This window comes from Roseibium salinum (assembly GCF_026240905.1).
GTDB lineage: Bacteria > Pseudomonadota > Alphaproteobacteria > Rhizobiales > Stappiaceae > Roseibium > Roseibium salinum.
In genome coordinates this window covers 4,032,501-4,263,186 of the sequence record NZ_JAPEVI010000003.1, presented here as the reverse complement: position 1 = coordinate 4,263,186, position 230,686 = coordinate 4,032,501, and the positions used below count along the sequence as shown (strand labels likewise).

Sequence of the window (230,686 nt, the reverse complement as noted above, 5' to 3'; positions counted from 1 at the left end):
CCGACCTGATCCCAGGCGTCCTGTGCGCCGCCGCCCATGATGGACGGACCGAAGCGGGCTCCCTCCTCGCCGCCGGAAACGCCGATCCCCATGAAGCGCGGCCCCTTTTCGGCAGCCTCCGCGGCACGGCGGTTGGTGTCGTGATAATTGGCGTTGCCCGCGTCGATGATCAGGTCTTCGGCGTCCAGCAGCGGACGCAGTGCGTCGATCTGCGCATCCACGGTGTCACCGGCCGGAACCATCAGGATGACCGCGCGCGGCGATTTGATCGACGCGACGAAATCTTCCAGCGTTTTGGCCGGCACCAGCTTGGCGGCCAGTTCGCCGGCCTTCGTCATGAATTGATCGGTCTTTTCAGTCGTGCGGTTGTAAACGGCGATCTGAAAGCCGTGTTCGGCAATGTTGAGGGCCAGATTTCCGCCCATGGTGCCAAGGCCGATCAGGCCGACTTCCGCAACTGCGCCTTGAGAGCTCATGAATGCTGCCCGTCCTTAACGATTTAATTTGACTTGGACCGGTCTTAACCGACACGCCTGCCGACGGCAATCTTCACGTTTCGAATCCGGTGAACAAAGAAGGTCAGGCAGCCGCATCCGAAAGCCGAGCGCACACCAGCCCGCAAGCGTCACCTGCCCCTCAGGCGCAGCAGCAGGTCGACCTCCTCTTCCAGCGCCCGGCCATAAGCGCGGGCCGCGGGCGCGTTGATATGGCTCAGCGTTTCGTGGCGGAACAGGCAATAGGCGGCCAGGCGCCAGTGATAGGCGCTGCGCTCCTGGGCAAACCGGCCGACGGTCTCCTGGTCCGGATAGTGCTCCAGAAACATCTCCTCGACATCCGCCACAAGCGGATGAAGACCGTAGAGCATGGCCAGGCCGGGCGACACGAAGCAGACGATGTCCTCGACCGGGTCGCCCAGTCCGGCAAACTGCCAGTCGATCAGCCGGGCGCCTTCTCCGGTCGCCAGGATGGTGCCGAGACAAAAGCTGCGATGGACGAGAGAGCGGACGGGCGCCGTTCTCTTCACCTCGCTATCCGCCGGCCGCAGCCGCTTCAGATTGGCGGCCTTCCGGCTTTCGGGGATCGCGGCCAGCATGGCATCCCCGCTTTCCAGGACTTCGTGCCAACCGGAGGGAACGGTGATGTGCCCGGGCACCCGCTCCTTCAGCGCGGCGAAGCGTCCGATGAGCTCCGCGGCTTCACCGACGCCGATCTCGAAACTTCCCGGAGATGCGTAGCCATAGACGAGGAGGGGCGTGCCGACCGGGCTTTGCGCAAAGGCTTCCAGATCGGGCGACAGCGCGTGCCGCGAAAGGACGCTGAGCGCATCGGCCTCCTGATGCGGCAGGGTCGGATAAACCGGGTTTTCCTCGTTGCCGGGGAAGAACTCCTTGACCACATAGACGCGGCCGGGCGTATCCAGCCACCAGAACCGGCTGGTATAGCTGACCGGCAGCGGCCGCAAGCGCACGCCGTTCCAGTCATCCACCGGCAGCCGGGTCTCCAGGAAGGCCAGCAAATCTTCATCCGAAAGCCGCTCGCTCACGATACCCCTCATCAATGACACCCTCGATCTGATCACGTCCGCCGCCGCTGCCGTCAAGCCATAGTTTACGCCCGGACGCTCCGCGGGAACCCGAACGGCGGCAATGTCGCAGTCGTGGCACTCATCGTCGTTCTCAGATGGCCCGCAAAAACCGCCACCTCCGGTAGATTCTCTCCAACGGCGCAGTCCGGATTCCGCTGCGGCCGGCTTTTCACAAGCAAGACATGGCGGATCATCAAATGACGGTCGATACTGACGTACTCCTGATGGCCGAAACGCCACCCGCCCGGCGCGGGCGACGGCGCAGAGGCGGCGAAAAGGCCGGACCGGATCTTTTCCCGCAAAAGCCGTTCAGACAGCCACGGCACATCTACAAACCCCTGGAAGCCGTCTCCGCGGACGAGCTGGAAGCGATCCATGACGCCTCCATGCGCGTGCTCGAAGAGATCGGCATCGATTTCCTGCATGAGGAAGCTCGAGACCTGCTGCGCGCCGCCGGCGCCGACGTGGCACCGGGCAGCGAGCGGGTACGCATGGACCGGGCCATGGTGGCCGAACTGGTCGCCATGGCGCCGACCGAGTTCACCATCCGGGCGCGCAATCGCGCCCATGACCTTCATGTCGGCGGCGATGCGATTGCCTTTTCGTGCGTCGCCAGCGCCCCCAATGCGGTGGACCAGGACAAGGGCCGCCGCCCGGGCAACCAGGAGGACTATCGCAACTTCTTGAAGCTCGCCCAGTTCTTCAACATCATTCACTGCGTGATGGGCTACCCCGTCGAGCCGGTCGACCTTCACGCCTCCGTCCGCCATCTCGACTGCGTTGCCGATCTGGCGCGGCTCACCGACAAGGTGTTCCACATCTACTCGCTCGGTCGGGAGCGCAACCTGGACGGCATGGAAATCGCCCGCATCGCCAACGGGCTTTCCGAAGCCGAATTCGTCAACACACCCTGCGTCGCGACGGTCATCAACTCATCCTCGCCGCTGCGCCTCGACACGCCCATGCTGCAGGGCCTGATCGAGATGGCGAAAGCCGGTCAGGTGTCCATCGTCACCCCCTTCACGCTGGCAGGCGCCATGGCCCCCGTCACGGTGGCCGGCGCCCTGACGCTGCAGAACGCCGAAGCCCTGGCCGGCATAGCCTTCGCCCAGATCGTGCGGCCCGGCGCGCCGGTGGTCTATGGCGGTTTCACGTCCAATGTCGACATGCGCTCCGGCGCCCCGGCTTTCGGCACGCCGGAATACATGAAGGCGGCGCTCGTCAGCGGCCAGCTCGCCCGGCGCTATAACCTGCCCTTCCGCTCCTCCGGCGTCTGCGCGGCCAACACCGTCGACTACCAGGCGGCCCTGGAGACGACGCTTTCCGAATGGGGCGCGATCAATGGCGGCGCCCATATCATCAAACATGCAGCCGGCTGGCTCGAAGGGGGCCTGAGCGCCGGCTTCGAGAAGTTCATCACCGACATCGACCTTTTGCAGAAGATCGCCGAGTACCTGACGCCGCTTGATGTTTCGGAAGACGCACTGGCGCTGGACGCCATCCGGGACGTCGGGCCGGCGGGGCATTTCTTCGGCACGCAGCACACCCAGGACCGCTACAAGGACGCGTTCTACGCGCCGATCGTCTCCGACTGGCGCAATTTCGAGACGTGGGAGGAGGCCGGCAGCCCGACCGCTCACGACAAGGCGAACAGGCTCTACAAGAAGGCGCTGGAGGCCTACGAGCCGCCCGCGCTCGATCCGGCCGTCGACGAGGAAATCACCGCCTTCGTCGAACGGCGCAAGGCGGAGGGCGGCGCCCCGACCGACTTCTGACCCCGAAGTCCCGAACCGTTTGACCATTCGCCCTGCCGCCCGAGAGCAGGCCTTCCGGAGAACCCGAATGAAATCCCATACGCAGGTTGTTGTCATTGGCGGCGGTGTGGTCGGCTGCAGCGTGCTCTACCACCTCACCAAGCTGGGCTGGAAGGACGTGGCGCTGGTCGAGCGGAGCGAGCTGACCTCCGGATCGTCCTGGCACGCGGCCGGCGGGTTTCATACGCTCAACGGCGACCCGAACGTCGCCCAACTGCAAAGCTATACGGTGAGCCTCTACAAGGAGCTGGAGGAAATCTCCGGCCAGTCCTGCAGTCTGCACCTGACCGGCGGCGTGATGCTGGCCGATACGCCCGAACGCATGGACTTCCTGCGCCTTGCCCAGGCCAAGGGCCGTTACCTGGGCATGGAGCTGGAGCTGATCTCGGTCGCCGAGGCGAAGAAGATGTTTCCGCTGCTCGACGAAAGGCATTTCATCGGCGCGCTCTGGGACCCGGTCGAAGGCCATCTCGATCCCTCCGGCACCACGCACGCCTATGCCAGGGCGGCCCGCATAAACGGCGCGGAAGTCTACCGGCACACGAAGGTGGAGGAACTGGTCCAGACACCGGACGGCACCTGGGACGTGATCACCGACAAGGGCACGATCCGGGCCGAGCATGTCGTCAACGCCGGCGGCCTGTGGGCGCGCGAGTGCGGGCGGATGGTGGGCATCGAACTGCCCGTGCTCGCCATGGAGCACATGTATCTTTTGACCGACGAGATGGAGGAAGTCACCGCCCATAACGAGGTGACCGGCAAGGAACTGATCGGCGTGCTCGATTTCGGCGGCGAGATCTACACCCGCCAGGAAGGCAAGGGCATCCTGCTCGGCACCTATGAACAGAATTGCCGCCCCTGGAGCCCGCGCGAGACGCCATGGGATTTCGGCCACGAATTGCTGCCGCCCGATCTCGACCGCATCGCGCCGGAGCTGGAAGTCGGCTTCGAGCATTTCCCGGCATTGCAGAACGCCGGCATCAAGCAGGTCATCAACGGCCCCTTCACCTTCGCCCCCGACGGCAATCCGCTGGTCGGCCCGGTGCGCGGGCTTCGCAACTACTGGGTGGCCTGCGGCGTGATGGCCGGGTTCAGCCAGGGCGGCGGCGTCGGCCTGACGCTTGCCAATTGGATGATCAACGGCGATCCGGGCTACGACATCTGGGGCATGGACGTTGCCCGCTACGGCAACTGGGCGACGCTTGCCTACACCAATGCCAAGGTGCAGGAGAACTACCGCCGCCGCTTTCGCATCCGCTTCCCCAACGAAGAACTGCCCGCCGCGCGCCCGCACCAGACCACGCCGCTCTATGACCGGATGCTGGCGCAGGGCGCCGTGATGGGCGACAGCTGGGGCCTGGAAACCCCGCTCTGGTTCGCTCCTCCGGGCGTCGAAGCCAGGGACATCGTCTCCTATCGCCGCTCCAACGACTTTGAGCACATCGGCGCCGAGTGCCGGGCAGTGCGTGAAAGCGTCGGCATCACCGAGACCGCCAACTTCGCCAAATACGAAATCGCCGGACCGGGCGCCGAAAGCTTCCTCTCGCACCTGATGACCAACACCATGCCGAAGGCCGGCCGCATCGTGCTGACGCCGATGCTCAACGAGAAGGGCAAGCTGATCGGTGATTTCACCATCGCCCGTGCCGGTGCCGATAAGTTCTATCTGTGGGGGTCGTCCCAGGCCGAGATCTATCACATGCGCTGGTTCGAGAAACACCTGCCGACGGACGGCTCGGTGACGATCCGCGCCATCAATCTCGGCTGGGTGGGTCTGTCGATCGCCGGGCCGAATTCCCGCAGCGTGCTGGCGCAGGTCACCCGCGAGGATGTCTCGAACGAAGCTTTCCGCTTCATGGATTTCCGCGAGATGGACGTGGCCAACGCACCCTGCAAGGTCAACCGCGTCACCTATACCGGCGACCTCGGCTATGAAATCTGGATGGTGCCGGAATATGAGCGGCAGGTCTATGAGGCCCTGATGGCGGCCGGGCGGGAATTCGACATCCGCAACTTCGGCATGCGCGCCCTGCTCTGCCTGCGGCTGGAGAAGAATTTCGGCACCTGGTTCCGGGAATTCCGTCCGATCTACGGCCCGTTCGAAGCCGATCTCGGCCGCTTCGTGAAACTGTCGAAGGATGATTTCATCGGCAAGCAAGCAGCACGGAAGGAATTCGAGGAGGGTCCGAGGCGCCTGCGCGTCAGTTTCGTCGTTGACGCGGCCGATGCCGACGTGATGGGCGATGAACCGGTGTGGCACCAGGGCAAGGTGGTGGGTTGGATCACTTCAGGCGGCTATGCGCATTACCTGGAAAAATCCCTGGCCCAGGGCTACCTCCCGGCGGAGTTCGCCGCGAACACGGGCGACGGCGCCTTCGAGATCGAAATCCTCGGCGACCGCCGCAAGGCGACGATCATTCCCGAGCCGCTGTTCGACCCGAAGGCGGAGCGGATGCGGATGTGAGGCGGTGGCGGTCGGAACCGCTCTCCCGTCACGGACTTTTCTCGATGGATTTGTGTGTTCGCTGCGCTCACGCTGAACTCTGGATTCCGGATCTGCGTTCGGCTTCGCCTCGCTTGTCCGGAATGACGGCAGAGTTCGTTGTGAGAGTGTCAATTTCGAACCCTCCGGAAAGGCATGACCGGCTTCAGGTTCCGCTCACCGGTGGAGCTATCCAACGGCCATTACCACACCCACCGTCATTCCGGACAAGTGCAGCGGACGCTGCGCGCAGATCCGGAACCCAGACATCAGCGCGAGCGCAGCGAACTCCCAATCGACTGACTGTATCGGGCTCGCCCAAGCAGCGAAGTCCTACTTCAACCGGATGATCTTCGCACCGAGCGCGTTGGCGTACTCCGCCTGGTTGGCGAACACCACCACGTTGGTCTCGTTCACCTCGGTCTGCTTCAGTTCCAGTGGGGTTTTGCCGCCCGGATTGACGATGACCTTGCGGGTCGGCGGCAGGCCGCGGAAGACCAGGACACCGGCTTCCTTGGTGACGATGGCCCCGTAAGGCTCGTCATGCACGATGCGCAGCGTGCCGCTTTCCGCCAGGGCGGTGCTGCCGAGGGCGATGCCGAGCCCGGCTGCGGCGAGGAGAGTTTTGCAGACCAGTTTCATGACGCGTCTCACCGTTAATGATTTGTTTACCGAGAATCGTAACTCTTCATTAACGTTTGCGCCAGCCGTTCCGCCTGTTTCTCCCTGAAAAGAATGCCTATGGTAAACAATCGGGCAGGACTGCTGTCCCGGTTGACGGCTGCGCCGAACCGCTCACGCGAGGGCCGGATAGCCAAGCTCCGCGGCTTCCCGCTCCATCCGCAGGATGCCGGCATAGTCCGCGGTCGACAGCCTGGAAAAGCCGTGAATGCCGAGCCGCGCGCGGCTTGCCTGCGTTTCCGGTGCGGCGAAGACGGCTTCGATAACTTCAGTGATCAGACCGGCCTCGCTGTCGGAGAACCGCGAGGACGTGATCAGCGGCAGGACCGGAACGGACCCTGTCCGGGCAATCGGTTTCAGCCGTCCGGCAAGCTCCGGCATTTCCCGGCAGGCCAGGTGCCAGCAGACCGCATCGATTGCGGCGACATCCGCGTCTCCCTCGGCAACGGCGCGAAGGGACGCAAGATGGCCGCCGCTGGACGTCACCTCCGAGAAGAAGCGTCCCTCTTCCGCGACCCCGGCGACCGTATGGCGAAACGCGTTCATACCGGACTGGCTGTCCGGGCTGTTGAAGACGGCGCGGGCGCCGCGCAGGTCTTCCAGTTTGCTGAAAGCGCTGTCCCGTCGCACCACGATCTGACTGCAGTAGCGCGGCCCGTCGCAGTCCGGCGCCGCGTAATGCGGCGCGCCGAGGAGCCTGACCTTGCCGCTCAGCGCATGGGTCAGCGGATACCCGCAGGTCTGCGTCAGGAGAACGTCCGGATGCGCCCAGGCCTCGGCAAGATCCATGTCTTCCGGCCAGGGCCGAAGCCGGTCCGGCGTCAGCTCAAGCGCGTCGAGGAGGGCCGATTGCAGCGCGGCCTCGAGGTCTTCGGTCGCCGCGCGCACCTGCGGCCAGTCATACATCGGCAGGCGGACGGCGTGATGGACCCGTCCAGTCAAGACATCGCCTCGTCGCGGTCCCGGCGCCTGAGTGGATGGGCAACCGGCTCCTTGACCTTGAAGAAATAACCCTTCGCCAGGTCGAGATAACTGGCAAACACATAACCCTCGTTCCGCCGCCGCCACTCGTCGCGCGCGCTCCGGTAGAGAACCGGCAGATGATACCAGGGCGCCCTCGGATGGGCATGATGGACCACATGCAGGTTGTTGTTCAGAAAGAGCAGCGAGAAAACCGGGCAGAATTCGACGATGATCGAGCGGGCCTCGGCGTTTTCGTGGGCACGGTGTTCGGCAAAGGTGCGCAGCATCAACAGGCTCATGGCTGGATAGGCGACGCCCAGAAGATAGAGCCAGACGGGCATGCCGCCAACCAGGGTCACGTAGAGCACGACCGGGAGGACGCCCGCCAGGTGATGCATCCAGGCCTGCCGCACCGCCCTGTCACCGGCGCGCAGCAGGCGGAGCTCGGAGCCGTAGAACCCGACGAGGGTCACGGCCGGTCCAATCAGCAGGCGGCCGAGCAAGGTGTTGTTGACGGTCAGGACGGCCCGGATGAGGCCCGGCAGCCTCTGCCAGTCCCGCCAGGCAAGATAGAAGCTCTCCGGATCGTCATAAGGATCCGTGAGCCGGTCGTTGTTGTGATGGCGCAGATGGAGCGACTTGAACCGGCGGTAGGGGATGAATGTGCCAAGCGGGCAGTAGACCAGCGCTTCGTTGAAAGCTCCATTGCGGGTCGGGTGTCCGTGAAGGACTTCATGCTGCAGGGACGATTGCAACGTCACCAGCACGGCTGCAAGCGGACAGACGATCCACCCGCCGAGTTCACTGTAAAAACCGATCAACACCATCCATGTTACCGACGCGCCCAGAATGAGGGCCAGCGTCGGCCATTCGCAAATACTTTTGCGCGGCACGCTTTACTCCAATTGTTTGAAACTTCGGCCCGAATCGAATTGGCCTGTGCACACTATGAGTCTGGCCACTGGTGAGTTCAATTGGAGACTTTGGAACAAAATCCGCAGACGTTATCAAAACCCATCAAATTGTGACTTTCATAAACAATTGATGTGTTTTGTCGTCGTATAGAGCGTTCGGACATGAAGTCTGACCGTTTCAGAACACAGATTGGCGGTCTCGCCTCTGGACAAGTTGTGGACACTCGACTGTGCTTGCGGGACAAACGAGGAAGATCGCGATGTCCAATTCCCACGCCCCTGACGCCGACTACGACGCCGTCATCATCGGAGCAGGCATCATAGGCTGTGCGATCGCCTATGCGCTGGCGCGCAGAGGCCGCAGGACGCTGAATGTCGATGCCCTGCCGGCGGCGGGCTATGGCTCGACCTCCTCCTCCGCGGCTGTCATCCGCACCTACTACTCCACCCTGGACGGCACCGCGATGGCGCTTGAGGGCTATCACGACTGGAAGAACTGGCAGGACTATCTGGGCGCCGAGGACGACACCGGCCTGGCACGCTTTGTCGAGACCGGAACGCTGGTGATGAAGACCGCCGCCAACAATTACCTGGACCGCGTGCTCAAACACGCCGACACGCTCGGCATTGCCTATGAGGACTGGCCCGCCGACCAGATCCGCCGCCGCATGCCCGGATACAACCTGGAATGTTTCGCCCCGGCGAAGAAGATGGATCACGATGAATTCGGCGCCCCGAGCGGCGGCCGGATTGCAGGCGGCACCTTCTTTCCGGCCGGCGGCTATGTGGACGATCCGCAGATCGCCGCCCGGAACCTCAAGGACGCGGCCGCGCGGCACGGCGCCGAGTTCCGTTTTAACACGAAGGTCGTGAAGATACCGGTCGACAGCAACCGGGTGGCCGGTGTCGTCTGCGATAATGGTGACTTCCTCAGATCCCGTGTCGTCATCAATGTCGCCGGCCCCCACTCAGGCAAGGTGAATGCCCTTCTTGATGGTGATCCGGGCATCAGGATCGGCCACCGGCCGCTGCGCCAGGAAGTCGTACAGGTCAGGCCGCCGGAACGGCTCGGCTATTCGCGCGAGGGCCTGATCGTGTCCGACAGCGACATCGCCTGCTACATCAAGCCCGGCAGCGGCGGGCAGATCATGATCGGCAGCGAAAACCCACCTTGCGATCCGCCTGTGGAGGAAGACCCGGATGATTTTCCCCGCGACCTGACCGACCGGGCCCTGACCTATGCCTACCGCTACTCGCAGCGCCTGCCGGAGCTCGGCGTGTCGCAGCACCCGGTCGGTGTCGCCGATCTCTACGATGCCACCGACGACTGGCTGCCGATCTATGACCGTAGCGACATCGACGGCTATTACCTGGCCATCGGCACCAGCGGCAATCAGTTCAAGAACGCCCCGGTGGCCGGGCGCCTGATGGCGGCGCTGATCGACTATTGCGAGGAAGGCGGCGACCATGACGCCGACCCGCTGCAATTCCGGCTGCACAATGTCGACCACACGCTCAACACGGCAACCTTTTCCAGAAAGCGCGACCTGACGAAGGAGAGTTCGTTTTCGGTGCTGGGGTAGCCGTTCGCTGAAGCCTTCGCACAAGCCGGACTTGTCGGGAAAGAGAGTCGGTCCTTACTGAAGGGCACCGGCCGGCAGGACACAGAAATGCCCGACCATCGGCCATTCGGTCTTGGCGGAATCAGTCAAATCAGGGTAAGCAACTCCCTCTGCAATCGTAAGGAGCGCCCCGTGGCCTGGTCCCCCCAACAAGATGAAGCCCTGAAGGAGGCCGCCGCCTGGCTGAAGCGCGGCGACCGGCAGGTGTTCCGTCTGTTCGGCTTCGCGGGCACGGGCAAGACCACCCTCGCCCGCCATCTGGCGGAAGATATCGACGGCGATGTCTGTTTCGGCGCGTTCACCGGCAAGGCCGCCCATGTGCTGCGCCAGAAGGGCTGTGAAGATGCCGGAACCATCCACTCCCTGATCTACCGTCCCCGCTCCGCCAAGGAAGAAGAGGACACGGACGACGACGAAGAGGACACCGGCCCGCAATTTGCGATCAAGCGGGACAGTGCAGCCGCGACCGCGCGCCTGATCGTGATCGATGAATGTTCCATGGTCGACGAGGAGCTGGGCAAGGACCTGCTCTCGTTCGGCACGCCCGTTCTGGTGCTCGGCGACCCGGCGCAGCTTCCGCCGGTCAAGGGCGGCGGCTTCTTCACCGAGGCCGAACCGGACATGATGCTGACCGAGGTTCACCGCCAGGCGCAGGACAACCCGATCGTGCGCATGTCGATGACCATCCGCGAGGGCGGTCAGCTCGATTACGGCGAATTCGGCGAGAGCATGGTCATTCACCGCCGCGACATCGACAAGGAGCAGATCCTCGCCGCGGACCAGGTGCTGGTCGGCACCAACAAGACCCGGCGCCTCTACAACGGCCGCATCCGCGAGCTGAAGGGGTTCACCACCCCGATGCCTTCTGTCGGCGACAAGCTCGTCTGCCTGCGCAACGACAAGACCAAGGGCCTCCTCAACGGCGGCCTGTGGACGGTGAAGCGGCTGCGGCCGCCACGCGGCAATACGCTGCGCTTCGATGTCGCCTCCGAAGACGAGATCAGCAAGACGAACGTGAAGGTGAAAGTGCTGCCCGCCATGTTCGAAGACGGCGCGGAGGCCATCCCCTACGCGATCCGCCGCAAGGCCGACGAGTTCGACTATGGCTATGCGCTGACCGTGCACAAGGCCCAGGGTTCGCAATGGGATGACGTGGTCCTGTTTGACGAAAGCTGGGCGTTCCGCGAGCACAGGAGCCGCTGGCTCTATACGGCGGTGACCCGAGCCGCCGAACGCATCACCGTCGTAAGGTAGGCCTGCCGGGATCGGTCTCGTCGAATGTCTCCGCACCCCGGTCGACGGGCAGCGCCGACAGGCCCGTTTCGATGAAGGTCCTGAGGTCCGCCTCGGAGCTGCCGCCCCGGCCAAGCAGGGCAATTGCGGAAAACTGACCGTCCACGAACGTCGCCACCCGGTCGACATCCGCATCGGCCGGCATTTCACCCGCCGCAACGGCCTTTAACAGACGCTCCCTGATGGCCGTGTGCCGGGACCCCTTCAAACCGATGACGACTTCCCGGTGCCGTTCCGAGCCATAGGTGCAGTCGACCAGAGCATTGACCAGAAAGCAGCCGGTCGGCGTGCTCTTGTCCAGCGTCAGGTCGGCAACGGCGCCCAGGAAATCGCGCAGGTCCTCAATCACATGTTTCTTCGCCGCACCCAGCCGCGCGAACACCGGACCGCCATAGGTTTCGAAGTAATGAAGCAGGGCCTTTTCAAACAGCGCTTCCTTGTCGCCGAAAGCGGCATAGAGACCGGGTTTGGCCATGCCCGACGCTTCGGCCAGATCGCTCATCGAGGTTCCCGAATAGCCGTTTTGCCAGAAGGCGATCATTACCGAGTGCAGGGCGTCCCTGGTGTTCACTTTTCTCGGCCGCCCTCGTGGCATGGACCTCGCCTTTCTATAAACAAACCGCATCAGCCCGCCCGGCGGTGCGGCCTGCACACCCACTCACGACACCCTGACCCAAAGAATTGCCGTTAACGTAGCATGCAAAATGCATAATTTGTTGCATTCCTCATGGTAAGATTGACAAAAAGCAACCGACAAATGCGTGCAAAGCCCCGCTCTTTACCCGCCCAACGGGCCGGTCGGGACAATTGCCGGTGGACGGAGGGCCCCCGTCCCTTTTCCGCCGCATTCGAGCGGCTTATCGTCTGCGGCACCGAACTGCTCACCGAAAGTCACCGCGTAAATGGCCAGCGTTACACTCTCCGACACATCCTCCTCCACCTCGAAAGCGGGGATCCCGGCGGACACCGCCTTGCGCATCGCCCATCGCATCGCCGATGAAATCGGATGCAAGGCAGGCCAGGTGAATGCGGCCGTGCAGCTTCTCGACGAAGGCTCCACCGTGCCCTTCATCGCCCGGTACCGGAAGGAGGCGACCGGCGGTCTGGACGATACCCAGCTGCGCAAGCTGGAAGAACGCCTGATCTATCTGCGCGAGATGGAAGACCGGCGCGTTGCCATCGTCAGGTCCATCGAGGAACAAGGCAAACTCACCGACGACCTCATGGCCGGCATCCAGGCGGCGGAAACCAAGTCGCAGCTGGAAGACATCTATCTGCCGTTCAAGAAAAAGCGCCGCACGAAGGCGCAGATCGCCCGCGAGGCCGGACTGGAGCCGCTGGCGGACCTGCTTCTGTCGAATCCCGCCCGGATACCTGAAACGGAGGCGGCGGCCTTCGTTAACGAAAGCAAGGGCGTTGCCGACACCAAGGCCGCCCTTGACGGTGCCCGCCAGATTCTGATGGAGCGCTTTGCCGAAAACGCGGAGCTTGTCGGCCGCCTGCGCCGCTATGTCGAGGACCGCGGCGTGGTTCAGGCCAAACTGATCGACGGCATGGCCGAGAAGGGCGCGAAATTCGCGGACTATTTCGACTATTCGGAAAAATGGTCGAAGATCCCGAGCCACCGGGCACTGGCTCTCTTCCGGGGCCGCAACGAAGGCGTCCTGTCCGTGGACCTGACGGTGGATGCGGACGACGTTTCGCCGGTCGCCCCCGCCGTGAAGATGGTTTCGGACACATACGCCATTGCCGATCGCGGCCGCCCGGCGGACGCCTGGCTGATGGAAGCCGCGCGCTTCGCCTGGAAGGTGAAACTGGCGCTCCACCTGGAACTCGACCTGATGGGCGTCCTGCGCGAAAAGGCGGAAGAGGAAGCCATCCAGGTCTTCGCCAGGAACCTGAAGGACCTGTTGCTGGCGGCCCCGGCCGGCGCCACGACGACGCTCGGCCTCGATCCCGGTATCCGCACCGGCGTCAAGGTGGCCGTGGTCGACGCAACGGGCAGGCTGGTCGACACCGCAACGGTCTATCCGTTCCAGCCACGCAACGACGTTTCCGGCGCCCGGGCAACGCTGCTCGCCCTGATCGCCAAACACAAGGTCGGCCTGATCGCCATCGGCAACGGCACCGCGAGCCGCGAGACCGACAAGCTGACCGGCGACGTGCTCGCCGACATTCCTCCCGCGCAGCGGCCGGTCAAGGTGATCGTCAACGAGGCCGGCGCCTCCGTCTATTCCGCGTCGGAACTGGCGGCCAGGGAAATGCCGGATGTCGACGTGTCCCTGCGCGGCGCAGCGTCCATCGCCCGGCGCCTGCAGGATCCGCTCGCCGAACTCGTCAAGATCGAGCCGAAATCCATCGGCGTCGGCCAGTACCAGCACGACGTCAACCAGACCAAGCTGGCCCGCTCGCTCGATGCCGTGGTCGAAGATGCGGTGAACGCGGTCGGCGTCGACCTCAACACCGCCTCGCCCGCCCTGCTCTCGCGCATTTCCGGTCTGTCGGAGAGTCTCGCAAAGGCCGTCGTGGACCACCGCGAGTCCATCGGCCGGTTCAACAGCCGGTCACAGCTCAAGGACGTGCCGCGCCTCGGCGCCAAGGCCTTCGAGCTTTGTGCTGGCTTCCTGCGCATCAATGACGGCAAGGAGCCGCTGGATGCGTCGTCCGTGCACCCGGAGGCCTATCCGCTTGCCAAGCGCATCGTCAAAGCCTGCGGCCGCGATGTCCGCCAGATCATGGGCGACAGCTCCCTCCTCAAGGGCCTCGATCCGGCCGACTACACCGACGACAAGTTCGGCCTGCCGACCGTCATGGACATCCTGTCAGAACTGGAAAAGCCGGGCCGCGACCCGCGCCCGGAATTCAAGACGGCGACCCTGCAGGACGGCGTGGAGGAAATCTCCGACCTGAAGCCCGGCATGAAGCTGGAAGGGACGGTGACCAACGTCACCAATTTCGGCGCCTTCGTGGATGTCGGCGTCCATCAGGACGGCCTCGTTCACGTTTCCCAGCTCGCCGACCGCTTCGTCGACGATCCCCATCAGGTCGTCAAGGCCGGCGACATCGTCAAGGTGACCATCCTGGAAGTGGACGTTGCGCGCAAACGCATCTCCATGACCATGAAATCCCAGGTCGATTATCAGGGCCAGCGCGAACGCAACGACCGCGACCGCAGCGCCCCCGGCGGCCGGGCACCCGGCGCAAAGGGCTCCGGTGGAAAAGGCCCCGGCGGACGCGGACCGGGCGGCAATGGCCCGAAAGGCGGCGGCGCGCCAAAATCCTCCGGCGGCGAGAGCGGCAACAACGCCCTGGCGGCAGCCTTGGCGGCGGCCATGAACAAGAAGCGGACCTAAACGGATATCTGACCTCAGATCGGCCTGCGGTATTTCAGGAACCGAGGGCCGATCTCACCCGTGCGTATTTTCTCAGTCGAAGATCTCTTCAATAGGCGGACCGCCCCGGTTGGCCCAGTAAAGACGCGCGGCGATCACGGAGAGCATGACGATCTCAGTTGCTTCGATTGCAGCAAAAACGAGGTAAAGCAGCCGGGACTGGGTCACAAATTCGGCAATGGCTGTTTCCTGAAAGACCGCATAAAACACAGTCACTACCACACTCATCAAGATGATAAAAAATGCCAGGGGAACCAAGCCCTTGAAGAAGAGTACGATTATGTCGCGGATATGCTTGATGCCCGATTTTATCGAACCGAGCGGGTCAGACGAGCCATCCTTTACGTATTCAGCGAAATAAATCCCAAATGTTACCAGATAGATCAGATCGATTACGGATTGGTAGACGACGGAGATAAAGATATCGTAATTCAAAATATTTGCGTATTCCTCTGAAATGAACGCGACCGACTCATAAAAGATCAGATAGAACAGCGAGATAATCAGGAAGTTACGACCCATAAATCCGGCAAATGTTCCGAATATTCTTTTGTCTTTCAGCTGAAGATTGATCGCAATGGCGGATAATACGTATTCAAATAATCCAAATGCAGCAAGATAGATCAGAAAAGAAACAAAATCTGGCAGGTCATCCATAAAATCAAACAAAAAATAGAATATAATCTTCATAGCACAAATAGAAATAAAGATAACCCAATAATTAGTTATGATAAAAAACACATCCTTATATAGATTTTTTGAAATTTTCTCATAATACATGGATTAAATACCCTCAGAATCGAAAGTCAGAAAAAAGAAAACTGAACAGCGCTGACCGTGTCTTTTCCCGGCGGTATCGATGGCAAAACCGGTCACCTAGGTTGCGAAAAGAAAGGCGAGCGCCGCTCTCCGACAGGCAACGATTGCTTGGGATGTCTGCGAATACATGCACTAGTTCTGCTTCACCAGCCCGCCTGTGTCTCCTATCTAATGTCGCGATATTCACGAAGTTCGACCCGATTGCAACCGCTCGTACGCTATTGCGGCCATTGAACGCTAACGGAATGCTCGACCGGATTGCATTTTGGTTTTACGTTTTGGGAATGATAGAACGTGACATAGCGAACAAGCCGGAGGAAAACTCCGATCAGAGAAATCGGCCCAACCAGGAGATCGACTCCGCCACGCTCGGTGCGCTTGCGCATCTTTACCGGGCGGAAGTTTTCCGCAGCACCCATTGGCGCACCCGGCTGGACAACACCACCAACTGGGCCGTCGTCACCACCGGCATCGCCCTGTCGGCAACCTTTTCCAACAAGGATGCCTCGCCCCTGCCGATGGTGCTGGTCGGCCTTCTGGTCACCGTCTTCCTGATCTTCGAAGCCAGGCGCTACCGCTACTACAACCTGTTTCGCGCCCGAGCCCGGCTGATGGAGAGCGACCTCTACGCGCCGATGCTTCAGGGCAGGAAGGTTCCTTGGATCGGCGAATGGAGCCGGATGCTCGCCGAGGATTACGAGGTACCGCATTACCATATCAGCCTGGTCAGGGCCGCGGGCAGACGACTGCGCAGCAACTACTCCTGGATCCTGGCGATCCAGGCGATTGCCTATTACGGCAAGCTCGCCATTCATCCGGTGGAACTGACCGACATTTCGCAGGCGTTCGAGCGTGCCGCCATCGGGCCGATCCCGGGCAACCTGGTCATGCTGGCCGGTGTTGCGTTTCACGCAAGCTGGGTCGTCTTTGCGATCGTCACCCTGAGGCTCGACACGATCCACCGCGAAAGGCGCCAGTCCCCTATGCCGCTGCCGTAATCCGCCCTTGGTGGCGAGATTAGAACCGGTCGGCTGCAAAGGGGGCGGGATCGATCGCCGGCGGTTTGTTTTCGATCATGTCGCCAATCAGTTCGCCGGTCGCGGCCGCCTGGGTCAGGCCGTGATGGGCGTGGCCGAAGGCGTAGAAAATGCCGCCGTGACGGGTCGCCGGCGAGATGACCGGCAGGCTGTCGGGAATGGACGGCCGGTAGCCCATCCAGCGGCTGCCGCCTTCGGTCTTGAGGTCCGGATAAAACAGCTTCGCCTTTGCCACCATTGCATCGACGCGCTTCCAGTTCGCCGGCAGGTGAAGCCCGCCGAATTCCACCGCCCCGCCGACGCGCAGGCCCGTGGAGAGGGGCGACATGACGAAGCCGTGGCCCGGCAGCATGATGAACCGTTTCACGGTCACGCCGGGCTCGGGAACCGTGATGTTGTAGCCGCGCTCCGTGTCCAGCGGGATCCGGTCGCCGAGCTCACCGGCAAGCTGTTTCGACCAGGCGCCGCAGGCGATGACGAAGCGCTCGGCCGTTATCCGCCGTCCGTCCTTGAGGACGAGCTGGCACCCGGTATCCTGCGGAACGAGACGGGCTATCTCGCCGACCATGAAGTCCACGCCCTGTCCCTTGAGCCAGTCGGCCAGGCTGAGGCACAGGTTCTTCGGATCGTCGACCTGCGCCCAGTCCGGTATCAGGGCACCGCCCACCACACGATCCGACAGATCCGGTTCCAGATCGCGGATGGCAGCCGCGCCGAGTTCCTCCACCTTGATGCCGTAGTCGCGCTGTTCGGCCCAGGCCGCGCGGGCCTCTGCAAGCGAGGCTGCCGTGTCGAACAGTTCCAGGCATCCGTCCCGGCGAACCTGGTTATGAGTCCCCGAGACGCGCCACAGACGCTCCCAGGCAGGCAGCGCCGTGCCGTTCAGGTCAACGAGTGCCCTGGTGCTGGACGCCACCTTGCGCGGATTGGATGCTGCCAGAAAGCGCAGCATCCAGGGCAGGATCTTGAGGGCGTAAGCCGGGCGGACGGTCAGGGGTCCCAGCGGATCGATCAGCCACTTGATCGCCTGCTTCCAGAGATCCGGAGAGGCCAGCGGCGCGACATCGGTCCAGGCGATCGCGGCCGCGTTCCCCTGGCTCGCCCCCGCCGCCGGGCCTTCCCGGTCCACGACCGTCACCTGGTAGCCGCGCTGTACCAGATTGGCGGCAATCGCGATGCCGACGATGCCCGCCCCGGCAATATGGACACGTCCCTTTGTCAAATCCTGGTTCACCCGGCGCCCCCGTTCAATCAATCAGACGGAAGCGCCGGCGCAGCCGGGCGACTCGCCGTCTTTCCAACGATCAACACCTGATAATTCAACAGGAGATCAGACACAAACCGGGAATCGCGTGCCGCAGGCAATCCGCCCGGGCGGCCGATGCCGTGCGCGCCGGCCGTTGCCTGCGCGAACGGCAGATCTTCAAGCGAAGCGGCTTCTCGTCCGGTTTGCGAATGCGACCAGCGACAGCATCACCGGCACTTCGACCAGGACACCGACCACCGTTGCCAGCGCCGCCCCTGAATTCAGGCCGAACAGGCTGATGGCAACGGCAACCGCCAGCTCGAAGAAATTGGACGTTCCGATGAGGGCGGCCGGGGCGGCGGTGGAAAACGGGACACGCCACAGATAGCCCCAGCCATAGGCCACCGCGAAGATGCCGTAACCCTGAACGAGAAGCGGTATCGCAATCAGGGCAATGACGAGCGGCTTGTCGACGATAGTCTGCGCCTGAAACCCGAACAGCAGCACAACGGTCGCCAGCAGTCCCATGACCGAAAACGGCTTCACGCGTGCCGTGAACTCGTTGATGCGCTCGTGGTTTCCCGACTTGTCCAGAAGCCGCCGCGTCAGATATCCCGCCGCCAGGGGAATGACCACATAAAGGATGACCGACAGCAGGAGGGTTTCCCAGGGCACGATGATGTCGGTCACCCCCAGCAGCAGCGCCGCAATGGGTGCAAAGGCGAACACCATGACGATGTCGTTGATGGAAACCTGCACCAGGGTGTAGTTCGCGTCTCCCCTGACCAGCTGGCTCCAGACGAAGACCATTGCCGTGCACGGCGCAACACCCAGCAGGATCATGCCGGCGATATATTCCTTGGCGTCCGCCGGATCGACGATGCCGGCAAAGATGTATTCGAAGAACAGGATGCCGAGCGCGGCCATCGTGAAGGGCTTGATCAGCCAGTTGACCACCAGCGTGATGCACAGGCCCTTCGGCTTCCTGCCGACATCCTTCAGCGAGGCAAAGTCGACATTGACCATCATCGGATAGATCATCACCCAGATGAAAACCGCGACCACAAGGTTGACGCTGGCATATTCAAGGTCTGCAATTCCCGAGAAAAGTCCGGGAACGACCAATCCGAGCGTGACCCCCGCGCCAATGCACAAGGCGACCCACAGGGACAGATAACGCTCGAACGCGCCAAGCGGCGATTGATCAACAGATGGCATGTCTCAAGTCTCCAGAATTCCGGTTCGCCTCCGCCAGGAGGCTGCCTGCGCCCAACGCCGGCAATCAGTCAAAAATTGTTCCAATATCCGCCAGCCGGGCCCTTGCGTCGCTCGCCTCGAACACCCCGTCGCCGAGTGCCACGAGCGCCTCGATGCGCCGTTTCATGCGCTCAAATGCAAGGTCGAAGGCCTCGGCCCGCTGATGGTCGTCCCCTTCGACGGCCGCCGGATCCGGAATTCCCCAGTGAACGACCAGCGGATGGCCGGGCCAGACCGGACAGGCTTCGCCGGCCGCGCTGTCGCAGACGGTGACAATGAGATTCATCCCGGGCGCACCCGGTCCGGCGAACTCTTCCCAACTCTTTGAGCGGAAACCGTCCGCGGGCAGGCCGAGGCGCTTCAGGCAGGCCAGAGCGTCGGGATTGACCGTCCCCCGCGGCGTCGACCCGGCTGAAAAGGTCTGAAACCTGCCTTCTCCCATATTCCGGAGAAGCGCTTCGCCCAGAATGGACCGGGCGGAGTTCGCCGTGCAGACGAATAAGACATTCCGCATTCTTATTACCCCAGTGAATGTGGCTGAAACTGGACTGTCAGCACGCCCCTGTTTTCGACCGCCCGCCGGACCCCACCAGTTCGGCGATCGGCGCGCACAGTTCGGGATTGCCGCCGCAGCAGTCCTGCAGGAGATAGGTCACCAGGGACTGCATGGTGCCGAGGTCGGCGCGGTAATGGATGGAGCGCCCGTCCCGTTCCGCGCGCACGAGGCCGGAGCGAGACAAGCCGCCCAGATGGGTCGACAAGGTGTTGGGACGCACGTCCAGCGCATCGGCGATGGCACCGGCCGACAACCCTTCCTTCCCCGCCTTCACCAGAAGACGGAAGACATCAAGGCGCGTTTCCTGCCCCAGGGCCGCCAGCGTGCTCAATGCGGTTTCTTTTTCCATAATTCGAGAATACTCGAAACATCGAAGAATGCAACCGCTTCAATGAGCCTTGGCACAGGCAGACATGGATTTGTGCGCAGGACCCGAACGGAGCGGAGCTGACACCAATTTGGCTTGAGTGAACCGGGTCTGAAGAAACAGCGGGCAGGCCCCTGCCTGGCGCAGGCGCTTTGCCGGGGAACTTCCGGAATGGCGGAACTGCTCCCGCCATCCACTAAGCCGCCTTGGCCGCCAGCCGCTTGCGGATGCTCTCCGGATCGGCCCGCGGCGTCGCCGCAAACAGGGTCTTGGTGTAATCGTGCTGCGGGTTCTCGAAGACGTCCTCGCGCGTCCCGTATTCCACCACCTCGCCGAAATACATCACCATCACCTTGTCCGCGATGTAGCGCACCACCGAGAGGTCGTGGGAGATGAAGACATAGGTCAGGCCCATCTCGTCCTGGAGATCGGCAAGCAGGTTGAGGATCTGCGCCTGCACGGACAGGTCAAGCGCGGAGACCGGTTCATCCAGCACCAGCAACGCCGGCTTCAGCATGATGGCGCGGGCAATCGCGATGCGCTGGCGCTGCCCACCGGAGAACATGTGCGGATAGCGGCCGTAATGTTCCGGTTGCAGGCCGACCTTTTCCAGCATCTGCAGGGCCAGGTCGCGGCGTTCGGCTGAGGGCATGTCCGTGTTCAGCAGCAGCGGCTCCTCCAGCACATGTCCGATCTTCTGGCGCGGATTGAGCGAGCCGTAAGGGTTCTGGAACACGATCTGCACCTTCTGGCGCATCTCTTTCGAGATGCCCGTCCTGGAAATGTCCATGGACAGGCCGTCGATCTCGATGGACCCGGAGGTCTGGGCGTCGATCATGGTCAGCATGCGCGCCAGCGTCGACTTTCCGCAGCCGCTCTCGCCGACGACGGCGAGCGTCGAGCCGCGTTCGACGTCGAAGCTTACGCCCTTGACCGCCGTCAGCTGCGAGGCCTTCCTGAACAGGCCGCCACTGATGTCGTAGGTGCGATAAAGGTCGCGAACCTTGAGGATAGCGTCCGACATCTTAGAAACCTCCCGCTTCGGCATAGTCGCTCACGGTAGGCAACCGGTCGCCGGTGGCGTTTTCCGGCAGCGCCGACAGGAGAGCCTTGGTGTAGGGGCTCTTCGGATTCTCGAAAAGGGTCAGCACGTCGGCCTCTTCCATCTTCCGCCCCTGGTATTGAACGATGACACGGTCCGCGGTCTCCGCCACGACGCCCATGTCGTGGGTAATCATGATCAGTCCCATGCCGCTGTCCTGCTGAAGCTTTACCAGGAGATCCAGGATCTGCTTTTGAATGGTCACGTCCAGCGCCGTCGTCGGCTCGTCCGCGATCAGAAGCTTCGGCGCGCAGGCAATCGCCATGGCGATCATCACCCGCTGGCACTGGCCGCCGGACATCTGGTGCGGAAAGGCACGCAACCGGCCCGCAGGGTCGGGAATGCCGACGGAGGTGAGAATTTCGATCACCCGGTCCTTGATCTGCCTGCCCGAAAGATCCGTGTGCGTCTTCAGGGTCTCGGCCAATTGGAAGCCCACCGTGAAACACGGGTTGAGGCTGGCGACCGGCTCCTGGAAGATCATCGAGATATCCTTGCCGATCACCTTGCGCCGGGCCTGCGCGGACAGGGTTCGAAGGTCCAGCCCTTCGAACTCCATCTTGTCGGCGGTGATGGTCGCCGTGTTCGGCAGGAGCCCCATGGCCGCCAGCATGGCAACCGATTTGCCCGAGCCGGACTCGCCGACGATGGCGAGAACTTCGCCGGCATCGACCGTATAGTCGACGCCGTCCAGCGCCTTGAACGGCCCCCTGGCGGTATCGAACTCGACCTTCAGGTTTCTGATTTCAAGAAGAGACATGACACTCAGCTCCTCTTCAGTTTCGGGTCGAGCGCATCGCGCAGGCCGTCGCCGACCAGGTTGATGGCAAGAACGGTGATCAGGATCGCAAGGCCGGGGAAGGTCACGACCCACCAGGCGCGCAGGATGAATTCACGCGCCTCGGCAAGCATGGTGCCCCACTCCGGTGTGGGCGGCTGAGCGCCCATGCCGAGAAAGCCGAGCGCGGCGGCATCCAGAATCGCGTTGGAAAAGGAAAGCGTTGCCTGAACGATCAGTGGCGCCAGGCAGTTCGGCAGGATGGTCTTGAACATCAGGCGCAGGTGCCCGGCCCCGGCGACCCTGGCTGCGACCACGTAATCGCGCCCGCGCTCCGCCAGAACGGCGGCGCGGGTCAGGCGGACGAAATGCGGCTGCAGCACCAGCGCGATGGCGATCATGGCATTGACCAGCCCCGGCCCCAGAATGGCGACCAGCACCAGCGCGAGCAGCAGGGACGGAAACGCCAGGATGATATCCATGACGCGCATGATGAACGTATCGACCGCACCGCGCAGATAACCCGCAATGACGCCGAGAAAAATGCCGCCGCTGAGAGCGATGGTGACGACGACCACGCCGATGAACAGCGAGAACCGCGCCCCGAAGATCAGCCGGGACAGGATATCGCGGCCGACGGCATCCGTGCCCAGGAGAAATGCCACCTTGCCGCCTTCCTGCCAGACCGGTGGCACAAGGAAGCTGTCGCGATACTGGATGTCCGGATCGTGCGGGGCGATGAACGGTGCGAACACCGCCGCCAGAACCAGCAGAACGAAGACGACGAGACCGATGACGGCCCCCTTGTTCTTCGAAAAGTAGTACCAGAACTCGACAAGCTGCGCCCTGGTGGCATTGCGGCTTTCCGCTTCCAATTTCGCTGTATCGGCCTTCGTGGCCGGGGAGGTATTATCCATTATTTGACCCTCGGCTCAGTTGTAGCGGATACGCGGATTGATCATGCCGTAAAGGACGTCCACGACCAGATTGACGAACATGATGATCCCGGCGATCAGCAACAGGCCGCCCTGGACGACGAAGTAGTCGCGGCGGGATATGCTGTCGACCAGCCACTTGCCGATGCCCGGCCAGGAGAATATCGTTTCCGTCAGGATCGCGCCGGCCAGCAGCACGCCGACCTGGAGGCCGATCGTGGTGACCACCGGGATGAGTGCGTTGCGCAGCGCATGCAGGCCGATCACGGAGCGCGGCGGCAGGCCCTTTGCCCGGGCGGTGCGCACATAGTCTTCCCCCAGAACCTCGAGCATGGCCGACCGCGTCTGGCGGGCGATCACCGCCAGGGGAATGGTCGCCAGCACGATCGTCGGCAGGATGAGATGCCGGACCGCGGACAGGAAAGCGCCCTTTTCGCCCGAAAGCAGACTGTCGATCAGCATGAAGCCGGTCACCTGCGGGAAGAAATACATCAGGGATATCCGCCCCGACACCGGCGTCCACTGCAGGATGCCGGAAAACAGGATGATCAGGAGCAGGCCCCACCAGAAGATCGGCATGGAATAGCCGACAAGGGCGGTTCCCATGACCGCCTGGTCGGCGATCGAACCGCGTTTGACGGCGGCAAAGATGCCGGCGGGAATGCCGAGACTGACCGCGAGAATGATGGCGCACAGCGACAGTTCGGCGGTTGCCGGGAACAGCGTCATGAATTCCACGAGCACGGGTTTCTTCGAGGCGAACGACGTGCCGAGATCGCCTTGGAAAATGCCCATGACATATTCGATATATTGCTGCCACAACGGCTTGTCGAAGCCCATCTGGGCCATGAGCTCAGCCTTGCGCTCGGGACTTATGCCGCGCTCGCCGGCCAGAAGATCCATGGGATCGCCGGGCAAGAGACGGATGAAGGAGAAGGCGACAAGGGTGACGCCGAAGAATGTCGGTATCAACAGGCCGAGCCGGCCCAGAAGAAAACGAAGCATGTCAGGTTCCAGATATGAAGAACCAGCGGAAACCGTCACGATTCATGAGAGCATCCGCCGGCCATAATGTTTGAAGGCGCCGGCATTTCTGCCAGCGCCTCCCTCAATTCACACGGACTTATTCCGCAATGTCCACGCCGTCGAACCAGTGGCCGCCGAGCGGGTCCATCACATACCCGCTGACCTTGGAGGACATCGGCATGAAGACGACGGAATGGGCAATGGTCGCCCACGGAGCCTGTTCCTTGAAGACGACCTGTGCCTCTTCGTAGAGCTTGGTGCGCTCTGCCTTGTCGGTCACGGTCTTGGCCTTCTGGATGAGGGCTTCAAAGTCGTCGTTGCACCACTGGGCGCGGTTGGCACCGCCGACAGCGTCACAGCCGAGCAGAACGGCCAGGAAGTTGTCCGGGTCGCCATTGTCGCCGGTCCAGCCGAGCAGCACGGCACCGTCACGGTCGACGTCCTTGGAACGGGAGAGATATTCGCCCCATTCGTAGGAAACGATTTCGACGTCCACGCCAACCTTCGCGAAGTCAGCCTGAATGACTTCAGCCATACGGCGGGCATTCGGGTTGTACGGACGCTGAACCGGCATTGCCCAGACCTTCATGGAAAGATCTGTGACACCGGCTTCTTCCAGCATCTTCTTCGCCAGTTCCGGATCGTACTCGTCGTCCTTGACCGCGTCGTTATAGGACCACATCGTCGGCGGGATCGGGTTCTTCGCAGCCTGTCCGGAACCCTGGAAGACCGCGTCGAGGATCGCCTGCTTGTTGATCGCGTGGTTCAGCGCCTTGCGGACTTCCGTCTTGTCGAACGGAGCCTGCTTGGTGTTGTAGGCCAGGTAGCCGACGTTGAGGCCCTGCTGTTCCATCAGGGTCAGGTTTTCGTCTTCCCTGATGTCGGCAATGTCGGCCGGTGCCGGATACGGCATGACGTGACATTCGCCGGCCTTCAGCTTCTGCAGGCGCACGGCGGCGTCCGGCGTGATCGCGAAGATCAGGTTGTCGACCGGCTGCTTGCCGTTCCAGTAATCGGCGTGAGCCTCATAGCGGATCACGGCGTCTTTCTGGTAGCCGACGAAGGAGAACGGACCGGTACCGACCGGCTGCTGGTTCAGCTGTTCCTTCGTGCCGGCCTCTTCGAGCTGGGCGGCATATTCAGCCGACAGGATGGACGCGAAATCCATCGCCATGTTGGCGACCATCGGAGCTTCCGGACGGTTCAGGACGAACTTCACCGTGTAGTCGTCAACCTTGACGATTTCCTTGATGAGGTCCGGCATGGACATGCCGTTGAAATACTCCCAGGCCGCGCCGGCGGTATACTGGTGCCACGGATGGTCGTTCTTCAGCTGGCGCTCGAAAGAAAAAACCACGTCCTCGGCATTGAAGTCGCGAGTCGGTGTGAAGAAGCTGGTGGTGTGGAACTTGACACCCTGGCGCAGGTTGAAGGTGTACTCCAGACCGTCTTCGGAAACTTCCCAGCTTTCGGCGAGGCCCGGGATCACTTCGGTCGTGCCGCGCTTGAACTCGACCAGCCGGTTGTAGACGGGTTTGGAAGATGCGTCGAACGTGGTTCCCGCGGTGTAAAGCGCGGCATCGAAGCCCTCAGGAGACCCTTCGGAGCAATAAACCAGGTTTTTTGCGGAAGCGCCTGTTGCCGCGATCACGGCAAGGCTGACGCCAAGAAGGGATGCCTTCAAGGTTTTTCGGAAATTCATCAAACTGTTCTCCCCTTGATGAAGAGCAAGGGCCATGCGTCGTTGAGAGCGCGCAAAAAGTTAAAGCCCGAGCCAGCGCAAACTAAGGCGGTTTTTCGCAGGAAAATCAACTGCCGACATATTTCTAATTTTACGCCGGTTTTGAAATATTTTTGCTAGGTAAGCCTTGCTGCCGTAATTTTTTGGTCTTCATAGGACCAAAAAATAGAAACACATACCGTCAGGACCACGAATCCGCAATACATCTAAGCCTTTGAATTAAAAAGGCTCTCGCTGTAGGCAAGAGCCTTTCATTCAGTCAATCTAACGTAGAGCGCGTGCGCCGGACCGCGTCCTGCCAGCCCGACAGCAGCCTGCGCCGTTCACTTTCCTGTAAGCGCGGCTCGAAGCGTTTCTCCAGCTTCCATTCAGCCGAGAAGGCTTCCGCTCCCGGCCACAGCCCCGCCTTCGAGGCGGCAAGCCAGGCGGCCCCGAGCGCGGTCGTCTCGGAAACCGTCGGCCGGTCGACCGGCGCGCCCAGAATGTCGGCCAGAAACTGCATCGTCCAGTCCGACGCCGTCATCCCGCCGTCGACCCTGAGCACCGGCTGTTCCGCATCGGGCCAATCGGCCTGCATGGCATCGACCAGATCGCTCGTCTGGTAGCCTACGCTCTGCAGCACCGCCCGGGCGATTTCCTTCGGGCCGGTGTTACGCGTGAGGCCGAACAGGGCGCCGCGGGCATCCGCATCCCAATAGGGCGCGCCGAGACCGACAAAGGCCGGCACCAGATAGACATCCTGCTTGGGATCGGCCGCTTCGGCCAGGGCCTGGGTGTCGGCTGCATTCTCGATGAGGCCCAGCCCGTCGCGCAGCCATTGAACCGCGGCCCCGGCAACGAAGATGGATCCCTCGAGCGCGTAGGTCGTCTTGCCTTCCAGACGATAGGCGATCGTCGTCAGCATCCGGTTGTTCGACCTGACCGGCCTGTCGCCGGTATTCATCAGGGCGAAACAGCCCGTGCCATAAGTGGACTTAACCATGCCGGGATTGAAACAGGCCTGACCGACCGTTGCCGCCTGCTGGTCGCCCGCCACGCCGAGAATGGGCAGGGCGCGGCCGAACAGATCCTCGTCGGCAAAGCCGAAGTCGTCCGCACTGTCCCTGACCTCCGGCAGAAGGCTCCGGGGAATGCCGAGGACCCGGCACAGTTCCTCGTCCCATTGATTGTCATGGATGTTGTAGATGAGCGTGCGTGAGGCGTTGGTGGCGTCGGTCGCATGCACCTTGCCGCCGGTCAGCTGCCAGATCAGCCAGGTATCGACCGTCCCGAACGCCAGTTCGCCGCGCTCGGCCCGCTCCCGGACACCGTCGACATTGTCCAGGATCCAAGCGATTTTCGTTCCGGAGAAATAGGGATCGAGCACGAGGCCGGTCTTGGAGGTGAACGTCTCCTCCAGCCCCTCGGCGCGCAATTTCGCGCAGGTGTCGGCAGTGCGCCGGTCCTGCCAGACGATGGCGTTATAGACCGGCTCTCCCGTCGACCGGTCCCAGACCAGGGTGGTCTCCCGCTGGTTGGTAATGCCGATCGCGGCAACGCCCGCGCCGCCGTCCGGAGCCCTTTCCAGGGCCTCACGGCACACCCGCAGCGTGCTCGTCCAGATGTCCGACGGCGAATGCTCCACCCATCCCGAATTCGGAAAATGCTGCGGGAACTCCTGCTGTCCCACGCTGACAGGGTGAAAATCATCGCCGAAGACAATCGCACGGCTTGACGTTGTGCCCTGGTCTATCGCCAAAACACATCCGGCCATGGCGCACCTCCCATTATTATCATGTATTTCAAGGAAACCGCCGGCGGCGCCGGCAGATCATGCAGTCGGGCGAAACTATGCCGCAGCGCCGGTCTTTTCCGCAAGGTAGCCGGAGACGAAGGTATCGAGCTCGGCGGCCTCTTCCCGGCTGAGCCTCAATCCCAGCTTCGTCCGGCGCCACAGGATGTCATCCGCCGAACGCGCCCATTCCCGGTCCATCAGCCACTTCACCTCGATCTCGTGAAGGTCGGCGCCGAAACAGCGGCCGAGATCCGCCGGCGATATCGATTCGCCCAGGAACTTCCGCGCCTCGGTCCCGTAAAGGCGCATCAGGCGGGTCGCCAGCGGCTTGCCCAGGAAGGGGAAATCCTTCTCCAACTGCGCCACCTGGGCGTCGAATTCGTCCACCTTGAAATCCCCGCCCGGCAGGGGTGCGTCCGCCGTCCAGGGGCCGCGCTTGAAGGGCAGGAAGGGGCCGAGCTTGTCGAGAACGTGCTCGGCCAGCTTGCGGTAGGTGGTAATCTTGCCGCCGAACACCGACAGGACGGCCGGCCCGCCGTCTCCGCCATCCAGTTCCAGCACGTAGTCCCGGGTGGCCGCCTTGGCGTCCTTGGCCCCGTCGTCATAAAGCGGCCGGACACCGGAATAGGTGTGCACCACATCCTCTCTGGCAATCGGCTTTTCCAGATATTCGCTGGCGGCCCGGCACAGATAGTCGATCTCGTCCTCGGTGATCCGGACTTGGGCCAGGTCTCCCGTATAATCGACATCGGTCGTGCCGATCAGGGTGAAATCGCCTTCATAGGGGATCGCAAAGACGATCCGGCCATCGCCGTTCTGGAAAATGAAACAGCGGTCATGCTCGAACCGGCGCGGCACGATGATGTGGCTGCCCTTCACCAGGCGGACGTCCGCACCGTTATGCACCCCGGAAATCCCGTGCAGCATTTCAGCGACCCAGGGTCCGGCCGCATTGACGAGCGCGCTCGCCGTGACGGTCTTGTCTTCGCCGCTCGCCAGGTCGGTCAGAACGACCTTCCAGACGTTCCCTTCCCGCCGGGCGCTCACGCATTTTGTCCGGGTGCGGATGTCCGTGCCGCGGCTGGCAGCGTCCCTTGCATTGAGCACCACCAGCCGGGCGTCATCCACCCAGCAATCGGAATATTCGAAGCCCTTGCTGAAGAGTTTCTTGAGGCCCTGGGAATAGGGCGCCTCATCCAGCCGGACCGTTTTTGTCGCCGGGAGCAGCTTGCGTCCGCCCAGATGGTCGTAAAGAAACAGGCCGAGACGCAGCAGCCAGGCCGGGCGCAGGTCCTTGTGATGCGGGAGAATGAAACGCAGCGGCCAGGCAATGTGAGGTGCAGCACGCCACAGCACTTCCCGTTCCTTCAGCGCTTTGCGGACGAGGTCGAACTCGTAATATTCAAGATAGCGCAGGCCGCCGTGGATGAGCTTGGTCGAGGCCGAAGAGGTCGCGCCCGCCAGATCCCCCATCTCGACAAGCAACACCGATGCGCCGCGCCCGGCCGCATCCCGGGCAATCCCCGTACCGTTTATCCCTCCGCCGATGACCAGAAGATCGTAGTCAGCCGCCATAAAACCTGTCTCCGGCTTGTGTGTACACGCGCATTCGATTTAGAAATGAAAATAAAGCGAAAGTTTACGAACTTCAATCAACATTTTGGGAGACATGACGAAACAACGCCGCGGCCACCGGTGACGATGTCCCGGTGCACCACGACGGGGAAAATTATGTCAAGCAATTGATATTTATAACTTAGTTTTCGTCCGGCGGGGCATCATCCGGCAAATCGGTCGCATCGACCTCGGGTTTGCTGCGCCGTTTCGGTTTTTTGCCGCTGTCCGCGAATGGCGGCGGTGCCGCATGGTAGGTGACCTGCGGGAACGGAATTTCAATACCGCGCTCATCGAACACCTGTTTGATGAACTCGTTATAGGCGCGTCCGATGGACCACTGATCGCCCGGCGTCGTCTTGATCCGGGCACGGAGATCGATGGAACTCGCGCCGAAATTGGTCACGCCGTGCATTTCCAGATCGCCGAAGATCTTGGGTCCGAATTCCGTTTCCTGAAGACGCCGGAACGCCTCGTACATTGCCTCCTTGGCCTTGGTGATGTCGGTGTCGTAGGCGACACCGATCAACGCCACGTGGAAGGAGAAGCCGCGCATGAAGTTCGACACCATGTCGACGGAGGAGAAGGGAATGATATGGGTCGTGCCGTCCAGATCCCGCATCCGCACGGAGCGGACGGTGAGCCCTTCCACGCTGCCGGTCACGCCGGCAACCGTGACCACGTCCCCCTCGTTGATGGCGTTTTCGATCTGGATGAACGCCCCGGTGATGATGTCCTTCACCAGCGTCTGGGCGCCGAAGGAGACCGCAAGACCCACCACACCGGCACCGGCAATCAGCGGACCGATATCGATCCCGACTTCGGACAGGGCAAGAAGCAGCCCCATCACGATGATGACGACCGTGGCGGCATTGCGGAACAGCTGAAACAGGGTCCGCTCACGGGCAGTGACGATGTAACCGGAGCGCTCCTGCAGGCGCAGGTCCACCCACGACATTACTGCCAGCCAGACCGCGAAGGACACCAGCAGCACGAGGGCGGCCGAACCGTAGCTGCTCACGAGCGCGACACCCCCGGCACTTGCCAGCCACTCGATCACGCTCAAGACACCCCAGATCTCCAGCAACAGCAGAATGATCGCAATGAAGACAACGAAGCGCATGAATTTCAGGATGCGCGGTACAAACGCGTTCAGCCTGGACTGGAGCGCCGGCAGCCTCCTGTTCATGTCCTCCGGCAGCCGGATGCCGCCCTTGATGGCGCGCGTCATCACAAGCGAAATCACGATGCCGCCCATGATTGTCAGGATCGAAAGGCCCGTGGCGCGGAGAATGATGGTCGTGGCGTCAAATGGCCGGGTCACCCAGATGATGAACACGGCGGCGACATAGCCATAGGCGGCAATGTGCCAGAGCTGGCCGGCGGTCGACAACGCCTTGCGCCCGAGCGCGCTCTGCATTGTTTCGGCATAAGTCTCAGCACCCTGGCAAACCCGGCGACGGTTCCGGTGCACCAGGGCGAACAGATAAATCATGCTCACGAAGACGACGAGAAAACGCACTGCGTTGCCAAGAACGAACGATACGGCGACGTTGGCCACCGGCACGATCAGAAACATGCCGTAACCCTGCCAGTACGTGAACAACTGCAGGCGGCGGTACCAGTAGATCGAACTCTTGTCGGTGAACGGCAGAAGCCGCAGCTCCGGCCGCCCCGGCGTAAACACGAACCTTAAGGCAACATTCGCAATTCCGGTGAGGAAGAACGCGTTGAGCGCGAGGCTTTCCTGAAGCGTCACTCCGGTATCGAATCCGCCGTAGCTCACAAGCGCCGCGGTATTTCCCACCGCCCAGCCGACGGCCACTGTCAGGGTGTCCACGACCGAGGTCAGGAGCAAAACGAAAGTGCGCGTGAGGCCGCCACCATAACGGGCGTAGACCGAAAGACGCGGATAGATTGCCTTCGCAGCCGCCTGGCTGAGGAGAAATCCTGAATAGGCCGCCAACAGGACAACCAGCACCTGAATGCCGGTCTCCCTAACCCGCTCCCATTTGACCTGGATCTCGCCCCGCGCGATCAGGACCAGCCCGTTCAGCGACCGTGAGACCTGCTGGAGAAGAAAGCCCGTGTCGTCGACGAGCCCGCGAGTGTATTCCCCGATCCTGATCGCGAAATGATCCTTTTCCGCGGTGGTGTCTTGCGCCCCCGCAGCCTGACCGGCGCCGTTCGAGGAAGCGACGGTGGAGTCGCCCGCGCCGCTCTGGGCTTCCGATCCGGTCCGTTTCAGAAGTTCGACCAGCGCTTCACGGCTCTGCGGATCGTTCAGGACCTTTATCAGCGCATCGCTTGCCTGCTTCAGGTCGGCCGGAGCGCTTTCCTGAGGGGCCGCATCCTGAGTGGCCGCATCCTGGGCCAGGACGGGCGTCAGGCTGACCAGAACCAGGCACAAGACGGCGGCGCAGCGCAAGATCCTCATAATCAAACTCATTTTGCTTCATTCGTTGAAAAAATTGACCCGGGCAGCGGTGAGGGTATGGCCATTGAACGGACAGGGCCCGGCCCATTCCTGACGAGGCGCGAGGGTGCAGGAAACCCCGCCGGTTTTCAAGTCTTCGCAACCAAACCCGACTTGCCGGATGCTGACAGAAAAGCGAAGAAATTCATTAAAGGTTGTAGAATTATGGCAATACTCTCCAAGTAATTGAAACCGACCTGAGTAGATATCGCTCCCGCCTCCGTCGTAACCCAACGTAAAATTGTAGCGTTTCGGGTGCAGGTAACGTATTCCTAACAACATTGGCGTCAGTCTGACTCGACGAGGGAGCAGATGCCGAAGTCCTTGATCAAACTCGCGCTGGAGGGCACCGAAGAAGCACGCAAACGTCTGTTTGCGCAGGTGAGTGAACTCGTGGTTGCAAACCTGGAACAACGGACCGACCGGGAACTTGCCATCTTCTCCGAGGTGATCCTGAAACTCTATGGCGCCGGATCTTCGAAGGACCGGTCGGCGCTCGCCCGGAAACTGGCCTGTCAGCCGAACACGCCGCACAACCTGGCCTGCAGGATCGCCGAGGATGAAATCACGGTTGCCATGCCTGTTCTGGCGAATTCCCCGGTTTTCACCCAGGAGGACCTGCTCGATTTCGTCGAACGTCTGAGCAACGCCCATCTGCAGGTGCTCGCACGCCGCACCGATCTTTCCACGGGCGTTTCAGACGCCATGGCCGAGAAGGGAGACCGGCCCGTGCACCGGATCCTGGCCGGCAACCGCGAAATCCGGCTGTCACGCGAAACAATGCTCAAATTCGTCAAATACGCTGCGCAGGATGCGGTCCTGTGCGAAGACCTCGCCTTGAGGCCCGATCTGTCTCCCGCGGTCTGCCGTGCATTGCTGCCGATCGTAAACGCCGAAGCCAAGAAGCGTCTGCGCAGCGTCATCGAAGCCGCGCTCACTCAGGAGCAGCTGGATCAGATCAACCGGCTCAAGGCCCTCCGGCGCGAGTTCGGGGCACTCCTGGAGATGACGGACATGGACCGTCTCTGGCAGGAGGCGGAACGGGCCGGAATAACCGTCAATGAACTGATGATCCTGCTGTTGCAGGACGGCCGTCTCGACCATGCCGTCGAATTGCTCTCCGGCCGGGGCAGAATAGCCCAGACGACGTTGAAAGATGCCGTCTACAGCGGCAAACAGGATCTGGTGATAAGGGCCGCGGACAAGGCAGGCCTGGACACCCCCACGTTCGCGCTGTTCGCAAAGACCCGCTGCGAGCATCTGAAGACCCCCCTCAGCCAGGGCTCGGAGTGGGCCGCGGCCTACAAGCGCTATCTTGAGAGCGTCGCGCTGAGCAGGCAGTCGCGCTGCGGTGACTTTCAGGCCAACCGGAAGGAGAAGAAGCCGAAATCGGCTGAGCCCGCCGAACAAGCCTCCACCGCAGAACCGGCAAAATAGCATTCACGCGCCGGCGGACCCGCCTTTTTTGATACGGTCTAGGCCCGGGCGCACAAACTCGCCGCCACCGCGGTGGACAGGGTCGCCGCCGCGTAGAACCACAGGCCCGGCAGGATGGCCGCGGCTGCAAGGCCGCTGGTCTTGGCGGCGAACAGAACCAGGGCGACCAGCATCACGTCGAGCATCGACCACTTGCTCACCATCGAAAGCAGTGCAAGCGAGCGCGCCTTGCCGCCCGTCAGGACCGCGACGTGGATGAGGAGAATCTTGAGGGCCGGAAACCCGATGGAAAACAGCCCGACAATCGTGGCAAGAGCGGCATCTCCGTCGCGCCACAGGCTCAGGATCATTTCCACCAGCGTCGGCCGGTCTTCCAGGAAATACAGCCTCTCGAACCGCATCAGCGGCTGCGTGAGCCCCAGCGCAAAGGAAAACGTCGCAACAGGAAGGAGCAAAGCCAGAAAAGATCGCATCATGGTGCTCAACCTGGACCTGGGCGAGAACGTCCGGCATTCACGACGATGCAGCCGGAAAGTTCCAATATCTTGGGATCGATCAACATTGCTCTCACCTGTGCAACAGGAAAGCGGCTGACCGGTGCAGCTGCCGGCCGAGCAAATCCGCTCGGCCATGGCGATGCGGTCCTATAGCATTCCGCCCGTAGATCACAAACCCGACCGCCTGACCGGACACTGACGCCGCCCGCAGCGATCGCACAAAGCGAACAAGCCAGCCGTCCTTGCGGGACGGCCGGCCGATAAACATCCGGAGAGCGTGGTTTAAAGCGATTCCCGATTAGCGCGAGCGCGCCGCGATTTCGTCGAGGATGTCCTGCTCGGCCATGTCCTGAGCCGTCCGTTCGCGCTGCTGGTCCCGTTCTTCCAGCTGTTCGAACTTCTTCAGCTCTTCGATGGCTTCGCTGAGATCCTCCTGTGCACGGTGCAACTGGTCGTGCAGTTCATGCGCGGAATTTCGCAGATTGTCGCGACGGTCAGCCGCGGCCTTGGCAAATGTCGGATAAGCAAAATGGGTGATGTCGGTGATCCCGACCCGTTCCTGTTCGAACCGGATCTGCTGGTCAAGTTCATCGGCCATGCGATTGAACTCGGCAATCATGCTCTCGATCTGGGCAAGTTGCCGCCGCTTTTCATCAACCTGAAACCGCTTTAAACGGATCAAACTGTCTCGGGTCTTCATTACTCAATACTCCCCTAACACGGGCAGTCTACCCCGGAGTCATTTCCAAAAGGTTGGCGAGTTGCATATATCCTTCGGAAAGTGAAGTTGCCTCGTCTTTGCCCTGATTGAGGAAGTCGTCCATCAGCGCGAACCGTTGGATGGCTTCGTCGACGACCGGGTCCGAGCCTTTCCGGTAGGCCCCGAGGCGGATCAGTTCTTCCATGTCCGTATAGGTCGCCAGCAACTGCTTTGCCTTGCGCAGCACGGGAAGCTGGTCCTCCGGCACGCAGCGCGGCATGGTTCTTGAAACGGACTTCAGCACATTGATCGCCGGATAGCGCCCGCGTTCGGCAATCGCGCGCTCCATGACGACATGGCCGTCCAGGATTCCGCGGACCGCGTCCGCCACCGGCTCGTTGTGATTGTCGCCTTCGACCAGCACCGTGAAGAGGCCCGTGATCGACCCGGTGCCTTCCAGGCCCGGCCCGGCTCGCTCCAGAAGGCGCGGCAGCTCCGTGAAAACGGTTGGCGTATAGCCCTTGGATGTAGGCGGCTCGCCGATCGAAAGGCCGATCTCCCGCTGCGCCATCGCGGATCGGGTGATCGAATCCATCATGCACAGCACATTGTTGCCCTCGTCGCGGAAGTGTTCGGCCACCGTCATGGTCAGATAAGCCGCCTGGCGCCGCATCAGGACGCTTTCGTCGGAGGTCGCAACGACCACCACCGTGCGCGCCAGCCCCTCCTCGCCGAGATCGTCCTCGATGAACTCCTGAACCTCGCGGCCGCGCTCGCCGATCAGGCCGATCACGGCAACGTCGCACTGGGTGTTGCGCGCCAGCATCGACATGAGAACGGATTTGCCTACCCCGGATCCGGCAAAGATGCCCATCCGCTGGCCCTCGCAGCAAGTTACGAAGGTGTTCAGCGCCCGCACGCCGAGATCGAGCGGCGGGCCGACTCGTTTACGTTCCGAAGCCGGTGGCGGCGAACTTCGCAATTTGCGAGGCACTCCGCCATAAGCAAGATCTCCTTTACCATCAATCGGTTCACCAAGTGCATTAACCACCCGGCCGAGCCAGGCATTGCCCGGATGCACGACGCTTTCGCGCGAATTGATCACCGCCTTGCAGCCCATCCGCACGCCTTCGAGCCCGGAAAACGGCATGCAAAGGGCGTGTTCTTCGCGGAAACCCACAACTTCCGCAGGAACTTTCGGCTTGTCCTCACCGCTGTCGATCAGCAGGCGCGAACCGACGCTCATCTCGTGGATCGGCCCTGCGATTTCCACCAGAAGGCCCTGAACCGCCGTCACGCGACCGTAAATTTCGGTCGGCATCAGCGAATCAATTTCGGCAAAAAGCGCCTTCAATTAAAGATTCCTTCCCCAGTTAACGGTTTTGGTAACTGATCGTTTACGAGTCTGGTTAATCTTAACCTTTGGAAGGCTGACAAGCGAGAGCCATTTCGGAGTTAAAACGGCTTTGTCGAAAGGAATCTGAACGGAATCGGTTACGACCGTTTCTTAAAGTCCGACATTAAGATTTGTGAATCTGCGTTTTTGATGGCGATTCAACAAGTTGGCTGTTGTTCACAGATTACTCTCGCCGAAGGTTGCTGCTATGAATCATATTTTGTTAACCATTAACCGATAGCTTTGAGTCGGGGTTTACATCAGTCCTTCGTAGCGCACACCGACAGAGCCGTTGCGACTTGCCCAGGAAAGGCAGAACAAGGGGATTGGCAATGCGTGTACTGTTGATTGAGGATGATAGCGCCACGGCGCAGAGCATCGAGCTGATGCTGAAGTCCGAGAACTTCAACGTCTACACGACAGATCTTGGCGAGGAAGGTATCGACCTCGGCAAGCTGTACGATTATGACATCATCATGCTGGATTTGAACCTGCCGGACATGTCCGGATATGAGGTTCTGCGAACACTTCGCGTTTCCAAGGTCAAGACACCGATCCTGATCCTGTCCGGGAACGCAGGAATCGAAGACAAGGTCCGCGGCCTCGGCTTCGGCGCCGACGATTACATGACCAAGCCGTTCCACAAGGACGAACTGGTTGCGCGTATTCACGCAATCGTCCGCCGCTCCAAGGGCCACGCCCAGTCGGTCATCGTTACCGGCGACCTCAAGGTCAACCTGGACACGAAAACCGTCGAAGTCAGCGGCCAGCGCGTTCACCTGACCGGCAAGGAATACCAGATGCTGGAGCTGCTCTCGCTGCGCAAGGGCACCACGCTGACCAAGGAAATGTTCCTCAACCATCTCTATGGCGGCATGGACGAGCCTGAGCTGAAGATCATCGACGTCTTCATCTGCAAGCTGCGCAAGAAACTGGCAGCAGCCACGTCCGGCAAGAACTACATCGAAACCGTGTGGGGCCGCGGCTACGTGCTGCGCGAACCAGAAGTCGAAGCCGCCGCCTGAACAGTTCCGGACGGCAAATGACATTGAAGGACCCCGGCTGTGCCGGGGTTTTTTATTGTCAGCGCTGATCCGGCCTCACCTCACGAACCGCCCGATTGCATTCGCACAAGCTGCACCGCATTGCCGTCGCTTGCCAGCCAGGCGAGCGCCGGATGCGCCGAGTCGCGTGGCGTGACCGCGGTCCGGACCGGCCCCGCGTCGCTGCAATGGGCTATCGCGATGCCGTGAAAACAACGAAAAAGGCGGCCCGCAGGCCGCCTTGGCGTCGTCCATGATGGTGTCCGACGGGCTTACCTTTGCAGCCCCATGCCACCACCAACGGCAAGCCTTGGGCCAAGGCCGGTGCTGCTGGCCGTCTGTTTTTTCTGAAACAGCCCGCGTTTACCGGGCATCGGTTTGAATGCGTCCGTCAATCCGACCACTGTCTCGGCCGCCCCCAGAACCAGATACCCGTCGTCCGGAACACTTTTTGCCAGACGGCCGAGGATTTCGGTCTTGGTCTGCTGGTCGAAATAGATCAGCACGTTGCGGCAGAAGATGATGTCGAATTCTCCCAGATGCGAGAAGCTCTCAAGGAGGTTGAGTTTCTTCCACTCGACCATCGCGCGCAGACCGGCGCTGATCTGCCACATGTCACCCTTCTGCTCGAAATATTTCAGCAGCATCTGGATGGGCAGGCCGCGCTGCACCTCAAACTGGCTGTAGAGGCCGGCCTTGGCTTTTTCCAGCACTTCCTGGGAAAGGTCCGTTCCCAGGATCCGGGTCCGCCATCCGGGCATCTTCGCCGCCATTTCCTGCAGGCAGATCCCAAGTGAATAGGGTTCCTGCCCCGTGGAGGCGGCAGCGCACCAGATCTTGAGCTGCTTGCGATTCGCGCGGCTTTCCAGCAGCGACGGCAGCATGGTGTCCTTGAAGTGATCGAACGGCGTCTTGTCGCGAAAGAAGAACGATTCGTTGGTTGTCATCGCCTCGATGACCTCCGTCTCCAGGACGCGGTTGGTGCCTCGCTTGAGCGTCTGGATGACCGCGCTCAAGGTTTCCAGCTTGGAACTGCGCGCAACGGGCAGCAGACGGCTTTCAACCAGGTACTGCTTGTCGTTGGACAAAACCAGGCCGGAACGGGTTTTCAGGAAGGTTTTCAGGAATTCGAACTCGCTGGGGGTCATCTCGTGTTCCCCTTCAACACGCGAGAGATCTTCGGCCCGATCTCCTTCAAGGGTAGAATGTCACTGCACATGCCGGTGTGTGCGGCCGCGCCCGGCATGCCCCAGACAACGCTTGTCGCCTCGTCCTGGGTAATCACGCTGCCGCCTCCGGCAGCAATTGTCTTGACCCCTTCCGCCCCATCATGCCCCATCCCGGTCAGGATGACGGCCAGGGCTGCGGAGCCGTAGGCCTTGGCAATGCTTTCGAAAAGCGGATCCACGGCAGGCTTGCAGAAATTGACAGGCGGTTCATCCGTCAGACGGATCTTCACCACGCCGGCATCCTTCTCGACGATCATGTGCTTGCCGCCCGGAGCCACGTAAATGTTGCCCGGCTTCAGGATTTCGCCGTCTTCACCCTCCTTGGCCGGACGCAGGGCCGCCTTGCCCATGTGCTCGGCGAGGATTGCGGTGAAGGTCGGCGGCATGTGCTGCGTGATGACCACCGGCACTTCGTTCACTGCCGTGCCCACTTCCCGCATTACCTCCTGCAGGGCCTGAGGGCCGCCCGTGGAGGAGCCGATGGCGAGGATACGCGGTCGGACGGAAGAATATGGCCGGGTCTGGAACGCGCGGACCGGCGCCGCAGGCTGCGCAGCACTGCGGAAACTCGTGCGCGTATCCGTCGAGGTGCGAAGCGAGACCGGGCGTACCGGCTGTACGGTTCGTCCCGCGTTGGTTTCGGCGCGCATCGTCCGCGCGGGGCGGACACGTTGTGCACGCGCACCCAGCGCCTTGACCTTCTCGACGAGTTCCCGGCGAAAATCGATCGACGTGGTGACTTCGGATGTGGACTCCGGCTTGGGCACATAATCGGCTGCGCCGAGCGAAAGTGCCTTCAGGCTGATTTCCGCGTTGCGACGCGTCAGCGTGGACGCCATGATGACGACAAGATCGCGCTTTTTTGCCAGCATCAGCGGCAAGGCGGTCATGCCGTCCATTTCCGGCATCTCAATATCGAGCACGACGACGTCGGGATTGCTGCGTTCTATGTCTTCAACGGCCAGTTTACCGTTCCGGTGTGAGCTGACGACTTTCAGGCTCTTATCTTCTCCGAGCCACCGGGTGAGCAATCCGCGGATAACCACCGCATCATCGACGACCATAACCTTGATCGGATCGCTGCCCGGCGTCGCACCCGCAGAAATACTTCTTTGCGCAAATGCCATTGAGACTGTCCAAATCGAAACTAGATGAGACCAACTTCCTGAAACTTGGCTTCGACGATTTCACGGTCGAACGGCTTCATGATGTATTCGTTGGCACCTGCTCGAATGGCTCTTGCAATATGCGCGACGTCGTTTTCGGTCGTGCAGAATACGACGATCGGGTTTTCCCCGCCCTCTTCCGCCCGGAGGCTGGTGAGAAATTCCAGTCCATCCATGACCGGCATGTTCCAGTCCAGAAGGATCGCATCCGGCATGGTCTTCCGGCACTCGTCGAGCGCCTGCTGTCCATCTTCCGCTTCGGTGATCTCGAAGTTCATGTCTTCGAGAATCCGGCGGGCCACCTTACGGATGACACTTGAGTCATCAACTACGAGGCACTGTTTCATTGGCGTAAAACTCCACTCATCGGCCGACCTTCGGCCTTACGCTGCAGCCATGGGTTCTGTGAACATCGCGCCAAGCAGGCGGTCTACATCCAGTATGACCATCAGCTTGCCGTCCAGGCGATGAACGCCTCCTGAAATCTCCGACCAGCGGCGATCCAGGTTCGACGGATTGGGTTCTGCCGAAGCAGCCGGCAGCGTCAGGACCTCGCCGACGGTGTCGATGACCAGGCCGTAGCTTTCCTGCTTGTATTCGATGCCGACGGCCATCATCTGCCCGTCCTTCAGCGGGGGCAGGTGCAGGCGCCGGCGCATGTTGATCGCAGTGACGATACGTCCGCGCAGATTGAGAACGCCGGCCACTTCCGGTGCCGACATCGGCACGCGCGTCACGCTCTCGGGCACGAACACGTCATGGACCTGCGAGATCGGAAGGCCGAACAACTGGCCGCCGATCACCACCGTCACATACTGGATCATGTCACTGGCGGCTTTTTGCTCCGCGTTAAGTTTGTGTTCCAGCACACTCATGCTGCAGCTCCCAATTCACCGGAGAAGACGTCTTTCAGGGCGGCGATCAGGCCCGGGCGGTCGAACTTCGCGACATAGTCGTCGAATCCTGCCTGGCGGCCGCGTTCGATCGAGGCGGGCGTCACCATGGACGACAGGGCCAGGATCGGAATGTTGCGGAAGCGCGGATCGCGGCGCAGCGATTCGCAGAACTCGAAGCCATTGATCTCCGGCATCTCGATATCGCTGACGATCGCGTGGAACTTGTCGCCGTTTTCCAGAAGCTCGAAAGCCTGGTTCGGGCCGGTGCAGCTGGTCACGTCGTAACCGGCCGCCTTGAGAACCGGCGTCAGCATGTTCCGGAAGAAGGCCGAGTCGTCGACGAAAAGAACCTTCCTGGTCAGGGCCTCGATGTCCATTTCCTTGCGCATGAACCAGTCTTCAAAGGCCTGCGGCAGATAGAAGCCGAGGTCGATGATTTCCGTCGCGCGGTCCTTGACCACAGCCGAGCCGAGAACGCCCGGACGGTCCGAACCGACCTCGATATTCATGCGGTCCTCGACAATGTCGACGATTTCGTCGACCACGAGGCCCATGGAACGGCCGGCGTCGGAGAAGACCAGCATCGGCTGGGTGCCTTCCGTCTTGTGGCGGTCGCCTTCGTTGACATAGACCAGCGGCATGAGCGCCCCGCGATACTGCACCAGGTCGCGGCCGTTGGAGCGCTCGATCTTCGAAACCTCGAATTCCTCCAGGCGGGTGACCAGCGACAGCGGCACCGCCTTCGGCTCCGGCGCACCGGCGCGGAACAACAGCAGCGAGATGGAGCTCTGGCTGGAAACGCCCTTGCGCTGCAACTCCTCCTGCTCCTCTTCCTGGTGTTCGGCCACCGCGCTGGTGGCATGGCTTGCCATGGCGCCGGCGATGCCGTTGGGGTCGATGATCATGATCACGGACCCGTCGCCCAGGATCGTGTTGCCCGAGAACATGTCGAGATGGCGCAGCATGGTCGACATCGGCTTGACCACGATTTCTTCCGTGTGGAAGACCCCGTCGACAACGACGCCGAACGTCTGGCTGCCGACCTGCATGACGACGATAAAGCCGTTATCGGCGTCGATCGCCTCCTCGCCCTCTTCACCTTCATAGATGCCGAGCAGCTGGGACAGATGCACCAACGGCAGCAACTTGTTGCGCAGGCGCAGAACCGGTGTGTCCTTGATGCGCTCGATGCGATGTTCGGAATTGGTCTGCACGCGGACGAGTTCGACCACCGACAATTGCGGGATTGCAAAGCGGTCGCCGCCCGCTTCCACGATCAGCGTCGAAACGATGGCCAGGGTCAGCGGGATCTTGATGATGAAGCTGGAACCCTTGCCCACCGTCGAGCGCAGGTCGACCGTGCCGCCGATCAGTTCGATATTGTTGCGCACCACATCCATGCCGACGCCGCGGCCGGAAACGCTGGTCACTTTCGCAGCGGTGGAGAAGCCGGCGGCAAAGATGAACTTGTGGATCTGGGCGTCCGTCATCTTGTCGACTTCGGCTTCGCTTGCCAGGCCGCGTTCGACGACTTTCGCCTTCACCCGCTCGACATCGATGCCCTTACCGTCGTCGCGCACTTCGATGATGATATGGCCGCCTTCATGATACGCAGCCAGCGTGATCGTGCCCTTTTCCGGCTTGCCGGAGGCACGGCGCTCTTCAGGCAGCTCAAGACCATGATCGGCGGAGTTGCGGACCATGTGGGTCAGCGGATCCTTGATCATCTCGAGAACCTGGCGGTCCAGTTCGGTATCCGCGCCGATCATTTCCAGTTCGATCGGTTTCTCGAGTTCCTGGCTGAGGTCACGGACGATGCGCGGCAGCTTCTGCCACGCATGGCCGATCGGCTGCATGCGGGTCGCCATGACCCCTTCCTGCAGCTCCGCGGTTACGTTGGACAGGCGCTGCAACGGCACCTTGAATTCACTGTCCTCGTGACGGCGAACGATTTCCAGCAACTGATTGCGGGTCAGCACCAGCTCGGACACCATGGTCATCAGGTGTTCGAGCGTGTCGACCGCAACGCGGATGCTCTGATTGGAAACGCTGCCGCCGGATTTCTTCTCGCCGGACTTCTTGTCCGCGGGCGCCTTGGCATTGCTCTTGGCCTCGGCCTTTACAGCCAGCGGGGCGGGCTCCGGCTCGTCGGTTTCGTCGAAGATCTCCTCCGGCTCCTCGGCGGCTATCTCGACCTCGACTTCCGTCTCGCGGAACGCGCGCTCCAGTTCGTCGAGGGAAACTTCGCCCGGACGCAAGGGACGCTCGAGCGTCTGGTCGCCACCGCCGACTACCTCCGGCTCCGACGCTTCGATCTCGGGTTCGGCTTCGGGGGCAATCGGCTCGGGCTCGGCGGCGGCGCCCTTCATGGCGGCATCGGCTTTGGCCGACATCACTTCCAGCTGAGCGATCAGGTCGGCATCGTCGCCTTCCGGCTCTTCACCCTCGGCGGCCTCAAGCTCACTGATGATTTCCTTGATCTGGTCGATGCTCGTCAGGATGAGAGAGACGGCCTCCTGCGTGACGGGCGCCCCGTCACGGAACTTGCCCATGAGGGTTTCAGCCGCGTGCGCAATTCCTTCAAGCCGGGGAAGACCCAAGAACCCGCAGGTGCCCTTGATCGTGTGCACCAGGCGAAAGATGTTATCGAGGATCTTTGCGTTGTTGGGTTCCCGCTCGAATTTCACGAGTTCAACGTCAACAACGTCGAGACTTTCATTGGTCTCGGTAATAAATTCCCTGAGGAGGTCGTCCATTGCCTGCTCTCACCCGACTTGTTACTTGGTTCCGCATCCGCAAGGATGTCTGGACCGGGAAGTCCATGAGAGCAGGTTGACGGCAAACAGTTAAGATACGCTGAAACAGGCGGAGACTTTTGGGCCGGCAGTTTATTCTGTCGGGAAGGCCGTAATTTTTACCAATTCTTCTTGTTTATCTATGGTTAATACCATTCCGGTTTCGCGTGCAAGTAGCAGTGTGTAGATCGGCTGAACCGAATGCGCATCTACTCTTTCCGGCTCTTCTCCGCTCAGGGTTTCCTTCATCCCCAGCGGAATGCGCGGATTGAGGCCGCTGGCGTGCAGCGTGAAGGACGGAGCCTTGGGGTCGCCGGACATTTCCACCCTGATTTCGCCGCCGCGCGGGACGCACTGATTGGCGATCAGGATCAGGTTGAGAAGAAGCTTGACGTAGTTCTTGGGCATGAGATGCCGGGTGACCTGCCAGTTCAGATCCGACTTCTCGTTCTCCATGAACCCGGTTGCAACGACCTGGGCATCGCCAAGGTCGATTTCCGCGCCGGCCGAGCCGGCGGCACCGAATGCGAGGCGCGCGAACTGCAGTTTCGCCGACGCCTGCCGTGCGCTCTTGCGGATGAGATCCATGGCGAATTCGCGCATGTCCTCGGAGCCTTCCTCGTCAAGCACCTCCAGGCCGTTCGTGATTGCGCCCACGGGACTGATGATGTCGTGGCAAACGCGGCTGGCCACCAGAGCGGCAAGGTCCAGAGAGGTGAGCTCTTTAAGTGCGGACATGGCGGTTGATGCTCTTGTTGATGGTCTCGGCAAGAGACTGATTCGTGACATTCGGCAAGGGTTACACATCCGCAAAGCCGCTGCCAAGGCACGGCCGGACTGCATTTTACGTCATCCAGACGAAAATCACGGAAACCGGAAATCTCCGGCACGACATGCCGGCATCTGCGGGCGCTCAAAGCACGGTCCTACTGCTCGGGTGCGCATCCGACCTTTGCCGCGTTTTCCTGCGCCGTCTTCATCAACTGCGTCCCGTTGACGAGGAACAGGAACCGGTTGACGACCGAGTGAAAGAAGACCAGTCGGCCGTCGACCACCGCATAGATGAACGGATTTCCTGTGGTTGCGAAGCCTTCGGACAGCGCATAACCGCCGCAACCGGCAAACAGCGGCGCATATATCTCCGGATCGCGTTTGAAGGCGGCCAGGTTGCCCTTGTTGACGAAGATCCATTCCGCGCCGCCCCACTCAAACTGGTGCTCGCGGCTGCCCTTGCGCGGATGTCCGTCCACGAAGAAACTGACCGGATCATGCCCGCCGATGGCGTATCCGGTGATGGGGTCGGGAACGAAAACCTGGGGACGGGCAAGGCTGTTTCCTGCAAAAACACACAGAAGCACGGCCAATACTAGAGAAGGACACATCCATGTCTTTTTTTGAGACCAGCTTTTCATCGATTCGGCTTATTTAGATAGAAGACCCCATGCGAATCAGCATGATGTAACCTTAGTTTAGGGCCAGGACCCGTTAATATGAATGAAATGGCGCAGCAATCCGCGAGAGGCGGCATGGGACAGCGGGAAGAGCACGTTTCCTGTCCGGCCCGGCTGAACCGCAAAACCGCGTGCGTTCCGGGTTCATTACGAGGAGTTTATTGAATGGCACAAAGATCCCTGCGTATTGCGTCCCTCATTCATGCTGCGTTCGCGTGCTTGTGTTTGCTTGCCGTCTCCACGCCCTCCCTTGCGCAGACATCCGGCGGGCAACCGATCCCTTCCGAGCAGACCTACGACCAGGATGAGATCCTGCAGGCCGGACATCAGTTCTTCGGGTCCGTGTCCGGCGGAATGGCATCCGTTGTCGAGCGGGTCTTTTCGCAATATGGCGAACCCAACGGCTACATTCTCGGCGAAGAAGGCTCCGGAGCCTTCGTGGCCGGCGCGCGCTACGGCGAAGGGCACCTCTACACCCGCAACGCCGGCACCCACAAGATCTTCTGGCAGGGCCCGTCGGTCGGCTGGGACTTTGGCGCCGATGGTGCCAGGGTAATGATGCTCATCTATAACCTGCCCGCCGTGAATTCGATCTACGGGCGGTTCGCCGGGGTCAATGGCTCGGCCTATCTGGTCGGCGGTGTCGGCATGACCGTTCTCCTGAAGGACGAGATGGTCCTGGTTCCCGTTCGCGCAGGTGTCGGTGCACGGCTCGGGGTCAACATGGGCTATCTGAAATTTACCGATAAGCCGACCTGGAATCCGTTCTGATCCGGCAAGCGGCCCGGTCAACCGGGCCGTTTCCGCCTCACCGCTATCCGGGCGGAACCCATCCGCATGTGTTCATGGCGCTTGATGCACTATATCAAGTATACTTGGCGGCAAGCTTTGTGTCGTCTAATGATGGACAGTGAGCGCTTGGACGCACGCGGGAGCCTGACTTGATAGAAGCAGCGATGTATGTGGCACTTGGGTTTTGCACGGCCGGACTGATCGGCCTGGCGATCCTGCCTGCCTTCTATCGCCGGGCCGCCCGTCTGACGGAAGAAGCGCTGCGGGCCGTGAACCCTTCCAGCTATGCCGAAGTCCGGGCCGCCCAGGACCAGGCACGGGCAAGACACGCCGTGGAATTGCGTCGGGTTGAACGCCAGTTGGACAGTGAACGGGAAAAGGCGGCGAAATTCCTGCTCGACGCCTCCACGATGAAAGCGGAAATCGAACAGCTGAAAAAGGCCCACAAGGACCAGGTCGGCGAACTGGAAACGAAGATTTCCGAAATCGAAGTCGACCGGCAGTCGATCGACCTGCTTTCGGGCGAAGTCAAGACGCTCCGCGAAAAACTCTCCGAAGCCGAAAAGGCGCTCGCCGAAAGCTGGAGCGAAGCGCCGGCGACGAAGGCCGCACCGGCGTCTTCGGGTGGCAAAACCTATGCCGAATGGCTGCCTGCCGCCGACACGATGACCCTTACCGCCATCACCGGCCTTGAAGCGGAGGTGGCGACACTGAAGGCGCGGCTGGCGAAATACGAGCCCGTGGTGGCCGGTGAAGTGGAGGCCGCACGCGACAAGGCCGCCAAGACGCGGCTCGCCGAACTGGAAGAAGAGCTGGTCGATACGGAATCCAAATACATCTCCGCACAGGTCGAAGTCACCCGTCTGTCGCTGTTGCTGGATTCGGCCAATCTCACCGAGACCGAACTTCAACAGCGCCTGAACGCCGAAATCGAAAAGATCACGCACGAAAAGCTCCGGCAGGAAAGCGAACTGAAGGACAAGGAGCGCGCCCTCAAACGCATGTCCGGCCAGGTGGACAAGCTCCGCAATGACCTCGCGGGAACCCCTGCCCTGGCGGAGCTTCGCAAGGAATTGCGCGCGCTTGCTGCCAGTATCTCCGGCACGGAAACCGTTTCAATCACAGCTGCGGACGCTTCAGCCGGCAGTGCGCGGGAGAATGGCGCGGACCACGGCCGGCCGGCTTCGGCCAATGGCGGCGCGCCGCATGTCAACGGCTCGCAGGCCTTCCCGGCCGCCAACGGTGACGCCGGCACCACCGCAGCTCGATCGTCGGAAATAGCCTCGGCGGCGCAGGCGCTGGTCAGCCGCATCGTCGCCTCAAACCGGCGCAAGCCGGAGCCCCAGACCGGGGAAGCCGCCGGGACCGCCGGCAGCACGCAGTCCAAGCCGGACGACGGTTCCGGGGCGAGCGGAAAATCCAAGCAAAAGGAAGATGTGGCTTGATCTCAGCCTTCAAGGGCGGTCATTTAGACCCTGACTGACAACTGCCTGAAGAGCCTGCGGTAAATGCTGATTGAACGCCACAATGCAATCCTGGAATTGGCCCGGCAGATGGGCCGCGTCAGCGTCGATGACCTGGCAAGGCGTTTCGACGTCAGTCCGCAGACCATCCGCAAGGACCTGAACGAGCTGTGCGAGCGGCGCCTGCTCGCCAGGACCCATGGCGGCGCGCTTCTGTCCTCGGGCATCGAGAATGTCGGCTACGAGGCGCGCAGGATCATTTCCAGCAAGGAAAAGGCCGATATCGGCGAAAGCGTCGCCGCGCTCATTCCGGACAATGCCTCGATCTTCATCAATATCGGCACGACGACGGAAGCGGTCGCCCAGGCACTGCTTCAGCACCGGGGCCTGATGGTCATCACCAACAACATCAACGTCGCCAGCCTGATGCGCGGCTATACGCAGATCGAGGTGGTGATCGCCGGCGGTGTGCTGCGCCACTCCGATGGCGGTATCGTCGGCGAGGCGGCCGTCGATTTCATGCGCCAGTTCAAGGTGGATTTTGCCGTGATCGGCGCTTCGGCCATTGATCCGGACGGATCGCTGCTCGACTACGATTATCGCGAAGTGAAGGTCACCAAGACCATCATGGACAATGCGCGCCAGGTCATTCTGGCCGCCGACAGCACCAAGTTCGAACGCACTGCCCCGGTCCGCGTCGGCCATCTGTCCGAGGTCGACACGTTCGTGACCGATTACTGCCCGAACCCCGATTTCCTGCGAATTGCCGCGGAAGCGGAAGTTCACCTGGTCCAGACCGGCCGCCAGGACGTCGTAGCAGCGGGATAGGCGGAAACCTTGACGGAACGCCGGTACGGCCGAATGCCACCCGCCTGTGGGCAGGCGGTGGCAAGGATGTTTGTATTCTGGGGAAAAATTGGCACGCCCAACGGGACTCGAACCCGTGTTTCCGCCGTGAAAGGGCGGCGTCCTAGACCGCTAGACGATGGGCGCGCGGTGCTTGGCGGCATCTGCCTCAAGCCAAGGACCGTGCGTATAAGGCTGCGCGGCCGATGACGCAAGCCCCTTTCTTCATTTTTTCGTCACACGCCTGTTCATAACCGCGCATCGGGGTCCTGTGACCGAGGCAACGTCGGTCGGCGCGGCTGTCAGCGGGCGAGAATATCGGTCCGGCCAAGCTGTTTTCCGGTCGCCGGATCAAAGCGCAGCAGCGCCGTTCCGCCCTCTTCCTTGACGAGGACCAGCAGCAGGTCCCCGGAGAGGGTTGCCTGAAGAACCTCCGCCCCGGGACCGACGTCCACCGTCGCCGCGAACGGCGCCTCGGAGGGGTCGGGCTCATAAGTGTTGATCTTGTAGAGAATAGCTGCAAAGACAGCGACGAACCCGGCAAACATGATCAGGGACGATCCGAGCAGCAGGCGTTTGAGTTTCGCCTGGACGCGTTGAGTAGCCGGATCGAGCGGCGCCTCGTCGGGGCCCTCTTCCCGATAATCAGGTTGTGACATGACAGACTATTCCCACGTAGATCCGGCCGACCTGGACACGGAGTTCAGTTTAACGGTTGATGCAGCCGATGCCGGAAAGCGGCTGGATGCGGTGCTGGCGGCCAATCTGGAGGCCCTTAGCCGGAACAGGATACAGGCACTGATCAAATCCGGTGACGTCACCGTCGGCGGCGCGAAAATAGTGGAGCCCAAGTACCGGGTCAATGAAGGCGACGCGCTTACGCTCACATTGCCGGAACCGGAAGATCCCGAGCCCATGGGCGAGGACATTCCGCTCGCGGTGGTTTTCGAGGACGAACACCTTATCGTTATCGACAAGCCCGCCGGGCTTGTCGTTCACCCGGGGGCTGGGAACTGGACGGGGACGCTGGTCAACGCACTGATCCATCATTGCGGCGACAGCCTGTCGGGCATCGGCGGCGTCAGGCGGCCGGGCATCGTCCACCGGATCGACAAGGATACCTCCGGCCTGCTGGTCGTGGCCAAGACCGACCAGGCGCACAGCGGGCTTGCCGCGCAGTTCGCCGACCATGGCCGCACCGGGCCGCTGGAACGGGCCTATTTAGCGCTTGTCTGGGGCGCTCCTGCCAGCCTGAAGGGCACGATCGACGCCAATCTGGCCCGCTCGCACACCAACCGGCAGAAGATCGCCGTCGTGAAAACCGCCGGCCGCCGCGCCATCACCCATTGGCAGGTGAAGGAACGGTTCAGCCATGCCGGCGAGCCGGCCCTGGCCTCCCTGATGGAATGCCGCCTGGAGACCGGCCGCACCCACCAGATCCGCGTCCATATGGCCCATATCGGCCATCCCCTGATCGGCGACAGTGATTACGGCTCCGGGTTCAAGACCAAGGCGAACCGGCTTGAAGAGCCGCTCAAGGGCCTTGTCGCGAATTTCGGCAGGCAGGCGCTTCACGCGGGACTGCTTGTCTTCGAACACCCGGTTAGCGGTAAAACTTTGCGTTTCGAGAGCCAGACCCCCCCGGATTTCGAAAATCTTTTGTCTGCATTACGAAACTTTTAGGATCCTATTTCGTTTTTCAGTCATGCAATCGGCAAATTCCGACCTATATTAGGAGATCTTGTGTGCCTGAACGGACACTATTGTGCGTCCGCCTTAACTCCGAAACGGCTCGCTTGCGCGAATTTCGCGGGGCACCCGGAGCCTGGGGACGCAGTTTGACGAAAGGGGGTGCATGTTATGGCCCAGAACGTACCGATGCTCACTGCCGGGGAAGGCGGCCTCAGCCGCTATCTGGATGAGATCTGCAAGTTTCCCATGCTGCAGCCGCAGGAAGAGTACATGCTCGCCAAGCGCTACAAGGAGCATGAAGACCCTGAAGCGGCAGAGCGCCTCGTCAATTCCCACCTGCGGCTCGTCGCCAAGATCGCCATGGGGTACCGCGGCTACGGCCTGCCGATCGGCGAAGTCGTCTCCGAAGGCAATGTCGGCCTGATGCAGGCGGTCAAGCGCTTTGAGCCGGACAAGGGTTTCCGGCTCGCGACCTATGCGATGTGGTGGATCAAGGCCGCCATTCAGGAATATATCCTGCGGTCCTGGTCGCTCGTCAAAATGGGCACCACCGCAAACCAGAAACGGCTGTTTTTCAATCTGCGCCGTCTGAAGGGCAAGATCCAGGCGCTGGACGAGGGCGACCTGAAGCCGCATCAGGTGTCTGAAATCGCGACCCGCCTCGGCGTGTCCGAGGACGAGGTCATCTCCATGAACCGCCGCCTCGGCGGCGACGCCAGCCTCAACGCCCCGGTGCGTGCGGAAGCGGACGCCGGCGAATGGCAGGATTGGCTCGTCGACGAGAGCGAAAGCCAGGAAACCATGCTGGCCAATCAGGAGGAGCTGGACATGCGCCGCAAGCTCCTGAGCGACGCCATGGATGTCCTCAATGAACGCGAACGCCGCATTTTCGAGGCCCGCCGGCTCTCCGAGGACCCGATGACGCTGGAGGATCTGTCCGGCGAATTCGGCGTCAGCCGCGAACGCGTGCGCCAGATCGAAGTCCGCGCCTTCGAAAAGGTTCAAAAGGCCGTGCGCAACAGCGCCCGTTCCATGGAACAACCGGCAGCCTGACGTCCGGAACCTAGCAGGTTGCCCGAAAGCGCCGGAGCCTATATGGGCTTCGGCGTTTTTCGTTTTCCGGCGCCCGCCTCGCTCACCTGATTTCGATGGCGTAGCTTTCGACCGGCACGACCTTGCTGATGAGGCCGGCCTCGGCCATGAACTCGGCAAAGCGCTGATAGCGTCCCTTGTCGAGCGCTGCGGGGCGCTTGGCAAAGCGCGGCAGCGTGTCCGCCCAGGCGCGTTTGTTCAATTCGTCATTGAGATGCGGATAGGCCTCGATGAAGGCGTTCCAGGCTTGCTCCGGATGGTTGGTCAGGTAGATCGTCGCCGCCTCGACCGCTGCCAGGAACCTGGCATAGCGCGGATCGTCGACCTTGTCCTTGTTCACCACATAGATGAGCTCATCGAAGACCGGCACGCCGTTTTCCTCCGGGAAGAAGGCCTTGCCTTCCTTGCCTTCGATCTCGATCTGCGTCAGCTCGAAATTGCGGTAGGCGCCGATGACCGCATCCACCTGGCCCGACATGAGCGCCGGAGACAGAGCGAAATTCACGTTGATGAGTTCGACATCGTCGATCGTGAGATCAACCGAGCGCAGCATCTGTCCGAGCATGGCATCTTCGAAACCGGACACGGAAAACCCGATCGTCTTGCCCTTCAGGTCCTTCAATTCCTTGATCGGACCGTCCTTCAGAACGATCAGCGAGTTGAGCGGCGTTTCCACCAGCGTGCCGATATGCATCAGGGGCAGGCCTTCCTCGATATGGGCATGCAGCGTCGGCTGGTAGGAGATGGCGATATCCCCCTGCCCTGCGGCAACGAGTTTCGGGGGCATGGCCGGGTCGGCAGGTTCGACCAGTTCCACGTCAAGGCCCTCGGCTTCGAAGAAACCCATGGTCTGCGCGGTGATGACCGGAGCATGGTCGGGATTAGTGAACCAGTCCAGGAGCACGGTCAGCTTTTCCGCGGCTTGAAGCGGGGTGCTGGCGAGCAGACCGGCGGCAACCGTCAGGGATAGCAGTGTCTTTTTCATTCAATCCTCCAGAAATTGAGGCGGCGGTCAGTCTTCGACCTGCCAGGGGACGAGAATTCGGGTGAGATGTTCGACGGCGTAGCGCATGGCCAGCACCATCAGCGCGAGCAGGATGACGGCGGCAAACAGGAGATTGGCATTGCCGCGCGCATTGGCCTGCAACATGATGAAAGCCAGCCCGCCCTTGGCTCCGGCCCACTCGCCGACCACCGCGCCCATCGGGGCAAAAACGGCGGCAACGCGCAGGCCGGACGCAAAGGCGGGCAAGGCGGAGGGGAGACGGAAGATCCAAAGCTCCTTGTGCCTGGGCACGCCGTAAAGGCGAGCCAGGTCCTTGAGGCCGGTTTCGGTCCGCCGCAGCCCGTCATAGACGGTCGAGGTGACCGTGAAGAAGATCACCAGTATGGCCATGACGATTTTCGAGGACATGCCGAAGCCCAGCCAGAGCACCAGCACCGGTGCGATGGCGAAAACCGGCAAGGCCTGCGTCACCAGGATCGGCGGCATGATCACCCGCCCGGCCAGCGGAAACAGCCAGACGGATATCGCCAGAAGCGCCCCGGACGTGACGCCGAGTGCAAATCCGAGCACGGTTTCCAGGGCCGTGATCCCCGCATGGTGCAGCAGGAAACCGGCATGTTTGGGAAAGGCAAGCAGCACGTCCACCGGCCCGGGAAGCATGAAGGACGGCGGCTGCAGGACCGCGACCAACAGGCCCCAGATGCCCAGGGCAGCGCCGGTGCCGGCCAGGAATTTCAGGAGGATGGCAAGGAACGCCTTCATGGCGCCTCCCAGACCGACTGAAAGGCCTTTGAGGCTTCCGTTCCGGCGAACGGTATCTGCATGTGCAGATGCCGCCGCGATGGCAGGCACAAACGCATAGGATCTCCCGTCTTCGGACGTGCCGAACGTGACATTGGAGATCCGGGAATAGGCTAAGGATTCCGTCCCTTCGCCGGCATGACCCGGATCAGGTTCTAAGGGTTCGGCGCTTGCGCCATCTCAGCTCCACAATGGGAGCACCCCTCGGACCAAGCCGGAACATGCCCTGCCCGGCCGAAAAATGCAAGCCGCCGGATGGCGGTCCAGGCGGATCTTCGGATCGTCATCCCGGGCGCAGCGAAGCGGAGACCCGGGATCGGTGAGCCGATGTCTATCGGCGATAACGCGAATGCTAGTGGCTCTCCGGTCCCGGCTCGCGCTGCGCTTGGCCGGGATGACGATGGAAAGGAGGTACTTCGTCAGAAAACCGAGGCGCCGGATGGCGGCTTTTCAATCTTGAGGTGTCAGCCGGCCTGCCAAGAGGAAAGGGCCTGTTCGACTACATTCTCGCCGGCCGAACCCTTTTCGATGGTCAGGATCCCGCGTTTGCCGTTCTCGTAGAGCATGGGAATGTCGATCCAGCCACGCTCACGCAAAAGGGCGAGGTTGCGCTGCTGTTCGTTCGGCAGATTGGAAAGCGCGATCCAGAAGAAGCCCGGAGAGACTTTCACCGAGGCTCCGATCAACGCATCGCCGCGTGCCTCTTCCGTCGGTTTCATGACAAGGCCGGGAACGTTGACGACATCGCCGGAGGCAAAGCTATCAGGGAACTCGTACTTGATCTCAACGAGATGGCTGGCCGGCAGGGACGTGTCGTCATTCGGCTTGATCCGGATATCGACCTTCACGTCGCGTTCGGGGATTTCGACCGATGCACTCAGAACCGCCTGCGCCTTGCCGTCGAGATTGGTCTCTTCCTCGAGCGTCCAGACAACGGCGCCCTGAGAAGCCGTGCCGGCCCCTCCGCTTTCATCCCCCTCCTCATAGAGGATCGAGCGTTGAGCCCCTTCCTCAAGCCCGACGGAAGGATCGGACGGCGTGGTTTCCTCGGGCGCGATCGCCGCCAGGTTGCCTTCCGGAACGGCGAGCGGTTCACCGTCGCCGGGCTCCGATGCGGTTTCCCCGGCCGGCGCTTCGGCGTCAGCGGGCGCATCGTCTCCTTCGATATTGGTGACGATGGAAGGTTGGGCGGGCTTCGGTTCAGCCTCCTCAGGTGTAATCAGGGTCGTGGTGACGGACCGCGCGTCCGGTGCAACCACCTCCCCTTCGCTGTCGCTCAGCAACCGGTCGCTATTCTTCACCGGCTCTCCGGCCGTACCGTCCGCAGTGCCCACCTCCGCCGGTTCATCCACCGGCTCATCGGCGGGTGAGGTCGTCTGAGACGTCTCGGACGTCTCGCCCGTCCTGTTGGCGGTGAACTGTCCTTCGGGCGCGAGGAAGAAATAGGCGCCGGCGCCCAGAACCGCCAACAACAGGACGGCCGCGATCACGATCGGAAGGATGCGGTTGCCGGCGCCGTCCCTCAAGGCCTCCGAAGCGCTCGGGCGTTTCGACCGGCCGTTTTTCCTGAAGCTCTCTTTTGCGGCCGCCAGCTCGGCGTCGCCGTAGCGCGACGTTTCGGTTGCTGCTTGCTGACCATCTTCCGGTTCAAAAAGACTGTCGTCTTCATGAGGCGCCTGGCTTCCAAAGGACGGTTCGCGGCGCTCTGGCGATGTATCCACCGAAGGCTGCTCGAGCGAAGGATCAGCGGCCTCCCTGGTGCTCTGGACGGCCTGGGTGGCGGCCGTGCCGAGCGATTGCGCTTCCGAAAGCGTGTCTTTCAGCGGTGAAGGGACATCCTCGTCAGACGGAGCCTCCTCCTCGCCCTCAGGCGCGGGTTCATGGGCCGGCTCGGCTGCGACCTCGGCCTCGTCTTCCGCGGGCGCGGCAGCGGCAGGCCGCGCCACGGGCGGCTCCACCCTGGGGGCTGCCGGGCCCAGGCCGAGGCTTTCCCGGGCTGCTTCCGCTTCCACCTTGCGGATCGCCTCTTCCAGGCGGAGCTGTTCGGCGGTGATTTCGGAAGGCGACAGCGGCGGTTCGTAGGCTTTGAGTTGATTGACAATGGCGTTGCGCGCGCGGCTGTACACACTCCGGCGGGCAGCACCATTGCTTTCCGGCAAAGACGCGATCGTTTTCTTCAGAATCGAATAATAATCAGCCATCTTCCTGCCTACCGGCCAACTGCAAGGATCGGATCTGCTGGCCTGAGATTTCGGGTCATAGTCAGGCTTATAGCAAGTTTTTGAAGACCGGCGCTATTTCTTCGAAAAATCCCGTTCAAACAGCGAACCTTCCAGTACTCTTGTCCCGTTACGTAGTTATCTGATCGACGCGGACAAGCGCAATTGAGAATACCCGGCCAAGCCATCGTGATCTCGCAACGCGCCTGTCAGCTTCAATTATTGGCCTTCTATCGCCGCAGATCTCAATCCTGGAAAGGATTCTGCACAAGAATTGTGTCATCACGTTCCGGACTGGTGGAAAGAATTGCCACCGGCGCACCGATAAGCTCCTCCACGTGGCGCACATATTTGATCGCCTGCGCCGGCAGGTCCGCCCAGGTCCGCGCGCCTTCGGTCGATTCCTTCCAACCCGGCAGCGACTCGTAAACCGGCACGACCCGCTCCTGCGCCCCTTGCGAGGCCGGCAGATAGTCGATGCGTTCGCCGTCCAGCTCGTAGCCGACGCAGATCTTGATTTCATCGAGGCCGTCGAGAACATCCAGCTTCGTCAGCGCGATGCCGTTGATGCCGGATGTGCACACGGTCTGGCGAACCAGCACGGCGTCGAACCAGCCGCAGCGCCGGCGCCGGCCGGTGACGGTTCCGAATTCATGGCCGCGGCTTCCCAGAAATTCGCCGACTTCGTTCTGCTGCTCGGTCGGGAACGGCCCTTCCCCCACACGCGTCGTATAGGCTTTGGTGATGCCGAGCACGTAGTCGATCGATCCCGGCCCGAGGCCGCAGCCGGTCGCGGCCTGGCCGGCCACCGTGTTGGACGAGGTCACGAACGGGTAGGTGCCATGGTCGATATCCAGAAGCGCGCCCTGGGCGCCCTCGAACAGGATGCGCTTGCCTTCGCGGCGCAGCCCGTCGAGCAGGTACCACACCTTGTCCATGTAGGGCAGAACCTTGTCGGCGACGCTGGCGAGCTCATCGTAGATCGCCTGGGCGGAAATCTCCTCCTGGCCGAGGCCGCGGCGCAGGGCGTTGTGGTGGGTCAGCAGCCGGTCGATCTTCGCCGGAAGCGTGCCGAGATTCTTCAGGTCCATGAGCCGGATGGCGCGGCGGCCCACCTTGTCTTCATAGGCCGGGCCGATGCCGCGCTTGGTCGTGCCGATCCGTGTGCCGGTGTTGGAATTCTCCCGCAGGGCGTCCAGTTCGCGGTGAAGCGACAGGATGAGCGTCGCATTCTCGGCAACGCGCAGGCTCTCGGGCGTCACGACGACCCCCTGCTTTGCCAGCCGCTCGACCTCGTCGGAAAGCGCATGCGGGTCCAGAACGACGCCGTTGCCGATAATCGACAATTTGCCTTCGCGCGCGACACCGGACGGCAGCAGGGAGAGCTTGTAGCTGACACCGTCGATGACCAGCGTGTGTCCGGCGTTGTGACCGCCCTGGAACCTTACGATGACATCGGCCTGTTCCGACAACCAGTCGACAATCTTGCCTTTGCCTTCGTCTCCCCATTGCGAACCGACAACAACCACATTCGCCATCTAGTCTTTGCTCTCCTGAAGCAGCTTTTCGGATCCCGGGCCAAGCCTCGAGCGCCACACGACAAGCCCCGGCAACTGACCGGGGCAAACGGCGCGGACTATAGACAGGTTTCCTACCTCTTGCGAGTCTCCGTGTGCAAATTATGACGCCGCCGTTCACTTTTTCGGCGCGCGCCGCAATCCCTTGTAAATCATGGCGGCGTCGCCATTCCACCTGTCCGGACAGATCGGTTTCCGGGTGGGCGGCATGGCGTTTGCGTGCTAGTCGAGGCGATTATCGCCATGGCACGGCGCGGCGTTCGAAACGACGCAGGCCGCACCCATAAAGGCGCTTATTTTGTCTGCATTGAGGCCGGCTGGCCCGACGGCAGGCTGAACATGCAAGCGAGACGGAAATGCCACTGCGAAACTGGATCATGCTGATCGTGCTCGGCGCCATCTGGGGCGGGTCCTTCCTGTTCGCCAAGGTGGCCGTAGCCGAGATTCCGCCCTTTGTGCTGGTCTTCTTCAGGGTGTCGATCGCCTGCGCCTTCCTTCTCGTCGTACTCTGGCATCAACGGCTCCTGGGGAGCCTTCAGCTGCGCCTGGCACTGCCATTTCTTGCCATGGGTTTGCTGAACAATGCGGTGCCGTTCTCGCTCCTGTTTCTCGGGCAGACCGTCATCGGCGCGGGCCTTGCCTCCATCCTGAACGCGACGACACCGGTGTTTACCGTCCTCGTCGCCAGTGTCCTGGTGAAACAGGAGGTCCTTCAGGCGCACCGGACCGCCGGCGTGGTGCTCGGAGTGGCCGGGGTCGCCATCATGCTGTCCAGCAGCCTCGCAGGCCTTGCCAACGACCCGCTCTGGGCGCAGCTCAGCTGTCTCGGGGCGGCCATGTCCTACGCCTGTGCCGCGACGTTCGCCAAACGGTTCAGATCGCTGCCCCCGCAAGTCGCCGCGACGGGCCAGCTGCTCGGCTCAACCCTGATCATGGCACCCGTCGCCTTCTTTACGGCCACGGGCTGGTCGGTTGCCGACCCGAGCCCGACCACCTGGGCGAACGTCGCTGCGCTTGCCGTTCTGGCAACGGCCCTGGCCTATCTGATCTATTTCCGGCTGCTCTCCGAAGCAGGCGCCACCAATGCCTCGCTTGTCACGCTGCTTGTCCCGGCAAGCGCGCTGTTCTTCGGCTGGCTGATCCTGGGCGAGAATCTCGGCGCCCTGCAGCTCGGCGGCTTCAGTGTCCTGCTGATCGGGCTCGTCGTCCTGGACGGGCGCATCTTCAAGCGCCTGAGAGCCAGGCCGGCTTAGCTCACGTGAGCGGTCATCCGAGTTTGATGGGAATTTTCCCTTCCGCCCTCCTGCAGGCCAAGGCGGACCGGCAGGAGGGCGGAAGGGAACTCAGACGTCCGGCGCTCAGAATTTCAGCGCCTGAACCTGCTTCACATGCGAGACGGCCCGCAACCGCGCCATCACTTCGTCCGGAACTTCGCCGTCCACTTCGACGAGACAGATCGCATCTTCGCCCGGTGCGATCCGGCCGAGGTGGAAAGTGGCGATGTTCACACCGCTGCTGCCGAGCTCCATGCCCAGATGCCCGATGAACCCGGGTTTGTCCTCGTTGGTGATGTAGAGCATATGGGGCCCGAGTTCGGCCTCCATGTTGATGCCCTTCACCTGGATGATCCGCGGTTTTCCGTCCGCGAACACGGTGCCGGCGACGGACCGTTCCTGACGCTCGGTGATGACGGTCAGGCGCATATAGGTCTCGTAGGCTCCCTGCTTCTCGCGGCGGGTTTCCTCGATCCTGATGCCCCGTTCCTTGGCCAGCGTCGGCGCGGACACCATGTTGACCGTCTGCAGGAGCGGTGTCAGCAGCCCGGTGATCGCCGCCGCCGTCAGGGCCTGGACGTTCATCTCCGCGATCGCGCCGGCATATTCCAGCCGAATGCCTTCAATGCCGGTTTCGGTCAATTGACCGGCAAAGGAACCGAGTTGTTCGGCCAGACGGACGAAGGGCGCCAGCTTCGGCGCCTCTTCGGCCGAGATCGAAGGCATGTTGAGCGCGTTGCGAACGGCTCCGTCAAGCAGGTAGTCGCACATCTGTTCGGCCACCTGCAGGGCGACGTTCTCCTGGGCTTCCGAGGTCGAGGCCCCCAGATGCGGCGTCGAGACGAAATTCGGCGCACCGAAGAGCACGTTGTCCTTTGCCGGTTCCTCGACAAACACGTCGAAGGCCGCACCGGCAAGCTTGCCTTCGTCCAGCGCCACCCTGACCGCCGCCTCGTCCGCCAGGCCGCCGCGGGCGCAGTTGATGAGAAACGCGCCCCTTTTCATCTTCGCGATGGCATCCGCACTGATGACGTTGCGGGTCTTGTCCGTCAGCGGCGTGTGCAGGGTGATGAAATCCGAACGGCTCAACAGCTCGTCGAGCGCGACCTTCTCCACACCCAGTGCCAGGGCCCGTTCCGGGGTCAGGAACGGATCATAGGCGATCACCCTCATCTTGAGGCCTATCGCCCGGTCGGCAACGATGGAGCCGATATTGCCGCAGCCGATAAGGCCGAGCGTCTTGCCGGTCAGTTCGCGGCCCATGAAGCGGGACTTTTCCCACTTGCCGGCCTGCGTGGAAGCATCCGCCGCCGGGATCTGCCGCGCAACCGACATCATCATGGAAATCGCGTGTTCGGCCGTGGTGATCGCATTGCCGAACGGCGTGTTCATCACGATGATGCCGCGTGCGGTCGCCTTGGGAATATCCACGTTGTCGACGCCGATCCCGGCCCGGCCGATCACTTTCAACCGGTCCGCGGCCGCGATGATCTTTTCCGTGACCTTGGTGGCCGACCGAATGGCGAGGCCGTCATACTGGCCGATGAGTTCGAGAAGCTTTTCCTTGTCCTTGCCGACTTCGGGAAGGAAATCCGCGTCCACACCGCGGTCCTTGAAAATCTGCACCGCAGCGGGGGACAACTTGTCTGAGATCAGTACCTTGGGAGCCATGTGAGCATCTCCTGGATCAACCTGCATTCAGCTTGATCGGTTTCAGAGTGCCGGAGCAAGTTGCCTGCGTCCGGATGGATCCAGGTTGCTCCAGAACACACTACGGTCCGGGCAGCGCACCGCCCGGGAGCTATCGTGGTGGGAGGAGAAAGTGCTCAGGCAGCCTGAGGCAGTTTCGCTTTTTCCGCGTGGAAGGCCCAGTCGAGCCAGGCAGTCAGGGCCTTGAGATCGTCGGCTTCGACGGTCGCGCCGGTCCAGATGCGCAGGCCGGAGGGAGCATCGCGATAGGCGCCGATGTCATAGGCCACACCTTCCGCATCCAGAACGCCGACGATCGCCTTTGCGAACGCGGCCTGTTCCTCGCCCCCGAGCGCCTGGATGCCCGGATCGGACACCTTCAGGCAAACGGAGGTGTTGGACCGCGTGGCCGGGTCGGCGGCGAGAAAATCGATCCAGCCGGTCTTTTCCACCCAGTCGCCGATGACCTTCAGGTTTGCATCCGCACGGGCGCGCAGGCCGGTGAGGCCGCCAAGGCCCTCCGCCCATTTCAGCGCATCGATATAGTCTTCGACGCAGAGCATGGACGGCGTGTTGATGGTTTCGCCCTTGAAGATGCCCTCGATCAGCTTGCCGCCCTTGGTCAGGCGGAAGATCTTCGGCAGCGGCCATGAGGGGCTGTAGCTTTCCAGACGCTCGACCGCGCGCGGGCTCAGGATCAGCACGCCGTGCGCGGCCTCCCCGCCCAGAACCTTCTGCCAGGAGAAGGTCACGACATCGAGCTTGTCGAAAGGAAGATCCTGCGCGAAAGCAGCCGACGTCGCGTCGCAGATCGTCAGGCCCTGCCGATCCCCCGGAATCCAGTCGCCATTGGGCACGCGGACACCCGAGGTCGTGCCGTTCCAGGTGAAGACGACGTCGTTGGAAAAGTCGACCGCCGAAAGATCCGGCAACTCGCCGTAAGGCGCTTCCAGAACGCGGGCATTGTCGAGCTTAAGCTGCTTGATGACGTCGGTGACCCAGCCGGAGCCGAAGCTTTCCCAGGCGAGCATGTCGACGCCGCGCGCGCCGAGCATCGACCAGAGCGCCATTTCCACCGCGCCGGTGTCGGACGCCGGAACGATGCCGATCCGGTAGTCGTCCGGGACCCGCAACACCTTGCGTGTCAGGTCGATGGCTTCGGCCAGCTTGGCCTTGCCTGGCTTGGCACGGTGCGAGCGCCCGAGGGGGGCATCGCTCAGCTTGTCGAGCGACCAACCGGGACGTTTGGCACAGGGACCGGATGAAAAATTGGGATTGGCCGGACGCACGTCCGGCTTGGCGGTGAGATCATTCATATCTGTCTACCCTCGCAGATAGTAGCCCCTCGGTGGGGAGGGGTGGCCCACCTATGGGGATAGAACCTTCCCGGCGTCCGGTCAACGCAAATTGGCGAGGAAACGAAAAAGGCCGGTCTGGGACCGGCCTTCTCCTAGACTGTATGACCTTGCGATCAGAAATTGCTCATGATCGGGCCTTGCGGATAGGCCGGCGCAGCCATGGTGTTGAAGGTATAGCGGGCACCGAGCCGGAACTCGTGGGCCGTCAGGTCGTCCCATTCCACCCGTGAGTTCGGGCTCGCAGTATCGGCCAACTTCACCGTTTGGGCTTTGCCCAAATCCTTGTAGCGGTAACCAGCGTCCAGGCTCCAGTTCTCTGTAACCGAATACTCCGCACCTGCCATCAATGCCCAGGCAAAGTTCCAGTCGCCGTGTGTCCCGGCATAGTCCGTCGTGCCCGTGCCAGGATTGATCGAGTACGTGTTGTCGGTTTGAACATAAGCTGCACCGACACCGGCGCCGACATATGGCGTTATCCTGTTCCATGTCCCGAGATCGACATAGGCGTTGACCATAACGGTCCAAACGTCGATATCCGTGCCTTCTTCGGAATAGCCGCCGGTACATCCGCCGCAAACCGCGTAACCCTTGGCGCCTGCCGGTGTTTCGTAGTCGAGCGTTATGTCACTGCGAAAGTAGTCGTTGAACTGATAGCCGACACCCACCCCGATCATCCAGGCATTGTCCATGCTTTCCCGTTCAAAGCGGAGCATCCCTGCATTACCGTAGTCGTCAAAGCTGCCGCTCGGATCGCTGTAAATCTTGTAACCGATATCGCCGCGCAGGTACAAGCCACCGACAGCCGGCACGATCGGGGTATGTTCAATAACCGGAGCCGGCAGGTCCGCGGCATAAGCCGTGGTGGAAAGCACAACAGCAATGCCGGTCAAAGACAAACGCTTAAAGAAATTGTCCATGTCCTCGTCCTCTTTCAGTGAGCGTCCGCTTCAACCAATGGTCGGACACATCAAAGTCGGGAGGATATTGGCGGCAATTGATTAAAGGTGGCTTAACTGTGTTCTTTAACCGGGAATTTTTACCTTAAGCAATCCTTAACGACCCAAAGTAAATCACAGGCCCGCAAGAAACATCGCGCTCGGCAGTCCAGGAATTCCGGCGCGTTGACCAACCAGCCCGGACCAGGGAAAATCTGACGGTCAACGCGGGAGCCTTCAGGCGAATTCAGCTATGCGACTGAAATTAAATGGTTTCCTCCGCCGAAATGCTCGGTTCGCCAAGAGGCATCTTCAGGCGGCAAAGTATCTCTACAAAAAACGCCAGTAATCAGACCCACTCCACTTGGAGTGGCCCAAGATTGTCCATGGTACCTTGATTACGCCGCCGCAGTGGCGACGACCCCGGCAATATCGTTCACCACCTGGGTAATCAGGTCGGCGTCGTCGCCCTCGGCCATGACCCGGATCAGAGGCTCCGTGCCGGAGGCGCGAATCACGAGACGGCCCGACTTTCCAAGACGGGCTTCGCCGTCTTCGATGGCGGTCTTGACCAGATCTATCTCAAGCGGCATTCCGCCCTTGTAGCGCACATTCTTCAGGATCTGCGGCACGGGATCGAACCGGCGGCAGACTTCGGACACCGGTCTGCCCTGATCCTTGACGCAGGCCAGGATCTGGAGGGCCGCAATCAGGCCGTCTCCCGTCGTGGCAAAATCGGACAGGACGATATGTCCCGACTGCTCGCCGCCGACATTGAAGCCATGCGCCCGCATATGCTCCACGACGTAGCGGTCACCCACCTTGGTGCGGGCGAGGCTGAGGCCGAGGCTTGCCAGATAGCGCTCCAGTCCCAGATTGGACATCACCGTCGCGACGATGCCCGGCGCCGACAGCCGGTTGCTTGCCTGCCAGGACTGTGCCACGACGGCCATCAACTGGTCGCCGTCCACGATCGCACCGTTTTCATCGACGATGATAACGCGGTCCGCGTCCCCGTCGAGCGCAATGCCGATATCCGCCCGGACCTCATGCACCTTGCGGGACAGGGCTTCGGTGGAGGTGGAACCGCATTCCTGGTTGATGTTGAAACCGTCCGGAGACACGCCGATGGAAATCACATCCGCGCCAAGCTCCCAGAGCGCTTCCGGCGCCACCTTGTAGGCCGCGCCGTTGGCGCAGTCGATGACCACCCGGAGGCCTTCCAGGTTCATCTCCCGAGGCAGGGTCCGCTTGGCGAATTCGATGTAGCGCTGCTGGGCGCCGTCGATCCGCTTCGCCCGGCCGAGATCGCGCGCGCTGGACAGGCGGGACGTGACGTCCCCTTCGACCAGCTGTTCGATCGATTTCTCGATTTCGTCGCTCAGCTTGAAGCCGTCGGGCCCGAAGAACTTGATGCCGTTGTCCTGGTAAGGATTGTGCGAGGCGGAAATCATCACGCCGAGATCGGATCTGAGCGAGCGCGTCAGCATCGCGACGGCAGGGGTGGGCATGGGACCGAGCAGGAACACGTCCATACCGACGGAGGTGAAGCCGGCTACCAGCGCCGTCTCCAGCATATAGCCGGAAAGGCGCGTGTCCTTGCCGATCACCACCCGGTGGCGGTGTCCGCCGTTCTTGAAGACCAGCCCGGCGGCCATCCCCACCTTCAGGGCCATTTCCGCCGTCATGGGAAAAGCATTGGCCTGACCGCGAATACCGTCGGTTCCGAAAAACTTGCGCATCAAACTTGTCCGTTGATTTATCTCTCGCGCACTTTTAGCGCAGTTGAGCTCAACCGGGCTTCAAAATATGTGAGCAAATATTACGATTCACTAACGATCAGCGGTTTCCCAAAGAAAGATACCCGGCAACTGCCGGGTATCTGATGCTGATCGGTTCTGAAATGCCTGAACAATCAGGACGGCTGCGGCTCCATGCCGCCACTGGCCTCGTCGCCGCCGCGTTTGGCGCCGGTGGTCGGAACCGCTGAGGACCGGCCGATGGGCTGATCGTCGTCCGTGTCGCGGACCGGAGGCTTGCCGTCGAGAAGGCCTTTGATCTCCTCGCCGGAAAGGGTCTCATATTCCAGAAGCCCCTTGGCGATCGTGTGCAGCTGGTCTTCGTGATCGGCCAGGATCTTCTTGGCGGTCTCGTAGCCCTGGTTGACGAAGGACTTGATTTCCGCATCGACGATCTTCTGGGTCTCATCGGAGACATGCTGGTTCTTGGCGACCGAATGGCCCAGGAACACTTCCTCCTGGTTCTCGCCATAGAGCAGCGGGCCCAGCTTGTCGGACATGCCGAACTGGGTCGCCATCGCACGGGCGAGCTTGGTGGCCATCTGAATGTCGCCGGAAGCCCCCGACGTCACCTTCTCGTAGCCGAAGATCATCTCTTCCGCGACGCGGCCACCCATGGCAACGGCCAGATCGGCCTTGCACTTCGCCCGGGTCAAAGACACCTGGTCCTTTTCCGGAAGACGCATCACCATGCCGAGGGCACGCCCGCGCGGGATGATCGTCGCCTTGTGGATCGGATCGGAGGCGAGCTGATGCAGCGCAACCAGTGCGTGGCCGGCTTCATGATAGGCCGTCAGCTTCTTCTCTTCCTCGGTCATGACCAGCGTGCGGCGTTCCGCACCCATCATCACCTTGTCCTTGGCGTCCTCGAACTCGGCCATGGTCACCAGTCTCTTGGACCGGCGCGCGGCCAAGAGGGCTGCCTCGTTGACGAGGTTCATCAGATCCGCGCCCGAGAAGCCCGGCGTTCCGCGGGCAAGCGTCCTGACATCCACATCCGGCGCCAGCGGCACCTTGCGCATGTGGACCTTGAGGATCTTTTCGCGGCCGGTGACATCCGGGTTCGGCACGACGATCTGGCGGTCGAAGCGGCCCGGGCGCAGCAGGGCCGGATCGAGCACGTCCGGACGGTTGGTCGCGGCGATGATGATGATGCCTTCATTGGGCTCAAAACCATCCATCTCGACCAGCAGCTGGTTCAAGGTCTGTTCGCGCTCGTCATTGCCGCCGCCGAGACCGGCGCCACGATGACGGCCAACCGCATCGATTTCGTCGATGAAGATGATGCAGGGTGCATTTTTCTTGGCCTGTTCGAACATGTCGCGAACGCGGGACGCACCCACGCCGACGAACATTTCGACGAAATCCGAACCGGAGATCGTGAAGAACGGCACATTCGCCTCACCCGCAACGGCGCGGGCGGTCAGCGTCTTACCTGTGCCCGGAGGGCCGACCAGCAGCACGCCGCGCGGAATGCGGCCGCCGAGCCGCTGGAATTTCTGCGGATCACGCAGGAATTCCACGATTTCCTGAAGGTCTTCCTTGGCTTCGTCGATGCCGGCAACGTCCTCGAAGGTGACGCGGCCATGGGCCTCGGTCAACAGCTTCGCCTTGGACTTGCCGAAGCCCATCGCCTTTCCGCCCGAACCCTGCATCTGGCGCATGACGAAGATCCAGATGCCGAGGATGATCAGCATCGGCAGCCAGGAGAACAGCGCGCCGAGCAGCGGAGAGTTTTCCGCAGGCGGGCGGGCATTCACCAGCACGCCCTTGCCGCGCAGCTCGTTCACATACTGCGCCCCGTCCGGAGCATATGTCTGGAAGGCCGCGCCGCTGTTGTAGCTGCCGGTAATCTTCTGTTCCTGGATCGTGACAGACCTGACTTCACCGTTGTCGACCTGTTTCATGAAGTCCGAATAAGCAATCTCATTCGTCGCGCCTTGCTGCGCAGGACTTTGAAACAGCTGGAACAATGCGATCAACAGCAGGGCGATGATCACCCAAAGAGCAAAGTTGCGGAAGTGTGCGTTCATTTCGTTCCCTTAACCGCCCGACGCGACAGATTGCACGCGGTTGTATATCTCTTAGCGAACATAGGTCGCCGAAGGCCCGCTGCCAAGGCGGTGCGCCATAGTTGCGCATACGCACTGACTATTTTCTTAAGGCCGGAGCCCTAACAGATGTTGAACGCAAGGAAAACTCTAGATTCCCCCGTCCGTGTCCCCATCATCCACAAAAGTGGCCGTCAATTTAGCTTGGATCGGTAAACGTTCCAAATCCAGTTGAATACTATCGTCATTACTGACAGAGAGCTGTTCTACCGGAACACAAGACGCCACGAGCACCCCGTCCCGCGACCATACGGCGGGCGAACACGCGAAAGCTTCTTTCGGCCAGCCCTCCGGCCAGCGGATCTGCTTTGCCGGGACAGGCGCGTTGCAGAGCGGCCCGATGAGCAACCCGGCGTCCGTCTCCTGCGGCAACGGGCCGCGGGAGAGCGAATATCCGTACCGGTTGTCCCAGATACCTGCCTCCGTCGTGATCACCAGCGTTTCAGGTGGTGCCCGCCCCGCTTCCCTCCAGATATGGATGCGACCGGCATCAACTTCAATAAGGGCGCCTGCAAGCGTATGGCGGCAGGATGGCTCACGGATCAGAGCAGCGTCCAGCGCCTGCAGCTTCTGGAACCGGATGCGCGGGTGAACTCCCGTCACGCGGCCGACGACGTGGTTCAGCAGCCTCAGGCGCAGATCTTCAGCAATCCCGGCATAGGCCTCGCGGCTCATCCGGAGCGGGCCGGCCGCATGTTCGGCGACGTGCCGCGCGGCGAGGTCCCTGACCGTCGCCTCCAGCGCTTCGCGGGCTCGCCGCAGGTGGTCCGCCGTTCGGGCGATCCGCTCGGGCGTCAGCCCTTCCTCGGCCAGGAGGGAGGTGATTTTGCGCAGGCGGCTGCGCTTGTATTTCGGGTCCTGGTTGGAAGGATCAAGGCACCAGCTTAGCCCCCGTTCCCTGAGGCTGGCCTCCAGCCGTTCCTTGCGCAGGTTCAGGAACGGCCGCAGCAGTCTGAGGCCCTGTGGTCCATGCGGCTCGTCGGCGGCCATGGCGCTGAGACCGGAAAGACCGCTGCCCCTGGTGAGCCTGTCGAGAAACGTTTCCGCCTGATCATCCATATGATGAGCAAGCACCAGCGCCTCGGCGCCGGACTGCGCCATGTGGTCAGCGAACAGACGGTAGCGGGCCCGGCGAGCCTCGTCCTGAATATTGCTGGCGGGCTTTTCGCCCGTCCAGCGCAGGATCCTGCAGGACAGCCCGTGTTCCGCCGCAGCCCCGGCGACAAACTCCGCCTCGGCTGCGCTTTCCGGCCGCAGACCGTGATCGACGCAAAGCACCTCGGCGTCGCCCTGCCAGGAGACACGCTCTCTCCATTCGCTAAAAAGAACCAGCAGGCCAAGCAGAATCCGCTCCGCCCGAAACAGCGAGCGCCAGTCTTGAAAAGGATTTCAGCCCTGAAAATAAAAAATCGGCTTCATCGGCCGGGAGCCCTTCAGGCTCGACCGGCTCGTCAGGAACATTGTGCACGGCGCCGTTCATCCCGTGCCTGCGACAGAACGGCCGGCGCAGCGTCCGGGTATTTGTTCAGGAGCTCGGAAAACGTCGCACAGGCTGCGTCGGCCTCGCCCAGGCCACGCAGCGATACGCCGAGTTTCAACAGGCTGTCCGGGCTTTTCGAATTGCCGGGATGGTCCGTATAGGTCTTCAGGAAAGCATCCGCCGCTTCACGGTAGTTCTGTTGCGCCAGCAGGCTTTCCCCGAGCCAGTACTGGGCATTGGCCGTGAGCGCATCGTCCGGATAGTTTTCCAGAAATGTCCGGAAGGCGTGCTCCGCCTCGGCGTAGTTGCCATTGACCGCCATCGAATAGGCCTCTTCGTAATCCGAACGCGGATCTCCGGTGCCGATGATGTTGGCAATCTGGTCGTCGTCGGTCGCAAGACCCGGATCGGGAGCGTCCTGCCCGGATCCCGGAAGGTTTTCCAGTCCGGTGGCCAGCTTCGACAGGTCAATCGGCCCGTTGGAGGGCAGCCCCGTGTCGCCTTCGTATCCGCCGCTCTGATCCCAGTTGCCGTCTCCGGAGCCGTCAGCGGGCACCGTGGCGAAGCCGCCGCCCGGCGCGATCAGAGAGCCCGTTTGAGGCGTCCCGTCCGGACCGAGACCCGGCGCGGAGTTTCCGGGTGCGGGAGCCCCCGGAACACTGCCCGGCGCCGCATCGGAGCGCTGCCCCGGCGTCCCGCCTTCCAGCTGCTGGAAGCGGTATTCATTGTCTTCCTGCATGCGGCGCATCTGGTCCTGCAGTTCCCGCATCTGATAGGACAATTGCTCGATCTGTCCCGTCAGCGCCCGGATCCGCTCTTCCAGCTGGCTGATCCGCACAGCAGATTCGTCATTCTTGCGCCCAAAAAGCTGCGCTTCGGACGGTGTGGCAGCGGCGATGAAAACCAACGCCAGGACGAGACCCGCCAGTCCCTTGTATTTTCGCATTCAGTCCTCCGGTCTGGGATTTGCCGAGCATCAGGGTCAGGATGCAAACACCAGCACCATAGCAGATCCCCGCGCACGATCTCATATCATGCCCGGCCCTTTACTCAAGTGCACAGAGCGCCCGGACTTCGGCCAAATTTTGACCACGTCCGCCAGCAAGGCACAGAAACTGCCGATCCAGCCGGCTACAAAGCCGAAAGGCCGGGCACCAGGTACCCGGCCTCATTGGTAAACTTACCGTCAGATCAGTTGGTGGCGTTGTTCAGCACCGTGACCGCGCGGCGGTTCTGTGACCAGCAGCTGTTGTCATTGCACACGGCGACCGGACGTTCCTTGCCGTAGGAAATCGTCCTGACGCGCGATGCGCTCACGCCCTGCGAGACAAGATAGTCACGCGCGGACTGGGCACGGCGGGCACCCAGGGCAATGTTGTACTGGCGCGTGCCCCGCTCGTCCGCATGCCCTTCCACGGTGATCGTGTACTGGGAGTAGCGGTTCAGCCATTTCGCCTGGTTGGCAAGGGTCGCCTGCCCCTGCGCATTCAGGACCGACTGGTCCTCTTCGAAAAATACCCGGTCGCCGACATTGACGACGAAGTCCTGACCCGTGCCGGGCTTGGCATTCACGTTGCTCGACAGCCCGTCCGGTTTATTCTGGGCACATGCGGCCAAAAACAGAACCGCGAAACAGACTGCTATCCATCGCGCGCCCTGAGTGGCGTATTCTCTTTTGAACATTCCCGTCTCCTAATCCCCAGCCCGCCAACCTGACACACCGATCGTCCGGTTCTTGGTAAACGCTTTCTAGTCAAACCTGGTTAAATTCATCTTTGCAAACATGGTTAGCAGAAGATGAACGTTGCTTACAGCCGTAAGCCTTTCGTCCGGACCCACCCGCATTCAGGTTCACTCCTGATTGCGGGAAAGCCAATCGTTGCGAAGTCCTAGTCGATTAGGGGCGACCAGGACGGATCCGACGCGAAGGCCGGCGTTTCCAGGCGCTGCTCATTGTAGCCGGTCAGGTCCACGGTCCAGACCTGCGGCCCGCCGTTTTCGCCCGGCGTATCGCGGAAGAATACCAGGACACGGCCATTCGGCGCCCATGCCGGACCTTCATTGTGATAGCCCTCGGTCAGGATGCGCTCCCCCTTGCCGTCCGGTCGCATGACGCCGATCATGAACCGGCCCTGATGCTGCTTGGTGAAGGCAATCAGATCGCCGCGCGGCGACCAGACCGGCGTCGAATAGCGGCCCGGGCCGAAGGAAATGCGCTGTGCGTTGCCGCCGGTAGCGCTCATGACATACAGCTGCTGTGAGCCTCCACGGTCGGATTCGAACACGATCTGGCTCCCGTCCGGCGAGAATGACGGGCTGGTATCGATCGCGGCCGTGTTGGTCAGCCGCGTGGTCCTGCGGGACCTGAGGTCCATCTGGAAAATATTCGCATTGCCGCCCTGCTGCAGGCTCATCACGACGCTCTGGCCATCGGGCGAGAAGCGGGGCGCGAAGGTCATGCCGGGGAAGTTGCCGACGATTTCCCGCTGGCCGGTCTCGATATTGAGAAGGTAGACGCTCGGGTCCGTCCCCTCATAGGACATGTAGGTGATTTCCTGACTGGTCGGCGAGAAGCGCGGCGTCAGCACCAGCTCCTCGCCCTGGGTCAGGTAGCGCACATTGGCGCCGTCCTGGTCCATGATCGCCAGGCGCTTGATGCGCCGGTCCTTCGGCCCGGTTTCATCGACAAAGACGATGCGGGTATCGAAATACCCCTTCTCCCCCGTCAGCCGCTCGTAGATCGCGTCGGAGATGATATGGGCAAGACGGCGCCAGTTTTCGGGCGTGGTGTAGAACTGCTGGCCGAGCATCTGCTCCTGGGCGAAGACGTCCCACAGCCGGAACTCGGCGCGCAGCCGGCCGTCCGGCTGCTGGGTGACGGTTCCGGTCACGAGGGCCTGGGCGCTGATCTGGCGCCAGTCGCCAAAGCGCGGCGTGGAATTCACGCTCATGTTCTTCTGGATGAAGCTTGCCGGATCGAGCGGATTGAACAGGCCGGAGCGCTTCAGATCGGCCGAGATGACCGACGTCATGTTCGCGGCAAGCTGGCTGTCGCCCCCTTCGGCGGAAAAGGGCGGCAGAGCTATCGGCAAAGGCTCGATATTGCCCTGGGTGATATCGATTTCGACCACCGCCGATGCGGTGGACGGCGCCAACACGCCAGCCAGGGCCATAAGGATCGCCAATGCGATGGCTTTCCCGCCGGCAAGAAAAGAAGGTATTTTCAACATTCCACCCATGAGCACCACAGTTCCCTATCGACTTGGTTCCGGTCACACCAACTCATCTTGCGCTAACCCCCGAGCATCTCTCTCGGGTCAAAATTGATGATGACTTCCTGCCAGGCTTCATACTTGGCAATTGGCAAAGAGTATGGCTGACAGCGTATGATCGCGCGCACGGCGCTGCTTGCGGCGGCCCGGAAGGCCGGATTGCCGTTCGCGTTCATGACTTCCGGAGAGCTGGACACTTCCCCGCTCTGGGAAAGGTTGAAGCGGACCCGGACCATGAGTTCTTCCGCACCGACCGCACCGACGGGCGGGCTCCAGCATTGGGCCACCTGGCCTCTGAGCGCATCGAGTTCCGACTGGCTCATGCGCACGTCCTGCTGCCCTTGCCTCGATCCGAGCGAAGCCGGCTCCTGCGAGGCCTCGCCCGCCTGTTGGGCGGGTTCCACCTTGTTGAGCAGGGCCGCGATCTCCGTGCTGTCGAAATCGTCCTTCGGCGGCTCCGGCGCCTGGCGCGGCGGCGTCGGCTTTGTGCGCGGCGCGACGTTGGTCACGATCCGCTGCGGTTCCGGCGCGGCTTCCTGCTGCGGTTCCGGTTCCGGCGCAGGTTCCGGCTCGGTTGCGGGCTCCGGTTCGGGAGCCGGCTCGGGCTCGACCGCCGGTTCGGGTTCAGGCGCGGGCTCGGGCTCGGCGACCGGTTCCGGTTCGGGAGCAGGTGCCGGCGCAGGCGTCGGAGCGGGGGTCGGCTGCGTCGGCTGCTGAACCTTGCTCTCACCGGGCTTGTCGGCCGGCTTCGGCGTTTCCTTCGACGGCGTCTCGCTCGGCTGCACTGCCGCGACATCCCGGACTTCCGCCGTCTTCTCACCGATCCGCAGTTTCGTCAGTTCTTCCACAGGCACCAGTTCGACCGGCAACGAATCCACTTGAGGAACGGAAAAGCTCTCCGCGTCCGGAAAGGCGATCAGACCCCAGACCAGGATAGCCGTGTGGCCGGCCAAAGACGCGATGAGACCTGCGCGCATGACGCGTTACGAGTCCCGTTCTTCCAGAGTGACGAGGCCGAGACGTTTAAACCCGGCCGCATTGATCCGACCCATAAGCTTCATCATGGTGCCGTAGTCGGAATTCTGATCGCCGCGCACGTAGATGCGCTCCTCGTATCCATTGGCGGCAATGGCTTCGAGTTTCGGGACGACCTCTTCGAGGGCGATCGGCGTGTCCTGGATGAAGATCTCACCCTGGGCATTTACCGAGATCGTTATCGGTTCCGTATCTCCTTCCAGCGCCTTGGCGCGGGTTTCCGGAAGATCGATCGGCACGCCGACCGTCAACAGCGGCGCGGCCACCATGAAGATGATCAGCAGCACCAGCATGACATCGACCATGGGCGTCACGTTGATCTCGCTCATCGGCGCGTTCCGCCGCCGGCGCCGTCCGCGCCGCCCGCCCGTCTGCCCTGAGGCGACCTGCATGGCCATGGTTCAGCCCCTCTCGTCGATCTGGCGGGAAAGGATCGCGGAAAACTCGTCGGCGAACCCTTCCATGCGCGAGACCGCCTTGCCGACGTCGGACGCAAACTTGTTGTAGGCAATCACCGCGGGGATCGCGGCCAGCAGACCGAGGGCGGTTGCGAACAGCGCCTCGGCAATACCGGGTGCGACCACGGCCAGGTTCGTGCTTTCCGAGGCGGCGATCGCCTGAAATGCGGTCATGATGCCCCAGACCGTCCCGAACAGACCGATGAACGGCGCTGCGGAGCCCACCGTTGCCAGGATCAGCAAACGGCTTTCCAGCCGCTCCGCTTCTCTCTGGATGGTGACGTCCATCACCCGGTCGATGCGCTGCTGCAGGCTGCCGATGGCCGGGCGCGCGCCCTCATGGCTCCGCTTCCATTCGCGCATGGCGGCAACGAACAGGGCGGCCATGGAATAGTTCACGCGATTGTGGAGCGTTGCATACAGCTCTTCAAGCGACTGGCCCGACCAGAACACGGTTTCGAACCGGCTCATTTGCCGCTTCGTGCGGCCGACCAGCATGATTTTGTCGACGATGATCGCCCAACACCATACGGAGGCGATCAGCAGACCAAACATCACGATTTTGACGACAATATGCGCCTGCCAGAACAGTGAAAAGAACGAGATATCACCGTGCGGCGCCGTCAATGTCGATTGGACAAGTGTTTCCATATACTCAATGACCTCTAGGCCGTCTGACGCTGTTTTGCATTTACGTATCCGGCAACTACAGCGAGGAGCCGGATTCAGCCGGCCAGCTCTTGCAACCAGCCGCTTCTCTGACCTTTGATTTTGTCAAAACTGGGACTGTGCGGGTCAGGCACGCACTTATCTAAAGGAATCAATTAAGGTTACTGCAAGCTTAACGAAGATATTCGATTTGAAATTATTTTGCGGGGCTTTGAGCGTTTCTCGCCAGCTCCAGGCCCTCAAGTCGTTCAATCAATAGAAGTTTCACCCGGCACATGGTGAAGAAGTCTTTCCGCCAGCGGTTGCGGCAATCGGATCGGACGACCTTCCGCCGTGATCACGGCAACCGTTACCGCCGCCGATACCAGCAATTCCCCACCCCGGTAAATCAGCTGATCCAGCTTCACGCGGGCGCCCTTATGCTCCGAAAGACTTGTGTGCACCTCAAGAATATCGTCGATTCGGGCCGACCTTTGGAAGTCCAGCGTCATGGAACGCACGGCAAAAGCGAGAGCCGCCCCATGGGTCCCATCGGCCAGTTCCTTGTGATGGATCCCCAACAGACGCAGAAAATCCGAACGCGCACGCTCGAAGAACCGCACATAGGCGCCGTGATAGACGATCCCTGTAAAGTCCGTGTCTTCGTAATAGACACGCACGGGAAGAACATGACCGCCCTCTTCCAGACGCCCTGCAAGATCCGGCCAATCCGTCACATCGCTTTCCCTTCGGAACAAATGCAGCAAGCCCCCCGGTCAATCGACCGGGAGGCTTCATGCCCGGGACGAACCTAGGTTCGCGCTTAGGCGGCTGCAACCTCTGCAAGGAATTTTTCGACAGAACCGCGCAGCCGCTCCGCCTGCTGCTTCATTTCGATCGTCGCCGTGAGCATGTCGCCGACGGCGGCGGAATTCTCCGCAACGCCTTCGTTGAGCGAGGCCACGGTCGCCGCCACGCTGCGCGTGCCATCGGCCGCTTCGGCCACGTTGCGCGAGATCTCGTCGGTCGCGGCGCCCTGCTGCTGTACGGCGCCGGCAATATTCGTCGTATAGGAATTGACCTCTTCGACCGATTGGGAGACCCGGGCGATTTCGTCGACCGCTTCCGTGGTGGACGCCTGAATGGCGGCGATCTGGGCGGAGATCTCTTCCGTTGCCTTCGCGGTCTGGCCGGCGAGCGACTTCACCTCCGAGGCCACCACCGCAAAGCCCTTGCCGGCATCGCCGGCGCGGGCAGCCTCGATGGTCGCGTTCAGCGCCAGGAGGTTGGTCTGTTCCGCGATTTCGGAAATCAGCGACACCACGTCGCCGATCTTGTTGGCGGCTTCCGCAAGGCCCGAGATCTTCGAGTTCGAGCTCTGCGCCGCTGTAGTGGTCTGCGCCACGATGGAAGCGGTCGTCTCGACCTGGCGGGAGATCTCCGAAATGGAGGCGTTAAGCTCTTCCGTGGCGGAAGCGACCGCCTGCACATTGGAGGATGCGCTCTCCGACGTGGTCACCGCCGTCTGCCCCTGTTCGGATGCGGAGGAGGATCGCTCGTTGAGTGCGGAGGACACTTCCTCGACACGCGCGATATTGGTCTCCACCAGCTCCAGAACGGCCTGGGATTCGGCGCGGAACGCCGCAATGAGCGTGTCGATCTGCTGTTCCCGCTTTTCGCGCGCAACGTGGCCGACCCTGCGCTCGGCAGCGAGGCGTTCGCGCTCGACCGAGTTTTCCTGGAAAACCTCGATGCACCGGGCCATGCGCCCGATTTCGTCCTGACGGTCGGTCGCTTCGACCGTCACTTCCAGATCGCCGTCGGCGATCTTGCGCGCAGCATCCGAAAGCCGCTCCATCGGCGCAAACATGCGTCGCGTGATCCACCAGATCAGACCGACGATGGGGATCAGGCACAGGAAGCCGGAAACGATCGCGCCATAGGTAATGCGGTTGGCGGCCGCCGAAAGCTCGGTCTGGCGGATTGCGTCCACGACGCCGTAGGGCGTGTTCTCGAAGGTGTTCCTGGCTTCGGCATAGCGGAAGTCGTTGCCGTCCAGCGCGATCAGGCGGTTGCCCGCAGCGATGTCCTCAAGCTTGTGAACCGCATTTGCCCGGCCCGAGGCATCCAGATGCACGAGCTCGCCCGCCGCATCGACGAGAAAGATCTGCTCGCTCTCCCCAAGCCCCGTCGGCTCGTTCAGCATTGCCGCCAGCCGCTCCATGTCGGCCGACAAGGCGATGGCGCCAAAGAAGCGGTCCAGATAAAAGACCGGCGCCGCAAGCGCCAGGGACACCTTGCCTTCCGAGTCCACCACAAAGCCGGAGGAATAGATCTGCCCGGCGGCAAGCGTCTCGTTCCTGGACGCTTCGAACAGCTTGCCGAACGCGATCTGGGTCGGATGGCCCTGGATTTCCGGCGCGTCCACGTGATGCGCGAATTCAGGGCCCTTCTTGTAGGTATACGCGATGAAGCCTTCCGGATTGGCGAGGGCCGCATCGGAAAACAGCCCCTGATCGATCATTTCCTTGTAGATCGGCTGGACCACCTTGTGATTGTTCACATAGTAGTTCGACTCCGCCGGTTCGACGAGCAGATGGCGATCCTGCGCCGGATGCGGATTGTCGGCAACGAAGATCTTTCTCAGGGTATCCGTCTGGCCTTCCTTCAGATTTTTCCAGCCGACCATGATTTTCATCAGGCTGTCCTTGGCCTCTTCCCGCGAGACGAAGAACGACGCACCGTAAGTGACCTGGTAAAGGGCCAGGTCGAGAACCTTTGCCTTCGCCTTGGTGGCGCTCTCCAGCGCGTTGTCCGCCTGACCGTTCGCCACATCGCGCGAAACCGTCGATATGACCGTGACAATGGCAACGCACATGGTCAGCGCGCCGGCCAGGAACATAAGAGCCAGTTTGGATGAAAGCCGCTTCCGCATAGTATCCCCCGAATAGTTGAGGAGAAACTACGCCAGGATTCGCCAATAAAAGCTTAATCGAGTTTTGAACCCATCGATAAAAATAACTAGCCCTTTGTCCTTAGATATCAAGTAAGACCGCTTCGACTACTCGGGCTCGGCAAACAGACCTATTTGCGCGCCTTCGGGCCGGGTGGGCGCGGCCAGGCCGAGGTGGTCGAAAGCCATGGGTGTCAGGAGGCGACCGCGCGGGGTCCGCTGCAGAAAGCCGTTCTGGATCAGATAGGGTTCGACGATTTCCTCGATGGCGTCCCGAGGCTCCGACAGGGCCGCGGCGATGGTTTCGATGCCCACCGGCCCGCCGCCGAAATTGACGGCCAGCTGGTCGAGGTAACGCCGGTCGAGACTGTCCAGCCCCGCCGCGTCGACTTCCAGCTGAAGCAACGCCTTGTCGGCAAGGTCCCGGTCAATGCGCTCGGCGCCGGCAAACACGGCAAAATCCCGCACCCGGCGCAACAGCCGCCCGGCGATACGCGGCGTGCCGCGCGAGCGCTTGGCGATTTCGCGCGCCCCGTCCTCCGTCATGCCGACGCCCAGGATTGATGAGCCGCGTTTGACGATGTGTTCCAGCTCGGCGACCGTATAGAATTGCAGACGGACCGGAATGCCGAACCGGTCTCTCAACGGGTTCGTCAGAAGCCCGAGCCGGGTGGTTGCCGCAACCAGGGTGAATTTGGCCAGGTCGATCTTCACCGAGCGGGCCGCGGGCCCCTCGCCGATGATGAGGTCGAGCTGGTAATCCTCCATGGCCGGGTAAAGCACTTCCTCGACCGCCGGACTGAGCCGGTGGATCTCGTCGATGAACAGGACATCGCGCTCTTCCAGATTGGTGAGCAGCGCCGCCAGATCCCCCGCCTTGGCGATCACCGGGCCGGATGTCGCGCGGAAATTGACGCCGAGCTCGCGCGCCATGATCTGCGCAAGCGTCGTCTTGCCCAATCCCGGGGGGCCGACGAAGAGGACGTGGTCCAGCGCTTCGCCACGTGCCTTGGCCGCGCCGATAAAGACCTTCAGGTTGGCACGGGCCTGCGCCTGGCCGACAAAATCGTCCAGCGACTGCGGGCGCATGGTGCTGTCAATTTCATCGCCGCGGATCTCCGGCGTTACGATACGTTTGTCATCCGACATTGGATACGGCCAACAACAGCAGCGCCAGAAGCAGCAAGGAATAGGCCACTCTCAGCGCATGGAATTTTCTGAACTGACTGCGGACGAACGGGTCGTCCGTCTCAATCCGGCGCCCCTTCACAGCGAACGACCGGTCGCCCACCGCCAGGGAGAAACGGTGGTCGAGATACATCATTCCGCCGATGCCAAGCACCACGAAAACGACCGCAATGACGGCATAGGTAATGAATATCATCCGGCCAGTTCCTTCAATCCCAAACGGATAAGCATTTCGGTCGTGGCCTGTTCTCCCGCGGACTGCATGGCCCTGGCAACCGCCGCGCTTGCCTGCGGCTGGCCGTAGCCGAGATTGGTGAGCGCCGAGACCGCCTCCGCCACCGGCCGCGCGGCCACCTTGTCGGCAACGCTCTGGGACACCGTGATGGTCTCCTGATCGATGCTGGCAAGACCGGGCGCCTTGTCTTTGAGCTCCGACAGGATGCGTTCGGCCACACGCTTGCCGACACCGGGCGCCCGGGAAATCGTCGCCTTGTCGCCAAGCGCAATCGCGTTGGCCACTTCGCTGGCCTTCAGAATGCCCAGGATGCCCAGCGCCACCTTGGCGCCGACGCCCTGCACGGTCATCAGGATCCGGAACCATTCGCGTTCGGCCTCGACGCCGAAACCGTAAAGCCGGATCATGTCTTCGCGCACGATGGTCTCGATGAACAGGACCGCCGCCTCTCCGGTCCTGGGAAGGCCCTGCAGGATGCGCGAGGGGCAATGGACCTGATAGCCGACGCCATGGACATCCAGGATAACGTGATCCTCGCCATAGCTGTCGACAACCCCTTTGAGTTTTCCGATCATGCAGCCCCCAGTGCAGCAAGCCGCGCGGCGCCGCTGGCCCGGTGCTGCGCATGACAAATTGCGATCGCCAGTGCATCCGCCGCATCGTCCGAATTGAACGTTGCCCGCGGCATCAGGATCTTCACCATGGCCCGGATCTGGTCCTTTTCCGCATGGCCCGTGCCGACCACGGTCTTCTTCACCAGGTTCGGCGCGTATTCGGCCACCGGCAGACCGGCGAGCGAGGGCACCAGCAATGCGATCCCGCGCGCCTGGCCGAGCTTCAGGGTCGCGCCCGCATCCTTGTTGACGAAGGTATGCTCCACCGCCGCTTCCGCCGGATCGTGCAGGCGAACCACTTCGGTGAGGCCGTCATGCAACTGCACGAGACGTTCCGCCAGGCTCTTTTTGTTGTCCGAGGTCACCGTGCCGGACGCAATGAAGGTAAGCCGGTTTCCGGCCGCCACGATCATGCCCCAGCCGGTGCGCCGCAGTCCCGGGTCGATGCCCAGCAAACGAATCGCATGTGTCATGGAACAAATCGGTAACAAAACTTCCGCGTTGACGCCAGACAAAGCGCGGCTTACCAAGCCGAAGCCTGTCTAAAACCGGTCCAAAACGCAGTTACTTTGCCGAAAGTGCGGCCTGCACGCTGTAACAATGACGGCGCGCGCCGGCACCGGCGATTCGTTATTCCTTCTTTTGATCCCGCCCGCGAGTTTCAATGTTCGAACTTTTCAGCTCATTTCCGCCCGACCTGCTGCTTTTCCTGGCCGGCGTTCTGTTCGTCGCGGGCTGCGTGCGCGGATTTGCCGGCTTCGGCGCGGGAATGATTTTCATGCCCGTGGCGGCCAGCGTCATGCTGCCGTCGACCGCCGCGGCCGCCTTCCTGTTCATTGACGGGATCGTTGCCATGCCGCTCGTCTTCCGCGCCCTGCGCCAGTGCGACTGGCCGACCGTGCTTCCGGCCGTCATCGGCGCCGTGCTCTTCGTCCATTTCGGCGCATGGCTGCTGGCGAATGCCGACGTCCTCGTCCTGCGCTGGAGCATCTTTGCCATTGTCACCGGACTGTTGCTGCTGCTGATTTCCGGCTGGCGTTACGAGAACAAGCCGACGCGGCCGATATCGTTCGGGGTCGGGGCCGTCGCCGGCGTTCTCGGCGGCATCTCGCAGGTGTCCGGCCCGCCGGTCGTCGTCTTCTGGCTCGCCAGCGCCCGGGAGCCGGCAATCGTCCGGGCCAACCTGATCGTTTTCTTCGCCCTTGCCAGCATCGGCACCTTCATCGCCTATATCCTGAACGGCTTTTTCACCCTGCAGGTCTTCCATCTGCTGATCATGGCCATTCCGGTCTATGCCCTGGCGATCTACGCCGGCTCGAAAGGCTTCTCCAGGTCAAAGCCCACCCTTTACCGGAAACTCGCCTACAGCCTGATCGCCCTGGCGGCCGTTACCAGCATGCCGGCGCTCGATCCGCTATTCCGCTAACTTGTCCTGCCACTTGGCGCATTTTTCGCGCATCAGCCGCTGTAGCTCGGCATCGAATTCGTCCCGGTCGGCGGAGGCCTGCGCCAGGATGCTGAGCGCGACGATCGCCGCGTCGGCCGCTTCCTCGCGCACATCCGCAAGCGTCATGTTCTTGTAGGCGCTGCCGGGAGCCCCGGTCGCGGCAAGAACCGCCTGCGCCAGCTCACCAGCCTCCTCGGCCAGTTTCAGCGACCGCTCCTGCAGGGTCTTGGGGTCCTGTTGCGTCAGTTCGAAAATGCCGAACATCAAACTCTCCAACAAGGGGTCGGGGTCACCGCCGCTGAACAACAAAAACCCCGGCAACGCCGGGGCACGTTGATGACAGACCCTCAGATCGTCCTCCCGGACGCAGCGAAGCGGAGATCCGGGATCGGAGAGCCACGATCTGTCGGACAGATCGACCTGCATTCAGGCCGACTTGCCTGAATGCAGAGAAGGTGAACGCTTTCAAGGGGCCGGGCATCCTGCCTGCGATCTTCCGAACGCCGGATGCCCTGAAAGACGAAAGGTAGCGGCTCTCCGATCCCGGCTCGCGCTGCGCTTGGCCGGGATGACGACGGAAAGGCACTACCTCGTCAGCAAATTGACCCCGCTGGTGTCGGTATCTCTTCGCAACCGTCGAGGCGCCTCAGGACGCCAGCGCCGCCATGGTTTCCTCGTCGACGTCGAAATTCGAATAGACGTTCTGAACGTCGTCATCGTCTTCCAGCATGTCGATCAGCTTCATGAGCGTCTGGGCCTTGTCCGCGTCGACCGGCGTCAGGTTCTGCGGCTTCCAGATGATCTTGGTGGACTCCGCCTCGCCCAGCGCATCTTCCAAAGCCGTGGCGACGTCGTTCAGGTCTTCAAAGGCGGTGTAGATGGTGTGGCCGCCCTCGTCCGACTGGACGTCTTCGGCACCGGCTTCGATGGCGGCGTCCAGAACCGCTTCCGCTTCCCCGGCGTCCGGCTTGTAGACGATCTCGCCGACCCGGTCGAACATGAAGGAGACCGAACCGGTTTCGCCCAGGGACCCGCCGCATTTGGTGAAATACGAGCGTATGTTAGAGGCGGAGCGGTTGCGGTTGTCGGTCAGCGCCTCGACGACGATGGCAACACCTGCCGGGCCGTAGCCCTCGTAGCGGATTTCCTCGTAGTTGTCGCCGTCGCCTGACTGCGACTTGTTGATCGCGCGCTGGATGTTGTCCTTGGGCATGGACTGCGCCTTGGCGTTCTGGACGGCCAGGCGCAGGCGCGGGTTGGCGTCCGGATCCGGATCGCCCATCTTCGCCGCGACGGTGATTTCCTTTGACAGCTTGGAAAACATCTTGGACCGGGCCGCGTCCTGGCGTCCTTTGCGGTGCATGATGTTCTTGAATTTTGAATGGCCTGCCATGGCTCTTCTCGGTTCTCTACGGATGATTTCAATGAAAACTGCGCCGCTTATAGGCAAGTTGGCTCGGAAAATCCAGCTTGCAGCGCCGCGTGGACGGGCTTGCCGTCAGGCGCGGCCCGAAGGCGGAAACGGCCCGGTCAGCCCGCCGACGGCCAGAAGGCGGGCAGAGCCGGCTCCAGCCGCCCGCCGATCCTGACCGGCGCTATGCGCTCCGCCAGTCCGGTGCTGTCGTCGGTCTCGATGGCGACGCCGCTGATGGTGGCCCGGCCTGTGGCCGGTGTAAACCGGGAGCGCGGGATCTTTCGCTGGAAACGGTTCACCGGCTCGTCCTTGTCCATGCCCAGCACGCTGTCATAGGCCCCGCACATGCCCGCGTCCGAGATATAGGCCGTGCCGTTTTCCAGGATCTGGTGATCGGCCGTCGGAACATGCGTATGCGTGCCCACGACAAGGCTGACCCGGCCGTCCAGGAAATGCGCCATCGCCTGCTTTTCGCTGGTCGCCTCGGCATGCATGTCGATAACGATAGCGTCCGCCACCTGGCCGAGCGGGCATTCGTCCACCACCCGGCCGACGGCGGCAAACGGGTCGTCCAGCGCATCCATGAAGATCCGGCCCATGACATTGGCGACCATCACCTGGGCGCCATTGCGCGCCGTATAGAGGTGCGCGCCCCTGCCCGGCGTTCCGGGCGGATAGTTGACCGGGCGCAGCAGGCGGTCCTGACGTTCGATATAGACAAGCGTCTCGCGCTGGTCCCAGACATGGTTGCCTGTGGTGACGACGTCGGCGCCCGCATCCAGGACGTCCTGGAGGATGGCCTCGGTAATGCCGAAACCGGAAGCCGAATTTTCACCGTTGACGATAACGAAATCGAGCTGATTGTGCTCCACCAGCTCAGGCAATTTCTCGATAACAGCCGTGCGGCCGACACGGCCGACAAGATCGCCCAGAAACAAAATACGCATAAGTCCTCACTGGACGCCCTGAGGCCGGCCCTGGCCGGTCAGCCGAACGCCCTGTAACCCTGTTCGGTCAATATCCCGTTCAAGGGCTTGTCATGCGCCTCCACAGGCACGCGGTCAACCTCTTGTTCGGAAAATGCAAGCCCGATGCACAGCAGCGGCCCGGTCTCCTCCAGCGCGGTGATCACCTTGTCATAGTGACCCTTGCCGTAGCCGATACGGTTGCCCGCGTTGTCAAAACCGGCCAGCGGCATCAGCAGGACGTCGGGGCGCACCGCCTGCGCTGCGGGGCCGGGCGCCATGGTACCGAACCCCACGGGCACCAGATCCGCATCGCGTTCCAGCTTCCGGAACACCAGATAAGGCTCCGCGACCACCGGAAGGCACAGCGTGTGCCCTTTCTGACGCAGGCAATCCAGCAGCGGCCTGGGGTCGATTTCCTCGCGGATCGGCCAGAAGCCCGCGACCACGGCACTGTCCGCGATCGGCAGTCCGTCGGCATAGTCCGCCAGCAAGAGGCTCTTTTCGATCCGCTCGACGTCGCTCATAGCCTTGCGGCGGGCAAGCGCCTGCCGGCGGAGCAAGTCTTTTTCTGCAGCGAGCTGGGGAATGGCAGTCATTGGCCCTCGTCAGGGTACGGACACACGAGATGGGATGCAAGGCGCGAAGGTGCAGGAAACCCGGCCGGTTTTCAAGCCTCGCGCACCGCGGTTCCCGGTTGCACCGAAGAACGCCGCTGGCGTCCGGGTTCACGGGTCCGCACCCGAGGGCTCGGACCGCCCGCGTGGGCGATCCTGTGCGGCCGACCGACCGTTGGAATTGCGATCCCGGGAAACCTACTATGTAGGTGGGCGCCGTGTGCAACGGACCACGGTCCAGAGCAGGGACAGCTCCCAAGGGAAAGCGTAAGGCCCCGGGGAAATTTTCCTGACGTATCGGGCAGCCGCGACTAACGCATATAAACCTGCGCCCGGGCAATTTCCAGAGCCGCGCGGGTTTCATCGCAAATGAATTTTTCGATTGCGGTCCGGGCCCTTCCCGGTTCAGGAGCTTTCAGGCGAGCGCAAGCTCTTGCTGAGACCGTCCGCAAGGCTTTCGATCCGCGCCGCCGCGGTGTTGATCGCCCTGGAAAGCTCCTGTTCGTTCTGGCTCATATTGTCCAGCGCATCGACCTGCTGGCGCTTGGCGTCGGCAATTTCCTGCTCCAGGCCGGCGACCTTGCGTTCCATTTCCGAAAGCTGGTCCGCCGCCATGATGCCGGCCATGACCGTCAGCCGCTGATCGCCGATTTCACCGAAGGCGACCTTCAGCTCGGAAATCCAGCCGTCGAACCGGGCGGCGAGCCCTATCAGCCGGTCTTCCTCGCCGTCGTCACAGGCCATCCGGAAGGACTTGCCGTTGATCGTGACCGAAATCTGCGCCATCCGTGCCTAGCCTCCATGCGCGTCGAGGACGCTGCGTATGGTTTCCATGGCCGATACCAGGCGCCGGGAGACATCCTTGTTGGCTTCTTCCAGCCGCGATGCCCGGGCCTGGCTCTCATCGAGAGAGGCCGCGAGCTGGGACCGGTCTTCTCCGAGCCGCTGCAGATCGTCCTGCAGGGCGTTCAAGGACCTGTCCGCGTCCATGCGCCGCTGCACCGCCGTTTCCAGATGGCCCACCGCCGCCTCCAGGCGTTTAACCGCGTCGGTAAGGCTGGTCTTTTCCATACAGTCGACTTCCGACATCTATAACGTCGTCCCAACAGTTTTACGGCTACGGCGGCGGCCTGTTCCTTCCAATCCGACAAACCGGAGATCGGCGCATCTGCCCGCGCATCTCTTGGCTGAATTGAATGCACGTCAATTATGGCATTCAAACGCAAGTTTGCGGCGAAAAAGCAAATCCTTACCAAGACGCCAAGATTAGGCGCCACATCTTCTCTGCGTCAATGCCGCCATTGGCGGAATCCTCAACTCTGTGACACTGCGGACCGGAATTTTATTCCTCCCGACCGTACACGCAGCTTTATTGACTCGCTGCCGGTTCCTGATATTTGTCTGGCGCCTGAACGAAACTGACGACAGTCGGCTCTTGAGTAACGTACCTCAAATGGACCCGACCGAGTGGTCCGCTCCGGTAATCGGGGCTGTAAGCAACGGGAAGATGATGACCGATCTTGATAAACACCAGCGCATGGCAAATGCGATCCGCTTTCTTGCCATCGATGCCGTGGAAAAGGCCAAATCCGGTCACCCGGGACTGCCCATGGGCACAGCAGACATCGCAACTGTCCTGTTCACCGAATTCCTGAAGTTCGATCCGACAGCCCCACACTGGCCGGACCGCGACCGCTTCGTACTCTCCGCCGGCCACGGCTCCATGCTTCTCTACAGCCTGCTTTACCTGCTCGGCTATGAAGATTTCACGCTGGACGAACTCAAGAACTTCCGCCAGCTCGGTTCCCGCACGGCCGGACACCCGGAATACGGCCACGGCGCCGGGATCGAAACCACGACAGGCCCTCTCGGCCAGGGTCTCGGCAACGCCGTCGGCATGGCAATTGCCGAACGCCTGCAGACCGAGCGCTACGGCGCCAAGCTCGTCGATCACTACACCTATGTGCTGGCCGGCGACGGCTGTCTCATGGAAGGCATCAGCCAGGAAGCCCTGTCACTGGCGGGCCACCTCAAACTGAACAAGCTGATCGTCATCTGGGACGACAACGGCATTTCCATCGACGGCAAGGTCGAGATTACCGACAGCACCGATCAGCTGGCCCGGTTCGCCGCTTCCGGCTGGAACACGCTGTCGGTCGACGGCCATGACCCGGTGGCCATTTCCGCGACCATCCGCCAGGCCCAGGCCAGCGACAAACCGACCCTGATTGCCGCCAAGACCACGATCGGCTTCGGCGCACCGACCAAGGCCGGCACCGAAAAGGTGCACGGCTCGCCTCTGGGCGCGGAGGAAATCAAGGGCACCCGTACCGCTCTGAACTGGCCGCACGCGCCGTTCGAGGTTCCCAGCGACATTCTGGACGCCTGGCGCATCGCCGGCCTCAGGTCCGCCCACGCGCACCGGGATTGGCAGAAGCGGTTCGCCGAGGCGGATTCCGAAATCCGCGCCGACTTCGAGCGCCGCAACCGCGGTGACCTGCCGGCCGGCTTCAACAAGGCCATGCAGGACTACAAGAAGAAGCTTGCCGACGAACAGCCGACCATGGCGACGCGAAAGGCTTCCGAAGCCGTTCTGACGGTCATCAATGAAGTGGTGCCGGAAACCATCGGCGGCTCCGCGGATCTCTCCGGATCCAACAACACCAAGACGCCGCAGACCAAACCCATCACGCCGACCGACTTCTCCGGCCGCTATATCCACTACGGCGTGCGCGAGCACGGCATGGCCGCGGCCATGAACGGCATTGCGCTGCATGGCGGCCTGATTCCCTATTCCGGCGGCTTCCTGATCTTTTCCGACTACTGCCGTCCGTCGATCCGCCTGGCGGCGCTGATGGGCCAGCGCGTCATCCACGTGATGACGCACGATTCCATCGGCCTCGGCGAAGACGGTCCGACCCACCAGCCGGTGGAGCATTTCGCGGCCATGCGCGCGATTCCGAACCTGACCTTCTTCCGTCCGGCGGACATCACCGAAACGCTCGAATGCTGGCAGCTGTCCCTGGAAAACCGCAAAGGCCCGTCGGTCCTGGCCCTTACCCGCCAGAACCTGCCGTCCCTGCGCAAGTCCTATGAGGAAGACAATCTGTGCGCACGAGGCGCCTATATCCTGATCGACAGCGACACGGATGCGGCAGTGACGATATTCGCGTCCGGTTCCGAAGTGGAAATCGCCGCGGCCGCTCACAAGGAACTGATCGCGGCCGGCATTGCGGCACGGGTCGTTTCCGTTCCATCCTTCGAACTCTTCGAAGCGCAGTCTGACGACTACAAGGCGTCCGTCATCGGCGACAGCCCGGTGAAGATCGCCGTCGAAGCGGGCATCCGCATGGGCTGGGACCGTTTCATCGGCAACGACGGCACCTTCATCGGCATGACCGGCTTCGGTGCCAGCGGCCCCTACAAGGACCTCTACGAACATTTCGGCATCACCGCGGATGCCGTCGCCGCGGCCGCGAAGGCCAGGCTCGAAGCTTGAACGACCTAGAACACCGGCGGCAGCAGTCCTCCTAATGCCGCCGAGCCCCGAGCACAGGCGTGCTCTCATCACGGCCACCTCAACAGTGGCTTACCAATTGGCGCCGGCCTCCTCGAACGGTGCCGAAGATTGCGGGAGTGGAATATGGTTACCAAGGTAGCAATCAATGGTTTTGGCCGCATCGGCCGGAATGTCTTGCGCGGCATCGTCGAATCCGGCCGCACCGACATCGAAGTTGTCGGCATCAACGATCTCGGACCGGTTGAAACCAATGCGCACCTCTTGCGCTACGATTCCGTTCATGGCCGGTTCCCGGCCAAGGTCACCGTCGAAGGCGACACCATCTCCATCGACGGCGGCAAGCCGATCAAGGTGACCGCGATCCGCGACCCGAAGGACCTGCCCTGGGGCGAGCTCGGCGTCGACATTGCCATGGAATGCACCGGCATCTTCACCGCGAAGGAAAAAGCGTCGCTCCACCTGGAAGCCGGCGCCAAGCGCGTTCTGGTCTCCGCCCCGGCGGCGGGCGCCGACAAGACCATCGTCTTCGGCGTCAACCACGATGCGCTGACCGCGGACGACCTGGTCGTTTCCAACGCGTCCTGCACCACCAACTGCCTGTCTCCGGTCGCCTACGTCCTCAACGAAGCCGTCGGCATCGAAAAAGGCTTCATGACCACGATCCACTCCTATACCGGCGACCAGCCGACGCTGGATACGATGCACAAGGACCTGTACCGCGCCCGCGCGGCCGCCATGTCCATGATCCCGACCTCGACCGGCGCCGCAAAGGCCGTCGGCCTGGTTCTGCCGGAACTCAACGGCAAGCTGGACGGCGTCGCCATCCGCGTTCCGACCCCGAACGTTTCCGTGGTCGACCTCAACTTCATCGCCAAGCGCGGAACCACGGTCGAGGAAATCAACGCGGCCATCAGGGAAGCCGCCGACGGCAAACTGAAGGGCATCCTCGGCTACACGGACGAGCCGCTGGTCTCCATGGATTTCAACCATGACAGCCACTCGTCGGTATTCCATATGGACCAGACCAAGGTCCTGGACGGCACCTTCGTGCGCATCCTGTCCTGGTACGACAACGAGTGGGGCTTCTCCAACCGTATGGCCGACACGGCCGTCGCGATGGCAAAGCTCATCTGATCCAGCCTAGAGAAGACGCCGGACACTCTCCGGCGTCTTTCTTGTCGGTGTCAGCGCCCTTCCCAAAAAGAAAACCGCCGCTCGAACATCATTTCAGGCAGACGTTCCGGACAAAGGTCATGTAGACTTGAACCGCGCAAATGCAGTTCAAATCCGGAGACGCCGTCATGACCCCGCTACTTGTCATTCTTGGGTCGTTAGTTGCGGTTGGTTGCCTCGTGGGTCTCGTCTTCTATTGGGCCGACCTCAAGGAAGAACAGCAACGGGCCCCGTCGGATCAGGACTGGGAACCGGACGTCGGCACCTCCGAGATCGAAACCGACATTCAGCAAAGGTCCGAAATTCCAGGCAAGAACGACTGAACCAGGACGAAAAGCATTGCATCGGCCACGCGTTTTTCCTCTTGGTGTTATTCGTGCTTGCCGACATCGGCATTTATTTCCTTGAACGCTCCAGGGAAGGTGACAACCCACAACGTCAGCGAAAATGGCGACCGGATGTGCACCGCTCAAGGGCGTCGAGATTGAAGAACCACGACCCTGGAGGGATGAACCGCTAAAGTGCATCCCCCTGCATCCATTCTATCTTGATATTCGGAGTGCCTGTGCTCGAACTTCTCACCGTCGTTTCCCTGACCATCGTCGTCGCCATCGTGCCGGGACCGGACTTCGCCGTCGTCCTGCGGAACGCCCTGATCGGCGGACGTCTCGCCGGCATCATGACCGCCCTCGGCATCGCGCTCGCCCTCGGTGTCCATATCACCTATGCACTGGCCGGCATCGGCCTGATCGTTTCCCAGTCGATCCTGCTCTTCAATGCACTCAAACTGATCGGCGCTGCCTATCTCATCTTCCTTGGCGTCACCATGTACCGGACCGCATCGAGGGAAATGCCCGCCGGCGGAGCTCAGTCCGGCATGCCGCCGATGAGAGCTCTGCGTTGGGGCTTCCTGACAAATGTGACCAACCCGAAGGCGACCATGTTCGCCCTGAGCGTCTTCCTGCAGGTCACCTCGCCGTCGACCGCGCTTTGGACGCAGATCGGCTATGGCGTCATCATGGCGAGCGGCGTATTCCTGTGGTTCGTCCTCGTGACGCTGTTCTTCACGCTCCCTGCCGTGCGGCAGCAGTTCGTGCGCGCCAAACTCTGGATGGAGCGCTCCTTCGGCGTCCTGCTGACCTTGTTCGGTATCGGTATCGCTGTCACAACCAACTCGACCCGTCCCTGACTACAGGTGCTTCCATGGCTTTCAAGACTCTCGACGACCTCACCGACATTGCCGGCAAACGGGTTCTGGTCCGCGTTGACCTGAACGTCCCGATGGACGGCGGCAACGTGTCCGACGCCACGCGCATCGAGCGGGTTCTGCCGACCATCCGCGAGCTTTTCGACAAGAAGGCGAAGGTCATCCTGCTCGCCCATTTCGGCCGCCCGAAAGGCGAGCGCGTGCCGGAAATGTCGCTTGCCCCGGTCGCGCCGGCGGTCAGTTCCCTGCTCGGCCGGCCGGTTGCCTTTGCCGGCGACTGCATCGGCCAGGCCGCTTCCGGCGCCGTTGCGGCCATGGCGGAGGGCGACGTTCTGCTGCTTGAGAACACCCGTTATCACAAGGGTGAGGAAAAGAACGATCCGGACTTTGCCAGGGCGCTGGCCGAAAACGGCGACATCTACGTGAATGACGCCTTCTCCGCCGCCCACCGCGCGCATGGCTCCACCGAAGGCATCGCCAGACTTCTTCCGGCCTATGCCGGCCGGACCATGCAGGCCGAACTGGAAGCGCTCGTCTCCGCCCTCGGACAGCCGGTCCGTCCGGTTCTCGCCGTGGTCGGCGGCGCCAAGGTCTCGTCCAAGATCGACCTCCTGGAAAATCTCGTGTCCCGGGTCGACATGCTGGTGATCGGCGGCGGCATGGCCAACACGTTCCTGGCCGCAAAAGGCATCGACGTGGGCAAGTCGCTGTGCGAGCATGACCTTGCCGATACGGTGAATAAGATCATGGCGGCGGCCGAAAAATCCGGATGCGAGATCGTGCTGCCGGAAGATGCCGTGGTTGCCAGGGAATTCAAGGCCGGCGCCGCCAACGAAACGGTCGCGCTTGACGCCATTCCGGCAGACGCCATGATCCTCGACGTCGGCGCGGCCTCCATCGAAGCCGTCAAGGCGCGCATCGACACCGCCCGGACACTGGTCTGGAACGGGCCTCTCGGCGCCTTCGAAATCGAGCCTTTCGATCGGGCGACCGTTGCCGCGGCAAAGCATGCGGCGGAAAACACCAGGGCCGGCAAGCTGAATTCCGTTGCCGGCGGCGGCGATACGGTTGCAGCACTGAACCATGCCGGGGCCGCGGACGATTTCTCCTACGTCTCCACGGCAGGCGGAGCTTTCCTGGAATGGCTGGAAGGCAAGGACCTGCCGGGCGTGACTGCCCTCGGGGCCTGACCGGCCGGGCATCTGGAGAGCGATTAGCTTTGCTGCATTCAGGCGGACAAGCCTGAATGCAGGCTGATCCGGCCGGAAGGAGACGGAATGCACCGCTGTTTCACCAACATCCTGACGGAAGAGGTCGCCGTGACGGCGGCCTTCTACGAAAAGCTGCTGGGATTGCAGCGGCAGTTCACTTCGGACTGGTTCATCAGCCTGGTCGATCCCGACAATCCCGGCCACGAGCTCGGCATCCTCAACCAGACCAGCGAGATCGTTCCGGCCCGGGCGCAGCGTGCCCCGGCCGGGGTGATCCTGACTTTCGTCGTGGCGGACTGCGACACCGTCTATGAGCAGGCGGTGACCATGAACGCCAATATCGTCGAGGCGCCGCGTGAAATGCCCTACGGCCAGCGGCGGATGATCCTGCGGGATCCCGCCGGCACCTTCATCGATATCAGTTCTCCGATTGGCTGAACTGCGCCTGCACGGATCCGCCCGCCGACCGCCTGAATTAATTTGTGGAACGAATTAATTGCCCGCTGCGTTTTTCCGGCATGCCTTTGTATTTTAATTGGTTTAGGCAGCAAGACCCCACTTTTAACTGCGGGAAATCTTGTTAGAACCGCCATGGATTGAAGCATGAGGCGATCACTATGAATCGTTTGGCCCTTCGGGTGACGGAAAACGACCTGTCGGCGGCAAGGTGCCATCAAATGATCCATATCTATCGCCTTATTCTCTGAAGCACCGCAACACCGGTGACAAAAGACAAGCCAGCCGGACGGCTGCAGAAACCGGACAACGGGAGATTTATCGATGGCACGTATTACCCTTCGCCAGCTTCTCGACCACGCCGCCGAACACGATTACGGCGTTCCGGCATTCAACATCAACAACATGGAGCAGGCGCTGGCGATCATGGCAGCGGCCGACCAGACCGACTCCCCGGTGATCATCCAGGCCTCCCGCGGCGCCCGCGCCTATGCCCATGACGTGATGCTGAAACACATGATGGATGCGGTGTCCGAGATCTATCCGCATATCCCGGTCTGCGTTCACCTGGACCACGGCAACAACCCGCAGACCTGCATGACCGCCATCCAGTCCGGCTTCACCTCGGTCATGATGGACGGCTCGCTGCTGGCGGACGGCAAGACACCGGCCGATTGGGACTACAATGTCGACGTCACCAAGACCGTGACCGACATGGCCCATCTCGGCGGCATCTCCGTTGAAGGCGAACTCGGCGTGCTCGGCTCCCTGGAAACCGGCATGGGCGACAAGGAAGACGGCCACGGCGCGGAAGGAAAGCTCAGCCATGATCAGCTGCTGACCAACCCGGACGAGGCGGTGAAGTTCGTCGCGGAAACCAAGGTCGACGCGCTTGCCATCGCCATGGGCACCAGCCACGGCGCCTACAAGTTCACCCGCCAGCCGGACGGCGAAATTCTCGCCATGCACGTGATCGAGGAAATCCACCGCCGCCTGCCGGACACTCATCTGGTGATGCACGGCTCCTCCTCCGTGCCCCAGGACCTTCAGGACATCATCAACCGGTATGGCGGGGAAATGCCCCAGACCTGGGGCGTGCCGGTGGAGGAAATCCAGCGCGGCATCAAGAACGGCGTGCGCAAGGTCAATATCGACACCGACAACCGCATGGCCATGACCGGCCAGATCCGCAAGGTCCTGAGCGAGAATCCGGGCGAATTCGACCCGCGCAAATACCTGAAACCGGCCCGCGAAGCCATGCAGAAACTCTGCGCCGAGCGGCTGGAAGCGTTCAACACCGCGGGCCAGGCCGCGAAGATCAAGAAGATCATCCCCCTGAGCGACATGGCCAAGCGCTACCAGGACGGCAGCCTGGATCCGAAAATCAAGTAATCGGCGGTCCAGGGACGGTTTCATTCACTTTCTTGAAAGAGGGGCCTTGCGTCCCTCTTTCGCCGTCATTAGGGACAAGAACATGGCAATGTGCCATTTGCACCCGATCGAGCAGGACCATCCAACGTGAACCGCCCGCGCATTTTTCTGATAACGCCACCGGAATTCGATGCCGCTGACCTGGGCGGAAAGCTCAAGCAGGCCTTCTCCGGCGGCGACATCGCGTGCGTGATGATCTACATGCCCGGCGCAGGCACCAAGGACATCCAGGCGGCAGCGACAACGCTGGTGCCGGTCATCCAGGAAGGCGGCGCGGCGGCGATCGTCTACCAGGACACCCAGGCCGCGGGCAGAAGCGGCGCGGACGGCGTTCATGTCGACACTTCCCTGGACGACCTGAAGCTGGCGGTGGAAAGCTTCCAGCCCGAGAAGATCGTCGGCACGGGCGGCACCAAGCTCAAGCACGACGCCATGGAATGGGCGGAAACCGGTGTCGATTATATCTTCTTCGGCAAGCTGGACCTCGAAGAAGAGGAAAACGCCCACCCCAGAACGCTTTCGAGTGCCGAGTGGTGGGCGGAACTCTTCCAGACACCCTGCGTCGCCCTTGCCGGAAACTCGATCGATACCCTTGGGGATGTGGCGGCAACGGGAGCGGATTTCGTGGCGCTGAAGGATGCCGTCTGGCAATCCGGCGCGGATATCTCAACAGTGATTTCGGAGGCTAACCGGATTCTGGAGGCCCATCCGTTTGTTGACACCGACTAGGGGTGCGGACCCACAAATGAGGACGAAATGGCGAAGGAAATGAGTTGGCTTTGCCGGAACAGCCGGACCGCGCTCCTCCTGGCCGCCGCACTGCTGATCGCCCTGCCCGGCCCCGGCCTGCTGGCGCAGGAGAGCGGCGGAACGGACGCCACGCCGGACACGGCGGCGGAAGACGGCGCACCGCAAGCAGCCCCGCCTGAAGGCGACGCGGCCGAAGTTGTCCCGCCGCAAGTCAACCCGCCGGCAGCCGTTGCCCCCGGCCAGCAGTCCGTGCTGGTCGATGTCACGACCAACAGCAAGACCCTTTTGAGCATCGTCGATGTCGGCCCGCCGAAACTCGAGGAAGGTGAGCAGGCGACGGCGGACACCGCCTACTCCGCATTCCAGCGCGGCTGGTTCCTGACCGCCCTGGGCCTGGCCACGCCGCTGGCCGAGGCAGGCAACAAGGCGGCTCAGGCGCTGCTCGGCGTGTTGCACGAGGCCGGTCTCGGCATCAAGCAGGACAAGGCCAAGGCAGCCGACTGGTACGCCCTCGCGGCCAAGGCCGGCGATGCCGGGTCGGCCATGCAGCTTGCCCAGTTCCACCTGCTCGGCACCGGCGTGGAAAAGGACAAGGAGAAGGCCGCCGATCTCTTCGAGCAGGCCGCCGACGCGGGCAATGCCTCCGCGCTCTACAATCTCGCCCTGCTTTACCAGGAAGGCGAAGGCCGGCCCTATGACGAGGAAAAGGCGCGCGAACTCCTGGAAAAGGCCGCCAAACTCAACGATCCGGAAGCACAATATGCCCTCGGCCTGTCCTATCTGGAATCGCGGAGCGGCCTGAACGACCCCGGCCAGGGCGCCTTCTGGCTGGGCCGGGCCGCACGGCGCGGCCACAAGTCCGCGCAGGTCTATTACGGCATCCTCCGCTTCCAGGGCAAAGGGGTCGAACCCAACGAGGCGGAAGCCGCCGACTGGTTCGAGCGCGCCGCGACCTCCGGCAACCCGGTCGCCATGAACCGGCTGGCGCGGATCTATGCCTACGGCCGCGGCCGGGAACAGGATTATGCGGCCGCCGCCGGCTGGCACCTGATCGCCCGCACGCTCGGCGTCAACGATCTGGAACTCGACCGGATCGTGGAATCCCTCGATGAGGAAACCATGGGCGAAGCCCGCAAACTGGCGGAGCAGTATTCGGCGACGCTGATGGCGCCCTCCGAGGATCCGGCCAGGGAATCTCCGTAAACTTTGCAATCCCCGGGCAAAAGCGCACCGGCCAAAGGGCCTAACTTCACCAGGACATGCGCCTGATCGCCTTTTTCCTTGAATCGGACCGGCTTTTGTGATGGACAGGCGCGAGCGAATTTGTGCACGCCAGCCTTCTACGCTGGTCGCCGTGCCGCTTCAGATCCAAACAAATTGAAAAGTCGGTCGTTCCATGAAGATCAACGGAAACGAAATAAAACCCGGTAACGTGCTGCAGCATCAGGAAACGCTGTGGGCCGTCGTCAAGGTCCAGCACGTGAAGCCGGGCAAAGGCGGCGCCTTTGCTCAGGTCGAAATGAAGAACCTGATCGACGGCCGCAAGCTCAACGAGCGTTTCCGCTCCGAAGACAAGGTCGAGCGCGTCCGCCTGGAGCAGAAGGACTTCCAGTACCTTTACACCCAGGAAGACATGCTGATCTTCATGGATACGGAAACCTACGAGCAGCTGGAACTGCAGATGGATTTCGTCGGCGACCGTGCCGCCTTCCTTCAGGACGGCATGATGGTGACCGTGGAAATGCACGAAGAGCGCCCGATCGGCATCACCCTGCCCCAGCATGTGACGCTGGAAATCAGTGAAGCCGATGCCGTGGTGAAGGGACAGACCCAGTCCTCCTCCTACAAGCCCGCGCTCATGGAAAACGGCGTGCGTGTCATGGTGCCGCCGTTCATCACCGCCGGCGAGAAGATCATCGTGGACACCGGCACGCTGGAATATGTCCGCCGCGCCGACTGACCCGGCCTGAGAATACAATCATACTGGTGTGCCCGGTTCCGGCCGGGCAATGCCCAACAACAAGTGACAGTCGATGGCCCGCACAGCTCTCCTCAACGTGATGGTTCAAGCCGCAATCAAGGCCGGACGTTCTCTGGTGCGCGATTTCGGTGAAGTGGAAAACCTGCAGGTGTCCCGCAAGGGACCCGGCGATTTCGTTTCGGCCGCCGATCGCCGCGCCGAGGAAATCGTGCGCAGCGAGCTGACCAGAGCCCGCCCGACCTACGGTCTGGTCATGGAGGAAAGCGGCGAGGTCGAAGGCTCCGACGGCCAGCACCGCTGGCATATCGACCCGCTCGACGGCACCACCAATTTCCTCCACGGCATCCCGCTCTTCGCAACCTCCATCGCGCTCGAACGGGCCGGGGAGATCGTTGCCGGCGTCGTCTACAACCCGGTGATGGACGAGCTCTACACCGCCGAACGCGGCCGGGGCGCATATCTCAACGACCGGCGCCTGCGGGTGGCCGGGCGCACCGACCTGACGGACATGGTGTTCGCCACCGGGCTTCCGTTCATCGGCAAGGGTGACCACGGACGGACCTTGCGCGAACTTCGCTTCATCATGCCCGAAGTCGCCGGCGTCCGGCGCATGGGCGCCGCCGCCCTCGATCTCGCCTGGACCGCCTCGGGGCGGGTGGACGGGTTCTGGGAGCGCAACCTGAACTCCTGGGACATTGCCGCCGGTATCCTTCTGGTGCGCGAAGCCGGCGGCTTCGTCAGCGACATGGCTGGCAGGAACAAGATGATGGAAAGCGGAGACGTGGTCGTCGGCAATGAATTTGCCCACAAGTACCTGCTCCGTCTCCTGAAACAGGCCGAGGCACCGGCAGACGGCACTCAGGAAGTCGCCACGGACACATCCGCGTCCTGAGAACAGGGCCGCCTTTTCGGCCCTCCAACAAACGTCCGAGAGGCAACCTGCTGCCAAGGCTTCGCCCGGATCGCTTCCCGCGGCAATGACCTTGTATTGCCTGAATGCGCCAGATTACGGGTTTTTCAACTTTAATTGGCCCTCTCGGGACGATTGGAGGTTTCCAAGGCGTTAAAAATCACGTTATCAATCGCCTTACGCTCTGGAGCAAGAGGTGATCTATTGCGCATTATGGCCCGTGAATTTGACCCCTACAGTCTGTCCAGCCCGAGGGCGTATCTGACCTTCATGATCATCTTCCTGGTGATCGTCGCCTTCATCGCCTTCATCTTGTTCCCGCAGATTTCTACAGCGTTCATGAGCAACCCGGGCCTCAACGGCCTGATCGTATTTGTCGGCGTTTTCGGGGTTCTCCTGCTGTTCGGCAGGGTAATCCGGCTGTTTCCGGAAATCTCCTGGGTCAACAGTTTCCGGATGGGTGACCCGGCCCTGGACACGCGCTCGCCCGTCCTGCTCTCTCCGATGGCCTCACTCCTGGCCAACAAGGCCGGCGACATGGCGCTTACGCCGACCACCGCGCGTTCGATTCTCGATTCCATCGGCATGCGCCTGGAGGAATCACGCGAGATTTCGCGCTACCTGACGGGCCTGCTGGTGTTCCTCGGTCTGCTCGGCACCTTCTGGGGCCTGCTTCAGACCGTCAGCTCCGTCGGCGCCACCATCCAGTCCCTCGACGTCGGCGCGGGCGATGCGAATGTGATCTTCGAGGATCTCAAGGCCGGGCTGGAGGCGCCGCTGTCCGGCATGGGCACCGCCTTCTCGTCCTCGCTCTTCGGCCTCACCGGATCCCTGGTTCTCGGCTTCCTCGACCTGCAGGCCGGCCAGGCGCAGAACCGCTTTTATACCGAACTGGAAGACTGGCTCTCCACCGTCACCGATATCGAACCGGAAGAAGGCGTCTTCACCTCCTCGGTCTCCCCCGGCGTCGAACAGATCCAGGCCTCGATCACCGCCCTGCAGAAGAGCCTCGAGGAAGGCGGCAGCCGCAACGCCAACCAGGCCATGGCCAACCTTGCCGAGGGCATTCAGGGCCTGGTCAAGCATGTGCGTTCCGAGCAGCAGATGATGCGCGACTGGGCCGAGTCCCAGGGCGAGCAGCAGAAACGGATCGAGGGGCTTCTGTCCTCCATCGCCGCGGCCTTCGACCGCGCAAAGGAGTAGCGCCATGGCGGCAGGATACCGCGGCCGCCGCCGCGCCCAGTCAACGGACTACTGGCCCGGCTTCGTCGACGCCATGGCGACGCTTCTGCTCGTCATCATTTTCCTGCTGTCGATCTTCATGATCGCCCAGTTCTTCCTGTCGCAGCAGCTTTCCGGCCGCGACACGGTGCTCAACAGGCTGAACGCCCAGATCAACGAACTGACCCAGTTGCTGGCCCTGGAACGGGCAAGTTCCACCGACCTGGAGGATACCATTCAGGGCCTGCGCGCGAGCCTGAGCGACGCGCAAGACGAACAGGCCCGCCTGCAGGGTTTGCTTGAAAGCAGCTCCGGCGAAGCCGATGCCGCCGGCGGCAAGGCGGCCCGGCTGGAGAACCTACTGGACGACGAACGCCAGGTCAGCCAGGCGGCGCTTGCTCAGGTCGAACTGCTCAACCAGCAGATTTCCGCGCTCCGCCGCCAGATCGCCGCCGCCAACGCGGCGCTCGACGCCGCCGAGGCGAAAGAATCCGAAAGCCAGGCAAAGATCGCCAGCCTCGGCCGCCGCCTCAACGCCGCGCTGGTCCAGCGCGTTCAGGAACTCTCCCGCTACCGCTCCGACTTCTTCGGCCGGCTGCGCGAAATCCTGTCGCAGCGCTCCGACATCTCTGTGGTCGGCGACCGCTTCGTCTTTCAGTCCGAAGTGCTGTTCGATTCCGGCTCCGAAGACATCAACCCGGCCGGCCAGCAGGAGCTCGAAAAGCTCGCCGAGGCCATCCAGGAACTGAGCCTGCAGATCCCCGACGAGATCAACTGGGTGCTGCGCGTCGACGGCCACACCGACGCCCGCCCGCTCTCCGGCGCGGGCCGCCTGCGCAACAACTGGGAACTCTCCGCCGCCCGCGCGATCTCCGTCGTGCGCTACCTCATCCAACAGGGCGTCGACCCGAAACGCCTCGTCGCCGCCGGCTTCGGCGAACACCAGCCGCTGGCGGAAGGCGACTCGCCGGAAGCACTGGCGAAGAACCGGCGGATCGAGTTGAAGCTGACGGAGCGGTGAGGCTCGGGGTTCGGCGGAAATTGGGGCAAATGCGTCTGCGAGCGGTGGAGTTTCGCCGGCCTGGGCAAAGCGGATGCCCGAGCTTTGATCACCGCTTTGATCACCGTCCTGCTGTGGTGACTGTCATGCCCCCATGCACATCGCTATGGAGGATTTCCAGCCCCGCATTTGACAGGCTCGCATGAAGCCACTCAACCGGGATTTTCAGTTTGGGGTACGCACTCTTTTCAAGGGTCCAGCCTTGAGGTGTCCTGACGTGCAGCAAATCGTGCACCAGAACGCGGTCTCCCTGGTCTTCCAGGAAGCAGAGCATTATCTTGTCGTCCGACGCGCGAACCTGGATAAAACGATCCAGGCCGGATGGTGTTCTCGTCAGGTCGCGCCAGGAGATGACCACTCGGCCGGTAGTCGATAGCATCGCGGCGATATTGGAAATCAGTGACTCGACGTCCTCCAAGGACGCCAAATGCGTCAGGGTGTCACCCATGCACACGACGGTATCGACCGGGCCGTGCAGGATGTGGTGAAAGTCGACGATATCCGCATTGTGAAGATCAACCTGCAAGCCGCGTGTCTGCTGGCCCAGGTACTCGAGCAGGCTCTGATTGAAATCGATTGCGTGGACATGTCGCGCACCCAGATCGAGCAGTGCGAGAGACTGATATCCGGGACCGCACCCAAGATCCACAGCAACACCCGGAGCCGAAATGCCTGCGATCTTCAGAAGCTCCAGCTGCTCTTCGCTCTTGTCTTCTATGGATTGACCGACCATCCAGGTATAGTTCTTGGCCAGAAACTGTTCATAGTGTTCACGTACAGACTGCATTTCTCGGAACTTTCACACACTTGGTCAAATTAATGGACTTCGTCGAGAAGAAATACTTTCCGGACCACGGCTGCCGTCACAAGCGTGATGAACTTGAACCGGCGCGCTTCACAGGCATTCAATAAAGGCGGTGCTGAGCGTCATTGTCGATGATGTCCTGCACGTCTGCCAAAGAGCTGGAGAGCTTGCCGTGAGCGACCATCGCCTGGGCGAGGCTGGGCACGTCGTCGAGCGGTGGCCAGAACTCAGGTTGCCACAACCTGCTGCGCGCAATGGACTTCGCGCAATGAAGGAAAGCCTCTTCCACGTTGACAACCAGGACCAGTGCAGGAGGCCGTCCCTTCACGGCTAACTTTCCCTGCAACACCGCGTCTTGCACGATTTTGGCGCGACCGCTCATCCGCAAGGTGTCACCATTGCCCGGGATCATGAACAATAATCCGACCCGCGGGTCCTCTAGCAAACATTCGAACGTGTCGACCCTGTTGTTTCCGAGCCGCTCCGGGATCGCTAGCGTCTTGTCATCAAGAACCGTCACGAAACCCGGTGCGTCCCCCTTGGGCGAAACACTTGTTCGAACACCGGCACCCCGTGCTGACACGACGACGAATGGACTTGCAGCGATAAACCGCCGGCAAATTTCGTCGATATGGTCGATAGTCTTGTGACTTACGAGCGGGCTGGGCTCCTTGATAATCTCCCGCAACCGGGCACGCGTCTCAATCACCTCTGCAAATCGCCGCTGTTCCATCTGGAGATCCTTCCACAGGCGTTGCTGCAGATGATCGAAACACGATCATCTGCAGTTGCTTCACCAAAGCCTTAGGCCCGTGCTTCGATCACCATGTTGGTGTCGCTCTGGACCGCCAGTCGGACGTGTGAAAAGCCTGCTTCCTCCAGAACGGCGGTAAGGCGCTTGAACCCCGCCTGAGCGCCCAGAGCCAAACCGACCTCTTGAGCGCGAGACGCGGGTGTACACACCAGCGTGGAAGCTGAGTAAAAGATCTGGCCGAGCAGGTGGAGGTTGTCGGTTAAGTCGTCGCCGGCGCGAGGCTCTACAAGCATCAAAGTGCCACCCGGCGACAGGGACTTTCGAATTGCCCGGGCAGCCCCTACCGGGTCGCCCATGTCGTGCAACGCGTCAAACATGCACACCAGATCGAAACCGCCCTCTTCGATTTCCTTGACCGCTTTCACCTCAAATCGGGCATTGGCCGAAACGGATGCCTGGGCTGCTTTCTCGCGCGCGGTCACGATTGAAGGCGCGTGGAAGTCGTAGCCGATGAAGGAGCTTTCCGGAAATGCTCCGGCCATGAGGACCGTTGAGCTGCCGTGACCACAGCCTATGTCGGCGACTTTGGATCCCCCCTTCAGCTTCTCGACCACACCGTCCAGCGCAGGAAGCCATGCGTCGATCAGATTGGCTTCATAGCCGGGACGGAAGAACCTGTCGGTACCGCAAAAGCAGCATCCATGATGGTCGCCCCAGGGCCTTCCAGCGCCAGTCCGGGACGTTTCGATCGCTTTTTCGTGCGTTGTGAACTGAGCGGTAAGGAGTTGGAAAAACCCTGCAGGAACGCCGGATGCCCTTCCTGCGCAAGTGTGGTGGCTTGCTCCGGGCTCAGCGAAAAGCGATCCGTCTCGGGGTGATACAGCACATAGCCGGCGGCGGCTTGCGCGCTGAGCCATTCCTGCAAATAGCGCGCGTCGACATTACATGCGCGAGCCAACGCATCACTGGTGCAAGGTCCATTGTCCCGGAGTGCGGCATAGACCCCCGTTTGGTCTCCAATGTAACCGAGCAATACGGCGAACGCGCCGCCAACGTCTTGCAGAATTTTTCCTGTAAGAGCCTGCAGTTTGTCTTCATCGATAGTATGTTCAATCCGGTAGGTAGAGTCTTCAAGCGCCATTGGACGGTTCCTTCTAGTAAATCGTGGCGACAATCAAGTTTTCAGGTCGCGTCAATATCCACGTCCTGGTCGCCGGAGTTTCTAGTCGGGCACTCCCACCGTGTGAATGTGCGAGCGTCTGACATGTATGTCCCATCGTCCGGCAAAATTGATCGCAAGCCGTGTGACCAATGGCACTGTCAAAAGGAGAGCGAATGCAGAACCGCGCGGATCTAATATCGGACGTATTGCGTGTGGTTCAGCTTTCCGGCGCAATATTCTTTGAAGTGAATGCACGCGCGCCGTGGATTTCCGAAGCACCTCGATCAAGTGAGCTGCTGCCCCTGGTGATGCCGGAAGCGCAAGGCCTGATCGAATACCATGTCATGCTGCAAGGGGAAGGCTGGGCGGAAATCGTGTCCGAGGCCGGTGCGTGTGAGCGCGTCCGGCTCGAAGCAGGCAGCGTCATAATATTCCCTCACGGGGACGCTCATCGCATGGGCAGCGATCTCGCGCTCGAGAGTGCGCCGGATCTCGGCCATTTCGCGCCCCCTGATCCGACGATCACGCTGCCTTTCAAACTTGAGGTTGGGGAAGGTACCGGCAATTCGGAAGGCACATGTGCCGAACTGATTTGCGGATTTCTTGGTCACAGTTCAAAACCGTTCAATCCCCTTCTGGAGGCGCTTCCCCGGATACTCCATGTCCGGCCTCGCGAAAGGAGGCACGACAAGCCGGACGACAGGTTGCTGGAGTTGATACAAGCAGCCGTGGAAGAGAGCCACTGTCAAAGGATTGGCAGTTCCGCGGTCCTGTCTCGATTGTGCGAGTTGATCTTCATCGCGGCCGTGCGCAGGTACGTGGAAGACCTGCCGGAAAATGCGAGTGGCTGGCTTGCGGCCGTCCGCACACCAGGCATCGGCAAGGCACTGGCGCTCATACACAGCCATCCGGCCCGCGACTGGACACTGGAACAATTGGCCCGCGAAGCGGGCATGTCGCGCAGTGTAATGGCCGAACGCTTCAATGCCGTGGTTGGAACACCACCGATGACCTATCTCTCACGCTGGCGTATGCAGCTCGCGGCAAAATTGATGGAAACCGGCTCCCTGCCGCTGCGGGCCGTGGCAGAATCAGTAGGCTACGAGACGGAAGCATCTTTCAGTCGGGGCTTTAAACGGATCGTGGGAATGAGCCCGGGACAATGGCGGCGAAGAACACGACATCGACAATGAAGCTTCGCGGCCAGCAGACAATGACCAGTTGGACCGCCACCCACCAGCAGACGATCGCCATCGAAAACGACATACACGAACCGCCCCAAAAAGATCCTCCGGCTGTCTGCCGACGGTTCAGGGGAATGGCAGACCACCAGTTCGTTGTCCCGGACCGGGCGAAGCGCAGATGGGCAGAAAACAGCACGTCGGGTGCAAAAGAGCCACCGGCTTCGGCGAACACCAGCCGCTGGCGGAAGGCGATTCACCGGAAGCACTGGCGAAGAACCGGCGGATCGAGTTGAAGCTGACGGAGCGGTGAGGCTCGGGGTTTGGCGGGATTGGGGCGACAGCCTTGGGGAGAGGTGGTGGAACTAGCCCGGGTGCGGTTGGGCGAATAGGCGGCAGCAATCGATTTCCCTGTAATCTAATCGATAATCTCCGCCTTGCCTTCGGCCTGCAAGCGGGCGAGACCGTCCTTCATCTGCTGCAGCCTTTCGGGCGTGTGCCCTTGCCACTTCGTAACTTCGGCGATGACGCGCAATGGCTCCCGGGAACGATAGGACAGGGTCGGATTGCCGGGAAACTTCTTGTCGGTCAGGTTGGGATCGTCCTCGATCGGCCCGGTCGGCTCCACGACATAGATCCGTTCGGGTCCGCTTCCGGCCGCGAGTTCGGCGCCCCAGATCGCCGCGTCGAGCGTGCCCGAAAAATAGACCCAGGACAGCCGCCGGGTACTGGTGAAGTTGGATTGGTAACCGACGACAATCAGGTCTCCGGTTTTCAAGTCGGCGCGCGTGCCGTGAAAGAACGACTGGGCAAACATGCTGGCTGAAGCGGACAAGGCTGGAGGCTCCATTCGGCGTAGTGTGTCGGCAACTGCGCGTGATCAGGCAGGAACGTAGGTCAACCTGATCACATCCTCGCCGATCATATCGCTGGCCACACGGTGGAGCCGCGGCCGCGGTCCGGCAAAGAACGGCGTGCCGCGACCGAGTACGACGGGGTGGAGGTAGAGGCGATACTCGTCAATGAGACCGAGATCGGTCAGGCTTTGCGCCAGCTCCGGTCCGGCGACGGCAATCTCCCCGCCGTGTTGAGCCTTCAGCTCGCGGATCGCCGCCTCGATGTCATCGCCGACAAGTGTGGCGTTGGGGCCGACGGAGCTCAAGGTGCGCGACACAACCCATTTCGGTTGGCGCCGCCACGCCGCCGCAAACTCGAGTTGATCCGGTGTCCACTCGGGAAGGTCCTCGTCCCAATAGCGCATCATCTCGTATATGCGGCGACCGTACACGCTGCCGCTCAGGCCACGCACATGCTCTATCCAGTGACGAAAAAGGTCGGGACCAGGCGCAAACGCCTCATGGTCGACATAGCCGTCCAGGGAATGGTTCATTCCAAAAACAAGCTTCGCCATACCCCTTCCTTTCTTCACACGGGAGACTTTCGCAGCGCTCTGGTTGCGTCATGATATCGTCCACGAGGCTAACTTAACTGATTGCACTATGCAATCTGTTTGCTGAAGATTCCATCCACGTCCGACTCTGGAACCTGATCGTCATCCGTGACCCGACGCAGGATATCCGCTGATCGACGGCCCTTGAGCCTGCGTCACACGCCCGTTTCGGACGAGCGCTGCGCACGCGCAAAAGTTCTTTAGGGAAGGAGGTCGAAGCTCATGAAAGCTTCGGCACCGGGCGTGTCGGCGTTCCGGGGTCCGCACCCGGTTGCGAGACGCGCCCAACAAAAAACCGCCGGCGATCGGCCGGCGGTTCCTGCGGTCATAGGACAGGCAGAAGCTTACTTGTTGTCTTCGTTGTCTTCGTCGTCGTCGCTGCCTGCGTCTTCGATTTCAACGCCTTCGTCGGCTTCTTCGACTTCTTCGGCTGCGCTGTCTTCATCGCTATCGGCATCGGTGTCGGCGGTTTTCAGCGAGTTCAGCTTCGCAAAGACCGCATCGGCGTCGATGGCCTCTTCCTCTTCGCGCTTCGGCTTGCTCGTGCCGAAGGAGAAGGCGGCCGCGATTGCGTCGTCGCTGGTGCTGTCTTCGACCGGCATCAGCGTTTCGGCGGCGGCACCGGCGACCGGCTGCGGCAGGTTCTTGGCGCCCTTTTCGACTTCCATGTCCAGTTCAAGCTGGCTGCACAGGCCGAGCGTGACCGGGTCGGACGGCGTCAGGTTCGACGAATTCCAGTGCGTGCGGTCGCGGATGGCGGCGATGGTCGGCTTGGTGGTGCCGACCAGGCGCATGATCTGGGCGTCCTTCAGCTCCGGATGGTTGCGCACCAGCCACAGAATAGCGTTCGGGCGGTCCTGGCGGCGGGAAACCGGCGTGTAGCGCGGTCCCTTGCGCTTGGATTCCGGCACCACCACTTTCGAGCCCTGCAGCTTGAGCTGATAGTTCGGGTCCTTCTGGGCCTTCTCGACTTCTTCTCTCGTCAGCTGGCCGGTCAGGATCGGGTCCAGACCCTTGATCCCCTGCGCGGCTTCACCATCGGCGATCGCCTTCACTTCCAGCGGATGAAGCCGGCAGAAGGACGCAATCTGAGAGAAGCTCAGCGCGGTATTGTCTACGAGCCAGACGGCGGTGGCCTTCGGCATAAGCGGCGTATTCGCCATCAGATAAATTCCTCTCGTCTGCTTCCGCGCCCGGCGGGGCGAAAAAGCGATGGTCCATTGCTGAAATAATGGGAAGTACCCGGAATATAGGGGGAATAGTGCGAAAACGCAAATGGGCTCGCGCATTTTGACGCATTTTGCGCTTCACGATCCACGGGTGAAACTCAGTCCTCCAGCGTCAGCACGATTTTGCCGATATGATCGGAGCTTTCGATCCGCCCGTGTGCCTCCACGGCCCGGGCGAGCGGAAAGGTCGAGTCCATCACCGGCCTGATCTTTCCCTGTTCGATCAGCGGCCAGACCTTGTCTTTCAGCCTGTCCGCGATCGCGGTCTTGAAGGCGTCGTCGCGGGGCCGCAGCGTCGAGCCCGTATGGGTCAGCCGCTTCACCATGAGCCGGGAGAAATTCACGGTCTCCGCCACGCCCCTGAGCGTCGCGATCTGGCAGATCCGCCCTTCCACGGCCGCCGCTTTCCAGTTCCGCTCCACATAGTCGCCGCCGACCATGTCGAGGATCACGTCGACCCCCTCTCCGCCGGTAATCTCCAGAATGGCCTTTTCGAACGCCTGTTCGCGGTAATTGATGACGTGATCCGCGCCGAGCCGCGCGGCCGCCGCCACCTTTTCGGCCGAACCGACGGTCGTGAAGACTTCCGCCCCGAAGGCCTTTGCCAGCTGGATGGCGGTTGTCCCGATTCCGGACGTGCCGCCATGGACCAGAAACCGCTCGCCGCCCTTGAGGCCGCACCGGTCGAAGACATTCGACCACACCGTGAAGAAGGTCTCCGGCAGGGCCGCGGCCTCTGCCATCGTCAGGCCGGCGGGCACCGGCAGCGCATGGCCCTCAGGCACCTTGCAGAAGGCCGCATAGCCGCCGCCGGGGGCAAGCGCCGTCACCTTGTCGCCGATCCTGTGGCGGGCCGCGCCCTCGCCGCACGCGACCACTTCTCCGGCAACCTCGAGCCCGGGCAGATCGGACGCGCCTTTCGGCGGCGGATAGGCGCCCTGGCGCTGCAGGACGTCCGGCCGGTTCACCCCTGCTGCCGCGACCCGGATCAGGATCTCGCCCGGCCCCGGCTCCGGCAGGGGCCGTTGCTGCACCATCAGGACCTCAGGGCCTCCGGGCTCGGAAATCGCGATCACGGACATGCTATCCGGCAGATTCTGCATTGAAGGAGCTTCCTTTTGGTTCATTTTGGGACTGGCTAGGCCGTGCCTGCCTGGCATATGGTAAAGGCAGTCCGAACGTATTTGAAGGCACGCGGACTGCACAAGCAGGCCGCGGTCGATTTGCGTGACACTGTTCAGGGAAGAAAAACCATGGGCCTGTTCGACGACGATGTCCCCAGAAAATTCATCCCCGGTGCAATCAGCGTCGGCGAGGATCTGTCCAAACTGTCGGAGAGCGACCTTGCAGAACGGATCGATGCACTGACCGAGGAAATCGACCGCACCCGGAGGGAGTTGGAGCAACGCGGGAATATTCGCGATGCGGCCAATTCGATTTTCCAGAAATAGCCTCGTAAATTATTGCAGTGATTAATAATATTGCTGTTACCGGCCATCCTGAGAGGCAGTGGCGGTAGGTAAAATTTAACTCATTTACCTCTTGTTAATCTTTCCAAAGTATAAATTTATTCATCCAGTCATCTGGATGTGAGTGGCTCCTGTCCACTCTGTTTGACGCCTCCCTGTTAAAGACTCAGAGCCGCAACCATGCGGCTCTTTTTTTGGCCGCGCCTCATAGTACATTGTCAATGTTCTGGTTAACCGCCATTTACCATCGTAACTGGCACACAGATTGCTCAGCTAAAGGCATGAAGTCCTGCATCGTTCCAAAAAGGAACAGGATTGTCCGGAGTGTCATAATCCGGGACAGTCGGAAGAAGATGCCAGGGTGAACCGGAAATGTAACTGAGGCGTAGTAATCCCATGACGGACGACATCAAGAAAGCCGCTGGTTCAATAGCCACTGTGCATATCGCTCCTCATCTTGCCAGCTCGGACAACTTCCAGCATCTGTTCCAGGAGGGTATGGCGCTGGTCGAGGAGACGGCGATGTATCTGGACGGAAGCGGCCGCGAAGAAGCCAAGAAGCTGCCGCGCCCGGCATCCCTCGCCTATGCCACCGAATCCATGCGCCTGACCACGCGCCTTATGCAGCTTGCCTCCTGGCTTCTGCTGCAGCGCGCCGTCAACGAAGGCGAAATGTCCCGCGAACAGGCCGGCAGCGACAAGAACAAGGTCCGCCTCGACAAGCTCAGCAGCGCCACCGGCGGCCCGTCCTGGAACGAACTTCCCGCAACGTTGCGCGAACTGGTCGAGCGCTCCACGCGGCTTCAGGAGCGGATCGTGCATCTCGACAAGATGCTTTACCGCAAGGACGCCGAAGAGCATCCGGAAGAAGCGAACGACGACAACCCGGTCGCCTCCCAGCTCAGCCAGCTGCGCGCCGCGTTCGGCAAGCTCGGCTGATCCCTCACCGCGGATCCTGATTTCGAAAGCCGCCGCAAGGCGGCTTTTGTTGTTTTGCCGGCCAGAAACTTGCTATCCGTCGTCTTCCCGGACGGAGTGAAGCGTAGATCCGGGATCGCTGAGCCGAGGTGTGGCGGGCTTGTTTCGGGACGCCCTCCTGAAAGCTCGCTTCCGACGGCTCTCCGATCCCGGCTCGCGCTCTGCTTGGCCGGGATGACGATCGGAAGGTTTGTTCCCAGCATGTGCCGCCGCAAGGCGGCTTGTCCCCCGGCGGTCATCCCCGACTCGAGCGAGTCGGGGATGACCTCGGGAGGCGGGTCGGTGTGCAACTCCTGGCATCTGAAGGCCAGGCAACAAAAAACCCGGCCTGGGGCCGGGTTCATCGCTCGTAGCTGTTTCTTGCGGCGATCAGGAGCCGAGGAAACCAGCGAACTTGTTCTTGAAGCGGGACACGCGGCCGCCGCGGTCCATCAGCTGGCGGTCGCCGCCGGTCCAGGCCGGGTGCGAGTTCGCGTCGATGTCGAGCGTCAGCGTATCGCCTTCCGCACCATAAGTGGAGCGGGTGAAGTATTCGGTGCCATCGGTCATGACGACCTTGATGGAATGGTAGTCGGGATGAATATCCGCTTTCATGGCCGGTCCTTTCAAGCGCCTCTGTAGTGTCTTTGCCCTCAAAGCCGCTACACGAACGCAAAACGAAATGAAGGGCCGCCGATCCGGTTGCGGACGCCGCCCTCAGAAACATGAGGCGGGGATATACCCCAAGGTGCCCGGCAAAACAAGGGGCATTTTCCCGCAAATTCCATTGCTGTTCAATCGGAACCGCGGATGCATCGGGTCACGCATGCCGGCCGCACTTGACCTTTGCCATTGAGCGTCTGTCCGATCGTGGTAAAGACGGACGCAAACCAAGAGGAGAGCCCTGTGGCCGACGCCCCAGTTTCCGAAACCCGGTCCGCCCCGACGCCACCGCGCAGATCGCTCAGGCCGCTGGCCCGGCTGCTGCCTTATCTGCTCAAGCACAAGGGCATGGTGGGCGCGGCCATAATCGCGCTGTTTTCGGCCGCGGTCATCACGCTGATCCTGCCGGCGGCCGTCCGCCGGATGATCGACAACGGCTTCGGCGCGGACGATCCGGCGCTGGTCAATTCCTATTTCGTCGTCCTGATCGGCGTTGTCTGTGCCCTGTCGCTGGCAAGTTCCATCCGCTACTTCCTGGTGATGTGGATCGGCGAGAGGGTCGTTGCGGAAATCCGCAGCGATGTCTTCGCCCACATGACCCGCCTCAGCCCCGCCTTTTACGACAGCGCGAAATCCGGGGAAATCCTCTCCCGGCTGACGGCGGACACCACGCAGATCAAGGCGGCCTTCGGCGCGAGCGCGTCGCTTGCCATGCGCAACCTGATCATGTTTGCCGGCGCCGCGGTGATGATGGTCGTGACCAGTCCGCGCCTGTCCGTCATCGTTCTGGCGGCTATACCGGTCATTCTGGTTCCCATCCTCGGCTTCGGGCGCCAGGTGCGCAAGAGATCCCGCTTCGCGCAGGACACCCTGGCCGATGCGTCCGCCTATGCCGGCGAGATGCTGGGCTCCGTGCGCACTCTGCAGGCCTTCACCCATGAACGGCGCAGCTCAGACCGCTACGGGTCGGCGGTCGAGACGGCCTTCCAGGCGGCCCGCAAGGCGATCATGGCCCGGGCGGCGCTCACCGGCTTCGCGCTGTTCGTCATCGGCGCCAGCATCGTCGCGGTCCTGTGGATCGGCGCCAGCGATGTCTTCGCCGGCCGGATCACAGGGGGCGAACTCAGCCAGTTCCTGCTCTATTCCATTCTTGCTGCCGGGTCCCTGGCCGCGCTGTCGGAGGTCTGGGGCGAACTCTCCCAGGCCGCAGGCGCCGCCGGGCGCCTGAGCGAGCTTCTGGAAATCCGGCCCGAAATCAGCGCCCCGGCCAATCCCGTCCGCCTTCCGGCGACGTCGCGTGCCGAAATCGTCTTCGACCGCGTTTCCTTTGCCTATCAGAACAGCAGGAACATGCCCGTCGTCCGGGACCTGAGCCTGAACGTCACGCCCGGCGAGACGGTCGCGGTCGTCGGCCCGTCCGGAGCGGGCAAGTCGACCCTGTTCAGCCTCCTGATGCGCTATTACGACCCGAACGAAGGCGTCATTCGCCTCAATGGCGTGGAGCTGACGAAGCTGGACCCGGAGGAGCTGCGCCGCAACATTGCCCTCGTGCCCCAGGACACCGCGATATTCGGCGCCACGATTGCCGAAAATATCGCCTACGGCCGGCCCGAAGCCACCCGCGCGGAGATCATCGCCGCCGCCCAGGCCGCCCTCGCCGCGCCCTTCATCGACACGATGAGCGAAGGCTACGACACGCTGGTGGGCGAGCGCGGCATCACGCTCTCCGGCGGCCAGCGCCAGCGCATTGCCATCGCGCGGGCCGTCCTGAAGGGCGCACCGGTTCTGCTTCTCGACGAGGCGACCAGCGCCCTTGATGCGGAAAGCGAGAGCCTGGTTCAGCAGGCCCTGGACCGGCTGATGGAGGGCCGCACCACGCTTGTGATCGCCCACAGGCTGGCCACGGTGCTGAAGGCGGATAGGATCGTGGTCATGGACGCCGGCAGGATTGTCGAAGCCGGCACGCACGCCGAACTGACGGCCGCCAGCGGCCTTTATGCCAAGCTCGCCCGGCTGCAATTCAACGCCGAAAGGGAAGACGAGACGGCTTGAAGATCACGCAGCTTGTCCCCTCCCCGCACGGGGGAGGGAACCGGCAGCGCCGTAGCTTACTCCGGCACGGCAACCGTATAATTCAGCGGTAACCGGCCGCCATCGGCAAAGATGGTCTGCCCGGTCACGTAGCTCGCGTCCGGCGATGCCAGGAAAGCCGCGACGCCGGCGATCTCGGAAGCCTCGCCGATGCGCAGCATCGGGGTTCGCGACAGGATGCGGTTCTTTGCGGCCTTGTCGCTGTTCACCGACGCCAGCATGTCGGTCATGATCGAGCCCGGACCGATGGCGTTCACGCGAATGCCGTATTGGGCGAGCGACAGGGCGGAGACCTTGGTCAGCTGGGATATGCCGCCCTTGGAAACGCAATAGGGAACCTGATTGGGGATCGCGACCACGGCGTTGATCGACGACATGTTGATGATGCAGCCCGGCTCGCCGCCGTCCTGCACCTTCTCGACCATGTGGCGGGCAACGGCCTGGGAACACAGGAACGAGCCTCTCAGATTGATCGACAGAACCCGGTCGAAATCCTCCACTTCCAGGTCGAGGAAGTCGGCACCGGCAACGATGCCGGCGTTGTTGACCAGAACGTCGATGTCGCCATAGGCATTCAGGGTTTCGGCGACCAGGTTGCGCACGTCCAGGCGTTCGGCGACGTTGCAATGGATGTACGTCGCCTCGCCGAGGCCCTTCAGGTCCTCGGCTGCCGCCTCGCCGGCGCTATCGTCCACATCGGCGATCACGACCTTCGCGCCATCCATGACAAAACGTTTGGCAACGGCAAATCCGATACCACGGGCAGCGCCGGTGATGATGGCGACCTTATTTTCCAAAGACACGGAAACCTCACGGTAAATTGGGTAAATTCGAGACCGCAAACACGCGCGGACCGCTTTGCGGCGGTCCGACATTAGTTCTCAAAAGCGCCCGTGTCGATCACAGTTCTCAGGTTACGGTAATGTCACCCCTGCCTCTCACACGGAAATACCGTGTGATTTCAAGGCTTCGCTGATCTCATCCAGGATGGCCGGATCGTCGATCGTGGCGGGGACCTTGTAGCTTTCTCCGTCAGCAATATGGCGCATGGTGCCGCGCAGGATCTTGCCGGACCGGGTTTTCGGCAGCCGCGCGACCGTGATCGCGATCTTGAAGGCCGCCACCGGGCCGATCCTGTCGCGCACCAGCTTCACCAGTTCCTTCTCGATCTCCTCATGTGGCCGCTCGACGCCGGCCTTCAGCACCACGAACCCGCAAGGCAGCTGGCCCTTCAGCTTGTCGGCAATGCCGATCACCGCGCATTCGGCAACATCCGGATGGCACGCCAGCACCTCCTCCATGCCGCCGGTGGACAGCCGGTGCCCGGCAACGTTGATGATGTCGTCCGTGCGCGCCAGGATGGAAACATAACCGTCATCGTCGATGATCCCGGCATCCGCCGACTTGTAGTAGCCGGGGAACTCGGCGAGATAGGCATCGAAGAACCGCTTGTCCGCATTCCACAGCGTCGGCAGGCAGCCCGGCGGCAGCGGCAGTTTCACCACGATATTGCCGAGCGTGTTGGTTCCCAGAACATGGCCCAGGTCGTCCAGGACCTGCACGTCGTAGCCCGGCATCGGCACGGTGGGCGAACCGGGCTTGACCGGCAGCTGTCCGAGCCCGAGCGGGTTGCCGGCGATGCACCAGCCGGTCTCCGTCTGCCACCAGTGGTCGATCACCGGCACCTGCAACTGGTCGATCGCCCAATTGACGGTCTCCGGATCGGCGCGTTCGCCGGCCAGAAACAGGGAGCGGAACTGGGACAGATCGTATTGTTCGATGAACTTGCCGTCCGGATCTTCCTTGCGGATGGCGCGGAACGCGGTCGGGGCGGTAAAGAGCGACACCACGCCGTGATCGGCAACGACGCGCCAGAAAACGCCCGCATCCGGCGTGCCGACCGGCTTGCCCTCGAAGACAACCGTCGTGCAGCCGTGAAGCAGCGGCGCGTAGCAGATATAGGAATGGCCGACCACCCAGCCGACATCGGAGGCCGCCCAGAAGACCTCGCCCGGCTCGATGTCATAGAGGTTCTTCATCGTCCACTTCAGCGCGACCATGTGGCCGCCATTGTCGCGCACCACGCCCTTCGGCTGCCCGGTCGTACCGGAGGTGTAGAGAATGTAGAGCGGGTCGCTTGCCTTCACCGGCGTCGGCGCGATCGTGCGGCCGGCGGCCCGGGCCTGCGCCTGGAGCTCGCCCAGATCGAAATCCCGGCCCTCCTGCATTTCGCCAGCCAGTTCCTCGCGCTGGAAGACGAGGCAGACGCTCGGTTTCTTTGTCGATTGCTCGATCGCCGCGTCGATCAGGGGCTTGTAGGCAATGACGCGGCCCGGCTCGATCCCGCAGGAAGCGGCAATGATCGCCTTGGGCGCGGCATCGTCGATCCGGGTTGCCAGCTCATGTGCGGCAAAACCGCCGAAGACGACCGAATGGATGACGCCCAGGCGCGCGCAGGCGAGCATGGCCATGACGGCCTGCGGGATCATCGGCATGTAGATGATCGCCCGGTCGCCCTTCTGCAGCCCCTTGTCCGCCAGCACGCAGGCCATCGCCTGCACTTCCTCGAGCAGCTCGGCATAGCTGTAGCTCGCCTTTTTGCCGGTGATCGGGCTGTCATAGATCAGCGCTGGCTGCCCGGGCCGGCCACGCTCCACATGCCGGTCGAGGCAGTTGTAGCAGGTGTTGCATTCCCAGTCCGGAAACCACCGGCCATACTGGCCCATGTCTGGGTTGAAAATCGTGTCGGAAGTCGAGATCCAGTCGATTTCGGCAGCGGCCGTCTTCCAGAAACCCAGCGGATCGTGTTTCCAGCCCTGATAGACCTCATGATACCGGCTTGCCATGAATATTCCTCCCAAACAGCCGCCTCGGCTTTTAGGACTAGAGTGGTGTATCAGGAGGCAAAAATGCAAGTCTTCGCGCATAAGCAATTCGACGTTCGGGACTTTACGTAATCCCTCCGGCGTGCTTGTCTGCAGCGCCTGCCCTTCTTGAATCATCCCACCATTTGAACAGATGTCCCCGATAACAGACCCCTGGTTCTACGCGGCCGCCATTCCGGCCGTCTTCTTCGTCGGCCTCTCCAAGGGCGGCTTCGGCGGCACGTTTGCCATGCTCGGCGTGCCGATCATGGCGCTCGTGATTTCGCCGCTTCAGGCCGCCGGCATCATGCTGCCGATCCTGATCGTGATGGATGCCGTCGCGCTGATCGCCTACAAGGGCCGTGCCGACTGGAGGAGCCTGAGCATTCTGCTCCCTGCCGCGGTGCTGGGCATCGGCATCGGCTGGGCGACCGCCGCCTATGTGAACGACGCCTTCGTGATTCTCCTGATCGGCATCATGTCGCTGGCCTTCGTCGCCGATTACCTCTTCAAGCAGCGAAAGGCGGCCGGCGCCAGCAGGCACAACCTGCCCAAGGGGACGTTCTGGGGCACTGTCGCGGGCTTCACCAGCTTCATCAGCCATACGGGCGGCCCGCCGTTCCAGATGTACATGTTGCCGTTGCGCCTTGCGCCGATGCTCTTCGCCGGCACCGCGGTGATCTTCTTTGCCGCGGTCAATGCCATCAAGCTGGTGCCGTATTTCATGCTCGGCCAGTTCGACGCCACCAACCTGACGACCTCCGTCACCCTGTTCCCGGTCGCCCTGATCGCGACGCTGTGCGGGGTGTGGCTCGTCCGCATCGTCAAGGCCGAGACCTTCTACAGCATCATCTATATTTTCATGGGCCTGATCGGCGCCAAGCTGACCTATGACGGCCTGATGGCGTTCCTGCCCTGACCGATCCGGACCCCTGACCAATCAGTGCATTGCGCGCGCCCCTATTTGGGAGTTTGATGGCAGAAAATGATCAAGGAGGATGATCATGGACGCCAGCGTCAACCCGTTCACCCAGGGGCTCGACAAGACCACCGCCAACTACGCCCCGCTCAGCCCGCTCAGCTTTCTGGCCCGCGCGGCGGATGTGTTTCCCGAAACGACGGCGATCATTCACGGCCAGCAGCGTACGGACTACCGCACCTTCTACCGCCGCGCGCGGCAGCTCGCCTCCGCGCTCGGCAGCCTCGGCATCGGCAAGAACGATACGGTCAGCGTGATGTTCTCCAACGTGCCGCCCATGCTGGAGGCCCATTACGGCGTGCCGATGACCAGGGCCGTCCTGCATTCGTTGAACACGCGGCTCGAGCCGGCGGTCATCGCCTTTCAGCTGGACCACGCCGAATGCAAGGTGCTGATCACCGACCGGGAATACGCGCCGGTCATCAGGCAGGCCCTTTCGCTCGCCACCGTCAATCCCACGGTGATCGACTATTCGGACCCGGAATTCCCGCAGGACGGAGAGCGGCTGGGGTCAATCGATTACGAAGAGTTTCTCCAGACCGGCGATCCGGACTTTCAGTGGTCGCTTCCCGATGACGAATGGGATGCCATTGCGCTCAATTACACCTCCGGCACCACGGGCAATCCCAAGGGCGTGGTCTATCACCACCGCGGCGCCTATCTCCTGGCCCAGGCCAATGTGATCACTGCCTCAATGGTCAAGCACCCGGTCTATCTGTGGACGCTGCCGATGTTCCACTGCAACGGCTGGTGCTTTCCCTGGTCGATCTCCGTTGTCGCCGGCACCCATGTCTGCCTGCGTGCAGTGCGGCCGAAGACCATGTGGGACCTGATTGCCGACGAGCAGGTGACCCATCTGTGCGGCGCTCCCATCGTCATGTCGACGCTGCTGAACGCCGCCCCCGACCAGAAGCGCGACCTCGATCACGAAGTCGAATTCTTCACCGCAGCCGCGCCGCCCCCGGAAAGCGTGCTGGCGGCCATGAAGACGGCCGGCTTCAACGTCACCCATCTCTATGGCCTCACCGAAGTCTACGGCCCGGCCGTCGTCAATGAATGGAAACGCGAATGGGACGGCCTGCCACTGGACCAGCAGGCCCGGAAGAAGGCCCGCCAGGGCGTGCGCTACGTTGCCCTGGAAGGCCTGACGGTTCTCGATCCCGAAACCCTGGAACCGGTCCCGGCCGACGGGGAAACGCTTGGGGAAGTCATGTTCCGCGGCAACGTGGTCATGAAGGGCTATCTGAAAAACCCGGAAGCCACCGACAGCGCCTTTCACGGCGGCTGGTTTCACTCCGGCGACCTCGGCGTGATGCATCCCGACGGCTATATCCAGCTGAAGGACAGGTCCAAGGACATCATCATCTCGGGCGGCGAAAACATCTCGTCCATCGAGGTGGAGGAGGTCCTCTACAAGCACCCGGACGTCCAGGCCGTGGCCGTGGTCGCCCGTCCGGACGAAAAATGGGGCGAGACACCCTGCGCCTTCGTCGAACTGAAGGCAGGCTCAAGCGTCACCGAAGCGGATCTGATCGCGTTCTGCCGCGAGCGCCTGGCCGGTTTCAAGGCACCGAAAACCGTCGTCTTCTGCGAGCTTCCCAAGACCTCCACCGGCAAGATCCAGAAATTTGCCCTGCGCGAACAGGCAAAGAGCCTTTAAACACAAAAAACGCCGCGCGATGCGCGGCGTTCAGACTGCTGACAAACCCCTGGCATTGTCCAGGGGTTTTTGATTCACTGTTTAGATGTTGAAGAAGCCCGGCCCCGATCAGACAGCGCTCGAGATGGTTACACTCGAGCAGCTTGTTCCCGCCGATCACCTTTTGCGCAAGATTGACGCGGTGATCGACTTTTCGTTCGTCCATGACCGTGTCTCGGCGCTCTACTGCGCAGACAACGGCCGTCCACCGCTGGATCCGACGTTGATGTTCAAGGCGTTGTTCATCGGTTACCTGTTCGGCATCCGCTCGGAGCGCCAGTTGGTGCGCGAGATCGAGGTGAATGTCGCCTACCGCTGGTTCTTGCGGCTGAAGCTGACGGACAAGGTGTTCGACGCCTCGACACTGAGCCAGAACCGGCGGCGTCGCTACAACGACGCGTCTGTCGCCCAGGATATCTTCGACCACATTGTCGAGCAGGCGATCGCTCATGGCCTTGTAGACGGCACGGTGCTTTATACGGATTCGACACATCTGAAGGCGAATGCCAACAAAGGCAAATACGATCTGGCTCAAATCGAGAAGTCACGGGCCGATTATTGGGCGGACCTGGACCGGGCGGTTGAGGCGGAACGCAGGCTGCATGGCCAGAAGCCGCTAAAGGAGCAGGAGCGCTCTCCTGAGGTCAAGCAAACCAAGGTGAGCCGCACGGATCCGGACAGCGGCTACATGGTGCGTGAGGGCAAGCCAAAGGGCTTCTTCTATCTGGACCACCGCACGGTGGACGGTAAATTGGGGATCGTCACGGACACCTTCACCACACCGGCCAATGTCCATGACAGCATTGTTTATCTGAACCGGCTGGACCGTCAGGCACACCGCTTCAGCTTCCAGGTCAAGGCGGTTGGTCTTGATGCGGGCTATGCCACTTCAGCGATAGCCCGGGGACTGGAGGAGCGGGATATTCTGGGGGTGACCGGATACCGCCGCCCGTCTGCCCCAAAGCCCGGCATGATGCGCAAATCAAGCTTCGCTTACGAGGAGCAAACCGATGGCTACCGTTGTCCCGAAGGCCGGCTGCTGACCTATGCAACGACGGACAGGAACGGCTACAAACACTACCGCTCCGACCCTGCCATCTGCAAAAAGTGTCCGCTTCTGGCCTCCTGCACCTCCAATGCCAGGGCTGAGCGCACCATCACCCGCCATGTCTGGCAGGAGAGCAGGGAGCGAAGCGATACATATCGCCTGACACCCTGGGGCAAGGCTGTTTACAAGCGTCGAAAGGAAACCGTGGAGCGTTCGTTTGCCGATGCCAAACAGCTCCATGGCCACAGATACGCCAGGTTCCGAAGTCTGGTGCGCGTCCAGATGCAGTGCCTCCTCGCCGCCGCCGCCCAGAACATCAAGAAGATCGCGATGGCCCTCACCAAACCACCCAAACAAGTACGGGCCTGACAGGCAAAAAGCCCGACCACGCTAAATTCAAAACCCAGAAATAACGGCAAAACAAATCTCAAAAAACAAACCCGCCGAAATCGGCGGGTTTGTCAGCAGTCTGAAACGCCGCGCGATGCGCGGCGTTTTCGAACTGTCTGGCGGACGTACCTAATGGATGGTCACGTCATGCCGTATTCGCTCGATTTCGTCCTTTATCTTCAGTTTCTGCCGCTTCATGTTAGCCAATTCCAAGGAGTCCGTACTCGGGTGCAACTGAGCGTCTTCAATCCTACGTTCCATTTCCGCGTGACGGCGCTCAAGTTCTTCGAGATGCGACTGCATTGACATGGATAAACCTCCTGTCTGTTGGCTCAACGCCGCCATCGTGCCACAGGAAATCCGTTCTTGTCGATTGCTGAGTTCGCGATTTTGAAGCGTTTCGCCGTCAAATCATGCAATCTTGTCACCATCCTTAGAAAACCGTGAAAAACCGGCGGCAATCAAACAGTTCAAATCTCACGAATTTTCCCGCTGATAGATTTGCCGGTTCACAGTTTTACTCTTGAAGACGACATCCGCGGCTTTCGGTCACACACGGCTTCGGCCCGATTGTGAGGCCGGCCAGGGAACTGAGAAAGATGCTATCTTGCCGAGCGACGGCAAAATGGACTAGATCAACCTGCATTTGAATGAGAACAGGCTGATGGAGCGAGAAGAAGACCTGTAACCGGAGTTCTTGATTTGGCCTGTGATGGCGGGTTTGCATAAGGCTCGGGATCAATGGTCAAATGCTCTTCGGTGGGGTTGATTCCCGTCTCGGGGGAGTTGGATGGCGCAAACGGAAAATGATGCCCTGCGCGTGGAGCTGGCACAGCTTCGCCAGGAACACAGGGACCTGGACGTGGCTGTGGAGGCGCTTGCGGCAACATCCAATTATGACGCGCTGCAACTTCAGAGACTGAAAAAGAAAAAGCTGATGATCAAGGACCGGATCGCGGTTCTGGAAGACCAGTTGTTCCCGGATATCATCGCCTGACGGCACGGTCGCGGCGGCGCGTCCCGCCGCCGCGGCCGCACTGCGGGGACCTGGACCGTTTTCCGGCAATTCCGGCTTGCGATGCGCGGCGCTCTGCCTATACTCCGCGGCTCTTCTGAGCCTGCCGGACACTGGAGCAAGATATGGCACAAGCGGATGTCGCAATCATCATGGGCAGTCAGTCCGACTGGCCGACAATGAAACACGCGGCAGAAATTCTCGACCAGCTGGGCGTGTCCTATGAAGCCCGCATCGTCTCGGCTCACCGCACGCCGGACCGCATGTACGACTTTGCCAAGGGCGCGAAGGCGGAAGGCTTCAAGATCATCATCGCCGGCGCCGGCGGCGCGGCCCACCTGCCCGGAATGGTCGCCTCCCTGACCCTGCTGCCGGTGTTCGGCGTGCCGGTGGAAAGCAAGGCCCTGTCCGGGGAAGACAGCCTGTTGTCGATCGTGCAGATGCCTGCCGGCATTCCCGTGGGAACGCTCGCCATCGGCAAGGCCGGGGCCACCAACGCCGCCCTGCTCGCCTCCGCCGTGCTGGCCCTCAACGATCCCGCCATTGACGCGGCGCTGGCCAAATTCCGCTCGGACCGCACTGCGGCCGTTGCCGAGGTTCCGTCCGACGAGGCGCGCTAGGCAATGTTGAGATCGGACCGATTATATCCCGGCCTTACTCTCGGGCGCTCAGATGAAAATTCTTCGCGGCACACAAACCTCATCCTGAGGAAGCGCGCAGGGCTGTCTCGAAGGATGGGCCACCTGCTCCGCATTTCCCGCCCATCCTTCGAGACCAAACTGACGGTTCACCTCAGGATGAGGTGGTGCAGTAACGTCGAGGAATTGACATCATGAGCGAGAACACACGGCTCCGCCCAGGCGACACGATCGGAATTCTCGGCGGCGGACAGCTTGGGCGCATGCTGGCGCAATCCGCGGCCAGCCTGGGCCTCAAGGCACATGTCTTCTGTCCCGACCCGAACAGCCCGGCCTTCGATGTATGCGCCGCTTTCACGGTCGCCCCTTATGAGGACCTCGACGCGCTGGACCGGTTTGCCGAATCCGTGTCCGTCGTGACCTATGAATTCGAAAACGTACCCGGCGCCACGGCCGCGCATCTCGACGCAAAACTGCCCGTTCGGCCGGGCGTGCGCGCCCTGGAAGTGTCTCAGGACCGCCTTTTCGAAAAGCGGTTCCTGTCCGGAGCCGGCGTCGCGATCGCCGATTTCGCCGAGATCGATTCCCAGGCCGGCCTGGATGCGGCCCTGGCATCGTTCGGCGGCCAGGGTGTCCTGAAGACCCGCCGTTTCGGCTATGACGGCAAGGGCCAGATCATGATCCGCAAACCCGAAGATGCGGCGAACGCCTTCCAGGCGATCGGCGCCGTGCCGGCGGTTCTGGAAGCGCTCGTTCCGTTCGACTGTGAGGTCTCGGTGATCGTCGGCAGGGATCTGGACGGCAGCTCGGCCAGCTACGACATTGCCCGCAACCACCATGAGAACCACATCCTGAAGACTTCCACCGTCCCGGCGGATGTCTCCGACGCGACAACGCGGTCAGCGAGCGCCATGGCGGAAAAGATCGTCGCCGGCCTCGACTATGTCGGCGTCATGGGCGTGGAGATGTTCCTGCTGCGCGACGGTGATGAAGAGAAGCTGCTGGTCAACGAGATCGCCCCGAGAGTGCACAATTCGGGCCACTGGACCCAGGACGCGTGCCTCACCTCCCAGTTCGACCAGCACATCCGCGCCGTCGCCGGCTGGCCCCTCGGCGCCACCGAACGCCACAGTGATGCGGTCATGGAAAATCTCATCGGGGCCGATGTCGACGGCTGGCAATCCGTGCTGAAGGAACCGCAGGCGCGTCTTCATCTCTACGGCAAGGCGGAGACCCGGGAGGGCCGCAAGATGGGCCACGTGAACCGGATCTCCACAAGAACCGCCTGAGACAGCGAGCTGAGGCGACCGGCTGCGATCACCGGCGCCGTTTGGATCGCTTGAGCCGACCGGGTCAGCCGATCACCAGACCGAGCTTTTCGCGTTTGGCAAAGCGGCGGTTGGCTAAAAGGGCCACCGATGCCAGCCCCCCGCCAGGCCGCACCACACGCCGACGCCGCCCCAGCCGGCGGCAAAGCCGAGGCCGAGCGACAGGCTGATGCCGACGACCCAGTAGCCGAACAGGGCATAGAACAGCGGGATGGTGGTATCGCCCAGCCCGCGAAGATTATTCACGCCGATGATCTGGCCGCCATCGGCAAGCTGGAAAATCGCGGCGACCGCCAGGAATGACATCCCGTAGGCCATGACATCCCGGGCTTCCGGATCCTCCAGATCGAGGTAGAAGCCGACCAGGGTCTCCGGCACGGTCCAGAACAGCAGCGCGAAACTTCCCATGAACACCATGGTCACGCCCAGGGCCGTCCACCCGGCCCGGCCGACGCCTTCATGATCGCCCCGCCCGGCCGCAAGGCTGACGCGTGTCATGGCGGCGACGGAGAAGCCCACAGGCACCATGAAGGTGACGGACGAGATCTGCAGCGCGATGCCGTGGCCCGCCAGCGGCAGGGTTCCCAGCCAGCCGATCATGATCGAGGACGCCGCGAACAGGGCGCCTTCCGCGATGATCGTCAGGCCGATAGGCGTTCCGAGCCGCACGATCTGAAGGATCACCTGCCAGTCAGAACGCCAGATCCGGCCGAGAATGTAGTAGCGTTTCAGCCTGGGATGCAGCGTTGCGTAGAGGATCAGAAAGCCGAAGGTGACTGCGGAACTGAAGACCGACGCAATGCCGGCCCCGATCAGCTCCAGGCGCGGAAAACCGAAATTGCCGAAGATCAGCAGATAATCCAGGATCGCGTTGGCGATGGCGCCGGCAATCGTCGCCAGAAGCACCACCTGAGTGCGCTCCATCACCGTGAGGAACCCCCGCACCGCCATGATCAGCAGCGCCGGCAGCATGGTCCACTGTAGAAAATGCATGTAAAGACCGGCGGTCGCGGAGATTTCCGGATCCTGTCCCAACGCCACCAGAATGGATTCGGTAAAGAACATGATGCACCAGACCGGTATGCAGTAGAGCACCGCGACCCAGAACCCCATGCGCACCGCGCGGCGGAAATCGCGCAGCTTGCGCTGGCCGCGCGCCCGCGCCGCCAGCGGGATCACCGCCTGCAGGACGCCCATGCCGAAAAACCAAACGAGCATGTAGAAATTGAACGCCAGCACGGAGGCGGCAAGCTCCTCGGCGCCCAGCCGGCCGATCATCAGCACATCGGTGGTATTGATCGCCATCTGCGCAAGCTGAGCGCCCGCCAGCGGCAGCCCCAGCGCGAGTGTCGGCCGGATGTCGCTCTGCCAAAGGGATCTGCCCGTATCCGAATCGGTGGCCCTTGACGCGTAGTGCGACGCCATCGTTTCCTCCAACAAAGGGCTGGGGCGACAAACGACGATTGACTTCGTTTGAGCCGGGGTAAGACATTCACCTGTAATCGTGATAAGAGACGGTGTCCACTGATCTTGAGCCTCGAGATTGCCGGAAGGGGAAGCGTCCCTGACCCGGATTTCTTGCGAATGGCAGTGGACACGGCCGGTCACCTCTGGTATTAAGCCCGCCAAAGTGAGCGACGCGTCCGCGGCGATCAGTTTTCTGCACACTAGTGAATGCTCCACACATCGATAAGACCGTGAGCGTTGACTGCGTGTACTCAGAGCAGTCGCGGAGATCACTTGCGAGATCTCGCTTAACTCGAAATCCAGTTCTGGCTGCGGCTCGACCGCAGCGCCTCGAAAAAACGGGAAAAAACGCGTGCAGGTTTTGGTTCGCGACAATAATGTCGATCAGGCGCTGAAGGCGCTCAAGAAAAAGATGCAGCGCGAAGGCATCTTCCGTGAAATGAAACTTCGCGGTCATTTTGAAAAGCCGTCCGAGAAGAAGGCGCGCGAAAAGGCAGAAGCTATTCGCCGCGCGCGCAAGCTGGCTCGCAAGCGGGCACAGCGCGAAGGTCTGCTTCCGGGCAAGCCCGCCGCTCGCCGCTAAGCGGCTTGAGTGTGCCGGCGGCACGGATCGCCATCTCGTCAAGATAGCCGTTAGGCCGGCCGGTTATACGGTCGGCTTTTTGGCATTTTGCGGAGAATGCTATGGACTGCCGCCCGCAAAGAAAGCGCAGCCACACTCCCGCCCTATTGGGGGCGGAAAAACGGCATGTCTAATCGCCTGACCGCAAGGGATCAAATCTGCCGGATGCACAAGTTCCTGCCTCACGCCGCCCTGCTCAGCCTCGCCACGCTGCTTGCCGCCTGCAACACCACCGGCGGCGTCTATGACGATGTGCCGATCAATTCGTCTGCCGGCTCGTCCACCAACATCGCCTCCCTGACGGCGGTGATTGAATCCAATCCGTCCGATGCCAACGCCTACAGCACCCGCGGCATCGCCTACGGGCAGGCTGGCAAGCTCGATCAGGCGGTTGAGGACTTCAACCGGGCCCTGCAGCTCAATCCGAACTCCTATCAGACCTACGCCAACCGGGCGCTGGTCTACCGGCGCCAGGGGCGGAACGACTTGGCGGTTGCCGACTACACCCGCGCGATCAACATCAAGCCGGATTACGATACGGCCTATGTCGGCCGCGGAAACATCTACCGCCAGGAAGGCAATTACGGCGCGGCCCTGGCGGATTTCAATTCCGTCATTTCCCGCGACAGCAGCGATGCCCGCGCGTTCTATAACCGCGGCCTGATCTACCAGGCACAGAAGCAGGACAACCGCGCGATCGAAGATTTCGCAACCGCCATCGGCCTGAACCCGAAAGCGGCTGCGCCCTATATCGCCCGCGGCATTTCCTATCTGGCGGTCAACGACCCCAACGCGGCACTTTCCGATCTGTCCATGGCCGTCAATCTGGACCGCGACTCCGCCGTTGCATGGGCAAACCGGGGCCTTGCCCTTGAAATGCTCAATCAACCGTCGGACGCCCGCCGGAGCTATACCAAGGCGGTTTCGCTGGAAAATTCCAACAAGATCGCCCGCGAAGGGCTCGGCCGCCTCGGTCGGGCTTAACCCGGGCTCGAGCCCCCGACCGGGCTGGATTTCTCCGGGTTGTTGTGAATTCGACCCCAGGATGTGCCGCTGAAGACAGTCACCCCGGACGCAGCAAAGCGGAGATCCGGGGCCCACTCGCTGGCCCGTTTGCTGAAGCATGTGACGAACCTGCAGTCCGGCATTCTGCTTTAATCCAGAGAGAACGAACAATCCCGGTTTGACGCATAATCAGCACCACCGGGACCCGGGCTTTCGTCTGACGGGCGAGTGGAAAAGCTGACTATTCAATAACTTACTGCTTTTTCGCCCTCGGATGGAGGACAATCGAGAGCGTTGAAGATCCTCTGAATGTCATTCCGTTAAGCCCGGCACACCTCCACGCATGACCGATATCAATGCGCTGGAGTGTCCTCGCCCCTACCAATGCCTGCGTTCCCAAACACGGAGGCCACATGAAATCGATCCTCATTCTGGACGGCCACCCGGACCCGGACGAGCGGCACCTGGGCCATGCTCTGTCGGCCGCCTATCAGCAGGGCGCGCTCGCCGCAGGCCACGAGGCAACGCTCGTGCGCATTGCCGACTTGGAATTTCCCGTCCTCCGCAAGCCGTCCGATTTCTCGAAGGAACCGACCCCAAACGTCCTCCAGCCGGCCCGCGATGCGCTGCTGGCTGCCGACCATCTGGTGCTGGTCTACCCGCTCTGGCTCGGCACGCTTCCGGCCTATACTAAGGCGTTCCTGGAACAGCTGCTGCACTACGACACGGCTTTCGAACGCGCCGCCGACGACAGGTGGCCGAAAGGCAAGATGCGCGGCAAGTCGGCGCGTGTCGTCGTGACCATGGGCATGCCTGCACTCGCCTATACGCTCTGGTACAGGGCCCACAGCCTGAAGAACCTGAAGCGCAACATCCTCGGCTTCGCCGGCTTCAAACCGGTCAGGTCCACCCTCTTCGGCATGGTGGAGCAGGCAGGAGAGGCCCGCGTCAGCAAATGGCTCAAGAAGATGGAAGCGTTGGGGCGCGACGCGGCATAGCGCTCAACAGCTATGCTGCGAGCGCCTCGGCCTGGGCGACAGGCGCACACACCCTCACGTCCCGAGGAGCCGCTAACGCGGCGTCCATCGACCGCTTGCTCGCACTATGCCGCCTATCCGTCAAACGGGAACCACTTCGTCTTGACTGCAGACAAGGATCTGGCCTCAGTACCAGCTGACCAAATTGCTGGAGCTTGTTGTTCACATGGCGCAGACGAGGGACGCGGAGGTATGGGCCAGCCGAGCCTTTATGGATTCAACGCGAGTCAAGGATTTTGTCGCTGACCCCTTGCCGACCGGCATGACGCTCGGAGAAATGGCAAAGTTGAACGAGACCGGCGAACCCATGTCAGCGGAGCATTTTCCGAAAGAGATATTCGCGAGGAAGTTCGGACCACCGATAAAGACGCAGGCGGATCTTGTGCGCGCCGCCGGGGTGGTGGTGGTCTCCGCCAAATGCGCGGATATCCTGAGGCAGTTCGACCTGGGAAAGTCTTCTCTCTACCCGATCAGGTTGTTCCAATACGACCGGAAAACTTCGGTGGAGGGCGAGTATTTCAGCTTGAACGTAGGCGAACGTAAGGACGCTTTCCTCCCCAGTGAAACATTAAATCTGGATGTCTTTGATTCAGGCAAAATGCGCATGGCACCCAATCTTCATGACGACGACATTGCGCTTGGTCCCACGGCGCTCGAGGGCCCGGATCTATGGGTGAACCCGCCGTTGATAAACATGTTCTTTCTGAGCGATCGGCTCACGCAAGCCCTGCGAGCAGCCAAGATGAGCCGGGTTTTCGGTTTCAGAAAATGCCGGATTATCGAAAAAGGCTAATGTCCTGAACTGAGTGACCGCTCGCCATCCGCCGGATGATGCAGCTCCAGTCTCCACGCGTGGAGCCCCTCGGCCGCGCACGCCTTCATCCTGACGAGCCGCGAACGCGGCATCCCGAAGGATCGGCCGCCTGCTCATAATATGCCGCCTATCCTTCGAGACGCGAGTAAGCTCGCTCCTCAGGATGAGGTTTTTCTTGTAGCGAGTGCAGGTTGCTCGGCCTTCCCTCTTGGGAGCAAATCAAGACAGGCAAGGCCGGTCCCTTCGGACCAGTCGCACGGGCAACCACTTGTTGAGCCTTCACGGCTGACGCCTCTGGTCAAAAAGGACAGGCTGCTTCGAACGTGACCCGTTCGCCATCCGCCGGATGGTGCAGCTCCAGGCTCTGCGCGTGGAGCGCCAGCCTGCCGGACGCGGCGAGCGCCTCTCCTTCGGCGTAGAAACGGTCGCCGACAATCGGGTGCCCGAGGGCAAGCATGTGGACACGTAGCTGGTGGGACCGGCCCGTGTGCGGGAACAGCAGGACACGGGACGTCTTCGCCTTCCGCTCCAGCACCTGCCAGCGGGTCATGGCGGGCTTGCCGTGCTCGAAGCTGACCATCTGCCTGGGCCGGTTCGGCCAGTCGCAGATCAACGGCAGATCGATCTCACCCTCGTCGGCGCCCGGATGGCCCCAGATTTCGGCGACATAGGTTTTGCGGGTTTTGCGTCTTTCGAACTGCAGCCCCAGATGCCGGAGAGCAGCGGCGCTCATCGCCAGCACCATGACGCCGGAGGTATCCATATCCAGCCGGTGGACGATACGTGCCCCCGAAAAGGCTTCGCGGGCCCTGCGCTCCAGGCAATCCGAATGCTCGGCAGCCTTGCCGGGAACGCTCAACAGTCCGCTCGGCTTGTCGATGACGAGCAGATGGTCATCCGCGTGAAGGACCGTCAGGAACGGCTCCTCCGGCGGGTCGTAGACAAACGGAGCAGGTGCGGACCGGTTCATGACACCTGCCTCAAACGGGATGAAGGCGTCGGCCAACCGGTCGCCACTCAGACGGTCAGGATCGCCAGAAGTCCCGTGACCACGAAAACCGCTGCCGGCGGGATCCAGCCGGTGGCACCAAGGGCGAGGCCGATAGAGGACGCGACGATTGTCGCAATGAGCATCAGCCAGCCGAAGATGGTGGCGACCGAGCCGCCGAAGCCGAACATGATCAGGCACAGCATGACGTTCAGGGCCGCAATCGTCCCGACCTTCGAGAAGTTGATGAACCCCTCGTAAGTCCGCTCGTGAGCTTCGTAGTCCATTGCGGGCGCGTTTTCGTCAGACATTCAGTCCCCCTGGGAAATTCCTAAGTCGGCAGTCTTCATACAATAAAGCTTTCCAGTTGGGCAATGTTCCAGGCGGCAGATTTACGCACCGCGGACGCGACTTTTTGACCGACGGCGAAGTAGCGCATGGCGAAAGCCTTTCCGGCGCACCGGCCGTGCGCCTATGCGGCGTTCGAAGCGGGCGCAAGATCGGCGGCCCGCAAGGCCTCATCCTGGCGCTTGCGGACGGTGGCGGCATCAAATCCGTCGATCTGCTCGTTGAACAGCCGATAGAAATTCAGTTCGGCGCGCAAATGCAGGAAGACGCCGCCGAGGCCGATGGCCGCCCGGTCCATGAAGACGAATTCCTGCGGCACCGTAACCGGCCCCAGTTTCTTCAGGGCGGTGTGTACCCGGAAGGCCTCCTTGCGGCCGTACTCCGCCGCGGACACCCCGTCGGCAATGGAGCGCACCCGGTCGGTCAAAAGCGGACCGTAGATGAACCGCGCCCAGATGTTGAGTATCTCGACGACTTCCTTCGTGAGGTTCTTGAAGCCCCAGTGCTCATAAGCGGCAACGACGCGGTCGTTGTCTTCTTCCAGAAGCCCGCGATAAAGATTGACCACCCCTTCCACGAAGGCTTCGGGGAAGATGCGGATACAGCCATAGTCCAGAAGATTGATGCCGGCCGGCGTGTCGGCGTTCTCGAAGACCGTGTAGTTGCCGAGATGCGGATCGCCATGGATGACGCCGAAATGGCTGAAGGGATGCCACCAGGCATGGAACATGGTTTTCGCCAGAAGGTTCCGCTCCTCCTGGCCGTGTCCCTTGAAATCCAGCAGCGGCCGGCCCTCGAGCCAGCCCATGGTGAGAAGCCGTCCCGTGGACAGGTCGTCGACGACCTCGGGCACGCGGATGCGACCGTAGCCGGCAAGAATGTGCCTGTACATGGCGATATGCGCCGCTTCGCGGGCATAGTCCAGTTCTTCGCGGACCCTAGCGCTGATTTCCTTGGCGATCTCCCGTGTATCGATCGCCGGGCTCATCCGCCGGTGCAGCGAGAACAGCATCTCCAACTGGCTCAGATCCGCCTCCACGGCGGATGCCATGTCCGGATACTGCAGCTTGCAGGCCAGCACCTTGCCGTCATGCCCGACCGCACGGTGGACCTGCCCGAGAGAGGCGGCGGCGGCCGGTTCCCTGCCGAATTCGGCGAACCGGTTCTGCCAGTCCGCGCCGAGTTCCGCCCTCATGCGCCGCTTGACGAAGGCCCAGCCCATCGGCGGCGCGCTTGCCTGCAGTTTGGCAAGCTCGGTCGTGTATTCCGGCGGCAGGGCATCGGGAATGGTCGACAGGAGTTGGGCCACCTTCATCAGCGGCCCTTTCAGGCCGCCCAGGGCCGCGGCGAGTTCCGCGGCATTCTTGGCATTGTCGAGCTCCATGCCGAACAGCCTCGCGCCGGCGACCTTGGCGGCAATGCCGCCCATATTGGTGCCGACTTTTGCATAGCGGCCCATGCGGGCGCTGAAACGGTTGCTCTCACGGTCTTTGGACGGTGCCATGTGGCAGTCTGCTCCCCAGGATTTCAGGCTCTTGTCTACATATGAACGCCGGCAGGAATATCCAGCTCAAACAGCAGTATTGCGCGTAAGGATCTACCCGAAACGCCGCTCAAGGGCCTCCGCCAAGGCATCGCGCGTGCCGGTCAGGCCCTTGTAGGCCAGTTGGTCGGCATCCAGGTCCAGCAGCTGTCGCCGCAGTCCGGCCGCCAGCGCCGCACGCTCCTCGTGGTCCTGCAGCGCGGCCAGCGGGTCGTGGTGTATCTTGATGGTGAACAGGATGTCGCCGCTGCCGGGAAGGCGGCGCAGGGTCTGCCGCTCCACGCGCAGGAACAGCCGGGCCAGCGCGCTCTCGGAAAGATCCTCGCGGATCCGCTTGGGGCGCGGATGATGCAGCTCGCCATCGGGATAAAGCGACCAGTTGAACCGACCGACAAGCTGCCCGGCTTTCAGGTTTTCGAACAGGCGCGCGACCGTCTGGCCCATGCGCGTGCCGTTGAAGCCGGGAACGTTGTCATGAATGCCGGTCATCGACCGGCCGAACTTCTCCGCCAGAGACCAGGAAGAGGGAAAGCACAGGGAGGCCGCCACCAGCCGGTAGCCGTCGGGCCCCGCCCGCATGACAACCAGGTCCTCCTGCACCAGCCGCGAAGCGGTGAGAAGGGCCGGCCTGCCGTCCAGCGAAACCCGCCGCCCGGCCGACGGTATGTGAAAGCCGCCGTCCGCGGGCCGATGTGTCGTGCCGTGATGGCACCTCAGATGGTCCGCAATGAGCCTCAACACCTCTTCCTGCGCGGCGTCGGTGTCCGCCTCCGCCCGGAAGACATCTTCCCGCTTTTCCTGAAACAGCCGCTCCTTTTCCGCCAGGTGGGCGCCGAGGAACGGGTCCGGCTCAAGCCAGGCCTCCTCGCCGACCGGCTTCAGGCCGACCGTGAAGGGCTGGCTCGAACCGTCATAGGGCGTGTGCTGAAAAGGTGGCGACGATCCTGGCTTCATGCGCAGCGCTTTGCGTCCTCACGCCCGGTCGAGCTCTTCAAGCTCGTCGATGATCCGCTCGATCACCGAAAGACCCTTCTTCCAGAAATCCGGGTCGGAGGCGTCCAGACCGAAGGGTGCGAGCAATTCCGAATGGTGCTTTGTGCCGCCCGCCTTCAGAAGATCGAAATACTTCTCCTGAAAGCCCGTTTCCGCCTCCTCATAGACGGCGTACAGCGAGTTGACCAGGCAATCGCCGAAGGCATAGGCGTAGACGTAGAACGGCGAATGAACGAAATGCGGAATGTAGGTCCAGAAGGTCTCGTAGCCTTCGCTCAGCCTGATTGCCGGGCCAAGGCTCTCGGCCTGGACGGACAGCCACAGCTCGCCGATCTTGTCGGACGTCAGTTCACCGTTGCGCCGCTCCGTATGGACCTTGCGCTCAAACGTGTAGAAGGCAATCTGCCGGACCACCGTGTTGATCATGTCCTCGGCCTTGGCGGCCAGCATGATCTTGCGGGTCCGCGGATCGGCGGCCTTTTCCAGCAGCGATTTGAACGTCAGCATTTCGCCGAAGACGCTTGCGGTTTCCGCCAGGGTCAGCGGCGTCGGCGCCATCAGCGGCCCATTCGGGCCGGCAAGCACCTGATGCACGCCATGGCCCAGTTCATGGGCCAGGGTCATCACATCGCGGATCTTGCCCTGGTAATTGACCAGGACATAGGGATGCGCGCTCGGAACCGTCGGATGGGCGAAGGCGCCCGGCGCCTTGCCCGAGCGGGCCGGCGCATGGATCCAGCCCTTGTCGAAGAACCGTCCCGCAATCTCGGCCATGTCGGGCGAAAAGCTGCCATAGGCCGACAGAACCGTGTTCTTCGCCTCATCCCAGGGGATCACCCGTGTGTCGGCATCGGGAAGCGGTGCGTTCCGGTCCCAGGTGTTGAGCTGGTCCATGCCCAGCCACTTGGCCTTCAGCTTGTAATAGCGGTGCGACAGGCGCGGATAAGCGTCCCGCACCGCCGTCACCATCGCGTCGACCACTTCGCGCTCCACCCGGTTTGCCAGATGCCGGCTGTCGGCGATGTCGGCAAAACTGCGCCAGCGGTCGGAGATCTCCTTGTCCTTCGCCAGGGTGTTGGTGATGAGGGTAAAGGTCCTCAGGTTGGCCTTGAAGGTTTTCGTCAGGGCCTCCGAGGCAAGACGCCGCTTTTCCGGCGACGGATCCACCAGCAGATTGAGCGTCTGCTCGATGGAAAGTTCCTCGCCGTCCATCTCGAACTTCAGTGAAGCCATGGTTTCATCGAAGAGCCGGTTCCAGGCGCTCGGCCCGGTGACCGATTTTTCATGAAACAGCTGCTCGACCCGGTCTTCCAGCTGATAGGGCTTGCCTTTGCGCAGGTCTTCGATCCACGGTCGGTAATGCGCAAGTTGGACGTCCTCCAGGGCCGCGTCCATCACGGCGTCGTCGATCTTGTTGAGTTCCAACGTGAAGAACAGCAGATGCGAGCTGGCGGTCGTGATCTGCTCCTGCACGTCGCCGTAAAACTTCTGCGCCGCCGGATCGATGGTGTTTTCCGAATAGAGCAGCCCGGCAAAGGAGATCAGGCGGCCCATGAGGTCTTCCAGATCCTCATAGGCGCGGATGGCCGTCACCAGGGCCGGCACATTGTCCTTTGCAAGCTCGCCCAGACGGCCCTTGTAGGAGGCTTCGAAGGTTTTCGACCGCTCCAGGCTCTCCTTCAGGTCGGCAGCCACTTCCGGCGCATTCACAGCCGGATAAAGATCCGTCAGGTCCCATTCCGGCAAATCACCAAGCTCGGCGGACGCGGACGAATGAGGCGCGAAAACAGGGTGCGGCATCATCGGCATTTTTCACTCCGGTGAACGGGTGCCCGGAAAAGGGCGCCGGTATTTCGTGTCACGAATTAGTAGGCCGGGCATACCACGCCTCGCAATTGCAAAAGCAAAACTTTTTTGGTTCGGCTTGGACGATTTGTTTACCCAATTGCGACCAGAATGGTTCGAAACGAGACAATCGCGAACCGATCGAAGCAGGCAATGCAAGCACTCAGCGGCAAAATTCTCATTGTAGACGACGACCCGATCCAGCGCCGCCTCCTCCAGGAGGCCGTCAAGAAATTCGGCTACCGGTCCAAGACCGCGGAGAATGGCGCCGAAGCCGTCCGGGTGATGACCGGCCCGGAAGCCAGCGAAATCGACCTGATCATCCTCGACATGGTCATGCCGGAACTGGACGGACTTGGCGTGCTGCAGCGGCTGCGCGGCGACAAGATCGCAACGCCGGTCATCGTCCAGACCGCTCACGGCGGCATCGACACCGTCGTCAACGTGATGAACGCCGGCGCGCAGGACTTCGTGGTCAAGCCGGTCGCCCCGGAGCGGTTGAATGTCTCCATCCGCAACCTGCTGAAGACCTCCGCACTGGAGGGCGAGATCACGCGGTTCCGCAAACAGGCGTCCGGCACGCTGACGTTCGATGACATCATCACCCATTCGGCCGCGATGGAGCGTGTGATCAATCTGGGCAAGCGGGCGGCCGCTTCCAACATTCCGATCCTGATCGAAGGGGAAAGCGGTGTCGGCAAGGAAATGATCGCCAGCGCCATTCAGGGTTCGAGCGATCGCAAGTCCAAGCCGCTGGTCACCGTCAATTGCGGCGCCATTCCCGAAAACCTCGTCGAATCGATCCTTTTCGGCCACGAGAAGGGTGCGTTTACCGGAGCCGTCGACAAGCATGTCGGCAAATTCCAGGAAGCCCACGGCGGCACGCTTTTTCTCGACGAGGTCGGCGAACTGCCGCAGGACGTGCAGGTCAAGCTGCTGCGGGCGATCCAGGAGAGCGAGATCGACCCGATCGGCGCAAGGCGCCCGGTCAAGGTGGATTTCCGGCTGATCTCGGCAACCAACCGCCGCCTGATCGACCAGGTGAAGGAAGGCGTCTTCCGCGAAGACCTCTATTACCGGCTGAACGTGTTCCCGATCTGGATTCCGCCCCTGCGGGACCGCCGGGAGGACATCCCGGCCCTGACGCGCCACTTTCTGGCAAGGTTCGCGGCCGAGGAAGGCAAGCCCCAGGTCGCCGGCGTGACGCCCGACACGATCGCGATGCTTCAGGAATACAATTGGCCGGGCAATATCCGGCAGCTGGAAAATGCGGTCTTCCGGGCAGTGGTCCTGTGCGACGGCGCACAGCTGACCGTCAACGATTTCCCGCAGATCGCGGCCGCCACCGAACACACGTCGATACCGGCTGCCGGCCCGGCACCTTCCCCCGCGCCTGAGAACACGGCTCGGGGCCAGCCGGTTCAGACCGCGGCGCGGCCTCAGGAGGCTCAAGCGGCTCCCCAGGCCGGCTTCGAACAGTCGGCGCCGTTCGGTTTCATGCGCAACCTCGATCCGGAGGGCCACGTCCGCAAGTTGACCGACGTCGAGGAGGAACTGATCCGCGCCGCGATCAACCACTATTCGGGCCGCATGACGGAAGTCGCAAAACGGCTCGGCATCGGCCGCTCCACGCTCTACCGCAAGCTCAAGGAATACGGCCTTGAGGAGGCAGGCAGGGACAATGCCGCGTGAAATACGGCAATTTGCTCCCAGGATCTGGCAATAGGACGATTTTTTGACGCATTCTGCGGCTAATCAGCTCACTTGGGGACTTCTACTGCATTTCCACTTGCGCCGTTGCATATTCGCCACGATTATCACGCAAGTGGAATTAAGGTAAAAACTTCTTAACCTGCAGCGGTTAATCGTAATTCTCCCGCTGGGGGACACGGGATGGGTGAAGCCATCACAAACGGCGAGATAGATTTTGCGTAACCTGTTGATTGATTTCGACGCCGTCGGCTGGCTGAAGCGTGTGGCGAAAACCCTCGGCGCGCTCACAGTGATTTCCGTCTGCCTTACGGCTGCCGCACGTGCTGAAACACGCACGCTCAAGCTGTACAACACCCATACCAAAGAGCGTGTATCGATCACGTTCAAGAAAAACGGCCGCTACCTGCCCGACGGTCTGCGCGAGGCCAACCGCTTTCTGCGCGACTGGCGGCGCAACGAGATAACCAAGATGGATCCGGAACTTCTGGATCTGGTCTGGGAAGTCTATCAGCAGGTGGGCGCCCGGGATTCCATCTACGTCGTCTCCAGTTACCGGTCACCGGCCACCAACAACATGTTGCGCAAGCGCTCCTCCGGGGTTGCCAAGAACAGCCAGCACACACTCGGCAGGGCGATGGATTTCTACATCCCCGGCGTCGACCTGTCCAAACTGCGGGCAACGGGATTGCGCAAGGAGATCGGCGGCGTCGGCTATTACCCGACATCCGGTTCGCCGTTCGTGCATATGGACACCGGCACCGTGCGCCATTGGCCGCGCATGAGCCGGTCGCAGCTTGCCAAGGTCTTCCCGGATGGCAAGACCCTGCACATTCCCTCGGACGGCAAGCCGCTCAGCGGTTACAAGATTGCCCTTGCGGAGGAAAAATCCGGAAAGAGGAGCAAGCCGACAATCGTCGCCTCGAGCCAGCCCAACACGCGCAATCAGAGCCTTACGAACCCCGGCAAGCCGATTCCGGTATCCGCCGACAGCAGCGAAAAACCATCCGGCGGCGGCAATCTGTTCGCCAGCCTGTTTGGCGGCGGCCGGGATCGCGGCGAACAGGCCGCACGGCCCGGCGCGGTCGGCAACAAACCGCCTGCGCCTGTGGCGGCGGAAGCATCGCCGGTCATCGAGAACCCGCCGGTACCGCTGCCCAAAGTCCTCGAAACCACGCCTGAAGAGGCCCCGGTCCCGAACGAGCCGATCGCCGTTGCAAGCGCTGCTCCGGTCCTCAAACCGGAAGCCGACGTTCCGGCACCCCCTCGGTCGTGGCCAGCGCGGCGCCGGCCCCGAACACGCTGGACAGTCAGCGCGCAGCACTTGATTCAGGACAGCCCGCTCCCACGAACCAGACGATCGACGCGCGCTTCCAGGTTGCCCGCGCTCCGCTTCAAAAGCCCAACCGAGGCCTGAGCGATGCGGCGAAAGAGGCCGCTGCCAATCTTGGGCTCACGGATTCCGGTCCCGCTCCGGATGCAGCCCCGACGGATGATCCGGTGGCGGCGATTGCGGCCGCCACTGGATCGGCCCCTGCGCCCGAACCGCGTCCTGAGACAACGCTGGCCTATGCGTCCGCGGGCCCGGCACCGCAGAGCCTGAGCCGTTCCCTGGTCCCGTCGGCCACCATGACGCAGACCAAGGATGAAGCCGATCGCCGCGCCGCCGTAGGCCCGGTAACGAACAGCGCCACGCAAGCCTCCGTTTCCGGACGCATTCCGCGGGACGAGATCGTCGATCCGCTTGCCGGTTTCGCCAGCTTGCCGGACAAGTCGGCCCCTGCCCTGTTGTCCGGCGCGGGCACCACCCGCCATCAGGCCTTTGCCTGGCTGAGCCATCCCAATCAGCGCCAGTTGAACAACGTGATGATGCCCGGAAACCGGTTCGTTGCGGCAAGTTTCGAACGGTCCCCCTACGGCAATTTGCGAACCGACAAGTTCGATGGCCCGGCAGTCGTGATTCTGCCCGTGCGGTTCGCCCGCTAGCACCCGAAGCAGGTGAAAAAGAGAACAAAAAAAGAGCGGCCGTTTGGCCGCTCTTTTTCGTGACGGAAATGCCTGGCGATCAGCCTTCGGAGGGGCCTGCCATGCCGAGCGCATGAAGGTAGAGATCCAGCACGGCTTCTTCTTCCTCGCGCTCATGCGGCTGCTTCTTGCGCAGTGACACGACCTTGCGGAGGATCTTCACATCGTAGCCGTTGCCCTTGGCTTCGGCGTAGACGTCCTTGATGTCATCCGAGATGACCTTCTTTTCCTCTTCAAGACGCTCGATGCGTTCGACGAAAGCCCGCAGCTGATCGGCAGCCACTCCACCCGGATCGGACATGGACATAGTTCTCCTTTTTCCTTGTTCTTGACCTGTTGACGGGCGGCGCGTGCGAATGCGAATCCGCCGCCGCCCCAAAAAAACCGACCGTGCCGTGCCAGACTTCCCGCAAGCCGTCAAGCAGTCCTTTTTGGATTGGCGGAAGGCCTGGTCAGCGCCTGTTCAAAAGCCGGTCGATGCCACTGTGCCGCAGCATCCTGCGCGTTCTTCTAAACGCTGGTTGCGCCAGGGTCGGTAAACTAGTGCTGCGGCCTGTTTTTCTCGAATGCGGTCGCCTGATCCGCGGACGCTTCGGTCTGGTATTTCGACTTCCACTCGTCATACGGCATGCCATAGACGATTTCGCGGGCCTCCGCCTTTTCCAGATCCAGCCCCTTGTCGGCGGCGGCGTCCTGATACCAGTTGGAAAGGCAGTTCCTGCAGAAACCCGCCAGGTTCATCATGTCGATATTCTGAACGTCCGTGCGGTTGCGCAAATGCTCGACCAGGCGCCTGAACACCGCAGCTTCCAATTCCAGTTTGGTCTGTTCATCCATCCCGTTGAACTCCTCATTCCCGTTGGCCGTCGAGGGACCTTCAGTCCCCACCACAGCGAGATTTGAAATGCCGGATCTGCCGGCAGCCGGGCAGCCCGGCAATTTTCCTCAAGACGGGCTCCAGCCGGCCGGCCCACTCCATCGCGCCCGCTTCGTCCGCGATCAGATCCTGCCGCAGTTCCAGAAGAGCCTGGGCCAGTCCCCGCTGCGTGGCGTGCTGGTACATTGTGTCGTTTTTGAGAGCGCCGTCATAGGGTTCGTTGTCGCCGACAATCAGCCCCTCCTGCGTCCGCAGGCCGTCCAGCAGCGGCTCCACGGCTCTGGGGTCGCTGTCCCACAACACGGTAACATGCCAGGGGCGGGGAACACCGCGCCAGACCGGCGTGAAGCTGTGGATCGAAAAGATCACCGGCGGGGCCGCCTCGGCGATCATCGCGTCCAGGGTTCTCTCGATCAGCTGATGGTAAGGCCGGTGAAACAGGTCGATGCGGCGGGCCCGTTCCCCGGCATCCGCCCTCGCATTGCCGGGGACAACCGCCCCGTCCGACAAGCGCATGATCAGGGTGGGATCGTCGTCTCCCCGGTTGGGATCGATCAGAAGACGGGAAAAGGTCGTCAGGCAGGCGGGGGCGTTGAGCCGCCTTGCCAGTTCAAGCGTCACGGCCCGCGCCCCGATGTCGTAGCCGATATGACGCTCGAACTGCTCCGGCGGAACGCCGAGATTGCCATATTCCCGCGGCACCGTGTTGCGCGCATGGTCGCACAACAACAGGATTCCGGAATTGAAATCTCCATCGATATATTCGGTCGGCTCAAAGATCTCGCCGGCAGCGGCTGCAGGTCTGGTCATTTCTCGCTTCGTGAAAAGGTCAGGGGATTGAGGCGTCACGGGCGGACAGATTTAAGGCAATCTGCTTCAGGAACCAAGTCGGAATGCACCGGCTCCCCGGCGAATCGACGCACCCCACAGGGGTCGACCCCAGGCGGCATACGGGGAGATAACGGTTATATCACCGAGGGTTATACGCCTTTATATACGATTTATTAGCCGCTAAATTTTATCAGAACGTATTCGGTCATGTTCCCGCCCCATTTCTGACCTCAAAGGAGGTATAGCCGATATTCTGGACAGAAATGTTTGAGCGGTATGCGGAGAGAAGGTTGGGCGAAAGCTCCCCTGAATCCTGTTAACGACGTTGACAAGACACGCTTGCCAACGCAAAAAGCGAATGTCTGTAAAGCAGCAAAGTGAACGACTGCATATGTTTGAGGTTGGGGAACGGTACCAGGGCAGGTTTCGGGCACGTATTGGCATGCCCATGAAAGCTGTCTATGCCGGGCTTCTGGCCCTATTCATTCTCCCGGCAATCAGCGACGAAGCGAAGGCTGACCTGCGGCTCTGCAACAAGACCGACAGCCAGGTTGGCGTGGCCATCGGTTACAAGGACAAGACCGAGTGGGTCACCGAAGGATGGTGGAACCTTTCCTCCAACTCCTGCGAGACGCTGGTACCAGGGGCTCTTGTGTCACGATACTATTACATCTACGCAGTTGATTACGACCAATTCGGCGAATGGGGCGGCCGGGCATTCATGTGCACCCGGGAAAAGGAATTCACCATTCGCGGGATTGCGGACTGTGTAGCTCGAGGCTTTGAGCGGACAGGCTTTTTTGAAATCGACACGGGAGAACAGAGCAGCTGGACTGTCCAGCTGACCGAACCCGTGCAACAGGGAACAGGTGGGCGATGAGGCGTAACCGGCGAGTCAAGATTCTAGCAACTCTCGGACCCTCCTCCTCAGAACAAGACATCATCGAAAAATTGTATCGCTCCGGTGCGGATGTATTCCGCATCAACATGAGCCATACGGATCATGATCGTCTGAAGATGCTTGTCGAACGCATCCGTTCTGTCGAGGGCAAGGTCGGACGGCCGATTGGTATTCTGGCCGACCTTCAGGGGCCGAAACTGCGCGTGGGGACTTTTGCAAACGGCCCGGTCATGCTGGAGAACGGCGCAAGCTTTGCGCTGGACGCCGACACATCCGGCGGCGACGTCAACCGCGTCCATCTTCCACATCCTGAAATTCTGGAAGCGCTTGAGCCCGGTCACCGGCTGCTGCTGGATGACGGCAAGGTCCAGCTGAAAGTCGTCGAAGCGACCCGGACACGGGCCGTGACGGAAGTGATCGTCGGCGGCAAGCTGTCCGACCGCAAGGGCATCAGTGTTCCGGATACCGAGATCGCGACCAGCGCGATGACGGACAAGGATCACAAGGACCTCATCGCGGCGCTCGACCAGAATGTCGATTGGGTCGCGCTGTCCTTCGTTCAGCGCCCGGACGACCTGGCCGAGGTCCGCAAGATCACCCGCGGCCGCGCCGGCGTTCTTGCCAAGATCGAGAAGCCGCAGGCCATCGGGCGCCTCGATGAAATCATCGAGCTTTCCGACGCCGTCATGGTCGCCCGCGGCGATCTTGGCGTGGAAATGCCGCTGGAGCAGGTCCCCGGACTGCAGAAGCGCATCACCCGCGCCTGCCGCCGTGCCGGCAAGCCGGTCGTCATTGCAACGCAGATGCTGGAATCGATGATTTCCTCTCCGGTCCCGACCCGCGCGGAAGTCTCCGACGTCGCAACGGCGGTGTTCGAAGGTGCCGATGCGGTCATGCTGTCGGCCGAATCAGCCGCCGGCGATTATCCGATCGAAGCTGTGACGACGATGGACAAGATCGCCCATCAGGTCGAACAGGACAGCAACTACCGCAACATCATCTATGCGCAGCGGACCGAACCGGAAGCGACAGGAGCCGATGCGATCTCCGCCGCGGCCCGCCAGATCGCAGAGACGCTCAATCTGGCAGCGGTCGTCTGCTACACGACCTCGGGCGCGACCGGCCTGCGCGCCTCCCGCGAGCGGCCCGCCTGCCCCGTCATTGTGCTCTCGCCGGTAATGGCCACCGCCCGCCGGCTGTCTCTCGGATGGGGCCTGCACTGCGTTGTCAGTGAGGACGCCGCCAACGAGGAAGACATGATCGACCGCGCCTGCCGCATCTCCTTTTCGGAGGAGTTCGCAAAGCCGGGCCAGCGCATCATCGTAACCGCGGGCGTGCCCTTCGGGACGCCGGGATCGACCAACATGCTGCGGATTGCCTTTGTCGGCAATGACGGTCAGGGCGGGATTTGACATCCTAATCGTTTAAAACAAAAGGCGGCCATCGGCCGTCTTTTTTGTCTCGGCAGAAATAGAGCATTTCGGCGAGGAACGGCCTGCACCGGGGACGGAGAGATTTATCAGGCCGGCTCCGGCTGGCCTCGAGCCGGTTGCCGAGCTCCGCCGGTCTCCGCCGCGTCTTCCTGCACGCGGGCGGCCAGCCTCTCCAGCGCCGGGACAATCTCATTTGTATGCGTGTGATGCGGCATGTGGCCGGCATTGTCGAGCACCAGCAGTTCCGCATTCGGCAGGTCTTTCAGCAAACCTTCGCTGTGAATAGACGGCCAGACGATCGTGTCTTCGGTTCCGGTGACGATCAGCGCCGGTTGCCTCAAGGCCGTGTGCCGTTTCGATTGCTCCGCCAGCGCCCCGTTCAATGCTGCAATATCACTTGAGTTGGCTCTGAAACTACCTGGGCGGAACAGGAGCGGCAGCCTGATCGCGGTCGCGTAGCCGGAGGGCGGCGGATCGGGATGAAAGGTCACTTCGATGGCGCGGGCCGCCATCCGTTCGGCAACCGGCAGGGTCACAGTCCGGCAGAACAGCGGGCCGATGACCGGCAAGGCGGCAACGGTGTGATACCAGGTGACACCGCCTGGCCACGGATAGGCCGCCGGCGCCAGGAAGGCGAGGCCCTTGACCCGCTCCGGGGCGACAAGTCCCAGGGCGGCCGCAACGGCGCTGCCGAAAGAATGGCCGATCACAATGGCGGACCTGATATCCAGATGCTCGAGCAACGCGGCGATCGCCTGTGCCTGCCCGGCCGGCGAATTGTGTTCGGGAGATCTTCTGTCGGAGTGCCCAAGACCTGGCCGGTCGGGGAAAAGCAGCGGGTAGCGGCCGCGAAACGCTTCCAGAAACGCCAGTTTGGTATCGTAAGCGTTGCCACCGGCTCCATGGAGAAACACCAGCACCGGCTTGTCCTGGTTGCCTTCACCGGCCGAAACAAAATGATAATGCAGCTTCACCCCGTCGACGACGGCAAAGGAGCCGTCAGGTTTCGACTGAGCGGATATTCGCCCGGATCGCCAGGCCGTATAGGCGGCGGCCAGACACGCAAGCGCGACAGGGAAGAACAGAACGATACCGGTTGTCATCGATCAAGAGCCATGGCGCGGAAAGCCGGCCATTCTGCGGCAGTCGGGTGCAATGGCAGGATGAGGCAGAAAAGGCAGGACCTCAAACCGGCTCGCCCTCGGCTCCTTTTTGCAGATCCTCGATCGCCTTCGTGGCGTTCTCAAGCCCGGGATGAACCTCAAGCGCCCGTCTGAATGTCGTCAGCGATTCAGTTTCGAAGCCCAGGCGGCGCTGGATGATGGCCAGTCCGGACAGGGCGCCCCAATGGCGGGGTTCAAGCGAGAGCGTGCGCTCGATATCGACCAGGGACTTGCCGAAGTCCTCGCGCATGTAGTGAACGGTCGCCCGCCGGTTCCAGCCTTCGGCATAGGAGGGCTTCATGAGCACCACGACGTCGAGAAGATCGAGCGCCAGGCCGAATTCGTCTGCCTGGATGGCTTTCCCAGCGCGAGACATGAGCACGTCGACCGTGTCGCTGCCAGACTCTATCCAGAGCATCTGGATCTGCCGGGCAATGCGCTCCGCGGCCTGGGGCGACTCCGCCTTGGCCAGTTCGGAATAGAGCGCGTCAAGGCGCGACTCTTCCTCGCCCGGTTCGGCTTCCTCGACAACCACCTCGCCGCCCTCTTCCGGCTGATCTTCCGGCAACGGGCTGCTGAAGTCGTCCGCAGACGGCGGCTCGGCATTCGGGCCGAGATCCGGCACCGGTTGTGCAGTGGCGATCGCCGCGCTCAGCGCATAGAGAAGGGCAAGTACAAAAATCCGCATTCAACGATTATGGGTCGTTGAATGCGGCGGTCAATCGGGGAATTTGACACATCTTCGTGCGCTTTGGCCGCCGCGGCCCGAAATTCCCACGGGTCTGCGGTCTAACCGCTTCACCCGGAAAGGATTTTTCAGGTTCCCCGCAGCGCGTTGCGCAGCAGCAAGATCAGCCCTGGCGTGCTTTGAAACGCGGGTTTTTCTTGTTGATGATGTAGACGCGGCCTTTCCGGCGAACCATGCGGTTCTCGCGGTGACGGGCCATCAGCGATTTGAGCGAGTTCTTGATCTTCATGTCACTGTCCCCCGTGAGGGTCCTGCTTCTCTAAAACCAAATGAGCGCCAAAGGCGCTCACATCCTCCTGGCCGGTCACCAAGCAGCAGCATTCTCATGCGCCTGACTTGTGATCAACCCACGCTTCATGAACCTTCAATCAGCGCAATAATGGTGGGCGTGACAGGGATTGAACCTGTGACCCCTTCGATGTCAACGAAGTGCTCTCCCGCTGAGCTACACGCCCGAAATTCTCGGTAGTCCGGCGCCTCAGCGCCGTGGTGGAGTGCGATATAGCGGGGAACGCCAGTCTGTGCAACCCCCTTTTCACCGAACCGTCAAAATTTCAACCGTCCGGCGCGCATGCCTGTTTAAGACCGCCGTCAGGCGGCCAGCATGCGCTCGACCTCCTGCACCAAGTCCTTCAGATGGAAGGGTTTTGACAGCACCTTGGCATCCTTGGGAGCATTCGATTCGGGATTGAGAGCCACGGCCGCAAAGCCGGTGATGAACATGACCTTCAGGTCCGGATCGAGTTCCGTCGCGCGGCGCGCCAGTTCGATTCCGTCCATTTCCGGCATCACGATATCGGTCAGGAGGAGCGAAAACGGCTCTTCGCACAGGCGGTCATATGCGCTTTTGCCGTTATCGAACGACACGACCTCATGCCCGGCATTCTCCAGCGCCTTTGCCAGAAAGCGGCGCATGTCATTATCATCTTCGGCAAGCAGGATACGCGACATCGCAGACGACCATTTCCCTCGATTTGAATGTTGGCTGTTCGGGTTTCCTTACAGCCGGTTATAGCTCGAATTCCACAGAATGATAGGGAGAATTGGTTCTCCTGAGCTTTTGATATCATCACTGTGGACTGCGTGTTGATTCCTTGGCACGATAGAGGCCAACAAAAAAGGGACACCCCATTTGACGGACGACAGGCAGCCCTCTTCACGCGCACCCTTCGAAGCCGATTTTAACGGCTTTCCGGCGTTTGAAGTTCTTTGTCCTGCAGATCAGCGCATTCCGTACATCTTCAATTCCCCGCATTCGGGCCGCCAGTATTCCAGAAGCTTCCTGGCCTCCTCCCGCCTGAACGAAATCACCATCCGCCGCTCCGAAGACGCTTATGTGGATGATCTGTTCTCCCATGTCGTTCCCCTGGGCGCGCCGCTTCTGCGGGCGCATTTTCCAAGAGCCTATCTGGATGTGAACCGGGAGCCTTATGAGCTCGACCCCAAGATGTTCGAGGGCCGGCTGCCCACCTATGCCAACGTCCGGTCCATCAGGGTGGCGGGCGGCCTCGGCACGGTCGCGCGGATCGTCAGCGAAAACTACGAGATCTACCGCCACAAGCTGCCTGTCGACGAAGCGCTGCACCGGGTCGAGGAAATCTACAAGCCCTACCATTCGACCTTGCGGCGGCTGCTGGCCCAGACCCACGTCACCTTCGGCTATGCGGTTCTGATCGATTGCCACTCAATGCCGTCCAGCGTGAAATGCCAGACGACCGACACACGGCCGGACTTCATCCTGGGCGACCGGTACGGCACGAGCTGCGGCAGCGACCTGACGGAATTCGCCTGCTCCGTCCTCAAGAACATGGGTTACAGCGTCTCACGCAACAAACCCTATGCGGGCGGCTTCATCACCGAGCATTACGGCCGGCCGGCAAGCGGCCTGCATGCCCTGCAAATCGAGATCAACCGCGGTCTCTACATGGACGAGGCAACTCACCAGCCCTCCGCCGGGTTCGGCACTCTGTTCCATGACCTGCGCGCATTCGCCCGCGAACTCACGTCGATGCCCGATGCGGCATTGCACGCCGATCCAATCGCCGCAGAATAAAAGCAGCATAAAAAAAGAGGCCGCACTCTGACGAGGCGGCCCAAGTCTAGGGAGGAAACGCCCAAGGAGGGCGGTGCGATAGAATGTACCGCACTGCAATAAAATCGCATCGCACTGCACAAACGTCAAGCCCGCGATGATCACATTTCTGATCAAACAATGAGCAAATCAACCGGATTTGCGGATTCATTTTTTTGCAGAACGGGTTATACAGGCGGCAAATTCGCAAATGCCGCAATCCGCAAGGTGGAAGATCGATGACAAAACTGCCTGTTGCCAGTTCAAGTGAGTTTGCGCCGTTCCTGGACAGGCTTGCCGATGCCGCCAGCAAGGCGATCATGCCCCATTTCCGGCAGGGATTTGCCATCGACAACAAGTGGGAAACCGGCTTCGATCCGGTCACCGTCGCTGACAGGAACGGCGAAACGGCCATGCGGGCGCTCATCAACGAAACCTATCCCGAGCACGGGATTCTGGGTGAGGAGCACGGCCCGGAAAATCTGGACGCCGAGCATGTCTGGGTGCTTGACCCGATTGACGGAACCCGGGCCTTCATCACCGGCCTGCCGACCTGGGGAACCCTGATCGGACTGCGCACCAGGGGCACCGCGAGCCTCGGCATGATGGTTCAGCCTTATATCGGGGAGCGTTTCGCCGGGGATTGCCAGGCGGCCTGGTATCACGGCCCGCTGGGAACGAGACCGCTTCAGACCCGCCCTTGCGCCGGACTTCGGGAGGCGACGATCTTCACCACGACGCCGGCCCTGTTCACCGACGGGGAACGCGGCGCCTTCGACCGCGTGGAAGCCTCGGTCCGGCTCTCCCGCTACGGCACGGACTGCTATGCCTATTGCATGGTCGCTGCGGGCCATGGCGACGCCGTCATCGAAAGCGGCCTGCAAGCCTACGACATCGTTGCCCTTGTGCCGATCATCGAGGGTGCCGGCGGGGTGGTAACCACCTGGACCGGCGGCTCGCCCTGCGACGGCGGGCAGATCCTTGCTTCCGGAGACCCGCGCCTTCACGAGACCCTGCTCAGGGAGCTCGCCAGGCAGGCCTGACCCCAGACGCCGTCCGATCGCAGTCCGTCAGGCTTTCCCACCGTCAGATCCGGGCGCGCTCCAGCTCCTGTTCCGCTTCCGCGCCCGGAACAAACGCATCAAACGCCGCCCAGAACTGATCGCGGAAGATGTCCCGTTCCATCATCAGTTCATGGGCCGCGCCGGGGATCTCCACATAAGCGGCGGCTTTGGTGCGCGAGACGAAATCCTCGGTCTCCGGCGTTGAGACGATGCGGTCATTGCCTGCTGCCAGCACGAGGCAGGGAAGCTTCATGTTGGGGCCGGCATCTCGCCGCCGCAGCGCCAGCATCGTCCTTGCAGCCGCGTTCAGCCAGCCGATCGTCGGCGCGCCGACACCCAGTTCGGGCGCCTGTTTCAGCACCTTGTTGAACCGGTCGAAACGGATCCTGTCGGAGGTCTGGCGGTTCGTTTCAAAGGGAATGAAGATCTCTGCGTTTCCGCCGGGAATGAAAAGCCGGCCCATGCCGAGCAGCGAAAAGATGCGGGCGGCGGGAAAGCCGATGTTTTCGAGAAGCGCTGAGGTCCTGCGCGCGCCGGCTTTCAGCGGCGGCTGCCCGAGCAGGCCGAAAGTGGCTTTCCGCAGGAACCTGCGGGCGGAAGCGACAAGGTTCGGCGCCCATGCGCCCGAAGGCAGGCCGAGCAGCGGCGAGGTGATCACCGCCCGGTCCAGCATCGTCCTGAGCCTTTGGCTGTCGGATAGGAGCACCAGAGCGCCGGTCGAGTGGGCCAGGGCAAAATGCGGCCCCGGATAGTTTGCAAGGGAAATCTCTTTCAGAACCGTCCTGAGATCCAGCCGATACTTGCGGAAGTTCGAAATATGTCCGCGCTTCGGATTGCGGGTCAGCCGCTGGGAGCCGCCCTGACCGCGCCAGTCGAAGGTAACCACGGCGAATCCTCGCCGGCGCAGGTCCTCGATCACCTCGAAATATTTCTCGATGAATTCCGCCCGCCCCTGCACAAGCGTCACCGTGCCGCGGCGCTCCCGGCCGGAGGCCGGCCAGTGGGCGTAGCGGATTCTGACGCCGTCGGGCGTTTCGACGAAACCGGCCCTTGCGCCTTCCGGCACCGGATTGTCGGGATGATCGATCAGCTTCATGGCATTCCGATTAAACAGCTGTATCGCCCCGCATCATGAGGCGACACCCTGTGATAGCGGGCTTCCGGCAGGCCCACAACAGACTTCAGGCCGGTCCATCATGGAACCGGCCTGGAAAGATCCGGTTACCTCGGGGCGCCGGAGTCAGTCTGAACGCCCTAGAAGCGGAATTGCCACTCGAAGTGGCTGCCGCCACGCCGGCCTATCGGGTGGACGCGAACGATATGGGCCGTGCGGGAATCGACCACCAGCCGCACCGGCCTCCTGTCCCATCCCCGCGCCATCACGATATACATAGGGCCACGGCGGTCGACGATGCGGATCGCGTGAAACCCGCGGTGACGCAGGCTGCGGCTGATCTCGCGCGGCCCGAGCGCATGATGACGACCCCAGCGGCCTCCGTGCCTGCCGTAGCCCGGCCTGTGGTCACGGTCCCGCCGGTGATCGACCTGAACGGTCATTTCCGACTGCGGGACTTGAGCGTGAAACATGCCGGCCAGTGGGGCAGCGGCGGCCGGTTGCATGATGCCGGCTGTGACCATCAGGACAGCGCCGGCAATCGGGCGGGAAAGTTTTGAAAAGCGAGCGAACATCTTCGTTCTCCTGTCATTGCGGTCAGCACCGCGCTGACGTTGACGGGAAGATGCACCAGGGTCCTTGAACGGGACCGGAAGCTCTTATTCATCTGCCGTTCATCTTCGCGGCCCCGGGCCGCAGCAGGCCGGTCTCCGCCCTCTTGAAAAGAAAAATTCAAATTCCCACCTTTGGTTTGCAGGCGCCAACCACGGGTCTGCACAGCATTCCGGTCCCGCCAAACGGGGGACCTGAGGAACGCAAAATCAGTGAAGTATCCGTTGCTCAAGAGAGGACAGACACATGCGTCACTTCGACTTTTCTCCGCTTTACCGGTCCACCGTCGGGTTCGACCGTCTTTTCTCGTTGCTGGACAACGCCAGCAGCGAAGTTCCCGCCTATCCGCCCTACAACATTGAACGGACCGGCGAAAACGCCTACCGCATCACCATGGCGGTAGCCGGCTTCACCGAAGCTGAACTTTCAGTGGAGGCTAAAGAACACGTTCTCGCCATCAAGGGTGAGAAGGCCGATGAAAATGACGACCGCGAAATCCTGTATCGCGGCATCGCATCGCGCACCTTCGAGCGCCGCTTCCAGCTTGCCGAACACGTGCGCGTGGAAGGTGCCAGCCTGGAAAACGGCCTGCTGCATGTCGATCTCGTCCGCGAGCTTCCCGAAGCCATGAAGCCGCGCAAGATCGATATCACGACTGGTGAAACCAAGCAGATCGAATCGGCCGTCAATTAAGGCTCACTCACGGGCCTTCACAGCCTGAAACTGCTACAGCGGGGCGCCTGATTTCAGGCGCCCTTTTTCGTCAGGCAGCACCCGCAAGAGTGCTCAGGAACGCCTCCACTTCGGCCTCTGTGGTCGCAAAGCTCGTGACCATGCGCAGGCAGACTTCGTCTTCGGACGGCGCAATGGTCGCGGCCAGATCCGTGGCGGGCCATTCATAGAGCCTGGCACCGGCCGCCTCCAGTGCCTGGAAGCGGCTGCGCTTCAAGATCGGGAACACCTCGTTGGCCTCCACAGGCCAGGCGGTCCGGCCGCCCGCGGCCCGGATGCCTTCGGCAATCGTTGACGCCATCTCGTTGGCGTGGGCCGCGGTTGCCAGCCAGCCGTCCTCTTCGAAATAACCGTCGAACTGCGCCGCGACAAAGCGGCTCTTTGAAAACAGGTGCCCGGCGCGCTTGCGCAGGTATTCAAAGCCCCTTGCCGCTTCCGGATCGAAGAAGACCACGGCTTCCGCACACCAGCAGCCGTTCTTGGTGGCACCGAAGGAGAGGACGTCCACCCCGGCCTTCCAGGTCATGTCGGCGGGCGAACAGCCGAGCGTGACGAGCGCATTGGCGAAGCGGGCACCATCCATGTGGAGCGGGAGCGACCGCGCTTGCGCTGCCTCCCTGATCGCCGCGATTTCATCCAGCGTATAGACCGTGCCGCTTTCCGTTGCCTGGCTGATCGACACGGACGCGGCCTGGCCGTGATGCACCACGCCATCGGGAAACGCCTGGAGCGCCTCACGCAGTCCGTCCGGCGTCAGCTTCCCGTCCGGCCCCGCAATGCCGACCAGCTTGCCGCCGCCGGTCATGAACTCCGGGCAGTTGCATTCGTCGACGCGGATATGAGCATCGTTCTGGCAGAAGATCACGCCACCGGGCCTTGCATAGGCCGACAGAGCCAGGGAATTGGCCGCCGAGCCGGTCGCCACGAAATAGACCGCGACCTCCCGTTCGAAGATATCGTTGAACCGTTCGGAGATCCGGTCGGTCAGCGGGTCCGCGCCATAGGCCGGCGAAAACCCGGAATTATGGCGGGCCAGCGCCGACATCACCGCCGGAGCCGCACCCGCCCAATTGTCGCTTGCGAAATTCATGCCCCGGTTTAAGCACCAGCCCGGCCGGCCCGCAACCGGATTTCTGCCCGGGGCGATCTTCGGACCGGCGGCAGGCCGGTCCGAAGATCGATCCTAGTAATACATTTCGCGCCTGCGGTAGTAGCGTCCCAGCAGCCAGTCGAGGGAGAAAACCCCCGGCCCCTTCAGCGTCGGCACCAGAAGCAGGAAGATCCACAGCAGACGGTCATCGGCGATGATCGCATAGGGCTCGCCGTCGAAGAGCGCCCCGATGGTCTTGGCGTCGGCTCCGTGCCCGTAGATGTCGACATAGGTCATCACCATGATGAAGACGATCATGCCCAGGCTTGCAAAGCGCGTGAAAAGACCGATCACAACCATGGCCGGCAGAATGAATTCGCCCCAGGTGCCGAGCAGGACCATCAGGCCATAAGGAAAGAACGCGATCTGACTGGTATCGTAGCTGACCTGTTCCATCATCTTCGGCAGCATCTGCGCATAGGCACCGGCGGTCGGCGTGAAGATGTTCATGATGTTTCCGCCGATCTTCGTCAGCGCGGAATTCCAGAAGAACTGCAGCAGGACGGCCGCGAAAATAAAGCGGGCTGCAAGCCCCAGGAACCAGCCGTTGGTCAGGCGTTCAAGCCCACCGAATACCAGCGTGTACAATCTCGTGAAAAAACCAATCAGCGCGCCCATCAAGTCCCCCTTATTATTGAATGGCGGTGAAAGCACCGCTCGAAAGGCTATCAGATAAACAATCGGCCAGCGAAAATTCCCCGGCACTTTCCTGTGCGAAAGCCGCGGCCTCGCCCAGTGAACTTCCTTCGAACAGGGTGTTCAGGAATTCACCCCCGCCCGGCCGCAACAGGCGCAGCTCAACGTCAAGATCCGGGCGGGTGACCAGAACCGCCTGCGGGGTGCCGAGATCGATGCTACCGCCCTGCCCGCCGTCGAACCTGTTGGCCCGCACGAGATCCAGCACCGGCCATTTCGAGGCGATGACGGCCGCGGCCGGATGTCGATTGAAGCGGATCCCGGCGACAACGTCCGGAGCGACTGCGCCGAGCGCGGCCGGGTTCAGCGGGGCGGCGTCCTCAGCGTGATAGGCCTGCAGCCAGGCCCATTCCACCCGCGCCACGTCGGCAAGATAGGGATAGGCCGCAAGCGGCGGAAAGCATTCGACGAAAGCGGCAAACTCACAGCCATACCAGATAAGGACCGGAGAGGCGGGCGGATGCTTTGCCGCGAAGGCCCGGGCGAGCGCATCGAAATAGTCTTCGCCGAGGAGAGTCCTTATCGCCGGAAACGTCTGCCCCAGCGCTTCGCACAGGCTGACGATGACATTGTTGCGGTAGACGTTGAAGCGCTTGGGCGCCGCTTTGCCGTCGGGCCCGATCAGCCCGGCCGGCGCCGCGGCTTGAGGATCGAGCAGTGCCCGGCTGAACTCCAGCGAGCCGACCCGCGCAGAGGGGTTTCGCGCGCTCATCTCAGACCGCACGCCTCACGGCCGGTTTCACGTCCCGCCGGGACAGGATCCGGTCCGCGGCCTCGGCTTCAGCCATCAGGACCGGCCAGGCCGGGACGTCATTGTCCCACTCGATCAGCGTCGGCAGCGCCCCGTGGGTGTCGATGACGCGCTCATAAAGCGCCCAGACCGCCTGATCCACTTCCCGGTCGTGGGCATCGATCAGCAGCGGCCGGCCGTCATCGTCCGTGTCCGGAGCGTGACCGCCCAGATGCAGTTCGCCGACCGCCGCCATGGGAAACTCCGCAAGATAGCCGTCCGCGGAGCGCTGATGATTGGTGCAGGAGACAAAGACGTTGTTGATGTCGAGCAGCAGTCCGCAACCGGTCCGGCGCGTGACCTCTTTCAGGAAATCCAGCTCGCCCATCGTGCTTTGCTCGAACGCGACATAGGTGGAGGGGTTTTCCAGGAGCATCCTGCGGCCGACGGTCTCCTGCACTTCGTCGATATGATCGCACACCCGCTGAAGCGTCGCCTCGTCGTAGGGCACCGGCAGAAGATCGTTGTAATAGGCGGTATCATGGGTCGACCAGGCCAGGTGCTCGGAAAAGAGGCCCGGTTCATAGCGCTTGTTCAGTCCGGCAAGCCGGGCAAGGTGGTCCTTGTCCAGCGGCCCTTCGCCGCCGATGGAAAGACCGACGCCGTGGAGGGAGAGCGGATAGTCCCGCCGGATGGCTTCCAGTTGCCGGTGCGGCGGACCGCCTGCCCCCATGTAGTTTTCCGCATGGACCTCGAAGAAGCCGACATTCGCACGCGTTTCCAGAATTTCGGCAGCATGCTCCGGCTTCAGCCCGGTGCCGGCGCGTGCGGGGATGTCGGCGCCAATGCGCGGATGTGTCTGGGCAATGGTCTGGGGAGGCATGGCATGCTCCGGATGGCAAGGATCAGTCGGGATCCGGCATCAAATCGAACGTGCTGCATTCAATCCTTTGGTCCGGCCCCGGGCGGGCGGCGTTCCGACCGCCTGACCGGCGGAAGCGCCGCCGCCGCGGCTACAAGCTGACCGGATTTTAAGTTTCCGGCAGATCACGCTTGAGCTCTGTCAGGGAGCCATGACGGTCACCCGGCAGTTCCATGGTCTCGCAGGTGCCCTTGGGAACCAGGGTCCAGGCATTGCCCTGATAGTCGATGGTGGATGTCCCGGCGCAGGTGGTGCCCGGACCGGCCTTGCAGTCGTTCTGGCCTTTCAGGGAAACGCCGTAGCACTTTTCCTTCGCCTCCGCTTGAGCCGGTGTCGTCTGCAAACCGGCAACTGCCGTTGCTACTGCGCCGGCGACGATCGCTGCGGACATAGCCATATGTTTCATCTCGAACTCCTTTGGTCGTTCCTCGAATTCACCCCTGAGCCATCGCCTTTCCAAAGAAGCGAGGCACACGAAATTACATGAGCGTCCTGACGATAAATAGGAAATCAAACGGACGTTACCCTTTTGCGAGTGCTGCACGAGAAAATTTTAACGGACGCAAGATTGTTTCTCAAAACCGGCTGATTTCGACCTTTCCGGACGATTGGCACTTTCCCCGCGAAACAACTATAATAGCGGCATGAAGAAACACTCTTGCCCCTGGCTGAGAAATCTGTCATGGTCGCGCCGGAATTAGGACAGGGATACTGTCCCAATTACCGCGAGATTGCAGACTGGCACCACGACCGGTCTGCAAACGGCGATCAGGTTGACCAGCGCGGGTCCCGAAGAGGGTTCGTAGCATAGCGAGACGGAAAGTTTCGGCAGCGGGCATCCGCTGCGTCATTGCGACGGTTGGTTTTGACAGACCGGCGCAGTAAATACAACGACAGAGCCGAGGCAGGAAAGCCAGGGTTCGCCGAGCCGCATTCTTGATGGAATGCGACCCGAACGGAACCGGACGCTTGAGGCCACGGCGGCACTGGGGTTTACAGTGAGGGCGCATATGACGAATTCAGAGCTGACGACCAGCACAGCCTTGCAAGCCGGAGGCGCGGACATGAACACCGCCACCACCACCCTTGCCGAACGACTGAGCACGGCCGCCGAGAAAGGGCTCTACAATCCGTCGCGCGAGCACGATGCCTGCGGTGTCGGCTTCGTTACCCATCTCAAGGGCGAGAAATCGCACAAGATCATCGCGGACGGCCTGCAGGTTCTGGAGAACCTGACCCACCGCGGCGCGGTCGGTGCGGACCCGCTCATGGGCGACGGTGCCGGCATGCTGGTGCAGATTCCACACGCCTTCTTTGCGGACGAAATGGAAAAGGCCGGCGTGACGCTGCCGCAGCCGGGCGAATACGGCGTCGGCTTCCTCTTCATGCCGCAGGATGCGGACCTGCGCGCGACATGCGAGAAAATCGTCGAACGTGTCATCGCGGAAGAAGGCCAGGAGCTGATCGGCTGGCGCGATGTGCCGGTCGACAATTCATCCCTGTCCAAGGCAGCCGATATTGCCGCCACCGAACCGGTTTCCCGCCAGGTCTTCATCAGGAAGTCCAACGGCGACGACCAGACCGCGTTCGAGCGCCGTCTCTATGTTCTGCGCAAGGTGATCTCCAACCGGGTGCGCGCCGAGACCAATGCGGTTGGCAAGGGCTTTTATATCGTTTCGCTCTCCAGCCGCACCATCGTCTACAAGGGCATGTTCCTGGCCTACCAGCTCGGCGCCTATTATGCCGACCTGAAGGACGAGCGGTTCACCTCCGCGCTGGCGCTGGTGCACCAGCGCTTTTCCACCAACACCTTCCCCTCCTGGGACCTGTCGCACCCGTACCGCATGGTCGCCCACAACGGCGAGATCAATACGCTGCGCGGCAACGTCAACTGGATGGCCGCCCGTCAGGCCTCGGTTTCCTCCGCTCTGCTCGGCGACGACATTTCCAAGCTCTGGCCGATTTCCTATGAAGGCCAGTCGGATACCGCGTGTTTCGACAATGCGCTGGAATTCCTGGTCATGGGCGGATACTCGCTTGCTCATGCGGCCATGATGCTGATCCCGGAAGCCTGGGCCGGCAACCCGCTGATGGACGACAACCGCAGGGCCTTTTACGAGTATCACGCCGCCCTGATGGAGCCGTGGGACGGCCCGGCCGCCGTTGCCTTCACCGACGGGCGCCAGATCGGCGCGACGCTGGACCGCAACGGCCTGCGCCCGGCGCGCTACATCGTCACCAATGACGATTTCGTCATCATGTCTTCCGAAGTCGGTGTCCTGCCGGTCGAAGAAGAGCGCATCGCCCGCAAGTGGCGCCTGCAGCCGGGCAGGATGCTGCTGATCGACCTGGAAGAAGGCCGCATCGTTTCCGACGACGAGATCAAGCGTCAACTGTCGACGGCAAATCCCTACAAGGACTGGCTGCACCGCTCGCAGATCGTCCTGGAAGATCTTCCGGGCGTGCGCCAGCGCGCACCGGTCGCCGGGGAAAGCCTTCTCGACCGCCAGCAGGCCTTCGGCTACACCCAGGAAGACATCAAGCTTCTGATGACCCCGATGGCGACGGTCGGCCAGGAAGCCATCGGCTCCATGGGCACGGACACGCCGATCTCGGCCCTCTCCGACAAGTCGAAGCTGCTCTACACCTATTTCAAGCAGAACTTCGCTCAGGTCACCAACCCGCCGATCGACCCGATCCGCGAGGAACTGGTGATGAGCCTTGTCTCGTTCATCGGCCCGCGCCCGAACATCTTCGACCTGGAAGGCATGTCGACCTCCAAGCGCCTGGAAGTGCGCCAGCCGATCCTCACCAACGAGGATCTGGAGAAGATCCGTGCGATCGGCGACATCGCGGACAATCAGTTCTCCGCAAAGACGCTGGACATCACCTATAATTCCGAAAAAGGCGCCGCCGGCATGGAAGGCGCCCTGTCGGACCTGTGCGAGCGCGCAGAAAAGGCCGTCACGGACGGCTACAACATCATTATCCTCTCCGACCGCATGATCAGCCGGTCCCGGATCGCCATCCCGGCTCTCCTGGCGACGGCCGCCGTGCATCATCACCTGATCCGCAAGGGCCTGCGCACCTCCGTCGGTCTGGTGGTCGAGACCGGGGAAGCCCGCGAAGTTCACCACTTCTGCGTTCTGGCCGGCTACGGCGCGGAGGCGATCAACCCCTATCTCGCCTTCGAGACGCTCCTTTCCATGCACATGGAAATGGACTTCCCCGAAGAGGTCGATCAGGACGAGGTCGTCTGGCGCTACATCAAGTCGATCGACAAGGGCATTCTCAAGGTCATGTCCAAGATGGGCATTTCGACCTACCAGTCCTATTGCGGCGCCCAGATATTCGATGCCGTCGGCCTGTCCTCCGACTTCGTACGGCGGTATTTCTTCGGCACGGCCACCATGATCGAAGGCATCGGCCTGGACGAAGTCGCCGAGGAAACCGTCCTGCGTCACGCGGAAGCCTTCGGCGACGTCGCCATCCTGCGCCGCTCGCTCGACATCGGCGGCGAATACGCCTTCCGCAACCGCGGCGAAAGCCACATGTGGACGCCGTCTTCCGTCGCGACGCTTCAGCACGCGGTCCGCTCCGCACTGCCGGAAAAGTATCGCGAATTCGCCAAGCTGGTGAACGAGGAAAGCGGCCGCTACGCCATCCGAGGCCTGTTCCGCATCAAGGGCGCGGACGAAATCGGCCGCACTCCGATCGACATCGATCAGGTGGAATCGGCGGAGGACATCGTCAAACGCTTCGTCACCGGCGCCATGTCCTTCGGCTCCATCTCCCGCGAAGCCCATACGACGCTTGCCGTCGCCATGAACCGGATCGGCGGCAAGTCGAACACCGGGGAAGGCGGCGAGGAGCCGGAGCGTTTCAATCCGCTCCCGGACGGGTCCATGAACCCGCAGCGCTCCGCCATCAAGCAGGTTGCCTCGGGCCGTTTCGGCGTGACCACGGAATACCTGGTCAACTCCGACATGATCCAGATTAAGGTCGCCCAGGGCGCGAAGCCCGGCGAAGGCGGCCAGTTGCCGGGTCACAAGGTGGACGCGGTGATCGCGAAAGTGCGCCACTCGACACCGGGCGTCGGCCTGATTTCGCCGCCCCCGCACCATGACATCTATTCCATCGAGGATCTGGCGCAGCTCATCTACGACCTGAAGAACGTCAATCCGCGCGCCGATATCTCGGTCAAGCTGGTGTCTGAGGTCGGCGTGGGAACCGTTGCCGCCGGCGTCGCCAAGGCAAGAGCGGACCACATCACCATTTCCGGCTATGACGGCGGTACGGGCGCCTCTCCGCTCACTTCCATCAAGCATGCCGGGTCTCCGTGGGAAATCGGCCTTGCCGAAACCCAGCAGACCCTGGTCCTCAACGGCCTGCGCTCGCGCGTTGCCCTGCAGGTGGATGGCGGCCTGCGCACCGGCCGGGACGTCATCATCGGCGCTCTGCTGGGGGCCGACGAGTTCGGCTTCTCCACGGCTCCGCTGATCGCCGCCGGCTGCCTGATGATGCGCAAGTGTCACCTGAACACCTGCCCGGTCGGCATCGCCACCCAGGACCCCGTCCTGCGCAAGCGCTTCAAGGGTGCGCCGGAACACGTCATCAACTACTTCTTCTACGTTGCCGAGGAAGTGCGCGAACTGATGGCAGAGCTCGGCATTGCCAAGCTGGACCAACTCATCGGCCGTTCCGACTTCCTCGACAAGGAAGCGGCAATCGACCACTGGAAGGCCAAGGGCCTCGACTTCACGCGGATCTTCTTCCAGCCGGAAGCGGCCCCGGAAGAGACCCGCTGGACCAAGCGTCAGGAACATCCGATCGTCGACATTCTCGACCGCCGTCTTATTGCCGCGGCAAAGCCGGCGCTGGACGACCGCGAGCCGACGGTCATCGACGAGACCATCTGCTCGGTCGACCGCTCCGTCGGCGCCATGCTCTCCGGCGAAATCGCCCGGCGCTACGGCCACAAGGCGCTGAAGCATCCCGATACCCTCAAGATCAACCTGAAGGGCACCGCGGGCCAGGCATTCGGCGCCTTCCTGGCGCGTGGGGTCACCATCGACCTGGTGGGCGACGCCAACGACTATGTCGGCAAGGGTCTGTCAGGCGGCAAGCTGATCGTGCGTCCGCCGGAAAACACCCGCATCGTTCCGGAAGACTCCATCATCGTCGGCAACACCGTGCTCTACGGCGCGACCGAGGGCGAGTGCTACTTCCGCGGTGTGGCCGGTGAACGTTTCGCCGTCCGGAACTCCGGCGCCATCGCCGTTGTGGAAGGTGTCGGCGACCACGGCTGCGAATACATGACCGGCGGCGTTGTCGTCGTCATCGGCCAGACCGGACGCAACTTCGCGGCCGGCATGTCCGGCGGGATCGCCTATGTCCTCGACGAGGAAGGCTCATTCGGGTCCCGCTGCAACCTGGCGATGGTCGAACTCGAACCGGTGACGGAAGAGGACGACCTTCTGGAAAAGTTCCACCATCATGGCGGAGACATCGAGCACAAGGGACGCGTCGACGTTTCCTGCGACATGACCCGCCACGACGACGAGCGCCTGCGCCAGATGCTGGCCAAGCACCTGGAACTGACCGGCTCCACGAAGGCCGAAGCCATCCTCGACGACTGGGCCACCTACCGGCCGAAATTCGTCAAGGTCATGCCGGTCGAGTACCGGCGCGCGCTGCGGGAGATGGAAGAGCAGCGCCTTGGCATGGTCGCGGCCGAATAGCGGGACAACTTGAACAGCCTGGCTCTCGGCCGCGCTCCGCGGCCGGTCGCAGCCATCCAGATCAGCCGTCGTCCAAAAGCTGATCTTAGTCAAAATGGTAGAGGATCCTGTCCGAGTTCGTCTCGACCGGATGCTCCAAAGGACGCACTAGTTTGAGGAGGTCGCCTTGGGAAAGGTAACCGGTTTTTTGGAAATCGATCGGCAGGAACAGAAGTATCAGCCTGCGTCCGACCGTATTCGCCATTTCCGTGAATTCACGCTTCCGCTGAACGATCAGGAACTCGTCAACCAGGCGGCCCGCTGCATGGATTGCGGCATTCCCTTCTGTCACGGCCCCGACGGATGCCCGGTTGAGAACCAGATCCCGGACTGGAACGACCTGGTCTACCAGGGCGACTGGGACATCGCCCTGCGAAACCTGCATTCCACCAACAACTTCCCCGAATTCACCGGCCGCATCTGCCCCGCCCCGTGCGAAGAAGCCTGCACGCTCAACCTGGAAGACGTTCCGGTCAACATCAAGAGCGTTGAACAGGCCATTGCCGACAAGGGCTGGGAGCAAGGCTGGATCGTGCCGGAACCTTCGGCAACCAAGACCGGCAAGGCCGTTGCCATCGTCGGCTCAGGTCCCGCCGGCATGGCGGCGGCGCAGCAGCTCGCCCGGGCCGGGCACACCGTGCATGTCTACGAGCGCGAGCCGAAGGCCGGCGGACTGCTGCGCTACGGCATTCCCGACTTCAAGATGGAAAAGCACTATATCGACCGCCGGGTGAAGCAGATGGAAGCCGAGGGTGTCGTCTTCCATTACGGCGTCAATGTCGGCGTGACCGTCAGCCTGGAAGAGCTTGCCGAACGCCACGACGCGGTCATCCTGTGCGCAGGCGCCGAGCGCCCGCGCGACCCGGGCGTCGGCGGCATGGAACTCGAAGGCTGCCATTGGGCCATGCCCTATCTGGTTCAGCAGAACCGCCGCGTCGGCGGCGAACCGGAGGGCGATGAGGCGCCGATCTGGGCGGGCGGCAAGCATGTCGTCGTCATCGGCGGCGGCGACACGGCTTCGGACTGCGTCGGCACGGCCTTCCGCCAGGGCGCCCTTTCGGTGACCCAGCTCGATATCCGCCCGATCCCGCCGCTCAAGGAAGACAAGCTTGCGGTCTGGCCCTACTGGCCGACCAAATTCCGCACCTCCTCCTCCCAGGCGGAAGGCGCGGAACGCGAATTCTCCGCCGCGACACTCGGGCTCGTCGGCGAGGATGGCAAGGTCATCGGCGTCAAATGCGCGCGTGTCGATGAAAAACGCCGACCGATCGAAGGAACCGAGTTCATCCTGCGCGCGGACCTGGTTCTGGCCGCGATCGGGTTCTCCGGTCCGCTGCTCGACACCTACATCGCCCAGGCCGGCGACAAGCTGGAATTGGATGGCCGCACCAATGTGAAGGCCAATACCGAAGACTACAAGACCAGCATGGACAAGGTCTTTGCCGCCGGCGACGTCCGCAAGGGCCAGTCCCTGGTCGTCTGGGCGATCCGCGAAGGCCGCCAGGCCGCCCGGGCGGTTGACGAGTTGCTGACCGGCTCCTCCGACCTGCCGCGCTGAGTTCATAAGGCACGATCACGAAAAACCCCGCCGATTTTGCACTCGGTGGGGTTTTGTTTTGCGCTGGCAGCAGAGCTCTACGACCCGCCCGGAAAACGGCTTTCGCCGATCAGGGAGGAAGCCCCTTCGGCCCGTATGCGCGGGTCGTCCACGCGGCCGGGCATCGGCGGCAACGGTTCTCCTTTCACGAAGAAGTCGTAGGTGGCACTGTCCTGGTCGAGGCGGGCATCCTCCTCGCCGCCGAGAAGCAGCGCTTCGGGCGATGTCGTGCGGCCCGTCAGAACGACGAAGTTGGGGTCGTCCTCGACACCTTCGAAGGCCAGACCGCCATAGCCGCCGAGAATCCGGGTCAATTCGCGCTCGACGAAAAAGGCGACCTTCCGGTATCCGGCCCAGGTGAAATCGATCCGGTCGCTATCGCGCAGGCGCGCGTTCTTGCCGTCCACATCCGGCCCGTAGGAGGAATAACTGCCGTCCTCGGCCAGGAAGATGTCCCAGATATCGACATAGCGGACACGACGGTCTTCGGCCGCGCTCGTGAAGATGGAATTGAGCTGGGTGAAATCGCCATTGACGAGTTCTTCGTTCGTCGGCGGCAGGCCCGCCCACACGATCGGCTTTTTCTCCTGCCGGATAACGCGGACAAGCGCCCTCACCCTGTCCCGGTAAGTCTCCAGCCATTCCGCGGTCATGAACTCCACCGGCGGCTCTCCCGGAAACGGCTTGCCGAGGTCATGGCGTCCGATCATCACCACGACGGCCTGCACATCCGCCCCGCCGCGGATCTTGGAAAGCACCTCGGTCGGCCAGTCAGGGACGTTTTCGCCGATGAAGCCCGCCTTGTCCTCGGTGATCGCCTCGACACGGATCTGCGGCTTTTCCGAAAGCGTGAATTTGAGCCCGTCGGCGACGCCGCGTGCCATCCGGTCGCCCACAACAAGGATCACGCCTGCGTCCGGATCCTTCTCCACGATCTCGAATTTGGGCGGCGTGCCGGCAGGGCGCGTCACCCTTTGCTTGCGTTGTTGGACGGGCTGCTCTTGCTGCCTCTGGACCGGCCGCTTCTCCTTGCTCCCGAAGAGACGCTGCAGCGGAGCGAACGGATTGAAACCGCGAAATACCCCGTTCTGGGCAACCACGATCTCCCGGCCCGGCCCGTCCTGCGCCAGGACGGCGGTGATATCAATGCTCAGGAGAACGACAGCCAAGACCACGACAAGCCGCGCGAACGCTCTCGCTATGGTCCTGGCTCCATGTGGCCGGAAAGGCGCTTTCACTTGTGGCTCCCGACTGGACTGTGCTGGATCACCTGCATCCAGGCTGCCGCGCCTGCATGCATGCAGGCTTTGCTCCGGCCCAGTTTACCCGTCCACCTTCATGTGTGCCAGCAAAACCGCAGACGCATATCCGTCTGGCACCAGGCCGCGGGCGCTCTGGTAGGCGCGTATGCCGCGCCGGGTCGCGGGTCCGACCTGGCCGTCCACGTCACCCACCGTGAATCCCTGGCGGTTGAGAAGCGCCTGAAGCTCTTCGGTTTCCGACCGGCTGAGCGGGACGTATTCGCGAGCCCAGTCACCTTCCAGCGGCCCTCCGCCGATGATCCGGTCCGCAAGATGCCCGACAGCCAGGGCGTAGGCCGTCGCATTGTTGTAGCGCTTGATCACAAAGAAATTGCGCAGCATCAAAAAGGCGGGACCGCTTGCGCCCGCCGGCAGAACAATAATGGCATCATCCGAAGGACGCGGGAAATCCCTGCCATTTGTCCGGCGGATGCCGTGACGGCTCCATTCACCCAGCGTCAGCGTCTGTTCACCGTCAGCCAGGCGATAGTCGAAGCCGGACGGCAGCTCGACCTCATAGCCCCAGGTCTTGCCGGTCTGCCAGCCGTGCTTGTTGAGATAGGCCGCGGTCGATGCCAGCGCATCGGGGATCGACGTCCAGATGTCGCGCCGGCCGTCGCCGTCGTAGTCCGCCGCATAGGCCTTCCAGCTGGAAGGCATGAACTGGGTATGCCCCATGGCGCCAGCCCAGGAGCCTTCCATGTCCTGGAAACGCACATGGCCGGCCTGGACGATGCCGAGCGCAGTGACGAGCTCCTGTTGCCAGAAACTCTTGCGGCGCGGCGCGGCATAGGCGAGCGTCGCCAGGGCCTGGACGACATTGTGACGGCCCATATAGCCGCCGTAATTGGTTTCCATGCCCCAGATCGCCAGCACGACCTCACGGTTGACCCCGTAGCGGGCCTCGATCTGCCTCAGAACCGCTTCGTATTCGCGCAGCAGCTTGCGGCCCTTCTCGACGCGGTCGTCCGAGACGGCGCTGTCAAGATAATCCCAGATCGGCTTGACGAATTCGGACTGCTTGCTCATCAGGCGCAACGTGTCGTCGTCGGGCTGCATACCCGAAAAGACGGCGTTGTAGGTCTGGGAGGATATGCCGGCGGCCCGCGCGGTCGGCCAGAATTCGGAGACGAAGCGATTGAACCCGGCATCGGCTTGCGCCGGCAGGGACCAGGTCGTCAGGGCGCCTGCCAGGGCTGCCGCACCGGCAAGCCTCAACAGGGCGGATTTCCAGGGCTTATCCTGTGGCACTGATACCTTCACCTTAACATTTCGACGCACAATAGTCCGCATCAGGGCCTCCTTAAGCCCGTTCCGTGATTGCTTCAGCCCCACACCATCAATGATATTGTTTGGTTACCGCACCGTTAATGCCGGAAACGAAGACCTGCTTCAACTGCATTTTCCGTGTAATCGCTGCCCTCCTGCGAGCTGTCGAAGCGGCGATGCGTGTAATCGGCGGTCACAGCGACGTTCTGCGTCACGGCAAACGTGAGCCCGCCGAACCCGGTCAGGGTCTGTTCTTCGATCGAAACGCCTTCATAGGTGCGGTAGCTGTAGCCAACGCCGGTCTCGCCGACGAACCGGTCGCTGAAGGCATGGGCAAGGCGGAGGTCGCCGGAATAGATGATCGAGCCGCTCGCCCCGTCGATATCGGTTGAGGCAAAGCTGGTCCCGAGGCCGGCGGTGACGGTGGTCAGGCGGCTCGGCGACCAGACGAGCGAGCCGTCGAGCACCAGACCGGCAAGGTCCTCCAGCCGCTCGTCCTCGATATCCTCGATCCGCCAGCCGACGCCCAGCTCACCGGCAATCTTGGGCCCGGACGCGACGGTGAGGCCGCCGCGAAGCTGGTAGCCGTTGGCGTTGCGCTCCTCGCACAGGTTGTCGCTGCAGCCGTCATCATAGCGCCGCAGAAGCAGTGCGCCCTCGACAAAGGGCGAAAGCGTGCTGCCGGTATTGCCGTCGAGGCGCAGGCTGGCCGAATAGAGCGTGTTGTCCCGTCCGGTTTCCGAACCGCTGTCCGACGTATAGACATTCCGGTCGGCGCCGATCGAAGCCGTGGCCGCGACGAGGCCGAGCTGCCGGCGGGCGCCGAGGTTGCCCGAAAGCTCCTGAACATGATCCGTGCCCGACGATGCCTCGGCACTGCCGTCGTCTTCCTGAGAATAGGAATAGGAAAGACCGCTGGTCACCTCGGTCGCCTCGCTGAGGTCGAGGCGCAGGTTGGCCGCCGCCGCGAGCGATTTGTCATTGTCATCGGAGTCGTCCGGATAACCGGTATAGGACCCGCGCAAGGAGGCGTCGACCTGATGGCGCGACCAGTTGGAGGTCAGCGCGATGTCGGGAGAAAACCGGTAGAGGCCGCCGGCCGTACCGTTTGCCGACCCGGCGGTGTTGTCGCTCCAGCCGGACGTGACCGTCAGTTGCGGCGTCAACATGAAGGAGCCGAGGCGGATGCCTTCCGGAGCGTCGAAGGTCGTGTCGCCCTGAAAGACGCTGTCATCGATTCCCGGGTTGGTCAGTGGAACTGATCGGCCGACAGCCGCGATCCGGTCGGAAAACGGACGCACCGGCAGGACCGGCCCGGCCGGGCCGAGACCGTTCGAACCGAATTCGGCCTCCGCGGAATTGAGACTGCTTCTGAGTGCGTGCACATCGGCCTGGGTCGGATTGCGCTTCGCACTGCCGTCCGCCGGGTCCGCCGCATCTTCGGAGTCCAGCGCATCTGCCGGCTCCTCGCTGCCCCTCAAATCGGACAGCGCCGTCTGCGCCGCCGCGGGGGCGGCCTGCAAAAGGCCGGCACAGATTATCAGGAAGAGAATGCGGCGCATCAGGTGTCGGGACCGGTCGGATTTTCAATCCCGTTCAAACTGACGAAGGATGGTTAATGCTTCGTTTCCGTTTCGCAATTTGACAAGGTCCAACGCAGTTTCGCCATTAAATCCATTTAAAGAATCGCCGGTTCTTGATCCCGACCGCCGACTAGCCTAGTACGGGTGCAGTCAGTGCCCCTGGAGCATCCCTTTGCCAGACCCTCTTTCTGAACACGATCCGGACATGCCGTCCCTTTGCCTGGTGTCCGCTGAACGCACGCTCGAGACGGAAATCGCCGGCCTGAGTGCGGTCAGGGCTGCCTTGAAGGACGGTCTCGCCCGTCCTTTCCAGGACACCTGCGATCTCATCCAGAAGAGCCGGGGCCGTGTCATCGTGACGGGCATCGGCAAGAGCGGCCATATCGGCACGAAGATCGCCGCCAGCCTGGCCTCGACCGGCACCCCGTCCTTCTTCGTGCATGCCAGCGAGGCGAGCCACGGCGACTTGGGAATGATCACCGAGGCGGATGTCGTTCTGGCCCTGTCCTGGTCCGGCGAGACCCAGGAACTCGCCGGCATCGTCAGCTATACGCGCCGCTTCAAGGTGCCGCTTGTCGCCATCACGTCCCGCGAGGACAGCACTTTGGGCAAGGCGGCCGATATCGTCCTGAAACTGCCCAGCGTTGCGGAAGCCTGCCCGCACGGGCTGGCACCGACCACATCGGCGCTCATCCAGCTGGCGATCGGAGATGCGCTCGCGGTCGCTCTTCTGGAGGGGCGCGGCTTCACGGCACAGGATTTTCGCGTCTACCACCCGGGCGGCCGTTTGGGTGCGAGCCTGAAGACCGCCAGGGACATCATGCATTCCGGCGATCTGTTGCCGCTGGTTCCAGAATCCACCCCGATGAGCGAAGGCATTGTCCTGATGACGCAGAAGGGCTTCGGTGTCCTGGGCGTCACGGACGAGCTGAGGCAACTCATCGGGATCATCACCGACGGCGACCTGCGCCGCCATGTCTCTTCCAACCTTCTGGAAAAGACCGCCGGCGAGATCATGACCCGCGGTCCGAAAACCGTTGTGCCGGAGACCCTGTCCGCCAGCATCCTGGAACTGGTGAACAGCCTGTCGATCACTTCCGTTTTCGTAGTTTCGGACGGGCGTCCCGTCGGCATCGTCCACCTGCACGATCTGCTGCGGATCGGCGCTGCATAGGGACGGGCAAGGCGCCGCGATTCCGGTATCGGGGGTGCGCTGCAGGACGAAAAGTTGCTTTCGTGCGGCAGATAACGCGCCGCATTAGCATTTGATTAGCCATAGTCCTCTTAAACTGCACCCAAGTCTCGTTGGTTGAACCTTGGTGTGTGTACAGAATGGATCTGGCGACCCTCATCGGCATTATCGGTGCGTTCGGCATCGTGTTGGCCGCTATCTTCCTTGGCGGCAGCTTCGGACAGTTTGTCGACCTGCCCTCGGTCCTGATCGTGATCGGCGGCGGCCTCGCCGCCACGCTGGTCCGGTTCCAGCTGTCAGACATCCTTGCCGCATTCGTGACCGGCTCGAAAGTAGCCCTTGCGGGCCGCAGCGCAACCCCGCGCGACCTGATTTCCGAAATCACCAGCCTGAGCGAGATCGTCCGCAAATCCGGTCCCCTTGGTCTGGAGAATGTCGACGTATCGGACCCGGTACTGGCCAAGGGTGTCCAGTATATTGCCGACGGCTACGAGTTGGAGTTCATCAAGGAATCCATGGAACGCGAACGCGACCTCCAGCTTTCGCGGCTTTCCGAAGGCAGGCGCGTGTTCAAGGCACTGGGCGACTCCGCACCGGCCTTCGGCATGATCGGCACGCTTGTCGGTCTGGTGCAGATGCTTGCCAACATGGACGATCCGGCCGCCATCGGCCCGTCCATGGCGGTTGCGCTGCTCACCACGCTCTACGGAGCGCTTCTCGCCAACATCGTCTGTCTGCCGCTGGTGGACAAGCTCGACGCAAAATTCGACGTCGACGAGCTCAACCAGACACTGATCATCGACGGCGTCTGCCAGATCCGCGAATCCAAGAGCCCCGCGCTGATTAAGGAAATGCTTGTGGCCTACCTGCCGGAGAAGGCGCGCTCCGAAATGGTCGAGGCGGCCTAGGGTACGGAATCATGGGATCGAGCGCGGGTTGATCTAGAGCAGGATCGGATCAGGATCAATGGCAAGAAAAAAGCAACAAAGCAGCGGCGCACCGGAATGGCTGGTCACATTCGCGGATCTGATGTCGCTGCTCGTCTGCTTCTTCGTCCTGATCATTTCCTTCTCCATTCAGGATAAGGAAAAGCTGCAGGTGGTCGCCGGCTCCATGCGCGAAGCCTTCGGCGTCAAGGACAGTTCCCGCAAGACCGGTATCATCGAGGTCGAGGGCATTCCCATCCGCGACTATGTGAAGGATATCAGTCAGGTCGAGCAGGAGGTGGATTCCGACTTCGCCCAGGAGCCCCATGAAAAGCGGCGCAAGCAGGGGCCGGAAGCCAATACCCATGACACGCTGGAAGCCGAGATCGAAAGACCGCGGCAATTTGCGACGGCCGCCGCTTCCCTCCGTCAGGCCTGGCAGGAAATGCCCGAGATAACGGAGATTTCCAACAATATCATCCTCGAGGAATCCGAGGAGGGACTGAACATCATGCTGGTCGACCAGGACGGCCGCTCGATGTTTCGCGAGGGTTCAAAATATCCATATGAAACCACCCGCCGCCTGATTGCCAAAATGGCCCCCGTGCTGGCGCAAATGCCCAACCGGATCGAAATCACGGGCCACACGACAGCCGGCCAGCCGACCACCGACCCGGCCTATACCGGCTGGGACCTGTCGAGCGAACGCGCCAACATGGCGCGTCAGATCCTTGCCGAATACGGCGTTCCGGACCATCAGGTCTACGCGGTGGTCGGCAAGTCGGATACCGAACCGCTGTTTCCCAACGATCCTTACCTTGCCGCCAACCGGCGGGTGGGCATTCTGCTCAGGGCCGAGGAACCGCCGATACCGCCCGGCCACAAGCCGTAGGGTATGGCCCCATATAATTGAATGCACTGGTCTCTCTGGAGCGGGATCAGCGCGCGTGAAGCGTCTGTTTCGCGGATGCGGGGGCAACGACCAGCCTGGCACCCTCGACGGCTTCCACCCGCACCTTCGTTCCTGCCGGAAGGTCAGGACCGGTAATGCGCCATATCGTATCGTCGACGGAGAGATTGCCCGCGCCCTCCCGAAGCGGCGTTGTCAGCGTGAACTCCCGGCCGACATAGCGGCTGCCACGCTGATTGAGCCCCGGGTCTCCTTTTTCGGAGACAAGCTGTCGCATCAGGCGGCGGCCGATCAGCAGACTGACCACCGACAGCAGCACGAACAGGCTGACATCCACCTGCCAGCTGAAATCGAAGACCAGGGCTATCAGGCCGACGGCCAGCGCCGACAGGCCGAACCACAGGAAGATCGTGCCCGGCGCCAGGATCTCCAGCCCCAGCAGAAAGAGCCCGAGGACGAACCAGCTCCAGGGTCCAAGGGCACGAATGGTACTCTCGATCACTGGTTGTCTCCATCCAATCGGCCCGTGTTGGGGATGCCGGACGCCGGCCGGCTGCCATTCTCCCCGAAGGCTTCCTTGGCAATCGCTCCGATGCCCGTTAGCGCGCCCAACAGGCCGGTTGCCTCCATCGGCAGGATAAGGGTTTTCTGGTTGCGCGATGTCGCCAGTTCCTTGAAGGCGTCGACATATTTGGTGGCGACGAAATAGTTGATCGCCTGAACGTTCCCTGACGCGATGGCCTCGCTGACCATGCGCGTCGCATTGGCTTCGGCTTCCGCTTCACGCTCGCGCGCTTCCGCGTCGCGGAACGCGGATTCCCGGCGGCCTTCGGCTTCCAGGATCAGCGACTGCTTCTGACCTTCCGCCTTCAGAATTTCCGACTGCCGTTTTCCCTCCGCTTCCAGGATGAAAGCGCGTTTCTCGCGTTCCGCCTTCATCTGCCGGCCCATGGCATCCACCAAGTCCCGCGGAGGGTTGATGTCCTTGATCTCAATACGGGTGATCTTGATTCCCCATGGCTCCGCAGCCGCATCGACGACACGCAGGATCTGGGCGTTGATCTCGTCGCGGTTGGACAGAAGACTGTCAAGGTCCATCGACCCCATGACCGAACGGATATTGGTCATGGTCAGGTTCAGGATCGCGTTCTGCAGGCCGAGCACTTCATAGGCCGCGCGCGCAGCATCCAGAACCTGATAGAAGGTCACGCCATCCGCACTCACCGACGCGTTGTCCCGCGTGATCACTTCCTGGGTAGGTACGTCGAGTACCTGTTCCATCATGTTCAGCTTGTGACCGACGCGGTCGATGAACGGCACGATGAAATTCAGGCCCGGCGTCAGGGTTCTTCGGTATTTTCCGAACCGCTCGATAGTGAAGTTGTAGCCTTGTGGCACTGTCTTTACCCCGGCGAAAAACACCAGGATGACCAGCACCAGCAGGCCGATCAAGAATACGTCAAAACCATCGACTGGCATGAATTCCCCCCGAGAATCTCAAGAATAGCGGCGTCACTATGCTCTGTTTCCACCCTCTGTTCCAGCCTATTCGACGGTGGTTACAGTCTCGAGAAGAACACGACCGAATTTGATGGGGACTGCGCATGGATCTACCCGCCGCACCCCGAAAGGACGCGGCCAGAGCGCGGAAGAAATTGAGATGAAACGGCAAAACAAGGTGCGCTTGAGAGTTGCATTTCATGTGTTGACGAACGGGCTCGCCCGGCGCGGGAGGGCGCAATGGCGCGACTGATTGAAACCTGCTTCAGTCCCGCGCCTCTCAGGCCCGAGCAGCGGCCCGCGTCAGATCAAATCCATCCGCCCAGTTCCCGCCGGACGACATGCGCGATGACATCCATGCCGAGATCGCTGTCGTTCAGGCAGGGAATGTGCGTGAAGTTCTCGCCGCCGTTTTCCTCAAAGATCTCTCCGGCTTCCCCGGCGATTTCCTCCAGCGTTTCGAGGCAGTCCGCCACGAAGCCGGGGTTCATGACGGCGATGTTCTTCACCCCGTCCCTGGCGAGCTTTTCCACGGTCTTGTCGGTGTAGGGCTGCAGCCATTCTTCCGGTCCGAAACGGGACTGGAACGTCACCCGCAATCTGTTTTCGTCCCAGCCGAGCACCTTCCTAAGCAGCCTGGTCGTTTTCATGCAATGGCAATGATAGGGATCGCCCTTGCGGAAATAGGACTGCGGAATGCCGTGGTAGGAGGTCAGGACCACCTCGGGATCGAAGTCGAGGCCCGCCAGATGCCGTTCGACCGACTTCGCCAGCGCCTCCACGTAGACCGGGTCGTCATGATAGGGCGGCACCGTGCGGATGGCAGGCTGCCAGCGCATTTTGAGCAGCGTCCTGCAGACCACGTCGTTGACCGTTGCCGTGGTCGTTGCCGAGTATTGCGGGTAGAGCGGGAACACCAGAATGCGGTCGCAGCCGTCTTCCTTCAGTGCCTTCAGCTTATCCGGTATGGACGGCTGGCCGTAACGCATTGCCCAGTCGACCTTCACACGGCTGCCGGGGTCGCCGAGCATTTCGGCAAGCTTTTCCGACTGGCTGCGGGTAATTGTCCTGAGCGGCGACTCGCTTTTCTCGTGGTTCCAGATTTCCTCATAGGCCTTGCCGGACTTTCCCGGGCGCGTCATCAGGACGATGCCGTAAAGGATCGGATACCAGATCGCGCGCGGCCATTCGATCACGCGCTTGTCGGACAGGAACTCCCTGAGATACCGGCGCATCGGCCAGTAGTCGGTGGCGTCCGGCGTCCCAAGGTTGACCAGAAGCACACCGACATTGCCGCTTTTGACGGACGGATGACCGTCCGGCAACTGCAATCGGCTGAACTCCACGGCCTGGTCGCCGCGCGGGGTTTCGGTGGGTTGAACGGTCATGGGCGGGGGCTATTCCTGAAAGACGTGTTGTGCTGACGCCATACATAGGGCGTTTCGCCGTCAAAATGAACCATTCGACCGCAGCCACTGCGAAATGTCGCATACGCTCGGGAATTCCCGCTGGTCGCCAGTGCCCGTTACCCGTAATCCCTTTCATCGGCGATTACCTTGCCGTCATTGGGCAGCCCGCCGGCGGGCACCAGTTCGACATCGCCCTTGAGCCGCGTCACGTCCCTCAACGTGGCCGCGATCCGCTCGGCAAGGCCGTTTCCGGTGGCGCTGGTTTCGACCGAAAGCGTCATGGCATCCCTCTCCCCGTCGCGGGTCACCGCGAGGCGGGCCTTTTTCACCTCGGGATGCGCGGCCACGACCTGCGCGATCTGCGAGGGGTCCACGAACATGCCTTTCACCTTGGTGCGCTGGTCGGCACGGCCCATCCAGCCGGCAAGCCGCATATTGGTGCGCCCGCAGGGAGACTGTCCCGGCACGATTTTCGAAAGATCTCCGGTCGCGAAGCGGATCATCGGGTAAAGGCTGTTGAAATTGGTGACCACCAGTTCGCCCACCTCGCCTTCCGCAACAGGCTCGCCGGTGCCGGGCCGGACGATCTCGACGATATAATCCTCGTTGACGACCATGCCGTCCCGGGCTTCTGTTTCATAGGCGATCACGCCGAGATCCGCGGTCGCATAACACTGGCCGACCTGAATACCCCGCGACTCGTATTCCTGACGCAATGACGGGAACAGCGCCCCGCCCGAGACGAGGGCCTTCCGGATGGAGGACATGTCCCGGCCCTGGTCCCGGCCACGGTCCAAGAGGATCTTGAGATAGTCCGGCGTGCCGACGAAACCCGTGGGTTTCAGGATCTCGACGGCTTCCACCTGCGTATCCGTATTGCCGGTTCCGGCCGGGAAGACGGTGCATCCCAGTGAAATGGCCCCCTGGTCGAGAATGAAACCGCCGGGCGTCAGGTGGTAGGAGAAAACGTTGAACACCAGATCGCCCTTGCGGAAGCCGGCGGCATAAAGCCCCCGGGCGCTGCTCCACGGGTCAAGGCCGGGCGCCTGGGGTTCCCAGATCGGACCCGGCGACATGAAGACCCGCGCCGCGCCCGCAAGTTCCCCGGCCAGAAAACCGCCGAAGGGCGGGGTCTGCTTCTGCTTTTCCTGCAGCTCGAACTTTCTCAGGACCGGCAGCCGCGCCAGGGCGGCCCTGTCCTTGACGGCGCCAAGGTCGTGCCCGGTCAGATGGGCGGCCCAGCCCGGCGACCTGGCCGCGGCATGCTCCAGCAGCGCCGGCAATCTGGCAAAAAGATCCTGTTCACGCTGAGCGGGATCCTGCCGCTCGCGCGCATCAAACTGATTGTCGCTCATGGTCGTCTCTCCGCCATGGATCAACCCGCACTCAGGTGATTTCACCTGACGGCACAAAAGTTGATCGCCTTGAAAATGATAGAGCACCTCGTCCACGTCCGGCCGGACGCTGGTTGCTCTACAGGCCCGAAATATCAGGCCAGCCAGCGCTTCCTTCGCTTGTAGTGTTTGACGTTCCGGAACGAACGGCGGCCCTCGCCGCCCACGCCCAGATAGAATTCCTTCACATCCTCGTTCTCCCGGAGCGCCTTGGCTTCGCCGTCGAGGACGATACGCCCGGATTCCAGGATGTAGCCGTAGGTCGCGTATTTCAGCGCCACGTTCGTGTTCTGCTCCGCCAGCAGGAAGGACACGCCCTCGTTTTGATTGAGCTTGCGGACGATCTCGAAAATCTCTTCCACCAGCTGCGGCGCAAGTCCCATGCTGGGTTCGTCCAGCAGGATCATTTTCGGCCGGCTCATGAGCGCGCGTCCGATCGCACACATCTGCTGCTCGCCGCCGGATGTATAGCCCGCCTGGCTCTGCCGCCGCTCGCGCAGGCGCGGGAAATACTCGTAGACCAGTTCCAGGTCCGCCTTCACCGCGCTGTACCCGTCCTTGCGGGTGTAGGCGCCGGTGAGCAAATTCTCTTCGATGGAAAGGTGTCCGAAGCAGTGCCTACCTTCCATCACCTGGATGCAGCCCCTGCGCACCAGATCATTGGGCGAGAGCGCCTGCACCTCTTCCCCTTCAAATATGATCTTTCCCTTCGTGACCTCGCCGCGTTCCGCGCCGAGCAGGTTGGAGACCGCCTTCAGCGTCGTCGTCTTGCCCGCACCGTTCGCGCCCAATAGGGCGACGATCCCGCCTTTCGGCACCGTCAGCGATACGCCTTTCAGCACCAGAATGACGTGGTCGTAGATGACCTCGATGTTGTTCACCGACAGGATCTCTTCGGCAGGCTCCGCCGCGCTTTGCGAACCGGGCTGTTCCATATCCAGTAATGCCATTCCATCCTCTCCTGAGAGGCTCCGCCGCACATCGCGGCGCGGCGGAGCGGTCTGCCTTAGTTCGGGCAGGGTTCGGTGCGCTCGGGCCAGGGAGCGTTCTTTTCCGCATATTCCTTGGCCGCGGCTTCCAGCAGCGGGCGAACAACGTCGGTCATCGGCTCGATCCAGCCGGACGCCTGCTGCCATTCCTGGCCGTCCCATTCCTGGATGAACACCGGGTGACCGCCGGCATGGTCTTCGCACGTGACCTTCATCGGGTGCGCGAAGCCTTCAAGGCCCAGTTCCTTCAGGCGGGCTTCGTCGAGGTTCAGGGCCTCCAGGCCGAGACGCATGTCTTCACCCGTGATGGCTTTCTTGCCGGTCAGCTCCTGGGCCGTACGGATGCCCTCGGCGATGATCACCGAGTTCAGGACGCCGCGGTTGTAGAGCGTCCCGCCGATGGTTTCCGGATCGGTCGTGGACAGACCCGCGTCGATGACATGCTTCTGGATGTCATCGAGCGCCCCGAATTCGCGGCCGACACCGGAGAAGTTCAGCGCCTTGTAACCCTTGGCATCTTGTCCGCCGGCGGCTGCATCATCATCGCCCGCGGACCACCACACGCCGATGAACTTGTCCATCGGGTAGCGGATCTTGACCGCTTCCTTGATCGCGGTCGGGTTCATCGCGCCCCAGCCCCACATGACCATGTAGTCCGGACGGTCGCGGCGCACGTTCAGCCACTGGGAAGACTGGTTCTGCATCTCGGCGCCCGGCACCGGATACTGCAGCAGTTCGAAGCCGTATTTCTCCGCCAACTGCTCCAGAAGCGGGATCGGCTCGCGGCCGTAGCCGGCGTCGAGGAAGATGTAGCCGATCTTCTTGCCCTTGAGGTTTTCAAGGCCGCCTTCCTGCTCGCCGATATATTTGATCACCACCGAAGCGCCGTCCCAATAGGTGTCCGGCACGTTGAAGATCCACGGGAAGGTCGTGCCGTCCGCGGCGGCGGACAGGCCATACCCCATCGAGAGCACGGGGATCTTGTCGACGCCGGCTTTCGGGATCAGCTGCAGCGTGATGCCGGTGGAATAGGGATTGTAGACAAGGGCGCCCTTGCCCTTGGTGGCCTCGTAGCACTCGACGCCCTTCTGGGCATCGTAGCCGGTCTCGCATTCTTCAAGCGCGAGTTTGACACCACCGATACCGCCATCGCGCTCGTTCAGCATTTTGAGGTAGTCATGCATGCCGTTGGCGATGTGGATCCCGGAGCCTGCATACGGCCCGGTCCGGTAGGTCAGAAGGGGCACGTAGTTGCTGTCCTGGGCCTGGGCCGCCGGTGCCATGGCACCCGTCAACCCGATCCCGACAGCAACAGCGGTTCCCAGCGCAAGTTGCCTGATATGTTTCATGTTATTCCTCCCATGCAGCGTATGGCTCAATAACACTGCCGGACCAGTTGCGCCATTCCTCCCCGGCTTGGTCCAAGTGCCGGATGGCGGGTGAAGAGGCTGGCATCCCTAATACGGGAACGGCCAGACCCTGAGCTTCTGTTTCGCGATCTGCCACAGCCGCGCAAACCCGTGCGGCTCGGCGATCAGAAAGAAAATGATCAGCGCCCCGACGATCATGAAGGTCGCATGCTGCACCGTCTCGGCGGCCACGTTGAACCCCATGATACCCGGGATGAACTTCAGGAACACCGGCAGGATCCAGATGAAGGCGGCTCCCATGAACGCCCCTCCGAGGCTTCCGAGCCCGCCCAGGATCACCATGAACAGGATCTGGAAGGACAGGCGGATGTTAAAGGAGGACGGTTCGGCGGCGCTCAGCCAGAAGAACACCATCATGGCACCGGCCACGCCGCAGATATAGGACGAGACGGCGAAGGCCATCAGCTTGGTCCGCAGCGGGCGGATGCCCATAAGCTCGGCGGCAATGTCCATGTCGCGGATCATCATCCACGACCGGCCGAACCGGCCGCGCAGGACATTGGCCATCAGGTAGGCGATCAGCGCGGTGATGGAGAGCACGGCGAAGTAACGCGCGATCGGCGTCGCCTCCGCGCCCGTGATCACGACGCCCAGCATTTCCCTGTGCGGCACTTCGATGGCGCCGGAGGCGTTGTAATTGTAAAGCCATGGAATGCGGATGAAGCACCATTCCAGGAAGAACTGCGCCGCTAGCGTGGTGACCGCCAGGTAGAGCCCCTTGATGCGCAGGCTCGGCAGGCCGAACACGGCGCCGATGGCGGCCGAGAACACGCCCGAGACCAGCACCATAACGATGACGTTGGCATCCGGGAAGATGGAGGTCAGCTTGTAGGCCGCATAGGCTCCGACCCCCATGAACGCGCCTGTGCCGAGCGACAGCTGGCCGCAGTAGCCGGTCAGGACGTTCAGCCCGATCGCCGCCAGTGAAAACACCAGGAACGGGATCATGATGGAGGTCAGGAAGAAGTCGTTGGCAAAGGCCGGGACGAGCACGAAGGCGATCAGCAGGATGGCGATCATGCCGATCCGGTCCTGCAGGATCGGGAACAGCGCCTGATCCGACTTGTAGCTCGTCTTGAACTGGCCAGCTTCGCGATAAAACATGATTAAATCCGCTCGATGATGCGTTCGCCGAAGAGGCCTTGCGGCCGGAACAGAAGGAAGACCAGGGCAATGATGTAGGCGAGCCAGGACTCTATGCCGCCACCGACAAGGCCGCCCCAGTAAAGCTCGCCGATCTTTTCGCCGAAGCCGATGATGAGGCCGCCGACGATCGCCCCGGGGATGGAGGTGAAGCCGCCGAGGATCAGCACCGGAAGAGCCTTGAAGGCGACGATTTCCAGCGCGAAGGACACGTCGGACCGCGCACCCCACATGATGCCGGTCGCCAGCGCCACCAGACCGGCGGCGAACCACACGATCGCCCAGATCTGGTTGAGCGAGATCCCGACGGAGAGCGCCGCCTGATGGTCGTCGGCCACGGCCCTGAGGGCCCGGCCGATGCGGGTCTTGTTGAAGAAGATCCCGAGCGCCGTCACCATGATCACCGCAATCACCGCCGCGGCGATATCGATATGCTGCAGGATGACCAGGCCGCGCTCGCCCATTTCGAACGCCGTCGAACCGGTAGGCAGGCCCAGTTCCTCGGTGATCATCCTCTTGGGCTCGCCGCCGAAGACGAACTCGCCGAAGCCGACGAGGAAATAGGTGAGCCCGATGGTCGCCATCAGGAGAATGATGTCCGGCTGGTTGACCAGCGGCCGCATGACCACCCGCTCGACCCCGTAGGCGAGCACGCCCATGACGGCGATGGTCAGGATCAGCGCCAGGAAGGCCGGCACGCCGTTCTCGTGAAGCCCGACCAGCGTCAGTGCGGCGAACACCACCATGATGCCCTGCGCGAAATTGAAGACGCCGGAGGCCTTGAAGATCAGCACGAAACCCAGCGCGATCAGCGCGTAGAGAATGCCGGCGACGAAGCCTTCCCACAGGACCTGCAGGAAGAAATCCGGCATCTGGTACATCTGCACGAAGGGATCGATGAATATGTCGTAGAGCATGTTCCCGCCCCTCCTAGAGCGTAAGGCGATAAATATGGACCATTTGACCGGAGCGCTTTTGTCTGCTGGCAAGGCGGGTTGCGCGCCGCGGTGTTTGTCCACCACAAGCGCAATCCAACGATGTCAGCGGGCAAAAGAGCCCGGCCCTGCGGGTGACGGAAAGCAGCCCATCGGCTGCGTTCCGCCGCTTGCACGATACACCGCATCGCGCTGCGCGACGCGCCTTGCCGAGTAGACTGCTTTCCGCCATCAAATGATCCATATTTATCGCCTTACGCTCTAATGACTCACGCCGAGATAAGCGTCGATCACGGCCTGGCTGGCCTGCACCTCCTCGGGCGGACCGTCCGCGATCTTCTTGCCGTAATCGAGCACCACCACACGGTCGGAAAGATCCATCACGACGCCCATGTCATGCTCGATCAGGGCGATGGTCGTGCCGAACTCCTGGTTCACGTCGATGATGAACCGGCTCATGTCTTCCTTTTCTTCCAGGTTCATGCCCGCCATCGGCTCGTCGAGCAGCAGCAGGTCCGGCTCCATGGCCAGCGCGCGGCCCAGTTCCACCCGCTTCTGCAGGCCGTAGGGCAAACGGCCCACCGGCGTCTTGCGGATCGCCTGGATCTCGAGGAAGTCGATGATGTCCTCGACCTTCTTGCGATGCTCGATTTCCTCGCGCTCCGCCGGGCCGCGCCACAGCAGCTGCCAGAAGAAATTGCGGTGCATCTTCAAAGACCTGCCGGACATGATGTTGTCCAGCGTGGTCATGCCCTTGAACAGGGCCACGTTCTGGAATGTGCGGGCGATGCCGCGGCTAGCCGCCTCGTAGGGTTTCATCTTCCGGCGGACCTTGCCCTGCCAGGTGATCGTCCCCTGCTGGGGATGATAGAAGCCGTTGATCACGTTGAGCATCGAGGTCTTGCCGGCACCGTTCGGGCCGATGATCGCCCGGATCTCGCCCTTGCGGATATCGAACGAAATGTCGGTGATCGCCTTCACCCCGCCGAAGGCCAGCGACACGTTGTCGACCCGCAGCAGGACCTCCCGTTCCGCGCTTTCCGGCTCCCCTGCCGGCGCAAGCGCCTTGTCGGCGACGAAAGCGTTCATTCGGCAGCCTCCTGAAAGCCGTTGGCGGTGTCGTATGTGGTCATGTCGCGGATCTCGACCGTCGCCTCGAGGATACCCTTGCGGCCGTCCTCGTAGGTGACTTCCGTGCGCACATGTTTCGAGGTCGAGCCGTCATAGAGCGCATCGATAAGCGGCGCATAGCGCTCGGCGATGAAGGACCGGCGCACCTTCTGGGTGCGGGTCAGCTCGCCGTCATCAGCGTCCAGCTCCTTGTGCAGCACCAGGAAACGCTTGATCTGCGAACCCGCCATCATCGGCTCGCGGGAAAGATCCCGGTTGACCTGGTCCACGTGGCTTTCGATCATCGCATAGACATCCGGATGAGCGGCCAGGTCCTGGTAGGAGGCGTAGTTGACATTGTTGCGCTCCGCCCAGGAACCGACGGCCGTCAGGTCGATGTTGATGAACACGGCCACCCTGTCCCGCTCGTGACCGAAGGCGACCACTTCCTTGATATTGGGGAAGAATTTCAGCTTGTTCTCGATGTATTTGGGCGCAAACAGCGACCCGTCGTTGAGCTTGCCGACGTCCTTCGCCCGGTCGATGATCTTCAGATGGCCGTTCTCGGCGATGATGCCGGCATCGCCGGTATGCACCCAGCCGTCCGGCGTCTTGGTGCTTGCGGTCGCCTCGTCGTTCTTGAAGTAGCCGACGAACACGCCCGGCGAGCGGTACATGACCTCGCCGTTCTCGGCGATCTTCAGCTCCACATCCGGCGCCGGCTTGCCGACCGTGTCGCCGTAGATCTCGCCGTCCGGCTGCAGCGTGATGTAGACGCTGGCTTCGGTCTGGCCGTAGAGCTGCTTGAGATTGAGGCCGAGCGAGCGGAAGAACTGGAAGATTTCCGGGCCGATGGCCTCCCCTGCGGTGTAGCCCACCTTCAGGCGCGTCAGCCCCATGCGGTTCTTGAGCGGGCTGTAGACGCAGAAATCGCCGACCGCGTAGAGCACGCGGTCCTTGAAAGACACCGTTTCGCCGTTGAGGATCTTCTCGCCGACCCGCCGGGCGACGTCCATGAAATAGTCGAACATCCGCCGCTTGAATTTTCCCGCGTCCTCCATGCGCACCATGATCCGCGTAAGGAGGGTCTCATAGACGCGCGGCGGCGCGAAGAAATAGGTCGGCGCGATTTCCAGCCGGTCCACGTCGATCGTGTCCATGCTTTCCGGACAGTTGACGCAATAGCCGGCGGTAAAGGCCTGCGCGAGCGAGAAGACGTGGTCGCCGATCCAGGCCATGGGCAGATAGGCAAGCACCTCCTCGGTCTCGTCCAGCTTGTCGAACGCGTTGCCGTTGCGGGCCGAGATGACGAGATTGTCGAAGGACAGCATCACGCCCTTCGGCCGGCCGGTCGTGCCGGAAGTATAAAGCATCACGGCGAGGTCGGAGCCCTTGCCCTTCGCCAGGCCCGCTTCCCAGTCCTGGGCCAGCGAGGGCGCCTTGGCGAGCTCGTCGCGTCCCTTGTCCTGGACGGACAGAAAATCGTGCAGGTGCGTGTGATCGTAGCCCCTGAGGCCGCGCGGCTCGTCATAGATGATGTTGGTCAGGCTCGGCACGTCGTCGGACATGGACAGCAGCTTGTCGACCTGCTCCTGGTCCTCCACGACCGCGAACCGCACCTCCGCATGGCCGAGGACGAAGGCCATCTCCTCGGCAACGGAATCCGCATAGACCGGCACGGGAACGGCCCCGAGCGCCTGCGCGGCGACCATGGCCCAATAGAGCCTCGGCCGGTTTGCCCCGACTATGGCAACCTTGTCCTCCGGCTTCAGGCCGAGAGATTTCAGTCCGATGGAAAACGCGCGTGTTTCTTCGAGCACCTCGGACCAGGTCCAGCTCTGCCAGATCCCGAAGTCCTTTTCCCGGAACGCCGTCCGGTCCCCGAAAACCTCAGCATTGCGCAAGAGGATCTTCGGAAAGGTGTCCTCCCCGCGCGGCGAAGCGCTGGCCGACCCTACCATGTATCGTTTCTTCCCCTCGGAGCATCTTGAGTTCGGCTGAACGCAAAAAAGATGCTCCATCTTTTCTTATGCGATCAACTTTTCCGCTTTCATGTGAGCCCACATGAAAGCGGGTTGATCTTGTGCATCCCGCGTTCGGCTGAACGCAAAAAAGATGCTCCATCTCTTCTTATGCGATCAATCTGTCCGATTCCGCGTGAACCACATGAAACCGGCTGATCCTGAAGGCGCCCCATTGTTCGGGGTCGTATCCCTACCGGTCATGAAACTACCTGCTGCCCGAACCTTCAACCGCTAATTTATTAAAGGCGAACAGGCAGAATGTCCCCGGCCCGATAAAAGCAGCCTAGAGCCCCCGATTTGCACCAGTATGTTCCAAACATGACGAATTGTTTCAATCGCGCTGCAGGTGCGAAAGGGGCGAGCGGCGGGGAGCGCGTGAAGGGGTGTTCCTGCAGCAATTGCGGTAAAGATAAGTGCGGGTCGCGCGCGCACTGAGCAGTTGCTGCCCTTCAACGCCGACGAGCGGAACACAAACCGTCATTCGCTCATCGGGACGAATTTTGCTAGCGTGGCTATCCACGACGGAAGCTTTGGGTGCCTCCGCCGGAACTTCATGACGCAGACGGAATAACACCAGCGGCCCTGGACAATGGAATCGATACTCTATGCAGTTGGTGATGTGCACGGACGAGCGGATCTGCTTGATCAGCTGCACGGACACATTCGCAGTCACCACGAAGTGCAGCATCCCAATCGTCCTGGCGAGATCGTCTATCTCGGCGACTACATCGATCGCGGCGCCGACAGCGTGGGTGTCATCGACCGGCTTATGTCCGGAATGGACGGATTCCAGACGACTTGCCTGATGGGCAACCACGAAGCGATGCTGCTGGAATGCCTGGCGACGGACGATCGGCGGGTGTGGTCCACATGGCTGGCCAACGGCGGCGACGTCACGGTTGCCTCTCTCGGACTATCCTTGCGTTTCGGCCGGCCCGACCCGGAAAAGCTCAGAGCAGCCCTGGGAGCTGAAAGAGTTTCATGGCTCAAGGCACTCCCCTATCACCGCCAGGTCGAGCCGTATCTGTTCGTCCATGCGGGAATAGCGCCCGGGGTGCCGCTCGAGCAGCAATATCCCGAGGACCTTCTATGGATCAGGTCGCGCTTCCTGGAGAGCGATGCCGACCATGGCTATCTCGTCGTGCATGGACACACGCCGGGAGTCGAGCCGGTTGTCAGACAAAACCGGATTTGCGTCGATACGGGAGCGACATTCAGCGGCGTGTTGACCGCCGCCGTCCTGGACGGCAAGAGCCCGCCCTTGTTCCTTCGCGCAGTAGGACGTCCGGGTTGGCCAGGCCGATAATGACCGGAATTCATGCGCTATTGTCGTTGGCGCCACACCAATGCGTTGATCGGCGCGCTGGACGCCGTCCCGCACCTTTCACTTCGTGTTGCCGGCGGCGTTCTTGAGGCGGACCGTGATGATCTGGGGTTGTCTTCGGCCCGCCCGACATCGACCATGCCCGAGGCTTTCACCAGGTCGCTCAATCTGGGGAAGCCGTAGTTGCGTGCATCAAAATCGGGAGCCTGTTTGGCCAGGTGCCCGCCCACCCGGGACAGGTGGGCCCAGCCGTCTTCGTCGGCGGTGGCATTGACCGCCTTGGTCAGCATGGCCCGCCCCGCCTTATCAAGCCCCGCCTTCTTCTTGGCCGGCCTGGCAGCCTCCGTATTTGCATCGGCAGGTTTGGTCCGCGCAACACCCGGTGCTTCGTCAGCCTCTTCAGAAGGCGCGTTGAGAACGTCGAAATAGACGAACTTGTCGCAAGCGGTGATGAACGGACGAGGGGTCTTGCGCTCGCCGAACCCGTAGACCGTAACCCCCTGTTCGCGGATGCGGGACGCCAGGCGGGCGAAATCGCTGTCGCTGGAGACAATGCAGAAGCCCGAAAAGCGACCGGTGTAAAGCAGATCCATCGCATCGATGATCATCGCACCATCGGTGGCGTTCTTGCCCGTTGTATAGGCGAACTGCTGCACCGGCTGAATGGAGTGCTCAAGCAGGCATTGCTTCCAGCCCCTGAGATTGGGACCGGTCCAGTCGCCATAGATGCGTTTGACGCTGGCCGTGCCGTAATTGGCGATTTCGGCCATGAGGCCGACGACGATCTTTGGCGAAGCGTTGTCGGCATCGATCAACAACGCCAGTGTTCCGGAAACATCGAGTGCCATTTTTTCCTCCCGGTTGCGGGACAGAGACTTGAGTACGGGCCTGGGGCCCGTACCCTACACGGCGCCACGCCTGTCGCAACGTCGAATGTTGGTCAATACAGACCGGTTGCCGCACCCATCGGGGAAGAGAGCGCACAGCCAACTCCCCCTCACATAACCGTTTCATCCCGCTGCCGTTTTGCTCTAATCTCTCCGTCATGGAGGAACAACTGAAGGCGCAGCTTGATCTGATGCAGGCGGCGCTCGATCACATCAATCAGGGGTTTTCGGTCTTTGACGCGAACCTGACGCTGGTGGCCTGGAATCGCGGGCTTTGGGAGATGCTCGACTTTCCGCAGGAACTGGCGCGGCGGGGCACGCATCTGGAGGCGTTCCTGCGCGTCAATGCCGAGCGCGGCGAATACGGCCCCGGGGATATCGAAGGCAAGATCCAGCGGCGCCTGGAACGGGCGAAGCTGTTCGAGCCGCACTATTTCGAGCGCATCCGCCCCAATGGACAGGTGATCGCCGTCAGCGGCACACCGCTGCCCCAGGGCGGCTTCGTCACCACCTATTCCGACGTGACGGAGGACCGGCGGCGCCAGGAGAAGCTGGAGCGCACCGTGGAGGAGCGCACCCGCGCCCTGCAGCAGAGCGAGGACTGGCTGCGGCTGGTGACCGACAATATCCCGGCCCTGATCGCTTATCTCGCCCCGGGCCCCGTCTTCCGGTTCGCCAACCGGCGCTACGCCGACTGGTTCGGCCATTCGGTGGCATCGGTCGCCGGCCGGCCGGCGCCGGAAGTGGTCGGCGAGGAGCTGTTCAAGGAGCTTGAGCCGCATATTGCCCATGCCTTCGAGGGCAATGCGGTGAGCTATGAATACCGGCGCAAACGCTCGGACGGCAGCACCGCCTATATGCGCTCCACCCTGATCCCGGACATGACCGCGGACGGGCGCACGCTCGGCATTTTCGTTCTTTCCCTCGACGCCACGGACCAGAAGCACGCAGAAGCCGCCCTGGTCCAGTCGCAGCGCATGGATGCGGTCGGCAAGCTGACCGGCGGCCTCGCCCACGATTTCAACAACCTGCTCGCCATCCTGATGGGCAATCTCCTGAGCCTCAGCCGCCTGGAACAGCCGCTGGACCGGAACGCGCTCGACAGGAAACTCTCGCCCATGCTGGAGGCGACCAAGCGCGGCTCCGACCTGATCCAGCGTCTTCTCGCCTTCAGCCGCGGCAAGGCCATCGACCCCCAGACCGTGCCCCTTGCCAAGGTGATCGCCAGTGCCGGGCGTTTGCTGGAGGGCTCCCTGCCGCCAGTCATCACGCTGGAAACGGTGATCGAGGATGACGCCATCGCCGCGCGCATCGACCCCACCCAGATGGAAACCGCCCTGATCAACCTCGCCTTCAACGCCCGCGACGCCATGCCGGAGGGCGGCACGCTGCGCATCCTCCTGTCCGAGACGCTGCTGGACAGGCGGGAGGCGGACGAAATCGGCCTGCCGCCGGGCCGCTATGCCTGCATCGCGGTGGAGGACACGGGCACCGGCATGGATCCGGAGACCCGGCTCAGGGTGTTCGAGCCGTTTTTCACCACCAAGACCTTCGGCACGGGCAGCGGCCTCGGCCTTTCCATGGTCTACGGATTCATCCACCAGTCCGGCGGCACGATTAAGCTGAAGAGTGAACTGGGCAAGGGCACGGGCCTCGTGCTTTATCTTCCCCTCGTCGTGTTGCAGGCCAGTGCTGCCGGCGACGACGCCCGGCTCGAGCGCCCGGCGCTCAAACGCGGACAGGGGGAGCTGTTGTTGCTCGTGGAGGACGACCCGGACGTCGCCAGCACGGTGACCGACCAGTTGCAGACGCTCGGCTATTCCGTTCTGTGCGCCGAGAACGCGGAGGATGCGCGCAACCTGGCTTTCGACCTGCCGGAGCTGCGCGGGGTCCTCAGCGACATCATCATGCCCGGCCAGACCAACGGCCTGGCGCTCGCCCGTGAAATCCGCCGGAAACGGAACGATCTCGGCATCGCGCTCATGACCGGCTACGCCGACTGGTCGGCACTCGCCGGGCAGGATGCCCAGTGCGAATTCCCGGTGCTGGCAAAGCCTTTCGCCGACGATCAGCTTGCAGACACCCTGCAGCAGATCCTTTCATCGAAGACATAGGAAAGCCCCTTGCAGACACGCTCCGCACCGGCAGCAAAACGAACGGTCTTCATCGTCGACGATGAACCGGCCATCGGAAATCTGCTGCTGGACGCCATGGTCCAGTTCGACATGGAAGGCCGGGTCTTTTCGACCGCGTCGCAGATGCTGGCCGCGCTCAAGAACGAGACGCCGGATGCCTGTATCGTCGATCTGGGACTGCCGGACATGGAAGGCATGGCGCTCATCAACGAAATCCGCCGCCGGTCTTTCGTGCCGATCATCGTTCTCTCCGCCCGCGGCCATTCCAGCGACCGTGTGATGGGCCTGGAGCTCGGCGCCGATGATTACGTGGTCAAGCCGTTCGACCCGCGCGAAGTCGTTGCGCGCATCCGCTCGATCCTGCGCCGCTCCTCCGACCTCATCCAGTCCTCCGCCGGCGAGGAACGGGCGCGCTTCGAAGGCTGGATCTATCAGCCTTCCTCGCACTGCCTGACGTCGCCCGAGGGCGAGGAAACCTTCCTCTCCACCGGCGAGGCGACCCTTCTGGAAGCCCTGCTGCGCGCGCCCAAGCGGGTCCTGACGCGCGACTATCTGCTGGAACACGGCGGCCGGGACGAAAGCCTGGACCGGTCCATCGACGTGCGTATCTCCCGCATCCGCAAGAAACTCAACCGCAAGAACGAACCGGCGCATATCCGCACGATCTACGGTTCGGGCTACATGCTGACCTGCGACGTGAAGTGGGGGTGAGCCGCGTTCGGATACGCCCGAACCAGTCCCGATGCTCGCAGAGATGAACGCTTTCCGTCTTGCCCGCCCTGGGCAGCCGATTGGCGCGGATATTCAGCCGTGTTTCACATTCTTCCGAAGGATAAACGCACGAAGGCGGGAAGATTGCTCTTCCCGCCTACATGGTCAGGTCATCCAGGCATCAGAAGCCCAGGGAGATATCCCGGTGATGGGAAAGGCAGCTTGCCACGTCGAGGGCGATGTCCCTCGGCAGGCGCGGCTGCAGCCGCAGCCCGATCGTGCCCGCGATCGCCGCATCGTAGGCATTGAGCTTGGGCAGGATCTCCTCCGCGCCTTTCCGGCGCCAGGCGAGATCGGCTTCCAGGGCGGCGATCGACTTGTCGATTTCCGCCTGGGCCGCTGCGACATCCGGTTCATTGCTGCGCATGATGCTGCGGGCTTCCGTCAGTCCGTCACGAATGTCGCCCGTGCCTTCCGCATCGCCGACCCGGGAGCGCATATCCGCAATGGCATCAACCGCCTCTTTCGGTTTGAGCTCGGGCAGCCGTTCCCTGAGCGATTCCAGCTCGGGCTTGAAGCTTGCCACCAGGTCCGCATCCTGCAGGATCTGCTTCAGCTCGACCACCGGCTCATAGGCGTCGTCGACCGTCCGGCGATAGGACAGGCGGGCGGCGTCTTCGGCTTTCTGGACCTTTGCGAAAACGTCGTGCACCTCTTCCCACTCGGCAGGTATCTGTGCCAGAAGCGCTTCGCGCTCGGCTGTCAGCACCTCGATCCGCTCCTGGGCACGTTCGCCCTGTTCCGCGCTGTAGACCCCGGTTTCGCCCGACCGGGTGACGATCAGCTGAAGCCGTTCGATCCGCTCCTGGAGCCTGCCCGCGTCGCGTTCAAGCCTGCGCACGTTGCTATGAATCGGCCGGTAGTCCACGGCCGCCTCGGCCACGGCCCTCTCCGCCTCCCGGATGGCTTCCATCGCAGGCAGGGCTTCCCGGGCTTTTTCGAAGCCCTCGGCCACGTCTTCGCGGATATCTTCCGGCAGGTAGCTCATGTCGATGCTCTCGGCCGACTGGATTGCCGCCAGAATGCTGTCGCCGTTCTTCTGGAACTGCTCGTAGCTGCGTTTTTCCATGCAGAACTGCAGACGCGGGTTCTGCGGCGGCGGAGCCGTTTCCGACAGCAGAGACGACCGGTTGGGCAGGTAGTTCACCAGCTGCGGGTAAAGCCCGACGATGCCGAGCGCCACCAGCTGCAGGCAGATGAAGGCGATCACACCCTTGTACATGTCGATGGTCTTGACCACCGCGGGCGCCACGCCGCGCAGATAGAACAGCGCAAAGCCGAACGGCGGCGTCAGGAACGAGGTCTGGATGTTCAGGCCGATCATCACGCCCAGCCAGACCGCGGTGACGTTCGCCCCCGGATCCGCCAGCAGGATCGGCGCCACGATCGGCACCACCACGACGGCGATCTCGATGAAGTCGAGGAAGAAACCGAGGACGAAGATCACCAGCATGACGATCAGGAACTGCGCCCAGAACCCGCCCGGCAGGCCCAGCAGGAAGTTCTTGACCAGCTCCTCGCCGCCAAACGCCCGGAAGGCCGCCGTCAGCATAGCGGCGCCTAACAAGATGATGAACACCAGGGACGTGGTCTTGGCGGTTTCCACCATAACCCCGCGCAGGGTGTTGCCCATGGCCAGCGTGCGCCAGCCGGACCAGAAGATCGCGATCAGCAGAAGCGAGACGGCAATCAGCGCCAGAACCAGCGCCACCACATCGTCGCTGGTCTGGATCAGCTTGATGTTGACCGAGCCGTAGAAGCTGACCACCACCGCCAGACCGAGCAGGGCCAGTATCGAAAGGATTGCTGGGGAGTAGGCTCCCCGCTTGCCCTCGCCTAGCCGGTAGCCCGCCATGATCATCGCTCCGACGGCGCCGATGGCACCGGCCTGGTTCACGGTCGCGACACCGGCGATGATCGACCCCAGGACGAGGAAGATCAGGGCCAGCGGCGGAACCAGGGTGATCAGCACCTTCAGGGCGAAGCCGCGGGTGAACGTGCCCTCCTCGTGGACGGCGGGAGCCGACGACGGCTTCAGCAGCGCGAAGCCGAGGATGAACAGCATGTAGAGGCCGACCAGAACCAGGCCCGGCAGGAATGCGCCGAGGAACATTTCGCCGGCACTTGTCGAGACGACCGAATAGTCCGACGGCATGGAGATTTCGCCGGTGCTCGACTTGTAGAGCGTCTGGCGCAGCGAGCCCGCCTGATCGACGGCGCTGGCCAGCTGGTCGGCCAGGATGATCAGCACGATGGACGGCGGAATGATCTGCCCCAGCGTGCCGGACGCGGCGATCGTGCCGGTTGCCAGCGGCACGGAATACTTGTTGCGCAGCATCGCCGGCAGGGAAATCAGGCCCATCGCCACCACCGTGGCACCGACGATGCCGGTGGTTGCCGCCAGAAGCGCGCCCACGAACACCACCGAGATGCCCAGGCCGCCCGGAACCGGCCCGAACAGGCGCGCCATGGTCACCAGCAGGTCCTCGGCGATCTTCGACCGCTGCAGCATGATGCCCATGAACACGAACAGCGGGATGGCAATCAGCGTATCCCGCTCGGCCTCCCAATAGATGCCCCGGAAGTTGGTCACGCCGGCGCTGAGCCACTGGCCCGGCCCGCCATGCGAGAAATAGGCGCCCGTCTCCCCGGCGAACAGGTAGCCCGTACCGGCCGCGATGGCGATGGTGAGAATGGCGGAGCCTGGCAGGGCAAAGGCGACGGGGAAGCCGGACCCGAGCGCGAACGCCATCAGGACAACCAGGAGAAGAAGGAAAAAGAGTTCCATGTCTTGCGGTCTCGTCAGGCTCTATTGAACGGTATGGCTGTCATGGTCCCGGCCGCCCGGTTCGCCGCGAATGTCGGCAACCGCGTCCAGGAAATACGACACGAACTGAATCAGCATCGAAACAGCGAAGACCCCGAGGAAACCTGCCATGAGGTATTTCACGTAAAGCCCGAAACCGGCCTGCGTGGTCTCGTAGGCCAGGATCGGACTGTTGATGATGCTCTGCTTGCCGCCGAAACCGATGAACAGGACGACGGCGCAAAGGCTCATGCCGAGGATGACCGAGCCGACGGCATTCACGTAGCCCTTGGTCTTCGCCTGCATGCCAGCATAGAAGACGTCCACCCGGACGTGGCCTTCCTCCAGGAGCGTATAGGCGCTAGCGAACAGGAACAGCGCCGCATACCAGAAGCGGACAAGGTCGGCCAGGAACGCCTGCTCATAGGAGAACACGAAGCGCCCGATCACGATCAGAAGCTCGGCACCGACCACCAGAAGCGCCAGCCAGGTGAAGCCGAGTGTGCGTGTGAAGGCGGCGATGACCAGGGACAGGACGATCAGCGGCATGTGCACATAGGGACCGCGGAACTGAGCCCGGCCGAGATCGTTGGCCAGTTGCTCCCCCGTCAATGCGGGCAGGAAGCCTTCGATGCGCAGGAAGGAGATCGCGCTGTCGACGAGACCGACGATCAGAACGGCAAAGAACGCGGCGCGGATCAGATAGACGTTGATGTTGCTGATGCGGACGCTGTCTTCGCGCAACGTGCTGCTGTTTTTCAATACATAGGCGATGGCCGCGAGGATCAGCAGGGCATAGAGCCCCAGTTGCAGCCATGACCACAGGATCGGCAGCGACCCGTTGCCCCTTGCACCGAAAACGGGGCCGATGCCGGGAAGATCTTGCCAGTAGGTCAGGTAATTGTTGAGCAAAAACGCCGTCATGATGGCCAGGACGATCCAACCGAACAGGCGGAAGATGCGGGCGCTTCCCGGGTTCGCACCGGGCTTCATAACAGGCGAGCCGTCTTGAACCGTGTCCAAGGCCGTCATCGTGGCTGAGCCTTTTTATCTCTTGTCAATGAAGAAGGGACGGGATTTCTCCCGCCCCTTTTTGCCTGTGGTACCGATTACTTCGGAATGCCGAGGTAGCGGTTGCGCTTGTTGCTGTAGGCAATATCGGCAATCGCCATGTAGCTGCCGATTTCCTGACGCGCATTCACAACGCTTTCGAAGATCCTCTTGGAAAGGTCGGAGTGATCCATCGCTTCCTCGAGGACTTCCTGGGCGGCTTCACCGAAGGCGTCATAGATCTCGTCGGAGAACTCGCGCAGCTCGACGCCGTGCTCGTTGATCAGCCGGGTGAGATACTTCCCGTTGTTGGCGTTGGTTTCCGCCATCGTGTTGGAGTTCTCTTCCGCGCAGGCGGCGATGATGATCTGCTGGTCGATCTTGTCGAGACCGTCCCAGAACGCCTTGTTCATGCCCAGAGCAAGCATTGCGCCCGGCTCGTGCATGCCCGGATAGTAGTAGTACTTGGCGGCTTCGTAGAACTTCATGAAGTAGTCGTTGAACGGACCCACCCACTCGGTTGCATCGATTGCGCCGGAAACAAGGTTTTCGTAGATCTGGCCACCCGGCAGGGATACCGGCGAAGCGCCCAGTTTCGCCATGACGTCGCCGCCCTGGCCCGGAATACGCATCTTCAGACCCTTAAGGTCGTCAGCGGTTTCGATTTCCTTGTTGAACCAGCCGCCCATCTGGACGCCCGTGTTGCCCATGGCAAGGTTCTTCAGGCCGAACTCTCCGGCCAGCTCGTCCCACAGTTCCTGACCGCCGCCATACTTGATCCAGGCGTCCATTTCGGTATAGGTCAGGCCGAACGGTACAGCGGTGAAGGCTGCCCAGCCCGGATGCTTGCCCTTCCAGTAGTAGTCGGCGCCGATATAGCCTTGGGCGTTGCCGGATGCGACTTCGTCGAAAGAGTCGAATGCGCCGACGCGCTCGCCGGCGGCGAAATACTGAACATTGAGGCGGCCTTCGGTCAGCTCGCCGATACGAGCTGCCAGACGCTGCGCGGGAATGCCGAGACCCGGAAAGTCACGCGGCCACGTGGACACGAGAACCATGTCCTTGGTGCCCTGTGCGATTGCCGGCGCGGCAAGCGCGGAACCAGCTGCGATTCCGCCGGCGCCAAGGCCAGCCTTTTTGATAAACGAACGACGATCCATTAGTTTCCTCCCTAAACGGACCCGGTTTCGGACCGGGCTACACACTTGCACCGATCTCGACGTATGTCTAGTTGACCGGGGGGCCAGTGCGCTATTCGTGGTTCTGCGCATCTTCTGCGTAATACTACCGAGTTCGGCGCAAGAGAAATTCGGCTAATAGGTCATACGCGCAACAAGGGGGCGAAACCGGTGACGTTCAAGACAAAATTGCTGCTGATCACGATTCTGCCGCTGATTGCAGTATCCCTCCTGATCGGCGGTGCGACCTACTACCAGTCTCTGGAACTCATCAATGCCCAGACCCATTCGGTCGAACAGCGGATCCTGTCCTCCAAACGGCAGGAGATCCGCAACTATGTCAGCCTGGCGCTGACGTCCATCGAGCAGATCTACAACGAGGAGCCCGGCGGCCGGGAAGCGGCCCAGGACCGGGTCAGGGATATCCTGCAGCACCTCACCTTCGACTATGACGGCTACTACTTCGTCTACACGCTCGACGGAACCAACATCGTCCATCCCAAACTGCCGCATCTGGTCGGCGGCAACTGGTGGGACCTGCAGGACGACAACGGCGACCATGTCATCCGCAACCTGATCACGGCGGCCAGGAACGGCGGCGGATTTCATCAGTATGTCTGGAACAAACCGTCAACAGGCACCGTCGAGGAAAAACTCGGTTATGCAATCCTTCTGGACAAATGGGGCTGGATGCTGGGCACGGGGCTTTACACCGACGACATCGCCCGGGAAGTCGCCGCGATCCGGGCCGATTTCGCCCGAAGCATCCGCCAGACGCTGCTGGTCACCTTCATGATAACGCTTGCGGCGATCATCATTGCCGGCTCGCTGATCGCCGGCGTCCGCTTTTCCGAGCAGCGCTTTGCCGACAGCAAGCTGAAGGAGCTGACCAACCGGATCTTCCAGGTGCAGGAACAGGAACGCAAACGGGTATCGACCGAGCTCCACGACAGTATTTCCCAACTCCTGGTCTCCGTGCGCTACGGCGTGGAAATGATCCACAGCGAAGCCAATCGCGACCCGGACCTGCAGGTCCAGGCCGCGAAATGCCTGAAGACGCTGGACGGCACCATTGCCGAAGTCCGCCGGATATCCCGCGATCTGAGGCCGAGCGTCCTCGACGACATGGGCCTGGCTTCCGCCCTCGTCAGCCTCGGCAAGGAGTTCCAGAACCAGTCCGGCATCACCGTCAATGTGAGCGCCGAACAGTGCCGCAGCCGCCTGTCGGAAGGGGCCAAGACCGCGCTCTACAGAGTGGTCCAGGAATGCATGACGAACGTCGCCCGCCACGCCCAGGCCAGCGAAGTGAGCATCAGCTTGAAGGTCGGCCTTCAGACGCTTGTGCTTACGGTCGAGGACGATGGTGTGGGGCTCCCGCGCCCGCTGCCGAAGTCGGGAGGCCTCGGCTTCCGCAACATGCGCGAGCGCATCGAAACCTATGGCGGCAAGCTTACCTTGAGCCGCAAGAGTTCCGGAGGAACGCGGATCAAGGTGCAAATGCCGCTCGACAATGCGGTTGCAAACGCGGCATGATCAAAAGATGACAGTGCATTCACCTTCCCCTGCAGCCAAGACGCCTGCCAGACCCATCCGGGTGCTGCTCGCCGACGACCATGAACTGGTCCGCGACGGCATCCGCGCCAGGCTCCTGAAAGTGCCGGAACTGGAAGTCGTCGGTGAGGCGACCAACGGCCGGGATGCCTTGAACCTCGCCAGGGAGCTGCGCCCGGACGTCCTGCTGATGGACGTGTCCATGCCGGTGATGAACGGACTGGAAGCCGCAAGGCAGGTTCGCGACACGCATCCCGGCATCGCGGTGCTGATCCTGTCGGTCTATGACAACCCGGAATACGTGCGCGGCGTGGTGCAGGCCGGCGCCCGCGGCTACATCCTCAAGGACATCTCGGCCGCGGAAATGATCACCGCCATCACCAGCGTCGCGACGGGCGGCTATTATTTCTCCTCCGCGGTCGGACCGACGCTCGTCGGCGCCAATACCTCCGCCCCGGTGGCGGACCCTTACGGACTGACCGACCGGGAACGGCAGGTCCTGACCGCGATCGCAAAGGGGCAGCCCAACAAGGAAGTCGCCAAGGAACTCGGCATCAGCGTACGCACCGTCGAATCCCACCGGCTGAACCTGAGGGAAAAGGTCGGCAACAAGAATGCCGCGCAGCTTTACAAGGTTGCCCAGGAACTGGGATTGCTGGATTAGGGCTGCGTCAGGTAAACCTGTCGGCCCGGACTTCCGGCTGCGAACCATCTTCAATTTCAGTGCAGGGCAAACATGACCAAACCGCTCGTCCTGGTAACCGCCGATGTGAAAGCCGTTGATGGCTACAACTGGCACGCCGCGGCTTCGACCTATCTGCAGGCCGTGCTGAAGGGATCCGACGCGATCCCGATGATCCTTCCCTCCCTCGGGGCCGATCTCGACCTGGAAGCGGCGCTCGACCAGGTCGACGGCGTTCTGGCCACCGGCTCCCGCTCGAATGTCAATCCCGAGCTTTACGGCGGGGAATCCACCGAGGAAAACGGACCTTACGATCCGGGCCGGGATTCCACGACGCTGCCGCTGCTGAGACGGGCCGTGGAACGCGGCATTCCCGTCTTTGCGGTCTGCCGCGGCATGCAGGAACTGAACGTTGCCCTCGGCGGCACGCTTTTGACGGAAGTCCAGACGCTCGAGGGCCGCAAGGATCACCGTGCGCCGACGACGGAGCGCCAGGAGGAACGCTTCCGCATCGCCCACCCGGTGGAAGTAACCCCCGGTGGATGCCTGGCCGCCGTGCTCGGCGAGGAGCCGTTCGAAGTCAATTCGCTGCACCGCCAGGCCGTCGGCGACCTGGGCAACGGGCTGATCATCGAAGCACAGGCGGAGGACGGCACCATCGAGGCGGCCTCCCTCAAGGACAGCCCCGGCTACGTGCTCGCCACGCAGTGGCATCCCGAATACTGGGTGATGACCGACGGCCCTTCCAAGAGGCTTTTCGAAGCCTTCGGCGAAGCGGTCCGCGCCTACCGGGAAAAGCGGCTGGGTCTTTGACGGGCGGTTCGGCTACGGCGCCGGAAGCAACACCTCATCCCGAGGAAGCACGGAGCGCTGTCTCGAACCCGCTTCTAGCCCCAGCCGAGCGTTGCGATCAGTAGGGTCGCGCCGAGCAGGAAGACGATCGTCGCACCGAGGATCTCGATGGTCCGGTGAACTCTGCCGGCCATCGGACTGCCCTCGCCGAAGAGCCGCACGGCAAGATCCTTGGCGCCAACCGCAAGTCCTGCCAGAAGCGACACGGTGATGCCGGTTCCCACCGCCATGGCGAGCGTGGAGGCAATGCCGGCGGCGATCATGCCCTGCGAAAGGGCGAACACCAGCACAACCAGCGCGCCGGTGCAGGGCCGCAATCCGACGGCCAGAATGATCGAAGCGGCCCGTGCCAGCGTGATCCGTCCCTGGACCATGTCCGGCGTCGGGGCATGGGCGTGTCCGCAGGATGAACACACGCCGTCCGGCCCGATTTCATGATGATGGTCGTGGTGATGATGGCCGTGGCCGTGGCCGTGGCCGTGGCCGTGGCCGTGGCCGTGAGAACGACCATGCGCGCCGGCCCCTGCAAAGGCCAGTTCGTTGCTCGACAGCCGGGAAGCCACAGCCGCGGCAAGCGGGCGAACAGCTTTTTGCCAGAGCAGCCAGCCGCCGAGGCCGGTGATCAGCACGTAGGAACCGATTTCGAACCAGCGCGCGGTGTCCTGAATGGCGATGCTGGTCAGGTTGAAGAGCATGGCCATCCCGCCGACCAGCAGGATTGCTGTGACCGCCTGGGCGAAGGCGGAAGCGAAGGACAGGACGATGCCCTTGCGCAGCGTCTCGTTGTTGGCAACCACATAGGAGGTGATGATCGCCTTGCCGTGCCCGGGGCCCGCCGCATGGAATATGCCGTAGGCGAAGGACAGGCCCATCAGCAGCCAAATTGCATTCGGATTGTTCCGGAACGATCTGAGGTTTCCCACAAGCGCCTGGTAGAACTGCTTCTGCTTGACCGCGATCGTGCCGAAAACCCGATCCAGGATGCCGGACCGGGCCGCGGTTTTTTCCGGAGACTCGATGACCGCAACGGCTGTCCGGCTGGAATCCGCGACGTCTCCCGCCCGTGACAGCGTCGTGTCCTTGCCGGCCGCCCCGTCCGGATCTGCCGGAGCGCCGCTGTCCGCGACCACTCCTGCCCCGCCGGAAGACGCGGAAGCGGCTGCCGGGAAAGCGGCGCTGCAGTCGACGATCATCTGGTTGATCTGCGACGCGGCGGCCGATTGCAGTTCCGGCGGCAGATTCCGCTGGTCGGGGCCGACCTGGGCAAGCGCATAGGCGGTCGCGTCGTCCAGGGGCGGCGGCTCCTTGCGCGTGACCTGGCAGGCATCGGGAGCGTTGAGCGTTCCGACCGCGTCTTCGCCCCGCGCGAAGCGGAAATCGACGTAATAGGTCGGGTCATAGACATCGAGGGTGATCGTCTTCGTCGCGTCGCTCGGCTCCTTGAGCGGCAGGGTGAAATGCAGCTCCAGAAGATCGACGCTTTCCGGAGCCGTTCCACCATTCATGCGGACGTCTTCCTGAATTGCCTCGAAGTCTTCCGGCTTCATCACCCAATAGTCTTCGAGCGGGACGGTTTCGACCTCGAGCCAGTACTCGGTGGGCGCCTTGAAGTCGAATTCGATCCGGGTGTTGTCGCCGAAGGTGAAATAGCCGAAATCGGCCATGCTCTCCACATTGACCTTCGCCAGTTCGCTCAGTTCCTCGCGCGAATAGACGCCGTCGCCGTTCTTGTCGAAGCCCTGCATCGCAAAGGCGGAAAACGGCTCGTCGAAACGGAAGACGTGGTCGACCGCAACGGCGTTCCCCCGCTCATCGAACACCAGATGCGAGCGTGCTTCCACGAAGACGTGCGGATGCGCGCCGGCTCCGGCCAGCGACGCAAGCAGGAGCCCTGACCCCAGCACAATCCGGCGGCCGGCCGTGCACAAAGCCTTCGGGAAAGTATCAGGAAGAGGTCGCACCGGAACCACCCATTGAATCGAACGTATATATTTAGATGACACGCTTGGCGCTCCTTGACCACAGAACACGGCAGGAAGATGGCCAAGCCCGTTTCGCACCGCAAAATCGTCGTGGAACGATTTTCGCTTGAAACATGGATTTCGGGAACATTTTACACGATCGGAGGATTAAAATGAGGAGAATGAACACAATCTTCCCCTTTGAGGGCGTAAAATATTCGCAATAACAACCAACTCACTGAGCCAGTCATGAACGCCTTACACACAAAAGTTCAACACAGTGCCGTATTCGACCATCCGGAAATGGGGACGCACGAAGATGTTGTCTTCGCACACGACCGGGACACCGGGCTGCAGGCGATCATCGCGGTCCATGACACGACGCTCGGCCCCGCACTCGGCGGCTGCCGGGTCTGGCCCTACGAAAATCCGGGCGATGCCCTTACCGATGCGCTGCGCCTGTCCCGCGGGATGACCTACAAGAACGCTCTCGCGGGGCTCGATCTCGGCGGCGGCAAGGCCGTGATCATCGCGGATCCGCGCAAGGACAAGACGCCGGAACTGATGGAAGCCTTCGGCCGTCATGTGGACCGCTTGTCGGGCACCTATATCACCGCGGAAGATGTCGGCGTTTCGCCGCAGGACATGGAAGCCGTCGCGCGCCAGACCGCCCATGTGCGCGGCACGAGCGCCACCGGGCTCGGCGATCCCTCCCCCTATACCGCGCTTGGCGTCTTCGAGGGCATCAAGGCCTGTGCGAAACATGTCTTCGGCAGCAGCGATCTTGAAGGCAGGACCGTCTCAGTCCAGGGCCTGGGCCATGTCGGCTACGACGTCGCGCGGCAGCTTCACGGCGCAGGCGCCCGGCTGATCGTCTCCGACATCCATGCACCTGCCGTTCTGCGCGCCATCGATGCCTTCGGCGCGGTGGCGGTCGACCCGGCCGAGGCCCATATGGTCGAGGCCGATATTTTCGTTCCTTGCGCCCTGGGCGCCGGCCTCAATGCCCGCACCATTCCCCACATCCAGGCCAGGATCGTTGCCGGAGCGGCAAACAATCAGCTTCAGACCCCCGCCGACGGCGAAGCGCTGAAGAAACGCGGCATTCTCTACGCGCCGGACTACGCCATCAACGCCGGCGGCGTCATCTCCATTGCACTTGCCTCCCCGGGCGGCGAAGACACGCTCGTGCGCCAGAAGACACTCGCCATCGGCGATACCCTGACCGCGATTTTCGAGCGTGCCGGCACGGAGGAGACCACACCGGAACACGTCGCGGATGCAATGGCGGAGGAACGGCTGGCGAAGACCAGGAAAGCCCGGCCGGTCCTGAAGGCTGTCTCGGCGTGAGAACGGCAAGCTTCGGCCGCGCGGGAAAACCTGCGCGCCCGGCACAAACCGTCAGCGGTCCGACTTCCCGGATGAATACCAGTTCGCCAGGAAGTCGACGAAAGCACGCACCTTGCCGCTCAGATGCCGCCGGTGCGGATAGACCGCGTATATGCCGAGCGAATCGTTCTCAGACCCTTCAAGAAGAGCGACCAGATCGCCCTTCTCGATGTCCTCTGCCACGAAGAAGAGCGGCGTCCTGAGAAACCCGAGGCCCCGCAAGGCTGCTTCGCGCGCCGCCGCCGCGCTGTTGACCTCCAGCGGCCCCTTCACGGTCACGGACAGCCGCTGTCCCTCTTCGTTGAACATCCAGTTCTGCTTGAAGCGGTAATTGGTATCTATGATGCAGGGCCGGCTCGCCAGATCGGCCGGTGTCCTGGGTGCTCCGTATTTCTCTATCGCCGACGGACTGGCGCAAAGCACGGTCTTGAAGGGGGCGATCTTGCGGGCAATCAGGCTGGAGTCGTCCAGTTGCGACACGCGGATGGCGACATCGAAGCCCTCTTCGACAAGGTCGACGAAGCGATCCTCCAGCCTGAGATCCAGGACCACGTCCGGGTTCTCGACCAGAAACTGCATCATCGGCTTGTTGAGCATGACGTCGCCCATGGATCTGGGAGCGGACACACGCAGCCTGCCCCGCACTTCCCTGTGCGAGGACTGAACGGAGGCCTGAAGATCATCGATCCTCTGGAGGATTTCGACGGCTTCCTTGTAATAGGCCTCGCCGACTTCGGTGAGCGAGACCTGCCGGGTCGTCCGGTTCAGCAATCGCACGCCGAGTTCGTCTTCAAGCTCGCCGACATACTTGGAAACCAGTGCCTTGGAGCGCCCCATTTCACGGGCGGCCGCGGAAAATCCGTTTGAATCGACAACTTGAATGAAGCAGCGCATCCGCGTGATGGCATCCATCCGACATCCTTTCCGCCCCGGCACTATCCGAACAGACTGCTTATCATTTCCTGCCGCAAGGTCAAAGATCTTGCCAGCTTGCCGAGTGGGCGACCGAAAGCAAAATCACCTGTGCCGGCAACACGATAAGCCGGGGTGGTGTCAGGACGGGGGATGAGCCGTCCGCCGGCGGCCGCCGAGGCGGACAAGGCCCGTAAGCAGGCGGATGACCAGCAGGGCGGCGAGCGCACCCGCACCGGCACTGGCAAAGCCGGCGAGTGTCACGGGCACGGCGGGTTCATAGTCCTCGGCGGTCGCCTGCGCCAGGTGCGGATCGAATCCGCCTGCAAAAATGAAGAGCCGCTGAAACTGACCTGCCGATTGCAGCTCTTCCCGTTGTTCCTTCAGCCGGACCAGGCGCATTTCGGCCTCGGCCATGCTGTCGCCGCGTGCGCGGATGAACGGATCGCTCGACGCCTTCTGGCGTGCGATGGCCTGCGCAATGGTGAGGCCGTATTGCTCCGCGTCCTGCCTGAAGTCGGCGATGATCTCTTCCAAAGCATCGATCGCCCCGCCGAGGCGCTGGCGGTACTGCTGGGAGAATTCCGGCAATTGCGACGTCGCGGTTCCGCTCAGCAGCATGACGATCAGCATCAGGACCCGCGCCATCGCCGTTTAATCCTGCAGGCTGACGATGCCGGCCTCGCCTGCTTCGGTTCCAAACGCCAGCCGGGCGCCTTCCGCGTCCCAGCCCAGGGAGGAAACCGGCCCCTTGCCCGGGCGCCGCAGCAGGACTTCCGCATTGTCGGTAAACCGGCACATCAGGATCATGCCGTCCTGATAGCCGACCGCTGCAACCTCTTCCTTCGGGTGGCAGGCGACGGTGGTGACGAGGTTGTCGCCCCTGACGCCGAGTTGAAGGGGAGATTGGCCCATGGGACCCGTCTTCCCGAAGAACGGCCACAGGATTGCGGCATTGGCGCCGGAGGTTGCCAGGTACCGGCCTTTGACCGACCAGTCGAAGGACTTCACCTTGGCCGGATATCCGGTCATGCGCATGTCCTGACTGTCTGTCAGCCGCCAGCCGTGCAGTGCATTCTCCTGCATGGCCGTGACCAGATACTTGCCGTCGGGCGAAAAACTGACGCCGAGATGGGCGCCCTTCCAGGAAAGTTCCACGGGCGAGCCTTGCGTGCCGGCCCACCAGAGCGTCGCCCCGTCATAGCGCGACACCGCCAGGCGGAGGCCCTTGGGCGCGAAGGCCAGGCCACCAACGGCCCGCTCGTGGGCGAACTCCTTTTCGCTGCCGTCCGCAAGCCGCACCCAGGCCGTCCGTCCGCTGGCGAAGGCAACGGTGCCGGACGGCCCGGCGGCGATCAGGTCGATCCACTTGCGCGGCCGCTCGGCGAGAAGCCGGGAGGAACCGTCGGCGCTGGTGAGATAGATGCAGCCATCGTCGCCGGAGGTGATCAGGCCCTGGCCGTCCCTGGCCGCTTCGGCCGCCAGAAGTCCCACCTTGTGCGGGCGATGCCTTTTCTCGCCCGCGCCCGAGAGAACGATCTCGCCTTCGCCGGACGCGAAATAGGCGCAATCCTTTAAAAAGCCGGCGCGGACGACGAAACCGTCCACGTCCACTGGAGCTACTGTCGGCAAATCTCGATTCCCTATTGCGCGGCGCAGGCCTGGAAACTGTCTCTCAGCACGTCCCAATTGAGATCGCGGCCGATGAAGACCAGGCGGCTCTCCCGCGGCTCGTCCGCCTTCCAGTCGCGCTGATGGTCGCCTTCGACGATCATGTGGACACCCTGGATCACGTAGCGCTGCGGATCGCCCTTCAAGGCGAGGATGCCTTTCATGCGCAGGATGTTCGGCCCCTGAACCTGGGTGACCTGATTGATCCACGGAAAGAACATATCCGGGTCGAGGTCGCCCGCCCTCAGTGAAATGCTCTGCACCGAATGCGGGTCCTTGGCATGGTCATGATGGTGGTGATGATCATGTCCGTGCCCGTGGTCATGCCCGTGCTCATGGTGGTGGTCGTGGTGATCATGATCGCAGTCCGGGCCGCATTCGTCGCCATGATGGTGGCCATGCTCCAGGAAGTGCGGATCGAGCGACAGGATGCGGTCGAGATCGAAGGCGCCGCGGTCCAGCACCTTGGCGACATCGATGCCGCAACGCTCGCTGCGATGGAGGACAGCATAGGGATTGATCGACCGGATCCGCGCTTCGACATTTGCCAGTTCGTCATCGGAGACGAGATCCGTCTTGTTGATCAGGATCACGTCGGCAAAGGCCACCTGGTCTTGCGCTTCCTCCGTATCCTCCAGGCGCTGGAGCACGTGACGGGCGTCGACCACCGCCACAACGGCATCGAGCCTTGCAGCGGCGCGCACGTCGTCATCCATGAAGAAGGTCTGGGCGACCGGGGCCGGATCGGCCACGCCGGTCGTCTCCACGATGATGGCGTCGAAAGCACCCTTGCGCTTCATCAGGTTCTGCACGGTGCGGATCAGGTCGCCGCGGACCGTGCAGCAGATGCAGCCATTGTTCATCTCGAAGATCTCTTCGTCGGATTCGACCAGAAGATCGTTGTCGATACCGACCTCGCCGAACTCGTTGACGATGACCGCATAGCGCTGGCCGTGGTTTTCCGTCAGAATACGGTTGAGCAGCGTGGTCTTTCCGGCGCCGAGATACCCGGTCAGAACGGTGACGGGGATTTGTTTCGGGGCGTCCGTCCGGGCGTCCTGGGTCGCAGACATTAAGCACTTCCTGGCAAGAGGATTTGGAACTTGCCCGCAGAGGCGGGCCCTTGGCCGGGAATATAAGCATATCCCGGGCTCAATGGGAGGGCGGGTCCGAATTTTCCTGTGCTGTGTTGCCGGCCGGCGAACGTTTTGCCCCCATTTCCGCCTTTGCAAGACATTCCGTGCGAACTAGGGTCCGTACCCTAACGTCCTGCCCAAACCGCAGGCAATGACACGGAGGCAGCGATGTTGCGGACGATCGCGGGATTTGACCGGATTGGTGAAGAAAACGCATTTGCCGTTCTGGCAAGGGCAACCGAGCTTGCCGGCCAGGGCCGCGACATCATCAATCTGGGCATCGGGCAGCCCGATTTCAAAACACCGGAACACATCGTCGAAGCGGCCGTCAAAGCGCTGCGCGACGGGCATCACGGCTATACGCCGGCAACCGGAATTCCCCCTTGCGCGAAGCGGTGGCCGCCGGTCTTTACAAACGCCACGGCGTGGAGACCGACCCCGGCAACGTGCTGATCGTGCCGGGCGGCAAGGTCACCATGTTCATGGCCATCCTGATGTTCGGCGAACCGGGAGCGGAGATCCTTTATCCGGATCCGGGCTTTCCCATCTACCGGTCCATGATCGAATTCACCGGCGCGCGCCCGGTTCCCGTGCCGATCCGGGAGGACAACGATTTCGCCTTCTCCGCAGAGGAAACGCTGTCGCTCATCACCGACAGGACCCGGCTGCTGATCCTGAACTCCCCGGCCAATCCGACCGGCGGCGTCACGCCCCGTGCCGAGATCGAAACGCTCGTCGCCGGCCTGGAACGCCATCCGCATGTGGCGGTGCTCTCCGACGAGATCTACTCGCAGATGACCTATGACGGCATGGAGCATGTCTCCCTGACGAGCTTCCCGTCCCTCGCCGACCGCCTGATCCTGCTCGACGGCTGGTCGAAAACCTACGCGATGACCGGCTGGCGGATGGGATACTCGGTGTGGCCGGACGCCCTGATCGACAAGGCGCGCAAGCTGGCGGTCAACGCCTGGTCCTGCGTCAACGCCCCTGCCCAATATGCCGGCCTTGCCGCCCTCACCGGTCCGCAAACCGCCGTTGAGGAAATGGTCGCGGAATTCGACAGGCGCCGCCGCGTGATCGTGGAAGGGCTGAACGCAATCGACGGCATCACCTGCCGGACACCGCTTGGCGCCTTCTACGCGTTTCCCAATGTCAAGCAAACCGGCTGGAAGGCAAAACCGCTCGCCTCGGCCCTACTGGAAGAGGCAGGCGTCGCCGTCATCGGCGGTCCGGATTTCGGTATCCTGGGAGAAGGATACATCCGGCTGTCCTATGCGAATTCCACGGCCAATATCAGGACGGCCCTGGAGCGCATTGGCCAGTTTCTGCAAGAACGCGGCAAGGTGCGCTGAACAGACAATCTCGAATTCGCGGCCTTGCGGGAAGCCCAGCAGGATTACCCAGGGTAATCTTTGCTCAACCTTAAGCATTTTCCCGCATTTATCATACACGCTGATGCATGTATCCTGAACTATTGCGATCTCAACTCAATTGAACGAAAGCATCTGCCGACTGATCAGGATCAGTCGGCAGATGCCGGTCTTTTGATATGATCCGGCGGAGAACCACGATTTAAGGTATCTCGACGGGAGAAAACACGAAGTACATGGCTGATTGCATTACTCTGGATCTGGAACGATCGTTCGGCGAATTGAACGACTGTGTCCTGGTGACGGACCCGGAAAGGATCGTTGTCTTTGCGAACAAGGCCATGGAGAAGCTGCTGCAGGTTGACCGCGGAGAATTGCTCGGAACCACGACAAAACGGTTTTTCGCCAACCCTGCCCAGTTCGAGAAGATGGCGGTGCTGTACCACTCCCCGCCGATCGACGGCACCGCAAGTCATATGCAATCAACATCATCGGCGGCGACGGAACGAAAACCCCCGTGGAGGTCGTCAGCGCGCCGCTGTTTGACACATCGCACAATCTGACCGGCCTCTTGTTCATTGCCCGCGACATTAGCGGGCGCAAGGCGTTGCAAGACAAGCTTCGTGACATCGCCCTGACCCTTGAAGACGCGCTGGACGCCATTCCCGAAGGCTTTGCGATCTACGATCGTGATGACCGGCTGGTGATCTGCAACGACAATTACCGGGAAATCTATGCTCCGTCCGCTCCCGCGATGGTTCCCGGCAACAGCTTCGAGGAGATCCTGCGTTTCGGCCTGCAGGGAAAGCAATATGACACCGGCGGACTGACTGACGAGGAGTGGCTTGCAGAGCGCCTCGAAAGGCACCAGTCCGCAGACGGGACGGTTATCGAGCAGAATCTTGCCGACGGCCGCTGGCTGCGCATTTCCGAAACCAAGATGCGCAGCGGCGGAACGGCGGGAATTCGGGCCGACGTCACCGAATTGAAGGCCGCACGGGCAAGGGCGGAAAGCGCCTATCGAAATCTGTCGCTGATTGCCGACAATGTCTCTGCCAATATCACCGAGGTTGCGCCCGACGGCACCTGCCTCTTCATCAACAAGACCGGTTGCGAATGGTTCAACGGCACGAGTGAGGACCTGATCGGAACCAACCTGCGCGACCGCCTCCCCTGGAAGGAGCGCGAGGCCGTGCAGTCGATTTTCCTGGATGCCCTCGAGGGGGAAAAGGTCTCGGTGGAAATCAGCTTGAACTTTCCCGACGGCGTCCTGCGCGAATGCCATTTGGATTGCACTCCCCGCCTCAACGATCAAGGCGGCGTAGATGGTCTGGTCGTGCTGATCACCGACGTTACGGACCGCAAGAAGACGGAACGCACACTGGCGGAGTTCTATGCGATCACCTCAACCCGTGAACTTTCCCACGAAGGCAAGATTGGCAACATCCTCAGGCTCGGGTGTGAGCATTTCGACCTGCCGTTCGGCATCATCAGCCACGTCGTCAACAATCATTACACCATCATTCACGCACACAGTCCGAACGGCGAACTCCTGCCGGGAACCACTTGCCCGCTTGGCGACACTCACCGCGTATCGAAGCTTGAGGCCGGTAAACCTCCTGCAACGGAGGACTCCACGCAATCCGAATCCGCGGGCCACCGCTGCCGAGAAGTGCTTTCGTTGAAGAGCTATATCGGGGCGCCCCTGCTGGTCGACGGCATCCCTCACGGCACGATCAATTTCTCCGCGCCCGAGATCCGCAAACGGCCCTTCACGGCGGACGATCTGCAGATCGTCCGCCGGTTTGCGGACTGGATCGGCCACGAGATCGCCCGCCAGCGGGACCACCAGGCCCTGATGGATGCAAAGGTCAGCCTGGAGCGTGTCGCCAGCATCGACGATCTGACCCAGCTCCTCAACCGGCGCGCATTCCTGGAGAAGGCCAATATCGAAGTCCAGAGATTCCGCAGGTCAAGGCAGCCCCTCACCGCCGTCATGATGGACATTGATCATTTCAAGCTGATCAACGACCGTTGCGGCCATGCCGTCGGCGACGACGTATTGAGACGGTTTGCCGACGCGGTCAGCGAGGAACTGAGGACCGTGGACGTGTTCGGCCGGGTGGGCGGCGAGGAATTCTGCCTCATCCTGAGCGACACCGGTCTCGACGAGGCCCTGCGGGTTTGCGAAAGGCTGCGCAAGAAGATCTTCAGCGAGTGCCGGCCGGGACATATGGAACAGCCGATCACCTGCAGCATGGGGCTTGCGGCAGCCAGCCGGGAAGACATCGAGTTCTCGACGCTGATGCGCAAAGCGGACACGGCGCTCTATGAGGCAAAAGACGCCGGCCGCAACCGGTGTGTTATCCACAAGCCGGAAAACAAGCCGGCAAACTACTTCTGAACCGACCCGAATCCGCGCCAACGACCGGATAACGGCCACGCGCACGGCGTCATCGCCATATCTGCCATCGGTAGCTTTTGCGAGCCGATTTGTCGTCTGGCCGCACGTTCACGCCGGTTTTTGACGATGCCGCCGCCATATGCCACAGTATCGTCAGAGATTGCGGAGTGGCGAGAAACTAAAATAAAAACAATGACTATACTATAGCGGACCCTCCGCTGGATCGATCTAAAAGAAAGAGCTTTAGTGGTTCTTGCCGAATCGAGACATGGAGGGAAATTTGTTCAAAAGAATACTCATTCCGATCGACCTCGGCCACGTGGACAAGCTTGAAAAGGCAATATCCGCAGGCGTTTATCTCGCAAAGCTTGACAACATCCCCGTTGTTTTTGCTGCTGTAACCTCCGCCGTGCCCGGCGCGCTCGCCCATACGCCGGAGGAATTTCGCTCAAAGCTCGACGCTTTCGCGAACGGACAGGCCGACAAGCACGGCATTACGGCATCCGCTCACGCGGTTTTCGCTCACGATCCGGCCGTCGAACTGGAAGACGCCCTCTTGAAGGCCATAGACGAGACGGACGCGGACCTGGTGGTGATGGCCACACATGTTCCCAACCTGAAGGACTACGTCTGGCCGTCCAATGGCGGTCGCGTCGCGTCTCATTCGGACGTTTCCGTCTTCCTGATCAGATAACACAATTCTCGAACGACAAGGAACGCCGCCCATGAGCGATAACGCTTCCAACCAGGGCATCCCGACCCCGGAAGGGGATGTCACCCTCATCGACACCGAATATGAAATCGGTCAGGACAATATCGAAGCGAGCGTAGGACCGTTCAACCTCGACATCCACAATCCGGTCTTTCTGGTGTCGGGCCTGATGATCGTCGCCTTCGTCCTGCTGACCCTCATCTTCCAGGCCGAAGTCGGCCCGGTCTTCGAGGCGATGCGCAAGTGGCTGACGTCAAATCTCGACTGGTTCTTCATCATTTCCGGCAACGTCTTCGTTCTTGTGTGCCTGGCGCTGATCGTGACGCCTCTGGGCGGCGTCCGGATCGGCGGCAAGGACGCAACCCCCGACTATACCTATTTCGGCTGGTTCGCGATGCTCTTCGCGGCCGGCATGGGTATCGGCCTGATGTTCTTCGGGGTTCTGGAGCCGGTCTACCACATGGCGTTTTCCGAACCCGTCGGCGTACCCTCGCCGTTTGACGCGGATGGAAACATCATTGAGGAAAACGTGGCCGCCGCACGGGCCATGGGCATGGCCGCCACCATATTCCACTGGGGGCTGCATCCCTGGGCGATTTATGCGGTCGTTGCGCTTGCCCTTGCGCTGTTTTCCTTCAACAAGGGCCTGCCGCTCACCATGCGTTCCGTGTTCTATCCGATTTTCGGAGAACGCACCTGGGGTTGGCCCGGGCACATCATCGACATCCTGGCGGTTCTCGCCACGCTGTTCGGTCTGGCAACCTCGCTCGGCTTCGGCGCACAGCAGGCCAATGCCGGCCTGGAGTTCGTCTTCGGCATTCCGGTCAGCACCACGGCTCAGGTCGTGCTGATCATCGGCATCACCGGCGTCGCCCTGGTCTCGGTGCTGCGCGGCCTCGATGGCGGCGTCAAGGTCCTGTCCGAAATCAACATGATGATCGCGGCCCTGCTGCTCGTCTTCGTCATCCTCGCGGGTCCGACCGCAAACATTGTCTCGGGCTTCTTCGCCAACATCGTGTCTTACGGCCAGGAAATCGTTCCCCTCTCCATGCCCTTCGGGCGTGAAGACGACGGCTTCCGTCAGGGGTGGACGTCCTTCTACTGGGCCTGGTGGATTTCCTGGTCACCGTTTGTCGGCATGTTCATCGCCCGCGTCAGCCGTGGCCGGAGCGTGCGCGAATTCATCATCTGCGTGCTGATCATTCCGACCGTCGTCTCCATCGCCTGGATGACAGCCTTCGGCGGCACAGCAATCGAGCAGGTGCTGACGGATACCAACAGCCAGGTGCGGGAATACGTGATCGCCAGCTACAGCCCCGAACTTTCCCTGTTCGGCATGCTGGCGGACCTGCCGATGGCACGGATCACTTCGTTCATCGGCATCGTCCTGGTCATCGTGTTCTTCGTCACCTCGTCCGACTCCGGATCGCTGGTCATCGACACGATCACGGCGGGCGGCAAGGTCGATGCGCCCGTTCCCCAGCGCGTGTTCTGGTGCACATTCGAAGGCCTGGTCGCGATCGCGCTCCTGATGGGAGGCGGTCTGGGCGCCCTGCAGGCCATGGCGGTCTCCACCGGCTTCCCGTTCACGATCGTGCTGCTACTGGCCTGTTACGCGATCTTCAAGGGGCTCATGGACGAACCCCGTTAGGGACAGGTCCCCATCTGAAACAGGAAACGGGCGGCTCGGCCGCCCGTTTCTATTTTTCCCGGTACCGGAAAGCTATTCGGCCAGTCTGGGCGCCAGACGGACGCCCGGCGGAGGAGCGCTTTCCCGCACCCTCAGTTCAGGTTCGATAACGATCGGCTTGTTGGGCACACGCTCGCCCGCGATCTGCCTGAGAAGTGTCAGCGCCGCCAGCCGGCCGATCTTGTCCGGCTGGTTGGAAACGGTGGTCAGGGCCGGCGTACGGGCATCGGCACCGTCGATGTCGTCATAGCCGGTAATCGCCATGTCCGGACCCGGCTCGATGCCCAGACGGCGCAAGGTCGTCATCAGGCCGAAGGCCACCAGATCGTTGAAGCCGACGATGGCCGTCGGCTGGACTTCTGCTTCCAGGATCCTGGGAACCGCCGCCCGCCCGTCGGCCTGCGTCATCAGTTCGGGCAGGTCGATCTGTTCGTCCGGGTCGATCCCAGCCTCCTGCAGGGCATTGCGCCAGCCCGCATTCCTGAGCAGCCCCGTCGAACTGCCCCGCCGGCCGCCGACCATTGCGATCCGTGTGTGGCCCTGGGCGAGCAAATGCCTGGTGATCTGATAGGTCCCGGAGAGGTCATCGCCGCGCACGCAGGGCGCCCAGACGCCCGGAACCTCACGCGCCACGAGCGTTACGGGCAGGCCCTGGTCGACCAGGCGGTTGATTTCCTCCGCCGACGTACCCACCGACGGACAGAGGATCAGCCCGTCCGCCCTGTGCTGCAGGAGCGTGTTCACGAAGGCCCGCTGCCGTTTCACGTCGTCGCGGTGGTTGCAGATGAAGATCATCTGCCCCTGTTCTTCGAGCACGTCCTCGAGCGCGGAAAACACTTCGGCGAAATACGGATTAAGGATGTCGTGAACGGCCACGCCCACGATCTGGCTGCGCGAAGTGCGCAACGAAGCCGCGGACCGGTTATAGATATATCCGATCTCCTGGGCTGTCTGCTTGACCTTTTCGCGCGTTTCCTCCGCGACCAGCGGACTGTCCCTCAAGGCCAGGGAAACGGTCGCGGTCGAGATGCCGAGCTGGTCGGCAATATGTCCAAGCGTCAGCCGCTTCCCGGGTCTTGGCGGCAACTCCGGCGGCGGAGACTTGGATCCGTTGTCTTCAGACATTCATTGTTCTCGGTTACCCATCAGCGGTGGGAGAAAACGGTTATAGCCCTCTCCCGCCCGGGTAAACAGGAAATTGGATTTTTCTGCCTTCGGCGCAACTCAGCGGTACTGCGGGGCCGATTCGTCGAACTCGTCCCGCAGATTGACCACCACGCGCCGGTTTTGCACCTGACAGCTCAAAGCATCGCAATCCGTCACCGGGCGTTCCACGCCGTATCCCTTGGTCCACATCCGCTTGCGGTCCACGCCGAGCTTTGCAAGTTCGGCCATCACGGCGTCGGCCCGCTGTGTGGAGAGCGTTTCCTGGGCCGCCTCGCTGCCCGGATCGTCCGCGTGACCCTGGATCTTGACGAGCCAGTTCTTGTTGTTCTTGAGCCAGGTGGCCTGGTTCTCAAGGGTCATCCGCGCCTCGTCGGTGATGCTGGCCGAGCCTTGCTCGAAATAGATGCGCCGGCCGACATTGACAATGAATTCCTCCTCAGATCCCGGAGAAATATCCACGAACCCGGCCGCGCGCGCGTTCGTTACGTCCGGCGTGGAAAAGTTGCCTGAGGTGTTGCAGGCTGCCAACCCGAAACCACACAGAAGAGCGACCGCCGCGCCCCGGCCGAAACGGCCCGTCAATATATTCAAGGAACCCCCCAAACTCATTCTGGATCAATCAATCTGCATTCAGGTTCCGCCTGCCGCAGAAAAGCTGATCGCCTTCAAAATGCCGGAAGAACCTGTCTGCGCCCCTCTCGGCGCAGGTTGCTCCGGTTCAAAAAACTGCCGGCCTCAGCCCGCATCGGCATCGACACCGGCGCCGAGATGCTCGAGCACAAGCACGGCCGTCCCCTTCGGGCAGCGCTGGTAGAGATCGACGACATCTTCCGGGAACATCCGGATGCAGCCGCTGGAAACGTCGCGCCCGATACTCCAAGGCTCCAGCGTGCCGTGCAGCCGGTAACCGAGGTCCGATCCGTCGCGGTAAAGATACAGCGCCCGCGGACCCAGCGGGTTGTCCGCCGCCCCGCCTTCCACGAGACGCGGAAGATCCGGCTGACGCTCGCGCATTTCGGGCGGCGGAACCCAGCGGGGCCACAGCGCCTTGCGGTCGATGCGCGCACGGCCGAACCATTGAAAGCCTTCGCGGCCGACACCGACGCCGTATCTGAGCGCCGTGTTGTTTTCCCAGATCCAGTAAAGGAAGTGATTGGAGGTATCGACGACCACGGTTCCCGGCGGTTCGGGACTGAAATACTTCACCATCTGCCGGTGCCAGACCGGATCGATGCGCTTGAAGTTCGTCGTGCGGTATTGGAAGCCGTTATCCTTCCGGTACCCGGTAAAATAAGCATTCGCGGCAGCATTGGCCGAGGCCGTGTGCGGCATCATCAATGTGCCGGCGACGGCGGCAGTCCCTGCCAGAAATCCACGGCGGTCGAGTTCCATCCCAGTCCTCCCAGACCGGCCCGGCTTCCCTTGCAAATATATGAAAGCGGAAGGGCGATCGATCTCAAATACTTCATGCCGGCCGGTAACATTTCTTCGCCGGCAGGTTGGTATTAAGACTGAAACTCTCCGCCCCCGTCAACCTTCGCACGCGACATGGCCGGATTCGCCTGCCGAACCCGACGCCGGGGCATCCAATTACATAGGTCTAGATACCCTTCACCCGTTCCCGGTAGAGAATGTAGAGACCCGATCCGACCACGATGGCCGCCCCCACGATGGTGGTCGGGGTGGGGACGTCGGCGAAGATCACAAAGCCGAGCGTGATCATCCAGACGATCTGCGTGTATATGAACGGCGCGAGAACCGGCGCCGGCGCAATCCGGTGGGCCATGATGAACAGGAAATGCCCGCCGGCGCCCAGGGCTCCGGTGGCGAGCATCAGGGCCCAGGTCTGAAGATCCGGCGGCGTAACCCAGACCGACAGGCCGGCCGGCGTCATCGCAATGGCGGCGACGATACCGGAAATGATCAGCATTCCCGCGGACCCGTCCGTCGCCGTCAGCCGCCGGGTCAGCAGCGCGTAAAAAGCATAAAGGCACATGGCGGCGACCGAATAGAGCGCCGCCCAGTGCATGCCGCCCATGCCCGGCCGGGTGACCACAAGCACGCCGATGAAGCCGATGATGATCGCCACCCAGCGCCGGATGCCCGCCCACTCGCCGAGCAGCGGCCCGGCCAGGGCGGTGATCACGAACGGGCCGGCAAACATGATGGACATGGTCTCCGCCAGCTGCAGATAACGCACGGCGAGAAAGTTGCAGATCGTCGTTCCCAGCAGGCAGAAGGCGCGCACGATCTGCAGGACGGGGCGCCCGGTCTTCAAAAGGGAAGGCGTTTTCCAGACCCGAAACAGGACCAGCGCCAGGAAAACGTGGCTGACAAATCGAATCCAGACGATCTGCAGCGTCGGCATGCTGGTCGACAGGTATTTCGCCGTTGCATCCAGAAAGGCGAAACACAGGCAGGCCAGAACGATGAGACCGATCCCGGCAAGGGGCGCCACGGATGCCGCGGCGCCGCTTTCGGAGCGTTTCTGACTGTCATGCACCATCGGCGGCTGGCCTTTTCCTGGTAGCATCCCCAGATGACAGACGGGGATCGGCACTTCCGCCTGCGGGAAATGTCCGGTTGAGCTCGAACCGGCCGGCCGCTAATCATTCTGCGGCCAAGGCAGCATGCGAAGCGGGGGACGGATATGCCTGTTGCAGAAATCGAAACATGGCTGGGGCGCCTGTCGATCCATGAAACGGACGGCGCAATCACCCGCTTACAATGGAACGGCCCTCCATGCCAAGGAGAAACACCTTTGCTGATAGAGGCCGGCCGGCAGGTGGCGGCCTATCTTGACGGCCGCCTGAAGACATTTGACCTGCCGCTGGCTCCCCGGGGCGGCGAACTGCATCAGGCGGTGTTCAGGGCGATGCTGGCAATTCCCTACGGCCAGACCAGGACCTATGGCGACCTTGCGAAGGAGCTCAACACATACGGCCAGCCCATCGGGCAGGCCTGCGGAGCCAACCCCATCCCGATCATCATTCCCTGCCATCGGATCCTGTCGGCAAACGGCCTGGGCGGCTACTCGGGCGACGGCGGCCTCGACACGAAGATCGCCCTCCTGAAGCTGGAAGGCGGGTTCCCGTTCCTGCTTTGAGCCGGCGCAACCGGAAGCGGTCTCCCGGGCACCAGCCAGGGAGACTCATCTTCAATCACTGGAATCCGGAGGCGCGCCTCAGTAGCCCATGCCGGAGGGCATGGGCTGAGCGTCCTCTTCCTTCTTCGGCTTTTCGGCGACCATGGCCTCGGTGGTGACCAGGAGAGAGGCGACGGAGGCCGCGTCCTGCAAGGCGGTCCGCACCACCTTCACCGGATCGATGACGCCCTGGCTGTACAGGTCGCCGAATTCGCCGGTCTGCGCGTTCCAGCCGAATTCGAAATCCGGCTTGTCCCGCAGCTTGCCGACGATGATCGATCCGTCCTCCCCGGCATTTTCCGCGATCTGGCGGACGGGCTGCTCGAGTGCGCGGCGGACGATGGCGACGCCGTGTTTCTGGTCGTCATTGTCCACCTTGAGAGCATCCAGAACCCCGGACGCGCGCAAGAGGGCGACGCCGCCGCCCGGCAGTATGCCTTCCTCGACCGCCGCGCGTGTGGCGTGCATGGCGTCGTCCACACGGTCCTTGCGCTCCTTCACCTCGGTTTCCGTCGAACCGCCCACGCGAATGACCGCAATGCCGCCGGCCAGCTTGGCAAGACGTTCCTGCAATTTCTCGCGATCATAGTCGGAGGTGGTATCCTCGATCTGCTGCTTGATCTGCGCGACGCGGCCCTGGATGTCTTCCTTCGTGCCTGCGCCGTCGACGATCGTGGTGTTGTCTTTCTCGACCACCACCTTCTTGGCCCGGCCCAGCATCTCCAGCGTGACGTTCTCAAGCTTGATGCCGAGATCCTCGGATATCGCCGTACCGCCGGTCAGCGTCGCGATGTCCTGCAGCATCGCCTTGCGGCGGTCGCCGAACCCGGGTGCCTTGACGGCGGCCACCTTCAGTCCGCCGCGCAGCTTGTTGACAACCAGCGTCGCCAGCGCCTCGCCCTCGATGTCCTCGGCAATGAGCAGGAGCGGCCTGCCGGACTGCACCACCGCTTCCAGGATCGGCAACATCGCCTGCAGATTCGACAGTTTCTTCTCGTGAATCAGGATATAGGGATCGTCGAATTCGACCCGCAGCTTCTCCTGATCGGTGACGAAATAGGGGGAAAGATAGCCACGGTCGAACTGCATGCCTTCGACCACTTCGAGTTCGGTTTCCGCCGTCTTGGCCTCTTCGACCGTGATCACCCCATCATTGCCGACCTTCTCCATCGCGTCGGCGAGGAAACGGCCGATCGCCGCGTCGCCATTGGCCGAGATCGTCCCGACCTGGGCGATTTCGCTGTTGTGGCCGATCTTGCGGGCCTTGCCCTTCAGTTCGCCCACCACGGCCTCGACAGCCTTGTCGATGCCCCGCTTGAGATCCATCGGGTTCATGCCGGCGGCTACCGCCTTGGCCCCTTCCTTGACGATGCATTGGGCGAGAACGGTGGCAGTGGTCGTTCCGTCGCCGGCAACGTCGCTGGTCTTGGAGGCGACCGAGCGCACCATCTGCGCGCCCATGTTCTCGAACTTGTCGGTGAGCTCGATTTCCTTCGCGACGCTCACCCCGTCCTTGGTGATCCGCGGCGCGCCGAAGGATTTTTCCAGCAGCACATTGCGACCTTTCGGCCCCAGAGTGACCTTCACCGCATTGGCGAGGACATCGACACCCCTGATCATGCGCTCGCGCGCATCGGTATGGAACCGCACTTCCTTGGCAACCATTGGACTACTCCTCTTCAGGCAGCACTCTCGATTGTTGTTAGATTGCCAGGCCCCTTTCAGGCGGCCTGACTTGCGCGCTGGCTTCCCTCAAGCACACCGAGCACATCGGCTTCCTTCATGATCAGAAGGTCTTCGCCGCCCAGTCTGACTTCGGTGCCGGACCACTTGCCGAAGAGGACGCGGTCGCCGACCTTGACATCGGGCGCCATCACGCTGCCGCTGTCGTCGCGCGCACCGGGGCCTACGGCGACCACCTCGCCCTCCTGCGGTTTTTCCTTGGCTGTGTCGGGAATGATGATACCGCCGGGCGTCTTTTCGTCAGCCTCGATGCGGCGTACCAGAATACGGTCCTGTAGTGGACGGAACGTCATGTCGTTCTCCTTATGGACAAACATTTCGAGAGGTTCCTCCGCGCCGGACCCGATCGGAAACCGGCGCCGGAAACGCGATCCCTGCGGCATCGCGCATATGCCATTATGGAATCGAATCGCTGGATTTCAAGCACTTGGCTGAAAATTTTGGCACTCTCTTGCACAGAGTGCCAGGGGCGAGGCGGCAGATCTCCATCATGTACTTGGACCGGTCCCCTGATGCTTCTCCGCTTAGAGTGCGATGAAACCCAGGAAAACGACAATCGCCGCAAGAACCCACCAGGTCATGATTCCCCCTGCCCGGTTCTTGCGCGCGCGGTTCTGGAGCCGGCTGCGGGCCCGGCCGAAGGAAGCGCTGGATACCTTGCGGAACCGTCGCCGCAATTCGGCGGCCCGCCGGGCGCCCCGTTCCTCGTTGATCGTCTGGTAGTTCATGTCCTTGCCCCGAATTCCTCTGTCCTCGAACTCTTGGTGACGACTGGGAGGAAACGTGGTTCCGATCGGGAGGGATTTCAAATGACCAATTTGTAATGCCGCCAGACGAAACCTCCGTCTTTCTGCTTTCACAAAAACGGCCTAGGAACTACCACTCTCTTCGGGCCGCCTATGGCGATTGAAAGCGCTTTTGCCGGCAGTGCCCTGGTTCCATCGCATCTCGTTCACGAAGCACCTTCTTCATGCAGACAGACCAACACTCACGGGAAACCGAACCGGCACAGGTCAATGCGCGCCCCTCGCTTGCCGAGATCACCAGGGTTTCCGTGAAAGTGGGGCTGTTGTCCTTCGGGGGCCCGGCCGCGCAGATCTCCGTCATGCATCAGGAGTTCGTCGAAAACCGCAAGTGGCTCTCCGAGGACCGGTTCCTGCACGCCCTCAACTACTGCATGCTGCTGCCCGGCCCCGAAGCCCAGCAGATGGCAACCTATTGCGGCTGGCTGAGCGGACGGATGCTCGGAGGGCTGATCGCGGGTCTCCTGTTCATATTGCCCGGCGCCTTCGCCATGGCGGTGGTCAGCTATGTCTATGCCGCCTACGCGGACACATCCGTTATCGCGGCGATCTTCTATGGTGTGAAGGCGGGCGTTCTGGCGATCGTCCTGCAGGCTCTTCTCAGGATAGGCAAGAAAGCACTCAAATCGCGCCTTGCCTGGATCATCTGCGGCGCATCCTTTTGCGCCCTGTTTTTCTTCTCCGTGCCATTTCCGCTGGTGATTATCGGCGCGGGCCTTCTGGGCCTCGTGCTCGGGTCCGCCCCGAATACGGAACTTGCGGACGAGGATGCGCCGGCGGCGAAAGCGTCCGCCGCTTCCTCCGTCAGGACACTGGTCGTCGGCCTTGCGCTCTGGGGCGCTCCGCCTCTCGCGGCGGCCGTGCTGCTTGCTCCCGGCAACGTTCTTGTCGAGGTGGCGGAGTTCTTTTCGCTGCTGGCGGTGGTCAGCTTCGGCGGCGCCTATGCCTTGCTCAGCTACATGGCCCAGGTGGCCGTCGAAACCAAAGCCTGGCTCGGCGCGGGGGAAATGCTCGACGGACTGGGGCTTGCCGAGACGACGCCCGGCCCGCTGATTCTGGTCACGCAGTTCGTCGGATTTCTGGCGGGCTGGCGCGAACCGACTCCGTTTTCCTCGCTCACGGGCGCCTGCCTCGCCGCGGCGATGACCACCTGGGTGACGTTCGCCCCAAGCTTCCTGTTCGTCCTCACCGGCGCGCCCTGGATGGAAAGACTGCGCGGCAACCGGAAGCTGGCAAAAGCATTGAACGCCATTACCGCGGCGGTGGCCGGAACGATCCTCAATCTGGCGATCTGGTTTGCCGTGAACGTTCTCTTTGCCGAGACCAGAACCCTGAGCTACGGCGCCCTTGAAGTTCTCTGGCCCGACGTCACCAGCCTGGACCCCATCCTTGCCGGGATTGCCCTCCTGGCGGCTTTCCTGGTTTTTGCGGCAAAGCGCGGCATGGCGACGGTGCTGGCGGTGACGGCAGCGCTCGGCTTTCTCGCCAAGACCTTACCGGGATGATCTCCGGCAAACAGGTCCCGTCCCGTCGCGGCGGCCGTCCTCAAGCGGCAGAGAGCTCTTTTTCCTTGCCCTCTTTTTCCTTTTTTCCCGCATCGTCCGTATCGCCGTCCAGATCGGCTTCGTGATCCGGATCCTCATCGACCGAAATCGACAGGTTCTTTTCCACCTGACGCAGGAGCTTGCGCAGCTTCTTGCGGTCCTTGTCGTCGAGCCCGGACATGGCCTCGCGTTCCAGCCGCTTCCATGCCCTGTCGACAGATGTCACCAGGTCGCGGCCCTTGTCCGTCAGATGAACCCGGGCGAGACGCCCATCCTTGTCGGAAGCCTGGCGGCGGACATAACCATGGGCGGAAAGCCGGGTCACCATCTTGGTCACGGTGGGCGGCTGGACGCCGAGGGCGAGTGCCAGCTCGCTCATGGTGCGCCCGTCCGTATCGGCCAGCACCTTCAGAACGAGTTCCTGCCCCGGATGCAATCCGATCCGCATCAGGTGCGATCCGGAGCGGACGCGTTGGGCTTTCGCGGCCTGAACCAGACGAAATGTTATGCTTTTCTTGTAGTTGAAAGCCATCTTGTCACACCTGTCCTCAAGTCAATTCGAATCGCTGTTACGTGTCGCGCGGGCGAACAGTAGCCGCACTCTTTAACCGTCAAATGACACTGCGGGCCGAAAGGCGGATTTCACGCCGGTCCCGTTTGAGTGGCCCAAATAGAAATCGTGCATGCACCGAACAGGGAACGGAACGTCGATCTCAGCGCCGGCTCAGGCCCTCACCTTCAGCGCCCCGGCCAGGAATGGCAGCGTCAGGGTCAGGACGGCCACTGCACCGAAGGAGGCTCTGAGCGAGAAGGCGTCTCCGATAAACCCAAGCAGGGGCGGCCCGAACAGAAAGGCGCCGTAGCCAAGCGTGGCAACCGCGGCCAGCGCCGCGCCCTTGGACATGTGCGGATCGCTGGCGGCGCGGGACATGGCCAGCGGGAAGAGAACGGCATAGCCGAGCCCCATCACGAAACACCCTGCCCAGACCACCCAGAGGCTGTAACCGGAGACCAGGAGCAGGCAGCCCAGCAGGGCGACCACGCCGCTCATGCGTGCAACCGGCACGGGGCCGTAGCGCGCAATGACCCTGTCACCGGCCAGCCGCATGATGACCATGGCAATGGAAAACACGGTAAAAGCGGTCGGGGCGATCGATTCCGCATAGCCGAGGTCCTCGATCTGGTAAAGCGCTGCCCAATCGGTGACGGCCCCCTCCCCCAGCGCCGCCACAAGGGCGATCAGCCCGACAAGAACCAGGGCCCCCTTCGGCAACGCAAGTAGCGGCGCCTTGCCGCTTTTTTCAGCCGCACCGTCCATGTTGGGCCAGGACTCAAGGCAGATCCAGACGATAAACGGTACGGACATCGCCGCCCACAGCACGAAATGCAGCGCAACGCCGAGATCCATCCCGATCGCGGCACCTCCGGCGGCGGCGGATACCCCCGCCCCGAGACTGTAGAGACCGTGGAAGGAGGACATGACCGGCCGGCCGAACACCTTCTCGACCTCAGCTCCCCATCCGTTCATGGCAACGTCCAGCGCACCGAAGCAGAATCCGGACAGGAACATCGCGGCGGCCAGCAGGGGCGTCGTCGGCGCGAGACCGATCATCGTGAAGGCGGCGACCACCGCGACGGCGAGCCCCTTGCTGACGGGCGCCGCGCCCATCCGGTCGATGAGGATCCCTGTGAAGGGAAAGGCGACGAAGGCGCCGCAAGCCATGACCAGCAGCAGCATGCCGAAACCGCCCTCATCCAGTCCCGTCGCATTCTTGATATCCGGAATCCTGGACGCCCACATTCCGATGAGCGTTCCGCACAGGAAAAAGGTCGCCGAAACTACGCGGCGCGCGGCCTTAGCATTCATGATTGAACCAGAGTTGGGTGGGTAGGGCCGGCATGATTGGGTATCGCGGCCCGAGCGGGAGCATTATATGTGTCACGCCTGAAGCGCTTTCACAAGCGCCACTTGCCTGCCCGGGCCGGCTGTGCAAAGCAGGTGATGTCACACTGACGACAGGACAAGACGATGCTGCCCAAGCGCTTCTGGCATGAGATGACCACGGTCGATTTTCACGACCCGGACCGCGGAAACTGGATCGCGGTGCTGCCGGTCGCGGCGGTCGAGCAGCACGGACCGCATCTGCCCGTCTCGACGGACACGGCCATCGCGGAAGGACAGATCCGGCGCGTCGTGGAACTGTTGCCGCAAGCCCTGCCGGTGACGTTTCTGCCTGTCCAGGCCGTCGGCAAATCCGACGAACACATTTCCTTTCCGGGCACCTTGACCCTCTCCTGGGACACGGCGACCCGGTGCTGGCTGGAGATCGGCGAAAGCATTGCCCGCACGGGCATCCGCAAGCTGGTGCTGATCAACGCCCATGGCGGCAACGTTCCGGTACTCGACATCGTCGCGAGGGAACTGCGCGTCAAGCACGATATGTTCGTCACGGCGACCAACTGGCTGCGCTTCGGCCAGCCGGACGGGCTTTTTCCGGAAGACGAATTTGCCTACGGCATTCACGGCGGCGACATCGAAACGTCGCTGATGCTTCACCTGCACCCGGAACTGGTGCGCATGGACCTGGCGGAGGATTTCACCTCCCAGCAGCAAAGCTTCCAGCAGGAATTCAAACACCTGCGCGGCCACGGCAAGGCGCAGTTCGGCTGGAAAACGGAGGACCTCAATCCTGCCGGAGCCCTCGGCAATGCGGCCCGGGCGACGCCCGAGAAGGGCCGCCTGTCGCTGGATCATGCCGCAACAGGTTTCGTCGATCTGCTTCAGGACATCCACGCCTACGACCTTGGTCGCCTCGGGACGCCACTCGCCCAATAGGTGCAGAAAATCTAGATGCAAGCATCTATGACAACAAGGACTTGCCGGCAACACGCGTTCAACTGACAGAAGCAACTCAGAACTGATTTCGACAAGCCGAATAGTTATCATTTAAATAAAAGAAAACGAATTCAATTAAAGGCTTAGCGACTTCAGTCTGCCTGCATGCCGGAGTTGACCTCATTCAGATAAAGGGACACATTGTTTGAAATAAAAACAGGGTAACAGCGCTCGGGGAACCATGAATCTCTCAATTCGGCAACTGGCGACTTTTCGAGAGGTGATGCGCAGCGGTTCCATCTCTGAAGCGGCGCGTACGCTCGGGAGGACACAGCCGGCCGTCAGCTCGACCATAGCCGGGCTTGAAACCGAACTGGAATTGAAACTGTTCATGCGCGAACAGGGCCGGCTGGTCCCGACACCGGAAGCCGAGTTCTTTTTGGACGAAGCGGAAGCCATCCTGGAGCGGCTGGAGACTTCGAAGCGCACGCTTCGGGGCCTTGCCAACCGCGAGCACGGCCAGTTGCGCATTGCGGGCATCCCGGAAGCGGTGGCCGACTTTCTGCCAAACAGCCTTGCGCAATTCATTGCCGACAAGCCCAGTGTCAAGGTCGCCCTCGCCAGCCGCACGTCGACCGAGATCGAGGAACTGATCGCGGCACAGCATTACGACATCGGCTTCGCGGAGACGCCGCGTGCCCGCAACTCCTTCGACCAGGTCGACTTCGATCTTGAATGCATGTGCGCCATTCCGGCGAGCGACCCGCTGGCCGCAAGGGAAGTGATAACTCCGACGGAACTGGACGGCTATCCGCTGGCGCTGCTCCATCACGAGCATCGCAGCCACAAGCAGACACTGGCAAGGTTCCGCGACGCGGGTGTGCGCTTCAACCAGCGGTTCGAGCTTCAGACCGCCTCGCCCGGCCTGCGCTTTGTCGAGGCAGGGCTATGCGCCCTGGTCTGCGACATGATCACGGCCTACAAGGCCCAGGAGAGCAGCCGGCTCGGCATGGGACCACCGTTGATCGTCTTCCGGCCCTTCCGTCCCCGCGTCCAGAACAGTCTTTCCATCCTCACGCCCACGCATCGCCCCATATCCATCGTCGCCAGGGATTTCTGCAACTTCCTCTCCTCGGAAGTCGCAAGCATCCGCTCGGCGATGATCAAGAAGGGCGCCTAGGCGTCCTGAGCTTCGCGGGCACGCCGGATCAGTTGATCGCGTTGCGGAAAATCGCGCTGTTGGCGGCAACAATGGCCACCGCGTTCACCCGGTTCTTCGCCCCGAGCCGGGTAATGGCGTTGCGGATGTGAACCTTCACCGTTGCCGTCGAGACATCCAGTTCGTAGGCAATCTGCTTGTTCACCTTTCCCTCGCACAGCTTGAGCATGATTTCCAGCTGCCGCGGGGTCATCGTATCGCGCAAATCGATCGGCCAACGGATGTTGCCCACGGCGGGTTTGCCGTGTTCGCGCAAGCCGGTCATCGGGTCCAGAGCAAAATGAGCCGTCATCGTTCCATTCCAGGTTGGTCGTGATCCAGTCGATCAAAAGACTTTTCACGATGATGACAGTTTTGTAAAATGTTAAAGTGCATATAGCATATTGCTAATATTTTGCATTTGGATTGATGAGGATCTGTCCCATGAGCAAAAAACTCTATTCCGGGCATACCCTGCGGCAGATCAGATCCGATTTCGGTCTGTCGCAGGTCGAGTTTGCAAAGAAGATCGGCCTTTCGACCGCCTATGTAAACCAGATCGAGAACAACAACAGACCGGTTACCGCCTCGGTTCTCCTGTCCATCAACCGGATCTTCGGCACCGACCTGGCGGCCTTCGAGAAGAACGATCTCGACCGTGTCATGCAGGACCTGCAGGAAATCTTCGCCGACACCCAGTTCCACAGCTCGTCCGTCGGCAAGCAGGAACTGCACGAACTGGTGACCCGCGCGCCCGGCATCACCCAGGCGATCATGGATCTCTACGGGAGCCTGCGCAGCTTTCATGACCGCGAAGCCATCGAGGACGATCTGGCGCATATGAACGGCGCCGGCGAAGGCAGCGCGAGCCTGAAGAAATCCGCCTATGACGATGTCCGCGACTATTTTCACTACATGGACAACTACGTCGATTCGCTCGACCGGGCAGCCGAGAAGCTGTCCTACGAGATCGGCCTGCCGAGCGGCGCCTCCAAGTTCGACTGCCTGACTCGCTGGCTTCAGGACCGTTTCAGCATCTCCGTCGAACAGCATCCGGACTACCAGGACACGCTCATCCGCCAGGACGACTACACCCGCAGGATTTCCATCTACCGGGCCATTCCCCAGTCGACCAAGAACTTTCTGCTCGGCTCCGTGATCGCCGAATTGTGCGTGAAAGATCTGATCCTGGAAGAGGTCGACAGGGCTAAATTCAAGACCAAATCAGCCGAAAGCATCGCCAGGCTGGCGCTGCGGAATTATTTCTCCGGGGCGCTTCTCCTGCCCTACGACGAGTTTCTGCGGGCGGCGGCAAGATGCCGGCATGACATCCAGCTGCTGTCGAACCAGATGGATGTCAGCATCGAGACGATCTGCCATCGGCTGTCGACCCTGCAGCGGCCCGGGGCGAACGGCCTGCCGTTCTACTTCGTCAAGATCGACCGCGCCGGCAATGTCGTCAAACGCCATAGCGCCACGCGCTTTCAGTTTGCCCGCTTCGGCGGTTCGTGCCCGCGCTGGAACGTCCATCAGGCGTTCGAGCAGAACTCCAACAAGTTTACGGCACAGGTCGCGCAGATGCCGGACGGCGTCCAGTACCTGTGCATGGCGACGAGCGTCACCAAGCATCAGCCCGACTACAAGACCGGTGAGAGGCGATACGCGCTCGGCATCGGCTGCGAGGTGAAGTACGCGGACGCGATCGTCTATGCCGACGGCCTCGACATCGACCAGATCTCCGCGCCCGAGCCGATCGGCGTGAATTGCCGGATCTGCCCGAGAGACAATTGCGACCAGCGGGCCTTTCCGGCGATCGACAAGGAGCCGTTCATCGATCCCGCGCGGCGCGGGATCGTGCCCTACCGGGTATCCCCGTCCGAGTAGACCACCGGCTGCCTTTCAACACGGAGTTGCGGGCTTGGACGGCTCAGGATGAAGACCGCGGCACCGGTCAGGCAGACCGCCTGGACGATCAGGACAGTGACCGCGACGGACATGCCAAGGCTCACCGCGAAGACGGCCGCCATCATGACGATCGCCATCGTCTTGTAGCGCGGAGCGATCGCGCCGTGGGCACGCCAGTCAGCGATGGCCGGCCCGAAAAGCCGGGTGGACTCAAGTCGTGCCTGCAGGTCCGGCGAACTCTTGCCGAAGGCAAAAGCTGCGAGGATGACCAACGGGGTCGTGGGAAGAACAGGCAGGACAGCTCCCAATGCGCCGAGCCCGAGCGCAAGGAAGCCGATCAGCAGCCATAATGTTCGCCTTGCCGTCGTGGTGATCCTTGCAGTCAGCATCTTCAGGTGCCCGCACTCTCAAACCGGTCTGTCTGAAACCGAATATGCCCTCGCGCGCCGAAGGGCTACTTGATCTTGATCAAAAAACTCAGGTTTTCATCATGCGGCGGGTCGCTTTTGCCGGCTGCGCATTTCAGGCGCCGTCTTGCCGTCCCGATCCCCTTCAATTGAGCTGTTTCACGTGCTGGAGCACTCCCCTGTCCCACGGAATCACCCCGGCCCAGCGAAGCGCAGAGCCGGGGCCCACTCGCTTGTCCGCTCGGCAAGGCAGCTGACACGTATGCGGCCGAGCCTCGAGCGCCAGGTCATAGGCGCTCTGGAAATGAGCAGGCCCGGGTCTCACTTCATTCGCCCGAGGTAACTCCGAGCGGCTTCAGATCCGTCCGTGAATATCCGCAGCAGGTTAGCTCCTCAGAAAGAGGTCGCTTTGTAGTTAGGCCCGACCAATCATCTCGCATCGCTGAAACCAGGGCCCCTTTGGCGGTGCCCCGCGTTCCAACCTAGACATCCTTGACCAGCCGGAGCGCGTCGTAGATCGCCGCATGGGTGTTGCGCGCGGCAACGGCGTCGCCGATCCGGAAGAGCTGGAACGTGCCTTGCGGATTGCGCACGACGGACTGGGGAACGCCCGCGATCAGCTGATCATGGGACATCTCGCCATGGTTCACGGAGGCGGGCTTGAGCTCGAAATAGAGCTCGTCCAGCGGGATCGTGCCGTGATTGACGACGACCTGGTCGAACGGGCGCCGTTTTGCAATTCCGCCATAGTCGCTGCCGATATGAGCAATCAGCTGATTGCCGTCTCTTTCAACGGCTTCAAGGCGGTAGGTCACGGTGAAGGTGACGTCCAGCTTTTGCATGGCACGCATGTAGGGAACCAGATTCATCGCCATGACTTCGGGCGCGAACGAACGGTCCGGCGTCATGATCTCCACCTTTGCACCGGTATTGGCGATCAGTTCGGCGGCCTGCAGACCCGCATGGTCGCCCGCGTCGTCATAGACAAGGACGTTCTCCCCCGGCTTGACGTCGCCGGCGATGATGTCCCAGGAGGAGACGACGAGTTCGTCGCCTTTGGAAAGAACCTCGGTATGCGGCAGGCCGCCGGTCGCGATGATGACCACATCCGGGGTTTCCGCCGCAATGGTATCGGCCTCCGCCCAGGTGTTGAAGCGGAAGACGACGCCCGACTTCTCGCATTGTGCCGTGCGCCAGTCGATGATGCTGATCATCTCCTTGCGCCGGTGGCTCTGGGCCGTCAAACGGATCTGGCCGCCGGGCTGGCTTGCGGCCTCGAAGACCACCACCTCGTGGCCACGCGCGCCCGCGACCCGGGCGGCCTCCATTCCGGCCGGGCCGGCGCCCACGATGACCACCTTCCTGCGCCTCTTGGCCCTGGCGATGTCATGCGGCATGCTCTCCTCGCGGCCGGTCGCCGCGTTATGGATGCAGTACGCCGCCCCGCCCTGGTAGATCCGGTCGAGACAGTAATTGGCGCCGACGCAGGGGCGGATGTCCTCTTCCCGGTTTTCCATGATCTTGCGGACGATATGGGGATCGGTCATATGGGCCCGGGTCATGCCGACCATGTCCAGCTTGCCCGAGGCGATGGCATGGCGCGCCGTCGCAACGTCGGGGATCCTGGCCGCGTGGAAGGTCGGGAAGTTGGTGGCGGCACGGATTTCGCCGGCAAAATCGAGATGCGGCGAACTGGCCATGCCCTGGATCGGGATAACATCCGTCAGCCCGGCATCGGTGTCGATATGCCCGCGGATCACATTGAGGAAATCGATCAGGCCGCTTTCCTTCAGCCGCCTGGAAATCTCCAGCCCGTCCTGCCTGGAAAGCCCGCCTTCCAGCATCTCGTCGCCCGAATAACGGATGCCGACAATGAAATCCGGGCCGACGCGCTTGCGGATCGCCGTCATCACGTCGAAGGCAAACCGCAGCCGGTTGTCGAGTGACCCGCCATAGGGACCGTCAAGCTCGTTGGTCAGCGGTGACCAGAACTGGTCCATCAGATGCCCGTAGGCCTGCAGCTCGATGCCGTCCATGCCGCCGGCCTTCATGCGCTCGGCAGCATTGGCGTAGTCCTTGATGATCCGCTCGATGTCCCAGTCTTCCAGCTTCTTCGGAAATGCCCGGTGTGCAGCCTCCCTGCTGTGGGACGGCGAGACGACCGGCAGCCAGAATTCCTTGTCCCAGCGCGTCCTGCGGCCGAGATGGGTCAGCTGGATCATGATCGCCGCACCTTCTTCGTGCACGGCGTCGGTCAGTTCCCTGACCCACGGCACCACTTCGTCCTTGTAGACCAGGAGATTGTTGAACACAGGGGGACTGTCCCTGGAAACGGCGGCGGAGCCGGCCGTCATGGTCATCGCCACCCCGCCCCTGGCACGCTCCGCATGGTAGGCCCGGTAGCGCCCCTTGGGCATGCCGTCCTCCGGGTAGGCCGGCTCGTGGGAGGTCATGATGATGCGGTTGCGCAGCGTCAGATGTTTGAGCTGGTAGGGCTGAAGGAGTGGGTCGTTCGACATCTGCCTGGCTCCGTTTAAGCGTTCCGGCAACATTTGCAGAAATGTACATTAGTGTCAACTCACCAGTCAGGACGGTACATTTCATTGACGCACTTGTATAATTTTGCTAGGTGATCGCTCATGGAGCAGATTGTGAACGAGAGCGGTTGGCGCGGATCTCCGGACCTTTGGCTGGAAGCGGCCTATGAAGTCCTGCTGGAATCCGGCGTCGATGCCGTCAAGATCATGCCGCTGGCAAAGAAGCTCAAACTGTCGCGGACGAGCTTCTACTGGTTCTTCAAGGACCGGGAGGAGTTGCTGGAGGCGCTCGTGGCGCGCTGGCGCGAAAAGAACACCGGCAACCTGATCAAGCGGTCGGAAGCTTATGCGGAGACGGTCGCCGAGGCGATGCTGAACGTTTTCGACTGCTGGTTCGACACCGCACTGTTCGACGCCAGGTTCGAATTCGCGGTCCGCAGCTGGGCGCTTCAGGCGCCGGAGATTCTGGCCGAGGTCCGCAGCGCCGACCAGCAGCGGCTCGATGCCCTGGCACGCATGCTCGTTCGCTTCGGCCACGACGAGGCACACGCGGATGTGCGGGCCCGCACGATCTATCTGGTCCAGATCGGCTATATCTCAATGCAGACGGCGGAAGACATCGCCGTCCGCATGAAGCGCGTTCCCCAGTATGTGGAGATCTTCACCGGCCTGGCACCCGAGCAGAGGGAACTCGACCGCTTCGCCGCCCGGCATGCCGGTTAGCCGGTCACCTTTGAAGGTATCCCCCTCGCCCTGACCAGCTATGCCTTTCGGGCCCTGCTTCAGATCACCTTGCGAACTTCGGCCAGGAAGGTATCGACGCCCGTTCTGAGAACTTCGCCCTTGTGCGCAAGTTCCGAAGACGCGGCCAGAACCTGGGTCGCGGCAACGCCGCAATCGCTGGCAGCCAGGCTGATGATGCCGATGCTCTCGCTGACTTCGGAGGTTCCGGCTGCCGCCTGGTCGATATTCCGGGCGACTTCGCTTGTGGCGGCGCTTTGCTCTTCCACCGCGGCGGCGATCATGGAGGCAATTTCATTGACCTTGGCGATCGTGCTGCCGATGGCTTCGATGGAGATGACGGCCTGGGTACTCGCACCCTGGATCCCCGAAATCTGCGCACGGATCTCGTCGGTCGCCTTTGCCGTCTGGCTTGCCAGCCCCTTCACCTCCGAGGCGACAACCGCGAACCCCTTGCCGGCTTCGCCGGCGCGCGCGGCCTCGATCGTGGCGTTCAGCGCCAGGAGGTTTGTCCGGTCGGCAATATCTGTGATGAGGGCCACGACTTCGCCGATCTTATCCGATGCCGCCGACAGACCGCTGATGTCCCGCGTCATCTGCTCGACTTCGGCAACCGCACCGGCGGTGATGCGTGAGGATTCGCTCACCTGATGATTGATCTCTCCGACCGAATTCGTCATCTGCTCCGTTGCCGCTGCAACCGAGCCGACATTCGCGGACGCGTGTTCTGCAGCAGCGGCAACCGATGTGGCCTGCTCCTTGCCCGACAAGGTCGAGCTCTCCAGCGTCGTTGCCGAGGCCTCCAGTTCCGTTGCCGCTGAGGCGACCGAGATCGACGACTTCTTTCATCTGGGCCTCGAAGAGCTGAACCACACGGGAGAATTCCGCGACCCGGTGTTCCATCGTATCCATGGCCGTATTGACCGTCCGGCTCGCCTCGCCGAAAGCGCCGGTCATGCCTCTTACCGCAATCCGGCGGAAATACTTGTTGGACGCCACATATTCGAGCGACGCCCGCGACTCGCGGATATAGGCATCGGAACGATCGATCAGGCGGTTGATCGCATGCAGCAACCGGCCCGCTTCACCCTTCTCGGTGATGTTGACGATACGCGCCTCAAAATCACCGTCCGCAACAGCCTCGCAGACTTTGACGGCCTTGCGGACGGCCGATTTGTACTCGTTGGAAAACATTGGACCTATATTCTTTTCTGTTTCGAAGAAGTGTCGCGCAATATGTCGTTCGACCGGTGCGTTTCTCGGGCACCTCGCAAACGGTCCGGAATCCGCTCAAAGTCGCACTTTTTCAAGTTGCTAGGCTGCCTGGAGCCTGGCGACAAACTCGTCATATTGCATGTTCTTGTCGCTCAGCAGGTCCTTGACCATTGCCATCGACGCCCTGAGACCATCCTTGCGGTTTCCGTGCCGCTGCTCCTCGGCCAGCAACCGCTCGTAAAGCGGCATGATCGTCCCCTCCAGTATCCCGCGGTCGGGAACGCGGCGGCTGGAGTGATAGCCGACGATGTTGCCATCGCCGTCACGGCTGGGAGTCACATGCGCGATCACCCAGTAGTGGTCGCCGTTCTTGCAGCGGTTCATCACATAGGCAAAGATTTCACGCCCGTCCTGGATGGTCTCCCAAAGAAGCTGGAATATGCATCTCGGCATGTGCGGATGACGGATCATGCTGTGCGGCTGGCCGAGACACTCCTGCTCGCCATAACCAGCGATCCGCAGGAAAACGTCGTTGCAGTAGGTCATGCGCCCCTTGAGATCCGTCTTGCTAACGATGATCTCGTCCTCGTCGAAAAACTGCTCGACGCCGGTCAGGCATGCTTCACGTGCCATTCTTGTCTCCGCTTGTCAGAAGCCCCGGCCATCGGCGCCGCAGCGTTGCAGGTTGCCGCCGTGGATCCCTTGGGGATTGTCATTTGCTGGAACAATTGCTCATTCCCGAGAGGAAGCTTGCGATGCATGAGATATTTTCTTGCTTTCGAAACTATCATCTGCTTCATTCGCCCGAAAATGAAGTTCATTCCAAGAATTCATTTGCACGTCAGGATTGAGACGCCGACCCTGAACAAATTCTTAATCATCCAAATCTGCGCGAATATTCTACGCCGGATGGATACTACTTTCGCAAATTGGATATGAAAGCAGCAATCGGGTGCGCTGGTACGAGTTCGGCGCTCCGATTGCATGTGCGATTCGACCTCGGCCGAGGATCCGGATGATGCCGGCGGAGCGCGCACAAAAAAGGCCTTGCTGGTGACTGCCAGCAAGGCCATCGGATGGTGGAACTCAGACCCGGGCTCATCGGCCGCGAGTCTGCGCGGCGCGGCTCAGTCCATCGCGAGTTCCGCGCAGCCGGTCTCCAGGAGCGAGAGCACATGCGGCGCGAACGAGCGCCATATGTCGACGCGGAACCGGTCTGCGCCGTCCCGCCACAGCACCACGGTTGATCCGTCGAGCAGCGTTCTGCGACCCTCACCCTCAGAGAGCCGGTCAATATCGCGCGGACAGCCGAGCGTCAGCAGATCCGCCGCCTTCGGCCCTTCGATCTGAACCGAGATCTCGCGATCGGTAATCTCGGTGAGACTGTGCGGCGCCTGATCATAGACACCGGCGCAGGCGGCGATCAGTCCGGGCGCATCCGCCTCGGCGGCAAGGATCTGCCACTCGTCGGGACCGAGGCACAGAACCTCCGTCGTGCCGGAAGCGGCACGCGCGCCGACCCTGGTTGGAAGCTCGATGCCGAGTGCGGTCGAAAGCGCCGGCAACTCCGCCTCGCGAGCGCGCAGCGACAACCGGGCGACCGGAGCCAGAAGCGTCACCGTCACGGCGCTGCTGCTGGCAAGCAGGCCCGGAGTAAATGCGTGGATATGAGCCGTCATCTGATCGTCTCCGCTCACAGTTTCAGCCGTTCGCCGTCGGGATCGTAGAACACGGTCCCGGTGACTTTAGCCTTGATCACACTGTCGGTCATGGGAATGAAAACAGTCTCGCCCATCCGGGCGTGCCCGCCCTCGACCAGTGCCATGGCGATGGGCTGACCGGCCGCATCGCTATGGTAGGACGAGGTCACGTGGCCGACCATCTTCATCGGCTTGGGTTGGTTGGGATCGAGAACGATCTGCGCGCCCTCTTCCAGCCGGGTCTTGCCGTCCTCGGTCAGGAGACCGACGAGCTGCTTGCGCCCCTCGGCCTTGAGGTCGGAACGCTCAAGCCCGCGCTTGCCGACGAAATCCGGCTTGTTCTTGCCGATCGCCCAGCTGATCCCGGCATCGTGCGGCGTTACCGTGCCGTCGGTGTCCTGGCCGATGATGATGTAGCCCTTCTCCGCCCGCAGCACGTGCATGGTCTCCGTGCCATAGGCGCAGATGTCATATTGCCGGCCTGCTTCCCAGAGCTTTTCCCAGAGCGCGCGACCGTGGCGGGCCGGCACATTGACCTCGAAACCGAGTTCGCCGGTGAAGCTGATCCGGAACAGGCGCGCCGGGAAACCCGCAACGGTGCATTCGGCAACGGACATGTGCGGGAAGGCTTCGTCCGAGATGTCCAGCCCTTCCACGAACGGAGCGAGCAGCTTGCGCGCGTTCGGGCCGTTCAGCGCAATGGTGGACCATTGCTCAGTGGTCGAGGTCAGCCAGACCTTCAGGTCGGGCCATTCGGTCTGGAGGTAGTCCTCCATCATGTTCAGAACGCGCGCGGCACCGCCGGTCGTCGTCGTCACATGGAACCTGTCATCGGCAAGCCGCCCGATCACGCCGTCGTCGCGGATGAAGCCGTCGTCGCCCAGGAGCAGCCCGTAGCGGGCCCGTCCCGGCGCAAGCTTGGTCCAGGGGTTGGTGTACATGCGGTTCATGAATTCCACCGCATCCGGCCCGACAATCTCGATCTTGCCGAGTGTGGAGGCGTCGAAGATGCCGACCGACTTCCGTGTGGCGCGGCATTCGCGGGAAACCGCGGCATGCATGTCCTCGCCCGCCTTGGGGAAATACCAGGCGCGCCGCCAGAGGCTGACCGGTTCGAATGCCGCGCCGTTTTCTTCGGCCCAGCTGTCGATCGGCGTCTTGCGGGTCATCGCGAAATGGCTGCCGCGGTGATACCCGGCAAACGCACCGAAGGTGGTCGGCGTGTAGGGCGGGCGGAACGTGGTCAGCCCCACTTCCGGCTGCTTCCTGCCCAGGGCGCTGGCGGCGATGTTCAGGCCGTTGATGTTGGACATCTTGCCCTGATCGGTCGCCATGCCGTTGGTGGTGTAGCGCTTGACATGCTCGATGGAACGCATGCCCTCGCGCACGGCCAGGCGCAGGTCCTTGGCCGTTACGTCGTTCTGATAGTCGACGAAGGCACGCGCAGCGCCCGGATTGCGGTCGGTCGGCAGCTCCGTATGGCTGACGCCCGAGCCTGGCCGGTCCTGTGCTACCGCATAGCTCACGTCGCCGGAAGCCTTGCCCAGCTCGCGGGCAGCTTCGGCCCCCATGGCCGCGCCGTCGTTCAGGGCTGCCTCGATCCCCCAAAGGCCGCGGCCCGCACCGGCGATCTGGCAGGCCTCGGTCTTGCGGTCGGGCAGGAATGTCTGCATGTCCTCGTCCCAGGCGATCGACCCCTTGGTATGGGAGAAGAGATGCAGGGAGGGCGTCCAGCCGCCCGACATCAGCAGGCAGTCGCAGGAAAGCGTCCTGTCCGCTCCCACCTTGCCGGCCTGCACCGGGTTGACCCGCACCGAGCTGACGCGCAGGCGTCCCTTGGTACCGGTGACGGTATGGCTCATGAGCACCGGAATACCGCGCGCCTCTGCACCGGCGTGCAATGCCGCTGGTACTTCGGCGCGCGTGTCGACAATGGCTTCGATCTTGGTGCCGGCATCGGCCAGGTCGAAGGCCGCATACCAGGCGCTGTCATGGCAGGTGGCCACGACGGCCCTGTCCCCAACCCGCACACCGTAGCGGTTCAGATAGGTCTGGGCGGCGCCCGCCAGCATCACACCCGGCCGGTCGTTGCCGTCAAAGACCAGCGGCTTTTCCAGCGCGCCTTGAGCGAGGATCACTTGGCCGGCCCGCACCCGCCACAGCCGCTCGCGCGGCATCTGGCTGTCGGGTGTCTCAAGATAATCCGTCAGCTTCTGACAGAGCCCGACCATGTTCTGGTGATAGTAACCGATCGCCGTGGTGCGGGTCATGATGCGCACGCCGAGCGTTTCCAGTTCGCCGAGCGCGCCGGAGATCCAGTCCCAGGCGGCAACACCGTCGATTTCGGCCTGCGGTTCGCTGAGCAGCGTGCCCCCGGCTTCCGAATTCTCATCGACCAGCGTGACGCGCAGTCCGGCTCGGGCGGCATTGAGCGCCGCCGCCAGCCCCGCCGGACCGGCGCCGATGACCAGCACATCCGTGTGCAGGTAGCGCGATGCATAGGTGTCCGGATCTTCTTCCTTCGGCGAAACGCCGAGCCCGGCCGCGGCGCGGATGAAGGGCTCATAGACCTTGTCCCAGAAGGACTTCGGCCACATGAAGGTCTTGTAGTAGAACCCGGCGGAAAACAACATATAGGCGCGGTCGTTCACCGCCCCGACGTCGAATTTCAGGCTCGGATATTTATTCTGGCTGCTCGCTTCCAGGCCGTTCCAGATTTCCTGCACGGTGGCGCGGGTATTGGGCTCGAACCGGCCCTTGCCGCGGCGCGTACCGATGAGCGCATTGGGTTCTTCGGAGCCTGCCGCGACGGGGCCGCGCGGCCGGTGGTACTTGAACGACCGGCCCATCAGATGCACGCCGTTGGCCAGCAGTGCCGAGGCGACCGTGTCGCCGGCGCGGCCTTCGATCCTGGCGCCGTCGAAGGTGAAGCTTATCGGCCGGTCATGATCGACACGGCCGCGCCCGGAAACGCGGAAGCGGGTCATTCTGCCTTCTCCAGCAATTTGGACAGGTCGGGACGGGCTTCACCCGCCTTGTAGGTCGTCAGGAACCGGTCGCTGACCGTGTCGCGCACCGCGTTGAAGAACCGGGCGCAGCCATGAATATGCCGCCAGCGCTCGTAATGCGGTCCGCGCGCGTTGCTGCGGATGAAGAGGAACTCGCACCACTCCTCGTCGCTGGTCTCGCCCGGGTTGAGCGGCCGGGCGACATGCGCCTGGCCGGCATAGGCGAATTCCAGTTCCGGAAGCGTTTCATTGCAATAGGGACAATGGATCAGAAGCATGTCGGATATCCTCAGTGCGCAACGGCAGCCGCGGCGGCTTCATCGATCAGGCGGCCCGTGCGGAACCGCTCGAGGGTGAAGGGAGCGTTGATCGGATGCGGCTCGTCCTTGGCCACGGTCCAGGCAAGCACATGCGCCGCACCGGGCGTCGCCTTGAAGCCACCCGTGCCCCAGCCGCAATTGACATAGAGACCCGGCACCGGCGTCTTGCCGAGGATGGCCGAGCGGTCCGGGGTCACATCAACGATGCCGCCCCATTTGCGCAGCATGCGCATGCGGTTGAAGATCGGGAACACCTCGCAGATCGCCGCAACCGTGTGCTCGATCAAGGGCAGGCCGCCGCGCTGCGAGTAGCTGGTATACTGGTCGGTGCCCGAGCCGATTACCAATTCGCCCTTGTCGGACTGGCTGATATAGGCATGGACCGTGTTCGACATCACCACGCAGGGGAAGATCGGCTTGACCGGCTCGGAGACCAGCGCCTGAAGCGGATAGCTTTCCAGCGGCAGCTTCACGCCCGCGCTGTCCATCACCACACTGGTATTGCCGGCCGCCGACACGGCAACCTTCTTGGCGCCGATGAAACCCTTCGCCGTTTCGACGCCCGATACGCGGCCGTCAGCGCCGCGCCGGATCGCAATCACCGGGCAGTTCTGGATGATGTCGACGCCGCGCATGGCCGCGGCCCTGGCATAGCCCCAGGCGACGGCATCATGACGCGCGGTTCCCGCCCGCTTCTGCAGGGCAGCCCCCATGACCGGATAGCGCGCGCTCGACGATATGTTCAGCGGCGGACAGACTTCCTTGGCTTGCTCTGCCGTCAGCCAGCGGTTGTCGACGCCGTTCAGCCGATTGGAGTGAATATGCCGCTGGAAGCTCTGCACATCATGAACGTTATGGGCGAGCATCATCACGCCGCGTTTGGAATACATGATGTTGTAGTTCAGCTCCTGGGCCAGACCGTCCCACAGATCAAGCGCATGGTCATAGAGCTTCGCGCTTTCGTCATAGAGATAGTTGGACCGGATGATCGTGGTGTTGCGCCCGGTATTTCCGCCGCCCAGCCAGCCCTTGTCGATCACCGCGACATTGGTGATGCCGTGTTCCTTGGCCAGGTAATAGGCGGCGCCGAGACCATGCCCGCCGGCTCCGACGATCACCACGTCGTATTCCGCCTTGGGCTGACTGTCAGGCCATTGCGGTGTCCAGTTCTTGTGGCCCGTAAGGGCATTCTTCAAGAGCGATAGCGCAGAAAAGTGGGTCATGTCAGACCAGCCCCGGCTGATTTTACTCCTTGGAGTCTTAGCTGGACTGCACGGAACGGGACTGGAAAATTGCGCCGGGAATATTGTATGATTGCGCCATGAGCACTGTTGAGACACGAAACAAACCCGGCAAGAAGCGCTTGAGCGTCGCGTTCCTCCTCGCGGATCACTTCACGCTGTCCGCCTTCGCCAATTTCGTGGACGTCCTGCGCCTGGCGGCCGACGAGGCGGACCGCTCGCGACCGATCAACTGCGAGTGGACCGTGCTCTCCGACACCATGAACCCGGTCCGGTCCAGCTGCGGGGTCAAGGTGCAGCCCGACACCCGCCTGCGCAACGCGGCCGACTATGACTACATCGTCGTGGTCGGCGGCCTGATCACCGAGGCAAGCGGGCTTTCGCGCGAGAACATTGCTTTTCTGCAATCGGCCGCGCGTTCCGGCATACCGCTGGCCGGTCTTTGCACGGGCGTCTTCCTGCTGCACGAGGCCGGCCTGCTCGACGGCTACCGCTGCTGCGTGAGCTGGTTCCACCATGACGATTTCCTGGAACGCTTCGACACCGCCCGCCCTGTCTCGGACCAGATATTCGTCGTCGACCGGGACAGGCTGACCTGCTCGGGCGGGCACAGCGCCGCGCATCTGGCCGCCTGGCTGGTGGAAAAACACATCGGCCGCGTCGCGGCGACCAAGAGCCTCAGCATCATGATCATCGACGAAGCGATGACCGGGGACAAGCCCCAGCCCGGTTTCCGGGACGATCTGGCCGCCCGGGATCCGGTGGTGCGCAAGGCGCTGATCCGGATGCGTCAGAATATCGAAAGTCCCGAAACGGTCGAGGAAGTGGCGAGCGGACTGAACCTCAGCCGCCGGCAGCTCGAGCGCCGCTTCCAGACCGATCTCGGCCTCTCGCCTTCGCGCGTTGAGCTCAAGCTCAGGCTGGATACGGCGCGCCGGATGCTGGAGACGTCGGACAAGACGGTGACGCGCATCGCCCACGCCACCGGTTTTTGCGATTCATCGCATCTGATCAACACGTTCAGGGCCGAGCTCGGCATGACCCCGTCTGATTACCGGCGGACGCATTCACCGACTTCGCTGGAGACGCAGCCCCGTGCTGCAGGCGTTCTTTTGCCTCGTGTTGAGGAGGCTTGATGAGGGTTGATCTAAACGCCAAAAGCCCCACGGTTTTAACCGAGGGGCTTTTGTTTGATTTGGTTGCGGGGGCAGGATTTGAACCTGCGACCTTCAGGTTATGAGCCTGACGAGCTACCGGGCTGCTCCACCCCGCGGTATTGTTTTGTTCACGGGAACCGAGGTTTCCCGGATGGGCTTGTTTGAAGCCCGGCATTTTTTGTTTTGTTTGTCCTCGGACCTTTGGTCCTGCGGGCAAACGGGGCTGCTCCATTTCAGGATGCGGCAGCGTATATCATTGGGTGACCGGTATTCTGCGCTGATATGGGACTTGGGATCCGGAGCGCAGCGGAGGCAAGGCCAAGCGGCCGCCGGCCGGTCAGGCCGCCCTCGCGGAGCGCAGCCCGCAGGGCGTTACGCGCGTGAGCGGCAACAGGTTGAAGATGATTGACTGCGATTTGCAGGCCTGGCGGCGACCTACTCTCCCACATCTTAAGATGCAGTACCATTGGCGCTGGGGAGTTTCACGGCCGAGTTCGGGATGGGATCGGGTGGGGGCTCCCCGCTGGGGCCACCAGGCCGGCGAAGCGCAGTTTTTGCGTAAAACTGGTGTTGATCTGTCCTCACGGCCGTACGCTGCTTGGCAGCTGGCCTGCGGACGGCGCGCCCTGACCGGGCGGCGGCCGCTTGGCCTTGCGAACCTTGCGGTTCGGGCTCTTTTCCCTTGGGGGATTGGAGCCTTGAGGCCGGTGAGAACTGGTCATTCCTGATTATTGATGAGTTTCGATCTGGTTTTCCTTCGGCTTTGCGAGGGAACAAGAGTTCCGAGCGCAGCGAAGGCAAGGCCAAGCGGCCGCCGGCCGGTCAGGCCGCGTGGTTCGCAGGACAGGTCCGAAGGACCGTACGTCCGTGAGAACAAAACCATGATCTCAAAAGCGCTTTCGCGCTTTTGGGATGATGAACATTGACTAATGAGAGGATCAAGCCGAACGAGCTATTAGTAAAGCTAAGCTTCATGCGTTGCCGCACTTCCACACGCTTCCTATCGACGTGGTGGTCTTCCACGGCTCTTCAGGGAGAACTCGTTTTGAGGTGGGTTTCCCGCTTAGATGCTTTCAGCGGTTATCCCTTCCGTACATAGCTACCCTGCAATGCGGCTGGCGCCACAACAGGTCCACCAGAGGTACGTCCATCCCGGTCCTCTCGTACTAGGGACAGATCCTCTCAATTCTCCTACACCCACGGCAGATAGGGACCGAACTGTCTCGCGACGTTCTGAACCCAACTCACGTACCACTTTAATTGGCGAACAGCCAAACCCTTGGGACCTGCTCCAGCCCCAGGATGTGATGAGTCGACATCGAGGTGCCAAACAATGCCGTCGATATGGACTCTTGGGCATCATCAGCCTGTTATCCCCGGCGTACCTTTTATCCGTTGAGCGATGGCCCTTCCACGAGGGACCACCGGATCACTATGGCCGTCTTTCGACTCTGCTCGACTTGTCAGTCTCGCAGTCAGGCAGGCTTATGCCATTGCACTCAACGAGCGATTTCCGACCGCTCTGAGCCCACCTTCGCGCGCCTCCGTTACCATTTGGGAGGCGACCGCCCCAGTCAAACTACCCGCCACACACGGTCCCGGATATTGTTGTACCGCGGTTAGATATCCATGACGACAAGGGTGGTATTTCAAGGGTGACTCCACAAGAGCTGGCGCTCCTGCTTCAACGTCTACCACCTATCCTACACATGTCGACACGAATACCAGTGTGAAGCTGTAGTAAAGGTGCACGGGGTCTTTCCGTCTGACCGCAGGAACCCCGCATCTTCACGGGGAATTCAATTTCACTGAGTCTATGCTGGAGACAGCGGGGAAGTCGTTACGCCATTCGTGCAGGTCGGAACTTACCCGACAAGGAATTTCGCTACCTTAGGACCGTTATAGTTACGGCCGCCGTTTACTGGGGCTTCAATTCGGTGCTTGCACACCTCCTCTTAACCTTCCAGCACCGGGCAGGCGTCAGACCCTATACGTCGCCTTACGGCTTCGCAGAGCCCTGTGTTTTTGATAAACAGTCGCCACCCCCTGGTCTGTGCCACCCCACAACGGTTGCCCGTCGTGAGGTCTCCCTTCTCGCGAACTTACGGGAGCATTTTGCCGAGTTCCTTCAGCATAGTTCTCTCAAGCGCCTTGGTATGCTCTACCAGTCCACCTGTGTCGGTTTCGGGTACGGTTTATACGTGGGAGCTATTTCCTGGAACACCTTCGCAGCACCCCCAATCCAATAAGGGGATACGACACACGGCATCCGTCACTACCCACAAGCTGCAGAATATTAACTGCATTCCCATCGACTACGCCTTTCGGCCTCGCCTTAGGGGCCGGCTAACCCTGCGCCGATTAGCGTTGCGCAGGAACCCTTGGACTTTCGGCGAGCGGGTCTCTCACCCGCTTTATCGTTACTCATGTCAGCATTCGCACTTCTGATATCTCCAGGAGCCCTCACGGGTCTCCCTTCGCAGACTTACAGAACGCTCCGCTACCGCGCATCCCGAAGGATGCACCCGCAGTTTCGGTGTATGGCTTGAGCCCCGGTACATTTTCGGCGCGGGACCCCTTATTTAGACCAGTGAGCTGTTACGCTTTCTTTAAATGATGGCTGCTTCTAAGCCAACATCCTGGTTGTTTTGGGAGTCCTACATCCTTTCCCACTTAGCCATAACTTGGGGACCTTAACTGGCGGTCAGGGTTGTTTCCCTCTCCACAATGGACGTTAGCACCCACTGTGTGTCTGCCGGACAGTACTTCCCGGTATTCGGAGTTTGGTTAGGATCAGTAAGGCGGTAAGCCCCCATAGCCCATCCAGTGCTCTACCCCCGGGAGTATTCATCCGACGCTCTACCTAAATAGATTTCGCGGAGAACCAGCTATTTCCGAGTTTGATTGGCCTTTCACCCCTAGCCACAGCTCATCCCCGACTTTTTCAACAGGCGTGGGTTCGGTCCTCCAGTGCGTGTTACCGCACCTTCAACCTGGCCATGGCTAGATCACTCGGTTTCGGGTCTAATCCAACGAACTCAGCGCCCTATTCAGACTCGCTTTCGCTGCGCCTACACCTACCGGCTTAAGCTTGCTCGTTAAATTAAGTCGCTGACCCATTATACAAAAGGTACGCTGTCACCCTCTCGGGCTCCAACTGTTTGTAGGCATCCGGTTTCAGGATCTGTTTCACTCCCCTCGTCGGGGTGCTTTTCACCTTTCCCTCACGGTACTTGTTCGCTATCGGTCGACAAGGAGTACTTAGGCTTGGAGGGTGGTCCCCCCATGTTCAGACAGGATTTCACGTGTCCCGCCCTACTCAAGGATCATATCTCTTTCTACCCGTAAGGGGCTCTCACCCGCTAAGGCCCGACTTTCCAGACGGTTCCGGTTCTTAAAATATGACCACTGGCCTGGTCCGCGTTCGCTCGCCACTACTAGCGGAGTCTCGGTTGATGTCCTTTCCTCCGGGTACTTAGATGTTTCAGTTCCCCGGGTTCGCTCCCTTTCGGGTACTCCATGCGGAGTGGGTTGCCCCATTCGGAAATCGCCGGATCAAAGCTTATTCGCAGCTCCCCGACGCTTATCGCAGCGTATCACGTCCTTCATCGCCTCTTGTCGCCAAGGCATCCACCGAATGCCCTTAAGACACTTGATCACTCTCATTATCAATGTTCATCTCAAAGCGCACAGCGCTTTAAGATGATCCATTATTTGCACTACCGCTCTTTGAGCTACTTGAGTGCGCTAACACCCAAATACCTTCAGAACAGGTCGCGCAAAAGATCATCTTTGTTTGCACTACCGCTCTTCGAGCTGCTTGAGTGCGTTAACACCCAAACAACCTCAGAACAGCTCGCGCAAACCGTTCACGCGGCCGCCAACGTCAACCCGGACCC

At 61.9% G+C, this 230,686-nt stretch carries 203 protein-coding genes, 3 tRNA genes, 2 rRNA genes, 1 other RNA gene, 3 pseudogenes and 1 riboswitch (1 of these 213 running past the window's edge); of the genes and pseudogenes, 75 read left to right on the top strand and 137 right to left on the bottom strand.

The genetic code is table 11. From position 1 onward, the window contains the following. Positions 1-476 carry the beginning of an NADP-dependent phosphogluconate dehydrogenase gene (gene gndA / locus ON753_RS24380; protein ID WP_265966395.1) on the bottom strand. It extends 949 nt beyond the left edge of the window, so 476 of the gene's 1,425 nt are visible here — the first part of the coding sequence; the start codon lies at positions 474-476; its stop codon lies beyond the left edge, outside the window. Between the two features lie 149 nt (positions 477-625). After that, positions 626-1,543 (bottom strand): aminoglycoside phosphotransferase family protein, encoded by a 918-nt coding sequence (locus ON753_RS24375; protein WP_265966393.1) that lies wholly within the window; start codon positions 1,541-1,543, stop codon positions 626-628. Positions 1,544-1,782: 239 nt separating this feature from the next. Here ON753_RS24375 and ON753_RS24370 point away from each other — a divergent pair, with 239 nt between their 5' ends. Both ON753_RS24370 and ON753_RS24365 read left to right on the top strand, forming a co-directional pair. Continuing rightward, entirely contained in the window at positions 1,783-3,360 is a 1,578-nt protein-coding gene (locus ON753_RS24370) for a trimethylamine methyltransferase family protein (protein WP_265966391.1), read from the top strand. A gap of 67 nt (positions 3,361-3,427) precedes the next feature. Further along, positions 3,428-5,863, top strand: a complete 2,436-nt coding sequence (locus tag ON753_RS24365; protein WP_265966389.1) for a GcvT family protein — start codon at positions 3,428-3,430, stop codon at positions 5,861-5,863. 351 nt (positions 5,864-6,214) lie between these two features. Here the strand turns inward: ON753_RS24365 and ON753_RS24360 are convergent, their stop codons facing one another. The 3 genes from ON753_RS24360 to ON753_RS24350 form a co-directional block, all read right to left on the bottom strand. Next, positions 6,215-6,523 carry a hypothetical protein gene (locus tag ON753_RS24360; RefSeq protein ID WP_265966388.1) on the bottom strand — a complete coding sequence of 103 codons (309 nt, stop codon included), beginning with the start codon at positions 6,521-6,523 and terminating at the stop codon, positions 6,215-6,217. Positions 6,524-6,676: 153 nt separating this feature from the next. Beyond that, on the bottom strand, positions 6,677-7,504 hold the full coding sequence (locus tag ON753_RS24355; protein ID WP_265966386.1) for a phosphate/phosphite/phosphonate ABC transporter substrate-binding protein: 828 nt from the start codon (positions 7,502-7,504) through the stop codon (positions 6,677-6,679). Then, positions 7,501-8,418 carry a fatty acid desaturase gene (locus ON753_RS24350; protein WP_265966385.1) on the bottom strand — a complete coding sequence of 306 codons (918 nt, stop codon included), beginning with the start codon at positions 8,416-8,418 and terminating at the stop codon, positions 7,501-7,503. Before ON753_RS24350 ends, ON753_RS24355 begins: the two co-directional genes overlap by 4 nt. A gap of 281 nt (positions 8,419-8,699) precedes the next feature. Here ON753_RS24350 and ON753_RS24345 point away from each other — a divergent pair, with 281 nt between their 5' ends. Together ON753_RS24345 and ON753_RS24340 are read left to right on the top strand one after the other, a co-directional pair. Next, a complete protein-coding gene (locus ON753_RS24345; protein ID WP_265966383.1) occupies positions 8,700-10,022 on the top strand; it encodes an NAD(P)/FAD-dependent oxidoreductase in 1,323 nt (440 codons plus the stop codon). 171 nt (positions 10,023-10,193) lie between these two features. Further along, a complete protein-coding gene (locus ON753_RS24340) occupies positions 10,194-11,315 on the top strand; it encodes an ATP-dependent DNA helicase (RefSeq protein WP_265966381.1) in 1,122 nt (373 codons plus the stop codon). On the opposite strand, the gene ON753_RS24335 is transcribed toward ON753_RS24340, so the two are convergent. Then, complete coding sequence (locus ON753_RS24335; RefSeq protein ID WP_265966379.1) at positions 11,299-11,925, bottom strand: TetR/AcrR family transcriptional regulator; 627 nt, start codon at positions 11,923-11,925, stop codon at positions 11,299-11,301. The two genes, ON753_RS24340 and ON753_RS24335, sit on opposite strands and share 17 nt — an antisense overlap. A gap of 331 nt (positions 11,926-12,256) precedes the next feature. On the opposite strand from ON753_RS24335, the gene ON753_RS24330 reads away from it, so the two are divergent. Beyond that, positions 12,257-14,707 (top strand): Tex family protein, encoded by a 2,451-nt coding sequence (locus tag ON753_RS24330; RefSeq protein ID WP_265966377.1) that lies wholly within the window; start codon positions 12,257-12,259, stop codon positions 14,705-14,707. 72 nt (positions 14,708-14,779) lie between these two features. On the opposite strand, the gene ON753_RS24325 is transcribed toward ON753_RS24330, so the two are convergent. Next, the gene (locus ON753_RS24325; RefSeq protein WP_265966376.1) at positions 14,780-15,403 is read right to left on the bottom strand and encodes a hypothetical protein; all 624 of its coding nucleotides are present in this window, start codon (positions 15,401-15,403) and stop codon (positions 14,780-14,782) included. A gap of 446 nt (positions 15,404-15,849) precedes the next feature. On the opposite strand from ON753_RS24325, the gene ON753_RS24320 reads away from it, so the two are divergent. After that, the gene (locus ON753_RS24320) at positions 15,850-16,563 is read left to right on the top strand and encodes a DUF2270 domain-containing protein (protein ID WP_265966375.1); all 714 of its coding nucleotides are present in this window, start codon (positions 15,850-15,852) and stop codon (positions 16,561-16,563) included. Between the two features lie 19 nt (positions 16,564-16,582). Here the strand turns inward: ON753_RS24320 and ON753_RS24315 are convergent, their stop codons facing one another. From ON753_RS24315 to ON753_RS24260, 12 genes are all read right to left on the bottom strand, one after another. Beyond that, on the bottom strand, positions 16,583-17,836 hold the full coding sequence (locus ON753_RS24315) for an NAD(P)/FAD-dependent oxidoreductase (RefSeq protein ID WP_265966374.1): 1,254 nt from the start codon (positions 17,834-17,836) through the stop codon (positions 16,583-16,585). Positions 17,837-18,025: 189 nt separating this feature from the next. After that, the gene (gene arsB, locus ON753_RS24310; protein ID WP_265966372.1) at positions 18,026-19,066 is read right to left on the bottom strand and encodes an ACR3 family arsenite efflux transporter; all 1,041 of its coding nucleotides are present in this window, start codon (positions 19,064-19,066) and stop codon (positions 18,026-18,028) included. 64 nt (positions 19,067-19,130) lie between these two features. Further along, on the bottom strand, positions 19,131-19,619 hold the full coding sequence (locus ON753_RS24305; protein ID WP_265966370.1) for an arsenate reductase ArsC: 489 nt from the start codon (positions 19,617-19,619) through the stop codon (positions 19,131-19,133). Between the two features lie 37 nt (positions 19,620-19,656). Then, on the bottom strand, positions 19,657-20,010 hold the full coding sequence (locus ON753_RS24300; RefSeq protein ID WP_265966368.1) for an ArsR/SmtB family transcription factor: 354 nt from the start codon (positions 20,008-20,010) through the stop codon (positions 19,657-19,659). A gap of 214 nt (positions 20,011-20,224) precedes the next feature. After that, positions 20,225-21,052 carry a dipeptide ABC transporter ATP-binding protein gene (locus tag ON753_RS24295; protein WP_265966366.1) on the bottom strand — a complete coding sequence of 276 codons (828 nt, stop codon included), beginning with the start codon at positions 21,050-21,052 and terminating at the stop codon, positions 20,225-20,227. Position 21,053: 1 nt separating this feature from the next. Continuing rightward, positions 21,054-21,890, bottom strand: a complete 837-nt coding sequence (locus tag ON753_RS24290; RefSeq protein ID WP_265966365.1) for an ABC transporter ATP-binding protein — start codon at positions 21,888-21,890, stop codon at positions 21,054-21,056. A gap of 5 nt (positions 21,891-21,895) precedes the next feature. Beyond that, on the bottom strand, positions 21,896-22,825 hold the full coding sequence (locus ON753_RS24285; protein WP_265966363.1) for an ABC transporter permease subunit: 930 nt from the start codon (positions 22,823-22,825) through the stop codon (positions 21,896-21,898). Between the two features lie 15 nt (positions 22,826-22,840). Further along, complete coding sequence (locus tag ON753_RS24280) at positions 22,841-23,848, bottom strand: ABC transporter permease subunit (protein WP_265966362.1); 1,008 nt, start codon at positions 23,846-23,848, stop codon at positions 22,841-22,843. A 118-nt stretch (positions 23,849-23,966) separates the two neighbouring features. Then, a complete protein-coding gene (locus ON753_RS24275; RefSeq protein ID WP_265966360.1) occupies positions 23,967-25,571 on the bottom strand; it encodes an ABC transporter substrate-binding protein in 1,605 nt (534 codons plus the stop codon). A gap of 298 nt (positions 25,572-25,869) precedes the next feature. Continuing rightward, complete coding sequence (glpK, locus tag ON753_RS24270; RefSeq protein ID WP_265966358.1) at positions 25,870-27,363, bottom strand: glycerol kinase GlpK; 1,494 nt, start codon at positions 27,361-27,363, stop codon at positions 25,870-25,872. A 75-nt stretch (positions 27,364-27,438) separates the two neighbouring features. Continuing rightward, positions 27,439-28,959 carry a glycerol-3-phosphate dehydrogenase gene (glpD, locus tag ON753_RS24265; RefSeq protein WP_265966356.1) on the bottom strand — a complete coding sequence of 507 codons (1,521 nt, stop codon included), beginning with the start codon at positions 28,957-28,959 and terminating at the stop codon, positions 27,439-27,441. A 181-nt stretch (positions 28,960-29,140) separates the two neighbouring features. After that, positions 29,141-31,447 carry a mechanosensitive ion channel domain-containing protein gene (locus ON753_RS24260; protein WP_265966355.1) on the bottom strand — a complete coding sequence of 769 codons (2,307 nt, stop codon included), beginning with the start codon at positions 31,445-31,447 and terminating at the stop codon, positions 29,141-29,143. A gap of 339 nt (positions 31,448-31,786) precedes the next feature. Between ON753_RS24260 and ON753_RS24255 the strand changes: the two genes are divergently transcribed. Continuing rightward, entirely contained in the window at positions 31,787-32,911 is a 1,125-nt protein-coding gene (locus ON753_RS24255) for a DUF2336 domain-containing protein (RefSeq protein ID WP_265966353.1), read from the top strand. A gap of 38 nt (positions 32,912-32,949) precedes the next feature. Here ON753_RS24255 and ON753_RS24250 read toward each other — a convergent pair whose 3' ends face one another. The 3 genes from ON753_RS24250 to fliI form a co-directional block, all read right to left on the bottom strand. After that, the gene (locus tag ON753_RS24250; protein ID WP_265967253.1) at positions 32,950-33,384 is read right to left on the bottom strand and encodes a paraquat-inducible protein A; all 435 of its coding nucleotides are present in this window, start codon (positions 33,382-33,384) and stop codon (positions 32,950-32,952) included. A 322-nt stretch (positions 33,385-33,706) separates the two neighbouring features. Then, complete coding sequence (fliJ, locus tag ON753_RS24245) at positions 33,707-34,108, bottom strand: flagellar export protein FliJ (protein ID WP_265966352.1); 402 nt, start codon at positions 34,106-34,108, stop codon at positions 33,707-33,709. Positions 34,109-34,136: 28 nt separating this feature from the next. Further along, positions 34,137-35,462 (bottom strand): flagellar protein export ATPase FliI, encoded by a 1,326-nt coding sequence (gene fliI, locus ON753_RS24240; RefSeq protein ID WP_418068005.1) that lies wholly within the window; start codon positions 35,460-35,462, stop codon positions 34,137-34,139. Between the two features lie 374 nt (positions 35,463-35,836). Between fliI and ctrA the strand changes: the two genes are divergently transcribed. Beyond that, positions 35,837-36,529, top strand: a complete 693-nt coding sequence (gene ctrA, locus ON753_RS24235) for a response regulator transcription factor CtrA (RefSeq protein WP_265966348.1) — start codon at positions 35,837-35,839, stop codon at positions 36,527-36,529. A gap of 290 nt (positions 36,530-36,819) precedes the next feature. Here the strand turns inward: ctrA and ON753_RS24230 are convergent, their stop codons facing one another. The 7 genes from ON753_RS24230 to ON753_RS24200 all read right to left on the bottom strand — a co-directional run bounded on the left by ON753_RS24230 (position 36,820) and on the right by ON753_RS24200 (position 44,015). Continuing rightward, positions 36,820-37,695 carry a CheR family methyltransferase gene (locus ON753_RS24230; protein ID WP_265966346.1) on the bottom strand — a complete coding sequence of 292 codons (876 nt, stop codon included), beginning with the start codon at positions 37,693-37,695 and terminating at the stop codon, positions 36,820-36,822. After that, complete coding sequence (locus tag ON753_RS24225; RefSeq protein WP_265966344.1) at positions 37,692-38,903, bottom strand: protein-glutamate methylesterase/protein-glutamine glutaminase; 1,212 nt, start codon at positions 38,901-38,903, stop codon at positions 37,692-37,694. Before ON753_RS24225 ends, ON753_RS24230 begins: the two co-directional genes overlap by 4 nt. 20 nt (positions 38,904-38,923) lie before the next feature. After that, positions 38,924-39,289 (bottom strand): response regulator, encoded by a 366-nt coding sequence (locus tag ON753_RS24220; RefSeq protein WP_006932059.1) that lies wholly within the window; start codon positions 39,287-39,289, stop codon positions 38,924-38,926. A 36-nt stretch (positions 39,290-39,325) separates the two neighbouring features. Further along, positions 39,326-39,817: a chemotaxis protein CheW gene (locus ON753_RS24215; protein WP_265966340.1), complete on the bottom strand. Its 492-nt coding sequence runs from the start codon at positions 39,815-39,817 to the stop codon at positions 39,326-39,328. Next, complete coding sequence (locus ON753_RS24210) at positions 39,814-42,594, bottom strand: hybrid sensor histidine kinase/response regulator (protein WP_265966338.1); 2,781 nt, start codon at positions 42,592-42,594, stop codon at positions 39,814-39,816. Before ON753_RS24210 ends, ON753_RS24215 begins: the two co-directional genes overlap by 4 nt. Positions 42,595-42,726: 132 nt before the next feature. After that, positions 42,727-43,371 carry a histidine phosphotransferase ChpT gene (chpT, locus tag ON753_RS24205; RefSeq protein ID WP_265966336.1) on the bottom strand — a complete coding sequence of 215 codons (645 nt, stop codon included), beginning with the start codon at positions 43,369-43,371 and terminating at the stop codon, positions 42,727-42,729. A gap of 188 nt (positions 43,372-43,559) precedes the next feature. Next, the gene (locus tag ON753_RS24200) at positions 43,560-44,015 is read right to left on the bottom strand and encodes a YHS domain-containing (seleno)protein (protein WP_265966334.1); all 456 of its coding nucleotides are present in this window, start codon (positions 44,013-44,015) and stop codon (positions 43,560-43,562) included. Positions 44,016-44,249: 234 nt separating this feature from the next. Here ON753_RS24200 and ON753_RS24195 point away from each other — a divergent pair, with 234 nt between their 5' ends. The 3 genes from ON753_RS24195 to ON753_RS24185 all read left to right on the top strand — a co-directional run bounded on the left by ON753_RS24195 (position 44,250) and on the right by ON753_RS24185 (position 47,167). Then, positions 44,250-44,855, top strand: a complete 606-nt coding sequence (locus ON753_RS24195) for a DUF1134 domain-containing protein (protein ID WP_265966332.1) — start codon at positions 44,250-44,252, stop codon at positions 44,853-44,855. Positions 44,856-45,025: 170 nt separating this feature from the next. Then, positions 45,026-46,321, top strand: a complete 1,296-nt coding sequence (locus ON753_RS24190; RefSeq protein WP_265966329.1) for a coiled-coil domain-containing protein — start codon at positions 45,026-45,028, stop codon at positions 46,319-46,321. A 63-nt stretch (positions 46,322-46,384) separates the two neighbouring features. Further along, complete coding sequence (locus tag ON753_RS24185) at positions 46,385-47,167, top strand: DeoR/GlpR family DNA-binding transcription regulator (protein ID WP_265966327.1); 783 nt, start codon at positions 46,385-46,387, stop codon at positions 47,165-47,167. Between the two features lie 89 nt (positions 47,168-47,256). Here ON753_RS24185 and ON753_RS24180 read toward each other — a convergent pair. Then, positions 47,257-47,332, bottom strand: a tRNA-Glu gene (locus ON753_RS24180). Between the two features lie 155 nt (positions 47,333-47,487). Beyond that, complete coding sequence (locus ON753_RS24175) at positions 47,488-47,844, bottom strand: hypothetical protein (protein ID WP_265966325.1); 357 nt, start codon at positions 47,842-47,844, stop codon at positions 47,488-47,490. On the opposite strand from ON753_RS24175, the gene ON753_RS24170 reads away from it, so the two are divergent. Together ON753_RS24170 and rpoH are read left to right on the top strand one after the other, a co-directional pair. Continuing rightward, positions 47,843-48,868: an RluA family pseudouridine synthase gene (locus ON753_RS24170; protein ID WP_265966324.1), complete on the top strand. Its 1,026-nt coding sequence runs from the start codon at positions 47,843-47,845 to the stop codon at positions 48,866-48,868. The two genes, ON753_RS24175 and ON753_RS24170, sit on opposite strands and share 2 nt — an antisense overlap. 177 nt (positions 48,869-49,045) lie before the next feature. Then, a complete protein-coding gene (gene rpoH, locus ON753_RS24165; protein WP_265966321.1) occupies positions 49,046-49,930 on the top strand; it encodes an RNA polymerase sigma factor RpoH in 885 nt (294 codons plus the stop codon). An 82-nt stretch (positions 49,931-50,012) separates the two neighbouring features. Here the strand turns inward: rpoH and ON753_RS24160 are convergent, their stop codons facing one another. From ON753_RS24160 to ON753_RS24145, 4 genes are all read right to left on the bottom strand, one after another. Continuing rightward, on the bottom strand, positions 50,013-50,954 hold the full coding sequence (locus ON753_RS24160) for an ABC transporter substrate-binding protein (protein WP_265966319.1): 942 nt from the start codon (positions 50,952-50,954) through the stop codon (positions 50,013-50,015). Positions 50,955-50,981: 27 nt separating this feature from the next. Next, the gene (locus ON753_RS24155; RefSeq protein WP_265966317.1) at positions 50,982-51,737 is read right to left on the bottom strand and encodes an ABC transporter permease; all 756 of its coding nucleotides are present in this window, start codon (positions 51,735-51,737) and stop codon (positions 50,982-50,984) included. A gap of 147 nt (positions 51,738-51,884) precedes the next feature. Beyond that, positions 51,885-51,991, bottom strand: a riboswitch (TPP riboswitch). Between the two features lie 249 nt (positions 51,992-52,240). Beyond that, a complete protein-coding gene (locus ON753_RS24150) occupies positions 52,241-53,977 on the bottom strand; it encodes a prolipoprotein diacylglyceryl transferase (protein WP_265966315.1) in 1,737 nt (578 codons plus the stop codon). 263 nt (positions 53,978-54,240) lie between these two features. Beyond that, the gene (locus ON753_RS24145; RefSeq protein WP_265966314.1) at positions 54,241-55,533 is read right to left on the bottom strand and encodes an adenylosuccinate synthase; all 1,293 of its coding nucleotides are present in this window, start codon (positions 55,531-55,533) and stop codon (positions 54,241-54,243) included. Between the two features lie 395 nt (positions 55,534-55,928). Here ON753_RS24145 and ON753_RS24140 point away from each other — a divergent pair, with 395 nt between their 5' ends. Then, a complete protein-coding gene (locus ON753_RS24140) occupies positions 55,929-56,825 on the top strand; it encodes a DMT family transporter (protein ID WP_265966312.1) in 897 nt (298 codons plus the stop codon). A 105-nt stretch (positions 56,826-56,930) separates the two neighbouring features. On the opposite strand, the gene serA is transcribed toward ON753_RS24140, so the two are convergent. The 18 genes from serA to ruvC form a co-directional block, all read right to left on the bottom strand. Continuing rightward, entirely contained in the window at positions 56,931-58,517 is a 1,587-nt protein-coding gene (gene serA / locus ON753_RS24135) for a phosphoglycerate dehydrogenase (protein ID WP_265966310.1), read from the bottom strand. Between the two features lie 155 nt (positions 58,518-58,672). Further along, positions 58,673-59,851, bottom strand: coding sequence for a phosphoserine transaminase (locus ON753_RS24130; RefSeq protein WP_265966308.1), 1,179 nt, complete (start codon positions 59,849-59,851; stop codon positions 58,673-58,675). 155 nt (positions 59,852-60,006) lie between these two features. Further along, complete coding sequence (locus tag ON753_RS24125; RefSeq protein WP_265966305.1) at positions 60,007-60,810, bottom strand: outer membrane protein; 804 nt, start codon at positions 60,808-60,810, stop codon at positions 60,007-60,009. Between the two features lie 416 nt (positions 60,811-61,226). Then, positions 61,227-62,573, bottom strand: coding sequence for a phosphoglucosamine mutase (gene glmM, locus ON753_RS24120; RefSeq protein ID WP_265966302.1), 1,347 nt, complete (start codon positions 62,571-62,573; stop codon positions 61,227-61,229). A gap of 170 nt (positions 62,574-62,743) precedes the next feature. After that, a complete protein-coding gene (gene ftsH / locus ON753_RS24115; protein WP_265966300.1) occupies positions 62,744-64,660 on the bottom strand; it encodes an ATP-dependent zinc metalloprotease FtsH in 1,917 nt (638 codons plus the stop codon). A gap of 168 nt (positions 64,661-64,828) precedes the next feature. Further along, positions 64,829-66,070: a tRNA lysidine(34) synthetase TilS gene (gene tilS / locus ON753_RS24110; RefSeq protein ID WP_265967252.1), complete on the bottom strand. Its 1,242-nt coding sequence runs from the start codon at positions 66,068-66,070 to the stop codon at positions 64,829-64,831. Positions 66,071-66,189: 119 nt separating this feature from the next. Further along, a complete protein-coding gene (gene ybgF / locus ON753_RS24105) occupies positions 66,190-67,164 on the bottom strand; it encodes a tol-pal system protein YbgF (RefSeq protein ID WP_265966297.1) in 975 nt (324 codons plus the stop codon). A 245-nt stretch (positions 67,165-67,409) separates the two neighbouring features. Then, positions 67,410-67,901: a peptidoglycan-associated lipoprotein Pal gene (gene pal / locus ON753_RS24100; protein ID WP_265966295.1), complete on the bottom strand. Its 492-nt coding sequence runs from the start codon at positions 67,899-67,901 to the stop codon at positions 67,410-67,412. 206 nt (positions 67,902-68,107) lie between these two features. After that, positions 68,108-69,391, bottom strand: a complete 1,284-nt coding sequence (gene tolB / locus ON753_RS24095; RefSeq protein WP_265967251.1) for a Tol-Pal system beta propeller repeat protein TolB — start codon at positions 69,389-69,391, stop codon at positions 68,108-68,110. Between the two features lie 119 nt (positions 69,392-69,510). Next, positions 69,511-70,467 (bottom strand): cell envelope biogenesis protein TolA, encoded by a 957-nt coding sequence (locus ON753_RS24090; protein ID WP_265966292.1) that lies wholly within the window; start codon positions 70,465-70,467, stop codon positions 69,511-69,513. Positions 70,468-70,473: 6 nt separating this feature from the next. Beyond that, entirely contained in the window at positions 70,474-70,923 is a 450-nt protein-coding gene (tolR, locus tag ON753_RS24085) for a protein TolR (protein WP_265966289.1), read from the bottom strand. A 3-nt stretch (positions 70,924-70,926) separates the two neighbouring features. Beyond that, positions 70,927-71,634 (bottom strand): protein TolQ, encoded by a 708-nt coding sequence (tolQ, locus tag ON753_RS24080; RefSeq protein ID WP_265966288.1) that lies wholly within the window; start codon positions 71,632-71,634, stop codon positions 70,927-70,929. Positions 71,635-71,900: 266 nt separating this feature from the next. Then, entirely contained in the window at positions 71,901-72,368 is a 468-nt protein-coding gene (gene ybgC, locus ON753_RS24075; RefSeq protein WP_265966285.1) for a tol-pal system-associated acyl-CoA thioesterase, read from the bottom strand. An 86-nt stretch (positions 72,369-72,454) separates the two neighbouring features. Further along, entirely contained in the window at positions 72,455-74,566 is a 2,112-nt protein-coding gene (locus ON753_RS24070) for a methyl-accepting chemotaxis protein (protein WP_265966284.1), read from the bottom strand. A 126-nt stretch (positions 74,567-74,692) separates the two neighbouring features. After that, complete coding sequence (gene ruvB / locus ON753_RS24065) at positions 74,693-75,733, bottom strand: Holliday junction branch migration DNA helicase RuvB (RefSeq protein WP_265966283.1); 1,041 nt, start codon at positions 75,731-75,733, stop codon at positions 74,693-74,695. Continuing rightward, positions 75,723-75,968 carry an endonuclease gene (locus ON753_RS24060; protein ID WP_265966281.1) on the bottom strand — a complete coding sequence of 82 codons (246 nt, stop codon included), beginning with the start codon at positions 75,966-75,968 and terminating at the stop codon, positions 75,723-75,725. Before ON753_RS24060 ends, ruvB begins: the two co-directional genes overlap by 11 nt. Next, positions 75,965-76,582 carry a Holliday junction branch migration protein RuvA gene (ruvA, locus tag ON753_RS24055; protein WP_265966279.1) on the bottom strand — a complete coding sequence of 206 codons (618 nt, stop codon included), beginning with the start codon at positions 76,580-76,582 and terminating at the stop codon, positions 75,965-75,967. The genes ON753_RS24060 and ruvA overlap by 4 nt, the downstream gene beginning before the upstream one ends. After that, complete coding sequence (ruvC, locus tag ON753_RS24050) at positions 76,579-77,094, bottom strand: crossover junction endodeoxyribonuclease RuvC (RefSeq protein ID WP_265966277.1); 516 nt, start codon at positions 77,092-77,094, stop codon at positions 76,579-76,581. Before ruvC ends, ruvA begins: the two co-directional genes overlap by 4 nt. 191 nt (positions 77,095-77,285) lie before the next feature. Between ruvC and ON753_RS24045 the strand changes: the two genes are divergently transcribed. Further along, on the top strand, positions 77,286-78,047 hold the full coding sequence (locus ON753_RS24045) for a sulfite exporter TauE/SafE family protein (RefSeq protein ID WP_265966275.1): 762 nt from the start codon (positions 77,286-77,288) through the stop codon (positions 78,045-78,047). Here the strand turns inward: ON753_RS24045 and ON753_RS24040 are convergent. From ON753_RS24040 to ON753_RS24010, 7 genes are all read right to left on the bottom strand, one after another. After that, complete coding sequence (locus ON753_RS24040; RefSeq protein WP_265966272.1) at positions 78,036-78,332, bottom strand: MazG-like family protein; 297 nt, start codon at positions 78,330-78,332, stop codon at positions 78,036-78,038. The two genes, ON753_RS24045 and ON753_RS24040, sit on opposite strands and share 12 nt — an antisense overlap. A 382-nt stretch (positions 78,333-78,714) precedes the next feature. Then, positions 78,715-79,461 carry a YebC/PmpR family DNA-binding transcriptional regulator gene (locus ON753_RS24035; RefSeq protein WP_265966270.1) on the bottom strand — a complete coding sequence of 249 codons (747 nt, stop codon included), beginning with the start codon at positions 79,459-79,461 and terminating at the stop codon, positions 78,715-78,717. 137 nt (positions 79,462-79,598) lie between these two features. Continuing rightward, a complete protein-coding gene (locus ON753_RS24030) occupies positions 79,599-80,429 on the bottom strand; it encodes a TIGR00282 family metallophosphoesterase (RefSeq protein WP_265966267.1) in 831 nt (276 codons plus the stop codon). Positions 80,430-80,467: 38 nt separating this feature from the next. After that, positions 80,468-81,046 carry a 5-formyltetrahydrofolate cyclo-ligase gene (locus ON753_RS24025; RefSeq protein WP_265966265.1) on the bottom strand — a complete coding sequence of 193 codons (579 nt, stop codon included), beginning with the start codon at positions 81,044-81,046 and terminating at the stop codon, positions 80,468-80,470. 175 nt (positions 81,047-81,221) lie between these two features. Then, positions 81,222-81,375, bottom strand: a non-coding RNA gene (gene ssrS / locus ON753_RS24020) — 6S RNA. A 94-nt stretch (positions 81,376-81,469) separates the two neighbouring features. Then, entirely contained in the window at positions 81,470-81,850 is a 381-nt protein-coding gene (locus tag ON753_RS24015) for a cell division protein ZapA (RefSeq protein WP_265966264.1), read from the bottom strand. Positions 81,851-81,856: 6 nt separating this feature from the next. Continuing rightward, a complete protein-coding gene (locus ON753_RS24010; protein ID WP_265966261.1) occupies positions 81,857-82,135 on the bottom strand; it encodes a DUF4164 domain-containing protein in 279 nt (92 codons plus the stop codon). Positions 82,136-82,574: 439 nt separating this feature from the next. Between ON753_RS24010 and tkt the strand changes: the two genes are divergently transcribed. From tkt to ON753_RS23945, 13 genes are all read left to right on the top strand, one after another. After that, positions 82,575-84,563, top strand: coding sequence for a transketolase (tkt, locus tag ON753_RS24005; protein ID WP_265966259.1), 1,989 nt, complete (start codon positions 82,575-82,577; stop codon positions 84,561-84,563). A 144-nt stretch (positions 84,564-84,707) separates the two neighbouring features. Then, on the top strand, positions 84,708-85,718 hold the full coding sequence (gap, locus tag ON753_RS24000) for a type I glyceraldehyde-3-phosphate dehydrogenase (RefSeq protein WP_265966256.1): 1,011 nt from the start codon (positions 84,708-84,710) through the stop codon (positions 85,716-85,718). A 167-nt stretch (positions 85,719-85,885) separates the two neighbouring features. Then, positions 85,886-86,080, top strand: a complete 195-nt coding sequence (locus tag ON753_RS23995; RefSeq protein WP_265966253.1) for a hypothetical protein — start codon at positions 85,886-85,888, stop codon at positions 86,078-86,080. A gap of 242 nt (positions 86,081-86,322) precedes the next feature. Then, the gene (locus ON753_RS23990) at positions 86,323-86,946 is read left to right on the top strand and encodes a LysE family transporter (protein ID WP_265966251.1); all 624 of its coding nucleotides are present in this window, start codon (positions 86,323-86,325) and stop codon (positions 86,944-86,946) included. A 14-nt stretch (positions 86,947-86,960) separates the two neighbouring features. Next, entirely contained in the window at positions 86,961-88,154 is a 1,194-nt protein-coding gene (locus ON753_RS23985; RefSeq protein ID WP_265966248.1) for a phosphoglycerate kinase, read from the top strand. A gap of 87 nt (positions 88,155-88,241) precedes the next feature. Beyond that, positions 88,242-88,613 (top strand): VOC family protein, encoded by a 372-nt coding sequence (locus ON753_RS23980; RefSeq protein WP_265966245.1) that lies wholly within the window; start codon positions 88,242-88,244, stop codon positions 88,611-88,613. A gap of 342 nt (positions 88,614-88,955) precedes the next feature. After that, complete coding sequence (gene fba / locus ON753_RS23975; RefSeq protein ID WP_265966244.1) at positions 88,956-90,023, top strand: class II fructose-bisphosphate aldolase; 1,068 nt, start codon at positions 88,956-88,958, stop codon at positions 90,021-90,023. Between the two features lie 126 nt (positions 90,024-90,149). After that, positions 90,150-90,791 carry a thiamine phosphate synthase gene (locus ON753_RS23970; RefSeq protein WP_265966242.1) on the top strand — a complete coding sequence of 214 codons (642 nt, stop codon included), beginning with the start codon at positions 90,150-90,152 and terminating at the stop codon, positions 90,789-90,791. A gap of 27 nt (positions 90,792-90,818) precedes the next feature. Continuing rightward, entirely contained in the window at positions 90,819-92,015 is a 1,197-nt protein-coding gene (locus ON753_RS23965) for a tetratricopeptide repeat protein (RefSeq protein ID WP_265966240.1), read from the top strand. A 193-nt stretch (positions 92,016-92,208) separates the two neighbouring features. Beyond that, positions 92,209-92,772, top strand: a complete 564-nt coding sequence (gene efp / locus ON753_RS23960; RefSeq protein WP_265966237.1) for an elongation factor P — start codon at positions 92,209-92,211, stop codon at positions 92,770-92,772. 73 nt (positions 92,773-92,845) lie between these two features. Further along, positions 92,846-93,685: an inositol monophosphatase family protein gene (locus tag ON753_RS23955; protein ID WP_265966235.1), complete on the top strand. Its 840-nt coding sequence runs from the start codon at positions 92,846-92,848 to the stop codon at positions 93,683-93,685. A gap of 231 nt (positions 93,686-93,916) precedes the next feature. After that, positions 93,917-94,906 carry a flagellar motor protein MotA gene (locus tag ON753_RS23950; protein WP_265966234.1) on the top strand — a complete coding sequence of 330 codons (990 nt, stop codon included), beginning with the start codon at positions 93,917-93,919 and terminating at the stop codon, positions 94,904-94,906. Between the two features lie 4 nt (positions 94,907-94,910). Then, entirely contained in the window at positions 94,911-95,945 is a 1,035-nt protein-coding gene (locus tag ON753_RS23945; RefSeq protein ID WP_265966232.1) for a peptidoglycan -binding protein, read from the top strand. 100 nt (positions 95,946-96,045) lie between these two features. Here the strand turns inward: ON753_RS23945 and ON753_RS23940 are convergent, their stop codons facing one another. The 3 genes and pseudogenes from ON753_RS23940 to ON753_RS23930 form a co-directional block, all read right to left on the bottom strand. Beyond that, positions 96,046-96,771 carry a class I SAM-dependent methyltransferase gene (locus tag ON753_RS23940; RefSeq protein ID WP_265966230.1) on the bottom strand — a complete coding sequence of 242 codons (726 nt, stop codon included), beginning with the start codon at positions 96,769-96,771 and terminating at the stop codon, positions 96,046-96,048. Between the two features lie 118 nt (positions 96,772-96,889). Then, entirely contained in the window at positions 96,890-97,522 is a 633-nt protein-coding gene (locus ON753_RS23935) for an MSMEG_1061 family FMN-dependent PPOX-type flavoprotein (protein ID WP_265966227.1), read from the bottom strand. A gap of 71 nt (positions 97,523-97,593) precedes the next feature. Further along, a pseudogene (locus tag ON753_RS23930) lies at positions 97,594-98,684 on the bottom strand (class I SAM-dependent methyltransferase). 194 nt (positions 98,685-98,878) lie between these two features. Between ON753_RS23930 and ON753_RS23925 the strand changes: the two are divergent. Continuing rightward, on the top strand, positions 98,879-99,898 hold the full coding sequence (locus ON753_RS23925) for an AraC family transcriptional regulator (RefSeq protein ID WP_265966226.1): 1,020 nt from the start codon (positions 98,879-98,881) through the stop codon (positions 99,896-99,898). A 169-nt stretch (positions 99,899-100,067) separates the two neighbouring features. Next, complete coding sequence (locus tag ON753_RS23920) at positions 100,068-100,199, top strand: hypothetical protein (RefSeq protein ID WP_265966224.1); 132 nt, start codon at positions 100,068-100,070, stop codon at positions 100,197-100,199. Positions 100,200-100,304: 105 nt separating this feature from the next. Here the strand turns inward: ON753_RS23920 and arr are convergent, their stop codons facing one another. From arr to ON753_RS23900, 4 genes are all read right to left on the bottom strand, one after another. Beyond that, positions 100,305-100,721, bottom strand: a complete 417-nt coding sequence (gene arr, locus ON753_RS23915) for an NAD(+)--rifampin ADP-ribosyltransferase (RefSeq protein ID WP_265966222.1) — start codon at positions 100,719-100,721, stop codon at positions 100,305-100,307. A gap of 45 nt (positions 100,722-100,766) precedes the next feature. Then, complete coding sequence (locus ON753_RS23910; protein ID WP_265966220.1) at positions 100,767-101,297, bottom strand: dihydrofolate reductase family protein; 531 nt, start codon at positions 101,295-101,297, stop codon at positions 100,767-100,769. A 383-nt stretch (positions 101,298-101,680) separates the two neighbouring features. Then, on the bottom strand, positions 101,681-102,499 hold the full coding sequence (locus ON753_RS23905) for a DUF1013 domain-containing protein (protein WP_265966218.1): 819 nt from the start codon (positions 102,497-102,499) through the stop codon (positions 101,681-101,683). A gap of 164 nt (positions 102,500-102,663) precedes the next feature. Then, positions 102,664-103,668 carry an NAD(P)H-quinone oxidoreductase gene (locus ON753_RS23900; RefSeq protein WP_265966216.1) on the bottom strand — a complete coding sequence of 335 codons (1,005 nt, stop codon included), beginning with the start codon at positions 103,666-103,668 and terminating at the stop codon, positions 102,664-102,666. Positions 103,669-103,818: 150 nt separating this feature from the next. On the opposite strand from ON753_RS23900, the gene ON753_RS23895 reads away from it, so the two are divergent. Both ON753_RS23895 and rcdA read left to right on the top strand, forming a co-directional pair. Continuing rightward, positions 103,819-104,016, top strand: a complete 198-nt coding sequence (locus ON753_RS23895) for a DUF1192 domain-containing protein (RefSeq protein WP_265966215.1) — start codon at positions 103,819-103,821, stop codon at positions 104,014-104,016. Between the two features lie 414 nt (positions 104,017-104,430). Further along, a complete protein-coding gene (gene rcdA / locus ON753_RS23890; RefSeq protein ID WP_265966213.1) occupies positions 104,431-104,973 on the top strand; it encodes a protease adaptor protein RcdA in 543 nt (180 codons plus the stop codon). A gap of 408 nt (positions 104,974-105,381) precedes the next feature. On the opposite strand, the gene rpmE is transcribed toward rcdA, so the two are convergent. Further along, positions 105,382-105,606 (bottom strand): 50S ribosomal protein L31, encoded by a 225-nt coding sequence (rpmE, locus tag ON753_RS23885; RefSeq protein ID WP_265966211.1) that lies wholly within the window; start codon positions 105,604-105,606, stop codon positions 105,382-105,384. A 291-nt stretch (positions 105,607-105,897) separates the two neighbouring features. Here rpmE and ON753_RS23880 point away from each other — a divergent pair, with 291 nt between their 5' ends. Next, entirely contained in the window at positions 105,898-107,706 is a 1,809-nt protein-coding gene (locus tag ON753_RS23880) for an ABC transporter transmembrane domain-containing protein (RefSeq protein WP_377047116.1), read from the top strand. 56 nt (positions 107,707-107,762) lie between these two features. On the opposite strand, the gene ON753_RS23875 is transcribed toward ON753_RS23880, so the two are convergent. Next, the gene (locus ON753_RS23875) at positions 107,763-108,548 is read right to left on the bottom strand and encodes an SDR family NAD(P)-dependent oxidoreductase (RefSeq protein ID WP_265966210.1); all 786 of its coding nucleotides are present in this window, start codon (positions 108,546-108,548) and stop codon (positions 107,763-107,765) included. Positions 108,549-108,683: 135 nt separating this feature from the next. Beyond that, the gene (locus tag ON753_RS23870) at positions 108,684-110,591 is read right to left on the bottom strand and encodes a propionyl-CoA synthetase (protein ID WP_265966208.1); all 1,908 of its coding nucleotides are present in this window, start codon (positions 110,589-110,591) and stop codon (positions 108,684-108,686) included. Between the two features lie 172 nt (positions 110,592-110,763). Here ON753_RS23870 and ON753_RS23865 point away from each other — a divergent pair, with 172 nt between their 5' ends. From ON753_RS23865 to ON753_RS23855, 3 genes are all read left to right on the top strand, one after another. Next, positions 110,764-111,528: a sulfite exporter TauE/SafE family protein gene (locus ON753_RS23865; RefSeq protein WP_265966206.1), complete on the top strand. Its 765-nt coding sequence runs from the start codon at positions 110,764-110,766 to the stop codon at positions 111,526-111,528. An 85-nt stretch (positions 111,529-111,613) separates the two neighbouring features. Beyond that, positions 111,614-113,248 (top strand): acyl-CoA synthetase, encoded by a 1,635-nt coding sequence (locus tag ON753_RS23860; RefSeq protein WP_265966204.1) that lies wholly within the window; start codon positions 111,614-111,616, stop codon positions 113,246-113,248. A gap of 85 nt (positions 113,249-113,333) precedes the next feature. Beyond that, positions 113,334-114,704: an IS1182 family transposase gene (locus ON753_RS23855; protein ID WP_264417572.1), complete on the top strand. Its 1,371-nt coding sequence runs from the start codon at positions 113,334-113,336 to the stop codon at positions 114,702-114,704. Positions 114,705-114,854: 150 nt separating this feature from the next. Here the strand turns inward: ON753_RS23855 and ON753_RS23850 are convergent, their stop codons facing one another. Then, entirely contained in the window at positions 114,855-115,028 is a 174-nt protein-coding gene (locus tag ON753_RS23850; protein ID WP_418068012.1) for a YdcH family protein, read from the bottom strand. Between the two features lie 487 nt (positions 115,029-115,515). On the opposite strand from ON753_RS23850, the gene ON753_RS23845 reads away from it, so the two are divergent. The 3 genes from ON753_RS23845 to ON753_RS23835 all read left to right on the top strand — a co-directional run bounded on the left by ON753_RS23845 (position 115,516) and on the right by ON753_RS23835 (position 117,667). Beyond that, positions 115,516-115,722, top strand: coding sequence for a YdcH family protein (locus ON753_RS23845; protein WP_265966200.1), 207 nt, complete (start codon positions 115,516-115,518; stop codon positions 115,720-115,722). Positions 115,723-115,865: 143 nt separating this feature from the next. After that, positions 115,866-116,360 (top strand): 5-(carboxyamino)imidazole ribonucleotide mutase, encoded by a 495-nt coding sequence (gene purE, locus ON753_RS23840; protein WP_265966198.1) that lies wholly within the window; start codon positions 115,866-115,868, stop codon positions 116,358-116,360. Positions 116,361-116,572: 212 nt separating this feature from the next. Continuing rightward, positions 116,573-117,667, top strand: a complete 1,095-nt coding sequence (locus ON753_RS23835) for a 5-(carboxyamino)imidazole ribonucleotide synthase (RefSeq protein WP_265966197.1) — start codon at positions 116,573-116,575, stop codon at positions 117,665-117,667. Positions 117,668-117,781: 114 nt separating this feature from the next. Here ON753_RS23835 and ON753_RS23830 read toward each other — a convergent pair whose 3' ends face one another. Then, positions 117,782-119,131 carry an MATE family efflux transporter gene (locus ON753_RS23830; protein ID WP_265966195.1) on the bottom strand — a complete coding sequence of 450 codons (1,350 nt, stop codon included), beginning with the start codon at positions 119,129-119,131 and terminating at the stop codon, positions 117,782-117,784. A gap of 394 nt (positions 119,132-119,525) precedes the next feature. Between ON753_RS23830 and rpsU the strand changes: the two genes are divergently transcribed. From rpsU to ON753_RS23810, 4 genes are all read left to right on the top strand, one after another. Continuing rightward, the gene (gene rpsU / locus ON753_RS23825) at positions 119,526-119,756 is read left to right on the top strand and encodes a 30S ribosomal protein S21 (RefSeq protein ID WP_068409696.1); all 231 of its coding nucleotides are present in this window, start codon (positions 119,526-119,528) and stop codon (positions 119,754-119,756) included. A gap of 165 nt (positions 119,757-119,921) precedes the next feature. Beyond that, entirely contained in the window at positions 119,922-120,779 is an 858-nt protein-coding gene (locus ON753_RS23820) for a tetratricopeptide repeat protein (protein WP_265966191.1), read from the top strand. A 434-nt stretch (positions 120,780-121,213) separates the two neighbouring features. Then, positions 121,214-121,798 carry an NAD(P)H-dependent oxidoreductase gene (locus tag ON753_RS23815; protein WP_265966190.1) on the top strand — a complete coding sequence of 195 codons (585 nt, stop codon included), beginning with the start codon at positions 121,214-121,216 and terminating at the stop codon, positions 121,796-121,798. 205 nt (positions 121,799-122,003) lie between these two features. Then, positions 122,004-122,630 carry a hypothetical protein gene (locus ON753_RS23810; RefSeq protein WP_265966189.1) on the top strand — a complete coding sequence of 209 codons (627 nt, stop codon included), beginning with the start codon at positions 122,004-122,006 and terminating at the stop codon, positions 122,628-122,630. A gap of 319 nt (positions 122,631-122,949) precedes the next feature. Here the strand turns inward: ON753_RS23810 and ON753_RS23805 are convergent, their stop codons facing one another. The 5 genes from ON753_RS23805 to ON753_RS23785 all read right to left on the bottom strand — a co-directional run bounded on the left by ON753_RS23805 (position 122,950) and on the right by ON753_RS23785 (position 128,326). Further along, positions 122,950-123,621, bottom strand: coding sequence for an RluA family pseudouridine synthase (locus ON753_RS23805; protein WP_265966187.1), 672 nt, complete (start codon positions 123,619-123,621; stop codon positions 122,950-122,952). A gap of 47 nt (positions 123,622-123,668) precedes the next feature. Next, the gene (locus ON753_RS23800; RefSeq protein ID WP_265966184.1) at positions 123,669-123,950 is read right to left on the bottom strand and encodes an aa3-type cytochrome c oxidase subunit IV; all 282 of its coding nucleotides are present in this window, start codon (positions 123,948-123,950) and stop codon (positions 123,669-123,671) included. Between the two features lie 161 nt (positions 123,951-124,111). Then, on the bottom strand, positions 124,112-125,491 hold the full coding sequence (locus ON753_RS23795) for an ABC1 kinase family protein (RefSeq protein WP_265966182.1): 1,380 nt from the start codon (positions 125,489-125,491) through the stop codon (positions 124,112-124,114). 93 nt (positions 125,492-125,584) lie between these two features. Beyond that, on the bottom strand, positions 125,585-126,484 hold the full coding sequence (locus tag ON753_RS23790) for a heme-dependent oxidative N-demethylase family protein (RefSeq protein ID WP_265966179.1): 900 nt from the start codon (positions 126,482-126,484) through the stop codon (positions 125,585-125,587). A gap of 18 nt (positions 126,485-126,502) precedes the next feature. Further along, the gene (locus tag ON753_RS23785) at positions 126,503-128,326 is read right to left on the bottom strand and encodes a M3 family oligoendopeptidase (protein ID WP_377047093.1); all 1,824 of its coding nucleotides are present in this window, start codon (positions 128,324-128,326) and stop codon (positions 126,503-126,505) included. Positions 128,327-128,521: 195 nt separating this feature from the next. Between ON753_RS23785 and ON753_RS23780 the strand changes: the two genes are divergently transcribed. The 3 genes and pseudogenes from ON753_RS23780 to ON753_RS23770 all read left to right on the top strand — a co-directional run bounded on the left by ON753_RS23780 (position 128,522) and on the right by ON753_RS23770 (position 132,064). After that, positions 128,522-130,060, top strand: a complete 1,539-nt coding sequence (locus ON753_RS23780) for a sigma-54-dependent transcriptional regulator (protein WP_265966175.1) — start codon at positions 128,522-128,524, stop codon at positions 130,058-130,060. Positions 130,061-130,343: 283 nt separating this feature from the next. Continuing rightward, positions 130,344-130,968 (top strand): annotated as a pseudogene (gene mepK, locus ON753_RS23775) (peptidoglycan L,D-endopeptidase MepK); the annotation flags it as partial. Positions 130,969-131,578: 610 nt separating this feature from the next. Next, positions 131,579-132,064: a hypothetical protein gene (locus tag ON753_RS23770; protein WP_265966173.1), complete on the top strand. Its 486-nt coding sequence runs from the start codon at positions 131,579-131,581 to the stop codon at positions 132,062-132,064. A 79-nt stretch (positions 132,065-132,143) separates the two neighbouring features. On the opposite strand, the gene ON753_RS23765 is transcribed toward ON753_RS23770, so the two are convergent. From ON753_RS23765 to ON753_RS23755, 3 genes are all read right to left on the bottom strand, one after another. Beyond that, complete coding sequence (locus tag ON753_RS23765) at positions 132,144-132,404, bottom strand: DUF2312 domain-containing protein (RefSeq protein ID WP_265966172.1); 261 nt, start codon at positions 132,402-132,404, stop codon at positions 132,144-132,146. A 239-nt stretch (positions 132,405-132,643) separates the two neighbouring features. Beyond that, the gene (locus tag ON753_RS23760; RefSeq protein WP_265966170.1) at positions 132,644-132,940 is read right to left on the bottom strand and encodes a DUF1244 domain-containing protein; all 297 of its coding nucleotides are present in this window, start codon (positions 132,938-132,940) and stop codon (positions 132,644-132,646) included. Between the two features lie 40 nt (positions 132,941-132,980). Beyond that, positions 132,981-133,790, bottom strand: a complete 810-nt coding sequence (locus tag ON753_RS23755) for an N-formylglutamate amidohydrolase (protein ID WP_265966167.1) — start codon at positions 133,788-133,790, stop codon at positions 132,981-132,983. 469 nt (positions 133,791-134,259) lie between these two features. Between ON753_RS23755 and ON753_RS23750 the strand changes: the two genes are divergently transcribed. Next, positions 134,260-134,691 (top strand): DUF1036 domain-containing protein, encoded by a 432-nt coding sequence (locus ON753_RS23750; RefSeq protein ID WP_265967249.1) that lies wholly within the window; start codon positions 134,260-134,262, stop codon positions 134,689-134,691. After that, positions 134,688-136,124 carry a pyruvate kinase gene (gene pyk / locus ON753_RS23745; RefSeq protein WP_265966166.1) on the top strand — a complete coding sequence of 479 codons (1,437 nt, stop codon included), beginning with the start codon at positions 134,688-134,690 and terminating at the stop codon, positions 136,122-136,124. Before ON753_RS23750 ends, pyk begins: the two co-directional genes overlap by 4 nt. Positions 136,125-136,231: 107 nt before the next feature. On the opposite strand, the gene ON753_RS23740 is transcribed toward pyk, so the two are convergent. The 5 genes from ON753_RS23740 to cpdR all read right to left on the bottom strand — a co-directional run bounded on the left by ON753_RS23740 (position 136,232) and on the right by cpdR (position 139,007). Beyond that, positions 136,232-137,248 carry an alpha/beta fold hydrolase gene (locus ON753_RS23740; RefSeq protein ID WP_265966164.1) on the bottom strand — a complete coding sequence of 339 codons (1,017 nt, stop codon included), beginning with the start codon at positions 137,246-137,248 and terminating at the stop codon, positions 136,232-136,234. A gap of 82 nt (positions 137,249-137,330) precedes the next feature. Next, positions 137,331-137,996 (bottom strand): tetratricopeptide repeat protein, encoded by a 666-nt coding sequence (locus ON753_RS23735; protein ID WP_265966161.1) that lies wholly within the window; start codon positions 137,994-137,996, stop codon positions 137,331-137,333. Between the two features lie 163 nt (positions 137,997-138,159). Beyond that, the gene (gene ykgO / locus ON753_RS23730; protein WP_265966157.1) at positions 138,160-138,285 is read right to left on the bottom strand and encodes a type B 50S ribosomal protein L36; all 126 of its coding nucleotides are present in this window, start codon (positions 138,283-138,285) and stop codon (positions 138,160-138,162) included. Positions 138,286-138,436: 151 nt separating this feature from the next. After that, positions 138,437-138,511 (bottom strand) — tRNA-Val (locus ON753_RS23725). A 136-nt stretch (positions 138,512-138,647) separates the two neighbouring features. Then, on the bottom strand, positions 138,648-139,007 hold the full coding sequence (cpdR, locus tag ON753_RS23720; protein WP_265966153.1) for a cell cycle two-component system response regulator CpdR: 360 nt from the start codon (positions 139,005-139,007) through the stop codon (positions 138,648-138,650). 277 nt (positions 139,008-139,284) lie between these two features. On the opposite strand from cpdR, the gene ON753_RS23715 reads away from it, so the two are divergent. Then, positions 139,285-140,109: an N-formylglutamate amidohydrolase gene (locus ON753_RS23715; protein ID WP_265967248.1), complete on the top strand. Its 825-nt coding sequence runs from the start codon at positions 139,285-139,287 to the stop codon at positions 140,107-140,109. A 257-nt stretch (positions 140,110-140,366) separates the two neighbouring features. Next, positions 140,367-141,170 carry a histidinol-phosphatase gene (gene hisN, locus ON753_RS23710; RefSeq protein WP_265966150.1) on the top strand — a complete coding sequence of 268 codons (804 nt, stop codon included), beginning with the start codon at positions 140,367-140,369 and terminating at the stop codon, positions 141,168-141,170. 43 nt (positions 141,171-141,213) lie between these two features. On the opposite strand, the gene ON753_RS23705 is transcribed toward hisN, so the two are convergent. Next, positions 141,214-142,287: an alpha/beta fold hydrolase gene (locus ON753_RS23705; protein WP_265966148.1), complete on the bottom strand. Its 1,074-nt coding sequence runs from the start codon at positions 142,285-142,287 to the stop codon at positions 141,214-141,216. A gap of 158 nt (positions 142,288-142,445) precedes the next feature. Then, positions 142,446-142,880, bottom strand: coding sequence for a hypothetical protein (locus tag ON753_RS23700; protein WP_265966146.1), 435 nt, complete (start codon positions 142,878-142,880; stop codon positions 142,446-142,448). Positions 142,881-143,163: 283 nt separating this feature from the next. Here ON753_RS23700 and ON753_RS23695 point away from each other — a divergent pair, with 283 nt between their 5' ends. Next, on the top strand, positions 143,164-143,610 hold the full coding sequence (locus tag ON753_RS23695) for an Hsp20 family protein (RefSeq protein ID WP_265966144.1): 447 nt from the start codon (positions 143,164-143,166) through the stop codon (positions 143,608-143,610). A gap of 70 nt (positions 143,611-143,680) precedes the next feature. On the opposite strand, the gene ON753_RS23690 is transcribed toward ON753_RS23695, so the two are convergent. The 5 genes from ON753_RS23690 to ON753_RS23670 all read right to left on the bottom strand — a co-directional run bounded on the left by ON753_RS23690 (position 143,681) and on the right by ON753_RS23670 (position 147,553). Then, positions 143,681-144,739: a threonine aldolase family protein gene (locus ON753_RS23690; protein WP_265966142.1), complete on the bottom strand. Its 1,059-nt coding sequence runs from the start codon at positions 144,737-144,739 to the stop codon at positions 143,681-143,683. 93 nt (positions 144,740-144,832) lie between these two features. Then, the gene (locus ON753_RS23685; protein WP_265966139.1) at positions 144,833-145,417 is read right to left on the bottom strand and encodes a DoxX family protein; all 585 of its coding nucleotides are present in this window, start codon (positions 145,415-145,417) and stop codon (positions 144,833-144,835) included. Positions 145,418-145,430: 13 nt separating this feature from the next. After that, positions 145,431-146,207: an HvfC/BufC N-terminal domain-containing protein gene (locus tag ON753_RS23680; RefSeq protein WP_265966137.1), complete on the bottom strand. Its 777-nt coding sequence runs from the start codon at positions 146,205-146,207 to the stop codon at positions 145,431-145,433. A gap of 1 nt (position 146,208) precedes the next feature. Then, entirely contained in the window at positions 146,209-147,108 is a 900-nt protein-coding gene (bufB, locus tag ON753_RS23675; RefSeq protein ID WP_265966135.1) for an MNIO family bufferin maturase, read from the bottom strand. Positions 147,109-147,256: 148 nt separating this feature from the next. Next, a complete protein-coding gene (locus ON753_RS23670; protein ID WP_265966133.1) occupies positions 147,257-147,553 on the bottom strand; it encodes a BufA1 family periplasmic bufferin-type metallophore in 297 nt (98 codons plus the stop codon). Between the two features lie 658 nt (positions 147,554-148,211). Between ON753_RS23670 and gltB the strand changes: the two genes are divergently transcribed. Continuing rightward, positions 148,212-152,888, top strand: coding sequence for a glutamate synthase large subunit (gltB, locus tag ON753_RS23665; protein ID WP_265966131.1), 4,677 nt, complete (start codon positions 148,212-148,214; stop codon positions 152,886-152,888). A 166-nt stretch (positions 152,889-153,054) separates the two neighbouring features. Continuing rightward, positions 153,055-154,485 carry a glutamate synthase subunit beta gene (locus ON753_RS23660; protein WP_265966128.1) on the top strand — a complete coding sequence of 477 codons (1,431 nt, stop codon included), beginning with the start codon at positions 153,055-153,057 and terminating at the stop codon, positions 154,483-154,485. A gap of 77 nt (positions 154,486-154,562) precedes the next feature. Here ON753_RS23660 and ON753_RS23655 read toward each other — a convergent pair whose 3' ends face one another. The 3 genes from ON753_RS23655 to ON753_RS23645 all read right to left on the bottom strand — a co-directional run bounded on the left by ON753_RS23655 (position 154,563) and on the right by ON753_RS23645 (position 158,656). Beyond that, positions 154,563-155,762 (bottom strand): SGNH/GDSL hydrolase family protein, encoded by a 1,200-nt coding sequence (locus tag ON753_RS23655; protein ID WP_265966126.1) that lies wholly within the window; start codon positions 155,760-155,762, stop codon positions 154,563-154,565. An 84-nt stretch (positions 155,763-155,846) separates the two neighbouring features. After that, positions 155,847-157,076: a lytic murein transglycosylase gene (locus ON753_RS23650; protein WP_265966124.1), complete on the bottom strand. Its 1,230-nt coding sequence runs from the start codon at positions 157,074-157,076 to the stop codon at positions 155,847-155,849. A gap of 116 nt (positions 157,077-157,192) precedes the next feature. Beyond that, positions 157,193-158,656 carry an outer membrane beta-barrel protein gene (locus tag ON753_RS23645; protein ID WP_265966122.1) on the bottom strand — a complete coding sequence of 488 codons (1,464 nt, stop codon included), beginning with the start codon at positions 158,654-158,656 and terminating at the stop codon, positions 157,193-157,195. Between the two features lie 226 nt (positions 158,657-158,882). Between ON753_RS23645 and ON753_RS23640 the strand changes: the two genes are divergently transcribed. The 3 genes from ON753_RS23640 (at position 158,883) to ON753_RS23630 (ending at position 161,687) form a co-directional block, all read left to right on the top strand. Continuing rightward, positions 158,883-159,851, top strand: a complete 969-nt coding sequence (locus tag ON753_RS23640) for a KpsF/GutQ family sugar-phosphate isomerase (protein WP_265967247.1) — start codon at positions 158,883-158,885, stop codon at positions 159,849-159,851. A 158-nt stretch (positions 159,852-160,009) separates the two neighbouring features. Beyond that, a complete protein-coding gene (locus ON753_RS23635; protein WP_265966120.1) occupies positions 160,010-160,777 on the top strand; it encodes a motility protein A in 768 nt (255 codons plus the stop codon). 58 nt (positions 160,778-160,835) lie between these two features. Continuing rightward, a complete protein-coding gene (locus ON753_RS23630; protein ID WP_265966118.1) occupies positions 160,836-161,687 on the top strand; it encodes an OmpA/MotB family protein in 852 nt (283 codons plus the stop codon). A gap of 46 nt (positions 161,688-161,733) precedes the next feature. Here ON753_RS23630 and ON753_RS23625 read toward each other — a convergent pair whose 3' ends face one another. The 11 genes from ON753_RS23625 to ON753_RS23575 all read right to left on the bottom strand — a co-directional run bounded on the left by ON753_RS23625 (position 161,734) and on the right by ON753_RS23575 (position 174,327). Beyond that, positions 161,734-162,207, bottom strand: a complete 474-nt coding sequence (locus ON753_RS23625; protein ID WP_265966116.1) for an NfeD family protein — start codon at positions 162,205-162,207, stop codon at positions 161,734-161,736. Next, on the bottom strand, positions 162,204-163,184 hold the full coding sequence (locus ON753_RS23620) for an SPFH domain-containing protein (protein WP_265966115.1): 981 nt from the start codon (positions 163,182-163,184) through the stop codon (positions 162,204-162,206). Before ON753_RS23620 ends, ON753_RS23625 begins: the two co-directional genes overlap by 4 nt. Positions 163,185-163,513: 329 nt before the next feature. Continuing rightward, positions 163,514-164,593 (bottom strand): ferrochelatase, encoded by a 1,080-nt coding sequence (gene hemH / locus ON753_RS23615; RefSeq protein ID WP_265966113.1) that lies wholly within the window; start codon positions 164,591-164,593, stop codon positions 163,514-163,516. A gap of 137 nt (positions 164,594-164,730) precedes the next feature. Then, the gene (locus ON753_RS23610; RefSeq protein ID WP_265966111.1) at positions 164,731-165,969 is read right to left on the bottom strand and encodes a phenylacetate--CoA ligase family protein; all 1,239 of its coding nucleotides are present in this window, start codon (positions 165,967-165,969) and stop codon (positions 164,731-164,733) included. A 134-nt stretch (positions 165,970-166,103) separates the two neighbouring features. Beyond that, positions 166,104-166,958 carry an ABC transporter ATP-binding protein gene (locus tag ON753_RS23605; RefSeq protein ID WP_265966109.1) on the bottom strand — a complete coding sequence of 285 codons (855 nt, stop codon included), beginning with the start codon at positions 166,956-166,958 and terminating at the stop codon, positions 166,104-166,106. 56 nt (positions 166,959-167,014) lie between these two features. Beyond that, positions 167,015-168,346, bottom strand: a complete 1,332-nt coding sequence (locus ON753_RS23600) for an ABC transporter substrate-binding protein (protein ID WP_265966107.1) — start codon at positions 168,344-168,346, stop codon at positions 167,015-167,017. A 108-nt stretch (positions 168,347-168,454) separates the two neighbouring features. After that, complete coding sequence (locus ON753_RS23595) at positions 168,455-169,531, bottom strand: branched-chain amino acid ABC transporter permease (protein WP_265966105.1); 1,077 nt, start codon at positions 169,529-169,531, stop codon at positions 168,455-168,457. Between the two features lie 2 nt (positions 169,532-169,533). After that, positions 169,534-170,487, bottom strand: coding sequence for a branched-chain amino acid ABC transporter permease (locus tag ON753_RS23590; RefSeq protein WP_265966104.1), 954 nt, complete (start codon positions 170,485-170,487; stop codon positions 169,534-169,536). A gap of 279 nt (positions 170,488-170,766) precedes the next feature. Further along, positions 170,767-171,594, bottom strand: a complete 828-nt coding sequence (locus ON753_RS23585) for an ABC transporter ATP-binding protein (protein WP_265966101.1) — start codon at positions 171,592-171,594, stop codon at positions 170,767-170,769. Then, positions 171,591-173,576, bottom strand: coding sequence for an AMP-dependent synthetase/ligase (locus ON753_RS23580; RefSeq protein WP_265966100.1), 1,986 nt, complete (start codon positions 173,574-173,576; stop codon positions 171,591-171,593). The genes ON753_RS23585 and ON753_RS23580 overlap by 4 nt, the downstream gene beginning before the upstream one ends. A gap of 394 nt (positions 173,577-173,970) precedes the next feature. Then, positions 173,971-174,327, bottom strand: coding sequence for a hypothetical protein (locus ON753_RS23575; protein WP_265967293.1), 357 nt, complete (start codon positions 174,325-174,327; stop codon positions 173,971-173,973). Here ON753_RS23575 and ON753_RS23570 point away from each other — a divergent pair. Then, complete coding sequence (locus tag ON753_RS23570) at positions 174,229-174,945, top strand: metallophosphoesterase family protein (RefSeq protein ID WP_265966098.1); 717 nt, start codon at positions 174,229-174,231, stop codon at positions 174,943-174,945. The two genes, ON753_RS23575 and ON753_RS23570, sit on opposite strands and share 99 nt — an antisense overlap. A gap of 17 nt (positions 174,946-174,962) precedes the next feature. On the opposite strand, the gene ON753_RS23565 is transcribed toward ON753_RS23570, so the two are convergent. Then, entirely contained in the window at positions 174,963-175,811 is an 849-nt protein-coding gene (locus tag ON753_RS23565; protein WP_265966096.1) for an NYN domain-containing protein, read from the bottom strand. Between the two features lie 197 nt (positions 175,812-176,008). Between ON753_RS23565 and ON753_RS23560 the strand changes: the two genes are divergently transcribed. Then, positions 176,009-177,964 (top strand): PAS-domain containing protein, encoded by a 1,956-nt coding sequence (locus ON753_RS23560; RefSeq protein WP_265966094.1) that lies wholly within the window; start codon positions 176,009-176,011, stop codon positions 177,962-177,964. 9 nt (positions 177,965-177,973) lie between these two features. Further along, the gene (locus ON753_RS23555; protein ID WP_265966092.1) at positions 177,974-178,696 is read left to right on the top strand and encodes a response regulator transcription factor; all 723 of its coding nucleotides are present in this window, start codon (positions 177,974-177,976) and stop codon (positions 178,694-178,696) included. Positions 178,697-178,877: 181 nt separating this feature from the next. Here ON753_RS23555 and ON753_RS23550 read toward each other — a convergent pair whose 3' ends face one another. From ON753_RS23550 to ON753_RS23540, 3 genes are all read right to left on the bottom strand, one after another. After that, positions 178,878-181,544, bottom strand: a complete 2,667-nt coding sequence (locus ON753_RS23550; RefSeq protein ID WP_265966090.1) for a TRAP transporter large permease subunit — start codon at positions 181,542-181,544, stop codon at positions 178,878-178,880. A gap of 21 nt (positions 181,545-181,565) precedes the next feature. Continuing rightward, on the bottom strand, positions 181,566-182,594 hold the full coding sequence (locus ON753_RS23545) for a TRAP transporter small permease subunit (protein ID WP_265966088.1): 1,029 nt from the start codon (positions 182,592-182,594) through the stop codon (positions 181,566-181,568). A gap of 77 nt (positions 182,595-182,671) precedes the next feature. Beyond that, positions 182,672-183,772, bottom strand: coding sequence for a TRAP transporter substrate-binding protein (locus tag ON753_RS23540; RefSeq protein WP_265966086.1), 1,101 nt, complete (start codon positions 183,770-183,772; stop codon positions 182,672-182,674). Between the two features lie 189 nt (positions 183,773-183,961). Here ON753_RS23540 and ON753_RS23535 point away from each other — a divergent pair, with 189 nt between their 5' ends. From ON753_RS23535 to ON753_RS23525, 3 genes are all read left to right on the top strand, one after another. Next, entirely contained in the window at positions 183,962-185,323 is a 1,362-nt protein-coding gene (locus tag ON753_RS23535) for a cache domain-containing protein (protein ID WP_265966085.1), read from the top strand. 7 nt (positions 185,324-185,330) lie between these two features. Further along, complete coding sequence (locus tag ON753_RS23530) at positions 185,331-186,005, top strand: response regulator (protein WP_265966084.1); 675 nt, start codon at positions 185,331-185,333, stop codon at positions 186,003-186,005. Positions 186,006-186,077: 72 nt separating this feature from the next. Next, a complete protein-coding gene (locus tag ON753_RS23525) occupies positions 186,078-186,836 on the top strand; it encodes a gamma-glutamyl-gamma-aminobutyrate hydrolase family protein (protein WP_265966083.1) in 759 nt (252 codons plus the stop codon). A gap of 74 nt (positions 186,837-186,910) precedes the next feature. On the opposite strand, the gene ON753_RS23520 is transcribed toward ON753_RS23525, so the two are convergent. Next, entirely contained in the window at positions 186,911-188,836 is a 1,926-nt protein-coding gene (locus tag ON753_RS23520) for a HoxN/HupN/NixA family nickel/cobalt transporter (RefSeq protein ID WP_265966082.1), read from the bottom strand. Between the two features lie 249 nt (positions 188,837-189,085). On the opposite strand from ON753_RS23520, the gene ON753_RS23515 reads away from it, so the two are divergent. Next, the gene (locus ON753_RS23515) at positions 189,086-190,186 is read left to right on the top strand and encodes a Glu/Leu/Phe/Val dehydrogenase dimerization domain-containing protein (protein WP_323054778.1); all 1,101 of its coding nucleotides are present in this window, start codon (positions 189,086-189,088) and stop codon (positions 190,184-190,186) included. A gap of 51 nt (positions 190,187-190,237) precedes the next feature. Here ON753_RS23515 and ON753_RS23510 read toward each other — a convergent pair whose 3' ends face one another. The 4 genes from ON753_RS23510 to ON753_RS23495 all read right to left on the bottom strand — a co-directional run bounded on the left by ON753_RS23510 (position 190,238) and on the right by ON753_RS23495 (position 193,881). Further along, on the bottom strand, positions 190,238-191,137 hold the full coding sequence (locus ON753_RS23510) for a LysR family transcriptional regulator (protein WP_265966081.1): 900 nt from the start codon (positions 191,135-191,137) through the stop codon (positions 190,238-190,240). Positions 191,138-191,278: 141 nt separating this feature from the next. Beyond that, positions 191,279-191,785, bottom strand: coding sequence for a DUF2937 family protein (locus ON753_RS23505; protein WP_265966080.1), 507 nt, complete (start codon positions 191,783-191,785; stop codon positions 191,279-191,281). Positions 191,786-191,791: 6 nt separating this feature from the next. Next, entirely contained in the window at positions 191,792-192,769 is a 978-nt protein-coding gene (locus ON753_RS23500) for a WD40 repeat domain-containing protein (RefSeq protein ID WP_265966079.1), read from the bottom strand. An 11-nt stretch (positions 192,770-192,780) separates the two neighbouring features. Beyond that, a complete protein-coding gene (locus tag ON753_RS23495) occupies positions 192,781-193,881 on the bottom strand; it encodes a CobW family GTP-binding protein (RefSeq protein WP_265966078.1) in 1,101 nt (366 codons plus the stop codon). A gap of 231 nt (positions 193,882-194,112) precedes the next feature. Between ON753_RS23495 and ON753_RS23490 the strand changes: the two are divergent. The 5 genes and pseudogenes from ON753_RS23490 (at position 194,113) to ON753_RS23470 (ending at position 200,081) form a co-directional block, all read left to right on the top strand. After that, positions 194,113-195,296: pseudogene (locus ON753_RS23490) on the top strand (pyridoxal phosphate-dependent aminotransferase). A 254-nt stretch (positions 195,297-195,550) separates the two neighbouring features. Further along, positions 195,551-195,877, top strand: a complete 327-nt coding sequence (locus ON753_RS23485; protein WP_265966077.1) for a PAS domain-containing protein — start codon at positions 195,551-195,553, stop codon at positions 195,875-195,877. After that, positions 195,832-197,718: a diguanylate cyclase gene (locus ON753_RS23480; protein WP_265966076.1), complete on the top strand. Its 1,887-nt coding sequence runs from the start codon at positions 195,832-195,834 to the stop codon at positions 197,716-197,718. The genes ON753_RS23485 and ON753_RS23480 overlap by 46 nt, the downstream gene beginning before the upstream one ends. Before the next feature lie 280 nt (positions 197,719-197,998). Then, positions 197,999-198,412 carry a universal stress protein gene (locus tag ON753_RS23475; protein ID WP_265966075.1) on the top strand — a complete coding sequence of 138 codons (414 nt, stop codon included), beginning with the start codon at positions 197,999-198,001 and terminating at the stop codon, positions 198,410-198,412. 31 nt (positions 198,413-198,443) lie between these two features. After that, positions 198,444-200,081, top strand: a complete 1,638-nt coding sequence (locus ON753_RS23470) for a BCCT family transporter (RefSeq protein ID WP_265966074.1) — start codon at positions 198,444-198,446, stop codon at positions 200,079-200,081. Between the two features lie 72 nt (positions 200,082-200,153). Here the strand turns inward: ON753_RS23470 and ON753_RS23465 are convergent, their stop codons facing one another. The 4 genes from ON753_RS23465 to ON753_RS23450 all read right to left on the bottom strand — a co-directional run bounded on the left by ON753_RS23465 (position 200,154) and on the right by ON753_RS23450 (position 203,793). Then, the gene (locus tag ON753_RS23465) at positions 200,154-201,245 is read right to left on the bottom strand and encodes a LacI family DNA-binding transcriptional regulator (RefSeq protein WP_265966073.1); all 1,092 of its coding nucleotides are present in this window, start codon (positions 201,243-201,245) and stop codon (positions 200,154-200,156) included. Between the two features lie 99 nt (positions 201,246-201,344). Further along, the gene (locus tag ON753_RS23460) at positions 201,345-201,878 is read right to left on the bottom strand and encodes an OmpA family protein (RefSeq protein WP_265966071.1); all 534 of its coding nucleotides are present in this window, start codon (positions 201,876-201,878) and stop codon (positions 201,345-201,347) included. Between the two features lie 144 nt (positions 201,879-202,022). After that, positions 202,023-202,679, bottom strand: a complete 657-nt coding sequence (locus ON753_RS23455; protein ID WP_377047091.1) for a L,D-transpeptidase — start codon at positions 202,677-202,679, stop codon at positions 202,023-202,025. Between the two features lie 208 nt (positions 202,680-202,887). Then, complete coding sequence (locus ON753_RS23450; protein WP_265966069.1) at positions 202,888-203,793, bottom strand: DMT family transporter; 906 nt, start codon at positions 203,791-203,793, stop codon at positions 202,888-202,890. Between the two features lie 255 nt (positions 203,794-204,048). Between ON753_RS23450 and ON753_RS23445 the strand changes: the two genes are divergently transcribed. Then, positions 204,049-204,393, top strand: coding sequence for a methylated-DNA--[protein]-cysteine S-methyltransferase (locus ON753_RS23445; protein WP_265966066.1), 345 nt, complete (start codon positions 204,049-204,051; stop codon positions 204,391-204,393). A gap of 78 nt (positions 204,394-204,471) precedes the next feature. Here ON753_RS23445 and groL read toward each other — a convergent pair whose 3' ends face one another. The 3 genes from groL to ON753_RS23430 all read right to left on the bottom strand — a co-directional run bounded on the left by groL (position 204,472) and on the right by ON753_RS23430 (position 206,903). Further along, complete coding sequence (gene groL / locus ON753_RS23440) at positions 204,472-206,097, bottom strand: chaperonin GroEL (RefSeq protein WP_265966064.1); 1,626 nt, start codon at positions 206,095-206,097, stop codon at positions 204,472-204,474. A 56-nt stretch (positions 206,098-206,153) separates the two neighbouring features. Continuing rightward, on the bottom strand, positions 206,154-206,468 hold the full coding sequence (locus tag ON753_RS23435) for a co-chaperone GroES (RefSeq protein WP_265966062.1): 315 nt from the start codon (positions 206,466-206,468) through the stop codon (positions 206,154-206,156). A gap of 231 nt (positions 206,469-206,699) precedes the next feature. Then, the gene (locus tag ON753_RS23430; RefSeq protein ID WP_265966060.1) at positions 206,700-206,903 is read right to left on the bottom strand and encodes a hypothetical protein; all 204 of its coding nucleotides are present in this window, start codon (positions 206,901-206,903) and stop codon (positions 206,700-206,702) included. A gap of 242 nt (positions 206,904-207,145) precedes the next feature. Between ON753_RS23430 and chrA the strand changes: the two genes are divergently transcribed. Continuing rightward, the gene (gene chrA / locus ON753_RS23425; RefSeq protein ID WP_265966058.1) at positions 207,146-208,483 is read left to right on the top strand and encodes a chromate efflux transporter; all 1,338 of its coding nucleotides are present in this window, start codon (positions 207,146-207,148) and stop codon (positions 208,481-208,483) included. A 40-nt stretch (positions 208,484-208,523) separates the two neighbouring features. On the opposite strand, the gene ON753_RS23420 is transcribed toward chrA, so the two are convergent. Both ON753_RS23420 and ON753_RS23415 read right to left on the bottom strand, forming a co-directional pair. Further along, entirely contained in the window at positions 208,524-209,054 is a 531-nt protein-coding gene (locus ON753_RS23420) for a MarR family winged helix-turn-helix transcriptional regulator (protein ID WP_265966056.1), read from the bottom strand. A gap of 192 nt (positions 209,055-209,246) precedes the next feature. Continuing rightward, positions 209,247-210,389, bottom strand: a complete 1,143-nt coding sequence (locus ON753_RS23415; RefSeq protein WP_265966054.1) for an MFS transporter — start codon at positions 210,387-210,389, stop codon at positions 209,247-209,249. A 162-nt stretch (positions 210,390-210,551) separates the two neighbouring features. Between ON753_RS23415 and ON753_RS23410 the strand changes: the two genes are divergently transcribed. Then, positions 210,552-211,358 (top strand): creatininase family protein, encoded by an 807-nt coding sequence (locus ON753_RS23410; RefSeq protein WP_265966052.1) that lies wholly within the window; start codon positions 210,552-210,554, stop codon positions 211,356-211,358. 241 nt (positions 211,359-211,599) lie between these two features. Beyond that, positions 211,600-212,538, top strand: a complete 939-nt coding sequence (locus ON753_RS23405) for a LysR family transcriptional regulator (RefSeq protein ID WP_265966050.1) — start codon at positions 211,600-211,602, stop codon at positions 212,536-212,538. 28 nt (positions 212,539-212,566) lie between these two features. On the opposite strand, the gene ON753_RS23400 is transcribed toward ON753_RS23405, so the two are convergent. Then, positions 212,567-212,869, bottom strand: coding sequence for a helix-turn-helix domain-containing protein (locus tag ON753_RS23400; protein WP_265966048.1), 303 nt, complete (start codon positions 212,867-212,869; stop codon positions 212,567-212,569). A gap of 131 nt (positions 212,870-213,000) precedes the next feature. Here ON753_RS23400 and ON753_RS23395 point away from each other — a divergent pair, with 131 nt between their 5' ends. Further along, entirely contained in the window at positions 213,001-214,440 is a 1,440-nt protein-coding gene (locus ON753_RS23395) for a helix-turn-helix domain-containing protein (RefSeq protein ID WP_265966046.1), read from the top strand. Here ON753_RS23395 and ON753_RS23390 read toward each other — a convergent pair. Next, the gene (locus tag ON753_RS23390) at positions 214,416-214,850 is read right to left on the bottom strand and encodes a YbaN family protein (protein ID WP_265966044.1); all 435 of its coding nucleotides are present in this window, start codon (positions 214,848-214,850) and stop codon (positions 214,416-214,418) included. The two genes, ON753_RS23395 and ON753_RS23390, sit on opposite strands and share 25 nt — an antisense overlap. Positions 214,851-215,350: 500 nt before the next feature. Beyond that, positions 215,351-217,387 (bottom strand): NADH:flavin oxidoreductase, encoded by a 2,037-nt coding sequence (locus tag ON753_RS23385; protein ID WP_265966042.1) that lies wholly within the window; start codon positions 217,385-217,387, stop codon positions 215,351-215,353. 120 nt (positions 217,388-217,507) lie between these two features. Here ON753_RS23385 and ON753_RS23380 point away from each other — a divergent pair, with 120 nt between their 5' ends. Continuing rightward, positions 217,508-218,128 carry a TetR/AcrR family transcriptional regulator gene (locus ON753_RS23380; RefSeq protein WP_265966040.1) on the top strand — a complete coding sequence of 207 codons (621 nt, stop codon included), beginning with the start codon at positions 217,508-217,510 and terminating at the stop codon, positions 218,126-218,128. 59 nt (positions 218,129-218,187) lie between these two features. Here ON753_RS23380 and ON753_RS23375 read toward each other — a convergent pair whose 3' ends face one another. From ON753_RS23375 to ON753_RS23345, 7 genes are all read right to left on the bottom strand, one after another. Continuing rightward, the gene (locus ON753_RS23375; RefSeq protein ID WP_265966038.1) at positions 218,188-218,742 is read right to left on the bottom strand and encodes a methyl-accepting chemotaxis protein; all 555 of its coding nucleotides are present in this window, start codon (positions 218,740-218,742) and stop codon (positions 218,188-218,190) included. Continuing rightward, a complete protein-coding gene (locus tag ON753_RS23370) occupies positions 218,702-219,340 on the bottom strand; it encodes a HAMP domain-containing protein (protein WP_265966036.1) in 639 nt (212 codons plus the stop codon). The genes ON753_RS23375 and ON753_RS23370 overlap by 41 nt, the downstream gene beginning before the upstream one ends. A 120-nt stretch (positions 219,341-219,460) precedes the next feature. Further along, complete coding sequence (locus ON753_RS23365; RefSeq protein ID WP_265966035.1) at positions 219,461-219,994, bottom strand: PAS domain-containing protein; 534 nt, start codon at positions 219,992-219,994, stop codon at positions 219,461-219,463. A gap of 494 nt (positions 219,995-220,488) precedes the next feature. Further along, complete coding sequence (locus tag ON753_RS23360) at positions 220,489-221,040, bottom strand: sarcosine oxidase subunit gamma (protein ID WP_265966033.1); 552 nt, start codon at positions 221,038-221,040, stop codon at positions 220,489-220,491. Positions 221,041-221,054: 14 nt separating this feature from the next. Next, a complete protein-coding gene (locus tag ON753_RS23355) occupies positions 221,055-224,048 on the bottom strand; it encodes a sarcosine oxidase subunit alpha (protein WP_265966031.1) in 2,994 nt (997 codons plus the stop codon). Further along, on the bottom strand, positions 224,045-224,347 hold the full coding sequence (locus tag ON753_RS23350; RefSeq protein ID WP_265966029.1) for a sarcosine oxidase subunit delta: 303 nt from the start codon (positions 224,345-224,347) through the stop codon (positions 224,045-224,047). Before ON753_RS23350 ends, ON753_RS23355 begins: the two co-directional genes overlap by 4 nt. A gap of 11 nt (positions 224,348-224,358) precedes the next feature. Continuing rightward, complete coding sequence (locus ON753_RS23345; protein ID WP_265966027.1) at positions 224,359-225,612, bottom strand: sarcosine oxidase subunit beta family protein; 1,254 nt, start codon at positions 225,610-225,612, stop codon at positions 224,359-224,361. Positions 225,613-225,710: 98 nt separating this feature from the next. Between ON753_RS23345 and ON753_RS23340 the strand changes: the two genes are divergently transcribed. Then, positions 225,711-226,766 (top strand): GlxA family transcriptional regulator, encoded by a 1,056-nt coding sequence (locus ON753_RS23340; RefSeq protein ID WP_265966025.1) that lies wholly within the window; start codon positions 225,711-225,713, stop codon positions 226,764-226,766. A 60-nt stretch (positions 226,767-226,826) separates the two neighbouring features. On the opposite strand, the gene ON753_RS23335 is transcribed toward ON753_RS23340, so the two are convergent. The 3 genes from ON753_RS23335 to ON753_RS23325 all read right to left on the bottom strand — a co-directional run bounded on the left by ON753_RS23335 (position 226,827) and on the right by ON753_RS23325 (position 230,445). Further along, a tRNA-Met gene (locus ON753_RS23335) sits at positions 226,827-226,903 on the bottom strand. A 306-nt stretch (positions 226,904-227,209) separates the two neighbouring features. Further along, positions 227,210-227,324: ribosomal RNA gene (rrf, locus tag ON753_RS23330) — 5S ribosomal RNA — on the bottom strand. A gap of 397 nt (positions 227,325-227,721) precedes the next feature. Next, positions 227,722-230,445, bottom strand: a 23S ribosomal RNA gene (locus ON753_RS23325). Positions 230,446-230,686 lie beyond the last annotated feature (241 nt).

Bases quoted from the DNA above. Each gene is read 5' to 3' on its own strand.
- ON753_RS24305 (WP_265966370.1), bottom strand. From the start codon at position 19,619: ATGCGGAATGTCTTATTCGTCTGCACGGCGAACTCCGCCCGGTCCATT.
- ON753_RS23355 (WP_265966031.1), bottom strand. From the start codon at position 224,048: ATGACCCGCTTCCGCGTTTCCGGGCGCGGCCGTGTCGATCATGACCGG.
- ON753_RS24275 (WP_265966360.1), bottom strand. From the start codon at position 25,571: ATGAATTTCCGAAAAACCTTGAAGGCATCCCTTCTTGGCGTCAGCCTT.
- ON753_RS23350 (WP_265966029.1), bottom strand. From the start codon at position 224,347: ATGCTTCTGATCCATTGTCCCTATTGCAATGAAACGCTTCCGGAACTG.
- ON753_RS24230 (WP_265966346.1), bottom strand. From the start codon at position 37,695: ATGACCCCCAGCGAGTTCGAATTCCTGAAAACCTTCCTGAAAACCCGT.
- ON753_RS24145 (WP_265966314.1), bottom strand. From the start codon at position 55,533: ATGGCGAATGTGGTTGTTGTCGGTTCGCAATGGGGAGACGAAGGCAAA.
- ON753_RS23495 (WP_265966078.1), bottom strand. From the start codon at position 193,881: ATGTCTGCGACCCAGGACGCCCGGACGGACGCCCCGAAACAAATCCCC.
- ON753_RS23565 (WP_265966096.1), bottom strand. From the start codon at position 175,811: ATGGCACTCGATGTTTCCGGAACACTGGCGTTGTTGATCGATGCCGAC.
- ON753_RS23955 (WP_265966235.1), top strand. From the start codon at position 92,846: ATGGCCCGCACAGCTCTCCTCAACGTGATGGTTCAAGCCGCAATCAAG.
- ON753_RS23375 (WP_265966038.1), bottom strand. From the start codon at position 218,742: ATGACGCGGGACATCAGCGGTCTGTCGGCGGCATCGGATAAGATCGGC.
- ON753_RS23895 (WP_265966215.1), top strand. From the start codon at position 103,819: ATGGGCCTGTTCGACGACGATGTCCCCAGAAAATTCATCCCCGGTGCA.
- ON753_RS23740 (WP_265966164.1), bottom strand. From the start codon at position 137,248: ATGACAACCGGTATCGTTCTGTTCTTCCCTGTCGCGCTTGCGTGTCTG.
- ON753_RS24030 (WP_265966267.1), bottom strand. From the start codon at position 80,429: ATGCGTATTTTGTTTCTGGGCGATCTTGTCGGCCGTGTCGGCCGCACG.
- ON753_RS23940 (WP_265966230.1), bottom strand. From the start codon at position 96,771: ATGCAGTCTGTACGTGAACACTATGAACAGTTTCTGGCCAAGAACTAT.
- ON753_RS23855 (WP_264417572.1), top strand. From the start codon at position 113,334: ATGTTGAAGAAGCCCGGCCCCGATCAGACAGCGCTCGAGATGGTTACA.
- ON753_RS24090 (WP_265966292.1), bottom strand. From the start codon at position 70,467: ATGCGCGCAGGTCTCATCGCGTCTTTGGCCGGCCACACGGCTATCCTG.
- ON753_RS23345 (WP_265966027.1), bottom strand. From the start codon at position 225,612: ATGACCCACTTTTCTGCGCTATCGCTCTTGAAGAATGCCCTTACGGGC.
- ON753_RS23805 (WP_265966187.1), bottom strand. From the start codon at position 123,621: ATGAACCGGTCCGCACCTGCTCCGTTTGTCTACGACCCGCCGGAGGAG.
- ON753_RS24300 (WP_265966368.1), bottom strand. From the start codon at position 20,010: ATGGAAAAAGAAACCGCATTGAGCACGCTGGCGGCCCTGGGGCAGGAA.
- ON753_RS23395 (WP_265966046.1), top strand. From the start codon at position 213,001: ATGAGCAAAAAACTCTATTCCGGGCATACCCTGCGGCAGATCAGATCC.
- ON753_RS23530 (WP_265966084.1), top strand. From the start codon at position 185,331: ATGACAGTGCATTCACCTTCCCCTGCAGCCAAGACGCCTGCCAGACCC.
- ON753_RS23390 (WP_265966044.1), bottom strand. From the start codon at position 214,850: ATGCTGACTGCAAGGATCACCACGACGGCAAGGCGAACATTATGGCTG.
- tolQ (WP_265966288.1), bottom strand. From the start codon at position 71,634: ATGGAAACACTTGTCCAATCGACATTGACGGCGCCGCACGGTGATATC.
- ON753_RS23865 (WP_265966206.1), top strand. From the start codon at position 110,764: ATGTCCCCGATAACAGACCCCTGGTTCTACGCGGCCGCCATTCCGGCC.
- ON753_RS24175 (WP_265966325.1), bottom strand. From the start codon at position 47,844: ATGTCACAACCTGATTATCGGGAAGAGGGCCCCGACGAGGCGCCGCTC.
- ON753_RS24250 (WP_265967253.1), bottom strand. From the start codon at position 33,384: ATGCGATCTTTTCTGGCTTTGCTCCTTCCTGTTGCGACGTTTTCCTTT.
- ON753_RS23925 (WP_265966226.1), top strand. From the start codon at position 98,879: ATGCAGAACCGCGCGGATCTAATATCGGACGTATTGCGTGTGGTTCAG.
- ON753_RS23845 (WP_265966200.1), top strand. From the start codon at position 115,516: ATGGCGCAAACGGAAAATGATGCCCTGCGCGTGGAGCTGGCACAGCTT.
- ruvA (WP_265966279.1), bottom strand. From the start codon at position 76,582: ATGATCGGAAAACTCAAAGGGGTTGTCGACAGCTATGGCGAGGATCAC.
- ON753_RS23465 (WP_265966073.1), bottom strand. From the start codon at position 201,245: ATGTCTGAAGACAACGGATCCAAGTCTCCGCCGCCGGAGTTGCCGCCA.
- ON753_RS23380 (WP_265966040.1), top strand. From the start codon at position 217,508: ATGGAGCAGATTGTGAACGAGAGCGGTTGGCGCGGATCTCCGGACCTT.
- ON753_RS23485 (WP_265966077.1), top strand. From the start codon at position 195,551: ATGGCTGATTGCATTACTCTGGATCTGGAACGATCGTTCGGCGAATTG.
- ON753_RS23905 (WP_265966218.1), bottom strand. From the start codon at position 102,499: ATGGCGAATACGCCGCTTATGCCGAAGGCCACCGCCGTCTGGCTCGTA.
- ON753_RS23680 (WP_265966137.1), bottom strand. From the start codon at position 146,207: ATGAGCGCGCGAAACCCCTCTGCGCGGGTCGGCTCGCTGGAGTTCAGC.
- ON753_RS24255 (WP_265966353.1), top strand. From the start codon at position 31,787: ATGCCGAAGTCCTTGATCAAACTCGCGCTGGAGGGCACCGAAGAAGCA.
- chrA (WP_265966058.1), top strand. From the start codon at position 207,146: ATGCAGACAGACCAACACTCACGGGAAACCGAACCGGCACAGGTCAAT.
- ON753_RS23645 (WP_265966122.1), bottom strand. From the start codon at position 158,656: ATGCGCCGCATTCTCTTCCTGATAATCTGTGCCGGCCTTTTGCAGGCC.
- ON753_RS23965 (WP_265966240.1), top strand. From the start codon at position 90,819: ATGGCGAAGGAAATGAGTTGGCTTTGCCGGAACAGCCGGACCGCGCTC.
- ON753_RS23620 (WP_265966115.1), bottom strand. From the start codon at position 163,184: ATGCCAGTCGATGGTTTTGACGTATTCTTGATCGGCCTGCTGGTGCTG.
- gap (WP_265966256.1), top strand. From the start codon at position 84,708: ATGGTTACCAAGGTAGCAATCAATGGTTTTGGCCGCATCGGCCGGAAT.
- ON753_RS23525 (WP_265966083.1), top strand. From the start codon at position 186,078: ATGACCAAACCGCTCGTCCTGGTAACCGCCGATGTGAAAGCCGTTGAT.
- hemH (WP_265966113.1), bottom strand. From the start codon at position 164,593: ATGACCGTTCAACCCACCGAAACCCCGCGCGGCGACCAGGCCGTGGAG.
- ON753_RS23800 (WP_265966184.1), bottom strand. From the start codon at position 123,950: ATGTCTGACGAAAACGCGCCCGCAATGGACTACGAAGCTCACGAGCGG.
- ON753_RS23700 (WP_265966146.1), bottom strand. From the start codon at position 142,880: ATGTTCGCTCGCTTTTCAAAACTTTCCCGCCCGATTGCCGGCGCTGTC.
- gltB (WP_265966131.1), top strand. From the start codon at position 148,212: ATGAACACCGCCACCACCACCCTTGCCGAACGACTGAGCACGGCCGCC.
- glpD (WP_265966356.1), bottom strand. From the start codon at position 28,959: ATGGCGGCTGACTACGATCTTCTGGTCATCGGCGGAGGGATAAACGGT.
- ON753_RS23585 (WP_265966101.1), bottom strand. From the start codon at position 171,594: ATGAACGCTTTCGTCGCCGACAAGGCGCTTGCGCCGGCAGGGGAGCCG.
- ON753_RS23900 (WP_265966216.1), bottom strand. From the start codon at position 103,668: ATGCAGAATCTGCCGGATAGCATGTCCGTGATCGCGATTTCCGAGCCC.
- ON753_RS23795 (WP_265966182.1), bottom strand. From the start codon at position 125,491: ATGGCACCGTCCAAAGACCGTGAGAGCAACCGTTTCAGCGCCCGCATG.
- rcdA (WP_265966213.1), top strand. From the start codon at position 104,431: ATGACGGACGACATCAAGAAAGCCGCTGGTTCAATAGCCACTGTGCAT.
- ON753_RS24215 (WP_265966340.1), bottom strand. From the start codon at position 39,817: ATGAGTGTGCTGGAACACAAACTTAACGCGGAGCAAAAAGCCGCCAGT.
- ON753_RS23550 (WP_265966090.1), bottom strand. From the start codon at position 181,544: ATGGAACTCTTTTTCCTTCTTCTCCTGGTTGTCCTGATGGCGTTCGCG.
- ON753_RS23420 (WP_265966056.1), bottom strand. From the start codon at position 209,054: ATGGCTTTCAACTACAAGAAAAGCATAACATTTCGTCTGGTTCAGGCC.
- ON753_RS23360 (WP_265966033.1), bottom strand. From the start codon at position 221,040: ATGACGGCTCATATCCACGCATTTACTCCGGGCCTGCTTGCCAGCAGC.
- ftsH (WP_265966300.1), bottom strand. From the start codon at position 64,660: ATGAACGCACACTTCCGCAACTTTGCTCTTTGGGTGATCATCGCCCTG.
- ON753_RS23705 (WP_265966148.1), bottom strand. From the start codon at position 142,287: ATGAAGCTGATCGATCATCCCGACAATCCGGTGCCGGAAGGCGCAAGG.
- ON753_RS23595 (WP_265966105.1), bottom strand. From the start codon at position 169,531: ATGTTTTATCGCGAAGCTGGCCAGTTCAAGACGAGCTACAAGTCGGAT.
- ON753_RS24015 (WP_265966264.1), bottom strand. From the start codon at position 81,850: ATGGCGCAGATTTCGGTCACGATCAACGGCAAGTCCTTCCGGATGGCC.
- ON753_RS23695 (WP_265966144.1), top strand. From the start codon at position 143,164: ATGCGTCACTTCGACTTTTCTCCGCTTTACCGGTCCACCGTCGGGTTC.
- tkt (WP_265966259.1), top strand. From the start codon at position 82,575: ATGACCGATCTTGATAAACACCAGCGCATGGCAAATGCGATCCGCTTT.
- ON753_RS23415 (WP_265966054.1), bottom strand. From the start codon at position 210,389: ATGAATGCTAAGGCCGCGCGCCGCGTAGTTTCGGCGACCTTTTTCCTG.
- ON753_RS23610 (WP_265966111.1), bottom strand. From the start codon at position 165,969: ATGAGCGACAATCAGTTTGATGCGCGCGAGCGGCAGGATCCCGCTCAG.
- ON753_RS23910 (WP_265966220.1), bottom strand. From the start codon at position 101,297: ATGGCGAAGCTTGTTTTTGGAATGAACCATTCCCTGGACGGCTATGTC.
- ON753_RS23870 (WP_265966208.1), bottom strand. From the start codon at position 110,591: ATGGCAAGCCGGTATCATGAGGTCTATCAGGGCTGGAAACACGATCCG.
- ybgF (WP_265966297.1), bottom strand. From the start codon at position 67,164: ATGCGAAAATACAAGGGACTGGCGGGTCTCGTCCTGGCGTTGGTTTTC.
- ON753_RS23760 (WP_265966170.1), bottom strand. From the start codon at position 132,940: ATGGATGAACAGACCAAACTGGAATTGGAAGCTGCGGTGTTCAGGCGC.
- ON753_RS23410 (WP_265966052.1), top strand. From the start codon at position 210,552: ATGCTGCCCAAGCGCTTCTGGCATGAGATGACCACGGTCGATTTTCAC.
- hisN (WP_265966150.1), top strand. From the start codon at position 140,367: ATGACAAAACTGCCTGTTGCCAGTTCAAGTGAGTTTGCGCCGTTCCTG.
- ON753_RS23560 (WP_265966094.1), top strand. From the start codon at position 176,009: ATGGAGGAACAACTGAAGGCGCAGCTTGATCTGATGCAGGCGGCGCTC.
- ON753_RS23575 (WP_265967293.1), bottom strand. From the start codon at position 174,327: ATGCTGCACTTCGTGGTGACTGCGAATGTGTCCGTGCAGCTGATCAAG.
- ON753_RS23815 (WP_265966190.1), top strand. From the start codon at position 121,214: ATGAAATCGATCCTCATTCTGGACGGCCACCCGGACCCGGACGAGCGG.
- cpdR (WP_265966153.1), bottom strand. From the start codon at position 139,007: ATGTCGCGTATCCTGCTTGCCGAAGATGATAATGACATGCGCCGCTTT.
- ON753_RS23780 (WP_265966175.1), top strand. From the start codon at position 128,522: ATGCAAGCACTCAGCGGCAAAATTCTCATTGTAGACGACGACCCGATC.
- ON753_RS24225 (WP_265966344.1), bottom strand. From the start codon at position 38,903: ATGGCATTTGCGCAAAGAAGTATTTCTGCGGGTGCGACGCCGGGCAGC.
- ON753_RS24130 (WP_265966308.1), bottom strand. From the start codon at position 59,851: ATGAATGATCTCACCGCCAAGCCGGACGTGCGTCCGGCCAATCCCAAT.
- ON753_RS23400 (WP_265966048.1), bottom strand. From the start codon at position 212,869: ATGACGGCTCATTTTGCTCTGGACCCGATGACCGGCTTGCGCGAACAC.
- ON753_RS23790 (WP_265966179.1), bottom strand. From the start codon at position 126,484: ATGAAGCCAGGATCGTCGCCACCTTTTCAGCACACGCCCTATGACGGT.
- fba (WP_265966244.1), top strand. From the start codon at position 88,956: ATGGCACGTATTACCCTTCGCCAGCTTCTCGACCACGCCGCCGAACAC.
- ON753_RS24320 (WP_265966375.1), top strand. From the start codon at position 15,850: ATGATAGAACGTGACATAGCGAACAAGCCGGAGGAAAACTCCGATCAG.
- ON753_RS24220 (WP_006932059.1), bottom strand. From the start codon at position 39,289: ATGAAACAGTGCCTCGTAGTTGATGACTCAAGTGTCATCCGTAAGGTG.
- ON753_RS23385 (WP_265966042.1), bottom strand. From the start codon at position 217,387: ATGTCGAACGACCCACTCCTTCAGCCCTACCAGCTCAAACATCTGACG.
- ON753_RS23630 (WP_265966118.1), top strand. From the start codon at position 160,836: ATGGCAAGAAAAAAGCAACAAAGCAGCGGCGCACCGGAATGGCTGGTC.
- ON753_RS23505 (WP_265966080.1), bottom strand. From the start codon at position 191,785: ATGGCGCGGGTCCTGATGCTGATCGTCATGCTGCTGAGCGGAACCGCG.
- ON753_RS23590 (WP_265966104.1), bottom strand. From the start codon at position 170,487: ATGCTCTACGACATATTCATCGATCCCTTCGTGCAGATGTACCAGATG.
- tolB (WP_265967251.1), bottom strand. From the start codon at position 69,391: ATGGCCCTGGCTGGCGTGTTGGCGCCGTCCACCGCATCGGCGGTGGTC.
- glpK (WP_265966358.1), bottom strand. From the start codon at position 27,363: ATGGCCGGATGTGTTTTGGCGATAGACCAGGGCACAACGTCAAGCCGT.
- ON753_RS24365 (WP_265966389.1), top strand. From the start codon at position 3,428: ATGAAATCCCATACGCAGGTTGTTGTCATTGGCGGCGGTGTGGTCGGC.
- ON753_RS23640 (WP_265967247.1), top strand. From the start codon at position 158,883: ATGCCGTCCCTTTGCCTGGTGTCCGCTGAACGCACGCTCGAGACGGAA.
- ON753_RS24025 (WP_265966265.1), bottom strand. From the start codon at position 81,046: ATGACTGCCATTCCCCAGCTCGCTGCAGAAAAAGACTTGCTCCGCCGG.
- ON753_RS24200 (WP_265966334.1), bottom strand. From the start codon at position 44,015: ATGTGTCCTTCTCTAGTATTGGCCGTGCTTCTGTGTGTTTTTGCAGGA.
- ON753_RS23985 (WP_265966248.1), top strand. From the start codon at position 86,961: ATGGCTTTCAAGACTCTCGACGACCTCACCGACATTGCCGGCAAACGG.
- ON753_RS23635 (WP_265966120.1), top strand. From the start codon at position 160,010: ATGGATCTGGCGACCCTCATCGGCATTATCGGTGCGTTCGGCATCGTG.
- ON753_RS24010 (WP_265966261.1), bottom strand. From the start codon at position 82,135: ATGGAAAAGACCAGCCTTACCGACGCGGTTAAACGCCTGGAGGCGGCG.
- ON753_RS23785 (WP_377047093.1), bottom strand. From the start codon at position 128,326: ATGATGCCGCACCCTGTTTTCGCGCCTCATTCGTCCGCGTCCGCCGAG.
- ON753_RS23670 (WP_265966133.1), bottom strand. From the start codon at position 147,553: ATGAAACATATGGCTATGTCCGCAGCGATCGTCGCCGGCGCAGTAGCA.
- ON753_RS23405 (WP_265966050.1), top strand. From the start codon at position 211,600: ATGAATCTCTCAATTCGGCAACTGGCGACTTTTCGAGAGGTGATGCGC.
- ON753_RS23600 (WP_265966107.1), bottom strand. From the start codon at position 168,346: ATGAAACATATCAGGCAACTTGCGCTGGGAACCGCTGTTGCTGTCGGG.
- ON753_RS23470 (WP_265966074.1), top strand. From the start codon at position 198,444: ATGAGCGATAACGCTTCCAACCAGGGCATCCCGACCCCGGAAGGGGAT.
- ON753_RS24155 (WP_265966317.1), bottom strand. From the start codon at position 51,737: ATGAAGGCGTTCCTTGCCATCCTCCTGAAATTCCTGGCCGGCACCGGC.
- chpT (WP_265966336.1), bottom strand. From the start codon at position 43,371: ATGTCCGCACTTAAAGAGCTCACCTCTCTGGACCTTGCCGCTCTGGTG.
- ON753_RS23455 (WP_377047091.1), bottom strand. From the start codon at position 202,679: ATGGAACTCGACCGCCGTGGATTTCTGGCAGGGACTGCCGCCGTCGCC.
- ON753_RS24045 (WP_265966275.1), top strand. From the start codon at position 77,286: ATGTTCGAACTTTTCAGCTCATTTCCGCCCGACCTGCTGCTTTTCCTG.
- rpoH (WP_265966321.1), top strand. From the start codon at position 49,046: ATGGCCCAGAACGTACCGATGCTCACTGCCGGGGAAGGCGGCCTCAGC.
- ON753_RS23605 (WP_265966109.1), bottom strand. From the start codon at position 166,958: ATGGCATTACTGGATATGGAACAGCCCGGTTCGCAAAGCGCGGCGGAG.
- ON753_RS24035 (WP_265966270.1), bottom strand. From the start codon at position 79,461: ATGGCAGGCCATTCAAAATTCAAGAACATCATGCACCGCAAAGGACGC.
- ON753_RS24345 (WP_265966383.1), top strand. From the start codon at position 8,700: ATGTCCAATTCCCACGCCCCTGACGCCGACTACGACGCCGTCATCATC.
- ON753_RS24070 (WP_265966284.1), bottom strand. From the start codon at position 74,566: ATGCGGAAGCGGCTTTCATCCAAACTGGCTCTTATGTTCCTGGCCGGC.
- ON753_RS23370 (WP_265966036.1), bottom strand. From the start codon at position 219,340: ATGTTTTCCAACGAGTACAAATCGGCCGTCCGCAAGGCCGTCAAAGTC.
- ctrA (WP_265966348.1), top strand. From the start codon at position 35,837: ATGCGTGTACTGTTGATTGAGGATGATAGCGCCACGGCGCAGAGCATC.
- ON753_RS23850 (WP_418068012.1), bottom strand. From the start codon at position 115,028: ATGCAGTCGCATCTCGAAGAACTTGAGCGCCGTCACGCGGAAATGGAA.
- groL (WP_265966064.1), bottom strand. From the start codon at position 206,097: ATGGTTGCCAAGGAAGTGCGGTTCCATACCGATGCGCGCGAGCGCATG.
- ON753_RS24370 (WP_265966391.1), top strand. From the start codon at position 1,783: ATGACGGTCGATACTGACGTACTCCTGATGGCCGAAACGCCACCCGCC.
- bufB (WP_265966135.1), bottom strand. From the start codon at position 147,108: ATGCCTCCCCAGACCATTGCCCAGACACATCCGCGCATTGGCGCCGAC.
- ON753_RS23765 (WP_265966172.1), bottom strand. From the start codon at position 132,404: ATGTCCGATCCGGGTGGAGTGGCTGCCGATCAGCTGCGGGCTTTCGTC.
- efp (WP_265966237.1), top strand. From the start codon at position 92,209: ATGAAGATCAACGGAAACGAAATAAAACCCGGTAACGTGCTGCAGCAT.
- ON753_RS23685 (WP_265966139.1), bottom strand. From the start codon at position 145,417: ATGGGCGCGCTGATTGGTTTTTTCACGAGATTGTACACGCTGGTATTC.
- ON753_RS23860 (WP_265966204.1), top strand. From the start codon at position 111,614: ATGGACGCCAGCGTCAACCCGTTCACCCAGGGGCTCGACAAGACCACC.
- ON753_RS24210 (WP_265966338.1), bottom strand. From the start codon at position 42,594: ATGGACGACCTCCTCAGGGAATTTATTACCGAGACCAATGAAAGTCTC.
- ON753_RS23690 (WP_265966142.1), bottom strand. From the start codon at position 144,739: ATGAATTTCGCAAGCGACAATTGGGCGGGTGCGGCTCCGGCGGTGATG.
- arsB (WP_265966372.1), bottom strand. From the start codon at position 19,066: ATGCCATCTGTTGATCAATCGCCGCTTGGCGCGTTCGAGCGTTATCTG.
- ON753_RS23735 (WP_265966161.1), bottom strand. From the start codon at position 137,996: ATGCGGATTTTTGTACTTGCCCTTCTCTATGCGCTGAGCGCGGCGATC.
- ON753_RS23570 (WP_265966098.1), top strand. From the start codon at position 174,229: ATGGAATCGATACTCTATGCAGTTGGTGATGTGCACGGACGAGCGGAT.
- ON753_RS23980 (WP_265966245.1), top strand. From the start codon at position 88,242: ATGCACCGCTGTTTCACCAACATCCTGACGGAAGAGGTCGCCGTGACG.
- ON753_RS23450 (WP_265966069.1), bottom strand. From the start codon at position 203,793: ATGGTGCATGACAGTCAGAAACGCTCCGAAAGCGGCGCCGCGGCATCC.
- ON753_RS24195 (WP_265966332.1), top strand. From the start codon at position 44,250: ATGGCACAAAGATCCCTGCGTATTGCGTCCCTCATTCATGCTGCGTTC.
- ruvC (WP_265966277.1), bottom strand. From the start codon at position 77,094: ATGACACATGCGATTCGTTTGCTGGGCATCGACCCGGGACTGCGGCGC.
- ON753_RS24170 (WP_265966324.1), top strand. From the start codon at position 47,843: ATGACAGACTATTCCCACGTAGATCCGGCCGACCTGGACACGGAGTTC.
- ON753_RS23340 (WP_265966025.1), top strand. From the start codon at position 225,711: ATGAGCACTGTTGAGACACGAAACAAACCCGGCAAGAAGCGCTTGAGC.
- rpmE (WP_265966211.1), bottom strand. From the start codon at position 105,606: ATGAAAGCGGATATTCATCCCGACTACCATTCCATCAAGGTCGTCATG.
- ykgO (WP_265966157.1), bottom strand. From the start codon at position 138,285: ATGAAGATCAAGAACTCGCTCAAATCGCTGATGGCCCGTCACCGCGAG.
- ON753_RS24160 (WP_265966319.1), bottom strand. From the start codon at position 50,954: ATGAAAAAGACACTGCTATCCCTGACGGTTGCCGCCGGTCTGCTCGCC.
- ON753_RS24295 (WP_265966366.1), bottom strand. From the start codon at position 21,052: ATGTCGGACGCTATCCTCAAGGTTCGCGACCTTTATCGCACCTACGAC.
- ON753_RS24140 (WP_265966312.1), top strand. From the start codon at position 55,929: ATGCCACTGCGAAACTGGATCATGCTGATCGTGCTCGGCGCCATCTGG.
- fliJ (WP_265966352.1), bottom strand. From the start codon at position 34,108: ATGAAGACCCGAGACAGTTTGATCCGTTTAAAGCGGTTTCAGGTTGAT.
- ON753_RS23545 (WP_265966088.1), bottom strand. From the start codon at position 182,594: ATGACGGCCTTGGACACGGTTCAAGACGGCTCGCCTGTTATGAAGCCC.
- pyk (WP_265966166.1), top strand. From the start codon at position 134,688: ATGAGGCGTAACCGGCGAGTCAAGATTCTAGCAACTCTCGGACCCTCC.
- ON753_RS24185 (WP_265966327.1), top strand. From the start codon at position 46,385: ATGCTGATTGAACGCCACAATGCAATCCTGGAATTGGCCCGGCAGATG.
- ON753_RS24040 (WP_265966272.1), bottom strand. From the start codon at position 78,332: ATGTTCGGCATTTTCGAACTGACGCAACAGGACCCCAAGACCCTGCAG.
- purE (WP_265966198.1), top strand. From the start codon at position 115,866: ATGGCACAAGCGGATGTCGCAATCATCATGGGCAGTCAGTCCGACTGG.
- ON753_RS24150 (WP_265966315.1), bottom strand. From the start codon at position 53,977: ATGGCTGATTATTATTCGATTCTGAAGAAAACGATCGCGTCTTTGCCG.
- ON753_RS23510 (WP_265966081.1), bottom strand. From the start codon at position 191,137: ATGGATGCCATCACGCGGATGCGCTGCTTCATTCAAGTTGTCGATTCA.
- ON753_RS23515 (WP_323054778.1), top strand. From the start codon at position 189,086: ATGAACGCCTTACACACAAAAGTTCAACACAGTGCCGTATTCGACCAT.
- ON753_RS23995 (WP_265966253.1), top strand. From the start codon at position 85,886: ATGACCCCGCTACTTGTCATTCTTGGGTCGTTAGTTGCGGTTGGTTGC.
- ON753_RS24285 (WP_265966363.1), bottom strand. From the start codon at position 22,825: ATGGATAATACCTCCCCGGCCACGAAGGCCGATACAGCGAAATTGGAA.
- ON753_RS23835 (WP_265966197.1), top strand. From the start codon at position 116,573: ATGAGCGAGAACACACGGCTCCGCCCAGGCGACACGATCGGAATTCTC.
- ON753_RS23540 (WP_265966086.1), bottom strand. From the start codon at position 183,772: ATGGATCGTCGTTCGTTTATCAAAAAGGCTGGCCTTGGCGCCGGCGGA.
- ON753_RS23755 (WP_265966167.1), bottom strand. From the start codon at position 133,790: ATGACCAGACCTGCAGCCGCTGCCGGCGAGATCTTTGAGCCGACCGAA.
- ON753_RS24360 (WP_265966388.1), bottom strand. From the start codon at position 6,523: ATGAAACTGGTCTGCAAAACTCTCCTCGCCGCAGCCGGGCTCGGCATC.
- pal (WP_265966295.1), bottom strand. From the start codon at position 67,901: ATGTTCAAAAGAGAATACGCCACTCAGGGCGCGCGATGGATAGCAGTC.
- ON753_RS24125 (WP_265966305.1), bottom strand. From the start codon at position 60,810: ATGGACAATTTCTTTAAGCGTTTGTCTTTGACCGGCATTGCTGTTGTG.
- ruvB (WP_265966283.1), bottom strand. From the start codon at position 75,733: ATGTCGGATGACAAACGTATCGTAACGCCGGAGATCCGCGGCGATGAA.
- ON753_RS23750 (WP_265967249.1), top strand. From the start codon at position 134,260: ATGAAAGCTGTCTATGCCGGGCTTCTGGCCCTATTCATTCTCCCGGCA.
- ON753_RS23810 (WP_265966189.1), top strand. From the start codon at position 122,004: ATGGCGCAGACGAGGGACGCGGAGGTATGGGCCAGCCGAGCCTTTATG.
- serA (WP_265966310.1), bottom strand. From the start codon at position 58,517: ATGGCTCCCAAGGTACTGATCTCAGACAAGTTGTCCCCCGCTGCGGTG.
- ON753_RS23935 (WP_265966227.1), bottom strand. From the start codon at position 97,522: ATGGAACAGCGGCGATTTGCAGAGGTGATTGAGACGCGTGCCCGGTTG.
- ON753_RS24260 (WP_265966355.1), bottom strand. From the start codon at position 31,447: ATGAGTTTGATTATGAGGATCTTGCGCTGCGCCGCCGTCTTGTGCCTG.
- ON753_RS23820 (WP_265966191.1), top strand. From the start codon at position 119,922: ATGTCTAATCGCCTGACCGCAAGGGATCAAATCTGCCGGATGCACAAG.
- ON753_RS23920 (WP_265966224.1), top strand. From the start codon at position 100,068: ATGGGCAGAAAACAGCACGTCGGGTGCAAAAGAGCCACCGGCTTCGGC.
- ON753_RS24330 (WP_265966377.1), top strand. From the start codon at position 12,257: ATGGCCAGCGTTACACTCTCCGACACATCCTCCTCCACCTCGAAAGCG.
- ON753_RS24280 (WP_265966362.1), bottom strand. From the start codon at position 23,848: ATGCTTCGTTTTCTTCTGGGCCGGCTCGGCCTGTTGATACCGACATTC.
- ON753_RS24325 (WP_265966376.1), bottom strand. From the start codon at position 15,403: ATGGATGACCTGCCAGATTTTGTTTCTTTTCTGATCTATCTTGCTGCA.
- ON753_RS24290 (WP_265966365.1), bottom strand. From the start codon at position 21,890: ATGTCTCTTCTTGAAATCAGAAACCTGAAGGTCGAGTTCGATACCGCC.
- ON753_RS23580 (WP_265966100.1), bottom strand. From the start codon at position 173,576: ATGGTAGGGTCGGCCAGCGCTTCGCCGCGCGGGGAGGACACCTTTCCG.
- ON753_RS23365 (WP_265966035.1), bottom strand. From the start codon at position 219,994: ATGGCACGTGAAGCATGCCTGACCGGCGTCGAGCAGTTTTTCGACGAG.
- ON753_RS23830 (WP_265966195.1), bottom strand. From the start codon at position 119,131: ATGGCGTCGCACTACGCGTCAAGGGCCACCGATTCGGATACGGGCAGA.
- ON753_RS23430 (WP_265966060.1), bottom strand. From the start codon at position 206,903: ATGAACTACCAGACGATCAACGAGGAACGGGGCGCCCGGCGGGCCGCC.
- ON753_RS23435 (WP_265966062.1), bottom strand. From the start codon at position 206,468: ATGACGTTCCGTCCACTACAGGACCGTATTCTGGTACGCCGCATCGAG.
- ON753_RS23945 (WP_265966232.1), top strand. From the start codon at position 94,911: ATGGCGGCAGGATACCGCGGCCGCCGCCGCGCCCAGTCAACGGACTAC.
- ON753_RS24060 (WP_265966281.1), bottom strand. From the start codon at position 75,968: ATGATATTCATTACCTATGCCGTCATTGCGGTCGTTTTCGTGGTGCTT.
- ON753_RS23950 (WP_265966234.1), top strand. From the start codon at position 93,917: ATGGCCCGTGAATTTGACCCCTACAGTCTGTCCAGCCCGAGGGCGTAT.
- tolR (WP_265966289.1), bottom strand. From the start codon at position 70,923: ATGGCCATGCAGGTCGCCTCAGGGCAGACGGGCGGGCGGCGCGGACGG.